The organism is Flavobacterium urocaniciphilum, from assembly GCF_900110615.1.
Classification (GTDB): domain Bacteria; phylum Bacteroidota; class Bacteroidia; order Flavobacteriales; family Flavobacteriaceae; genus Flavobacterium; species Flavobacterium urocaniciphilum.
The window spans coordinates 1-230,686 of the sequence record NZ_FOEI01000002.1 but is presented as its reverse complement, the minus strand read 5'-3'; the positions used below and the strand labels follow the sequence as shown (position 1 = coordinate 230,686).

Genomic DNA, 230,686 nt, shown 5'->3' with positions numbered 1-230,686 from the left:
ATTAGTAATACTTGTAGTTCTTGGCGTAGCATTTGTTGGAATTTTATCGGTTATGCAATTACGAATAACGGAAAATTTACAACAAAAAATATTCATTCGTTCGGCATTTGAATTTTCATATCGTATTCCGAAATTAAAATTTAATGCTACCTACAACAAGCATTCATCAGATATTGCCAATCGTTTTTTTGATACCTTATCAATTCAAAAAGGTACTTCAAAATTACTAACGGATTTTTCTGCAGCTTTACTTCAAATTTTATTTGGAATAATCTTGCTTTCCTTATATCATCCGTTCTTTATCATTTTTGGAATATTATTAACGCTTTTATTGTATATGATTTTTAAATTTTCGTATGATTCTGGATTGAAAACCAGTTTAAAAGAATCGAAATTTAAATACAAAGTTGCAGGTTGGTTACAAGAATTATCTAAAAACTCTTTTAGTTTTAAAAATCCAAATCAATTAGATTTTGCTCTAGACAAAAACAATAAATTAGTTAATGATTACATCAATTATAGAGAACAACATTTTAAAGTAATTAAGAGACAATTTTTACAATTGATTACTTTTAAAATAATTATTACTGCCAGTTTATTATTAATTGGAGGGTTTTTAGTTTTAAATCAGCAAATGAATATTGGTCAATTCGTTGCCGCTGAAATCATCATTTTATTAGTGATTAATTCAGTTGAAAAAATAATTTTAGGATTAGAAACTTTTTATGATGTATTAACTTCTGTTGAAAAAATTGGACAAGTAACTGATTTAGAAATTGAACCAGAATCAAATACTATTCAAACAAATTGCACCATCAATCTTTCTTTAGAACTTGAAAATGTAAGTTTTAAATTTTCAGATGATAAAGTATATGTTTTAGATGATATTAATCTAAAAATTGCTCAAGGTGAAAAAATTACAATTGAAGGTGATAACGGTGCTGGTAAAACCACTTTATTTAGAATTTTAACAGGGTTAATTCAACCAACACAAGGTCATTTCATCATTAATGACGACACTTTTAACAAAATGGACATCAATCAATACAGAACACATTTTGGCAGTATTTTACAAGATGAAACATTGTTCGAAGGAACCATATTTGAAAATTTAACCTACAACAATCCGAATATTTCAAATGAAGATATTAAGTGGGCTTTAGACAATTTAAAACTTACTAATTTCATAAAAACATTACCTGAAGGCTTACAAACACCAATTATTCCAGACGGCAAACAACTTTCTTCTTCTAATATCCAAAAGATACTATTAGCGCGTTGTATTTTAAACAAACCTAGAATTCTGTTTTTAGAAAATCCTACTGATAAAATGGATCAACAAACAGCCAAAGAAATAATTGCATTTCTAATGGATCCAAATCAAAAATGGACTGTAATTGTTACTTCTAACAATAAAGAATTTAGTAATAATAGCAACCGAATTATTACAATGGAAAAAGGAAAAATTAGTAACATTTTAAATAAATAATTATGTTAAATGTTTCAAATAACAATCGAATAAATAGTGAGAAATTAGAAAAATTCAGCACTATTCAAAAATTATATAAAACGAATCATTACAAGGTTTTAAATAAAATTTTGTTGGCTTTTATTGTTGTAGTAATACTATTTTTATTTCTTCCTTGGACACAAAATATTTCTGGTTCGGGAGCAGTAACAACTCTAAAACCAGACCAAAGACCGCAAACGATACAATCTTTAATTTCAGGAAGAATTGAAAAATGGTATGTTAATGAAGGGGATTATGTAGAAGAAGGCGATACTATTTTATTCATTTCAGAAATAAAAGAAGATTACTTAGACCCGAATTTAGTTGAAAATACTAAAAATCAAATGTTAGCTAAGGAAAATGCGGTAAATTCTTATGAAGGAAAAGTCACAGCACTTGGTTCACAAATGAATGCAATAAACAATGAAAGAGATTTAAAATCAAAACAAGCTAAAAACAAAATCCGACAAACACTTTTAAAAATAAAAAGTGACAGTATGGATTTAGAAGCCATTAAAACGCAAATCAAAATCGCTAATACACAATTTAAACGTTCGGTTCAATTAAATAAAGAAGGTTTAAAACCCTTAACGGATGTGGAAGAAAAGCGTTTGAAATTACAAGAAATTGAAGCAAAATTAATTACTCAAGAAAACAAATTGCTAAGCAGTGAAAATGAATTAATAAATGCTCGTGTTGAAATAAGCAGAATTAATGCAGAATATTCTGAAAAATTATCGAAAGCTCAAAGTGATCAATATACCGCAGAAAGCAGCAAATACGACACTAAAGCACAAGTAAATAAACTGCAAAATCAATACAACAATTACAAAATTAGAAATGGAATGTATTACATAAAAGCGCCACAAAGCGGTTATGTAAACAGAGCTTTAAAATCAGGTATTGGTGAAAACATAAAGGAAGGAACTCCAATTGTGAGCATCATGCCTGCTCAATACGATATTGCTGTTGAAACATTCATTTCTCCAAATGATTTTCCTTTAATTCAAAAAGGAGAAAAAGTTAGAGTATGGTTTGATGGATGGCCAACAATTGTATTCTCAGGATGGCCCGATTTATCATACGGAACTTTTGGCGGAAGAGTTGTAGCCATTGAAAATTTCATTTCAGAAAATGGTAAATACAGAGTATTAATTGCTCCGGATCCGAAAGAACAAAAATGGCCAAAACAATTGAGTATTGGATCGGGCGCACAAACAATGGCATTATTAGATAATGTACCAATCTGGTTTGAAATCTGGAGAACTTTAAACGGTTTCCCTCCAAATTATTATAAATCTGATAAAGAAAAGAAAAAAGATGATGTTGAAAAATAGTATTTTAAAGACTTACATTTTTATCCTATTCTTATTTATAAATGCAGTAAGCGCACAACAAACGAACAACGAATTGTCGTTTAATGAATATTTAGGAATGGTTAAAAAGTTCCACCCATTAGTTAAAATTGCCGATTTGAAAATTTCAGATGCACAAGCTAATTTATTGATGGCTCGTGGTGCATTCGATCCGAAAATTGAAGCCGATTTTAGCAATAAAGAATTTAATGATAAAACGTATTATTCTTTATTTAATGGTGGATTTAAAATTCCAACTTGGTACGGAATTGAAGTAAAAGGTGGCTTTGAATCTACAGATGGTTTATATGTAAATCCTCAAAATTCAACACCAACAGACGGTTTGACTTATGCTGGAATTTCTGTTCCTGTTTTACAAGGTTTTCTGATTAATCAAAGAATGGCCGATTTAAAAAAGGCAAAAATCAATATTAATTTGAGTAATGCTGAAAGAAATTTACAAGCTATTCAGGTTTTGCATTCGGCATCAATCGCTTATTTTAATTGGAAAAAATCTTATGATGAATTTAAATTATATGAAACTTATTTAAAAAATGCAGAAATACGATTTAAAGGCATTAGAACGTTAGTAGAACAAGGCGACAAAGCCGCAATTGATAGCGTTGAAGCTGGCATCACATTTAAAAACAGATTATTAAATAAAGAAGATGCTCTTTTGAAATTAACGAAATCGCGTTTAGAATTGTCTAATTATTTATGGACTACTAATTCCATTCCTATTGAATTGGAAGAACAAATGTTTCCTGAAGAAAAATTATTTTCAAACATTCAAGATTATTTAAAAACGGACGAACTAAATTTAGTAGATTTTTCAATTGAAAATCATCCCAAAATAAATGCAATCAATTATAAAATAAACATGTTAGAGATTGATAGGAAACTGAAATCAAATCAATTATTACCAAAAATAGACATAGGATATAATTACATCAATACGCCTAATCAATTTCAAGAGTTTCAATTTCAAAATTATAAATTGGGAGTAAATTTTGCATTCCCTTTATTCTTAAGAAAAGAAAGAGGAAGTTTAAAACTAACCAAACAAAAAATCGAATCGGAAAAATTTGCCATTAGTTTTGAAAAAGAACAAATAAATAATAAAATCGCTTCTCAAAAAGCTGAATTGATTTCCTTAAAAAAACAAGGAACTATTATTTCAGAATTAGTAAATGACAACACGACTTTGTTAAACTCTGAAGAAAGACTTTTTGAAATGGGAGAAAGTTCATTATTTCTAATTAACACCAGAGAAAACAATTTAGTTTTAGCACAATTATCAAAAATTTCAATTGAAAATAAATTCTTTATTTCGAATGTAGATTTATATAAAACGATTGCGAATCCAAATTAAAAATGCTCCCAATTGGGAGCATTTTTTTTATTTAATCATATCATAATAAGCTTTTTCCACTGCTTCTTGATGACTAGGATGCGCAATTTTAACCATTTCATTTACTCGTTGTTTCAACGTTTTTCCATATAAATTCGCTATTCCGTTTTCTGTAATGATGTATTGAACATGCGAACGAGTAGTTACCACTCCTGCTCCTTGTTTTAAATGTGGTACAATTCTACTTTCTCCTCTTTTTGTTATGGAAGGCAATGCGATAATGGCTTTTCCACCTTGACTTAAAGATGCTCCTCTAATAAAATCCATCTGACCTCCTACTCCAGAATACATATGTGCTCCAATGGAATCGGCACAAACCTGACCTGTTACATCAACTTCAATAGCCGAATTAATAGCAATCATTTTCGGATTTTTTCTAATATTAGCCGTGTCATTAACAATAGAAGATTCTTTCATTTCAATAAATGGATTATCATTTACAAAATCGTACAAACGTTTCGAACCAATTAAAAATGTTGCTAATGCTCTTCCTCTAGAAATTCCTTTATAATTACAATTTATAACATCATTTTCAATTAAATCGATTACGCCATCTGAAAACATTTCCGTGTGTAATCCTAAATCTTTATGATTCTTTAATTTACTTAATGCTGCATTCGGAATGGAACCAATTCCCATTTGTAATGTACTTTGGTTTTCAATTAAAGAAGCTACATATTCACCGATTTTTTCTTCTTCTGCAGAAAACGGACAAACTTCATGTGCAAAAATCGGCACATCAACCTCAACCAAATAATCAATTTCTGAAACATGTAAAATGCCATCTCCAAAAGTTCTTGGCATATTTTTATTGACTTGTGCGATTACAATTTTTGCATTTTCTATAGCGGCTAAACTAGCTTCAACTGAAACTCCTAATGAACAATAACCATGACTATCCGGCGGTGAAACATGAATAAAAACAACATCCAATTCTAAAACTTTTTTTCTAAAAAGCGAAGGCAATTCACTCAGAAAAACAGGTGTATACGATCCATTTCCAGCTTTTAAAGTATGACGCACATTCGCTCCAATAAAAAAAGAATTCACATGAAAACTCTCCGATAAATCTGGATTAGCATAAGGCGCATCTCCTTCTGTATGCAAATGACAAATTTCTACATTTCTTAATTCACTCGCTCTTTCAGCTAATGCTTTTGTTAAAATTGTTGACGTTGCGGCGGCAGCTTGAACATAAATTCGATCTCCAGATTTCACAACTTGTACAGCTTCTGCTGCGGTTACATATTTTCCCATACCTAATTTTTATGCAAAATTACTTGCGATTTACCTCTTAAAATATGACAAAACTCATACTATTCATAAAGATAAAAATTATCCAAAGATTATTGTATTTTTGCAAACTCAATTTCATTAAAATGATTGTAATAAAAACTGCTGAAGAAATAGAATTAATGCGTGAAAGCGCTTTAATTGTTTCTAAAACTTTAGGGATGATTGCGAAGGAAATTAAACCTGGAGTAACGACTTTATATTTAGATAAATTGGCCGAAACTTTCATTCGAGACCATGGTGCAGAACCAGCATTTTTAGGAATGTATGGATTTCCAAATTCGTTATGCATGAGTCCGAATACTCAAGTCGTACACGGAATTCCAAATGATACTCCTTTAGTGGATGGCGATATTATTTCTGTAGATTGTGGTGCATTAAAAAATGGTTTTTACGGTGATCATGCTTATACTTTTGAAGTTGGTGAAGTTGATGCAGCAACAAAAAAACTATTACAAGTTACTAAAGAATCATTATACATTGGAATTCGTGAAACTAAAGTTGGAAATCGTGTAGAAGATATCGGTTATGCTATTCAACAATATTGCGAAGGACATGGTTATGGAGTAGTTCGTGAATTATGTGGACATGGTTTAGGTAGAAAAATGCATGAAGATCCGGAAGTTCCGAATTATGGAAAAAGAGGTCGTGGTAAAAAATTAATCAACGGAATGGTAATTGCTATCGAACCGATGATTAATATGGGTACTAAAAACATCATTCAACATAAAGATGGTTGGACAATCACTACTGCCGATAAAAAACCATCTGCACATTTCGAACACGATGTAGCTATTGTTGACGGAAAACCAGAATTACTTTCAACTTTCGCCTATATATATGAAGCTCTAGGAATTGTGAGTAATGAAGAAGACGGTTTAAGAAGCGTACCATTAGTTTTATAATTATCACACAAAGCCACACAAAATTTACTCAAAGCCACGCAAAATTAATTTTAAATTTAATGAAATAACTAAATGAAGAAATTAACAAAATATCGTATAAAATAATTGGTTGTGCAATAGAAGTACACAAAATACTCGGACCAGGACTTTTAGAATCTGCTTATCAAAATTGTTTAATTTTTGAATTAGAGAGAATTGGACTAAAAGTAGAAAAAGAAGTTTCTTTACCAATTATTTATAAAGATATCGAATTAAACCACGGTTATAGAATTGACTTATTAATCAATGATTTAATCGTTATAGAATTAAAAACCGTTGAAGAATTAAATGAAGTTCATAAAGCTCAAATTCTTACCTATTTAAAATTAGGCGAATTTCCTTTAGGACTTTTAATCAACTTTCATTCTAAAATTTTAAAAAATAATATTAAACGATTTATAAATACATAAAAACAAAATTTTGCGAATCTCTGTGATTTCTCTGTGAAACTTTGTGTAATAACAAAATGAAAAAAATATTCAAATTTATACTTAACACGATTCCACGTCCAATCTTAATTAGATTGAGTATTGTGGTTCGTCCTATTATTGCGTTTTTGTTAAAAGGAAATACATTTACTGATCCAATTGACGGGAAAAGTTTTCGTATGTTTTTACCTTATGGGTATGGAACGCAACGAAACAATGTATTATCTCCAAGTACTTTATCATTGGAAAGACACCGTTTATTATGGTTATATTTAAAAAATGAAACTAACTTTTTCACTTCAACTGAAAAAATAAAAGTATTACACTTCGCTCCAGAACAAGAGTTTTATAAACGTTTTAAAAAGCAGGCGAATTTGGAGTATACGACTACTGATTTATTGTCACCATTAGCAGATGTAAAAGCAGACATTTGTAATTTGCCATTTGAAGACAATCAATATGATATGATTTTATGCAACCACGTTTTAGAACACATTCCAGACGATACTAAAGCGATGCAAGAATTATACAGAGTCATGAAACCAGGTGGAATGGGAATATTTCAAATTCCGCAAGATTTAAATAGAGCAGTTACTTTTTCAGATGATTCAATTACAGATCAAAAAGAACGTGCTAAAATTTTCGGACAATACGATCACGTTCGTGTGTATGGTAGAGATTATTTCGACAAATTAAGAAGCATTGGTTTTAGAGTGGAAGAAGTAGATTACACCAATACTATTTCTGCCGATTTAGTTGAAAAATATTGTTTAGCAAAAGGAGAAATTATTCCTGTGGTTTATAAATAAAAAAAGTCCCGATTAAATCGGGACTTTTTGTTTACATTATTTCTTTTCTTCTGGCATTAGAACTCCTATTTTCTTTTCTTTAGTTAGATATTTTTTTGCAACTTCTTGAATTTGTTTTGCCGTTACCGCATTTACATTTTCTTCATATTTTAAAATATCTTCTAAATTCCCTGAATTTGTAAAAGCTTTTGTAAAGTTAGACATCCAATATCTATTTTCTTTACTATTCTTTTTGTAGTCTAACAAATTCGTTTCTTTTACTTTTAATAAGTCTTTTTCTTCTGGACCGTTTGCTACTAATTTTTCCATTTCTTGAAGTGTAGATTGGATTAATTTTTCAGCATTATCTGGACCACATGGAAATGAAACATTAAAATTAAAAGATCCATAAGGAACTTTAGAAACTGAACCACTTGAACGTACTGTATAAACCCCACTTTCCGCTTCACGAAGTTTTTCTGTTAGTTTGATGTTTAAAATTTCGCCTAAAAACTGCATTGGCAGTACTTCATCGGCATTATATGAAGTTTCTCCAAATATCATAATATTTACATTACTTTTCGGATCAGTACCTTTGTTTACCACTTTTTTTACTTCCCCTTTTCTAACTCTATATCCTAAATCTTTGTATGTTTCCTTAGATTTGGTTGCAGGTAAAGAAGCAATATATTTCTTAATTAAATTTTCAAATTGAGTTTCATCAATATTTCCAACAAAGTAAAATTCAAAATCTCCGGCATTAGCAAATCGTTCTTTATATTTTTCATATGCTAATTTATAATCGGTATAAGTCCAATCTTTCTCCATTGGTACTAATCCTAAAAATCGTGGATTGTCTTGATTCAAATACGAATAAAATTCTTGACTAAAATAAAAGTTTGGTTGTGAAGCAATATTAGCAAACATTGAATTTTGCTTTTGTTTATACGCTTCAAACGCTTCTGCATCGTAATTTAAATCTGTAAAATACGCATACATCATTTGTAACATATACTCAAAATCTTTTGGTGTAGACGAACCTCTTAAACCTTCAGTTAATCCAGAAATATATGGAGAAACATTTGCAATTTTACCCGTCATGAATTTTGTAACATCATTCGTTTTTAATCCAGAAAAACCAGCTTCTGTTAAACCTCCATTAGCCCAATTTACTTTCTTAAAATCTTCATTTGAATACAAATTAGAACCACCAAAACTTACGGCTTCAAATAAAATTTCTTCATTTTTGAAGTCGGTTTTTTTGTATTTTACAACAGCACCATTCGATAATTCAAACGTTTTTACTCCAATTTTATCAATAGTCGATTTATTAATAATTGAACCTTCTTTAATTGGATTTCTTAATAATGAAGCGGCAACAGCTTTATCTTCATAATCTTTAATTGTAGAGGCATCATTATTAAGAACCGATAAAACTTCTGATTCTGTAATTTTTTTAATTGATTCTTTTTCTGGACTAGTTAAAATAACTACTCGATTTTCTTCTCTAATTAATTTAGAAATTTCTGCATTCACATCTGCCAAAGTAATAGTTGGAATAAATTTAGAATAAAATTCATACGACCATTCAATTCCTGGTAATAAGTTACCCGACAAGAAATGAGATTGTAATTCATTTACATACATTTCTGAATTTTGCTTATCTTTTTCTTTATATTGTTTGTCCTTCCAAGCTAATACTTCAGCTTTAGCCCTATCTAATTCACCTTGTTTAAAACCGAATTTTTTTACTCTATTATTTTCATCTACTAAAACTTTTAAAGCTTCTAACTGCTTGTTGTCTTCAGTCATTGCCATCGATTGATAAGCATTTTTAGTCTGAGCAAAAGTTTCGCCATGATAAGAGTATCCATATAAAAATGGAGGTTTATTTCCATTTGCATATTCGTCTAAACGAGCATTAATCATCGAAGTAAATAAACTTTCAACAATTGCCTTTTTCAAATCTTTTTCAGTTATTCTTTTCTTTGGAGTATCTAAATCTTTATATAATAATTGCACATCAGAACTTGAAGCTTCTTTATCCGATTCAATAGCAACAAAAGTTTCTTTATGATTAGGAACTTCAAATTGTGATCTAGGTTTTTCATTTTTAGGATTTTTATATGAACTAAAATGATCTTTAATTTTCTTTTCCATTTCATTCACATCAATATCTCCTACAACAATAACTGCCATTAAATTTGGACGATACCAATCTTTATAAAAACTAGTTAATTTATCATAAGTGAAATTTTCTAAAATTTCTTTTTGACCGATTGGCAAACGATGTGCATATTGAGAATTATACATCATTTTTGGCATAAATCGACCCATCATTCTTTTATCAGCTCCTAATCCTAAACGGTATTCTTCTAAAACAACACCTCTTTCTTTGTCAATTTCTTCTGGTGATAAAGTAGTATTAAAAGCCCAATCTTCTAAAATATTAAATCCATTTTCAATTTTTTCAGGACTATCTGCTGGTATTGGTAAAAAATAAACCGTTTCATCAAAACTTGTATAAGCATTTAAATGCTGTCCGAATTTCACCCCAATACTTTGTAAATAATCGACTAATTTATTCTTTGGAAATCTTTTTGTTCCATTAAAACACATATGCTCCATAAAGTGCGCCAATCCTTGTTGTTGATCGGTTTCTAAAATTGAACCCGCTTTAATAACAAGTCTTAAATCGACTTTTTTCTCAGGTTTCGCATTTTTTCTAATAAAATAAGTTAAACCGTTTGGTAAAACTCCAGTCTTCACATTTGGATCAAACGGAACTTTCACATCTAAATCTTGAGCCATTATACTCAAGGGCAACACAAAAAGAGCTACCGAAAACTTTTTGAAATAATTCATAAAATAATTTTTTGTTTGTATTTTAACATGATTGCAAATTAAAACGATAAATACTACAAAATATTATATTTTAACATAACTTTTTTTACATTTAATATTTAATAACATTCTTTTAAGAAGTTTTAAGAAATCAAAAAGGCTATTTTATTTTAAAATTGGCTATTTTTACGAAATACATCAAAATCATATGAAGTTAAAATTTCAAATCTTTATACTATTATTTGCTACTGTAGTTTTCTCGCAAGAACAAGAAGTTGCACCACCTTATAACATTAAAACGGTTACTTTTTCTCAAAATGTAAACAATACGATTCCTTTTTTTAGATTGGGAGAAAGTTTCAATTTACAATTTGATGATTTATTTGGTAATGAAGAAGATTATTACTACACCATTGAACATTATAATTACGACTGGACACCAAGTCAATTATTAAAAAATGAATATATAAGCGGATTAGATAATCAAAGAATTCAGGATTATCAAAATTCATTAAATTGTTTGCAAGTATATTCACATTATAAATTGAGTTTTCCAAATCGATTCAATCAAATCATTAAAAGCGGAAACTATATTGTGAAAGTTTACGATGATGAACAAAACATCATTTTCTCAAGAAAGTTTATCATTTATGAAGACCTTACTTCAATTGGTGTCACCATCAGACGTTCGCGTGATATGGAAACCATCAAACACAAACAAAACATTGAATTTTTCATAGATTACAAAGACAAACCTTTACAAAATCCCAAAGAAAATTTTAAAGTTTCTATCTATCAGAATGGGAAATTTAGCAATGCCATTCACAACATTAAACCACAATATACAATTGGCACACAATTGATTTACAGATACAATAAAGAAACACAATTTTGGGCGGGTAATGAGTTTTTAAATTTCGAAAATAAAAACATTCGTGCGGCTTCAAACGCAATTGCTAAAGTTACTACTGGCGATATTTATAATACTATTTTATACACTAACGAGCCTCGAAAAAACAAAATTTACACGTATTTCCCAGATATAAACGGCAATTTCTTCGTAACTAATTTTAACACTACAAATAACGAAATTGAAGCCGATTATGCTTGGGTATATTTTGGTTTAGCTGCTGATGAAAATTCATTAAACAAATCTGTTTATATTTCTGGAATGTTTAATAATTATCAAATTTCAGATGAATTTAAAATGGAATATAATGCTAGTACTAAAACATTTGAAAAAGCAGTATTAATCAAACAAGGATTTACAAACTACCAATATACTTTAGTGGATGCTAATGGTAAAATTGATGAAGAAAATGCAATAGATGGGAATTTTTATCAAACAGAAAATGAATATATTGTTTTAGTTTACTACAAAGGACCAGCAGAACGATACGATAGAGTTGTTGGAATTGCTAGACAAAATAGCACTGAAATTAAAAATTAACATTTAGTTAGCGTTATATTTAGTAACTTTGAAATACTTAAATTTTCAAAATGGTAACTCAAATCACAAGCGGCATAAAAATTTCTGTTTCTACACGTTTTGAAGGAACTTACTATAAAGAACACCAATTACTTTATGCATTTTCTTATGAAATTTCCATTGAAAACCAAACTCAAAATACGGTTCAATTAATTTCTCGTCATTGGGAAGTTATGGACTCTTTAAATTTCACTGAAGTTATTGAAGGTGATGGTGTTGTTGGACAACAACCTATTATAGAATCAGGAGACAAACACGTATATTCTTCAGGTTGTATGCTACATTCTACAATTGGAGCAATGACTGGATATTACAATATGGTTAACTTAATTACCAATGAAACTTTTCAAGTTCAAATTCCGACATTTAAGTTAAGCGTTCCATTTGCGTTAAACTAAAATTATTTATTTTAGAATTCAATTTATCCTTTGTACTTTTGTATTGGTTTTTAGCAATTGGCTAACTATCTCAAAAATAGTCTAACAAATAACAAACTAAATAATGTTAAAAGGATTTTTTAATATACCTAAAGCGGTAAATGAGCCGGTAAAAGGTTACGCACCAAATTCTCCAGAAAAAGCAAGAGTTTTAGACGCTTACAAAGCGATGTGGAATTCTAAAATTGACGTACCATTATATATTGGTTCAGAAGAAATTTTCACAGGAAACACAAGAAACATGACTGCTCCACATGATCACCAACATGTAGTTGGAACGTATCATTTAGCAGAAAAAGCTCATGTTGAAAAAGCAATTGCAAATGCTTTAGAAAGCAGAACTAAATGGGCAAACATGGCTTGGGAACAACGTGCTGCTATCTTTTTAAAAGCGGCTGAATTAATCGCTGGTCCATACAGAGCAAAAATAAATGCTGCAACGATGATTGCACAATCAAAAACAATTCACCAAGCTGAAATTGATGCTTCTTGTGAGTTAATCGACTTCTTACGTTTTAACGTTGAATTCATGACTCAAATTTATGCAGACCAACCGGCGTCGACATCAGATATGTGGAATCGTGTAGAATACCGTCCATTAGAAGGATTCGTTTACGCAGTAACTCCTTTTAACTTTACAGCAATTGCAGCAAATTTACCTGCGAGTGCGGCTTTAATGGGTAATGTTGTGGTATGGAAACCAAGTGATAGCCAAGTTTTTTCTGCAAAAGTTATTATTGATGTTTTCAAAGAAGCTGGAGTTCCAGACGGAGTAATTAATGTTGTTTTTGGTGATCCAGTTATGATTACAGATACAGTATTAGCTTCTCCAGATTTCGCTGGTATTCACTATACAGGTTCAACATTTATCTTCAAAGAAATTTGGAAAAAAATCGGTGAAAACATTCACAGATACAAAACATATCCAAGAATTGTAGGTGAAACAGGTGGAAAAGATTTCGTTATGGCTCACCCATCTGCTAATGTAAAACAAGTTACAACTGCAATTACTCGTGGTGCTTTCGAATTCCAAGGACAAAAATGTTCTGCTGCTTCAAGAGCTTATATTCCTCAAAGTTTATGGCCAGCTGTAAAAGAACAATTAATTGCTGATGTAGCAACTATGAAAATGGGATCACCAGAAGATTTTTCAAACTTCATTACAGCAGTAATTCATGAAGGATCTTTTGACAAATTAGCAAGTTATATCGATCAAGCTAAAAAAGATGCAGATGCTGAAATCATTATTGGTGGAAATTACGATAAATCAAAAGGATGGTTTGTAGAGCCAACTGTTATTGTAACGACAAATCCGAAATACGCTACAATGGAAACGGAATTATTCGGACCAGTAATTACAATTTATGTATATGAAGATGCAAAATGGTCTGAAACCTTACAATTAATAGATGAAACTTCTGAATACGCTTTAACAGGTGCTGTTTTAAGTACAGACAGATATGCAATTGAAGAAGCAACGGTTGCCTTACAAAATGCTGCTGGTAACTTCTATATTAACGACAAACCAACTGGAGCAGTTGTAGGAATGCAACCATTTGGTGGAGCAAGAGCTTCAGGAACAAATGACAAAGCAGGTTCTGCACAAAACTTATTACGTTGGGTTTCTCCTAGAACAATTAAGGAAACTTTCGTTACTCCAGAACATTATAGCTATCCTTTCTTAGGATAATTAACCTGTCAGGTTTCAAAAACCTGATACGTTAAAACAACAAAAAATGCCAAGTTTTCACTTGGCATTTTTTGTTTATATAAAATTTTTAATTTATTCTTTTTTCTTCTTTCCAAACAATCCTTTGATTCCATCTTTAATAGCACCACCAACTTGCTCTTTTGGAGTAGTTGTAGTTTTAGTGGTATCTTTTGGTTTGTTTCCACCAAGCATATTTGTTAACGCTCCCGTTCCTTGTTGAACCAATTTATCTTTTTGCATTTTCACTAGCTGAGAAGCTACATTTTTAGTTGCGCTTTGTAAATCAGTTGTAATTTTTGGCGATTTAAAACTTCCGTTCATTAAAGCATTTACAGGAACATTTTCAATTTTAGCCGCATCAGCAGGTGTTAATTTAGCAATTAAATTATTCACATCTTTCCCTAAATATTTAGCTGGTACATCGAATTTTAAATTATAATTCATGTTTTGATCAAATCCATGCGAACCTGCAATTTGAACAGCAATATCTTTATGTTTTAACGTAAATGGTTTAACAGAAACTTTTCCATTTTCAAAAGAAAGTGCTGCTTTTACATCTTTTAAATTCACATCTTTAAAATCTAAGAATGTTGCTTTACTGCTTAAATCAGTCAATAAAGTTGAATTATTTTTATTTAAAGAACCTTGTAAGATACTTGCAAATAAATCTCCAGAAATCGATTTAACATCTGGCATCATACTTTGTGTTAAATTACCATTTAATTTAATAGTTGAATTCATTTTACCAGCAATAACTCCAGCAATTGGTGTAATTGTCTTCAAAGTATTTAACATAGAGAAAGTCTGACCGATATCAACTGTATTCAACCCTAAATCCATATCGAAAGTTGGCACTTTATTTTTAGTTGAAACCAATCCGTTAAGACCAATTTTACCACCAAAAACATCCATAGTCAACCCTTTTAAATTTACCGCTTGATCTCTTATAATTAAAGTTCCTGCAACATTTTTCAGATTCAAATTATCATAAATAACTGTTGTAGCTTTTGCAGACAATGTACAATCTAAGAAACTTGGAATTTTTACTTGTTCTGTAGTTTTCTTACCATCTTCACTAGTAGTTGTCGTTGGCGCCATGAAATCAGAAACCGCAAATAAAGAAGAATTCAAATTGAAATTCCCTTTTAAAATTTGATTCTTAAACATGAATCCGTAAAAATTATCTAAACTTCCTGAAACATTTACATCCGATTTACCTGTTTTAGCTTGTAATTTATTCAAGTTAATTTTAGTTGGATTAAACGTTACATCTGCAACTGAAATACTTACTGGTTTAGCCATTTCTGGTCCAGCATAATTGAATCCTGTTAAATTAATATTTCCAGAATTTTTAATATTTTGATATTGACTAGTTTCTACCGATTTCATATCAAAAGCTGTTTTCACATCCGCTCTTAATACACCGCTTAATGGTTTTTCTAATTTTACAGGATATGCTTTTGAAACATTTGCTAAATTAATAACACCTTTTAAAGCCGCATCTACATTCGGATTTTCAGCAATATTTTTAACATGAGCACTTGCATTAAACACGTCTTGATCTATGGCAAATGAAAGTTTATCTAAATCAACATACGTATCATTCATTACACCTGTTTCATTAACAATATGTGTATCGATATGAATATTTTTTACTGATTTTGGTAAATCTTTATAATGGAATGACGCATTATTAGACAACATTTCCACGTTAAAAGCAGGAATAGTTGTGTCTGTTAAATTACCTTTTACTTTTCCTTTTACTTCAAATTTACCTGTCGTTTCTACACCATCTAAATTACCAGCATATTGAGCCGGAATTAATCCTAAAAAGTTTTTAAAATCTGAAGAAGGTGTGTTAAACGTTAAATCGTAAACCTGCTCTTTTTCAGCCATTTGAATAAACCCATTAAAGTTTAATGGCAACTGATTGATTAACGCTTTATTTTCTTTGAAAGTATATTTACTATTTTTTAAATCGATTCCTAAAATGGCATCTAAAGAAATTTTCACATTGCGCATAAAATTACTTTTATCCATATCAAAAGTAAGATTCGCAGTTGTTTTGGTATCTAAATCTAAAACATCTTGTTCGAAGTTTCCTGTACCTTCATGGTTGATGCTATCTAAAACCATTTTCATTTTAGAAGCTTCATCTTTATACGTAAATCTTAAATTCTCAACTTCATAATTTTGAATACTTAACGCGAAAGGTTTTTCTTCTTTAGCGGTTTCTTTTTCATCTTTCTTTAAAGCAATATCATAATTTCCTACACCATCTTTATTGAAAAGAATATTCAACTTTGTGTTTTCAGTAGTAATTGATTCTATTTTCATAGGTTCATTTTCACCATTGAAAAGTTCCATCATACTCATTTTTAAGCTGATTTTATCAGAATATACTAATGTATCACCTTCAAATGGAGCTCTATTTATAACACTAATTTTGTCTAAAGTTACATTGGCACGCGGAAAGCTTTTAAATAAATTTAAGCTAACGTCTTCTAATTCAACTTTAGCGTTTACATTTTTATTTATCGTTTCTAATATTTGTGATTTGATTTTATCTTTAAACAAAAAAGGTACTGCTGCCAAAACAATTACAAGTGTTAGCAACGTAATTCCAGACCATTTTAAAACTTTTTTCAACATAAGAATGATTTTTTTAAAGATTTTATTAATTACTACAAAGTTAATACCAAAGAATAAATTTTAACCAAATTATTGTTAAAAAAAACGTCAAACTTTACAGAATGACGTTTTCATGTTTAATTTTAAACTAAATTTTTTATGACTTTAGTAATTCAATTCGTAAGGCATTAACATTTGAATACCTTTTCTATTGTTAATTTTTTTAATTTTCTGAAGCAACATATAATTTTCCTCACCAATTTCTTCTTTCATAATCGTCTCTTTCGACTTATAAATACTTGCTCCAGCTAACGCTTCAAATATTTTATTGAAATCTTTTTTGTATTCTGGATAATTTTCTGTTCTGTACTCTTTTGATTTAGCTAAAGAGGCAGCGTGTTTAATAGCAGCATCTAAATTTCCTAATTTATCAACTAATCCATTTTTAATTGCATCTGAACCTGTCCAAACTCTTCCTTGAGCAATAGCATCAACTTGAGCAAAAGACATTTTTCTACCTGTTGCTACACGTGTAACAAACGTTTTGTAGATATTATCAATGCTTTCCAACGTTACGTTTTTAAAATCTTCTGAAATTGGTTCGAAAACACTATATCCAGCAGCATTTTTATGCGTTTGAACTTGCTCTGCATTGATTCCGTATTTAGTTGCAAATCCGTGCATATTTGGTAACATTCCGAAAACTCCAATTGAACCCGTTATAGTTGTTGGTTCCGCGAAAATCGTATTCGCATTACAAGCAATATAATATCCACCCGAAGCAGCTAAATTACCCATAGAAACAACTACTGGCTTTACTTTTTTAGTCAATTCAATTTCTCTCCAAATTAATTCAGAAACCAAAGCACTTCCACCCGGACTATCAATTCTTAAAACAATGGCTTTAACATCTTCATCTTCTCTTGCTTCTTTTAATGAACGATTAATAGAACCTTCACCAATATAATCTACATCACCTTCACCTCCATTAATTTCACCTTGTGCATAAATTACCGCAATAATATCATCTTTAGTATAATCATTAGATTTTAAAGAAGAATCGGCAACATAATCAGCAATAGAAATAGATTCTAAATCATCCTCTTTCTTAACTTTTAATTTCGATTTTATAGCATCATTAAACTCATCTTCATAAGCAATTTTATCAACCAATTTATTCTCTAACGCCATTTTTGGAGTACGCGCTAATAAATCATTTGCAATTCCGTTTAAAGTTTCAACTGGAATTTTTCTCGTTTTTGCGATATCTGTAACAATAGTATTCCAAACTGAATTTAATAAAGCTGTAACTTGTTCTCTGTTTTCTGGACTAATTTCTTGTGCTAAGAAAGGTTCAACCGCACTTTTAAATTTTCCATGGCGAATGATTTCCATTTTTAATCCGGTTTGATCTTGGAAATTCTTGAAGAATAATAACTCAGAACTTAATCCTTTAAAATCAACTTCTCCAGCAGGATTTAAATAAACTGCATCGGCAACCGAATTAATATAATATTCTTTTTGCGTAAAATAATTAGCATACGACATGATAAATTTACCCGACTTTTTAAAATCTTCTAATTTATCTCTCAACTCTTTACTTTGCGCCAAACCTAATGTAGATTGGTTATTTACAATAGTAATTCCTTTTATCTTATCGTCTTTTTTAGCATTTTCGATAGCGTTTAAAACTTCAATAAAACCAACTTTACTTTTGTCAATCATTAATTCACTAAACGGACTATCCGATTTATATTTTCCAGTATAATCGAAATTAACTTTGGATAAATCCAGTTGAATTACCGAATTGTCTTTTACTTTAACTTTACCACCATCACCGCCAAATAAAGCACTGATTCCAATCAAAAGAAAGAAACTAAGTATTATAAATAAAAATATTCCTACAACTGTAGCAAAAACGCTTTTAAAAAAATTCATAATTATCATTTTATTTACTGATGAGTAGCATTTTAAAGGATTTTGTTACATGTTCATAAAAAAATATTTTATGTAAAGCATAAGTCTAAAATTGTTTGTTAATTTGTTGTCAGATGAAGACACAAAACGAAATCATACTTTCATTAGGAACTAATATGGGACACAAATTGGAAAATTTGTTGTTTTGTATTGAAGCCATTCATCATACTATTGCAACCATAATTGATATTTCAAAAGTATATGAAACTCCAGCTTGGGGTTTTGAAGGTGAAGCGTTTTATAATTGCAATGTTAAAATTCATACCCATAAATCGGCCAAAAAAATATTAAATCAAATATTAAAATTAGAAAAAAAATTAGGCCGAGTTCGATCGGAATCGGAAGGTTATCAATCGAGAATTATTGATATCGATTTGATTTCTTTTAACGAGGAAATTATTGAAACGGAAAATTTAGTAATTCCGCATCAACACTTACATAATCGGAAATTTGTATTGTATCCTTTGCGTGATATTTCTCCAAAATGGCAACATCCAAAATTAAATAAATCTATTTCAGAATTAATTTCAATTTGTGAAGACACTTCTGAAATTACTGTCATTGGAAATCTTAAAAACCCTCTTGAAAATTTAAATTTTCAAAACCTGAATTACATTGCCATAGAAGGAAATATTGGCGCTGGAAAAACAACACTTACTAATAAAATTGCTGAAGATTGTAACGCAAAAAAAGTGTTAGAACGATTTGCCGACAATCCGTTTTTGCCTAAATTTTATAAAGACCAAAGTCGTTATGCTTTTCCTTTGGAAATGTCTTTTTTGGCAGATCGTTACCATCAATTATCGGATGATTTAGCGCAATTCGATTTATTTAAAGATTTTATTGTTGCCGATTATCATATTTTCAAGTCGATAATTTTCGCAAAAGTAACTTTACAAGAAGACGAATTTCGTTTGTACAAAACAATGTTCGACATCATGTATAAAGAAATGCCAAAGCCCGACTTATACGTATATTTGTATCAAAACACGGAACGTTTATTAGCTAATATCAAAAAACGCGGAAGAAGTTACGAACAAGAAATTTCTGCCGAATATTTAGAAAAAATCAACCAAGGATATTTAGATTACATCAAAACACAAACCGATTTAAATGTATTAATAATCGATGTTTCCGAATTAGATTTTGTAAAAAAACAAGAAGATTACATTTATATTTTAAATGAGATCAACATGAAAATTTCAAAATAAAAAATTGGAATTTGGAATTTTGTTTTTGGAATTTTTATTTCAGTTTCTGAAACAAATCCCAAATAACAATTCCAGCACTCACTGAAATATTTAAAGAATGTTTGCTTCCTAATTGTGGAATTTCAATAACACCATCCGATAAATTAATCGCTTCTTGAGAAACGCCTTTCACTTCGTTTCCAAAAATCAAGGCATATTTTGTATCCGATTCTGGTTGAAAATCATCCAACATAATTGCATTTTCCGTTTGCTCAATAGAATAAACTTTTACATTTTCTTCTTTCAATTTAGCTACAACTTCCAAAACATCTTTAGCGTATTCCCATGCTACAGTATCCGTTGCTCCTAAAGCGGTTTTATGAATTTCTTTATTGGGTGGCACAGCCGTAATTCCGCATAAATAGATTTTTTCAATTAAAAATGCATCTGAAGTTCTAAAAACAGAACCAATATTATGCAAACTTCTAATATCGTCTAGTACAATTATGATTGGCGATTTTTTTGCTTCTGCAAATTCCTCTTTACTAATTCTATTTAATTCGGCGTTGGCTAATTTTCTCATTTTATTTTAAGTTACAAGGTTGCAAAGTTACAAAGATTAAAAATTGTGGATATAGTTAAATTGAAATTTGATATTGCAATTGCTATTGATTTTTGAAATTAGTAACTTCGCCAGCACTAAAAATTAGAATTGTGGCTAAAAAATCAGCATCCGAAGTAAAGGAAAAAGAACCAAAAGTATCTCCGTTAATGCAACAATACAACACCATTAAGGCGAAATATCCTGATGCGTGTTTACTTTTTCGTGTAGGAGATTTTTATGAAACTTTCGGTGAAGACGCAATTCGCACCGCTGGAATTTTAGGCATCACTTTAACCAAACGTGGTAACGGAAGTGAAAGCGAAACGGCTTTAGCTGGTTTTCCACATCATTCGATTAATACGTATTTACCAAAGTTAGTTAAAGCCGGACTTCGAGTTGCCATTTGCGATCAATTAGAAGATCCAAAAATGACAAAAACAATTGTAAAACGTGGCGTTACCGAATTAGTTACTCCTGGAGTTTCTTTTAACGACGATATTTTACAATCGAAATCGAATAACTTTTTAGCAGCTGTTTATTTAGGTAAGAAAACAAACGGTATTACTTTTTTAGATGTTTCCACAGGAGAATTTTTAACCGCTGAAGGAAATGAAGAATACATTGACAAATTATTACAAAATTTCCGCCCGAGTGAAGTATTAGTTTGCAAGCAACAAAAAGCAAATTTCAAACAAGCTTTTGGTGAAGATTTTCACGTTTTCTATTTAGAAGATTGGATTTATAAAGAAGATTATGCATTTGAAAGTTTAACCAAACATTTTCAAACGAATTCATTAAAAGGATTTGGAGTGGATGATTTTACGGAGGCAATTATTACTTCTGGAGCAATTTTATATTACTTATCGGAAACACAACATAATAAAATTCAACACATTACCAATATTCAACGTATTGCAGAAGATGCTTATGTTTGGATGGACCGATTTACCATTCGAAATTTAGAATTATATCATAGCTACAATCCGAATGCAGTTACTTTAATTGATGTAATTGACAAAACGCTTTCACCAATGGGTTCTCGTTTATTGAAACGCTGGTTGGCTTTACCTTTAAAAGACATCAATAAAATTAAAGATCGTCATGAAGTGGTAGCGTATTTAAAAGAAAATTCCGAAGAATTAAACCAAATTCAATATCAAATTAAACAGATTTCCGATTTAGAGCGTTTAATTTCAAAAGTGGCTACAGGAAAAGTTTCTCCAAGAGAAGTGATTTATTTAAAAGATTCTTTAGACGCGATTATTCCAATTAAAACATTGGCTTTACAATCGAAAAATGAAGCCTTAAAAACCATTGGCGATAGCTTACATGCTTGTGAATTATTGAGAGAAAAGATTGGAACGACTTTAAATCCAGACGCACCTGTTTCTATTAATAAAGGAAATGCAATTGCTTTTGGTGTGAATGCTGAATTGGATGAATTACGTAATATTTCTTCAACTGGAAAAGGCTATTTAGAAGCGTTAGAAAAACGAGAAAGTGAAAACACAGGAATTCCATCTTTAAAAATTTCTTTTAATAACGTTTTCGGATATTATATTGAAGTTAGAAACACACATAAAGACAAAGTTCCAGCTGAATGGATTAGAAAGCAAACTTTAGTAAATGCTGAACGTTACATTACAGAAGAACTAAAAGAATACGAATCGAAAATTTTAGGTGCGGAAGATAAAATTTCGCAATTAGAAAGCATGTTATATGAACAATTGGTGAATTGGATGGCAACATACATTAAACCTGTTCAATTAAACGCTAATTTAATAGCTCAAATTGATTGTTTACAAAGTTTTGCACAAATGGCAATTGAAAACAAATACGTGCAACCTGAGATTGATGAGAGCTTCGACCTAGACATTAAAGACGGAAGACACCCTGTTATTGAAAAACAACTTCCAATTGGCACACCTTATATCTCTAATGATGTGTTTTTAGATAGAGATACCCAACAATTGATTATGATAACGGGTCCGAATATGTCGGGTAAATCGGCTATTTTACGTCAAACGGCATTAATTGTACTTTTGGCTCAAATGGGAAGTTTTGTACCGGCAGAAAAAGTTAGAATGGGAATTGTAGATAAAATTTTTACTCGTGTAGGTGCTAGCGATAACATTTCTATGGGCGAATCTACTTTTATGGTTGAAATGAATGAAACCGCTTCCATTTTGAATAATATCTCTGATAGAAGTTTAGTATTGTTAGATGAAATTGGAAGAGGAACCTCAACCTATGATGGAATTTCTATCGCTTGGGCGATTGCCGAATATTTACACGAACATCCAAGTAAAGCAAAAACCTTATTTGCTACTCATTATCATGAGCTAAATGAAATGGAAGGTATTTTTGAAAGAGTACAAAATTTCAATGTTTCGGTAAAAGAATTAAAAGACACCGTTTTATTTATTAGAAAATTGGTAAAAGGTGGAAGCGAACATAGTTTTGGAATTCACGTTGCAAAAATGGCTGGAATGCCTCAAACGGTGATTCAAAAAGCGCAAAAAATATTAAAGAAATTAGAAAAAGATCATTCTGGAGAAGCCTTAAATGGTATAAAAGCAGAAAAAGATGAAATGCAATTAAGTTTTTTCAATTTAGATGATCCATTATTAGAAGACATCAAAGAAGAGATTAACAGTTTGGATATCAACACACTCACTCCGGTTGAGGCATTAATGAAATTAAACGAATTGAAAAAAATGCTTTTGAAGAAATAAAAAAAAGCCCACTTTTTAAAAAAAAGTGTTGTAAAGAAGAAAAAAAGATATATATTTGCACTCGCAAAACAGTAAAAAAGTTCTTTACAAATTTGCGAAAATAGCTCAGTTGGTAGAGCGCAACCTTGCCAAGGTTGAGGTCGCGGGTTCGAACCCCGTTTTTCGCTCAATAATTTTTTAAAATTTCGCTCGAGTGGTGGAATTGGTAGACACGCTGGACTTAAAATCCAGTGAGCAGTAATGTTCGTGCGGGTTCAAGTCCCGCCTTGAGTACAAATTTTAAAAAATTCAATAGTATCACTTGCTCGAGTGGTGGAATTGGTAGACACGCTGGACTTAAAATCCAGTGAGCAGTAATGTTCGTGCGGGTTCAAGTCCCGCCTTGAGTACTAAAAGCTTCAAACTTTGTTTGGAGCTTTTTTGTTTTATATGAGTTTGGATTTTATTTATTCCAATCATATTTCAAAACAATCATTATATTGCACGGCAAATAATTCATCTTTTTAAAAATGGCAACTTTTGTAATTAGCAAAAAACTTAGCGGACATTACAAATACGAATTAACTTCTCGTAGAGGTAAAACCATTTTTACAAGTAATGCATTTGAATTGCGTTTCGAATGCGAAGACGAAATCGATTTATTTAAGAAATCCGTAGACAAATTGTTTTTTATGCGTTTTCGTTCTCCTTCTGGAAAATTTTACTTTAAAATCATTTTAAATGATAAAGAGATAGCGGTTAGCCGAAAATACACCACACAATTATTACTACAGAAAGGAATTGATGAAATTATAAAGTACGGACCTCAAGCCGAATTTTTAGATTTTTCGAAATCGGAAGATATTTTCCCTCCAGCGGAAGATATTTTTGGATAACCAAGTATTATTACATAGAGACCCTCAAAGAATCACAGAGATTCACAAAGAATTACTATAAAAGTATTTTTTAAATAAAAACACGCTTCGACTCTTCTTAGCATGATAAACCTTATTTATGATTTAACAAAGATTACTTAGTTCCTCGCTAAGACACTTACAAGCAAAAAAAAATCCCGATTTACATCGGGATTAGTTTCTTTTCGAAAAGAAGGTCAAATATTAGTGTTTAACTTCTTCTTTAGCTGGAGCAGCAGCTGGAGCCTTAGCAGTATCAGCAGCAGGAGCAGCAGTAGTATCCGCAGCAGGAGCAGCAGTAGTATCAGCTACAACAGCAGTAGTATCTACAGCAGTTGAGTCAGCAGCTGGAGTTTCCTCAGCTTTTTTGTTACAAGATACTAATACAGCAGCAACGAATGCTAAGCTTAAAACAACTTTTTTCATCTTAATTAAATTATAAAGGTTAATTATTAATTTGGAGCAAAGATATAAATTTTTTTAAATGTCAAACAATTTTATCGACTTTTTTTTAATTTTTTTTCTTTGGATTCCGGAATGCTATTTAACAACAACTGTGCCAAACATTATTTCTTTACTTTTTTTGACGTTTTAGGCTGATTATAAATGATTTTCATCTCGTCAATTAAATTTTTTGCCCCTGCAAATTTATCAATAATGAATAAAATATAACGAGAATCAACCATAATATTCCTACAAATATCTGGCGAATAATACACATCACTCATAGTTCCTTCCCAAACTCTATCAAAGTTCAATCCAATAAGGTTTCCTTCCGCATCTAAAGCCGGACTTCCAGAGTTTCCTCCAGTTGTATGATTTGTTGCAATAAATGCTACTGGCATTTTACCATTATCAGCATATTTTCCATAATCTTTTGCATTATACAAATCGATTAATTTTTTTGGAACATCAAATTCGTAATCACCTGGCACATATTTTTCCATCACTCCATCTAAATAAGTAAATGGTGTATACACTACAGCATCACTTGGCTTGTAACCTTTTACTTTACCATACGTTACACGTAAAGTAGAATTCGCATCTGGGAAAATACGAGCTGATTTCGGACTTAACTCTAAAATTGCTTTCATGTAAGTACGTTGCGTAGCAATATTTCTTAAATTAATTTCGTCGTATTTAGGCGCTACATTTTTATTATAGGCTTCAGCAATCATCTTTACAAAAGCAAATCCTTTATCTTGATTTAATTTTTCAATTACAGTTTTTGCATCACCCGTTAACAATTCTTTTAATCCATTATAAGATGTTAATTTTGATGATTTAAAAATATCCGCTGAAACTTGAGTCGCGTTTATTCCTTTTAAAGATTCTGGTAAAAATTGTTGTGGTGATTTCTTTGAATAAATATCAATTAATTTCTCAAACACTTTTTCATCTACTTGTGCATTGAAATCTTTATATAATGGCTCAAAACCTTCAATTAAATTTTTCTTTCTGTCATTAAAAGCTTGTTCACCTCTTGCAGTATATACTTGTTCAAGTTGAAACAAACGGTAACCAAAATTTAAAATTTCAGTATGACGTAAAACAACTTCACTATAATAATCTCTAGCAATAGCATAGTCTTTAATTTCAGCATAATTTTTAGCGAAATCTGATAATAAATTACCGTATTCAGCTTGTTTACCAGCTTTTACAATTTTATCTGATAAATCTTTTTCAAATTTTTGTTTTACGCCAACCGCATTTGATTTAATTAAACCTTTACGCTCTCCTATCCATTTTTTCCACGCATTTGCAATAGATGCATATTTTGAAGCATATTGAATTTTAATCGCTTGATCTTTTCTCATGAATCCGTCTTGAACTTTTAAAGCCGCATCACGCACTTCAATACGAGCTGGATTTAAATCATAAGCAATTTGTTCAACTGCATACGATGGCAAATATTCTGTTGTTCTTCCAGGATATCCCAATACCATTGTAAAATCATTTTCTTTTACTCCTTTTGCTGAAACCGGGAAAAAGTGTTTTGGAGTATATGGCACATTGTCTTTTGAATATTCTGCAGGACGATTATTTTTATCTGCATATACTCTAAATAAAGAAAAATCTCCTGTATGACGAGGCCACACCCAGTTGTCTGTATCCGAACCGAATTTTCCAATTGAACTTGGTGGCGCTCCAACTAAACGAACATCTTTGAAATTTTCTGTTACGAAAAGTAAGTACTGATTTCCATCAAAAAAAGTACGAACTAAAATGTCTTGCCAAGCTTCTTTTTTATATGTTTTAGAAATTTCAGCAATATTTTGTTGAATTTTTTTCTGCTTATCCGCTTCAGATAATGATTCTGTTCCCGCTAAAATCGTAGTCGTCACATCGTCAATACTAACAATAAATGTTACCACAACACCAGGATTTGGCAATTCATCTTCCATTTTGTAAGCCCAAAATCCATCCGCTAAATAATCGTGTTCAACTGTAGAATGACTTTGAATATTATCATAACCACAGTGGTGATTAGTTAACAATAATCCTTTAGAAGAAATCATTTCAGCTGTACATCCTCCATCAAATTGAGGAACAGCATCTTTTAACGAAGATTTATTAATAGAATAAATTTGTTCTGCAGTAAGTTTTGAACCTAATGCTTTCATTTCATTCTCATTCATTCCTTTCAACAAAGATGGAACCCACATTCCGCCTTGTTGCGCATGAAATTGAACAACAAATAATAATAAAAATAGTTTTAAAAATTTCATATGTGTATAATTTATGGTGTGCAAGTTACGTTTTTTGAAAAAACTAGATTGTTTTTTAATGTTTTGTTAAGATTTTTTTTTGATTCTTATTTCAATTTGAAATACGTATGATTTACCATTTCGTTGTTTTCTTCAATTACAAAACCTAAAAATTTTAATTCTTCCAAACATTTTTCTAATGAAGAAACATCGATATTAATATCGTACAAATTCTCATCACCACTATTTTCAATCAAATGAATTTTACCAGGAAAAAAGCCATTTAAAGCATTTATGAATTGTTGAATTTTACCTGAAAAATACAAACGCTTTTCTTGAAAATCAAAAACATTTTTATAATCTCTTTCAAATGATTTAATCAACAATGAATTAATTATCGAAACTTTATAAGTAGTATAATTTTCTAATTGAACCTTCTTTATTAGCTTTAATTGATTTAGAAGTTTTTTTTCAAAATCACTTTTAACCTGAGTATCAGCTAGGTTTCCTTTATAAAACACATAAAACAATTCTCCTTTAATTTTTTCGTCTAAAGTAGTATGAAGAAAATCGTAACCAATTGGTTCTAAAACATGTTTCAAATCGATATAATTTCCAAATGCATATTTCTTATTAATTCTGAAAGAAATCGGACCTATAGCTTCATTCGATTTTTCAACTTTAAACAATTCTTTTACAGAAGAATCATTGGCAATAGAATCAAAGTGTTTCGTAATACTATCAAATAGTTGATTTCTTCTTTTGGCTAATTCTTTTCCTTTCAATTTATTTCCAGTAGTATTTTTACTTTCTTGTGAAAAAGCAACTTGCAAACTAAAAACAAATAACAAAACGAGCAATCTCATTAAAAAATAGATTTAAAAATGGTGTTCGTTGCACCTTTATTCATTTGAACAAATGTTTCGCAAATATGTCCTTTTTCAGTACGTTCATCTTCGTTTTGAAGCAATAAATCAAACGCTTCATTTAATTCTAATTGGTTTTTGATTGACATACAGCCTTGCAAACCAACTAATGCAGAAGCCTCAGCAAAATGAGAATAATTGGGACCGATTACAATGGGAATACCGAAAGTGGCTGGTTCTAAAATATTATGAACTCCAGGATTTCCAAAACCACCGCCAACATACGCAACATCTGCATAAGAATATATTTTGGTTAAAATTCCGATGGTGTCAATAATAAAAACATTGTGTTTTGAAACATCAATATTATTTTTTTCCGAAAACAAAACCGTAGATTTTGTAATTGATTTTCGTAAATTCTGAATTTGATCTGGTTTGATATTATGAGGTGCAATAATAAATTTCAACTTTTCATCTGCATAATCATTTATAAATTGAACCAACAATTCTTCATCTTTTGGCCAACTACTTCCAACAACAATGGTTTTCTGATTGTTTTTAAATTGCTCAATAAAATCTAAGGAATTATCTTTTTCTAAAATCGCTGCTACTCTATCAAAACGGGTATCACCAGATACTTTTATATTAGAAAAACCAATGGATTCTAATAAACTTTTTGATTTTTCATTTTGCACAAAAAAGTAATTAAAAGCATTTAAAGCATTTCTGTAAAAGCCACCGTACCATTTGAAAAAAACTTGATTTTCTCTAAATATTCCAGAAATTAAATAGGTAGAAATAGTTCTGTTTTTTAATTCATTCAGATAATTAGGCCAAAATTCGTATTTGATAAAAAATACTTTATCAGGATGAACCAAATTTAAAAACTGTTTCGCATTTGCTTTTGAATCTAATGGCAAATAAACTGTAACATCTGCAACAGTATTGTTTTTTCGAACCTCATATCCCGAAGGAGAAAAAAAAGTAACAACAATTTTATGATGTGGAAATTCCGACTTAACTTTTTCAATTACTGGCAATCCTTGTTCATATTCTCCTAAAGAAGCAGCATGAAACCAAAAGACCTTGTCTTCTGGATGAATTTTATTTTTTAGGGTTTGAAAAACCGACTTTCTTCCATCAACAAACAATTTCATTTTTGGACTAAAAAGCGCCAAAAGTTTTAAAATTTGTGAAGCCAAAAGCACAACAAGATTATAAATAAATAGCATATAAATAATTTATGTGGCTAAATTACGTTTCTTTTGTGTAACTGAAAAAATGTAAGTAGAATTTCTTACTTTTGCTACTCTTAATGTATTTCGAATATGAGAAAATTACAAATGGTTGACTTAAAAGGTCAATACGAAAAAATAAAAGATGAAGTTAACGCTTCAATTCAAGACGTTTTAGAAAACAACACATATATAAACGGACCTTTAGTTCACCAGTTTCAAGCAGATTTAGAAAAATATTTAGGCGTGAAACATGTTATTCCATGCGCAAATGGAACAGACGCGCTTCAGATTGCCATGATGGGATTAGGATTAAAACCAGGCGATGAAGTAATTACGGCCGATTTCACTTTTGCAGCTACTGTAGAAGTTATTGCTTTATTACAATTAACACCCGTTTTAGTAGATGTAGACATGAATAACATGAATATTTCTTTAGACGGTATTAGAAAAGCAATTACTCCAAAAACAAAAGCTATTGTACCTGTTCATTTATTTGGACGTGCTGCGAATATGGATGCTATTATGGAAATTGCAAATGAACATAATTTATTCGTAATTGAAGATAATGCTCAAGCTATTGGTGCCGATTATACGAACAAAGACGCCGTTAAAAAGAAAGTTGGAACTATCGGACATGTAGCAGCAACTTCATTTTTCCCTTCTAAAAACTTAGGTTGTTATGGTGATGGTGGTGCTATTTTTACAAATGATGATAATCTAGCGCACATTATTAGAGGAATTGTAAATCATGGAATGTATGAAAGATATCACCATGATGTTGTGGGTGTTAATTCGCGTTTAGATAGTATTCAAGCTGGAGTTTTGAAAGCAAAATTACCGCATTTAGACACTTATAACAAAGCACGTCAAGACGCTGCCAGAAAATATACTTTAGCATTAGGAGTTAATCCAAATATTGTTGCTCCAACAATTTGTGAAAATTGCGATTGTCATGTATTCCATCAATATGTTATTAGAATTACAAATGGAAAACGTGATGCGTTATTGGCACACTTACAAGAAAAAGGAATTCCTTGTGCTATTTACTACCCAATTCCTTTACACAGTCAGAAAGCCTATGCAGATGTTCGTTACAAAGAAGAAGATTTTCCAGTAACAAATCAATTATGCAAAGAAGTTATTGCATTACCGATGCATACTGAATTAGACGACGAACAAATTAAATTTATTACGGATTCCGTTTTAGAATTTTTAAAATAAATTATGAAAATAGTTGTTACGGGTGGTTTAGGATTTATTGGTTCTCATACAGTTGTGGAACTTCAAAATAAAGGTTTTGAAGTAATTGCATTGGATAATTTATCTAATTCTTCAATTGAAGTTTTAGATGGAATTGAGCGCATTACGGGAAAAAAACCTGTTTTCGAAAACATCGATTTACGAGAAAAAACTGCTGTACAAAATTTCTTTAAAAAATATTCAGATATTTCTGGTGTAATTCATTTTGCAGCTAGTAAAGCGGTTGGCGAAAGTGTTGAAAATCCGTTGTTGTATTACGAAAACAACATTAACACCTTAGTATATCTTTTACAAGAATTACAACAAAAACCAGAAGCACAATTTATTTTTAGTTCTTCTTGTACGGTATATGGTCAAGCGGAAAAAATGCCAATTACAGAAAATGCTTCTGTTCAACCTGCTGTTTCACCATATGGAAATACCAAGCAAATAGGTGAAGAAATTATTCATGACGTAGCTAAAGTAACTAATATAAACGCAATTCTTTTACGTTATTTCAATCCAATTGGAGCACATCCAAGTGCAGAAATTGGCGAATTACCATTAGGAATTCCTCAAAATTTAGTACCATTCATTACACAAACTGCTATTGGTTTACGCGAACAATTATCTGTTTATGGTAACGACTATCCAACAGCAGACGGAACAGCAATTAGAGATTATATCCATGTAGTTGATTTAGCAAAAGCACATGTAGTAGCTTTACAACGTTTAATCAATAAAAAGAATCTAGAAAAAGTTGAGACGTTCAATCTAGGAACAGGAACAGGTAGTTCCGTTTTAGAAGTAATTGCTTCTTTTGAAAAAGTTTCTGGTCAAAAATTAAATTATAAAATTGTAGGCAGACGTGAAGGCGACATTACTGAAGCTTATGCCAATACAGATAAAGCCAATAACATTTTAGGTTGGAAAGCCGAATCTAGTTTAGATGAAAGTTTAGCCAGCGCTTGGAAATGGGAACAAAAAATTAGGAGTTAATTTAAACTCTCAAACTAAAATACAAATAAAGTAAATGCCTAAAAGTGTAGACATCAAACTAATTATTTCCATGATTATCGTGGGATTGGTTTGGGGAACTACTTTTTTAGGCATTTCTATTGCTGTAGATACCATTCCGCCTTGGTATTCTACTGCCATAAGAAATTTTGTTGCTGCCTTAATTGTTTTTTTCATCTTATTATTCACTAAAAAAATGAGATGGATTGGTAGAAAAGGATTTTATCAACAAACAATTTTATCGGTTTTAATGTTGGTTTTTGCCAATGGTTTTACAACTGTTGCAGAACTGACTTTACCATCAGGTTTGACGTCAATTATTAGCGCCATAAATCCAGTTGTGATATTTTTAATGAGTATAGTATTTCAACTTCAAAAACCTAACTTAAAAGGTTTTGTTGGTGTATTACTCGGATTTTCAGGTGTAGTTTTTATTTTCAAAGATGGCTTAAGCGAAATACTCAATCCGGATTACAAAACAGGTGTAGCATTTTTAAGTTTAGCAATTTTAAGTTGGGCATTTGGAACTATTTATTCTAAAAAATTAAATCTCGATTCGAACAATTTGCTTTTAAATTTATTTTACCAATTTTTAATTGCATCAATTATTCAAATCATACTTTCTTTCATAATTTATCCAGAATCGAATATTGAAAGTTGGTCGTTAAAAAGTTTTGGAGCTGTAATTTATTTAGCCGTTTTCGGATCTGTAATTGCATTATTTAGTTATCAATATGCTCTAAAAAAAGTAAGTCCGATACAAGTTTCCATTTTAAGTTATGTAAATACCATAATCGCAGTATTTTTAGGTTGGTATTTGAATCATGAAGTCGTAAAAAAAGAATTTATCATTGCAGTAATTCTAATTATTATTGGAGTATTTGTTATCAATTATAAAAAGAAGAAATAAAAAAATCCCGACTTTCATCGGGACTTTCAAATCTAACTAAGAAGATTATTTCTTAATTTCTTCTTTTACTGCTTTTGCACCAGCATCAACAGCTTTCGTTGCAGCGTCTTTACCAGCTTCTACAGCTTTTTCTGCACCAGCTTCAATTTTTGCTTTAGCTGAATCTACTTCTCCTTCAGCTTTAATTGTAGCTGAATCGATAGTTTGTTCTACTGCAGTTGTAGTTGAATCTACTTTGTTTTCTGCATCTTTTTTAGCTTTGTCTTCACAAGAAACTAATACTGTAGCAACGAATGCTAATCCTAAAATTGCTTTTTTCATTTTTTGGTTGATTAAATAATTTATTAATTTTTTGAACTCAAAAATCAATATTCAAATTACGTGCCAAAAAAATTAAACTTTACCTAAAGCATATAATTGTTCCATTGTAGGTGTTTTACTTCCGCCTTTTGGTTCTAATGTAATTCCAAATGCTTCGGCTCCAACAGTACCTTCAACTTCAATTAAATATTTCATTTTATCTTCAGCATTATCAATCAATCCGATGCTAGTTGGTGTTAATGTAGGAGCTAATTTTAACGACCAAACTTGATATACTTTGCCTTCTGGAGGAGTTGGCAAACTTGATGCATCAACATAAACTTTATTTGTTTTGTTATTCCAATATACTTTTGCAGAAGATGTTGGCGAAACCGCTTGACCCGCTAATTTTACAACAATATTATTTTCATCTTTTAAAACCGCATAAGATGTATTAATTTGATTGTTTAAACGTTCTTTTGCAGAAACAGTTTGTTCTAATGTGTTTTTATCTTCTAATAAATCGTTAATTTCTGTTACCTTTTTATTTTGAAGATTATATAAAATTCCACAACCTATTAAAAATACCGCGGCTACTGCCCAACCAATGTATTGTTTTACATTTGATTTTGATTGCAATTGAATTACTTCATTATCTAAATCTAATTTCTGTTTAATTTTACTATAATTATCAGCAGATAAATTTGGAGCAAAACTAGATGACAAAGCCACAACCGATTTCTCAATTGAAAGTATTTCATTTTTTACATCAGCATCTTCAGCAGCAATTTTAGAAATTTCAGTCATTTCTGCTTCAGATAATAATCCAAAAACATATAACTCTAAATTTCCTGACTCTATTAATTCTTTATTTTTCATAACTATACTTTCAAATAAGTTCTTAAATCGTTTATACAAGTTCTATTTAAAGTTTTAACTGTTCCTAAAGGAATTTCTAACTCTTCTGAAGTTTCAGCTTGAGTATATCCTTTAAAAAACAATAAATCAATAATTTGAATACATTTTGGTTTGAGTTTTTTTATGAACTCACTTACCCCAATCACATCAATCTTGTTTATAAACTTATTTTCGTTATCTATAATACCTACGAAATTATCTAACTCTTGGTTTTTTAAGGACTTATTATATCCTTTAGAACGCATTTTATCTATGGTTGTATTTCTTGTTATGTTTAACATCCAAGTGTACAATCTGCCTTTTTCTGAATCAAATGAATCGATGTTTTTCCAAATTTTTACAAATACATCTTGTAAAACATCTTCAGCTTCTTCCCTATTTTTAATCAAATTTGAAATTACAGCAAATAAACTTTTTGAATACATATTATATAAATACGTATATGCTTTGCCGTCTTTCTTTTCAATAAGCATTAAAACTTCTTCTTGTGTCATCTTTTTGTTGTTAGATTCTTACAAATCTAAATAAAAAAAAATCAAATAAACTGAAATTTAAAATATTAACAATTTAGCACTAAATAAAAAATTAATCAAATAAAATCCAAAGTACAAGTTTTCTCGTAAATGGATGTAAAGAAATCACAAACAAAATGAAAATGAAAAAAATACTTTTTATTACTTACTTATTTACAATTAATTGCATGCTTGGTCAAGTTGGAATTGGCACAACCGCAATTGAAAACGGAGTTGAATTACAAATTGAAAGCAACAACAGAGGTTTACTAATTCCAAGAGTTGCATTAACTTCAACTTTACTTGAATTACCCGTTGGTCCTTCACCTATAGCAACAGGTATTTTAGTATACAACACAGCTACAGCTGGAATTGGAGTAACAGGTGTTACTCCTGGTTTCTATTATTGGTCGGGATCAAGCTGGATTGCATTACGTTCAACAGCTGCACAAAACTGGAGTTTAACAGGAAATGCTGGAACTTCACCAGGCACTCAATATTTAGGAACTTCTGACAATCAGAATTTTCAAATTAGAACAAATGCAACATTGAGAATGACGGTTGAAAATGACGGACAAGTTATTGTAGGAACAGGAACTCCGCAGACAAACACATTAACCACAATTAATGCAGGAGCTACACAAGTGGGTTTATTTGTAAACAGTAGCAATTCAGCAAGAACTATAAGGGCTTTAAATGCAACAAATACACAATTTGTTATTGATGGAGGAAATTTAGATTCAAATGGAGGTCGAGGTGTTATTGGTATTAGTGCAAATTTAGCCGCAAATGCAACTTCAACTGTGATGGGTGTATTAGGTGTTGCAGGAAGAACTACTTTTACTGAATTACCTGGTGAATCGATAGGTACTTCGGGTCAAGGAACTACTGGAATTTTCGCAAGAGGTGTAGGAAAAGGAGCTGGAGTAGATTATAATGCTGCCTATTTCGAATACGATCAAGATGACAATACTAGTACAAGTAATGGGCCATTTGCAAGAATTGCGGGTAAAGATGTAAATTATTTTACTAGTGGTTCGGCTGCTGCGAGGGATGTAACTTATGGCGGATATTTTGATGCGAATACAGCTACTACAGATTTCGTTTTTGTTGGAGCTAGAAATAATGGAACATCCTATAAAGTTTTAGGAGGAGGTTCTTTATCTACAATGATTAAAGATGACGAAGGAAATAATAGAATCTTACATGCTACAGAAACTCCAGAAATATTATTTGAAGATTTTGGTACTGGAAAATTAGTAAATGGTGAAGCATATATTACAATTGACAAATTATTGAGCAAACATATTTATGTTGATGAAAAACATCCAATGAAAATATTCATACAACTTGAAGGAGATTGTAACGGTGTTTTTGTAACTGAAAAATCAACAAATGGATTTAAAGTAAAAGAATTAAACAATGGAAAATCAAATGTTAGTTTTTCTTGGAATTTAGTAGCAAACAGAGCTGATACAATTGACGATGACGGAACAATAGCTTCAAAACACGTTGATGTTCGTTTTCCAATTGGTCCAAAAAAATTAGATCCAGAAAAACAAGTAGTAAAAAAATACGATATAAAAGGTGGTGAAATAAAATAAAAAAGAAAAAATCTCGTCTAAATACTAGACGAGATTTTTTTTTTAAATTATAAGTTACAACTAATAAAATAAATTAATTACTAGCTTTTTCTTTTACCGTTTTAGCACCTTTTTCAATAGCTTCAGCACCTTTAACAATGGCCTTATTTACTTTTTGTTTGACTTTAGCAGTATCAATAACTTTAGCAACTTTAGCCTTAGTTTTTTGAGCGGCTACTTTCACCTCAGCACCAACTGCTTTTCCTGCATCTTTTACTTTGGCACGAGTTTCTTCTTGACAAGCTATTAATAAAAAACTTACTGTCAATATTCCAACTATTTTTTTCATCTTAAAAAAAATTATGCAGAAATAGTTTCAACCTCTTTATTGATTTTATTAACCAATCCAACTAATACTTTACCTGGACCAACTTCCGTAAAACTAGTTGCTCCATCAGCAATCATTTGATTTACTGACTGGGTCCATTTTACAGGAGCTGTTAATTGAATAATTAAGTTTTTCTTAATCTCATTTGCATCTGAAACTGCACTTGCAGTTACATTTTGATACACTGGGCAAATTGGTTGAGAAAAAGTTGTAGCTTCAATTGCTGCTGCTAATTCTTCACGTGCTGGCTCCATCATTGGTGAATGAAAAGCACCACCAACTGGTAAAATTAAAGCTCTTTTTGCGCCTGCTTCTTTCATTTTTTCACAAGCTAATTCAACAGCTTTATATTCTCCAGAAATTACTAATTGTCCAGGACAGTTATAATTCGCTGCCACTACTACACCATCAATAGATGCACAGATATCTTCAACAATTTTATCGTCTAAATTTAAAACGGCAGCCATAGTAGAAGGCGTAATTTCACACGCTTTTTGCATAGCTAATGCACGTTGAGAAACTAATTTTAATCCGTCTTCAAAAGATAAAGCGCCATTAGCAACTAATGCAGAAAATTCACCTAATGAATGACCTGCAACCATTTCTGGTTTAAAATCCTCTAACGTTTTAGCTAAAATTACTGAATGTAAAAAAACAGCTGGTTGTGTTACTTTCGTTTCTTTTAATTCTTCAGCTGTTCCCTCAAACATAATATCTGTAATGCGGAAACCTAAAATTTCGTTTGCTTTTTCAAACATTTCTTTAGCTACAGCAGAATTTTCATATAAATCTTTACCCATTCCGGTAAATTGTGCGCCTTGCCCAGGAAAAACGTATGCTTTCATATTATATCTTTTCTAGTTTATTTCTTAAAAATTTTGAAAAACAAAAATACTTAATTTGTAACAATCTCATTACAATTATGACTAATATTTACAAAAACTAAACTATTTTCAATGAAAAAATTGTTACCCATTCTACTAGTTATAATTATAACTGTAGCATATTTCTATCTTTCCTTACCTGTAATAAGTTATGGATTTACTGGAATTACCTTTTTATTTATTATTCTAGCAGCAATTCTTTTCTTTTCGTTCTCAAAATTCACAATTAGTTCAGACGGGAAAAGTTACAAACCTTTAAAAGTGTTTTGGAAAATACCAGCACTATTAATTGGAATCGCTATTTTTTATGCTTTAGTCTTGCCTTTCTTTACTTCGAGTCCGATGTTTAGAACGCAAGATTATCGTAACTTAATTGGAAAAGTTGCTGATGGCGACAAATTAACGAATCATATTGCTCCAATTTCGATGCATGAAATTAGAGTAGTTGATGAAAATTTAGCTTATTTATTAGGAGAAAAAATATTAGGATCTCAACCAGCATTGGGAAGTCAGGCTCATTTAGGTGAATTTTTTATTCAAAAAGTAAATGGAAAATTATACTGGATTGCTCCATTAGTACATTCAGGATTCTTTAAATGGTTGAATAACACTGAAGGAACAACTGGATACGTTATGGTTTCAGCAACAAATGAACGTGATGTAAAATTGGTTCAAGAAGTTAATGGAAAACCAATTCGTTTAAAATATCAACACGAAGCATATTTTAATTCTGATATGCGTAGATATTTATATTTTAACGGTTACAGCACAACTGGTTTAGCAGATTTTACTTTTGAAATTGATGAAAAAGGCACACCTTTTTGGGTAGCCACAAAATACAAAAAGAAAATTGGTTTCTCTGGAAATGATGCAACTGGAGTAGTCGTATTAAATGCACAAACAGGCGATATTAAAGAATATGAAATTAAAAATACTCCAGCTTGGGTAGACCGTATTCAACCTATTTCTTTTATCAAAGATCAATTGAATGATTGGGGAGAATATGTAAACGGTTATTGGAATTTCTCTAACGAAAATAAACTTCAAATTACAGAAGATTTAACGTTGGTTTACGGTAAAGATAATAAATCGTATTGGTATACTGGTATTACATCTGTAGGAAAAGACGAATCGGCTGTAGGTTTTGTTTTAGTAGATACACGAACAAAAGAAACTACTTTTTACAAACAAAGTGGCGCAACAGAATTTGCCGCACAAAGTTCGGCACAAGGAAAAGTACAAGAAAAAGGTTTTGTGGCTTCGTTACCGATTCCGTATAATATTAATAACATTCCAACCTATGTAATGACGTTAAAAGACAATGGTGGATTAGTAAAAATGTATGCTATGGTTTCGATTGCAGATTATACAATTGTTGGAACTGGAAATACGATGCGTGAAGCGTTAACAGCTTATAAAACTGCTTTCAATTCTTCAGGAAACAAAATAAATGTAGATAGTAAATCGGCTAAAAAAGTTCTTGAATCTGTAGTAGAAAGAATCCAAACCGATGTTAAAAATGGTAATAGTTTTTATTATTTCACGGTTAAAAATTCTCCAAATATTTTTGTGGGTTCTTCACAAATCTCCAATCAATTACCCATTACAAATGTAGGTGATATGATTAAGATTTCATTTGATGAAGAAAATGAAGAAATTATTGATGTTTCTACATTTGAAAATTTGAGTTTAAAAAAATAATCCTTTTTATAAAAGAAAAACCCTGAACGAAAGCTCAGGGTTTTTTATTAATTGGATTTTCAATTATTGTTTAACCAATTGTAATTCGATAATCAATTTTACTTCTTCTCCAACTAAAACACCACCCGTTTCCAAAGCAGAATTCCAGTTTAATCCCCATTCTTTACGATTAATTTTTCCTTCAATGTTTAATCCAACTTTTGTGTTTCCCCAAGGATCTTTCATTAACCCGCTAAATTCAGTTGCTAATCTTACGGTTTTAGTTACTCCTCGTAAAGTTAAATCACCTACTAACTCATAATTAGAATCGTCTAATTTTGAAAAAGAAGAAGCTACAAATGTTAATTTTGGATGGTTTTCAGCATCAAAAAAATCTGCACTTTTTAAGTGATTGTCTCTATCTGAATTTTTAGTATTTATGGAATCTATAGAAGCAGAAAATTCAACTGAAGATTTTGTAAAATCATCTTCTTCTGTTGAAATTGTTGCATCATACGTTCCAAAATTACCTGAAACATTTGTAAACATCATGTGTTTAACTTTAAATCCGATTTCTGAATGTGTTGGGTCGATTACCCATTTAGTTGTTGCCATAATTTTATCTTTTTAATTATATTTTAGCTTTGCTCTGTTCGGCATTCGCCTCGAGTCAATTTGATAGTACAAAGATATTACGACATTAAAGCTTCATCACTTAACCTAGATTAAGAAATAAAAAAAGGGAAGTTTTTTTTAAAACTTCCCTTTTTAATTTATACCAAATTTGCAACGAGCGAAATTTCGGCATTTAATAATTTTGAAATCGGACAATTTTCTTTGGCATTAATTGCTAAAGCTTGAAATTCTTCATTTGAAATGTTTGGCACTTTGGCATTTAATTCTAATTGAATTAAAGTTATCAAACCATCTTCAAAAGTAACTTTTGCTGTTGTATCTAAATTTTCAGGCACATAACCTGCATCTGTAAGTACAAAACTTAATTTCATCGTAAAACAACCCGAATGAGCTGCTCCAATTAATTCTTCTGGATTCGTTCCCACACCTTCTTCAAAACGAGATTTAAAAGAATATTGTGTATCATTTAAAGTTGTACTTTGTGTACTCACTAGCCCTTTACCTTCCATTCCAGAGCCTTTCCAATTTGCTTTTGCTGTTCTAGTAAATTTCATAATATTATTTTTTTAGTTAAATAGATTTTATAATATCGAGTAATTGATTTTTATATTCTGGATTGATAATTCCGTTTACCACATCGAAGTTTTCATAAAAACTTGGTAATGAAAAACTTCCTTTTACGATTGCTCCTTGATACGGAAATCGTTTGGTTGCAATATCTAAAACCGAACTTCCACCACGTGCTCCTGGCGAAGTCGCTAACAATAACATTTCTTTTTCTTGAAAAGTTTTCGCATTAATTCTAGAGGTCCAATCTAAAATATTTTTAAAAGCTGTTGAATACGCGCCATTATGTTCAGCCAAAGACAATACAATTAAATCGGCACTACCAATTTTAGCATAAAATTCTGTAGCCAATGGATGAATGCCGTTCTCTTTTTCTTTATCAACAGAAAAAACGGGCATTTCATAATCATTTAAATCTAAAACTTCTACCGAAGCATTTTCAAAAAGATTGGCTGCATACGTTGCCAATTGTTTGTTAATGGAAGTTTTACTTGATGAACCTCCAAATGCGATTATTTTTTTCATTAATTTTCTTCTATATATTTTTTAGTTTTTAGCACAGCGTTCTTTACCAATTCTTGATTATTAAATTCGGCTTGCGATGTTTTATCTTTCCAATTAATGGTAAAAGTCATTTCTGTTTCATCATTAGAAATAGCTTTAATATCATTATCTACATAACCTTCAAATTTCGGATGTTCGAGCAATAAAAATCTTACTTTATATGGTTCGAAAGTAATTTTCTCTATCAAAGTTGTGGCATTACCTTCTGAAGTAATGGTCATTTTTCTAGTTACAAAATCTTCTTTTTTTTCTAAAATATGCACATCACTTACACCTGGAACAAAATTTCCAGGCTTTTCAATTTTTAAAATTAAATGTTGCCAAACTTTATCCAAAGATGCCTTTACAATTGTAGTATAGTGAACCATTATTTTTCGTTCAAATAAAAAGTTAATGCTCCAGACGGACATTTATTCACTGTTTCAATAATCTTTTCTGTTGTAGAATTTTCGGGTGTAATCCACGGTTGTTCTTTTGGTTTAAATACATCCGGATTATTTCTCACGCAATTACCAGAATGAATACACTTTCCAGATTGCCATACAATGGTAACTTCTCCATTAGTATATTCTTTTGTAATGTTTTTCGGATCCATAATTATATAGTTGTGTTGATTAAAACTTGGTTTTTTAATATTTTAGAAACAGGACATTTTTCTGCAATGATTAATAACCTGTTTTTGATATCTTCTTCAATTTCATTTGAAAAAGTAATTTCTCTTGTAATAGTAGTCGTTAATTCGGGATTGTTTTCTTGAGCTAAATTCAATGAAATATGTATCTCCGGAATATCCCATCCTTTTCTATCAATATACATTCGCAACGTAGACAACGTACAACCTGCTAAAGATGCCAAAAGCGTTGAATATGGATCTGGACCTAAATCTTGTCCTTCAATACTTTCAGGTTCATCCATTACAAATGTTCCGTTACGCCAAGAAATGGTACACAAATATTTTTGAGTACCAATTTTCCCAGTTATGTTATTTTCAAGTAAATTTTCCATATTTATAACACGTCTCTAAATTCTGGAGTTTTATCAAAAACGCTTTTCGCAAACGGACAAAGTGGAATTATTTTAATGCCTTTTTCGCGAGCAAACTCAACCGCTTTTGTTACCATTTTTTTTCCGAAACCTTTACCATTATTTCCTGGATTGACTTCCGTATGATCAATGATAATTTTATCTTCACCTGCAAATACAAACGTCATTAACGCTTCTTGTTTTCCATCAACTTCAATATAAAAAGCACCGTTTTTATCATTGATTTTTAGTTGCACATCTTCACTCATAATTACTCCATTGGAATTTCCATTAATAAAAATTTTGCATCAGTAGTTGCTTTAATATCTAAGGTTTCAAAATCCCAAATCCCAAGACCATCACGCGTTTCTAATTCTTGACCGTCAACAGTTATCGTTCCTGAAATCACAAAAACATACATTCCGTTTCCTTCTTTTTTAACTTCATAGGTTTTAGAAAAATCCTTATCGAAATCGGCTAAATGAAACCAAGCATCTTGATGAATCCACACTCCAGCATCATCAGCATTAGGTGATAAAACTTGTGCGAAATTATTTTTTTGTTCCGTTACATCTAAAGTAATTTGTTGATAACGAGGCTCTACATTTCTAACTTTTGGAAACAACCAAATTTGAAATAATTTTGTTTGTTGATCAGGATTTGGATTGAATTCACTGTGTTGAATACCTGTTCCTGCACTCATCACTTGTACATCACCTGTTTTAATGGTTGCCGCATTTCCCATACTATCTTTATGAGCCAAATCGCCTTCTAAAGGAATCGTTATGATTTCCATATTATCGTGTGGATGCGTTCCGAAACCCATACCAGCAGCAATAGTATCATCGTTTAAAACACGAAGTACTCCAAAATGAATTCTATCTGGATTATACCAATTTGCAAAACTAAAACTATGGTAGGCATTTAACCAACCATGATTGGCATGACCTCTTGTATTGGCTTTATGTAAAACTGTATTTTTCATATCTTATAAATTTACTAATTATTATGATACAAATTTACATTCAAGTGTAAGAAAAGTCTCTTAACCTAGATTAAGAAATAAAAAAACCGATGACTCTTTCAAGCATCGGTTTATATTTTAATGAATGTGGTCTTCTTCAATTTCGAATTCGGCATCTTTTTCCCAAATCTCCATTTCACAAGGTTTACAATTGAATTTTAATTTATATTCTAATTCACCTTGTTTTAATACTAATGGTTCTTTTAGTTTTTTATCCATGTTTTCACGGTGGTATTTCGGACAACGTTCTAATTCGTATTTAATACAATATTTAGTTGTCATTACTCGAGATTTACCTGGATCCCATTGTAATTCGAATGCTTTTTCGATTTCAGTAACACCATGACGTTCGTAGAATTTACGAGCCATTTTGTTTGCAACATTATACATGAAATCTAATTTCGTTTCTGGATAAGGATGCGATGTTTTTTCCATTTGGTGTTCTTTACGAACATAATTTTTCAAACGAATTTCCGATAATTGTTCGAAAACCGTTCTACGTAATTCATTGATTTTTGAAATAGGTAAGAACCAGTTTTGAGAAAATACTACGTCAATTTCTTCAGCTTTATATGGTGTAAATCCGGTTTTCGCTAAGTTTACTTTAAAATTTTCTTCTAACGATTCACCATTTTTAGTTGGCTCTTTTGCGTGTTCTAATTTTGCTACACTTACATTTCCGTCTTCATCTGTTGCAATTAATTCGAAACCATTTTCATTTTCGGTTAACAATAAAGTAGTACTAATTTTTCGAACCGCACTATCTTCTCTTTCTACTAATTTAATGAAAGCAGCATCGTTATTTCTGTAAATAAAAGTTCCTTCTTTAATTTCTTTCAGAACATTCGGATACACAATTCCGTTTTCTACTTTATTAACGTAAATTCCTTCTGCTTCATTATTTTCATTAATGAAACATAATCCATCGCCATTATTTAAGAAATGTCCGTTTTCAATTTCGTACGAGTTACCAACCGTTTTGATTAATTTCCCGATATATTGTCCTTTCGATTTTGGACTTTCCCAAGAACCAATCGCTTGATGTCTTTCGTTTACGAAATAATCGGTATAACCACGATTAAATGTTCTATCTAAAGCAGAATCAAAAGTATACGTACATGTTCCAGAAGAAGCTTTTGTATATTTTTCTGGATTTTCCTCTAAAAACGCATCTAATTTTTTACGTAAATACGACACGTTATTTTTAACGTAAACGATATCTTTTAAACGACCTTCAATCTTGAAAGAAACAATTCCGGCTTCCACTAAATTTGGAATTTGGTTCGAAACATCAAAATCTTTAATCGAAAGTAAGTGACTATTTTTGATTAAGGTTTCACCGTGACCATCAATTAAGTTATATGGTAAACGACAGTTTTGTGCACAAGAACCACGATTGGCAGAACGCTCACCATTTGCGACACTCATATAACAGTTTCCACTGAAAGAAACACACAATGCTCCAGTAACAAAGAATTCTAATTCTACGTCAGTTGTATCACTAATTTCTTTAATTTGATGTAAGTTTAATTCTCGTGCTAAAACTACACGTTTCATTCCGGCATCAGCTAAGAATTTAATTTTATCGGCATCACGATTATTTGCTTGTGTACTGGCGTGTAATACAATTGGAGGCAATTCCATTTCCATAATTGCCATGTCTTGAATAATTAAGGCATCTACTCCAATATGGTACAATTTCCAAATTAATTGACGACACGTTTCCAATTCATTATCGTACAAAATCGTATTGATAACTACAAAAACCTGCACATTGTATAAATGCGCATATTCCACTAAAGCTGCAACATCTTCTATTGAATTATTCGCATTAGAGCGGGCACCAAATTGAGGGGCACCAATATAAACGGCATCAGCACCAGCATTAATAGCTGCGATACCAGTTAATAAATCTTTTGCAGGAGCTAAAATTTCAATCTTCTTCTTCATTATCTAAAAACTTTAATTTTTTTGGGTTTTGCCGAAAAAATGTTTGCAAAGTTCTTATAAAAAAATGGAGATTTCTAATTCTAGTCCATTTTTTTGAGTTTTGTTTAGAATTTGAAGCTATTTTCGTAATATTTTACTTTTCATTTTACTGAAAAACTCAGGTGTTACTCCAATATAAGAAGCGATATGTTTTTGAGAGACATTTTGAATAAGTGTTGGATATTTTTTGCAGAATTTTTCAAAACGTTCTTCTGCGGTAAGACTCAAATTATCCATTAATCGTTCTTGATGGGAAACCAAAGAGTTTTCTACAAGTATTCTGAAAAAACGTTCAAGTTTAGGAATTTGATGAAATAGTTCTTCATGATTTTCTTTTGAAATAATAGCCAGTTCGGCATCTTCCAACACTTCAATAAAAAGATTTCCTGGTTTTTGAGAAATATAACTGTACATATCACCAATCCACCAACCTTGACAGGCAAAATGCAATACGTGTTCAATAATATTATCATTAATAGTAAAACTTCTTAAAATTCCAGAATTTACAAAATAAGTACAATTTGCAATTTCACCAGGACTTAATAAAATCGATTTGGCTTTGAAGTTTTTATATTCGATTTTAGACAAAAACAACGTTTCTTCTTCCGGAGTTAAAGAAACGTATTTTGAGATATTTTGAAGAATTAATTCCATTACTTTTTATCAGTAGGAAGTAATTTAAAGTAGGTTACTATGAATTTATTGTCTTTAATTTCGCCAATCACCTCAGCTTTACGAATTGCTGAACAAAATCCGTCATCAGCGTGTGCATCACCATGATCATCAATAGTAGTTCCTTCAACGAAATACGATTTTCCATCTATACGAACAGCTAAATCGCAACCTTTTTTATCAGTCATAGCAAATTTACACTGACCGCATGATACTTCAACAATTTGTTTTTTCTCTGCTTTTTTCTCTGCTTTTTTCTCTTGCGAAAAACCGTTGAAAAAACATAAAAAGAAAAATAAAAGGGCTACTTTTTTCATTTATGAAAGTTTAGATTTATTACTGTCTGAATTCATTTTAGTTGGCATTTTTACTTCACATCTTCTGTAAGGTCCACAACCCATACGTTTTGGTCCACAAGATGTTAAAAGTAAACTTCCAAAAACTACTGCTACAATTATTTTTTTCATAATCTATTTATTTACAGTCACTAAAGTAGCAATTTTTTTCGCACGTTCTACAATTTCTTCGATTGGTGTATCTAAATTATCATAATTTAACACAACACCCATTCTTCTGTAAGGTCGAGAAGTAGGTTTTCCGAACAATCTGAAATCGGTTTTTGGTTGACCTGCAACATTTTCAATACCAGTAAAAGTAGGATGATCTGAATTTTCAGAAGCTAAAATAACCGCACTTGCTCCTGCTCTTTCTTGCGTAATTTCGAAAATTGGTAAACTTAAAATCGCACGTAAATGCAATTCAAATTCGTTGAAATTTTGAGTATTGGCTAACGTAACCATTCCGGTATCGTGTGGTCTTGGTGATAATTCTGAAAAATACACACCATCATCAGCTAAGAAAAACTCTACACCGAAAAGTCCAGCACCACCTAAAGCTTCAGTAACTTTTCTCGCCATATCTTGTGCTTCAGCAATGTCTTTATCTGAAACTCTTGCTGGTTGCCAACTTTCTTGATAATCGCCACGTTCTTGACGGTGACCAATTGGCGCACAGAACAACGTTGGTAAATTATTATTTTGAGTTACAGTTAATAAGGTAATTTCTGAATTAAATTTTACAAAAGCTTCTACAATTACTTCTACAATATCACCACGAGAACCTTCTACTGCGTAGTTCCAAGCTTTTTCGATATCGTCTTCCGATTTTATAGTAGATTGTCCTTTTCCAGACGAGCTCATTAATGGTTTTACCACACAAGGCATACCAACTGCTTCTACTCCACTTTTTAATTCCTCGTAAGAAGTTGCGTAACGATAATTAGCTGTTTTTAATCCTAATTCTTTAGCCGCTAAATCGCGAATGGCTTTACGATTCATAGTGAAATTGGCTGCTTTTGCAGAAGGCACAACCGTTATTCCTTGTTTTTCATAATCGTAAAAACGTTCGGTACGAATGGCTTCAATTTCAGGAACGATAAAATCCGGATTATGTTTAGCGATGATTCTGTCTAATTCGGCACCGTCTAACATATTAATGACTTCAAAACCGTGAGCTACTTGCATTGCGGGTGCATTTTCGTAACTATCAACTGCAATTACAGTTTGCCCGATGCGTTGTGCGGCGATTACAAATTCTTTTCCTAGTTCTCCTGAACCTAATAAAACTATTTTTTTATTCATTTTAGTTGTGTTTTGAAAATTGATGTACGTTAGGGATTAAAGCAAAGTACCATGTACTGCGGAAAGCCCGACTCCGATAAATAAAAATATGCCGTGCAATATTTTTATTTATCGGAGGAACGCCCAAAAATTAAATTAAAAAAGCCCCAAGTTTCCAAGGGGCGAAATATATTAAGACAATGCGTCTTTGATTCTTTTCATTGCTTCAGTCAATTGCTCTTCGCTAGTTGCGTACGAAAGTCGTAAACAATTCGGACTTCCGAAAGCGTCACCAGTTACTGTTGCTACGTTTGCTTCTGCTAATAAATACATGGCTAAATCTGAAGCGTCTTTAATTTCCGTTCCTCTTAAGGTTTTACCGAAATAATACGATACATCTGGGAAGAAATAAAAGGCACCTTCTGGCATATTTAATTTGAAACCAGGAATTTCAGAAAGTAATCCGTATACCAATTGTCTTCTATTTTTGAAAGCGTCCACCATATATTTAATAGCTGATGGATTTGCTTCAACAGCTGCCTTTGTTGCACGTTGCGCAATAGAACTCGCACCACTTGTAACTTGACCTTGCATTTTTGTACATGCTTTTGCGATGAATTCTGGCGCACCAATATAACCGATTCTCCAACCTGTCATAGCGAAAGCTTTTGCTACACCATTTACGGTAATAGTGTTATTTTCCATTCCTTCGATTGAAGCGATAGAGCAATAATCACCGATATAATTGATGTGCTCATAGATTTCATCAGAAACTACGTAAATGTTTGGATATTTTTTTAGAACTTCCGCTAATGCTGTTAATTCTTCTTTGCTATAAATTGAACCAGAAGGATTACAAGGCGAACTGAACCACATCATTTTTGTTTTTGGTGTGATAGCTGCTTCTAATTGTTCTGGAGTAATTTTGAAATTAGTATCTACAGAAGTAGGAACTTCAACTGGAATTCCACCAGAAAGTTTAATGATTTCGAAATAAGAAACCCAATATGGCGCAGGTAAAATAACCTCATCACCATTGTTAATCATAACTTGTGCAACATTATACAATGATTGCTTGGCACCTGTTGAAACCACAATTTGGTTAGGCGTATAATTTAAGTTATTATCACGTTTGAATTTAGCGCAAATTGCTTCTTTTAAATCTAAATAACCATCAACTGGTGGATACGTAGAATAATTGTCGTCGATTGCTTGTTTTGCCGCCTCTTTAATAAAATCTGGTGTATTAAAATCAGGCTCACCTAAACTTAAACTGATAATGTCTTTTCCTTGCTGTTTTAATTCTCTTGCTAAAGCCGCCATTGCCAAAGTTTGTGAAACGGCAAGATTATTAATTCTTTCGGATAAAATGTGGTTCATGTTGCGTCGTTAAATATTATTTAAATGAAGAAACGCGATAAATCGCGTCTCGTTTTTTCTTATGCTAATTGAGGGTTTTTTCCTAAGTTTTTTAAATGCCTGAAGTGAGCGATAACCGCACTTCTCATCGTTTTATATTCGAAATAAGGCAAATCACATTCAGCAGCCGTTTGTTTTACTAATTCGGCAATTTTACCGTAATGAATATGACTAATATTAGGAAAAATATGGTGTTCTATTTGGTGATTTAATCCACCTGTATACCAATTTACAATCCAATTTTTTGGTGCGAAATTTACAGTAGTTAATAGTTGGTGAATGGCCCAAGTATTTTCAATTTCACCATTTTCATTTGGTTGTGGATTGATCGTATCTTCTAAAATATGTGCTAATTGGAAAATTACACTTAAAATTAATCCTGCTGTATAATGCATTACAAAGAAACCGATTAAAATAGTCCACCAATTAGCAACTCCAAAAACTAAAGGTAATACAATCCAGAAACTAAAATAAATTAATTTAGAAATGATTAAACCTGTCCAAAGTGTAGCTGGTTTTTTCTCGCTTCCGTAAGATAATTTTCTTTTTATGTAACTAGCCATTTGTTTGAAATCGGTAGTGATACACCAGTTAATCGTTAGCAATCCGTATAAAAAGATAGAATAATAATGTTGGAATTTATGAATTTTACTCCATTCTGCTTCTTTTGTAAAACGAATGATTCTACCTGCATCTAAATCTTCATCGTGTCCAGGAATATTAGTATAAGTATGATGTAAAACATTGTGTTGCACTTGCCAATTGTAAACATTTCCAGCTAAGATATAGATGCTTCCACCCATAATTTTGTTTAACCATGTTTTTGAAGAATACGAACCATGATTTCCATCATGCATAACGTTCATACCAACACCAGCCATTCCAATTCCGATTACAATAGAACCTAAAATGTAAGCCCAAAATGGAACTTCTACAAATAACATAAAGAAAAATGGTGTAAAAAATAAAGCAAACATCACTATAGTTTTTACATGTAATTTCCAGTTACCTGTTTTTTTAATATTATTTTCTTTAAAATAATCGTTTACTCTTTTATTTAACGTTCTAAAGAACTGATTTTTATCTAATCTAGAAAAAGTTGGCGCTTGCATATTCATTTCAATTTTAAGAGTTCAAATGTAATAATATTTATTGAAAACTTTTTATGATAAAACTCATATGACATAAAAATTGTATTTTTGCTGAAAAATTTAACATTTTGGAACTGATTTTAAAATACTTCCCCGATTTAACGGAAACTCAAATAGAACAATTTTCTAAATTATACGACTTGTACGTTGATTGGAATTCAAAAATTAATGTAATTTCAAGAAAGGATATTGAAGAATTGTATACCAGACACGTATTACATTCATTAGGTATAGCAAAAGTGATCCAATTTAATCCGGGTTCAAAAATTTTAGATGTTGGAACTGGTGGAGGTTTTCCTGGAATTCCGTTAGCCATTATGTTTCCTGAAACCGATTTTTATTTAATTGACGTAATTGCAAAAAAAATAAAAGTGGTTAATGAAGTTGCAAAAGGATTAGGATTAAAAAACGTAAAAGCAGAACAAAAAAGAGCGGAATTAGTAAAAGAAGAGTTTGACTTTATTGTGAGTCGTGCCGTAACTAATATGCCCGATTTTGTGAAATGGATCAAAGACAAAACTAAGAAAAATTCCACTCATGAAATGAAGAATGGAATTTTGTATTTAAAAGGCGGTGATTTAACAGAAGAATTATCGGCTTACCAAACGGTTCAACTTTTCGATTTACCCGATTATTTTGAAGAAGAATTTTTTGAAACTAAAAAAGTAGTTTATTTACCTTTAAAATATAAAGCATAAAAAAAACCGTCACTTTAATTTTAAGTGACGGTTTTTTAATTTTATCTAGAAATTGATTAATTCAACATAATCTTTTTAGAATAGTTTAAATTTTCTCCTTCAATTTTTAAGATGTAAAATCCAGAAGCACGTCCTGATAAATCAATAGTACTTTCAATATTAAAGTTTGCTACTTTTTGATTTAAAACTTCTCTACCATTTAAATCGTATACATTAACATTTAAATCATTCGAGTAATTTGGTATGTTAATTTTCACCACTCCATTTGTTGGATTTGGATAGATATTTACTTGTTGAGTTGAGAAATCAGTTGATGATAAAACTGTATTTGTAAACATTCCAGAGAAAATTCCTCTACCATATGTTGAAGCATAAAGTTTGTTATCATTTCTAACATCTAGATCTGTAACTTTTACATTTCTCATTCCGTTATATGATTGATTCCAAACTGGTGAAGCATTATTAAATGTATTTGTATACCAAACTCCTAATTCTGTTCCAATAACAACTTCATTAGCATTTAATGGATTTTTCAAGATACATTTTACTGGTAAATCCGGTAAATTACCTTCTTTATTTTGCCATGATGTACCACCATTAGTAGTATACCAAATGCTCACAACATTATAATTATGCATTGTAACAAAAATTTCATTTTCAGAAGCCCCTAATTCCACATCAGAAATACTACCAACAAATTCAGGCCCTGTAATATCTGTCCAAACTGGAGTTGTATTTGCGCTTGTTAATTTTAGAAGCTTTCCATTTCTAGTCCCTAAATACAAAGTAGTTGAAGCTGTTGTATATTTAGAAACGTGTAAAGAGGTAACAGTTGATGTTAAAAGAGCATTTGTTAACGGTGTTTTATTAACTGTTCCTGATTTTAAATTTGTATATCTTCTAATTCTGTATACCGGAGTTGCAGCACCTGTATCAGCATAATCTGCATATAAAATATCTAAAGAAGAATCTAAAGCCATTGGACAAATAAATGACCCATAACTTGTACTTTCAGAATTGATAGACCTAGTAGTACTTGTAGCATAGTTATACAAATTAATATTTTGATTATATACATAATTTGTAATTCTATATCTATCAGTTCCAACATTATTTTGATCAAAGAATACATGCGCACCATCTCCACCTTGAACCTCTGTACTTGTTCCAGCACCTGCAGGAGCATTTAAAAGCATTTGTGAACCATTATCTTGTGCACCACCAAGGAAATTTTCACCAGTCATTCCATTTGTAGTTGGAGCTACACCAACAGTATAAAACTGAGTAATATTTAATCCTGTATTTCTTGAAGTAGTACTTGTTCCTGAATTACTTGAGAAGTAAACCCCTCCATCATTTCCAAATGCCATTTTAGTTGATGATCCATTTGCAAAAGCCATTGTGTGTTGATCTGAATGTACTTCTTGGAATCCAAAACCACCATACCAATGAGAGAATTGCGTCCAGCTTGTACCTCCATTAGTCGTTTTAAACAAATCGATACCTCCAGTATAAACTACTTGATCATTATTTGGATCAACTTCTAACATTAAATCATAGAAAGCTTGACCTCTAGTAAAATCGGCAGGAGTAATTCCTGTATCAGCGTCATCAGGTAAAGGTAAACTTGTATACGTTGCAAAATCATCAGTTGTTCTATACATTTGAACACCAGATCCAATTTCAGCTAAAATATATGCTTTATTTGCAGTAGTTCTAGAAACAGCAATTTGAGTTCTATCTCCACCTGGAACTGTGAATTTTTCATTAAAAACCACCCCATCAGTTGAAGAGAATACCATTCCTCCACCATCACCATAAACTACACTATTAGTAGTTGAAACCCAAATTTCATTATCAGCACCGATTGCAATATCATTAGGACAATGCTTATGTGCTCCAACTGTTAAAGGTAAATTTAACTCCGACCAGTTAGAACCACCATCTGTCGATTTGTATAATCCAAATTCTGGCCCTCCAAGAAATGTAGTTGAGTTTGCCGCACTATAAAATGCATCACCGGCAGCTACATAAATTTCTGATACGCCATTATTGTTTCTAACTTTAATATCGTTGATATGTTGTTTTCCTGGAACTACCAATCCTGTAATACCACCATTTGAAGGCTGTAAAGTAACGTTTACAGTATTTGAAGCTAATGCCGCTTCAATTAAATCACCATCTGGTTTAGAAATCATTACTGATGGAATTGTAATCGTACCTCCTGTATCTGTTCCTCCCATTGGAAGTGGAGTACCCGGCACGTTATTAATCATAATAACTGCAATTGCACCTGCAGCTTGTGCATTTTGTATTTTTTGAATAAACGAACAATTTCCTCTTCTAATTAAAGCTATTTTCCCATTTACATTACTCCCATTTACTAATGCATTACATCCTAAACTTGTTGGCGAAGACGTACCATCACTAACTAATACAACATTTGAAGTAATTGGATCAGTAATTGAAATACCAAAAGCTGTAGTTTCTACAGATACATAATTTCCGGCAATTCCAGCTGGTGAATTAACCGTTACAACTGAACTTGATTGGAAGTTTGAAGGACCCGTAATTCCACCAAAAATTTTAGTCCAAGTTGTTCCACCGTTTGTAGATTTCCACACACCATCTCCGTTTACATCTCCAGCTACATATGATTCACCTGTTCCTACATAAAATGTATTGGTATTATTAGGATCATAAGTAATACATGAAACGGCTAAATTATCTGGTATATTTACCAATGTCCAAACTGAACTTGGATTTGAAATATTTGTATTTTTCCAAAGACCACCACTAACACCACCAGCATAAACGGTTTCAGTTGTAGGATCATTAGGGTCAAACATAATGGCTCTAACTCTACCTCCAACATTAGTTGGTCCTCTTTCAACCCAATTATTATCAGAAGCGTCTCCAGGTACTCTACCTAAAGCTAATTCATCTTGTCTGTGTTTTTCAAGACTTTCTTTAATTGATTTTAATTTTTCAGGAGTTGGTCGACCTAAAGTAGGATCCATTGTTAACTCCCATTCACTTTCGTAATATTTATTAGGAGTAATACCCATTGCTTTTCTTTCAGATTTTGATAAAGAAAGCGACTTTTTAAAAGGGCTATTTTCTAAAAATTGTGCATGTTGTTTTCTAAGCAATTCAACTTCAGGATTTGTTTTCTGAGTTGCATTTACAGTAGAATTCTTAGCAATTTGTTGATTGATAATAGAAATAGATTTTGATACTGTTTCTATTTTATCAGCAGTAGATTCAGTTAATTGAGTTGATTTTTCATTTTCAGTTTGAGGAATACTCACCGAATTATTTTTATCAACATCAACACCTTTATTTTCTTTAACTGCTTCTTCGTTTTTACAATTAGTAAACAATAAAGCTGTTAAACTCAAAGAAAGTAGTACTAGTTTTTTCATTAGTTTGAGGTTTTATTAAGTCCTCAAAATTAACAATTTACAAATAAAAACAAAGAAAAATGATGATTTTTTAATTATGAGTTAATATTAAAATTTATTAGCGTTAATTATCTTAAAAATTTCTATCGCTTTTCCATCCGTTAAAAGAGAAACAAACTGACAGATATTCAACAATTTATCATACATGGTTTCTTTATTTCCTTTGTATTTTTCAGGTAACATATTCATAATTAATTTATCATGATTAGTTGCCTTATTGTTCGAAGTATTTATATATGCCGTGATGAAAACATCTAATAAAGTATGAATAACTTTATAACCAATAATCTCTTTTTCAATAACTTCTTTAGATTGATAAATATTTTTAATACTAATATTTATTATATCTGAAATTTGAGCTTTATACTGACTTTTATCCATTAAAGAAACGGAAAATTCACCTTTTAAAATTGCTGTTTCATTTTCCATAAAAATGGAAACTGCATCATTAATTAGACTTCCAATAGCCAAAGCACGTAAATAACTGATACGATCTTCTTTTGTTTTTAGTTCGTGGTATTTCTTAGAATCAATAGATTTCTGAACCAATTTAATAAGATATTCTAAAGCGAAATCTTCATTTATTAATCCGAGTTTAATTCCATCTTCAAAATCGATAATCGTATAACAAATATCATCTGCCGCTTCTACTAAAAAGGCTAATGGATGACGAAAATATCCTACATCTGGATTCGTTTTATTAGAAATCATTCCTAATTCAGTTGCCACTTCTTGAAAGAATTTTTTGTCTTGTTGAAAGAATCCGTATTTCTTATCACAAATATTTGAAGTAGGCTTTTTAGGTAAACTTTCTTTCGGATATTTCATAAATGTTCCTAAAGTCGCGTAGGATAATCGTAACGCACCTTCTACGCCTTCTCTACTGGATGTTAAAATTGAAAAACCATTTGCATTTCCTTCAAAATCAACGATATCTTGCCATTCTTTTTCAGAAAGTTCCGATTGATATTTTTGTCCGATTCCTGAAGAAAAATATTCGCCAATTGCTTTTTCACCTGAATGTCCGAAAGGCGGATTTCCAATATCGTGTGACAAACATGCTGCGGCAACAATTGCACCAAAATCATTTAATTGATACCCATGAATTTCTTGTAAATGCGGATATTTTTCTAATACTTTTTTCCCAACTAATCTTCCAATGGAACGACCCACAACAGAAACTTCCAAGCTGTGTGTTAAGCGTGTGTGAACAAAATCTGTTTTAGAAAGCGGAATAACTTGCGTTTTATCTTGAAGCAAACGAAATTCTGATGAGAAAATAATTCTATCGTAATCTACTTCAAAACCTAAACGGGTATCGTCTTGTTCCTTACGTAATCTTTTACTTGTATCGCCTTGTCTTTTTAAAGACAACAATTGTTCCCATTGCATCATTGAAAACTAGAATTTAGAATTTAGAAATACGAAGATAATAATTTACAAAAGAAAAAGCCTTCGAAATGAAGGCTTTTAAAATTTACTCTTTTAAGTTCGACAAGAAAAACAAATTGGATTTTTTTGGATACTTCTCATAACTTTTATCACTTGGGTTTTCAATGATTGTTTTAATATTGACTTCATCGCCAATTTTAAATTTTGAAACCACTAATTTATAATCTAACAAATATGGACCACAGAAAAAATTTCCATCTGCATCTTGTTCAATATTTCCTGTATAAATTCCTTTTTCTTTTGCCATAATTTTATTTTTTTATTACATACAGTTCGACCTTCGGTCTCGAGTACAAAGGTATAAAAAAACAGCCACTAAAAATAATGGCTGTTTTGAATTATGTTTATCAGATTGCTTTGTTCCTCGCAATGACTATGAACCACACATTTCGCAATCTTCTGGACCAGCATTTCTAGCCATTTCAATCATTGCTCTGTATTCTTCAGCTGTCATAGCATTAGTAGTTACTGGCTCAGCCACTTGCACTACTTCTAATTGCTCTTTTGGAGCTGTTTGAACAATTGGTTCTGTTTTTTTATCGTTATTAAGCGTAAACTTAATCGCATCAACAGCAGCTTTTGTACGTAAATAGTACATTCCTGTTTTTAATCCCGATTTCCAAGCATAGAAATGCATCGACGTTAATTTCGAGTAATTTGCATTTTGCATGAATAAGTTTAACGACTGCGATTGATCTACGAAATATCCACGGTGACGAGACATATCGATGATGTCTTTCATAGACATTTCCCAAACCGTTTTGTATAAATCTTTTAAGTTTTGAGGAATGTTTAAGTTTTGAACCGATCCGTTTTCACGCATTAATTCTTGTTTTAATTCTTCATTCCACAATCCTAATTTTACTAAATCTTCTAATAAATGTTTGTTTACAACGATAAACTCACCAGATAAAACTCGGCGTGTATAAATGTTTGAAGTATATGGTTCAAACGCTTCGTTATTTCCTAAAATTTGAGAAGTTGAAGCAGTTGGCATTGGCGCTACTAATAATGAGTTACGTACTCCAAATTCCATTACTTCTTTTCTTAAACTTGCCCAATCCCAACGACCAGAAAGTTCTTCGTCTTTTAATCCCCAAAGATTGTATTGGAATTCTCCTTGAGAAATTGGTGAACCTTTAAATGTTGAATATGGTCCTTCTTCTTTTGCCATTTCCATTGAAGCTGTTACTGCTGCAAAGTACATAGTTTCGAAGATTTCTTGGTTCAATTGTTTCGCTTCATCACTTGTAAAAGGCATTCTTAACATGATAAAAGCATCAGCTAAACCTTGCACTCCTAATCCGATTGGACGGTGACGTTTGTTAGAATTTTCTCCTTCAATAACAGGATAATAATTTCTATCAATTACTTTGTTTAAGTTTTTCGTTACACGTTTAGTAACCGTGTAAAATAACTCATGATTAAACGCTCCGTTTTCAACAAACATTGGTAACGAAAGAGATGCTAAGTTACAAACTGCAATTTCATCTTTCGAAGTATATTCCATAATTTCAGTACATAAATTCGAAGAACGAATCGTACCTAAATTTTTCTGGTTTGATTTTCTGTTAGCCGCATCTTTGTACAACATATATGGTGTTCCAGTTTCGATTTGCGATTCTAGAATTTTTTCCCATAATTCTTGAGCTTTGATGGTTTTTCTACCTTTTCCAGCTGCTTCATACGATTCGTATAACGCTTCAAACTCATCACCATGAACATCGTATAAACCTGGACATTCGTTTGGACACATTAATGTCCAATTTCCGTCTTCTTGTACACGTTTCATGAATAAATCTGGCGTCCACATAGCAAAGAATAAATCACGCGCACGCATTTCTTCTTTACCGGTATTCTTTTTCAAATCTAAGAAATCGAAAATATCAGCATGCCATGGTTCGATGTAAATAGCAAAACTACCTTTACGTTTTCCACCACCTTGATCTACATAACGAGCAGTATCGTTGAATACACGTAACATTGGAACGATTCCATTAGAAGTTCCATTTGTTCCACGAATGTAAGAACCTGTTGCACGTACATTGTGAATAGATAATCCGATTCCACCAGCCGACTGAGAAATTTTTGCGGTTTGTTTTAAAGTATCATAAATACCATCAATACTATCATCTTGCATTGCTAAAAGGAAACAAGAAGACATTTGTGGTTTTGGAGTACCTGCGTTAAATAATGTTGGCGTTGCGTGTGTGAAATATTTTTTCGACATTAAGTCGTACGTTTCTAAAACAGCCGGTAAATCATTTAAGTGAATTCCAACTGCAACACGCATTAACATATGTTGAGGACGTTCTACAATTTTACCATTGATTTTTAATAAATAAGAACGCTCTAAAGTTTTAAATCCGAAATAATCGTAGTTAAAATCTCTGTTATAAATGATATGCGAATTTAAATATTCTGCATTTTCTTCAATAACCTTATAAACTTCATCTGAAATTAGCGGAGCTGCTAAATTTGTTCTTGGGTTTACATAAGTATACATTGCTTTCATTGTTTCAGAAAACGATTTGTTAGTATTCTTATGTAAGTTTGAAATTGCTATACGAGCCGCTAATTGTGCGTAATCTGGGTGAGCAATAGTCATTGAAGCCGCTGTTTCAGCTGCCAAGTTATCTAATTCTGAAGTACTTACACCATCGTATAAACCTTCAATAACTCTCATAGCTACTTTTACAGCATCTACTAAATCGTTTAAACCATAGCACAGTTTTTTAATTCTGTCTGTGATTTTGTCGAAACTTACTGGCTCTTTATGGCCATCTCTTTTAATTACGTACATAGTTAGTTTGTTTTGTGAAACTGTAAATCCCTTTACAATTTCGGGTTATTTGTATTAATTATTTAGCCAGTAATTAAGGCTCGCTTTTACCTTTTGAGCAAAAGCATTCGGATAAATTTTTGTCAGGATTTGGGGAAATACTGTATTAATTATTAAAAATCAGCGTCAAAAGAAATCTTTTGAGCATCTGTATCTGTATTCATTACACCTGCTTTTTGGTATTCTGCAACTCTCTTTTCAAAGAAATTGGTTTTTCCTTGTAAAGAAATCATATCCATAAAGTCGAATGGGTTTGCTGTATTGTATTCTCTTTCACAACCTAATTCTACTAATAATCTATCAGCAACGAATTCTAAGTATTGTGTCATTAATCCAGCGTTCATACCAATTAAAGAAACCGGTAACGATTCTGTAATAAACTCTCTTTCGATATTTAAAGCATCAACAATAATTTCTCTAATTCTTGCCGTTGGAACTTTATTAATTAAGTGATTATTATGTAAGTGTACTGCGAAATCACAGTGTACTCCTTCGTCACGAGAAATTAACTCATTTGAAAACGTTAAACCTGGCATTAAACCACGTTTTTTCAACCAATAAATTGAACAGAAAGCTCCAGAGAAGAAAATACCTTCAACAGCTGCGAAAGCAATTAAACGCTCTGCAAAAGAAGGCGATTCAATCCATTTTAATGCCCATTCCCCTTTTTTCTTAATAGCAGGAAATACATCTAAAGCATTGAATAATTCTGTTTTCTCCGCTTCATCTTTTACATAAGTATCAATTAAAAGAGAATACGTTTCAGAATGGATATTTTCCATCATGATTTGAAAACCATAGAAAAATTTCGCTTCAGCATATTGCACTTCATTTACGAAGTTTTCCGCTAAATTTTCATTTACAATTCCGTCAGAAGCAGCAAAGAAAGCTAAAATGTGTTTGATAAAATATCTTTCATCGTCATTTAACTTATGATTCCAATCGGTTAAATCTTGATGTAAATCAATTTCTTCCGCCGTCCAAAAACTAGCTTCCATACTTTTATATCTTTCCCATATATCATGGTGCTTGATAGGAAAAATTACAAAACGATTTTTATTTTCTTGTAAAATTGGTTCAACGGTAGACATAAATAATTGATTTTTTTATAATTAGTTAGATACTTTTTTTCAATTTTTGATTTTACAAATTTGAAGAAATGAATTGAATAATAAAAGCCAAACTTATTCAAACTTATTCACAAAATTGCCAAGTTTTTAACAATTGTAAATTTATTAATAATTTTTATAACTATTTAATTATCAGTAATTTACAATAATTAAATAAAAACAAAAAATCGTCTTAAACTACTGATAACTCAATTGCTAAGACGATTTTTAAGTTATAATTTTTGCTGTTTATTTTTTCAATTCAGCAGCAACTTTTTCTAATTCTTCATACCACTCAATTCCGAATTTTCGAATCAAAGCTTCTTTTACAAATTTATAAACTGGAACTTGTAATTCGGCTCCTAACGTACATGCATCTGAACAAATATGCCATTTATGATAATTAACGGCTGAAAAATCTGAATATTCTTTTACACGTATAGGATATAAATGACAAGAAACAGGTTTTTTCCAATCTACAATACCTTGATTATACGCTTGCTCAATTCCGCAAAGGGCAGTTTTTCCATCGAAAATTACATACGCACAATCTTTTCCATCAATTAACGTTGTTTCGTATTCACCATCGTCACCAATTACAAAAGCACCTTGTTGTTCAATAGCTTCAATTCCTTCTGGACGAAGAAATGGTTTTACTTTTGGATAAATATCAACTAAGATTTGTGTTTCTTCCTGAGTTAATGGCGCACCAGCATCTCCATCTACACAACAAGCACCTTTACAAGCTGATAAATTACACACGAAATCATTTTCAATAATTTCTTCTGAAACTATGGTTTTTTGAAGTTGAAACATTCTTATATATTTAAAGAGCAAAGATAAATTAAAGTTGGAAGTTAGAAGTTAGAAGTTAGAAGTTTTTTACGAATAGTTTTTATAGAATAATAATCTTACGTTAAATCAAACCTTCTATCCACTTAATATTTTTATATTTGCAAAAACATTTACTTTAATAACTATGGGAATTGATTGGAAAGAAGTTTTTACGATATCGATGATTTTATTTGCCGTTATTGATATTCTTGGAAGTATTCCTATTATTGTAGATTTAAGAAGTAAGATTGGTCATATACAATCGGAAAAAGCAACTATAGTTTCGGCAATTATTATGATTGCCTTTTTATTTGTAGGGGAAGAAATTTTAAAACTAATTGGAATCGACGCCAATTCGTTTGCGGTTGCAGGTTCATTTGTATTGTTTTTCTTAGCCTTAGAAATGATTTTAGGCGTTCGATTATACAAAGAAGACAATCCGACCACTGCATCTATTGTACCAATTGCTTTTCCTTTGATTGCTGGCGCTGGAACGATGACCACTTTATTATCATTAAGAGCTGCTTATGATAAAGTTAATATTATAATAGCCATACTTATTAATGTAATATTAGTTTATGGTGTTTTGAAATCGTCTGGAAAAATTGAAAAATTATTAGGCGTAAATGGATTAGGAATTATTAGAAAAGTATTCGGTGTTATTTTATTGGCTATTTCGATAAAATTATTTGCCGCTAATGTTAAAGGATTATTTATATAAATTAAAATACCCAAATTGGTCTTAACCATTAAATAACAAAATTGTTTGATAGTTGGACTGAAAAATTAAAAAAATGAAAATATTTACTTACATTGTTATTGCATTATCATTAATTACCATCGTTTTTAATGCAACAAAAATTGATTTTGAAAAACCTTTTGAAGGAGAAAGCACGGTAGCTTTAATTGGAATTGTTGCCTCATTTTGTGCCATTGTAATCGTATCACTTTTTATGGTTGCTAGAAAAGTTGTGGAACAAACAAAATAATTGACAAATGTTTGAAGTATTAATTATTGGCGGTGGTGTTTCTGGAGTTTCTGCAGCCTTACTATTTGGTTCAGCGAAAGAAAAACCATTTATGATGGATAAAAAAATTGCCATAATTGCACATCAAAAAGCCTCATCTTTACAAAACGCTTTATTTAATAATGCCTACGGAATTCCAGCAGGAAAACTAGGCAGCGAATTATTAGTTGAAAGCTTAGAACATTTAGCACACAATTATCCTCATATCAATCAAATTATTGGTGAAAAAGTATTGAAAATCTCTGGTGAAGTTGGGAATTTTACAATTACTACAAACAAAAATAGTTACCAATCAAAAATAGTGGTTATTGGTATTGGTGCTGGAAATCCGTTTACTATTGAAGGATTAGAACAATATGTAATTCCTCATAAAAAAGCTGCTCCTGAAAAAAACAGAATTCAACTTGAAAACAACGATCATTTAGTTGCCGAAGGTATTTACGCAATTGGAACATTGGCCGGACATAGAAGTCAGTTAGTAATTGCAGCAGGAAGTGGTGCTAGTGCTGCGACTGATATTTTAACCTTATGGAATGATGGCAAACCTGTTCAGGTTCACGATTCTGTAAAAGAATAAATCATTCCTTTTGATGTAATTTTTTATATTCTTCTGATTTTGTCATGAGGAACTGCAACAACACCATCTCATCATAACTTTCTACAATTTCTTTTGATTTTTCATCGAAATTACAGAAACTCAAAAACGCCTCCATTTCAGTGGGTTCTAATTTTAGACTTTTTGCTAAAAAATCATCGTTATAACTTCTTCTTACAAATGTTAAAAATTGAATAGGTTCACGCTTTTTCTGTACTTCTTTATCTTTATTTTTGAACAAACCAAACAGCATTTTTCCTACAGCCATTAAATTAACACCAGTATATGCTGTTCCATCTGAAAAACCGTAAGCATTACTTTTCACAGGAGCAACTGATATTCCTTTATTAACATCTTTAAAATATGGAGTTGCATTTTTCACTACAACTTCTTCAATTTTTTCAGATTTCCGAATTAAAACAATTTCTAAACTTTTAGAAAAATCGAATAGTGAATCAATATAAATCTTCACAACATCATAATCTTTATGATAAAATGAAATCCAATTTTTAGTCGAAGCATTGATTTGAAAACTACCATCTTTATTCGCCTTAACAACTTCTTTTTGGGTAATATTTATTACTTCCACATTTGAAATTGGCAAACTATCAGCCATAATTTTTCCTTTGACATTTTGAGAAAAACAAAAGGAAATACTGAAACAAAACAGAAGTAAAATTCTTTCCATAAAAGATTATTTATGGATCAAATGTAGGAGTATAAAGAATAGCTAATAGTTAAACAAAAGACAAAATTTGTAAATAATTTCTTAAATGTGTTTTTGTTTATCTAAAATCTTAGTAATCATTTTATCTTTTGGAAGTGTAATTTGATAATATGATGTGTCGTTAAAAAGTTGTTTTGAAAACTCGGCATACAAATAGGTAAGCACTTCTTCTTTATGATTTGCCAAACTCAACATCAACCCGTTATTTGCAATGTATTCTCTAAATTGATTGAAATATTTATCGGATTTAAATAATTCTTCTTTCAATTGTTGACTATTGAATTTACTGAAAAAAGTTCGATTTTCATCTAGTTTTTCAAAAGCATAATAACTCATAATTTCAGACTGCAGCAGTAATGACAAACCTTCTTGATTATGATTTTTATTTAAGGCCACAAAAACATCTGGAATGATTCCGCCACCACCATAAACTGTTCTTCCTCTTTTTGTTTTAAATTTTAAACTATCGGCAACTTTTATACTATCGGCTTCGTATAATTCACCGTTTAAATAGCGTTTTTCAAACTCGTTAAAGTATTTTTCACCTTTATCTTCGTATGGTTTTTGAATACTTCTACCTGAAGGCGTATAATATCTTGCTATCGTTAAGCGCACAGCAGAACCATCATCTAATTTCATTTCTCTTTGCACTAATCCTTTTCCAAATGAACGACGACCAACAATAGTTCCTCTATCATTATCTTGAATCGCTCCCGCTAAAACTTCACTGGCAGATGCACTATTTTCATCAATTAAAACGAACAATCTACCTGTTTCAAATGAACCTTTTGCCGTTGCATACGATAAGTCAACAGCTCCTTTTTTATTCTTTGTTTTAACGATTAATTCTTTGTCTTTTAAAAATTCATCTGCCATAGCAACAGCCATTTCAAGATATCCGCCACCATTTCCCCTTAAATCGACAATTAATTCCGACATGCCTTTTTTCTTTAAAGAAAGTATAGCATTATGAAATTCACTATAAGTAGTTTCTGCAAATCGATTCACTTTTATATAGCCCATTTTACTATTAACCATAGTTGAAACATCAACACTTTTAACAGGCACAAGGCTACGAGTAACCGTAACTTTAAAGCTTTTATGTTCTGATTTTCGATATACCAATAAATCAACTTTACTGCCAATTTCTCCTTTTAAAATTGGGAATAAATTTTCAGATAGATAGTTTTTCTTGAAAAGTTGTTTGTTATTAGCAAATAAAATGCGGTCACCCGGTTTGATTCCGACCTTTGCTGAAGGGCCATTCGGAATGGGTTTTATAACCGTTAATGTATCTTTATACATGTAGAAATTCACTCCAATTCCCACAAAATTTCCTTCCATATTTTCGGAAACGGAAGCTGCTTGTTCTTTAGGAATGTAAACTGAATGAGGATCTAATTTTTCTAATATTCCAGAAACTGTTAGGTCGACAATTGAATCGGTATTCACATCATCAACGTATTCGTTATCTATGAAATCCAGTAATTTATTTAGTTTTATTTTACCTTCGGTTTTGGAACCGATTCGAGCATTTTTCAAAATATTAATTTTATCTCCAAATAATAATCCCCCAGCAAATGATAAGGCGATAATTACCGGAATGAAGATGTAATATTTTGAATTATGTTTACTCATTAATTTCTAGTAAATGGACTGCTTCTACTCCTGCTTTTCGTAAAAAATCGACACCAGAAGTATCTTTATATTCTTCTAAATAAACTACTCTTTTTATTCCTGACTGATGTATCAATTTACTACAATCTTTACAGGGCGAAAGCGTTATATATAACGTAGCACCTTCACAAGATTGCGTAGAACGAGCTACTTTTAAAATTGCATTAGCTTCAGCATGTAACACATACCATTTGGTTAAATTTTCTTCGTCTTCACAACAATTTTCAAAACCACTTGGTGTTCCATTATAGCCGTCAGAAATAATCATTCTATCTCTTACAATAATTGCGCCAACTTGTTTTCTCTTACAATAAGAAAGTTTTCCCCATTCTGAGGCAATGCGTAAATAGGCTTTATCGTATTTTAATTTTTTCTTTTCTTTCATGTTTAATTTTACCGCAAAGAAACACAAAGTTCTTCGCAAAGGTTCGCAAAGTTTTTATTTTTTTAAATACTTTTTTGAACTAATTCTATTGTATTATAAATAATATATTCAGCTCGGAGAATCAACTTTTATCCAAATATTTCGCTTTGTAAAATCATGGGTAACACTACACCAATTACAAAAGCCGACATTACTAAAGCCCAATCTCTTTTAGAAAATCTAAATCCAGTTTGCACCACATATGCCAAAATTAATACTGCAATTACAACTATAATTTGAGCAGCTTCAATTCCTAATGCAAATTCTAACAACGGAATTAATTTATCTGCTCTAGTTCCAGCCATTATGGTATTAAAATAATTTGAAAATCCTAAACCATGTACCAAACCAAATACAACTGTAACTATAGCTACAAAAGTAATACTTTCTTTTTTTCCTGATTTTCCAGCTGTAAACAAATGAAATATAGCTGTAACTAATATGGTTATAGGAATAAGAAACTCAACAACATGCGCTTGAATTTTTACTACTCCAAATACTGATAACAATAAGGCTAAGGAATGTCCAAGAGTAAATAAGGAAACTAATAACAATACCCTAGACCAATCTTTAAATGCATAAGGAATCATTAGGGCTATAAGAAATAAAATATGGTCGTATGCATTAATATCCAATACATGTGTGAGACCCATATTAAAATAAATCAAAAATTCTTGCATAACAATATAGTAGTAGGTTAATTTGGTTTTCCAAACTTAAGGAATTTAAAATTAATAAAAAAGCGACATCACTGTCGCTCTTTTTTTATAACATTTTATAACATTATGCAGAATATTATAACTTATTTAGCTTTTTCCATGAATTCTTCTGCTTTTTCAACCATTGATTTTACCCCACAGAAAAAAGGTACTCTTTGATGCAATTCTGTTGGTTGAATATCCATAATTCTTGTAAATCCATCAGAAGCTGTTCCTCCAGCTTGTTCCGCTATAAAAGCCATTGGATTACATTCGTATAATAAACGTAATTTACCTTTTGGCGCTTTTGAACTTGTTGGATAAATATAAATCCCACCTTTAATCATGTTTCTATGAAAATCCGAAACTAAACTTCCAATATAACGTGAAGTATAAGGTCTGTCTTCTTCTTCCGCTTGACAATATTTAATATAATCTTTTACACCTTGAGGGAAATGAATATAGTTTCCTTCATTTACAGAATAAATATTCCCTTTTTCTGGGAACTGCATATTTGGATGCGATAAATAGAACGTTCCAATTGCTGGATTTAATGTAAATCCGTTTACACCATGACCTGTTGTATACACTAACATCGTAGACGTTCCATAAACTACATAACCTGCCGCTACTTGTTGATTACCTGGCTGTAAAAAATCTTCTAAAGCAACAGGCGTTCCAACTGGAGTTACTCTTTTATAAACAGAAAATATTGTTCCTACAGAAACATTTACATCAATATTAGAAGACCCGTCTAAAGGATCCATTAATACAACATATTTATTATTATGACTTTTATCTAACCCTTCAACAGTGATGAAATCGTCGTTTTCTTCAGAAGCAATACCACAAACAATTTCTCTATTGATAAGCGTTTGAATAAACACTTCATTAGCATAAACATCTAATTTTTGTTGATCTTCACCTTGAATATTTTGATCACCAGCAGCTCCTACGATATCAACTAAACCCGCTTTATTAACTTTATAGTTTACTACTTTTGCCGCTAAACGAATTGAATTGATAATTTTTGATAATTCACCAGAGGAATACTGATGTGCTTTTTGATTTTCGATGATAAACTCACCAAGGGTTTTATTTCTTTCTTCCATTACGAAATAGATTAGTTGAATTGTACTGCAAACTTACATAAATTTACACGAATATTTTATGCTGTTTGAATTTTTTAAAATAGATTCCAAAACAACAAAAAAATTAGAATTTTTCTAAAAATATAAATTTTTGTTATAATCCTAAATTTTTTTTCCAAACCAAAATCGATTAATTACATTTGCATACTTTTATAACAAATCCGATATAAAATAACAATTAGAATTATTTGTTTAACATGTTACAAATTAGAAAAGGAACACCAGAAGACATGCCAGCTGTTTTAGAATTAATAACGGAATTGGCTGTATTTGAAAAAGAACCAGATGCCGTTGTCATTACTGCTGAAGATTTAGTTCGAGATGGATTTACATCAACACCGTTGTTTCACACATTTGTTGCAGAAGAAAATAATACGATAATAGGTGTCGCTTTATATTATTACAGATATTCCACTTGGAAAGGCAAAACAATCCATCTAGAAGATTTAATTGTAAAAGAAAAAAATCGTGGAACTGGCGCTGGATTTGCCTTGTATTCTGAAATCATAAAGCAAGGAAAAAAAGACAATGTGAGACGTATTGAATGGAATGTTTTAGATTGGAATACACCTGCCATTGAATTTTATGAAAAAAGTGGCGCTAAAATATTACACGATTGGCGCGTAGCTCAAATGGATGAGAACGGAATAAATTTATTTTTAAACAAAGAATAATACAACTATTAATACCGAGGAATTTTAAATTTCTCAAAATAAACACACAATGAAAATATTCAAATTTGGTGGCGCATCAGTAAAAGATGCAGCTGGAGTAAAAAACGTTTTACAAGTTTTACAAACGGTTGGACATGAAGATGTTTTACTAGTTATTTCTGCAATGGGAAAAACTACTAATGCTTTAGAAATTGTTATCAAAAATTACTTTGAAAAATCTAAAGAATTATATTCTTCTATTCAAGATATTAGAAAATACCATAATCAAATTCTTTTAGATTTATTTGAAGATGAAGAACATGAAGTATATTTCGATGTTACTGCTCATTTTGATGATTTAGAATATTTTGTTAGAAGTAATAAATCGCCAAATTATTCATTTGTATACGACCAAATTATCAGTATTGGAGAACTTGTTTCCACTACAATTGTGAGTCATTATTTAAATGAATCTGGCATTACCAATCAATGGTTAGATGTTAGAAATTTCATTAAAACAGATAACACGTATCGTGATGCCAATGTAAACTGGGAACAAACTCAAAAATTGATTTCAAAAATCAACAGAAAAAAATCTTTATTCGTTACTCAAGGTTTCATTGGAGCGGATGAAAACAACTTTACAACAACTTTAGGTCGTGAAGGATCAGATTATACAGCAGCTATTTTTGCTTATTGTATGGGCGCTGAAAGTGTAACTATTTGGAAAGATGTACCAGGAGTTTTAAATGCCGATCCGAGATATTTTGAAAATGCAGTGCTTTTAAATCAGATTTCCTATAGAGAAGCCATTGAATTAGCGTTCTATGGTGCAAGTGTAATTCACCCTAAAACGTTACAACCGTTACAGAAAAAAGAAATTCCTTTATATGTTAAATCGTTTGTAAACCCAACTTTACCTGGAACTAGCGTAAGTAAGGGTGCTGATTTAGAACCAAAAACGTCTTGTTTTATCGTGAAGAAAAACCAGATTTTAATTTCTTTATCTTCAATTGATTTCTCTTTTATTATGGAAGAAAATATTAGTGAAATTTTCGGATTGTTCCATAAATATAAAATTAAAGTAAGTTTAATTCAGAATTCAGCTATTAGTTTTTCTGTTTGTGTAGAAGACAAGTTTGAAAAATTCAACGAATTGAAAACTGTTTTATCTAAAAAGTTCAAAGTATCGTATAATGAAAATGTTTCATTGTACACTATTCGCCATTTTGACGCTGCTTCTGCCGAAGTTGTAGAAAAAGATAAAAATGTATTGGTAAAACAAATTAGTCGCGAAACATTGCAAATAGTTACTCAGCAATAATTCAAACTAAAAAAATTAGTCACGAATTCTCGAATAAAAAAATTTAAAAAATTGATTAAAATCGACTATGTCGATTAATAATTCGAATTAAAATTTTCATTCCAAACTCACTATGTGTTAATTCGAAAATTCGTGGCAAAAAAACTAAACACCTAATTAACATAAAATTAATTAGGTGTTTTTTTTTACTTCAATTTCTTAATATTAGAAGACTAATTCCTTAATAAACAAACTATTACTTTGCTAAAACAATACAACATGTATTATGGCAAGAATAGTTGATACGGTAATAATTTCTGATGTTCATCTTGGAACGTACGGCTGTCAGGCGAAAGAATTATTACAATATTTAAAATCCATTGAACCCAAACATTTAATTATAAATGGCGACTTTATAGACATTTGGCAATTTAAAAAAAGTTACTTTCCAAAAAGTCATTTAAAAATTATTAAAAAAATCATCGACTTTTCGAACAAAGGAACAGAAGTCACTTACATCATTGGAAATCATGATGAATTCTTACGAAGATTTGCCAATGCTACTTTCGGAAATATTGAATTAGTTAACAAAAAAGTAATTCATTTCGGTAAAAAGAAAGCTTGGATTTTTCATGGTGATGTGTTTGATGCATCGGTTCAACATTCTAAATGGATTGCGAAATTAGGCGGATGGGGTTATGATACTTTAATACGTTTAAATGTATTATCGAATTGGTTTTTAACACAAATGGGAAAAGAGAAATATTCCTTTTCGAAAAAAATCAAAAACAACGTTAAAAAAGCAGTGAAATTTATTGGAGATTTTGAAAAAACGGCTTCTGAATTAGCCATCGAAAATCAATTTGATTACGTGATTTGCGGACACATTCATCAACCTCAAATTAAAGAAATAAAATCCAAAAATGGCTCGTGTATTTATTTGAACAGTGGCGATTGGATAGAAAATTTAACCGCATTAGAATACCACGATTCAGAATGGCAATTATTCACTTACGACAAAAAAATGTTTGAAGAAAAAACAGATACTGAACTCGATTTATTTGAACAACAAACCATAGAAATGCTTATTAGAGATGTAATTAATTTTTAGAATTATGAAAATATTATATGCCGTACAAAAAACAGGAAATGGACATTTAGCAAGAGCGCAAGAAATTATTCCGATTTTAAAAACTTTTGGTGAAGTAGATATTTTGGCTAGTGGAAATCAATCGCAAATTAGCCTTCCATTTGAAATTAAATACAATTGTAAAGGTATTTCATTAGTGTATAATGAAAAAGGAGAAGTTTCGTATTGGAAAACTTTATTAAACAATAATTATTGGACATTTGTAAAAGATGTTTTTAAATTAAAACCTTCAAAATACGATTTGATAATTAACGATTACGAACCGATTTCTGCATGGTCTTCCATTTTAAAACGAGGAAATATTATTTCTTTATCACATCAATCTTCTTTGTTTTTTAAGGAAACTCCAAAACCAAAAAAAACGAATTTATTTGGGGAATTAATTTTAAAACTATATGCACCTTGTAGAAAAAAATATGGTTTTCATTTTGAAAGTTATCATGAAAAAATATTTACACCAATAATTAGAGAAAAAGTAAGAAACCTTAAACCTCAAGTTACACAAGGCAGTTATGTGGTTTATTTACCGTCTTTTTCCGATGCAAAAATTATAAAAGTCTTATCTAAAATAAATGCAGAATGGCATATTTTTTCGAAGTATGCAACGTGTAATTATTATTTAGGAAACTGTAATGTATATCCAATTAACGAGGAAGACTTTTTATTTAAACTTAGCTATTGCGAAGGTGTATTATGTAATGCTGGATTCGAACTTCCAGCAGAAGCATTATATTTAAAAAAGAAACTATTAGTTATTCCAATTAAAAAACAAATTGAACAAGAATACAACGCAATTGCCTTAAAAAAGTTAGGGGTTTTAACAACTAAAAGATTAGATTTTAGTTTGATTCATATTTGGACGAAAAGCAATATTGTGATCAATCAAAATTACACTAACGACATTGAAAGCATTTTAAAAGAAATTATAGAGGAGAATATTACGATAACTGCACAAACAACTGATTATCATTTTGCTTAAAAGTCCAGATTACTCTGGACTTTTTCTTAAATATTTTTATTTGTTTTTATAATGGCTTGTTCGTTTTTATAATCAATCCAAGCTTGCCCTTTTCTTCTTCGCATAAAATTATCATAATGACGCATGATGAACACATTATAAACCGCTTTCAATAAATTAATTGGTTTTCTTGGAAACGCTCGTAAACTCATAGAAAAACCTGGTGTAACATATTTCATATAATGCCAATAACCTTCTGGCATGTATAACATTTCACCATGATTTAAATCACACACCAATCCTTTTACTTTTTTTAAAGCAGGCCATTTTTCAAAATCCGGATTATCGAAATCGATATCTTCTCTAGAAATTAAAGAATAGGGAACTTTATACATGTAGGGCGTTTCTGTTGGACTGAACAACATACAACGTTTTTTACCATGAAAATGAAAGTGCAAAATATTGGAATAATCAATATCGAAATGCATAAAAACTTTCGAATTTTCGCCTCCAAAAAACAACATTGGTAATTGTTTCACCAAATGAAGTCCGATTTTTGGCCATTTGAAATCGTGTTTTAATTGCGGAACTTCCTGCATTAAATTATAAAGAAAAATTCGGTAGTTTGTAGGTTTCGATTGCAATAAATCCACATAATCGCTCATCTTCATTTTAGCATGCGCTTCATTAAATCCGTCTTTATGAGAAACTGGTCGGTCATCATATAATGGAACCGTTTTATCACCAGCAATTTCTTTAATATAATTCAAATTCCATTTTTCAAAAGCTGGCCAATCATTTGTTAATTGTTCAATAACTATTGGCTTTTGCTTTTTTACATAATTATTGTAAAAATCTTCTTTGCTTATTGTTTTAACGCGCTCAATTTCTTCTAAAAATATCCCCATAAAAAAAGCTCTAACAGATGTTGTTAGAGCAAATTTATAAAATTGTGAAAATAAATTTCTTAAAAAAGTGTTATTTACCTTTTACAGAAGCTTCTAAATTTCTTTCGATTGTATGTCCAGGTCTAGACCATTTTGGTTTTTCTCCTAAAGCTTCAAATTTAGAATCAGCCGCTTCAACTGTTTCTGGTTGCATTTTTTTGATGAAAGGTTTTTGCGGATTTAATCCTAATAATTCGAACATTTTCATGTCTTCATTTACATCTGGATTTGGAGTTGTTAATAACTTATCTCCAGCAAAAATTGAATTCGCACCTGCAAAGAAACACATTGCTTGTCCTTCTCTACTCATGTTTGTTCTACCAGCAGATAAACGAACTTGCGTTTCAGGCATAACAATTCTAGTTGTTGCAACCATACGAATCATTTCCCAAATTTCAACTGGTTTTTCATCTTCTAATGGCGTTCCTTCTACAGCTACTAATGCGTTAATTGGCACCGATTCTGGTTGTGGATTTAAAGTAGAAAGAGCTACTAACATTCCCGCTCTATCTTCAATACTTTCTCCCATTCCAATAATTCCTCCACTACAAACCGTTACGTTAGTTTTACGAACGTTTTCAATAGTTTCTAAACGGTCTTCAAAACCACGAGTTGAAATTACTTCTTTATAATATTCTTCTGATGAATCTAAATTGTGGTTGTATGCATATAAACCAGCTTCTGCTAAACGATGTGCTTGATTTTCGGTAATCATACCTAATGTACAACAAACTTCCATGTCTAGTTTGTTAATTGTACGAACCATTTCTAATACTTGATCAAATTCCGGACCGTCTTTCACATTTCTCCATGCCGCACCCATACAAACTCTTGAAGAACCTGATGATTTTGCGCGTAAAGCTTGAGCTTTAACTTGTGAAACCGACATTAAATCGTTTCCTTCAACATCTGTATGATAACGTGCTGCTTGCGGACAATATCCACAATCTTCTGGGCAACCACCTGTTTTAATTGATAAAAGTGTAGAAACCTGAACCGTATTTGGATCATGGTGTTCTCTATGAATTGATGCTGCTTGATATAACAAATCCATTAATGGCATGTTGTAAATATCAATAATCTCTTGTTTCGTCCAGTTATGTTTAGTCACACTCATAAAATCATAAATTTATGCTTCAAAAGTACTAATTTACAATTGAAGAAAAAATTTATGTGTAAAAGTTTTTATTTTTTTGAAACTGCAGGAACATCTTTCCAATACTGCATCAAGGCAAAGGAACCAATTAAAGAAGAAGCAACACCTTCAAAAAATAATACTGCACAATACTTAACAAGATTCGTTTTCCCTGTAAAGAAGAATGTATCCGATAAGGTTGCTAAATACGTTTCGCCTCCTTTTATGTAAACAAAAACGATCAATCCAACAATACCTAAAAATACACCAATAATTCCTGTTTTAAATCCAGAAACTAGGTTTTCTAGATAATCTGTAATTCCATTGGAATAATTACTTTTTATGGTTTTACTGATTCCAAACAACACAATAAATGCATTCAGAATTCTTAAATAATTTTTATCTGCTAATCCGAATAAGTCCATTAATAAGAAGAAAAGACCAATTCCAATGAAGATTAAGACTCCATTTTTTATTTCATTTTGATTTTTCATATATAAAGAATTTAATTAGTTTTAAATAAATATATGTAATCGTAGGTGTCTTGAAAATTGCAGAGCAAACATTTTGCACGCTATTTCATAGTAATGATTTGATTACTATAAATGTACAAAAATTTTATTTACTTACCTGATAATCAGTTGTATTTTTAACTTTTGTTTTAGATATGTTAATCTAATTTTTGAAGTAATATCCAATCATTATGTTGGAAATAATTAAATTGTGCCTTTGTCATATCGACGTTTTCGTCAATTAAAGTAACAAATGGACGTCTATTAATAGAAACTCTACTTTCAACATAAATGGCAACTGGTTCTTTATATTGCTTTTTAATTCTTTGACAATATTGCCAAATTAAATCTGGAGAATGTTTTAGGGTTTTTATTTGTGTAGAAGTAAGTTCCGATTCATAATCATAATATCTTGACAATTCTGTTTTTGGATCTACAACTTTAATTTTCAATTCACCAATTCGTTCTCTAAGCATCATTCGCCATGATAATCGATGGCCTTCTTCTGTAAACAAAACATCACCTTTAATTACAAAATGACGTAAAGGAAAAAGGAGTTGTAGGATAAAAAAAGGGACAAAAAACCACACATACAAATTGGATTTGAATGGATAAATTTTCGGTGTTTCTGATTTTTTAAATATAAATTGAAAAGTTTTTGGATCTACAATTAAAACGATAAAACTCAGCGCTAAAAAAGGAAAAATACCAATTTTAAGCGTTATCGAATTTGAAATATGAAATGCAAATGAAGCAATAATAGCCAATACTCTAGTGCGTTTCCAAAAAAGAGCGGGAATTATGAATAAATCGAATAAAATTCCTGCATAAGCATACAATAACAAAAACCATTTTTGATTGAAAATATCTAACAAAAACTGATGTTGCGTGATTCCGTTTAAAAGAATTCTAGAAAAAGTACCATCCAACCAATCGGGATAAATTTTAGCAACTGCAGCGTAAAAATATAAAATTGAAATTTGAAAAATTAATAAGAACGGCATCCATCTAGGCAAAGTTGTGGATTGGGTTTTTGGAAAAAATTTCGAATCTAAACTCAACTTTCCATTTGCAGGCAGGAAACACATGATAACACCAACTAAAACTAAAAAATAATAATGATTGTTATAGGATTCTTTTTGTGCGAGATAAACTCCAGCCCACATAATCGTAAATAAAATCATTGAAAAGCGATAGAAAAGTCCAATTGCGATTAAAATCCCTAATATTCCCATCATGGAAAAATACACATACATTTTCTCTCCATGAAGAATTTGTAAAAAATCGAATCCAATAAAATTAAAAGAAAATTTACTATTGATGAAAATGGTATCTACCCATCCTAAAATAATGGCACCAAAACTTTCGGATGCAATTAATAAACCCAGTAATATTCTAAAAATTACTAATCCAGAATTTTCTATATGTTCTGAAAAATATTTTTTCATTACTTATTTTCAAAGAAATGAATAGTGTCTTGCTTATCCTTTTCTAATTGATTTTTCAAATCATTAAAAGAATCAAATTTCTGCTCTTCTCTTATTCGTTTTAAAATATTCACTTGGATTTTATTTCCATAAATATCTTCTGAAAAATTTAAGATATGTACTTCAATAGACAACTTATTGCATCCTAAAGTAGGCTTTACACCAATATTCATCATACCATTTAAAAGCACTCCATTTAATAAAACAGATACTATGTAAACACCGTTTTTGGGAATTAATTTATACTCTTCAGGAATTTCAATATTAGCAGTAGGATAACCAATAGTTCTTCCCAATTGATTTCCTTTCACTACAATACCATTTAACATATAGGTATAACCTAAATAGCTATTAGCAAGCGTAACATCACCTTCTAATAATGCAGTTCTTATTTTTGTTGAACTTATAGAAACTTCATCAATTTGTTGAGCAGAAATTTCTTCAACTTCAAAACCAAATTCTTTTCCAAATGCTAACAAATCATTAAAATCTGCCGCTCTATTTTTTCCAAATTTATGATCGTGTCCGATAATGATTTTTTGAATATTGAGCTTTTGCACTAAAACTTGTTCTACAAATTCTCTTGGAGATAATTCTGAAAAAGCTTTATCGAAAGGATGAATAATAAAGTTTTGAATTCCTTTTTTGGCTAACAATTGCGATTTTTCTTCAATCGTATTCAACAGTTTAATATCGCAATTATCGGAAACTATTAATCGTGGATGAGGAAAAAAAGTAAGAATAACACTTTCTAAATCTTCTTCTTCTTTAGAATTATGACAAATTTTATCCAATATGGCTTCATGCCCAATATGAACACCGTCAAATGTACCTAAAGTTACAACTGTTTTCTTAGCTGAAGAAAATTCGTAGATGGAATTAAATATTTTCAAAACTCTTATTTTGTACAAAAATAAAAAGGATTGGCGTAAACCAATCCTTTTTGTATAAAATATTATTAAAATTTATTCTTTGATGAATTTTAATGTTTTAGTTGCATCACCTAAATTTAAGTTTAAGAAGTAAACTCCATTAGCAAAACTTGCCACATCAACAGTTAAATCTGCATCAGAAGAAATGTTTTTTACAACTACTTTTTGACCAATACTGTTAAAGATTTCCATTTTACCTGTTCTTTCAATTCCTTGAGGAACATCAATTGTAAAGAAATCTCTAGAAGGATTTGGATATAATTTAACATCACTAATTAAACTATAACTATCACTGTCTAACGCAATATTATTTGTAAAATAGCTAACTCTAGAAGCTGGTGTATTAGCAGGATTAGATGCCACAAAATCAGTTACATTAACAACATTTGTAGATGCACCTGTTACCGTATAATATCCTACATTAATACCATCATATAATCCGTCACCATAAGAATCCGTAACTGTTAAATAATAACATCCACTAGCTGGCAATGTCCAAGATTGATTAGTAACTACATACTGTAATGTATTAGTTGTACCATTAGTATAAGCTCCACCAGTACCTCCAGTACCTCCTGAATATAATATTGTACCAGCTTGATTTCTTAACTTCCAAGAAACTTCAGATGCATATCTATCTGTAACTAAATTAAAAGTAAATGAAGTTGTATTTGCATAAGCCAATGGATTTGTAATTCCAAATGTTTTTGAAGCTGTATTATTTGATGCTCTTTGGTCTGTTCCGTTAGCTGCAGTTATAGAAACATTTAAAGTTCCATAAGAAGCAGAATTTGTTAAAGTAACAACCGCATATTGATTAGTTGCCAAATTACCAGTCCAGTTTTGATTGTAAGTTGTTCCACCATTAATATTATAGCTTATTGTAGCTGACGTTAAATTTGAAGTCCCTCTATTGTATAGATATACAGTTTTAGCTGGAGACGGTGGATTTGGAACTGCACATGTTGGATCATTAGTACATGAATTTTGTATGATAACTTCAGCATCATTAGCGAATAATGGAATAGCTACATCTTTCGTAGATGTTTTTAATGAAGCTCTTCTTGGTGAATTATTCATTACAGTTGTGATTCTTGTTTTTTGATCATTAGTAAAAATATTCATACAAGCATCGTCTGTATAATCCATATAATTTTCAAACATTTCATCTGAAGTACCACATGAATTTGCTTTTGGATGAGTTGGACAACCTCCATTAGCTGTTTGATGAGTTGGTGTATCAGCACAATAATCTGTTCCACAATTTGCATCACCCCAAATATGTCTTAATCCTAAAAAGTGACCAACTTCGTGAGTCATTGTTCTTCCTTTATCAAAAGGAGCAGCAAAATTACCTGTAGCTAAATCTGAACTTCCAAAAAATCCGTAACCCGCAACAACACCATCTGTATTTGCAGCACCACCATTTGCATTTAAACCTGTTAATCCAGATGAAGAAGGAAATTGCGCATAACCTAATAATGAAGTATCTGTAAAATTAACAGACCACATATTCATATATAATGTTGGATCCCAAATTGTAGCAGGTTTAACTATTGAATTAATATCACCTGTAGACCAAGAAGCTTTACACATATTAACTCTATCAATACCATTAGTAGGGTTTCCGTTTGGATCTACTTTAGCTAAAACGAATTCTATTTGAGTGTCAGCTCCAACAGCACTAAAATTTTCACCTGGTGTACCAGCCATTTTTCTAAAATCCTGTGTCATAACAGTCATTTGAGATTGAACTTGTTCATCAGTAATATTTTCACCTGTTCCGTAAGCGTCACCATTGTGAATAACGTGAACTACAACAGGGATATAAATAATACCTCCAGATTGCGAAGAAACTTCTTGTAAGTCTTTTTGTTCTTTAATTTTCTGAGCAAGCCAATTTTCAAATTGCTCTCTTGTTTCCATCTTTGAATCTTGACTTCTTAAATATTCTTCATATTCATTAGAAGCACATCTGATATGTCCAGATGGAGTTATATTTTCAGGATTTACTTGTCTCCCAAAAACTGTTTTACCACCAGATTTGTTTTGTGCAAATATTACACTAGTAAAACAAACCAATAATGATAAAATTAAAGTAATTTTTTTCATGATTAATTTAAATATGGTTAATTAGCTAACAAATATAATAATTTTTCAATAATTACATTAATTTGTTGAAATAATAACTTTATTAATCAATACTTTAACATAATAATTCTCATTAATTAATAATATTTATTATGCATTTCAAAAATTTTAACAATAAATATCCATTAGAGCAGAAAAAAAAATATCAAAAATGCAGTTATACTTAAAAATTTACATTTTTTTAATAACAAGTTTATTTTTTTTTAATATTTAAACCAACAATATTGATATTTTTTTATATTTACCTAATTAACACCAAATTAACCTAAAAAAAATGAAAAAAACACTACTACTTTCATTAGTAAGTTTGTTTGCATTTCAAGTTTCAAATGCACAAACCGAGAATGTATGGAGTAAAAAAAACACATCTGATGTGTACTCCATTAACAAAATTGTTCAACGAACTGAATTTCCTGAAGAATTCAAGCTGTACCAATTAGATTTAGCTGGATTAAAAAGCAAATTATTTCAGGCAGAGGATCGATTTAAAAAAAATGCAAAATCTGTAATTATTACCATCCCAAATGCTGATGGTCAATTAGAAAATTACAAAATGTACGAAGCGTCAAATTTTGATGCCGAACTTCAAGCTTTATTTCCAGAAATCAAAGCATATGTTGGAAGTGGAGTTGAAAACCCAAAAAATATTTTAAGATTAAGTATTAGTCCGAATGGCATTCAAACCATGACTATAAAACCTAATGGGTTATCAGAATTTATGGAGCCATATTCTTCAGACAATACAATTTATGCCGCTTATACTGCAAAAAGTAGAAAAGGAAAATTACCATTTACTTGTGGAACGTCTGAAATGACTTTAGCTAATAAAATTTCTAAAAAAAGTAGCTCAGCCAATAAATCTAGTTTAAATCAAATCTTAACTTTTAGATTAGCTTTATCTTGTAATGCAGAGTATTCAAATTATTTTGGAGCGACAAGTTCTGCGCAAGTTGCCAATGTACTTACAGCATTTAACAACACTATGACAAGAGTAAATGGTGTATTTGAAAAGGATTTATGTATTCACATGAATATTATTTCACAATCAACAAATGTTATTTATTATAATTCTGGTACAGATCCATATACTACTATGACAAACTGGAATACTCAATTACAAAACACATTGAGTAACAATTTAACAGGTGTTGGAACTCCAATTGATAACAATAACGCTGCTTATGATGTAGGTCACATGTTTGGTTCTACAGGAGGTGGTGGTAATGCTGGATGTATTGGATGTGTTTGTGAAGACGATACAGCCTCAACAACTGACAAAAACAAGGGTTCAGGATACACTTCACCAGGAAACGGGGTGCCTTCTGGAGATACATTTGATATTGATTATGTAGCGCACGAAATGGGACACCAATTTGGAGCAAATCATACATTTTCTCATAACAATGAAGGATCAGGTGTAAATGTTGAGCCTGGTTCTGGTTCTACAATAATGGGTTATGCTGGAATTACTGCGCAAGATGTTCAACTTAATTCTGATGCATATTTCCACATAGTAAGTATTGATCAAATTCAATCTAACATGGAATCAAAAACTTGTCCAGTTAGAACTAGTATTACAAATAACACTCCAACTGTGAACGCTGGGTTAAACTATACAATCCCTAAAAGCACTCCTTTTATCTTAACAGCTGTTGGTTCAGATCCTGATGCAGGCAATGCTTTAACGTATTGTTGGGAAGAAATTGATAATGCTTCTTCAACTCAAACAGGCGCACAAAGTGCTGCAGCAATTTCAAAAGCAAGTGGTCCTAACTTCAGATCTTATTCACCATCAAGCAACGCTTTTAGATATTTCCCAAGAATCCAAAGTATCATAGCTAATTCTGCGACAACTACTGGTAGTGAAATTACTGTTGAAGCTTTAAGTTCTGTAGCAAGAACTTTAAATTTTGCAGTAACTGTTAGAGATAACGTTTTAGGTTTTGGACAAACAGAATATGATATTGCAACATTAACTGTAAATGCAACTGCTGGCCCTTTTGCGGTAACTGCACCAAATACAGCTGTTACTTGGCAAACAGGAACAAATCAGACTGTAACTTGGAGCGTTGCTGGAACAACTGCTAACAATGTTAACTGTCCAACTGTTGATATTTATTTATCAACTGACGGAGGAAATACTTATCCAATTTTATTAGCTACAAATGTACCTAATGATGGTACTGAAACGGTAACTATTCCTAATAATCCTGGTGCTAATAATAGAATTATGGTTAAAGGTTACAATCATGTATTTTTAGATATATCAAATACTAATTTCACAATTAGTGCCCCTGCATCAACTTTTGGTTTAGCTTATGGAGGTGCATATGGCGCTCAAAACAAAACAATTTGCCAAGGAAATAGCACAACTTATACATTAAACTATTCCGCTTTAGGAGGTTTTTCTGGTACAACTAATTTAACTGCAACTGGTAATCCAGCAAACACAACAGTAACTTTTACACCTAGCACAATAAATGCTAATGGAACAGTAACAGTTAATGTTTCTTCTACAGGAGCAGTAGCGGTTGGTAGTTACACAATTACTGTAACGGGTACTTCTGGCGCTACAACAAAAACAGTTAATTTATACTTAACAGTTGTAAATGGAAATTTCACAACTCAAACTTTAACTACTCCAGCGAATGCTGCTACTGGTGTTTCTACATCACCAATTTTAACATGGACTGCAAATGCTGCAGCAACGTCTTATGACATACAAGTTGCTACAGATGCTGCATTTACAAATATTATTGCTTCAGCAAATGTAACTGGAACAACTGCAACAGTAACAGGATTAAATGAAATTACTACATATTACTGGAGAGTATTGCCTAAGAATGCTGGATGTTCAGGAACTTTTAGTTCTGCATTTAGTTTTTCAACTGGAGAATCTAACTGTACATATATTTACACTAATGATACTTCAATGAATGTTCAAGACGGTACAGGCGCAAATGCTCCAGGAGCAACAGCTACAAAAACAGTAACAGTTCCAGGAACCGTAACTGGAAATATTAATAGTGTAACTACAACAGTTACTTTAAGTCATACTTATGTTCAAGATATCGTTTTAGAATTAAGTCACCCAGACGGAACTAAAATCAGATTAATGAACAGAAATTGTGATGAAGGAGCTACAACTCCTGCAACATATACATTTAACTTTACAGATGCTGCAGCTAGTGCATTACCAAATGGTTCTTGTTTAAACCCAGTAATTACTGGAAATGTTAAACCACAACAACCGCTAAGTGCATTTGGTGGAAAAACGGCCGTAGGTAACTGGACATTAAGCGCAACCGATTATTATAATGGTGACGTAGGTACAGTTGATGCTTGGAGCATGACACTTTGTATGGCTCAAGTTCCTTTATCAAGCGATTCATTTACAAGTATTGATGATTTAATAATCTATCCAAATCCAAATAATGGTAATTTCAATGTAAACTTTACTTCTCAATCGTCAAATGATATTGAAATTATGGTTCATGACATTAGAGGAAGACAGGTTTATAATAAATCTTTCAACAATAATTCTGTATTTAACCAAAACATTCAATTAAACAATGTTGAAGCTGGCATTTACATTATTACAGTAAAAGATGGTGAAAGAAAAGAAAACAAGAAAATTGTTATCGAATAATTCAACACCAATTCAAAATAGAAAATGCCCATAGAAATATGGGCATTTTTTTTATCCTAAATAGAAAATTAATTATTTACCATTGAAAGTATTCATCGTATTATTTAATCCAGCAGCAACAAACGATTTAATGATTTCAGACGAGATACTCAAACGTTCTTTAAGCAATTCTTTTTCCTCTTCTGTCCATTCTCCAAGTACATAGTTAACTTGTTGCCCTTTTTTAAACTCATCACTAATACCAAATCTAAAACGAGGGTATTCTGATGAATTTAACACCAATTGAATGTTTTTAAGCCCGTTATGACCACCATCTGATCCTTTTGCTTTAATTCTAATACTTCCAAAAGGCAAATTTAAATCATCCGTTATCACTAAAACATTTTCTTTTAATATATTTTCCTTTTCCATCCAATATTTAAGCGCTTTACCACTTAAATTCATATAAGTATTAGGCTTTAAAAAAAATACAGACTTTCCTTTAATTTTAAATTCTGCTACATCACCTAACTTTTGTGTTTGAAATGAAATTGATTCTTGATGAGCAAAAAAATCTAAAATTTTAAACCCAATATTATGCCTTGTATTAACATATTCAGAACCAATATTTCCCAATCCAACAATTAAATATTTTTTCATCTCTTCTATATCTTTTGATTTAACTTCAAAATCATTAGTATTAGATTTATTACTAAATACTTGAAGTAGCATTTTAAAAATGTTCATATAATTTTTTGCAAAAATAAAAAAAGGGCTGAATTACTTCAGCCCTTTTTTTATTTTTAATTGATATTAGAATCTTCCTCTATTATCAACAATATCAGCTTTATCTTTTAAACCTTGGATGATTCTATAAGAAGCCGCTCCTTTAGTTTGTTGATTTAATTGATCAATTTGAGTTTTGAAGTCTTTAACAACTGGTGCTTTTACTAAAGCTTTTGTTCTAACCATATAAACTCCTGAATTACCTTCAATAATTTTTGAAGTTTTACCAGCTCCTAAACCGTATGCTGTACCAATTACTTTTGGTTCGTATCCTAAATTTGGAACTACTGGAGAAGCCATTGTTACACCAACTGCTGGAGAAATAGTTGAACCTGTAGCTTTTGAAACCGCTTCTAAAGAAGACCCAGTCATTTTCTTTTTAATGATTGCCGCTTTTTTCTCATTTTTGATAATTGGCTCAACAGATTGTTTTGCCATATCTAAAGGTAAAATACCGTCATCATTTTTAGATTTTAATTTAACAATTGCAAATCCTTGGTTAGCAATATCAAAACGTCTAACATCATTTACATTTGTATCATCGTTGAAAGCCCAAGTTACGATTTGTCTTTGTAAACCTAAACCTGCAACATTTTCATCAAAAGCTCTAACGCTAGCTAATGGAGCAACTTTTAACCCTGAAGTTTTAGCTGCTTTTTCAATACCATTTGCAGTAGCATCTGATTCAACTTTTAATGCTTTATTGTAATTTGTATCTTCTGTTTTTTCTGATGGTTGAACTTTTAAAGCAACAGTAGCTAATAAAACTGCATCATTTTTACCATCAACTTTCATTACATGGTAACCAAAATCTGTTTCAACAACTCCTGTTTTTCCAATTGCATTGTTAAATAAGAAATCATTGAAAGGTTTTACCATTTGACCTGGAGCAACATTATCATATACTCCACCGTTCATTTTAGAACCTTGATCGTCAGAATTTGTCATAGCTAACATAGCCATACTAGCAGGATTAGCATTAACTTGCGCTAATAAACCATCTGCTTTCGCTTTAGCCTCTTCTTTAGTTAATTTAACTGTTGGAGCAGCTTGCATTGCACCTTTGTAAGCAATTAAAATATGGCTAACTTTTGCAGTTGCACCTGATTTTCTACCAGCAACTCTAGTTAATTTAGAATATCCATTATCTACATATGGTCCGTAAACTTGACCTGGAGATAAAGCATATAATTGTTCAGCAAATTGAGGATTGATGTCTTTTTTCGCAACATAAGTAGAATCGAATTTGATATCAGAATATTTGTTAACATATTCTCCTAAATTAGTAGCTGTACGGAAAGAAGGAATTGTATCATTAACTCCATTTCTCATTTCTACTTTACCATTTAAAAATCCATCCACTCTAGATTTCATAGCTGCTTCATCTTCCGCAGAAGGTTTGTTTTCAACTAATACATATTCTAAAGTTCTTGTATTATCATACTTGTATTTTTTAGGATTTTTCTTCATGTAAGCAATCATTTCTTCATCAGTAACTTTAACCTGATCGTCACTAACTGTAGAATAAGCAACAGCTACATAATCGAAATCAACTTTATTATTGTCTCTTTCGTACTTTAATTTCCCTTCTGTTTTAGTAGTATAAACACTTGACTTAATTAAAGTATTATAGATTTGTTCTTTAGCAAAATCTTCAATTTGAACTTCATATGCTTTCCATTGATTCCACATTGTTTTATCTGGAGCACTTTGTAAAGAATTGATATATTCGGCAAATTTTTTATCGTCAAACTGTCCAGCTGCATTTAAAAACTGTGGAGATTTTGAAAGTTGTGGATCATTTTTGATAACAGACATTAATTGATCTTTACCTAATAATAACCCAATTTGGTCATATTGCTCAGTTAATAAAGCTTTTCTAACTTCTTGATCCCAAACAGAATTTACTGCTTGAGTATTACTAATGCCTTGTTGTTGTTTTTCGACATTAGCAACTTTATTCATAAACTCTTGGTAATCGAACTTAGTTCCATTGATAGATCCAATATTATTTGTACTACCACTAAATCCACCACTTTTAATAACATCTGCTAATACAAATGAAAATAACGCTAATGCAATGATTAGAATTAATAAAATAGAACGTTGTCTAATTTTTGATAAAATTGCCATTTTTTATATATTGATTATTTTTATTCAGAGGGCGAAAATACAATTATCTATTTAATAATAAAATAGTATTGCAAGTTTTTTATTTGTTTTTTTGATTGTTTTCCATTTTTTTTACAAAACTTCTTCTTACAAAATACATAATGATAAATGCTACTGCGATTATTAATTGAATTGCGTAGTCTTTATTGTTTAGCATCTTATAAATTACAGAAATTGCAAACAAAATTCCTGCAAAAAGGTATAAAAACTGAGTATATTTAAAATATTTCATGTTATTTTTTATTTCATATTATTAACTTCTCCATTATTATTTTGCATATTGAAGATTTTAAAATCTTTACTAAAATCTATCCCTACTCCTTGAAGAAAACTACCGTCAGAATCTTTAAAAACAAATGGTTCTTCGGTAAAAAACCACTCGTTTTTTTGATCAAAATACAATTGATTTGTCTCTAATCTTTTACCTTCATGAGTAGTAATTTTTACATTACCAATTAAATCAATGACTTCTGTTTTTTTATAAGATATAGCTTTATCAGCAACAACAGTTGTTCTATTATTTTTATTATCAATTAATGTAACCAAAACCCCTTTTGGAAATTCAACAAAAGGATTCTTTGCAGTAGAATAGTCAACCATTTTCAAACTTTGAAGAATGGATTTCACTTTTCCTGAATCCGTGTATTTTAAATTAACAGAATCAGCCTCACCAGTTGGAACAAAAGTAGTTTTATAAATTTGCTGAACGTCTTTTAAATTACTTTCACAACTTAGCAAAAGCAAAATAAAAGTAAATAGAATACTTATTTCAGCAATCTTTTTCATTAGTATTAATTATATAAAGTCTTTTTAAACCATTTATCATTAAACAATAATCCAACGCTAATTCCGAAATAATCTTCACGAACTAAACCTTTCATTACCGTTCCTCTTACACCATATTCAACTCCAATATTGATACTTGAAAAAGTTCCTGAAATAGGAAGACCTAATCCAAAATTAACAGCTTTATCTTTAATTGAAGTATTATTAATAACTAAACCAGTATTTTCAAATCTGAAACCTGCACGGTAGGTAATTCTTTGTAAATAATTATTGTACGAATCATATTTAGGTAAAATAAAACCACCAAAAGCAATTTTAGAACCATTTTCGAAAGAAACATTTTCATAGTTATCAAATCTATTTAACTGATTACTAGAACCTGTTAAAGTTACATCACCTCCAAAAAACCATTTCCTATTACCAACTCCAGCACCAAAGGCAATTTTTGAAGGAATATTTAATTTACTATCTGGCACCGAAACTTCTTGAGAACTAACTGGAACTGCTACTCCTGAACCCGTCAAAGAAACAGTTGAAACCGTTCTAACATTATTTGAATTTAATGTTGCTTCTGGAGAAAACATAACACTGGTCATTAAATTTAATTTCTTATTTAAAGCAGTATTATATGTTAAACCTGTATTGAATGCAACACCTGACATTGTAGACTCATTAATTTCTTGCGAACCATATTGCACCCCTACTTGATACAATTGAGATTGAGTATCAATAGACCCGAATAAATATTGAAAGTCGATTCCTAAACTTAATTTTTTAGTAATTTTATAACCAGTTCCTAAGTAAACCTTGTTCACACCACCTTTTCCTAAATAAGAACTAAAAGTTCCATCTACCGTTCCATTATTTCTAATAAATCTGTATCCAACTGCACTTTGTGGCAAAATACCTGTTGAAACACCCCATTTTGTAAACAAAGGAAAACTAACAGTAAAATAATCAAAAGTTGTTTTTTTTGCTTTTTCTGAAGTTGAACCAGCATTCAATTTATAAAAAGAACTAGTACCTCCAATTTGAAAATTAGTAACAATTTGATTTGAATAAGTAGCAGGATTTAAAACATTAATATGTGTACTATCAGCATAAACACTGATTCCTCCCATATTAACAATATCATTTGTTCCTTTGAATCTTGAAACTCCAATTCCGTAAAAAGAATAAGGAGAAGGTGTATTTTCTTGTGCAAAACCAAAATTTGCTAGTAGTATCGTAACTATTAAGGCGATTCTTTTAATCATTTTGTAAATTATAAGTGTATAATTGTTGTAAACTTTTCAATAAGAAATTTTCATCGGCAAATATGGTACTTTTTAATCGATTAGCCAAAAAATTAGCATCTCCGCCTGTTAAAATTATTGTAAATTGTTCGTTTTTAACAGAATATTCAGAAATAAAGCCTTCGATTTCATAACACAATCCATTTACAATTCCAGAATGTATCGATTCATTTGTATTAATTCCTATAAAATGTTTAGGTTCATTTTTAGTCAACAAAGGCAATTTTGCGGTATAATTATGAAGTGATTCATAACGTAAACGCAAACCTGGAGAAATAGCACCTCCTAAATATTCGTTATTATTAGTAATAAAATCATAGGTTACACAAGTCCCCGCATCTATAATCAATGCATTTTGATTCGGAAATAATAATGTTGCTCCCGCTGCTAAAACCATTCGATCTACACCTAACGTATTTGGCGTACCGTATAAATTTTGAAAAGGAAATGCAGAATCTCGATTAATTTCAAACAAATCTACCTGTTTTTTTAGCCAAGAAATTTCATTTTGATCCAGTTTTCCCACAGAAGAAAGCACTGCTTTTGTACAATTTGGATAATTTTTGAAAATTTTTGAAAATTTTTTTTCAAATTCTTCTTTTTGAAAAACAAACTTTTCTATTAAGTTAACCTGTTTAAAAACAGCTACTTTAATGTTTGTATTTCCTACATCGATGGTGAATATCATATCTAAATATTAGAATTACAAATGTACAAAAATGATTTTTTTTATTTTTTGTTTTGGAAAATATAAAAATGGTTCTATATTTGCACCCGCAATAAGGAAGTAATATTACAGAATTATTCAAGGTACCTTAGCTCAGATGGTAGAGCAACGGACTGAAAATCCGTGTGTCCCTGGTTCGATCCCTGGAGGTACCACTTAAATCCCGACTCTGTCGGGATTTTTTGTTTTTACTATGCGCCATTTTTTATATATACTTTATTCTTCTTCTACCAATAAATTTTATATTGGTGAAACTTCAGATGTTACTTTCCGACTTAACTTACATAATACTCATGAATTTAAAGGTAGTTTCACAAAAATTGCTTCTGATTGGGAAATAAAACTGTCATTTGAAAATGAGCAAAAAAGCAATATTCTTTATCTAGAAAAATTTATTAAAAAAATGAAAAGCAAAGTTTTCATTCAAAAAATAATTGAAAACCCAGAAATATTAAATGATATATTATCTAAAAAATAGTTCCTGGTTCTCCCGAAACTTCGGGACTGGAGGTACCACTTAAATCCCGACTCTGTCGGGATTTTTTGTTTTAATACTATTTGATATAAAAAAACCGACTACATAAATTAGTCGGTTTTTTATTTTAGTTAATCTTACAACAAAGGTAAAATTTCATTTTTTAATTTATCATATTCTCCTTGAAGAATTAAACCATTATCCAACAGTTTTTTATAATTATTCAATTTCTCAAACAATTCATCTTTTGAAAGATCTGATAATTTTTTCTCATGTGGTGGTATTGGAGCCTCCACTTCAGTATCAGGAACTATTAAAGCTTCTTCAATAGGCATAATTTCTGCAAAATGCGTTACTTCTTCCGTTGGAACTTCTTCAATAACTTCATCAAAAACTGGCGCAATTTCTTCAACAATTGAACTTGAAGCTTTAGGATTTTTCAATAAATCCATTTGCTCTTTGGCATACGTATACAATTTGCGTGCTTGATTTTTTGGCAAATAATCTACTGTATGTGTTAATTCTGTTTTGGTTGAAAACGTAAAATCAGAACCTAAAATTCCTTCTTTTACAAAAGTTCCAGCCACATCATCCCAATCGTAATCTACAAACTCCATTGATAAACCAAGGTTTTTGGGCTTACACAAAATAATTCGTTTATTAGTTACTACAATACTATCTGGAAATACTGTAATAGCTGGTTTTTTCTGCACAGCTATATAACCTACTTCTTCATTAGACATTAATAAGTTTTCTAATTTAGAAGTGATTTTTTCAATTGCCTTTGGATCTTGGTCTTCGTTTAATATTTTCTTTAAATTATCAATCATAATACTTTATTATCGTTTATAGTTTGTTGTTGTAATATTATCAAAAGTAATGCCTAATTTTTACTTCTCTATACAATTCTGAAAAAAAATTAGAATCACTCGAAGTGACGTTATTGTATCTCCGCTTGAATTTTTTTAGTTAAACTACTAAAAACCAAATCGTAAGAATCATTAATTAAATCACACATCATTTTATCATTTACATCAGAATGGAAACGTACGGTATTCCAATGTTTTTTACTCATATGATACCCTGGCTGAATCGCTTCATATTCTGCTCGAAGTTCCTCTGCTCTATCGGGATCGCATTTTAAATTCAAACTTGGTTCATCTTTTTCCCATTGTTGCAAGGAAGTCAAGCAAAACATTTTTCCACCTACTTTAAACACCAAAGTATCTTCATCAAAAGGAAAATGTTCGGTAACTCCTTTTTTGGATAAGCAGAATTCATATAATTGTTGAATGTTCATATTCTTAATTTTTAAGACTCTAAACTATACAATACTGGTTTACTCGGACTCGCATCATTCTCAAAAGAAACAATTTGCAAGTTTAACAAATAACTCCCGTCAGAAATTGTATCAGTAACAAAAATTAATTCGGTAATTGTACAATCAAAACGAGCATCTTCATTTACATTGTTCACGTTTTTCACATTCCAAAAAGCTTTATGTGACAACAACTTTCCTTCGTCATTTTCTCGATCTACACTTGGTAAATCAATTAATAAATGTTTGATTCCGATTTCTCGAATAAACGTCGCCGCTTCTTCTAATAAATAAGGCGGATTCGTATTCGAATAGTTAATATGTTTTTTAGTTTCTAAATTTGGAAGTGTACGAATTACGATTGCTTCTGGTCTTTTACCATTAAGCGTATTTTCAATTTGACTTTTCGTAATAACCAAATCTTCATTTCTTTCTTCAGGTTGCACCGAAATCAATTCAGCCATAAAGAAAAATTGTTTCAAGGCTTGATTGACACTATAAAATTCTCTCGTTATATGCCCTAAACATTCAGTATGAGTTCCGTGTGCGTGCGGATTGAAAAAGATATTATTAAAATTTGTGGACGAATTACCTTCTGAAACTTTTCCTATCCAATCGCCCATTTTTACGGGTGAAATTTCTGGTTGATTTTGATACCAAGCAATCGGATTTTTTCCGTCTGAAGTAATCGGTAATGAGATATCTAAAGGTTTTGATAAATCAATCGTAAAATTATCTAGTTTGATTGTCATTTTGACTTCTTATTTAAAACTTTTCGAACCTTGTGGTTAAACTATTCCAAATTTACTAAAAACAAATCACTCGCAATACCATCACTTAAAAACTTTCCTTTTTTAGTAGTTTTTAAAACTTGCTTCTCGATACTTTTCGATTCAGACTTCATCGAAACACTCGAAGTGACGATTTCTAAAAGCTCTTCTAAAATGAATTTCTCTGCTTGTTTTTGTAAATAATCTAGATATTTTGAACCAAATTCAGATTCAATTCTTTCCAAAGAAACACCCCAAATCGTTCTTAAACCAGTCATAATATATTCGTTATAACGATCGTTTTTGGAAAGGAATTCTGTTTCCGATGGTACTTTATTTTCAGCAATCGTTTTTAAATACAACGAATTATTTGCCACATTCCAACTTCTACTTTCGCCATTATAACTGTGTGCAGACGGACCAATTCCGATATATTTTTTACCCAACCAATAGGCAGTATTGTTTTTTGAAAAGTAATCAGGTTTTCCAAAGTTCGATAATTCGTAGTGAACAAATCCGTTTTCTTCTAATTTATCAATTAAAATATGAAAATGTTGTTGCGCTAAATCGTCGTCTAATTTCGGAACCGTCCCAACTTTTATCATTTTGTCTAATGCTGTTCTTGGCTCAACCGTTAAGGCATAGCTGGAAATATGTGGAATATTAAAACTCAACGCAGTTTCTATATTTTGCAACCACTTTTCGTTGCTCATATTGGGCATTCCATAAATTAAATCGATAGAAATATTATCAAAATGTTGTGTGGCAAATTCTAAACATTTTTTGGCTTCCGCCGAATTATGTGCACGATTCATCAGTTCTAAATCGTCTTCAAAAAAAGATTGTACACCAATGGATAAACGATTGATTGGCGAATTAGCATATTGAAGAATGGTTTCTTGATCTAAATCATCAGGATTGGCTTCCAAAGTAATTTCAGGATTCTCAATTACTCGATAATGTTTATAAACGGAATCAATCAAAAATCGTATATCGTCAATCGTTAATACGCTTGGTGTTCCACCACCAAAATAAATAGTTTCTACCAATTCGTTTTGAAATTCACTTTTACGCAGTTCTATTTCCTTTGCCAATGCTAAAACCATTTCGTCTTTTTTCTTCATTGAAGTGGAAAAGTGAAAATCACAGTAATGACAAGCTTGCTTGCAAAAAGGTATGTGGATGTAAATTCCTGACATTTGACTAATTTTTCAATGTTCAATTTGACAATGTGCCAATAAAATAATCCTAAAAATGAGACATATTGGCTAATTGAGAAATTGCCTTATTTTTTCACTCTAGATTCATTCTGTTTCACAAAAGCATCCCAACCTGAATAACTTTTTCCAATTTCAACACGACCCGAATTGAAAAAATGACAAACTGCAGCTGCCAAACCATCTGTAGAATCGAGGTTTTTTGGTAACGTTTTTAGCCCTAACAATTGCTGTAACATTTTCGCTACTTGTTCTTTACTGGCATTTCCGTTACCTGTAATGGCCATTTTAATTTTCTTCGGTTCGTATTCTGTAATCGGAATATCGCGAGACAAACCTGCTGCCATAGCTACACCTTGCGCTCTACCTAATTTTAACATCGATTGTACGTTTTTACCAAAAAAAGGAGCTTCAATAGCAATTTCATCTGGATGATAGGTATCGATTAATTCAATGGTACGCTCAAAAATGCGACGCAATTTCATATAATGATCGTCCATTTTATTGAGTTGTAATTCGTTTAATTGAATAAACTCCATCTTTTTATTTACCACACGAATGAGTCCGAAACCCATAATGGTAGTCCCAGGATCAATGCCAAGTATAATGCGTTCGTTAGACATATTTTAATACACAGAAATTCGCAAAGTCTCCTTCGACAAGCTCAGGACGACAACAAAGTTTCTCTAAATTAATTTGTGTTTCTCTGAGATACTTAGCGTAACTCTGCGAAATAACTCTTAATTTTCTTTTCTTTGCAAAATGATTTCAAACAAAACTAAACAATATCTCACACTTATAATAAAACTAATCATTGTTTTTGGTGCATTTTATTTCATTTACGACAAATTAGCTCACGATGAAAAATTAAGTTGGAAACAATTTTCAGATATCTTACAACATAAATTTACTATTGCTTGGATTCTATTCATGTTGTGTTTTAGTGTTTTGAATCGTTTTTTAGAGATTTTAAAATGGAAAAATTTAGTTTTAGTTATTGAAAAAATTTCTCTTTACACCGCAACTAAACAAGTGTTAGCTGGCGTTACTGCTGGTTTATTTACACCCAATGGAATTGGAGAATACGCAGGAAAAGCCCTTTATTTCCCAAAGAAAGAAACCAAACGCGTATTGTTTTTAAACCTAATTTGTAACGGAATTCAAATGGTTTTGACTGTATTGTTCGGATTAATTGGGTTATTCTATTTAGGGTATTATACCTATTTTTATGTACTCTTAGGATTCGGAATACTTTTATTAACTTTTCTATTCCTGACTAAAAACGCTACTATAAAAGGATATTCTATTGCTTTGTTTTTTGAAAAGATTCAAGAAATTCCAAAAAAAATTCACCAGAAAAATATCATTTTAGCAATTTGTAGGTATTTGACTTTTTCGCATCAGTATTACTTTTTATTTTTACTTTTTGGAGTTGATATTGATTATTTTACTTTAATGGCAACCATAACAACAGTTTATTTTATTGCGAGTTCGTTACCTTCGTTTCAGTTTTTAGATTTTGTTGTGAAAGGCGGTGTAGCCATTTGGTTTTTCGACAAATTAAATATCGACGAATATATTGTGCTTTTTATTAGTACTTTTATGTGGTTATTAAATGTTGTACTCCCAGTTTTAATTGGAAGTTACTTCGTTTTAATTTTCAAAACTGACAAACCAATAAACAACGTATGATTTTATTTGTTGTGCTTCTTTTCTTTTATGTGGCTTTGATTACTCAATTGGCTTTTGGCATGGTGAAGATGAACAAACAAAATACAATTCAAATCATTGAACCTAAAACACGTTTTTCAATTGTAGTTCCTTTTCGAAATGAAGCGGAAAACTTACCCAAACTTTTAAAATCGATTGAGAAATTAAATTATCCAACTGATTTATTTGAAGTGATTTTAGTAGATGATGAATCGGAGGAAAAATTCCAAATTTTAAATTCCAAATTCCAAATTTCTCTTATTTCGAACCAAAGAAAAAGTAATTCTCCGAAGAAAGATGCGATTGAAACTGCCATTCAACTTGCCAAATACGATTGGATTGTAACTACAGATGCCGATTGTGAAGTCCCAGAAAATTGGTTAACAATTTTTGATTCGAAAATTCAGGACGAACAAGCAAAAATGTGTGTGGGTTCGGTGGCTTATAAATCGGAATCCGGTTTTTTACACGATTTTCAAAACAATGATTTTTTGAGTTTACAAGGTGTAACGGCTGGAAGTTTCGGAATTGAAAAACCATTTATGTGTAACGGAGCGAATTTTGCTTACCAAAAAACATTTTTTAATGAATTAAATGGTTTTGAAGGCAACAATTCTTTAGCCAGTGGAGATGATGTTTTTTTGCTACAAAAGGCTATGAAAGTGGCGCCAGAAAAAATCGCTTATTTAGGCAATTGGAATGTAGTTTTTACGAAAAGTTGCGAATCATGGAAGGCTTTAATTCATCAAAGAGTACGTTGGGCCAGTAAAACAACTGCGTATACGAATTGGTATCCAAAAATTTTAGGATTAGTGGTTTTTTTAACGAATTTGAGCAGTTTTCTTTTGTTGCTTTTACCTTTTTACAAATCAGAATTACTACAAATGACCATTTATTATTGGTTGGTTAAATTTGGAATAGACTTTCTATTTTTAAAGTTTAGCTCGACGTATTTCAGAGTTACTTTTAAAAACTTTTTAGGTAGCTTTATTTTATATCCTTTCTTTACGGTTTTAGTTGTTATGAAAGTGATGTTTGGGAAATTTGAATGGAAAAACCGTCAATTTAACTAGCCCTGATGGAAACGGCATCCTTTTTAGTTTGCTTGAGGTGTCACACTGAGCTTGTCGAAGTGCCGAAAGCAGAATAAAAAGATATAGTGGACAGCAGGAATAGCTTCTAAAAACTACTTTTTTAAAACCACAGGCATTTGAAATTCCGTTTTTACTGGAATACCCCTTTTTATAGCCGGATTAATTTTAGGAAAATCGGTTAATCGCAATTGAAAAATACTGTCTAATTGGGTTTTATTATATGCAATAGTATCTGAAATAATTGGCTCAAAATTTACATGAGAATCGGAAGAAATAATCACTTTTACTTGTATCGTATCTAATTGCGGAAACAATTTTGCAATGCTATCGTCTTTTAATTTCGAATGTAATTGCGTAGAAAGGGTTTCATAAAAACAACTTTGCTGACTAGCCTTATCAGTTATCGAATCGCAAATAGAAAAAGAAGGAAATTCGTCTACTTGAGCCCAATCAATTTTTTTGAGTTCTTGTTCTAACAAATCCTTTTCATCTGGTACCTTTTTATCGAAAAATTGGCACGATTGTAGCGATAGTATTAGTAATAAAGCAATTACTTTGTTCATTTATTTTTTTATACTTTTAGATTTTCAAAAATACACTTTTATGGAATATATTTTATTGATTTTAGGAATTTGTTTGATTTTTGGAGGAATTATTGGCAGCATCTTACCTGCCTTACCGGGTTTACCCGTTTCTTGGTTGGGTTTATTGTGCTTGTTTTTTGTTCCTGGCATTGAAACAAATTACTGGCTTCTTGGTATAACATTACTCATTACAATAGTTTTAAGTGTTTTAGATTACTTAATTCCTGCCAAAGGCACCAAAATGTTTGGCGGAACAAGTTACGGTATTTGGGGAACAAACATAGGCTTAGTTGTTGGTTTATTTTTCCCTCCATTAGGATTTTTAATTTGTCCGTTTTTAGGTGCTTTTATTGGTGAATTGATGTATAATTCTCAAGATAAAAAACGCGCATTTAATGCCGCATTTGGTTCTTTTATTGGCTTTTTAGCCGGAACTTTCATGAAAGTATTTTACGGATTTATTTTATTAGGTATTTTCATTTGGATTACTGCAAAAAACTATTCTATTTGGATATAAAAAAATCCCGACGAATCGGGATTTTTTAGTTTTTATTTCTTAATTATTTTATGAATACTCTTTTGATTGTTTTCTGAAATCACTTCAAGTAAATAAACACCTGGACTATAACTCGTCATATCAATCTCTGTAGAAGAAACCGAAGTTTTCTTATTTAAAAGTTGTTTCCCTAATAAATCGAAAACGTTGATTTCTGAAATTGTATTATTCATTTTTGATTGAATTGTTAATATTGAAGAAGTTGGATTTGGATATACAGCAAATTCATCAACATCAAATGATTCTGAAGCTAAAGCACTAACAAACTCTGTTTGGAAAGTATTGGTTACAATAGCAGGATTATAATCAAAATAGATTGAAGCTGTATTTGGAATGATATCTCCAACTGCATAACCTGGTTTTGGTTTAATTTTGAAAGTAACGTACCCTTTTCCTGTCATCGTATTGGCAACAGAAACCGGTAATAAAATGTTGTCGAACTTCCAAGTTAAATTATTTCCAACTCTATCTAAAACGTAAGCATGACTAGCACTTTCTACTTTAATAGTGTTTTCATCTAACATAGCATTTAATACATCATTAATTCTCACATTAATTGCACTTGCATTTCCTGTGTTTTCAAATCGAATTGTATAGTATAAATAATCATTAGACGTGAAACTAGAATGTAAAATTTGAGGTCCGTGCGCTTCTGTTTTATCATTAGGATCATAAGCATTTATAATCATCTGACTAATTGAATTGGCATTATTCTCCGGAGCAACATCACCTGTTAAAGGCATAATAGTTGCACTACTAGTTAAAAACTGACCAGCATTAACCGTTGGAATAGTTGGAACCGACATAACTACATCAATTGTTCTATATTCAAATGGTTGTAAATTGGTAAAATCATATGTAAAACCTGTAGCATTATTTACAATTCCAGTTTGAGAAACCGTAGAAATTGTAACCGCTGCATCTTTAGTAAAAGATACTGTTCCATTCGCTACAACTTGGTTACCTAAATTACCATACACAATTTTATTAAGATAATTAAAACCTGGACGAGGATTATTTATTGGCACAACAACCACGCCTAAATCGTTGTAATTTTGTAATGATGTTACCGGAAAATAATACTGAGTTAATACTCCATTTGTAACTGATAAATTATTAAATGCAGATGGATTCACATTGTATAACGAAGCATAAATTGGATTGACCGTATAACTTACATCATAACTATTTGAAACATTATTATCATAAATTCCAAATTTACCTGTTGGCGCAGTAATGTTATGAATTGTTCCATCGTTATTTTTTTCATAATGAAAATCCCCTAATGGGAAGTTTACTTCACCTGTATCTTTAGTACCGTTATTATTCGTATCTAAAAAGGCTGTAAAAGCTAATCCTGTACAATCAATTATACCTGTAGAAGTTGGCAAAACATTAATATTAATAACTCCAAGTTGGTTAGAAAAATTAGTAACCATCATTAAGTAATATTGACCCGCAACAGCATTAGGAATAGTTGGATATTCTGTAGCTGCAGCAGAATAACTACAACTTACAATATTTGAAGCATTAATAGAAGAACAATTTCCAGAACTTGAAGCAAAAGGTCCATAAATAATATAATCTATGTCTTGATTGTTATATAAAGGCGCATTATTTCCTTGATTAATTTGCAAATTAATTGCACCAGAACTACTAATTGGTAAATTAAACCATGTAGCATTAGGCGTAGAACCTAAACAACCCATTTGACCATTATTAGGAACATTTACTGAATTCATAAATGGCGAACCTAATGTTCCACAAAGTGAATTAGCATTAGCACAAACTGAAGCGATATTACAATTTCCTTGTGTTAAAAGATTTACAGAATAAATTACATCACAACCATTAGGATTATTTTCTCTTACGAAAATTGTCGTTGACGGCATAGTTACATTAACCGAAAATGCAGATGGATTGGCAATTGGATTAGTTTCATTTTGCGCATTAGTTATTGTCGAATAATAAACCAAAGGATTTAATGAAGAAACTTGTGCTTGTAAAGTTGTAAGGTCATAAATAACAACTCCATCATTATTGGCATCGCATTGTGAAATTGGACTTAAATTTCCTCCGTTTATGTAATTTTGAGCAGAAATAGTAAAAGCATTAATTTGCATCATCTGACCCATAGTATTATCTTCTACCCTAGAAAATAAAGTATAATTTCCAAAAGGAACACAATAAGGAGAAATTAATGGATTAACATCATTTGCAGCATCTGCTTGAGTAGCATGATATGTAATCGTATAAACTGATGGATTATTATTATTTCCTAAAATTACTGCATTATTAGCATTTAAATCGAAACAAGCTAAATTAGTTTGACTATCAACACACTGCGATAAATTCTGAGGCTGATTAAATGAAGATCCAGAACAACTAGTAGTAAAAGCTATTGTAGTAGGAGTACTATTTCCAGCTCCGCAATTTATAGTTACCGTTACTGTATACGTACCACAAGGCGTTAATCCATTTAATTGAAAAGGATTCACTACTGGAGATAATGTTGACCCAGCTGTTGCACCATTAAGTGTATAAGACAAAACATATTGATTTCCTGAATTAACGTTTGGATCTTGCCAAGAAATTGTTGCAGACGTAGCTGTTACATTAGTTGCTATTAAATTAGTTGCCGACAAACATTGTGAAAAAACAACTTGTGTTAAGCCAACAATTAATAGTAATGAGAATAGTAGTATTTTTTTCATATTGTGTTATTTAGAGTGAAAAAGTACAAAAAACCTAAGTCTAAAATTGTTAAAGTTTTTTAATATCGACAAAATGTAAGATTTTATCGACAAAATACAAAGAGGAATAAAAAAAGCTCTTCATAATTGAAGAGCTTTTTTGCGGTCTGGACGGGACTCGAACCCGCGACCCCATGCGTGACAGGCATGTATTCTAACCAACTGAACTACCAAACCATTGCTGTAATGCGTTGCAAAGATATAATTAATTTTACTTAAAAAAAACTATTGAACCCTATATTATAAAGGCAATTACATAATTTATTAGCACTAATCTGATAATCAGAAACTAACAATATTAAAAAAAATACAAATAATTTATGCAAACAATAAAAAAGAAAGAATGAAGTAAAAAATACTATATGAAAGTAAATTGAAGATATTATAAAATCAAAAAAGCTCTATCTCGTCTTTAAGGACGAGAAGAGCTTTTCATTATCATAAATTCTTAATTTAACTTACCACTATTTTGTAATCAACTTCTCAATAGAAAGTCTGTTTAAACGTTTCAATCGTTTTTCTTCACGCAAAGCTTCAGATTTAGTATCAAAGTAAACTGAATAAACCAATCTCCAATCAGAATATCGAGAAGTAAATTTACTCTTACCTAAAAGATGATACTGTAGTCTAGTTTCAATATTAGTTGTGAAACCTTTATAATAAACATCACCAATTTCTGAATATAAAAAATAAACTATAAACATATAAAATCAAAAAAGCTCTACCAAGTCTGGAGAGCTTTTCATTGGTCTAACTACTAAACCTTTACCCAATTTCTTGGGATAAACAACACAACTATTTTCATCTTGAAACCTCAAGATATTTGGGCAAAAAAGCACTTCATTGCTGAAGTGCTTCCCAAATTTTGCGGTCTGGACGGGACTCGAACCCGCGACCCCATGCGTGACAGGCATGTATTCTAACCAACTGAACTACCAAACCATTGCTGTAATGCGAGTGCAAATATACTACAGAATTTTAAACCTGCAAATATTTTTTAAAAAAAATGCTAATCTTTTTTTATTTAATTATCCAAACTTCTGTTTTTCAACCAAATAAGTAGTAATAATTTTTTCGAATTTTTCATCTATAGAAACAGGCACATACTTAATTTTATAGCTCGAACAAGTATTTGCAATGTTTTCAAAGTAATTTTTCACTACTTTCTCATAACTTTCCTTCATGTTTTCTGCAAACAAATTGACTTCTTCACCTGTTTCTACATCAATAAATTTACGAGGTGTATTATCAAAATTAAAATTCAATTCGGTTTTCCCATCATACACATGAAACAAAACTACTTTATGCTTGTTATGTTTTAAATGTTGCAAAGCTTTAAAAAGTCGCTCACTATCTTCACCAATAAACATATCTGTAAACAAAACAATCATAGAACGACGATGTACTTTTTCAGCAATTTGATGCAAATAAGTTATTGTATCTGTTTTCTTTGATTCTTTTGGAAAGTTTAAAATATTCTCAAATTGATTTAAAATCATTCTGTGATGACGTTCACTTCCCTTTTCTGAAGCATAATATTCATAGGTATCTGAATAAACCGAAACACCAACTGCATCTCTTTGTTTTTTTAGCAAGTTCATCAAAACAGCAGAAGCTAAAATTGAAAATCCGATTTTACTTTCATAGAACAATTGATCATCTTTTACTTTTGGATAATGCATAGAAGACGAATTATCAATGATTAAATGACAACGTAAATTGGTTTCTTCTTCGTATTTCTTTGTGTAAAGTCGGTCGGTTTTTGCGAAAAGTTTCCAATCAATATGTTTGGTACTTTCTCCAGTGTTATAAATTTTATGTTCTGCGAATTCAGCAGAAAAACCATGAAAAGGACTTTTATGCAAGCCAGAAATAAAACCTTCAACAATTTGATTTGCTAAAAGTTCTAAATTTTTAAATTGAGAAATTTTTTCTATTTGAGAATCTAAATTCATTTTTCTATAATTTCGGCTCGATTCAAATATACTTTTAATATTTCGCAAGTCAAAAAAAGGACAAAAAAAAAGACTCAAATGGAGTCTTTTTTAACTTTTATTTTTATTTTTTATTCAACAAAGCTTCTAATTTCGCTAATCTTTCCTCTAAAGAATTAATTTTATGTTCTTGTTGTTTGATATCTTTTTGTTGTTCTTTTATTGCTTCAATTAATAACGGTGTAATTGCAGCATAATCTACATAATAATCACCCGATGTGCTTTTTTGTACAGCTTCTGGCAATACTTTTTCTAATTCTTGAGCTAAGACACCACTCGATTTAATTGGTTTATCACCTTTTTCGATTTCACCTTTAGCCTGTTTAAACTGATAGGTATAACCATTTAAATCTTGAAGTTTATTTAATGCGTTGTCAATTTTTACTATATTTTCTTTTTTAGTTGCATCTGAAACCTGTACATAAGCACCTGCAGCTGAAACATAACTTTTTACCGCAGAATTATCATAAGGATTAGTATTTGTTCCTTCAAAAGAATCTTCATCTAAAAAATACACAATAGCTGCTGGTTGTCCTTGATTACCATCACCTGGCGACCAAATTGTAACCGCATTCCCATCTCCATAAATTCCCCCAGTTTCTGCTACGAATTCTCTTGAAGATAAAATAAATTCATTTTGACCCGAACCAAAGTCTTGATTTCCTGTACTATGCGTAAAAATATTAGTATTATTTAATTGCATTTCTTCAGCATCTGCTGCATTTTTATGCACTTTAAACACACCGTTCACTTTCACAATATCATTGTCAAATTCACCATAAATCAAAGGAGTTGAAACACTACTATTTTCGATGTATAATTTATTTGAACCTAATTCGTTATAACCTGCTTGATTTCCAATAGCGACATTTCCATTTCCAGTTAGATTATTTTGTAAAGATTGAAAACCTATTGAAACATTATTTGAAACATCTGTTGCATTTAACATTGCTTCATGTCCGACTACAGTATTGTGATTACCTGTAGCATTTGTACGCAAAGCATCTGTACCTAAACCAACATTACCACTTCCATTTACATTAAAATGCAAACTTCTCACCCCTAATCCTACATTTTTTATACCAATAGTATTGTTAGCTAACGAAACACTACCAATAGCAACATTTTGTTCTCCACTAGTATTATCAGCAAGTGTCCCATTACCAACTGCAGTATTAATCCATCCAGTAACATTGCTTGTCATAGCTCCAGTCCCAACTATAGTATTACTCATCCCACTAACATTATTGGAAAGTGTATTACTCCCGATTGAAATATTGCCATAACCTGTTGTGTTAGAGTTTAATGAATTATATCCTATTGCAACATTATAATTCCCTGTTGTATTATCATGTAAAGCATTGAATCCTAAAGCAACATTATAACCACCTGTTGTATTTGCATAAAGTGTTGAAGTACCAACTGCTACATTACTCGTACCAGTAGTATTTGTATATAAAGCACTATGTCCTAAAGCTAAATTAAAGGAAGAAGTTGAAGAAGAGAAAAGGGCGTTAGTTCCAATAGCTAAATTATTTCCTCCAGTAGTATTACTTCTCATGGCAGCATTCCCAATAGCAAAATTAAAATTACCCGTTGTATTATTAAACAAAGCTTGATATCCAAATCCAAGATTATATCCTGCAGTTGTATTATTATGTAGAGCCTCAAATCCGAAACTCATATTATAACTTCCTGTTGTATTTAACGTCAAACCTTTTCCAAAAGCATGATTAAAACTTCCCGTTGTATTACTGGTAAGAGAACCATAACCCATAGCAACATTACTTCCTCCAATTGTATTATCTGAAAGAGCTTCGCTACCAAAAGCTGTATTAGAATTACCAGTGGTATTAGCTCCTAGTGCACTTTTTCCAACTGCTGTATTTTGAGCTCCTATTGTGTTTGTCGCCAGAGCAGAACTTCCAACTCCCGTATTATTATATCCAGTAGTATTCGCATACAATGCACTATATCCAATACCAGTATTATCATCTCCAGAAGAAATACCTTGTAATGATTCATATCCCACTGCTGTATTATTAGAACCATTATTTGAAGCTCCAGGGGATGAACCAAAATGTTCTCCTAACATAGATTTATATCCAATTGCAGTGTTTGTATTAGTATAAGATCCTGCTCCTCCTCCAAAATAAAACATGGTTGCATAACCAATTGCTGTTCCGTTTGAACCTGCCGAAGAACGACTCATCGCATCGCTTCCAATTGCAACATTATTGTTTCCAGAAACATTTCTCCATAAAGAATATGCACCAAATGCAGTATTTCCTGTTCCTGATACGTTTTGACTCAAAGAATAATTTCCAAAACTTGTAAGATAATCACCTAACAATCCTGACTTTGCATTATTTCTTTTAAAAACAACGTCTTGATTGTCAGTTGTACCCATGAAATTATTAATTGTATTAGTACCAGAATTCCCTGTTAATGACCAACCTGAATCGTTTCCAATTCCTTTCCAACTTGTTACAGTATTATCCCAATAATAAAATCCTGGTGCTTTACCAGAAGAGGTTGTTGTTAAATAAACCATCATTCCTTGCTGTGATGCAGTAGGATTTACTGCTGGGAAAGCATCAATTTTAGGAATAATAATTCCATCTGTATTGGCAGGTGTTACCTGATTAGATGATTTAATATCTAGTTGAGCATTTGGGGTTGTTGTATTTATTCCTACTTGTGAGAAGCCAATTTGAATAAAAACGAACGATACTAAAACAGATATGTATTTTTTCATAATTGTAAATTTTACTCCAAAAATATTGTTAAAATTCAGTTAATTTTAAACAAATAGATAAACAACATTTTAAATAGACAAATGAAAAAAAATTGTATTTTTGACCAATAATTAGGAGAGAATGAGTCAGTTAAAATGTATAATTATTGACGATGATGAAATTGACAGACTAACTGTTTTATCATATGTTAAGAAATTTTCATTTATAAATATTTTAGGTGTTTTTAGCTCAGCGATTGAAGCATTAAACAGCGAATTTATAAATGAAGCCGACATTCTTTTTTCTGATATTGATATGCCCGAATTATCCGGAATTGAACTTCGAAAAAAAATAGCTACAATTCCAGTTTGTGTATTTATTACATCTTATCCAGAACATGCTGCAGATAGTTACGAAGTAGAGACATTCGATTTTCTTATAAAACCTTTAAATTTCGAAAGATTTCAAAGTACTATTTCTAGAATTGAAATGTATTTTTCCATGTTACATAAGGCCAACTTGTATGATAAAATAGAAAATCAAGATGAAATTTTCATTAAGGAAGGTCATACTCAAATTAAATTAAACTGTAAAGATATTTTATATCTAGAGGCATTAAAAGACTATACACTAATTGTTACACCAACCAAAAAACATTGTGTACTAAGTAGTTTAGGTAATTTATTAAAGGAAAATCATTTTAATTCATTCATTCGCATTCATAGAAGTTTTGCCATTCAAAAGAGTTTCATAAAAAAAATTGGAACCAACGACATTCACTTGAATAATGACATTTTGTTACCAATTGGAAGAAGTTATAAAGAGAATTTAAAACTTATTGTATGAGGCTTATAGGACTTTTACTATTGTTGTTTTCTATAAACACTTGGGGTCAAAATGAATCGTTAGATATTTTAGTAAATCAGTGTGAAAAATCAATTAATGAGGAAAAATATAAAAAACTCATTCAAATTGCTACTGTAGGAATAGCTAAATCTAATAACAATTTATACTTATCGAAATTTAATTTTTATAAAGGATATGGTTATGAATATGACAATAATCAATACAATCTTGCCATTCCGTATTTCGAAAAATCATTAAAAATTGCTCAAAATGGTAAGTTTGAAAAAGAAGAAACGCTAGCCTTAATGCGTTTAAACTATTTATACTATTCTACCAAGCAATTTGATAAAAGAGAAGAACTTGTTAACTACATTAAAAAGGTTGTAGATACTACTAGCAATGTAAATACTAAAGGGATTTTATATGGAAGTTTAGGAGAATATCATTTAGACAAATCGGAAATTTCTAAATTTATTGATTACAAACTAAAAGCTATTGAATATAGAAAATTATTCAAAAAAAGTGACACAAAAAACACAGTAAATATTGGCATATCATATTCTCAAATTGGTCAGGCTTACTTCAAAATGAAGCAATATAAAAAAGGACTTGAGTATTTAAATTTAGCCAAACCGTATTTACAAACTTCCTCAAATGCTTTAGCCTATTTACATAATGATTTTGCAAAATGTTATTGGGGATTGCAAAACTTAGACAGCATTCAATTTCATAGAAAAAAAATTTACAATCTGGTTTCAAAAGAAGATTCTTTGTTTATCTGTATCAGTTCGGCAAACAGATATTTAGCCGAATATTATATAGACAAAAAAGAATTAAATACTGCAATTTCATATTTAAGAGAAGCTGAAATTTACGGTAAAAAATCGCAAGATTTAGAAATCATGATGGAAGTAAACCTTACTCGTGGTAAAATTTTATTCGAACAAAAAAAATATACCGAAGCTATTAAAGTTTTAAAAGAAGCGGCAACACACGCTTATCAATTTGATAAAAATTCTTTCATCGTTATTAATAAACTTATTGGAAATAGTTATAAAGCACTTAACAATTGGCAAGAAGCTTTTCGATATTTTGAAATTTATAATAAAGTTAACGAAGAAGTTCTTTTAGAATCTACAAAAGAAAATATTGCAAATGCAGAAGCTAAATTTCAGAACAAATACAAACAAGAAAAAATTGATGTATTATCCACTGAAAACAAATTAAAGAATGTAGAAATTGCCAATTCTAGAAAGCAAAAAATATATCTATTTACTGGTTTTATCTTATTACTAGCTATCGCTTTTCTTTTATTTAAACAAAGTAATAATCAGAAGAAATCTAATAAAAAACTTCAAGTTTTAAATCAGGAATTAGACGAAGCCAATAAAGTCAAACTTCAATTTTTTAATATTTTGAATCACGATTTAAGAAGTCCGGTTGCTAGTTTAATTCATTTCTTACATCTTCAAAAAGAGAATCCAGAATTATTAGACGAAGAAAGCAAAAAACGTTTAGAACAAAAAACGATTTCCGGGGTTGAAAATCTTTTACAATCAATGGAAGATATTTTATTATGGAGTAAAGGTCAGATGGAAAACTTCAAACCAGTTCCAGAAAAAATAGAAATTAATGAATTGTTTTCCGACATCAAAAATCATTTTTCAAGTGTAGAAAACATTACTATTTCATTAAATAACACTTCTAATTTTGAAGTTACAACCGATAAAAATTACCTTAAAACTATATTAAGAAACATAACTGGAAACGCCATAAAAGCTTTAGAAAAAACAGATAACGGTGAGATTATTTGGAACGCTTGGTGTGAAAACAATCATTCTTTTATTTCTATTTCCGATAACGGAAAAGGCGCATCTATAAATCAGTTTAAAGCTTTATTTGATGAAAAAGAAGTAGTGGGTATAAAATCTGGTTTAGGATTGCATTTAATAAGAGATTTAGCCAAAACCATAGATTGCGAAATTGAAGTAGAATCGAAAGAAAATATCGGTACTACAATATTATTAAAATTATAAAAAAAGCTCATCTCGTTTTGTAAACAAGATGAGCCTAGATTGCTTCTTTACCTCGCAATGACTTTTGATATTATAATAAAGCGTCGATAGCGTCTGTGTAAGTTTTCTTTGGAGCTACTCCAACTTGTCTTCCAACTACTTCTCCGTTTTGGAACACTAATACTGTAGGAATGTTTCTAACTCCGTATTTAGCAGCAAATTCTTGGTTTGCATCTACATCTACTTTACCTACTACTGCTTTTCCTTCGTATTCAGCAGCAACCTCATCGATAACTGGCCCTACCATTCTACATGGTCCACACCAAGCTGCCCAAAAATCTACTACTACTGGTTTATCTGATTGTAATACTACTTCTTCAAAAGTAGCATCTGTAATTGCTAATGCCATAATATGTTTTGTTTATTTTTTTAATACTAATTTTATTGATGCGAAAGTAGAAAATAAATTTAAGCTTTGAAAAAAATTATCATTTCTTTTAACTATTAAATGATTGGAAAAATCAATTCAGTTTAAAATTGATTTGCATTTTTTCTAATCCTTCTAACAATTCTTTTGAAATATTTATTTTCAATTTTCTACTAGGCATTTCTAATTTATTTTTGATAATGGTTTCTTCAATTTCTTCCATTTGATTTTCCATTACCACTTCCGAATTCCCTTCCACTTCATCATCCGTTTCAACGATATTCTCTTCTTGAAGCTCTTCTTCAATTTCAATTTCACGTTTTACAAAACGTTTAATTTTTTCCAATTCTAACACTTCAAAAGTTACATTAAAATCACCTTGATGATTTAAGAAAAGTTCGTTTAATTTAGAAATCAATTGATCTTTCAACTCTTCAATTGGCAATTGTATGGTTAGCTTTTTAGCAAAATCGGGCAATACATCTTGCAAACTTTGCATGTGTAAAAAGTTGATTCTTGGATCAGATTTTTTACCCGTATCTTTATTTTCCCAACCTTCTTTTACAAAGATTTTAATGAATACAAACTGATTTTGCACTAAAAAATGTCGGAATTTCAAATATTCTTCGTTGAATATTCTGAACTCGAAACTTTCTTCGTAACCTTCAATATTAAAAGTCGCCCAACCTTTATTTTGTTGCGTAGTACGATGTTGTACGTTTGAAACAATTCCTCCAAAAGATAAATTCTTCCCAACTAATTGCTCTAAATTATTTAAAGCCTGCAATTTTGTATTACAGAAATATTTCATTTCGAATTTATAATCGTCAAGCGGATGACCCGAAATGTAAATACCAACTACTTCTTTTTCTCTAGATAATTTTTCTAGTGTATTCCATTCCTCACAAGGTGGTACAACTGGCTCTGCAATTTGAACATCGGAAGCATCACCAAATAAACTTACTTGTGAAGAATTTTCATTTTCTTGAAACTTCGAACCAAAACGCATCGCTTTTTCTAAAAACGTTACATTATCACCATCAGAATGAAAGTATTGTGCTCTGTGTGTATTTCCAAAATCGTCAAAACCACCTGCTAACGCTAAGTTTTCAAAAGCCTTTTTATTTGCCGCACGTAAATCGACACGTTTTGCTAAATCGAAAATTGACTTATAACGACCGTCTTTTCTACATTCAACAATGGTTTTAACAGCGTTTTCTCCTACACCTTTAATCGCACCCATTCCGAAACGAATCGCATTATTATCGTTTACCGTAAATTTATAGTACGATTCATTTACATCCGGACCAAGTACTTCTAATCCCATACGTTTACATTCTTCCATAAAGAATGAAACCGATTTGATATCATTCATGTTATTCGAAAGTACCGCCGCCATATATTCTGCAGGATAATGCGCTTTCAAATAGGCTGTTTGATAAGCAATCCAAGCATAACAAGTAGAATGCGATTTATTGAAAGCATAACTCGCAAACGCTTCCCAATCGGTCCAGATTTTATCTAATTTTTGCTCATCGTGACCTTTAGCTTTAGCTTGATCGATGAATTTAGATTTCATTTTATCTAGAACGTCTTTTTGCTTTTTACCCATCGCTTTACGAAGAACGTCGGCATCACCTTTAGAAAAGCCTGCTAACGATTGCGACAGAAGCATTACCTGCTCTTGATACACGGTAATTCCATACGTTTCAGCAAGGTATTCTTCACAAGCTGGTAAATCGTATGTGATTTCTTCTAAACCATTTTTTCTTCGTACGAAAGAAGGAATATATTCTAACGGCCCCGGACGATAGAGTGCATTCATCGCAATTAAATCTCCAAAAACCGTAGGTTTTAATTCTTTCAAATATTTTTGCATTCCCGGTGATTCGTATTGGAAAATACCAACCGTTTCACCTCGCTGGAATAACTCGTATGTTTTTTTATCGTCAATTGGAAAAACATCCGGATTTAAATCGATATCGCGCTTATATTTTACCAGTTTAACGGTATCTTTTATAAGCGTTAACGTTTTTAAACCTAAGAAGTCCATCTTTAATAATCCGGCACTTTCGGCAACCGCATTATCAAATTGTGTAACGTATAAATCGGAATCTTTTGCTGTGGTTACCGGAACGAAATTCGTAATATCATCAGGTGTAATGATAACTCCACATGCATGAATTCCAGTATTTCGAAGTGAACCTTCTAATATTTTAGCTTGCTGAATCGTTTCTCCCGATAATTCGCCTTGATTCGCAATTTCAATTAATTCTTTAACGCGATCAAATTCATCTGAACGAACAGCTTTTTTAACTTCTTCTTCTTTTTCAGAAAGAAAACGCGCCAAGTTCCATTTACCTGGCATCATCGCCGGAATTAATTTCGCAATTCTATCTGCTTCAAATAAAGGCAAATCCAATACACGAGCGGTGTCTCGAATAGCCGATTTGGTTGCCATTTTACCATACGTGATGATTTGCGCAACTTGATTCGAACCGTATTTTTTAATTACATAATCCATTACACGGCCACGACCTTCATCATCGAAATCGATATCAATATCGGGCATGGAAACACGGTCTGGATTTAAGAAACGCTCAAAAAGTAAATCGTATTTTATCGGATCGATATTTGTAATTCCCAAACAATAGGCTACCGCTGAACCCGCTGCCGAACCACGACCTGGACCTACCGAAACGTCCATTTTTCGAGCTTCTGCAATAAAATCTTGTACAATTAAGAAATATCCAGGATATCCTGAATTACTTATCGTTAATAATTCGAAATCTAAACGTTCACGAATTAAATCTGTAATTTCACCATATCGTCTTTTCGCACCTTCGTACGTTAAATGCCTTAAATAACTATTTTCTCCACGAACACCATTATCAACTAAATCTTCTGCCACTTGAAACTCAACTGGAATTTCAAATTTTGGAAGTAATACATCTCGAGAAAGTGAGTAAATTTCAATTTTATCTACAATTTCTTGGATGTTGCTAATGGCATCAGGCGTTTGTGAAAACAGTTTTTTCATTTCGCTTGCCGACTTGAAATAGTATTCTTGATTTGGTAATCCGAAACGATATCCACGTCCACGACCAATTGGTGTAGCTTGTTTTTCACCATCTTTTACACATAATAAAATGTCGTGCGCATTCGCATCTTCTTTATCGATGTAAAAAGTATTATTAGTTGCAATTAACTTTACATTATGTTTTCTTGAAAACTGAATCAGCGTAGAATTTACGGCTCTTTCATCTTCTTGATTATGATTCATGATTTCAATATACAAATCGGAACCAAATTGTTCTTTCCACCATAACAGAGCTTCTTCTGCTTGGTTTTCTCCTATATTTAAAATCTTATTTGGAACTTCACCATATAAACTTCCGGTAAGAACAATAATATCTTCTTTATATTGTTGAATTAATTCTCTATCAATACGAGGCACATAATAAAAACCATCTGTATATGCTTTTGAAGAAAGTTTCGCTAAATTATGATAACCATTTTTGTTTTTCGCTAAGAAAACAACTTGATACCCATTGTCTTTATTCGATTTATCTTTATGATTAAGACAAACATTAAATTCACATCCAACAATTGGCTTAACAATAGTTTCGGTAGGTTCTTCGCCTGCTTCTATTTGAGCTGCATTTTTGGCTTCAGCTGCTTTATTATGAGTAATAATTCCACTCACAAATTGAAAAGCCCCCATCATGTTTCCAATATCCGTTAAGGCAACAGCAGGCATTTTTTGTTTAACCGTATTTTCAATTAATTTCGGAATTGAAATAGTAGATTGTAAAACCGAAAACTGAGAATGGTTATGTAAATGTGCAAATGCAACATCTGAAATACCTTCTAAATCTTCTGGTAAAATTTCAATATCAGAAGGAAGTTGTTGCTGTAATTTTTCTCTTAAACTTGCAGAAGCTTGTTTTAAATTAACATGCTTTAATCCGATTGGTTTTACCTCTGGATTATTAGTTCTAAAAGCAACATAATAATCTTCTGAAACAGGTAATTCTTCTTGACTAAAATTTTCCCTTTTGATTAATTCTAAAAAACAACGTGTAGTAGCTTCAACATCGGCCGTAGCATTGTGTGCTTCAGCAAATTTTTCATTAAATAAAAATTCGTGAAGTTCGGTTAATGTTGGCAATTTGAATTTTCCACCACGACCACCTGGTAATTTTAATAATTCGGCAGTAGTTTCTGTACAGGTATCTAAAACAGGCATTTTAGATAAATCGGTTGCAATTCCAAATCGATGAAATTCACAACCCATAATATTCACATCAAAACCTACATTTTGACCAACTATATATTTAGCTTGAGATAAAGCGATGTTAAACTTTTCTAGAACTTCACTTAAATCATGTCCTTCATGTAGAGCTAAATCTGTTGAAATTCCATGAACTCGTTCTGCATCATAAGGAATATTAAATCCTTCTGGTTTAATTAAATAATCTTGATGCTCAATAAGTTTACCCATATCGTCGTGTAATTGCCAAGCAATTTGAATACAGCGAGGCCAATTGTCAGTATCCGTTATAGGTGCTGACCAACTTTTAGGTAATCCTGTAGTTTCGGTATCAAAGATTAAATACATAATAAAATTCTATAAAGTAATTTCCAAATTTTGGAAGATTTCAAAAATACAATTTATCTTTTTTTAAGACAATATTAGTTATTAACAAAAACAAAAAACCACCTCAAAATGAAGTGGTTAGTCTATTATATTTTTGATAAATCTTAGTAAACTGGAACCTTGTAAAAAGTACAGTGATTGAAGTTAACTACATTACCATTATCATCAACTGCGTTAAATGAAAATGTTCCAGAATATGTACCATTCTCAATTTTTTCTAAAGTAACAGTACCATTACTTTGCACTACATTTAAAATTCTAACTGTTGCATTATTATTTCCACCAGCAATTGTTACAATATCACCAGCTTTATAACCTGTACCTCTACTTGCAATAGTAGCTGCCGTAACTTGACCAGCTGTATTAGAAGTAATTCTTAAAGTTAATCCGTTTCCAGAACCACCTGTTGTATTTAAATTATTTCCATTTAATAAGGCATATCCATTACCCATATTTACAAAACTTCCTAATTTATATACAGGACCAGGTACAATTGCAGTTTCATTATACAAAAAAGTACCTTCGTTACTATAAGTATAAGAAGCATTAATCGATTGATTAGAAGTACCTAAGTTATAAGTTCCAACAGTATTTGGAACGGTTACAGTAACATGTTCATAATCTGTATACCCATTAAGCGTTACTGTATTATCAGGATTTATTATAGCTTGAGAATCATCTGCTTTCCAAAAAAGATTATCTTTTTCTCCTTGAATGGCAGGTGTATTTGTTTTCACGTCATTCTCACATGAAACTAATAATAAAACAGAAGCTAAAATTGAAAATATTTTTTTCATTTGATTTTCGTTATTTTTTTGAGATTTACAAATATAAATAAAAAATATTATAAAAAAAGTACTAATTTGTTAAACATTTTACATTAAATTGCATCCCCCAAATTTGTAAAAATGAAGAATTTTATACTATTTTTTTTATATTCTGTAGTGTCTTTTTCACAAATACCTGCGTATTATAGTGGAATTGATTTTACACAAACAGGCAATACCTTAAAAAATTCACTTGCCAATCTGATTACTACAACACACACTAATCAATTACCATACACCTCAACATCTACTGATGTATGGGATGCTTTACAAGCTGGTGATAAAAATCCAAATAATGCCACTCAAGTTTTATTAATGTATGGGTATAATGATGTAGATGCCGATTATAAAAACGATCGCATTGATGCTGTTTCAAATATTTGTAGTACTACTTGCCCAACGGGGTCTTGGAACAGGGAACATTGTTACGCTTTATCATTAGGAACTCCTGCATTAGTCACTTCAAGTCCAGGACCTGGAACAGACGCGCATCACATTAGAGCCGCAGATGTTACTTTTAATGCCGATCGCGGTAATCGCCCATACGCAGATGGAAGTGGTGATGCAGGACCGATTGGAGCTTCAAATTGGTATCCAGGTGACGAATGGAAAGGCGATATTGCAAGAATGATGATGTATATGTATGTGCGCTACAACACTAGATGTCTTCCAACAAATGTAGGAAGTGGAAGTGCTACATATAGTACCGATATGCCAAATATTTTTTTAGAATGGAACGAAGAAGATCCTGTAAGTCCGTTTGAAAAAACCAGAAATGATGTTTTACAAAGCATTCAAGGAAATAGAAATCCGTTTATTGATAACCCATATCTAGCAACTTTGATTTGGGGAGGTCCACAAGCTCCAGATGCATGGAACATTATTGGCTGCCCGTCAACGACAACTTGGAATGGTACATCATGGAACAATGGTACACCAAATAAAGATATAAAAGCTGTTTTTACAGGAAACTACACATCTTCAGGAAATTTAGACATGTGTTCTATGGACATAACTGGAACCGCACAAGTAACCTTACAAACAGGACATATATTTACAGTAGTTAGAAAAATAAATGTTGCGTCTACAGCGAATTTTACAGTTCAAAATAATGCAAATTTGGTGCAAATAAACAACATTGCAAATACTGGAAACATTACTGTATTTAAAAACAGTGCTAATTTATTACGTTTAGATTATACTGCTTGGTCATCGCCAGTAAGTAATCAAAATTTATTAGCTTTTTCACCACAAACTTTAACAAATAGATTTTACACTTACAATCCAGCTGGAACAACAACTGCAACGGCATATGTTAGTATTAATCCGACCACAAATAATTTCAATCCAACTACAGGATATTTAATTAGAAGTCCGAATAACTGGTCTGCTTCAACTTCTTCACCTTATATTGGACAATTTACTGGAATTCCAAATAATGGCGAATATTATACCGCTATGCAATTGGGCTATAATTTAGTCGGCAATCCTTTTCCTGCTACAATAGAAGGAAGTCATTTTATTGCCTCAAATAGAACGATAGAAACGCTTTATTTTTGGACACATACGGCACCAGCAAGCGGAGGAATTTACCCCATTAACAACTTTGCTTCTTACACCACATTAGGCGGTGTGGCAGCTGCAGCAGGTGGACCGATTCCTGATGGTTCTATAAAACCCGGACAAGGATTTTACTTTTACAGTTCTGAAAATGAAAATGTATTCTTTCATAATGCTTTGCGATATAATGTAATGAATACGCAATTTTTCAAATCATCGAATGAAAAAAATCTTTACCGATTGAATCTTTCAGACAACGAAAAAAATTATAATCAGATCTTAATTGGATACGATGAAAAAGCAACAACAGATTTTGATTTAGGAATAGACGGAAAAGCCTTTGAATATGACGAAGCAATGTTATTCACGACTATAAAAGATGAAAAATATGTAATTCAAGGAAGACCAGAATTTGATAGTAACGATAAAGTCACTTTAAGTTTTAAAATTAAAAACGAAGGAAATTATACTTTACATTTAGAAAACAAAGAAGGTGTTTTCAACAGTCATCCTATTTATTTGAAAGACAGTTTTAATGGAACTGTTGTTGAAATAAGTAAAAACCCTTATACTTTTTCATCTGTAGCTGGAACATTTACTAACAGATTTGAGTTGTTTTATGAATTAGAAAATGAAAACGTTTCCAATACTAGTATTTCAGCTTTGAGTCAGAATACCAACATTTTGATTAGAAGTTCGAATGAAAAAATATCACATGTTTCCATCTTTGATATTTTAGGTAAAAAACTAATAGAAAAGAATTTCAATGCTAAAGAAGTACAAATTGAAAATTCAAAAAATAATCAAGTTTTACTATTAGAAATCACATTAAGTGATGGAACAATTGAACATCAGAAAATAATACATTAAAAAAAAAGTCCGTCTCACTAAAGACGGACTTTTTAATTATATATTTTTCAAATTTATAATTTCTTGTTCTGTTAAAAATCTCCAATTTCCTCTTGGTAAATTTTTCTTCGTTAAACCAGCAAAAACCACTCTATCTAATTTAATAACATCATATTTCAACTGTTCGAAAATGTTTCGGACAATTTTCACATTAGCTGTTTTCATTTTGATTCCGATTTCACTTTTTGGTTCATTATCTATGTAAGCAATTTCCTCAACATAAACTTTATGCCCATCAATATTGATTCCGTTTTTAATTTTCTCTAAATCTTCAAATTTTAAATTCTTATCTAAAGAAACTTGGTAAATTTTAGAAGAACGTTGATTTGGAGTGGTGAATTTTCTAACCATTTCTGTATCGTTAGTATACAATAACAATCCAGTAGTAGATTTATCCATTCTTCCAATTGGTTCAATTTTACTGTTCGTAGCCATTCTTACCAATTGCAAAGCATTTGTTGCTCCGTTATCATTTTTCTCAGTAGAGAAATTCTTCGGTTTATTTAAAAGGATGTATTCTTTCTTTTCAGGAGTAATAGTAACACCATCAAAATTAACAACATCAGATAATTTTACTTTATAACCCATTTCAGTTACAACTTCACCATTTACTTTTACATTCCCACTTTGAATATAAATATCTGCATCTCTTCTACTACAAACACCAGAATTTGCCACATATTTATTCAATCTAATTTCATCCGAATCAGATTTAGGTTTTGCAGCTAGTTTTGGTTTGTCTGCTTTCGAAAACTTTTGAAAAGGAGTATTATCTCTAGAATACGATTTTTTAGAATCTGTTTTCTTAAATTCCGGTTTTTTATTTTCGGTTGGTTTACCTTTTCTTTTATCTCCTGATGCTTTTCTCATTCTTTTTTATTTTTTGCAAAGATAGTCAATTTTAATGAGATGTACGATTTGTAAAATTTGAAGTAGTTTTAACGAATCAAAAGAAGTTTCTGCCCGTTTTCTACAACGGTTGGCTTAATCAAAATAATGCAAATTACACCCGCTAATAAAATTATTTTCAATAGAAAATGAAGCTTTATGTAATCTATTTTTCCTTCGGAATTCCAAAGTTTTAAAATAAAAATTAAAAGTAAAATATAACTCACATAAAAGTATATATCCATATAACCAACATCATAAACATTGATTAAAAAATACACTGGAATTAAAGTTAAAAACAGCAAAGTTGAAATAATTCTTTTAGCGAAATTCTCACCATATTTCACCGGAATAGTTTGGTAATTATTACTCAAATCGCCTTCAATATTTTCTAAATCTTTTACCATTTCGCGAATCAAAATAATCAGATACAAGAAAATTGCATGCGCAAAAATTACATGATAAAAGTTTTTAAAATATAGCAATATTCCGAAAAAAGGAAGGACAGCCAAAAGAGAAGCGGTTAAGTTTCCAATAATTGGATATTTCTTTAATTTATGAGAATAAAACCAGATTAAGAAAATATAAACCGAATAGAATAAAGCCGCACGCCAAGAAATTATATAACCCAAAAGTGCTGATAAAAAATTCAGAATAAAATAAACACGAAGTTGGGTTTTCTGACTCACTAATCGATCCAAATAAGATTTCTTTGGTCGGTTAATGATGTCTTTTTTAGCGTCGTAAAAATTATTGATAATATAACCCGAAGCAATGGCAAAAGTTGATGCAATGACTAAAACAAACAAGCGCCAATCTAATAAAATATCTAACGCTCTTCTTTCTGGCGCTAATATAAAAATAGCAGACAAATACTGAGCTAAGGCAATAACAAAGATATTATAACCTCGAACTACAGAAAAAAAACTGAATATTTTGGTTAGTAATAATTTAGATTTACGAGTTAGCATCGGTTTGGTTTCTTCGTATCTTAAGATTTGCAATTAAAATTGATAAACCACTTCTAATTTGTAATCTTTTAAAGATTGTTTTGCCTTATCTAAATCTTCCGTAAAACCTAAAATATAACCTCCACCACCTGAACCACAAAGTTTTAAGTAGTAATCATTCGTATCAATTCCTTTTTGCCAAATTTGATGAAATTGTTCAGGAATCATTGGTTTGAAATTATTCAAAACTACTTTAGATAATTCTTTTGTATTTTGGAATAATGATTTGATATCTCCTTGCAAGAAGTTTTCCACACAAGAATCGGTATATTTAATAAACTGAGATTTTAGCATTTTTCTAAAACCTTGGTCTTTTAAATTTTCCATGAATATGTTTACCATTGGAGCAGTTTCTCCGATAATTCCAGAATCTAACAAAAATACTGCACCTTTTCCAGTTGCCGATTGACTAGGAATTCCTGTTGGCTCAATATTATCTTTAGAATTAATTAAAATTGGTAAACTTAAATAACTATTTAATGGATCTAAACCAGAACTTTTTCCATGGAAAAAAGATTCCATATTAGAAAATATTGATTTTAATTTCAATAATTTCTCTCTAGTTAAATTTTCTAAAACTGTAATTTTATTGTTTGCATATTTATCGTAAATAGCTGCAACTAAAGCACCACTACTTCCTACTCCATATCCTTGCGGAATACTAGAATCGAAATACATCCCTGATTTAACATCATTTTGTAATTCAGCAATATTAAAAGTTACCAAATCTGGTTGTTCGGTTTGTAATTGCTCTAAATATGTAACAAACTTCACTAAACTTTCATTCGATTTTTTAGCTTCTTCTGAAGGATTTTCATCTGCTTTTAACGCACCTTTATAAAAATTATAAGGTATAGAAAGCCCTTTAGAATCTTGAATGATTCCGTATTCTCCGAAAAGTAATATTTTAGAATAAAAAAGCGGTCCTTTCATGTTTTAGTATACAGTTTACAGTATTTTATACTTAGTTATCTTTAGTAAAGATACAAATTAATTTAAATCTTTATTATCAATTGTTAATTATCAATTATTAATTGTTAATTATTAATTAGCAACTGACTACCATTTCCAATTTCGTCACAAATATACTGACCATTTTGACAATAGCCAACTAATTCGTTCTGAATAAATTGCAACACTTTTTCTTTCACAGATGAAGGATACAAAACGTGCACATTTGCACCAGCATCTAATGTAAAACACACAGGTGTTTGCGTTTCATTTCTGAATTTCCAAATTTTATTAATTATTTCCAAAGTATTTGGTTTCATTAGAATAAAATAAGGCATTGATGTCATCATCATAGCGTGTAATGTTAACGCTTCACTTTCTACCAAACTCATAAAATCCGTTACATTTCCCGATTCTAATAACGCAACAATTTTTGCAATATTGTCATGTGCTTGCTCAAAACGTTGTTCAGCAAACGGATGATTATGCATTAAATTATGCCCAACCGTACTTGAAACTTGTTTTTCTCCTTTATCTACTAATAAAATAGTATCTTGAAAATTATGAAAATTCGAATGAATAGCATCAAATTCTACACCAAATAAGTCGGAACTATTTTTAATTGTTACATTTTCTCCCCAAGCAACCACATTTCCTTTAATGCTTCTACATGCACTACCCGACCCTAAACGTGCTAAGAAAGATGATTTTGCATAAAAATATTCTTCAGAAATTTCGGGTTGAATGGCTTTTTCCAAACTCATAATATTCATCGCAATAGCTGCCATTCCAGATGCAGAAGACGCTATTCCAGAACTATGTGGAAACGTATTTTGGGTATCAATTACAAAATGATATTCTTTTAAATACGGACAATACGGATAAATTCTCTCTAAGAATTTTTGGATTTTTGGTTTGAAATCTTCTTTTGGCTTTCCTTCAAATAATAAGTCGAAAGAAAAATTTTCTTTTTCATCTTTTGAAGTTATCGCTACAGAAGTAATTGTTTTACAATTTTTCAATGTAAAACTTATTGAAGGATTAGCAGGAATTTGATCGCCATTTTCCTTTTTACCCCAATATTTAACTAATGCAATATTACTTGGCGCACTCCAAGAAAATGAAGCCTTTTCAATTGAATTATAATTTGAAAGAATAAAATCTTTATCCGTGAACATAAAAAAATTTTTGACAAAGATAAAAAAGGAAGTTAGAAGTCAGAAGATAGAAGTCAGAAGTTTTAATATCTTTGAATAAAATTTTTAAAATGAAGAAATATCTACGAATTTTATATTGCATCACTGTTTGTTTAACGGTTGGTTTTTTATCTGGAAAAATCACTCAATCTTCTATCAACACTTGGTATCCAACTTTGATAAAACCAATTTTCAATCCACCGAATTGGATATTTGCACCCGTTTGGACCATGTTATACATTTTAATGGGAACTGCTGCTGGATTAATTTGGAATGAAATGGAATCCCAAACAAAAGAAGTTAAAAACGCTTTGAAATATTTTGTTTTTCAATTGGCTTTAAACGCTTTATGGTCGTACTTATTTTTTGGATTACAAAATTTACTATTAGCTTCTATTGAAATTATTTTGTTGTTGTTAGTGATTTTTGAATGCTATAAATTATTTAAACCAATTAATCCAAAAGCAAGTTATATGTTAATCCCTTATTTAGCTTGGGTTTCATTTGCTACACTTTTAACCTTTAGTATTTATTATTTAAATAATTTCTAAATTTTTTATATAATTATCTGATTTTTAACTTTTTAATTAAAAAATTCACTAATTTTGATGTCTTTAATTAAAAACTCTCAATTATGGATAATTATTTACAATTAGCATCTATTGCATTAATTTTTGGAATTATTGGTTATTTGATAGGTAAATTAACTTCTAAATCAAATGTAAATTCTGATAGTAATTTAAAATTTGAATTTGAAAAATGTCTCTTAGAAAAAAAAGACTTACAAGCAGAAGTTGATAAATTAAATTTAGAATTCTATAAAACCAATCAATTTGTTGACACAACAATTTCTCAAAAATCTTTTGATTCTGTATCGGCCAAGGAAATATTAGGAAAAAAAATCAAAGAAAATGATTTAAAAATAGTTGAAGGAATTGGTCCGAAAATAGAAACTTTATTTAATACTTCTGGGATTTTAACTTGGAAAGCTTTAGCAGAATCTTCCATAGACAGATTAAGAGAAATATTAAGCAAAGCTGGAGAACGATATCAAATTTACGACCCAAGTACATGGCCTAAACAAGCTAAATTTGCGTATGAAGGAAAATGGCAAGAATTAAAAGATATGCAAAATTCTTTAGATAGCGGTAGAGAAGTTTAAAATTACAACCAACTATAAGTTGGTTTTTTTATATATTTTCAGCAACAATAAATCCGCTTGTCCAAGCATTCTGAAAATTAAATCCTCCCGTAATCGCATCAATATTCACCACTTCACCAGCAAAATAAACATTTGGCAATACTTTACTTTGCATGGTTTTGAAATTAATTTCTTTTAAATCGATTCCACCTGCCGTTACAAATTCTTCTTTAAAAGTGCTTTTCCCATTGACTTGAAATTCGGCATTGGTTAACTGATTGGCCAAAGCATTGATTTGTTTTTTATTTATATCTGCCCATTTCGAATTTAATGAAATTTCAGAGGCAACAACAATATTTTCCCATAATCGTTTAGGGAAAGAAAACGGACAAAATTTGCCAATTAGTTTTTTATTATTTTCCTCTTTAATTTCCTTTAATTGTTCAATAGCTTCATCAAATGAAACCTCATCTAACCAATTGACTTGAAGTACAAAACAATATTTTTTATCAAATAATTCACGTGCTCCCCAAGCTGAAAGTCGTAAAATACCAGGACCAGACAAACCCCAATGCGTAATTAATAAGGGTCCAGAAGCTTTTAATTTAGCTCCGCTCCGTTCGGCTTTGCCTCGGGTTGAATTTTTCACTTGCACACTCGCATGCGCGGAAAGCCCCATTAAATCTTTAATTCGTTTATCGGAAATATTAAAAGTGAAAAGTGAAGGAACTGGAGACACAATTTCGTGACCCATTTCATGTAATAGTTCCCAAATTTTTGGATTGCTTCCTGTGGCAACCACAATTTTATCTGCTAGAAAAACATCATGTTGAGTCTCAATTTTCCATTGTTCGTCTTTATTAAAAAACAACGATTGCACACTTTGAGATGTAAAAACTTTGATCCCTAATCGTTTTACTTCTTTTTCAAAACAATCAATAATCGTTTGTGAAGAATCAGTAACAGGAAACATTCTTCCGTCTTCTTCAATTTTTAATTCGACACCTCGTTTTTCGAACCATTCAATGGTATCACCGGAGCAAAATTGCGAGAACGGACCTTTTAATTCTCTTTCGCCACGTGGATAAAATTTTACTAATTCATTCGGAACAAAACAAGCATGCGTTACATTACAACGACCGCCGCCAGAAATTTTAACCTTCGTTAAACATTCCTTACCGCGTTCTAATATTGCGACTTTTAACTTCGGATTTTTCTCTACAATATTAATCGCAGAAAAAAAACCAGCCGCGCCACCGCCAATAATTATGATGTTGTATGATTGCATCTAAAGCCTCCTTCTATCTCCCTCCAAAGGAGGGAAGAATTGTTATTGTAAATTTTTAATTTATTTTAAAACCTAATAGCCTTTAGAAACCTGTTAGGCCTGATTTATATATAAAATCGGCTAATTGACAAATTGTCTAATCGACACATTACAAAGTTTCTTTCAACCATTTGAAAAACTCACCTTGCCAAACCAACGCATTTTGTGGTTTTAACACCCAGTGATTTTCATCTGGAAATAGCAAAAACTTACTTTTGATTCCTTTTAATTGCGCTGCTTGGAATGCTTCTTGACCTTGACCAATTGGCACACGATAATCTTTTCCACCTTGAATAATCATGATTGGTGTATTCCAATTGTTAACCAATTTAATCGGGTTGAATTCGTTATATGTTTTTTGAGCAATTTTATTATCTTTTTCCCAATAAGCTCCACCTGAATCCCAATTTGTAAAGAAAACTTCTTCTGTTGTTCCATACATACTTTCTGTATTGAAAATTCCACAGTGAGAAATAAACGTTTTAAAACGGTTTTTATGAATTCCCGCTAATTGAAATACCGAATACCCTCCGTAACTCGCACCAACAGCTCCAAGTCGGTTTTTATCTACATACGCTTCTTTTGAAATATCATCGATTGCTGCTAAATAATCGTCCATTACTTGTCCGCCCCAATCTCCTGAAATTTGTTCGTTCCATTTCACCCCATGCCCTGGCATTCCTCTTCTGTTCGGAGCCACTACAATATAGCCTTGAGAAGCCATTAATTGAAAATTCCATCTGAAAGAATAATATTGTGTTAAAGCACTTTGTGGTCCACCTTGACAATATAAAAGTGTTGGATATTTTTTAGTTTTATCGAAGTTTGGTGGTAAAATTACCCAAACAACCATTTTCTTACCATCAGTAGTAGTTACTATTCTTTTTTCAGAAGTACATTTTGCAATTTTTGAATAAAATTCATCATTTACTTTAGTTATTTGTTTCCAAGATTTTTTAGTTAAATCATAAGAAAAAACTTCAGTAGCCATTGTATGAGAAGTTCTAGTTACTAAAACAGAAGTTCCCGAAAATCCAACAAATCCACTTACATCAAAATTCCCATCTGTTATTTGAACAACTCTAACAGCAATTCTTGCTAAACCAGGGAAATTAACCTCAAACAATTGTTTTGTTCCACCAACTGGTGCAATAAAATATACTTTTTTACCATCTTTACTCCATAAGAAGCTATCAACCGTACCGTCCCAACTAGCTGTTAAATTGATATCCATTCCTTTATGACGCACAATAATATCATTTTTATCAGCTTCATAACCATCACGTTTCATTTGCAACCAAGTTAAATCTCCTTGAGGCGAAAAAGATGGATGCGTATCGTAACCTAAATTAGTTTCCGTTAAATTTCTAGTTTTTTGCGTATTGATATCGTATTCATACAAATCGGTATTTGTACTTAAAGCGTATGCAGTTCCTGCTTTTTTCTTACATACATAAATAACTTTAGTTCCATCTGGAGACCAAATATAATCTTCATCTCCACCATGTGGTTTTTGAGGCGAATCATAAGGTTCGTTTTTCATGATGTCGATTGCTGGCAAAACATTTTCTGTTTCTGAACCAATAGTTTCAATAAAAACATGATTATGCGTACCATCATTCCAAGTATCCCAATGACGATAATCTAAGTTATCATATACCTGAGCAGTTGTTTTGGTTAATTCAGGATATAAATCAGAACCCAATAATTTTTCTACTTTAACAGCATTATTTAACAATTTTTCTTTACCAGACGGAGAAATATTTTTATCAGCAACCAATCCGTCAATTTTCTCTAATAATGTAGCATTTCCTCCACCAACAGGCACAGAATAAAACTTTGAAATGATTTTATTTTCTTGAATGTTTGGTGTTCCTACTTTGTATATTAAAGATTTTCCATCTTTAGAAATTCCAATTGGAGTTACTCTACCAATTTGCCATAATTTTTCTGGCGTTAAATTTTCCTGAGCGTTTGCATTCATAGTAACAATACTGAAAATGAGAAAAATATACTTCTTCATGGTTATAAATTTTAAAACGAGGTTAAAAGTAGCACTTTTTTCAAAAAATATGCCTATTTTCACACACTAAAATAAAAACAAACTTTCGTATCGTGAAAAACAACAAACTTTTTATACTGATTATCGTTTCGCTAGTTATTGGTGTGGCTTTAGGAGGAATTGTACATTATCAATTTCAAGATTCAATTGAAACATTTTCTAAAAATATTAAACTTCTTGGAACCATATTCATTCGTTTAGTTCAAATGATAATTGCACCTTTAGTATTTTCAACATTAGTAGTTGGAATTGCCAAAATGGGTGATATGAAAATGGTAGGAAGAGTTGGTGGAAAAGCCATGGCTTGGTTCATTTCTGCTTCGCTGATTTCTTTATTATTAGGAATGGTTTTAGTTAACTTTTTCGCCCCAGGAAAAGGAACCTCAATTCGATTAGACGATACTTCTGCAGCCTCAGAATTAGTTGAAAATTCAAAAGGTTTTTCATTAGAAGAGTTTGTAAAACACGTTATCCCAAAAAGTTTATTTGAAGCTTTTGCAACAAATGAAATTTTACAAATTGTAATTTTCTCAATCTTATTTGGTGTGGCTTTAGCAGCATTTAGCAAAAAAGAAGCAAAACCAATCATTAAACTACTTGACACTACTGCTCACGTAGTTTTAAAAATGGTTTCTTACATCATGTGGACCGCTCCATTAGGAGTTTTAGGAGCCGTTGCAAGTGCTATTGCGAAACACGGATTTGAAGTATTTACATTATATGCCAAATATTTAGGAGCCTTTGTTATTGGAATTTTAGTCTTATGGTTAATTTTATTAGCAGTTGGCTATTTAATTTTAGGAAAGCGTTTATTTACATTATTAGAAAGAATCAAAAGTCCATTATTAATTGCATTTTCAACCACTAGTTCAGAAGCTGTTTTCCCTAAAATGGTAGAAGAATTAGAACGTTTTGGATGTCAGCCGAAAATTGTTTCGTTCACTTTACCTCTGGGTTATTCTTTTAATCTTGACGGAAGTATGATGTACATGACATTTGCTAGTATTTTTATTGCTCAAGTTTACGGAATTGACATGTCGATTCCTGAACAATTAACCATGTTGTTAGTTTTAATGCTTACTAGTAAAGGTGTTGCTGGAGTTCCTAGAGCTTCATTAATTGTAGTTGTAGCAACATGTGCGATGTTTGGTATTCCACCAGAAGGAATCGCATTAATTTTACCAATTGACCATTTTTGTGATATGGCAAGAAGTATGACAAATGTATTAGGAAATGCACTTTCTACTGCCGCAATTGACAAATGGGAATCTAAATCAGAAGAAAATGAAGGAGCAATTTAATATATTTCAAAACATAAAACTTAACTTTTTATTACAAGCCGTAGAAGGAGAAGAAAAATTTCGCTTTTCTAAATTATTCAATCCTGAATTTTATATTAATTATGAAGTTGGTGGTGTTTCTATCGGTATTTGGTTAGTTTTATTTATTGTTTTTGCCGAAACTGGATTATTCGTTGGGTTCTTTTTACCTGGCGATAGTTTATTGTTTTTATCTGGAATCTATTGCGAAAAATTAGCAGAACCGCTTACCTTTTTACCGGAAGGATATCAACCTGTATTTTTAATTGCTGGATTAATTGCTATTGCTGGAATCATCGGAAATGCATTTGGATATTGGTTTGGCGCAACTTATGGAAAAGGTTTATACAATAGAAATGATAATTTTGTATTTAAGAAAAAATACCTATATCAATCGGAAGACTTTTTTCAAAAACATGGTGCAAAAGCCATTATTATTGCTCGTTTTTTACCAATCGTTAGAACTTTCGTACCAATTATTGCCGGAATCGTTCATATGAAAAAGAGCAAGTTTATGCTTTATAATATTTTAAGCTCTTTCTTATGGTCGTTCATTTTAGTGTGTTCTGGTCATTATTTATACCAAATTTGTTTAGAGCAATTTAATATCGACTTAAAACATTATATCGAATATATCATCCTTACTTTAATTCTAATAACAACATTACCTTTAGTAATGAAAGCTATCAAATCGAGAAAATTGAAAAATGAAAGCAATAAAATGGATGATGAATTATAAAAAAAGGACCAAAATTTAAATTTTGGTCCTTTTTTTTATAACTATAAATATTTCTTTAATTCTTTCTTTAGGTTATTCGTTTTTGGTCCAACTGAATCTGAATTAACTAATTTTCCTTCTTTATCAAAAATCATATATCGCGGAATAGTTGACACATTCAAATCTAATAACCATTTCGACGCTTTTGGATTTACAACTAAGAAAGAGAGTGTTTCTGGCAATTTTTCAAATTCGGTAGTTTTTTTCCAATTATCAAATACTGTATCGATAGATAAATAAATGAAAACAACATCTTTCATTTCTTCTTCATTAATCATTTTTAGAGAATATGGCAAAGCTTCACGACAAGGCGCACACCAACTAGCCCAGAAATCTACAAAAACAACTTTTCCTTTATTTATTTTTAGTAATTCGTCAATTGAAGTTTCTTTTTTGTTTTTATCAAACAAAACCAACTTATTATCAATTTGTTTTAAATCATTAGTTTCTAATAAATTATCTTTTTCAAATTGGTTCAATAATTCTGCATCATCACAATATTTTTTAAATTTTTCAAAATACAGTTTTACATCTAAATCATTTTTAAATGCTAATCTTTGCAACACATTAAACAATATAAGGGTTTTAATTTTTGAACTAAAAAGTGTTGAGTTTTCAACCTTAGAAAACATATCTTTATAGTCGACATTTTTTCTTTCCATGTTAAAGTTTTTCATTTTACCATCTATTTCCATTTTATTTGTTTCAATAGTTTTGGTAATAGTAACCCCAATTTCATTTTCTGCGTAATTCAACACATAAAACCCAAAAGATTTCAACCCTAACAATTCATCTGATTGTAATTCATTTTCAAATTCTTTAAAATTGGTATTGGAAATATTTTTAAGATAAAGCATTCCATTTTTATAATACAAATTAGCCAATTCATCAGAAATTAAATCTTTAGATTTTAAACTATCTATTGTTGATTTTAATTTTACTTTATATTTATCATTTTGTTCTGAATATAATTTTCTGTTCTTTTCAGGACTTTTTTTACTGTCTTTCACAAACTCGTAATAAGTTATTGGATAATATAAATTTGTTTGTGTTTCAAAATTCACATCAAATGGTTTTGTTTCTCTATTAAGTATTGTAAAAAAAGGATACCCTTTTTCATAACTAATTTCAACTTCATCACCTTTTTTCAGTTTCACTACTGCAGTTTTGTTTGTTTCAATAAAATTATGATATAACAGAACAGAATTATCCTTTGGCAAATAGGAAAATTTGAAAGCTTGAGTTTGGTTTTTCACATCTATATCAGTCTTTTTGATACCTAAATTATCAATAAAAGAAACCATTGAAGCTAATCGTTTAACATCTTTAGATTCGTTTGATTTAATAAAATAATCACTTTGTTTAAAAACTAAAGTAATCGAATCAGACTTCTGTGCAAACATGAAAGAAGTAAAAATTAAGGCAAAAAATATTTTATTCATTTTGTAAGTTTTTATTTATAACGCAAAAATCAATATTTATTATGTAACTCCAAACAAATTCTTATTTTTACATCAATATTTTTTTTGAAATCATTATGCAACTTAGCTTTTGGGAAATAAAAAACTGGTTTTCAAACGTAGATTATACGATCGTTGGAAGTGGTATTGTGGGCTTACATACTGCCATCCGACTACGTGAACGATTTCCGAATGCTAAAATTTTAGTTTTAGAGAAAGGTATTTTACCTCAAGGTGCTAGTACAAAAAATGCAGGTTTTGCCTGTTTTGGTAGTGTTTCAGAAATTATAGACGATTTAAAAACACATACTGAAGAAGAAGTTATTCGATTAATAGAAAAAAGATATGCTGGACTTCAATTATTAAGAAAAAATCTTGGTGATGACGTTATCGACTACAAACCTTTTGGAGGATATGAATTATTTCTAAAAGATAACGAATCGTTTTATAATGAATGTGTAGAAAAAATAACCTTTATAAACGATATCGTAAAACCGCTTTTTAAACAAGAAGTATACACCAAAGTTGTAGACCGATTTAATTTTCAAAACACGTTTGACTATTTAATTTTTAATGCTTTTGAAGGTCAAATCGATACAGGAAACATGATGCAAGCTTTGCTTAAAAAAGCGATTCAAAATGATATTCTAATTTTAAATCAACAAACCGTAACTCAATTTGAAGATTTAAATGATTGTGTGGAAGTGGTAACTAATGAAGTTAGTTTTAAAACTAAAAAACTATTTTTTACAACAAATGGTTTTGCCTCAGAATTAACAAATAATCAAGTAAAACCAGCTAGAGCACAAGTATTAATTACAAAGCCTATTGAAAATTTAGACATCAAAGGCACTTTTCATTTAGATCAAGGTTATTATTATTTTAGAAATATTAATAATAGAATTTTATTTGGCGGTGGAAGAAATTTAGATTTTGAAGGTGAAACAACAACCGAATTAACCACAACCGAATTAATTCAAAAACGCTTGGAAGATTTGCTAAAAAATGTAATTTTGCCAAACACCCCTTTTGAAATTGAACATCGATGGAGCGGAATTATGGGTGTAGGTAATCAGAAAAAACCAATTGTAGAACAAATTAGCAACAACGTATATTGCGGCGTAAGAATGGGCGGCATGGGAGTTGCAATTGGAAGTTTAATTGGTAAAGAATTAGCAGATTTAGCATAAAATGGCAGGAAAAAAACCAACCCCAAAACCTAAAACAAAATCTACATCAACTGAAAAAAAAGGCTTTTTTGGTAAACTTATGCGTTACTTTTGGAAGGCTTTTATGTGGTTTAACATCATCAGTTTATTTTTTGTTGTACTTTATAAATTCGTTCCTGTTCCTTTTACACCTTTAATGGTAATTCGTCATTTTGAAAATTCTGCAGACGGAAAAGACATTGATACCAAACACGATTGGGTTCCTTTAGAAGATATTTCCAAAAACTTACAAAAAGCGGTTATTGCTAGTGAAGATGGCACATTTTTCGAACATAGTGGTTTCGATTTTAAAGCCATGAAAAAAGCAGCTGAAGGAAATTTCAAAGGAAAAAAATTGAAAGGTGGTAGTACCATTTCACAACAAACAGCCAAAAATGTATTCTTATGGCAAGGAAGAAGTTATTTACGAAAAGGATTAGAAGCGTATTATACTTTTTTAATAGAATTAATTTGGGGTAAAGAACGTATTTTAGAAGTCTATTTGAATAGTATTGAAATGGGTGATGGAATTTATGGGGCTCAAGCTGCTACACAACATTGGTACAATAAAGACTGTAAAAGTTTAACAAGAATGCAAGCAGCAGGTATTGCCGCAATATTACCAAATCCGAGAAGATTTAAACCAAATGGTTCTGCCTATATAAGTAGAAAGCAAGCTAAAATTGCTAGATATATATTAATGGTTAAATTAAAGTATTAACCTAAAATTGCCTAAAATGAAGACTGTATTAATAACCGGCGCTGGTGGAGGAATAGGCAAACAAACTGCTATATACTTTGCAAAAAACAATTGGAATGTACTCGCTACTTCTTTACATCTTGATCATACTAAAGATATTAAACATCTACCAAATATTTATTGTTATGAATTGGATGTTACTTGTTCGGAAAGTATCACCAATGCCTCAAAAATTATTTTAGAAAATCATCCAAAAATTGACACTATCATTAACAATGCAGGAATTGGATATAGAAGTTTTGTAGAACTTTCTGAAGATGAAAAAATTGACGATATCGTAAAAGTAAATTGGTTAGGTGTGGTAAAAATGTGCCGTGCTTTTATTCCTGTTTTCAGACAACAAAATTTCGGACAATTTATTAATATTACTTCTGTTGCTGGATTAGTAAATTTACCTTTAGGAAATTTTTATCATTCCACAAAACAAGCCGTTGAAAGCTTTTCAGAATGTATGGCGTATGAATTAATTGATTTCAACATTAGTGTTTCTACCGTTCAATTTGGAAATGCACCAACTTCATTTCAATCAAACGTAACAAAATGTGGTGGTACAGAAATTTGTTCGTACAATAAATTGATGGATAAAATCTCTACTTTATTAGAAAATAAATCAGGTAAAAATGCCGATTTACCTCAACAAATTGTAGAAAAATTATTCTCAATTGCAGAAAACCCAAATAAAAGCTTTAGAAGATATACCATTGGTTTCGATGCTAATTTGATGAAAATTTTAAGACGTCGTTTAGGCTACAGAATGTTTAATTTCATAATCCGTAGATTTACGCTTTAATCGTTTTAGAAAAGAACTTACCCTATTCAGAAATAAACTCTAATTTATTTTCTAGAAAATGTTGTACTTTGCCTTACATAAACAATGAGATTAAAGGCATTATATATTATTCTTCTAATTTGGGCACCTTTCATTTTTGCTCAAACACCAGTAATTACTCAAATTTCTGAGTTTGACGGACTTCCCGATTCTGAAATTTACGACATCATTGAAGACCAAAAAGGATATGTTTGGATTGGAGCCAACAAAGGCTTGTATCGTTATGACGGAAAAACGTTTCAATTATTAACTAATCAAACCAAACGAGGCTTATCGGTTTTTGGATTACAAGAAGATGCAAAAGGTACCATTTGGTGCAATAATATTTCAGGACAATTTTTTTATGTAAAAAACAATCAATTAAATTTATTTATTGATTTAAACCAATACATTCACGGACAACTTTCTGAATTTTTAATTTTCGATAACAAGCTTTTAGCTTTAACAGAAAAAGGAGTGATTTCTGTTGATATTACTACTAAAAAAACAACTCTTTATCCAGATTCAACATTAGAATCTAAAATGTTTGGAAATCCATTTGTATTTAATAATGAATTTTATTTTACTCATGGTGGTCAAATTCGAAAACTTCAAAACAATTCAACTACAACTGGATTTTCGTTAAGCAAATCGGACAAAATCAAATTCTATCAAACGTTTGGAAATGAAAAAGATAAATTCGTAATTGTTATAAGTGATAAAAATGAAATTTTTAAACTAAACGGATCAAAAAACACATCTCTTAAACTTCCAGAACAACTAGAAAAAAGCACTATTGTAAGATGTATTCTTCATAAAAATCAGTTTTGGTTTGCTACGTACAAAGGCGTTATCGTTTGTGAAGAAAAAAACAACCAATTAATTTACAAAGACACGTATTTAAAAGAGTATTTCTTTTCAAAAATCATTATTGATAAGAACGAAAATATTTGGATGAGTTCTACGCAAAAAGGGTTATTTGTAATTCCGAATTTACACATTCAAAAACTAAATGATTTACCCAACAATATTACCTGTTTAGCAAAACTAAATGCAACCCATTTAGCATTCGGCTGCAATAATGGCACAATCGGAATTCAAAATATTTCAACAAATAAATCAACTCTTTACACATTACCAATTACTAAAAAAGTAACCAAATTGCTTTTGCATGAAAAGTCGAATTGCTTACTAATCAGTTCAGAAGAAAATGGTTTTATTTTAAATTTAAATAACGGAATTTGCTATACCGTTCCAGAACTTGGTTTTGCAAAAGATTTATGTTGGCTTAATGAAAATACAATCATAAAATGTGTTTACAACACTTCTGTTACTGTTCAAATTCCAATTTTGAACACCATACAATCGAATAATAAAACGAATACAAAAATTACTTTTTCAAAAGATAAAATACAAGTAAACACCTCTACAATTCGAGCAAAAAGATCTTATACTTGTGCTTCAAAAAACAACAATACTTATATTGGATTTGTAGACGAATTGATGTTGAACAACACCAAACCAATTAAAAACAATTCGAAATCAATTTTTGCAACTGATTTAGAAAATACGCAACATAACTTATGGCTTTCGACTTTCGAAAATGGTATTTTTGAAATTGATCAACAAAAAGTAATCCAACACATTAATACAACTAACGGATTACTTTCCAATTATGTTACCAAATTAAAATCGGACAAAAATTTACTTTGGATTGCTACCGACAAAGGTTTGCAATTGTATAATGAAACTACAAAAAGTTTTAAAAACATATTGAAAAATGACGGTTTAGAAACATATGATTACACCGATTTAGAAATAATTGGCACTAAATTATTTTTACTTTCTAACAAAGGCTTGTATGTAATTGACACCCAAAAAGTATTTAAAAAAATTAATACTCCAAACGTATATATTCAGAACATATATTGTAATAATTCGAAAATAGCTTTTACTAAAAATGTATTTTCTTCAGAAGAAAATTCTTTTAAAATAGAATTTAACACAACTGGATTTCAACATGAATCGTTTGTAAATTTTGAGTATCGATTAAAAGGAAATTCTAACGATTGGATTGCATTAGAAAAAGGCGTAAGAAAATTGTATTTCAATCAATTAAATGATGGAAAATATGTTTTCGAACTTCGATTAAAAGACGAAAACAATCAATATTCAGAAATTGTAAAATTTGAATTTGAAATTCAACCGCCTTTTTGGAAAAGAACTTGGTTTATCATTTTATGCCTTTTAACATTAGGATTATTAACGTATTTCTATTTCAGATACCGAATTAAAAAAGCAGAAAATTTCAAACAAAAAGAATTAGAAGCGGCGTATGCCAAACAAGAATTGATTTATTCGCAATTAGAAAATCTTCGTTCGCAAATGAATCCACATTTCATTTTCAATGCGTTAAACTCTATTCAAGAATTTATTATTAGTAATGAAAAAGAAGTTGCCAGTGAATATTTAGTAAAATTCTCGAGATTAATTCGAATTTATTTAGAACACAGTCGAGAACAAGAAGTGTTACTTTCTGAAGAAATAAAAGCCTTAAAAATATATTTAGATTTAGAAAAAATCCGTTTTGAAGATAAACTTGAATATGAAATTGACTGTTCAAAAGAAATTGAAAATCAAGTAATTTATTTGCCTTCATTATTTATTCAACCTTATGTTGAAAACGCACTAAAACATGGTTTACTACATAAAAAAACAGATCGAAAACTGAACATTCAATTTAAAATTGAAAATAAAATATTAGTGATAAAAATTGAAGATAACGGCATTGGTATTACGGAAGCAATGAAAATAAAACAACTGAGAAATCCGAGTCATCAATCGTTTGCAACTTCGGCTAATCAGAAAAGAATTCAACTTTTAAATCAAAACCGAAAAAATAAAATAGAAGTTCATACTGAAGAAATTATAGAAAACAAAGAAGTAAAAGGTACTTGTGTAACTTTATTAATACCGATAGAAATATGAAAGCGATAATTATTGACGACGAAAATAAAAGTAGAAAAGTTATACAAACGTATTTAATTGAAAATTGTAAAGATTTCGATTGTATTTTAGAAGCTGAAGATTTAGAATCTGGTGTTGCTTTAATAAAATCGGAAGCGCCAGACGTTGTGTTTTTAGATATTGAAATGCCAAAATATTCTGGATTACAAATTTTAGAATTTTTACAACCAGAAGAAGTTAATTTTCAGCTTATTTTTATAACTGCTTATAACGAATATGCCATTCAAGCTTTTAAATTATCGGCTGTTGATTATCTTTTAAAACCATTGGATAAGCAAGAATTTATTCAAGCTGTAGCAAAAGCAAAACAAGCCATAGAATCGAAAGAAGTTTCAACACAAATTGAAGATTTAAAACGAGTTTTTCAGCAATTGGCTTTAAACAAAATTGCTTTAGAAATTCCGAAAGGAATATTGTTTACTTCCCACGACGACATACTTTATTTTGAAGCTGATGGCATGTATACTACTGTTTATTTGAAAGGAAAAGAACCACAATTAATTTGCAAACCCTTAAAACATTTTGCACAACAATTGGAAACAAAATCGGTGTTTTACAAACCGCATCGCTCCTATTTAATTAATCTTAAATATTTGAAAGAATTGTCTAAAAAAGATGGTTTTTACTTGGTAATGGAAAACAATAAAAGTATTCCGTTAGCGAAAGAAAAGAAAGATGAATTTTTAATTTTAATTAACGACATTTTTTAAAGTTACGTTTTAGAAAGAAAATCGTACAATTCAGAAAAAAACTAAAAATTATATATAGAATACCCAAGAAATTTGTCTCAAATAAACTATACTATTATGAGACAACAATTACTTTCACTTTTCGCTTTATGTGCCTCTTTTTTGAGTTTCGCACAAATTCCAACAAACGGATTAATAAAGGATTACAAATTTACTAACGGATCAATTTCTAGTGATACTAACACAACTTTATTTGCTGGTACACCAACATTAGTTCCAACTGGAAGTTCAAGAACTATAACAACAGACAGAAATAATGAATCTAATAAAGCAATTGTTTTAAACGGCGATTCATTTTTAGCTGGTGGTACAAACGCATCATCTGTTAATAATTATTCTATTAGTTTTTGGGTTAAAACAACTACAAACGAAAGTCCGAAAAGATACATTTTTGACCAACATAATACTGCTTCAAATCCAGCCGGATATAGTGTTTCATTGAAAGATGGTAAAATATACTTTAATGGACAAATTAGTTGGAATTTCGGAACCAATGGAAATAATAGCGGAGTAAGACAAGTAATAAGCGCTCCTATTAATGACGGACAATGGCATCACGTAGTTTGTACCGTAAATTCTACAAGTTCTGGAATGATGGCTGGTGGATTAATTCAATATACTTTAACCTATACTTATAAAATGTATGTGGACAATGTATTAACTGGAACTGATGCTGAAACTGATTATGCTTCTGGACCAACAACTGATCCCTACAGTGTAAGAGCGATAACTCCAACAAAACAATTAGTGATTGGAAAAAGTCCTGATGGAACAAATTTAGATTATCAAGATGGTTTAGACCAAATTAGATATTACGAAATCTGCTTACAACCAGCAGAAATTGAACAATTATTTGCTGAAGATAAGCTATTAACCCCAGTTTTTGTTAACAGTGCTGCATCAGGAAATAATGATGGTACTTCTTGGGCAAATGCTTATACCAATTTACAAACTGCCATCAATGCAACAGTAGCTTCTACTAATGAAATATGGGTTGCAGCTGGAACTTACAAACCAAATGGTACAGCAAGAACCTCAACATTTACCTTAAAATCGAATTTAAAAATATACGGTGGATTTAATGGAACTGAAACCACTAGAGCTCAAAGAAACACAACTCTAAATATTACAAGATTAAGTGGTGATATCTCTGGAAATGACAACTCGACAATTACTGCAACAGAAACTACCAGACAAGATAATGCTTACCATGTAATTTCATTATTAGGAAATATTAGAGATGCTTATTTAGATGGTTTTACAATTAGTAATGGAAATGCAAACGGACCAACATTAACTTCTGGAACTACTTCTGCACAATATTATCATACACGTGGTGGAGCAATTTATTTATTCCCTTATACGCCGTTTGATGCACCATCTATTAAAGTTCAAAATTGTATTTTCGAGAAAAATTCTGGATCTGACACAGGTGTATTTGCAAACTATTTTGCCAATGGAATTTCTAATTTAAGTTTCAATGTAAATATTGAAAATTGTGTAGTAAGAAACAACTATTCTGGAACTAATGCACAAATTTTAATCAATGGTGCCAGTGGATACAGTTGGTATGGAACTGCTAAACTTACAAACACTTTATTTCATAATAATGTAAGCGGAACTGGACCTTCATGTTTATATTTGAGCGCTAGTACTGCAAGTGGCGGTACAGCTTTAGGAATTAATACACAAATAACAAATTGTACTTTTAGCAATAATACGGGAGTAAACGGAAATGTAATTCGAACTGATAATGGAAGTAATAATTACTTTAGAAATTCGATTATTTATGGTAATGGTTCTGTAACTCCTTTAAATATAACAGGAACGGGTGGTCCAGTAATTAACAGTACAAATATTTGTCAAGGTGCACAAATTGGAGGACAAAATATAGATCCGTTATTGAATACAGATTATACGTTGCAAGTAGGTTCACCAGCAATTGACACAGGAGATAACGCATATATTCCAGGTACTATTGTTTATGATTTAGGAGGAAATACGCGAATTAATAACTCAATAGTTGATTTAGGAGTATTTGAATATTATTCTGTTTTAAATTCTGAAGATTTTAATAATACTGCTGTAGTTTCAATTTATCCAAATCCAACTTCAGACCAATTAAACATTATGGTTGATGAAAATATTAAATCGATAAAATTATTTTCATTAGATGGAAAGCAGGTTTTAGAAACTCAAAATACTGTTTTACAAATTCAAGAATTAAACACAGGTATTTATTTTCTATCTTTAGAATTAGAAAATGGAGTAATTTCCAACCATAAAATTATCAAAAAATAAAATTTAAGATTATGAAAATCATTTTACTTAGCATTTACTGTTCTATAATTGGATTAAATATTGTGAATATTAAAGAGTCAAATGTTTACCTTAATTCCAAATCAATTGAAAGTAGTTTTTCGTTAATTAACGACACAAAAGACAAAGTGAGTATTCATACTGGAACTGGATTTGTTAGTTTAAACAAAGGTTCCAAAACGAGTATTGGTTGTAATATTGGCAAAGAAGTTCGTTGGGCAAATGAAGGAAAAAAAGGAGATGTTATTTTCAAAATAGAATCTGAACATTGTGGTAAAACAATAAAACTATCCGAATTCTTAAAGTAATTTTTTTTTATATTTATGAAAGGTCAAGAGTAAATTTATTCTTGACTTTTTTATTTATAAGAGTAACATTTTTTAAATTTATTCTACTTATTAGCAAATCAAAAAATGTAAAAAAATGATAGCACACGAAATAGATTACCATATTTATGGTGAAGAAATGCAATATGTGGAAATTGAATTAGATCCACAAGAAGTAGTAGTTGCCGAAGCTGGCGGTTTCATGATGATGGAAGATGGCATTAAAATGGAAACCATTTTTGGAGATGGAAGCACACAACAAACAGGTTTCATGGGAAAATTACTTTCAGCTGGAAAAAGAGTTTTAACAGGTGAAAGTTTATTTATGACCGCTTTTCAAAATCAAGGAGTAGGTAAAAAGAAAGTTTCATTCGCATCTCCTTATCCAGGGAAAATAATTCCAATTGATTTAAGAGAATATAACGGAAAATTTATTTGTCAGAAAGATGCCTTTTTATGTGCAGCCAAAGGTGTTTCCGTTGGAATTGAATTTTCTAAAAAAATCGGACGTGCCTTATTTGGAGGTGAAGGTTTCATCATGCAAAAAATTGAAGGTGACGGAATGGCGTTCGTTCATTCGGGTGGAACTTTAGCTAAAAAAGTATTAGCACCAGGTGAAGTTATGCGAATTGACACCGGTTGTGTAGTAGGTTATACTCAAGATGTAGATTTCGACATCGAATTTGTAGGTGGTGTAAAAAACACCATATTTGGTGGAGAAGGAATGTTTTATGCAACTTTACGCGGACCTGGAACAGTATATATTCAATCGTTACCTTTTAGCCGACTTGCCGGTAGAATCCTAGCCAACGCTCCACAAAATGGTGGTGGTAAAGAAGAAGGAAGTTTATTAGGTGGTGTAGGTAGATTACTAGACGGAGATAATTTTTAAATAAAAAAGGCTGCCAAATGGCAGCCTTTTTTATTTTATTTCACAAACATTTTAATTCCCATATTGAATAATGTAAAGGCTTGCATATCTACTTGTTCATTAATAATTGCATCAGTAGATTTTCCAGCACCATGACCTGCATTAACATCAATACGAATTAATACCGGATTTGTACCTTTTTGCTTGTCTTGTAATTCAGCAGCAAATTTAAAACTATGTGCTGGTACTACTCTATCATCATGATCTCCTGTGGTAACTAATGTTGCAGGATATGATTCTTCTTTCACATTGTGAACAGGCGAATATCCTTTAATATAATTGAACATTTCTTTGCTTTGCTCCGAAGTTCCATAATCATAAGCCCAACCAGCTCCGGCTGTAAAAGTATGATAACGCAACATATCTAAAACTCCAACCGCTGGTAAAGCAACTTTAAATAAATCTGGACGTTGTAACATAGTTGCTCCAACTAGTAAACCTCCATTTGAACCTCCCTTAATAGCTAAAAATTTAGAAGAAGTATATTTTTGAGCAATTAAGAATTCTGCAGCAGCAATAAAATCATCAAAAACATTCTGTTTCTTCATTTGAATTCCACCATTGTGCCATTCTTTTCCATATTCACCTCCACCACGTAAATTCGCAACAGCGTAAATTCCTCCATTTTCTAACCATACTGCATTAGCAATACTAAATGAAGGCGTTAAGCTTACATTAAAACCGCCATAACCATATAAAATAGTTGGGTTTTTCCCGTTTAATTTTGTTCCTTTTTTATACGTAATAATCATAGGAACTTGTGTCCCATCTTTAGAAGTATAAAACACTTGTTTTGACTCATAATCTTCCGATTTAAAATCAACTTTTGGTTTTTGATATAACGCAGATTTACCTGTTTTCACATCAAATGTATAAATAGAACTAGGAGTAATATAATTCATAAACGTGTAGTACACTATTTTCTCTTCTTTCTTCCCACCAAAACCAGATGCTGTTCCAATACCTGGTAAATTTACTTCACTAATTAACGAACCTTCATAATCGTATTGTTTTACAACAGAAATGGCATCTTTCATGTAATTAGCAAAAATATATCCACCACCAGTTGTTACCGATAAAACATTTTCAGTTTCTGGAATAACTTTTATCCAATTGGATGCTTCTGAATTATTAGCATCAATAATGATTAATTTTTTATTAGGCGCATTATTATTAGTAACAAAATACAACATGCTTCCTTTATTATCTATAAAATCATAATCGAAATCCATAGAGTCAACAATCGTTTTGATTTCAAATTTTTCATTAGATAAATCAACCACATATAATTCATTAGAACTTGTTGCATTCGCAGCCGTAATAACTAAATACCTATTGTCTTCTGTAACTTGACCGCCAACATATCTTCTTTTTTTATCGCCACCAAAAACAACTTTATCTTCTGTTTGCTTCGTACCTAATTTGTGATAATATAATTTATGTTGATCTGTTTTAGCAGATAATTCACTACCTAATGGTTTATCATAACTTGAATAATAAAACCCTTCATTTTTGAACCAAGAAATTCCACTGAATTTTACATCTACTAATGTTTCACCTATTTTTTCTTTAGTAACAGCATTTAAAACAATAACCTTTCTCCAATCCGAACCTGCTTCCGAAATTTGATATGCCACTAAACTTCCATCTTGAGTAAAATTTATTCCTGCTAAAGAAGTAGTTCCGTCTTTTGAAAATGTATTTGGATCTAAAAATATTTCTTCTTTTCCAGACACATCTTTTCGATATAAAACCGATTGATTTTGCAATCCGTTATTTTTATAAAAATACGTGTATTTCCCTTCTACAAATGGTGCAGAAATTTTTTCGTAATTCCACAATTTTTCCATTCTTTCTTTAATTTGTTTTCTGAATGGAATTTGGTCTAAATATTTATAAGTCACCACATTTTGAGCTTTCACCCAATTTTCAGTCTCCTTACTTCTATCGTCTTCTAACCAACGATATACATCATTAATCTCAGTACCAAAATACACATCTTTATGATCTATTTTTTTGGTTACAGGATACTTAATTTTATTCTGAGCCATAATTGATATTGAACTAATTAAAGTTGCAAAAAGAATTGTTCTTCTCATATTTAGTAGTTTTTGTTGTTTTACAAATATAACGGCTATAATTTAAAGTTTACACCTAAAACTATATTTCTTCCCATATTATAAATTCCGTCTGCTTTTAAACGAGATAAATGAGCAATGTATTCTTTGTTTAAAAGATTTGTAGCCGTTAGATACACATTGAAATTTGATTTTTTCAATTCGATATCCGTTCCAATTCCTGAAGAAAGCAATAAATAATTACCTGTTTTTGTTTCGAATTCGCTCACATTATTTTGGTTGAACGTGTAATTGGCTTGCAAGAAAACAAAGCTGTTTTTTATATTTTTCGAAACGTTAAAATTTGCTCTAAAATTGTTTTTCCATTGATTGGCTGGAATTAAAGGTAAATTCATCTTGTTATCTAATTTACCAATAACCATTTCGTAACTGCTAGTCATGTGCAACCAATCGATTTCATGTAAATGCAAGTGAATACCCGTTTCTCCTCCAAATAAAGCAGCATTATTTTGCAAATAGTCGTACACAAAATTATCATCAATGGTGTTGCCGTTTGGTGCAATAAAAATATAATTATTAATGCTGTTATAAAATCCATTCGCAAAAAAATCGAAATGTTCGGCATTATAATCGACATTCAAATCGACTTGAAAATTCTGCTCATTTTTTAAATTTGGATTCCCAATTTCGTAACGATTACTTCCTTCATGCACACCGTTGGATGACAATTCTGATAAGTTTGGCGCTCTGAAACCTGTAGCAATGTTAATTCGAGATGTAATTTTCTCTGTTATTTCCGTTTTGAATCCGACAGAAGCATTAATACTCTCGAAATTTTTATCTAATTTTTGAAAAGATCCTTCTGTACCGATTTCACCAAATTCATGAATATTAACGATTCTGAAATCGTATCGCACACCAAATTGCAACAAACTTTTCTCCATTTTATATTGTGAAGTTCCGAAGAAACCAATATCTGAAATTTTCGCATTTGGAATCAATCGTTCTTCTCCGAAATTTCTATTTTCCTGATTCATTCCTTGAAAACCAATGATTGTTTCGAACTTCCCAAAATCAGGCAAATAATATCTCACATTATAGTTGAACGTTTTTAATTTCATAAACAAAGCCACTTCGTCTGCTGCTTCTAATTCTTTTCGATTATTAAAAACATAACCAGCCGTTGCTTCTAATTTAGAATTTTTGAAAAACACTTTCTGATTAAAACTTAGTAAATGATTTTCAATTTTCTGACTCGGATATAAAGGTGTTCTAAATCGAGCATCTTCAATGTCTTCTTCTGGCAAACCTAAATTCAAATCGTTATAATTGTATCGAAAATCGGCTACATAACGAGACGTTGCATAAGATGTTCCGACTTTAAAATCTTTTTCGATAAAACGTGTATTCACAACTGTTTCACCATTTGGCGTTTGATAATCGGCGTGAGTGGTGTAATTATTTTGGACTAAAAACTTAAATTTATCTTCTGAAGTCTTTAAAGTTACTGAACTATTTGAACCTTGCGTATTACTATTTACTACTTGATTTACAGAAAATTCCGTTTGATTATTAGCTGCATATTTTTCAGGATTGAAAAACAAAACGCCGCCCATAGCATCCGAACCGTATAATAAAGACGCTGGACCTTTTATTATTTCTACACTTTCTTGTCCGTTGGCATTTAAACCTAAACCATGTTCTTCTCCAAATTGTTGATTTTCCAAACGGATTCCTTGTGTATACGTTAACACTCGATTCCCACTTAAACCTCGAATAACAGGTTTTCCAATTGAAACACCAGTTGAAACTACATTTACACCTGGATTAGTTGCAATAGCGTCTGAAAGATTTATAGCTCCTTCATTTTGAATGTTTTTCAAATTGATGTGGTCAATTTTAACTACATTTTCATTTTGTGTTTTATTAAAGATAGATGACACCAATATTTCATCAATATGATGTGCTTCTTCCTCTAAAACCACTACCATTATTTTTTGCTCTTGTTTACCGATTGCAATTTCTTCGGATTTAATTTCAAAATTTTCTTTTTTAAAGATTAAGGTAATTTTCCCAATTGGTAAATTTTTAAGTTCAAACAACCCATTTTCATTTGATTTAGTTTGAATGGCAGCATCTGAAACAAGTACTTCAACATTTGAAAGTACTTCATTGTTTTCGTTTTTAATCACTCCAGAAATTGAATTCTGAGCCAATCCCATAGCTGTAAATCCCATCAATATGATGAGAAAAATATATTTTTTCATTGTGTAAGTAAAAGTTTAAATTGAATAGAATTAAATCGTTTTCGAGATATTCCAACAAACATTAGAAATATTCGATTGCCGATTAAAATGGGTTTCTGATAGTCACTTCAATATGTTAAGAAAGACAAATCAGAAATACTAAAATTTAAACTACAGGTGGACCTCGATGCGAGTAAAATAAAAATTCTTTTTCTTTTACGATAGACTCGTAAGCGTCAGAAAAATGAAATTTAGGTTGTGGTACGAATAGATTTAACACATAGATATCTTCCGATAAAAAGGCCGCGAATTCGAAATCACAAATCGGACAATCTTCATGGTTATCTACTGAAACTTGAGTTTTAGAAGAATGTTTAAAAACAACTTCTTCATGTAAATGATGATGTTCATTATCCATAAAAATATGCAACGACTGATAGCAAATAGCAAATAATATTGCCAAAGCCATTACGACATTTATTTTTAGTTGAATTTTTGAAACCTTCATGATGCGAAAATACTGTTTTATTTTCGAAAAAATGTTAAAAAAAACCATAAAAAAAGAGCTTTAAAAAAGCTCTTTTAATATTATTTGTTTTGAATTTAAACCAAATTATTCGCCACTAAATACTCTGCAATTTGAATCGTGTTTGTAGCAGCACCTTTACGTAAATTATCAGCAACAATCCACATGTTTAATGAATTTGGTTGACTTCCATCTCTACGAATTCTACCTACAAATACATCGTCTTTACCTTGAGAATAAAAAGGCATTGGGAATGTAAATGTATCCACATTATCTTGTACTGTAACTCCAGGAGTTTGACTTAAAATAGAACGAACTTCGCTTACTTCAAAATCATTTTCGAACTCAACATTTACCGCTTCACTGTGTCCACCAACAACTGGAATTCTAACTGCAGTAGCTGTAACAGCGATTGTTTTATCTCCAAGAATTTTTTGAGTTTCACGAACTAATTTCATTTCTTCTTTCGTGTAATCGTTCTCTTCAAAAACATCACATTGAGGAATTGCATTTCTGTGAATTTGGTATTTATAAGCCATTTCACCAGAAGCACCAGCATATTCATTTTCTAATTGTCTCACTGCTTTTACACCCGTACCAGTAATTGATTGGTAAGTAGAAACAACTATTCTTTTAATATCGTATTTTTTATGCAATGGAGCTAAAGCCATAACCATTTGAATAGTTGAACAGTTTGGATTAGCGATAATTTTATCTTCTTTTGTTAATTCTGAAGCATTAATTTCTGGAACGATTAATTTCTTAGTTTCATCCATTCTCCATGCTGAAGAATTATCAATTACTGTTGTTCCAGCTGCAGCAAATTTAGGTGCCCATTCTTTTGAAGTTTCTCCTCCAGCAGAAAATAAAGCGATATCTGCTTTCATATCAACTGCCGTTTGTAAACCAACTACCTTATAAGTTTTTCCTTTGTATTCAATTTCTTTACCAACTGATTTCTCTGAAGCTACAGGAATTAATTCAGTTACTGGAAAATTTCTTTCTGCTAACACTTGTAGCATTACTTCACCCACCATACCAGTGGCTCCTACTACGGCTACTCTCATTTTTTATTTATTTTAATTTGAAAGCGCAAAATTAATAAAATTTCACTAACTTTTTTAACAAAATTTGTTTAATTTAACAATCTGTTGTTTTTAAAACAAATTATTAATTCTAACAATTTCTACTTTAAAACCGTATCTAATAAAGTTACTAATTCTGGTGAAGATGGTCTAGGTGCATCTGCATTAACAATTTTTCCATCAGGTCCGATTAAAATAAATCTTGGAATACCGTTAATTTTATATCCTTGAACAAAATCAGATTTCCAATCTTTATCTGCTAATAATTGGATTCCACCTAAATTTTTATCTGTTACAAACTTATTCCATTTTTCTCTATTGATTTGCTCATCAATTGAAATACTTACAAACTCGATGTTTTTCCCATGATAAGCTTGTTCTGTTTTTTGTAAAAAAGGAATTTCTTGACGACAAGGTCCACACCAAGTTGCCCAAACATCAACATAAACAAATTTCCCTTTTAAATCTTCTAAAGAAGTAAATCCACCTTTATGGTTTTCATATTTAAATGTTGGAGAAGCAGAACCGTTTAATTTTTTTACTTCTAAACTTCCTTTTAAATATTGAGTTAATCCAAATAATTCTTTCTCAGTAGTTTCTTTAAACCTAGCTGCAAAAGTTGCATCTAAATTAGCAGGCATAGAATTGAATATTCCATCTTTAAATTTTTTAACTCCAGCATTTAATTCTTCTTCAGTAGAAACTTTCATCAACTCTTCAATTTGAGCATCTTCATCAGATAAAGTTCTTTTAGCTAAAAAGTTATTTTCATTAGCACCATTCCCTTTAAATGCAATTGTTTTGTCAAAATCTTTATAATCTACAGCAACTTGAAGATCTGATTTACTCGTTAAGTACAAATCTGCATATTGCTCATCTACTTCCAATTTATACATTCCGTCTTTTGCTTCAAAAGTACTGTTGAAATTTCCTTTTTTATCAGCTACAATCATTTGACTAAAACCTCTTGACTTTACATAAATAGTATCTGTAGGTTTATTAGTAATTTTTGCAGAAAATTTAACTTGTGCCGAAGCCGTTAACGAAAATAGCCCTGCAACAGCTGCAAATAAAAATGTTTTGTTGTGTGTCATTTTATAAATTTTAAAAAAATAAAAAGGTAAATATAAATGATTTAAAAATATTATCCCCTAAAAATTTGTTAAGATTATTATTCTTTAGACTGCATAAAATTTAAAATTATTATACTTTTGCACTCGAGACCGAAGGTCGAACTGTTTAAAACAAAAAAATAAAACAAATGTTTAGAAGTTATACTTGTGGCGAGTTAAATGCCTCACATATTAATCAGGAAGTTACTTTAGCGGGTTGGGTACAAAAATCACGCGATAAAGGATTTATGATTTGGATTGATCTACGCGACAGATACGGAATTACACAATTAATTTTAGACGAAAACAGAACAGATAAAACCATTTTTGAAAAAGCAAAATCTTTAGGAAGAGAATTTGTTATTCAAGTAAAAGGAACTGTAATTGAACGTGAGTCTAAAAATCCAAATATGGCTACAGGAGAAATAGAAATTCTAGTTTCAGAATTAACTATTTTAAATGAAGCACAATTACCTCCATTCACTATTGAAGATGAAACAGACGGTGGAGAAGATATCAGAATGAAATATCGCTATTTAGACATCAGAAGAAATCCTGTAAAAAACAGTTTATTATTCCGTCATAAAGTAGCTATGGAAGTTAGAAATTATTTATCTAACCAAGGATTTTGCGAAGTTGAAACACCTTATTTAATTAAATCTACTCCAGAAGGAGCACGCGATTTTATCGTTCCAAGTAGAATGAACGAAGGTCAGTTTTATGCTTTACCGCAATCACCTCAAACGTTCAAACAATTGTTAATGGTTGGTGGAATGGATAAATACTTTCAAATTGTAAAGTGTTTCCGTGACGAAGATTTACGTGCTGATAGACAACCAGAATTTACACAAATTGACTGCGAAATGGCTTTCGTTGAACAAGAAGATATTTTAAATCAATTTGAAGGATTAACCCGTCATTTATTAAAAGAAGTTAAAGGTATTGAAGTAGACAAATTCCCAAGAATTACCTATGAATATGCTATGAAAACATATGGAAATGACAAACCAGATATTCGTTTCGGAATGGAATTTGGTGAGTTAAATGAAGTAACAAAACATAAAGATTTCCCAGTATTTAATGCTGCAGAATTTGTTGTTGGAATCGCTGCTCCAGGATGCGCTTCTTACACAAGAAAAGAAATTGATGCTTTAATTGATTGGGTAAAACGCCCTCAAATTGGAGCAACAGGAATGATTTACTGTAAATATGAATTAGACGGTAGTTTAAAATCATCTGTAGATAAATTTTTCGATCAAGAAGACTTGAAAAAATGGGCTGAAATTACAGGCGCAAAACCTGGTGATATGATTTTTGTTTTATGTGGAAACACAGACAAAACCAGAACTCAAATGTCGGCATTACGTATGGAATTAGCAACGCGTTTAGGATTAAGAAATCCGAATGAATTTGCACCTTTATGGGTTTTAGATTTCCCTTTATTAGAATGGGACGAAGAATCTGGAAGATACCATGCAATGCATCATCCATTTACATCTCCAAAACCAGAAGATTTACATTTAATCGGAACTGAACCAGGAAAAATTAGAGCAAATGCTTACGACATGGTTTTAAACGGAAATGAAATCGGTGGAGGTTCTATTCGTATTCACGATAAAGACTTACAAGCAAGAATGTTCGAATTATTAGGTTTCTCAAAAGAAGAAGCTGAAAACCAATTCGGATTCTTAATGAATGCTTTCCAATACGGAGCGCCACCACACGGAGGTTTAGCTTTTGGATTAGATAGATTAGTAGCTATTTTAGGCGGACAAGAAACGATTAGAGATTTTATTGCGTTCCCTAAAAACAATTCAGGTAGAGATGTTATGATTGACGCACCATCTACAATTGACGACAAACAATTAGAAGAATTAAATATTTCAGTTGTAGTAAACAACTAGTTAAAATTCAAATCAAACGAGAAAAGCGAACTAAAAAGTTCGCTTTTCTCGTTAAAAAACTTGTTTGTTTCAATTAAAATTCTATCTTTGGAAAATTATTAATAATTATTACGCATAATATGCAAACAGGAAAAGTTAAATTCTTCAATGAAACTAAAGGTTTTGGTTTCATCACTAACGAAGATACTGGTAAAGACATTTTTGTTCACGCAACAGGAATCAAGGTTGAAAACTTAAACGAGGGAGACCGTGTTAGTTACGAAGAAGAAGAAGGTAGAAAAGGAATTGTAGCAACGAACGTTGTAGTTATAAACGATTAATTTATCACCATTTAAGCGCTTCCCATAAAGAAGCGCTTTTTTTATGCACTTTTTTCTTATTTAGAATCATTATAAAATATCTTCATTTTCATAAAAATCACTTCTTAATAGGGTTTTAATTTTGATAATACGCTAATACAAATTATTTTTGTAGCTATTATTTAAATTAACTTAAAAATGCAAACTTCACAACATGATTTTGTGCCAATTATAATGCAGGTTTTACTTGCAATTGGCTTTGTTGCTGGTACAATTTTAGTTTCAAACTTATTGGGACCAAAAAGATCTTCTGCAAACAAAGATAAAAGTTTCGAATGTGGAATTGAATCAGTAGGTAACGCTCGTATTCCATTCTCAGTAAAATATTTCTTAGTAGCCATTCTATTCGTATTATTCGATGTAGAAGTAATTTTCATGTATCCTTGGGCCGTTAATTTTAAAGAAATGGGTATGGAGGGATTATTGAAAATGGGTGTTTTTATGATCTTATTACTAATCGGATTCTTCTATGTTATCAAGAAGAAAGCATTAGTTTGGGAATAATTTAGCAATTGAATTATGGAAAAGAATAAAGTAAATATGGTTGATGCTCCAGAAGGACATGTTGGTGAAGGTTTCTTCGCTACAAAATTTGACCAAGTAGTTGGATTGGCTCGTGCTAATTCATTATGGCCATTACCTTTTGCTACATCTTGTTGCGGTATCGAATTTATGGCAACAATGGCATCGCATTACGATTTAGCTCGTTTTGGATCTGAGCGTGTAAGTTTCTCACCAAGACAAGCAGATATGTTACTTGTAATGGGAACAATTTCTAAAAAAATGGCGCCAATTTTACGTCAAGTTTACGAACAAATGTCAGAACCTCGTTGGGTTATTGCTGTTGGTGCTTGTGCTTCTTCTGGTGGTGTTTTTGATACGTATTCCGTTTTACAAGGAATTGATAAAGTAATTCCTGTAGATGTTTATGTTCCAGGTTGCCCACCACGTCCAGAACAAATTGTTGATGGCGTTATGCAATTACAAGAGTTAGTTAAAAATGAATCTCAAAGAAGAAGACATTCTGCTGAATATAAAGAATTGTTAGCTTCTTATAATATAGAGTAATAATGGCTTTAGAATCATTAGACATACAAAATAAATTACAAGAAACATTTGGCGACAATGTGAAGTATTTCAGAACAGAATACGACATGTTTGTTTTTGAAGTTGATTCTGACGTAATTTATAACGTTATTAAGTTTTTAAAAGAAGAACCTTCTTTAAACTTTAATTTCTTAACAGACTTATGCGGTATTCATTATCCAGATAGTCAAGAAAACGAAAAATTTTGCGTAGTGTACCACTTACACAATTGGTTCGAAAACAAAAGAATCAGAGTAAAAACGTTTTTAAACGGTACGAATCCAGAAGTAAAATCTATCACCTCTTTATATAATTGTGCAGATTGGATGGAAAGAGAAACGTTTGATTTCTACGGAATTCAATTCGAAGGACATCCAAATTTAGTTCGAATTTTAAATATGGACGAAATGGTTTCTTTCCCAATGAGAAAAGAATACCCAATGGAAGATTCTGGAAGAACAGACAAAGACGACCGTTTCTTTGGTAGAACCGTTAATAATACAACAATCTAACATGGGAAAAGTAGTACTACCAGCAGATCACAGATATTATAAATATATCGAAGAACGTCACAACGAAGACGGAAGCGAATTAGCTATCTTAAACTTAGGACCAACTCACCCTGCTACTCACGGAATTTTTCAAAACATCCTATTAATGGATGGTGAAAGAATTTTAGATGCAGAACCTACAATTGGTTACATTCACAGAGCTTTTGAAAAAATTGCCGAAAATCGTCCTTTTTATCAAATCACTCCTTTAACAGACAGAATGAATTATTGTTCATCTCCAATCAACAACATGGCTTGGTGGATGACAATTGAAAAATTATTAAATATAGAAGTTCCAAAACGTGCACAATATTTACGTGTAATTGTTATGGAACTTGCTCGTATTACTGACCACTTAATTTGTAATTCTATTTTAGGTGTAGATACAGGAGCTTATACTGGTTTCCTATATGTATTCCAATTCCGTGAAAAAGTATACGAAATCTATGAAGAAATTTGTGGTGCTCGTTTAACTACAAACATGGGAAGAATTGGTGGTTTCGAAAGAGATTGGTCGCCAAAAGCATTTGAATTATTAGATACTTTCTTAAAAGAATTCCCTATTGCTTGGAAAGAATTTGAAAATTTATTTACAAGAAACAGAATCTTTATCGACAGAACTGTAAACGTAGGTGGAATTTCAGCAGAAAAAGCAATGGCTTACGGATTTACAGGTCCAAACTTAAGAGCTGCAGGTGTTGATTACGATGTTCGTATTGCACAACCTTACTCTTCATATGAGGATTTTGAATTCAATGTTCCTGTTGGAAAATCTGGAGATACATATGATAGATTCTGTGTTAGAAATGCAGAAGTTTGGGAAAGTTTAAGCATCATTCGTCAAGCGTTAGATAAAATGCCTGAAGGAAACGAATACCATGCAGATGTTCCTGATTATTACTTGCCTCCAAAAGAAGATGTATACAATAATATGGAAGCCTTAATTTACCACTTTAAAATTGTAATGGGAGAAGTTCCTGTACCAGTTGCAGAAATTTATCATCCAGTTGAAGGTGGAAATGGTGAATTAGGTTTTTATTTAGTAACAGACGGAAGTAGAACTCCATATAGATTACATTTCAGAAGACCATGTTTTATTTATTATCAAGCATATCCTGAAATGATTAAAGGCGCTATGTTATCAGATGCCATTGCAATTTTATCAAGTTTAAATGTAATCGCAGGAGAATTAGACGCTTAAAAATTATGAACTAAGAATTTAGAATTCAGAATCAATTTTCTAACTTCTAAACTCTAATTTCTAAATTAGAAAAAAATGGAAATATCAAATATCAAACAAGAGATAAATATTACTGAAGCGTTAATGACTCGTATTAACGAATTAATCAGTCATTATCCTGCAGATAAAAAGAAATCGGCATTAATTCCAGTTTTACATGAAGTACAAGATGCACATGACAACTGGTTAAGTGTAGAACTTCAACAAAAAGTAGCTGAAATTTTAGACATTCTTCCTATTGAAGTGTATGAAGTTGTTACTTTCTATACGATGTTCAACACTAAACCAATTGCAAAATACATGTTCGAATTCTGTAGAACATCTTGTTGCGCAACTCGTGGTGTAGAAGATTTAATGGAATATGCTTGCTCTAAACTAGGAGTAAAAGAAGGAGAAATTACTTCAGACGGAATGTTTCAAGTAGTGGGTGTAGAATGTTTAGGCGCTTGTGGATATGCTCCAATGTTGCAATTAGGCGATTTTTATCACGAAAAACTTTCTAAAGAATCTTTCGATAAATTAATTGAAGATTGCAAAGCTGAAAAAATAACTTTACACGATAAATAATATCATGGGAAGAAAAATATTATTAGACAAAGCCAATATTCCAGGGATTAAAACCTATGAAGTATACCGCGAAAATGGCGGTTACAAATCAGTGGAAAAAGCATTAACTATGCAACCAGACGACATTACTGAAGAAGTAAAAACTTCAGGTCTTCGTGGTCGTGGTGGTGCCGGTTTCCCAGTTGGAATGAAATGGAGTTTTATTGATAAAAAATCAGGAAAACCTCGTCACTTAGTTTGTAACGCAGACGAATCTGAACCAGGTACGTTTAAAGATCGTTACTTAATGGAATATATTCCTCACCTTTTAATTGAAGGTATGATTACTTCAAGTTACGCACTTGGATGTAATTTATCGTACATCTATATTAGAGGTGAATACATGTGGGTTTTCAAAATATTAGAAAAAGCAATTAAAGAAGCTTATGCTAATGGTTGGTTAGGTAAAAACATCAAAGGTTCGGGTTACGATTTAGATTTATATGTTCACGTTGGTGCGGGTGCATATATTTGTGGAGAAGAAACAGCTTTAATTGAATCTTTAGAAGGTAAAAGAGGAAATCCTCGTATTAAACCACCATTCCCTGCCATTTCAGGATTATGGGCTAACCCAACTGTAGTAAATAATGTTGAATCCATTTCAGCTGTGCCTTGGATTGTAATGAACGGAGGTGCTGAATATGCTAAAATTGGTTTAGAAAGATCTACAGGTACTAAATTAATTTCTGCTTCTGGACATATTAAAAATCCAGGTGTTTTTGAAATTGAAATGGGTATCACTGTAGAAGAATTCATCAATTCAGACGAATATTGTGGTGGAATGATTGACGACAGACCTTTAAAGGCTTTAGTTCCTGGAGGTTCATCGGTGCCCATTTTACCAGCACATTTAATATACAAAACCGCTGCCGGAACAGATCGATTAATGACTTATGAATCGTTATCTGATGGTGGTTTCGCGACTGGATCTATGTTAGGTTCTGGAGGATTCATTGTTTATAATGATACAACATGTATTGTTAGAAATACTTGGAATTTTTCTCGTTTCTATCACCATGAAAGTTGCGGACAATGTACACCTTGTCGTGAAGGAACAGGTTGGTTAGAAAAAATCTTATGGAGAATTGAAAACGGTCAAGGTCGTGAAGAAGATATCGAATTACTTTGGAACATTCAATCTAAAATAGAAGGAAACACAATTTGTCCACTAGGTGACGCTGCTTCTTGGCCAGTTGCTGCTGCAATTCGTCATTTTAGAGAAGAATTTGAATATCACGTAAGATTCCCAGAAAAAATTAAAGATAGAAACCATTTTGTTGCTGAACCTTTTTCGAAAGTACAACATTTAGTAAGCAAACAATCGGTTTAAATAGAATTATTACATAAAAAGATTCTGAAAAGAATCAAACATTTATAACATGAAAGTAACCATAGACGGACAAAGCGTTGAAGTAGAACCAGGAACAACTATCCTGCAAGCTGCTCGTATGATTGGAGGCGATTTAGTGCCACCAGCCATGTGTTATTATTCTAAATTAAAAGGAAGTGGCGGTAAATGTCGTTGCTGTTTAGTTGAAGTTTCAAAAGGAAGTGAAGCCGATCCAAGACCTATGCCAAAATTAATGGCGTCTTGTGTAACAGGTTGTATGGATGGAATGGAAGTAAATAGTAAAAATTCTGAAAGAGTAACAGAAGCTAGAAAATCTGTAACAGAATTTTTATTAATCAACCACCCTTTAGATTGTCCAGTTTGTGACCAAGCAGGAGAATGTAGCTTACAAGATTTAAGCTTTGAACACGGAAAATCTGAAACTCGATTTATAGAAGAAAAAAGAACTTTTGAACCAGAAAACATTGGGGATAAAATTCAATTACACATGAATCGTTGTATTTTATGTCAACGTTGTACAACTTTAGCAGATCAATTAACAGATAAAAGAGTTCATGGAGTTTTAAACCGTGGCGATCATGCGCAAATTTCAACATGTGTTTCTGCGGCAATTGACAATGAATTCTCTGGAAACATGATTGATGTATGTCCGGTTGGAGCATTAACTGATAAAACGTTCCGTTTTAAAAGTAGAGTTTGGTTTAACAAACCATTCAATGCTCATAGAGATTGCGACAAATGTTGTGGAAAAACTACCGTTTGGATGTTTGGTAACGAAATTCAAAGAGTAACTGGAAGAAAAGACCAATACGGAGAAGTTGAAGAATTTATCTGTAACACATGTCGTTTCGATAAAAAAGAAGTTTCTGATTGGACTATCGAAGGACCAAGAAAATTTGAGAAAGATTCTGTAATCAATCAAAACAATTACGTTCGACCTTTAGAAAAAGTAGTTATTGAAACAGAGAAAAACATACTTTTAGGTAGAGATATTGACCGTAAAAAAATTAGTATGACAGGTGTTCCATTAAAAAATACGGATAACTAATGGATAGTGTATTTATCATAGAAAAAAGTGCAATTATTGTTGCAGTATTCGCTTTAACCATGTTAATGGCCATGTACTCAACTTGGGCAGAACGTAAAGTAGCCGCTTTTTTACAAGATCGTGTTGGACCAAACCGTGCAGGTTGGGGTGGATTATTACAACCTCTTGCCGATGGTGCCAAATTATTTACTAAAGAAGAATTTTTCCCAAATACACCAAATAAGTTCTTATTCATTTTAGGGCCATTTATCGCTATGAGTACAGCTTTAATTACAAGTGCTGTTATTCCTTGGGGTGATAAAATCCATGTATTTGGAAAAGATGTTTTATTGCAAGCAACAGACATAGATGTTTCTGTATTATACGTTTTTGGAGTATTATCAATTGGTGTATATGGAATTATGATTGGTGCTTGGGCATCTAACAATAAATATTCATTAATGTCAGCAGTTCGTGCTTCTTCTCAGATGATTTCTTACGAAGTAGCCATGGGATTAGCGATGATTTCCATCTTAATGATGTCGGGTTCGTTATCTTTAAAAGAAATCACAGTAATGCAAGCAAATGACGGTTGGAATATTTTTTATCAACCATTAGCTTTCATTATTTTCTTAATCTGTTCATTTGCTGAAACAAACAGAACACCATTCGATTTAGCAGAATGTGAATCGGAATTAATTGGTGGTTATCATACTGAATATTCTTCAATGAAAATGGGATTCTATTTATTTGCTGAATACGCGAATATGTTCATCTCATCAGCCATTTTATCAGTAGTTTTCTTAGGAGGTTATCATTTCCCAGGAATGGATTGGGTAAACGCAAATTGGGGAATTAACATTGGTGCAATATTAGGATTCTTAGCTTTATTTGCAAAAATTTGTTTCTTTATCTTCTTCTACATGTGGGTAAGATGGACGATCCCTCGTTTCCGTTACGATCAATTAATGCATTTAGGTTGGAAAATATTAATCCCGTTAGCTGTTATCAATATTATTATAACAGGAATTGTAATGGTTTTATTTAAATAGTAAGAAAATGTCAGTACAACAAATATCATTATCAGGAAGAAAAATTGAAGTTTCCAACAAGGAAATGACATTTTTAGAACGAATTTATCTTTGGACAATTTTAAAAGGTTTATGGACCACTTTAAAACATTTATTTAGAAGAAAAGTTACCATAAAATATCCAGAAGAAACAAGAACAATGAGTCCGGTTTACAGAGGACAACACATGTTAATGCGTGACGACGAAGGAAGAGAAAGATGTACCGCTTGTGGATTATGCGCTTTATCTTGTCCGGCTGAAGCTATTACCATGAAAGCAGCTGAAAGAAAACCAGAAGAAAAACATTTATATAGAGAAGAGAAATACGCAGAAATTTATGAAATCAACATGTTGCGTTGTATTTTCTGTGGTTTATGTGAAGAAGCTTGTCCAAAAGAAGCTATTTACTTAACTAAATCTAAAAAAATTGTTCAAGCTAATTATGAAAGAGAAGATTTCATTTATGGTAAAGACAAATTGGTTATGCCTTTAGAAATGGCAATTAAAAACACGCAATCTAATAAAGTAAATTAATTATGTTATTATACGTTTTTTATATTTTATCAGCCATAACGTTAGGAACAGCTTTTTTAACTGTTATTAGCAAAAATGCGATTCATAGTGCTATTTATTTAGTAGTTTGTTTTTTCTCTTTGGCTGGACATTACTTACTATTTAACGCACAATTCTTAGCAGTTGTTCATATTATCGTATATGCCGGTGCCATTATGGTATTATTACTATTTACGTTAATGTTAATGAACTTAAATAATGAAGACGAAACTTCGAAACCATTGTATACAAAATTTGCAGCTGTAATTTCAGCTGGTTTATTATGCTTGGTTTTAATTGCTGCCTTAAGAAAAGCATTACCAGAAAACATTGAATATGTAAATTCTGGAACCGATTTTCAATCAATTAAAGTACTTGGAAAAGTATTACTAAACGAATATGCTGTTCCGTTTGAATTTGCATCAGTTTTACTTTTAGTTTCTATGATTGGAGCAGTATTAATTTCTAAAAAAGAAGAAAAAATATAATTATGAATATTTTAGAAACAGTTGGCATCAACAATTACATCATGCTTTCAGCATTGCTGTTTTGTATCGGTGCGTTTGGACTTTTATATCGTAGAAACGCAATCATCATGTTTATGTCTATTGAAATTATGTTGAATGCGGTTAACTTACTTTTAGTTGCTTTTTCATCTTACCATGAAGATCCATCAGGGCAAGTATTCGTATTTTTTACAATGGCTGTTGCTGCTGCTGAAGTTGCAGTTGGTTTAGCTATTTTAGTTTCAGTATTTAGAAACATAGGAAATATTGACATTGATAATTTAAAAAACCTAAAAGGATAATACGGAAATGAATACTACTATATTACTTTTATTATTTGCACCGTTAGTTGGTTTTTTAATCAATATATTTTTCGGTAAATCATTAGGTAAAACTGTTTCAGGTGTTATTGGTACAGCTACAGTATTTATCTCTTTTTTATGTACTTTATGTTTATTTTCTCAAATTAATTCTGGTGCTGAAACGATTAAGTTTCATTTAGCAGATTGGTTTACAGTAGGAAGTATTAAAGTTAACTTTTCATTCTTATTAGATCAATTATCTGTCTTATGGTTATTGTTCGTAACAGGAATTGGAACGTTAATTCACTTATATTCTATCAGCTACATGCATGATGATGAAAACATGCACAAATTTTTCTCTTATTTAAATTTGTTCGTATTCTTCATGATTGCTTTAGTGGCAGGAAGTAACTTATTAATTATGTTCATCGGTTGGGAAGGTGTAGGATTATGTTCTTACTTACTAATCGGATTCTGGTATAAAAATCAAGATTATAATGATGCTGCGAAAAAAGCATTCATCATGAACCGTATTGGAGATTTAGGTTTCTTAATCGGAATTTTCATTTTAGGTTATACTTTCAACACGTTGGAATTTTTAGAAATTAAATCTTTATTAGGTAAAGATGTAATCTCTCCTAGCCTATTATCAATTGCTGCTTTATGTTTATTCATTGGAGCGTGTGGTAAATCGGCACAATTACCATTATCTACTTGGTTACCGGATGCAATGGCCGGACCAACGCCAGTTTCTGCTTTAATTCACGCAGCAACAATGGTAACAGCAGGTATTTTTATGGTAACAAGAATGAATTTCTTATTCGATTTAACTCCAGATGTACAAAATGTAATTGCTATTGTGGGTACAATCACAGCGGTTGTTGCAGCATCTATTGGGTTAGTTCAAAACGATATTAAAAAAGTATTAGCATATTCTACGGTATCGCAATTAGGTTTAATGTTTTTAGCATTAGGTTTAGGGGCGTATGAAGTAGCCGTTTTCCACGTAATTACACACGCTTTCTTTAAAGCTTGTTTATTCTTAGGTTCTGGTTCTGTAATTCATGCGTTACACGGAGAGCAAGATATGAGAAATATGGGTGGTTTAAGAAAAGTAATGCCAATTACATTCTGGACTATGATGATTTCAACATTAGCCATTTCTGGTATTTTCCCATTCTCAGGATTCTGGTCTAAAGATGAAATTTTAATGACCGCTTTCCATGCTAATATTCCATTATGGGTTATTGGTTCGATTGCTTCAATCATGACAGCTTTTTATATGTTCCGTTTGATGTATTTAACTTTCTTTAACGACTTTAGAGGAACAGAAGAACAAAAACATCATTTACATGAAAGTCCAGCTTTAATTACTGTTCCATTAATTATTTTAGGAACTTTAGCTGCTGTTGGTGGTGTAATTAGTTTACCAGGAAACAGTTGGTTAAACCATTATATGGCTCCTTTATTTGCTCATAAAGCACATGGTGAACATCATTTAGATAGTCAAGCATATATGTTAATGGCAATTGCAACTATTGGTGCTTTAGTCGGAATTGGAATTGCTTATTCAATGTATCTGAAGAAAAAACAAGTTCCTGTTGCTGATAATGAAGTACAAGGCTTACACAAAGTTTTATCTAACAAATATTATTTAGATGAAATTTATATGGCAATCATCGTAAAACCACTTTATGCTATTTCAACTTTTGCTAAGAATTTTATTGAAAAATACTTATCAAAAACGGTATTTGGTTTTGGAAGTGCAACGTATGCATTGTCTATACAAGGTAAAAGAATTCAAAATGGTAATATTGGTGTGTATTTATTCGCATTCATATTAGGTATTTGTGGGTTTTTAATTTATTTATTTAATATCCGAAATTAAGATAATGAATATTAGTATCGTTTTAATCGTATTATTAGTTGGCGCAATTGCCACTTATGTATCAGGAAACAAATTAGCATCTAAAATTGCTTTACTTACAAGTATTGCTGCATTTGGAGCTACTTTATATGCTTTAAATGCATTTAATGGAGGTGAAAATTTAGATGTTAATACAATTTGGATTAACCGACCAGCGGTAAACTTCGCACTACATGTAGATGGTTTATCTATGGCTATGTTATTATTAACTACAGGTTTATTACCTTTAATTATAGCATCTGGTTTTGTAACAAAATTTGAAAATGAAAAAGCTATTTATGCTTTAATGTTATTCATGGGATTTGCCATGGCTGGAACATTTTTAGCAGCTGATGGATTTTTATATTATATCTTCTGGGAAATTGCTTTAATTCCGATTTACTTCATCGCATTAAAATGGGGTAATGGTGATATCGAAGCAAGAAAGAAAGCCATTTTAAAATTCTTTATCTACACTTTCGCAGGATCTTTATTCATGCTTTTAGCGTTCATCTATTTATACACAAAAGGTGGAAGTTTCGACATTAATAAATTATATGCTTTACAATTAAATAGCACTGAAAAAACATATATTTTCTTCGCATTCTTTTTAGCTTATGCGATTAAAATTCCAGTAGTTCCTTTCCATACTTGGCAGGCAAACACCTATAGCAAAGCACCAGGAGTTGGTACTATGTTATTATCGGGTATTATGTTAAAAATGGGATTATACAGTGTTTTAAGATGGCAATTACCATTATCTGATAGCGCTGCAAAAGAATATATGCCAATTATTGTAGCTTTATCTATTGCTGGTATTATTTATGGTGCTGTTGTAACTTTAAAACAAAAGAATATTAAAAAATTATTAGCGTATTCATCGTTATCACACGTTGGATTAATTGCTGCTGGTTTATATTCTTTAACTATTGAAGGGTTTCAAGGTGCCGTTTTACAAATGCTTTCTCACGGTTTAGTAATAGTTGGATTATTCTATGTTGTAGAATTAATTTATAACCGTTACCATACTTATGAAATTAAAGAAATGGGTGGTATTAGAATTCAAGATACATACTTTGCTTCTTTATTCATGATTATCATGTTAGCTTCAGTTGCTTTACCAACTACATTCAACTTTATTGGAGAATTCAATTTACTTTACAGTTTATTTAAAGTAAATATGTGGTATGCAATTATTGCAGGAACTACAATTATTTTAGGAGCCTTTTATATGTTACGCATGTTCCAAAAAGTAATGTTAGGTGGAGAAACAAAATCATTCCAAAAAATCTCAAAACAGGAAAGTATTGTTTTAGTGATTATAGTAGTTGTTACTATTTTCTTTGGATTATTCCCACAGCCAATTATCGATTTAATCGAACCAAGTTTACAATCAATTTTAACACAAATAAAATAATCATACAAAATGAGTACATTAATTGCTATAGTAGGAATCGGAATATTTTGTTTGTTAGCAGAAATAATGAATCTGCGTAAGATTATTATTCCTGTGACAATTGTCTCTTTAATGGCATTGTTTGGTTTAACATTAACAGGAAACCTTCCTGAAATTAAAGGTTATGAATCTATGATTGTTATGGATTCATATGGTAAAATATTTTCATGTTTATTTATTTTATTAACAGCCTTATTAGTATTACAAAGTGCACCTAGTTATGTAAAAGGCACAAAAGTATCAGATTTTATTTCTATTAAAGTTTTTATGCTTTCTGGAGCAGTTGCTATGGTAACTTTTACTAATATGGCAATGTTTTTCTTAGGTATTGAAGTATTATCAATCGGACTTTATGTATTAGCAGGAAGCGACCGATTAAATATTAAAAGTAATGAAGCGGGAATGAAATATTTCTTAATGGGTTCTTTTGCTTCTGGTATTTTATTATTTGGTATTGCTATGCTTTATGGTGCAACAGGAGCATTTGACGTTGCAACTTTACAAGAAGCTTCTATTTCTGCTAGTACAGAATATTGGTTTTATATCGGAGTAATTTTAATTACAATTGGTATGTTATTTAAAGTAGCAGCAACACCAATGCATTTTTGGGCTCCAGATGTTTACGAAGGATCGCCAACGCAAGTAACAGCAATGATGAGTACTTTAGCTAAAGTAACCGCAATGGCTTCTTTCTTTAAATTGATTACCATTTTAAATAGTCAAATGTTATACAGCTATACTGAAGTAATTATTGTTGTTACTATTGCAACGATGTTATTTGGTAACATTATGGCTTTACGTCAAAAGAAAATCAAACGTGTTTTAGCTTATTCTGGAGTTTCGCACACTGGATTTATGTTATTAACATTATTAAATATCAACGAAGCTCAAAACAATTTATTGTTTTATGCAACTTCATATGCAATAGCAGGTTTAGCAGCGTTTTCAGTTGTTTTATTTGTAATTAAAAATGAAGATAACGATCAAATTGATAACTTCAATGGTTTAGCTAAAAAATCACCTTTAATGGCTTTTATCATGACCATTGCATTATTGTCTATGGCAGGTATTCCAATTTTAGCTGGTTTCTTTGCTAAGTTCTTCTTATTGAGTCAAATTATCACTAGCGGATTTATTGGATTAGCTATTGTAGCAATTATCAATTCTATGATTGCAGTATTCTATTATTTCAAAGTTATTGTGGCTATGTATACTAAAGAAGCTGAATACGAAAAAGAATATGCAAATCATTCTGAATATTATATTGTAGGAATTGTAGCTGCTATTTTATTATTAGTAATCGGATTATTCCCAGATGCTTTAATGAATTTATTATAAGCTATAACTTAAATTTATATATTGAATCCCAACTTAATTTGAGTTGGGATTTTTTATTGAAATAAAATAGAATACAGTAAACTTCATTTTTGTATTTAAATACATCAAATACTTTTATTTAAAACATCCAATTAAAAACTAATAATCCCAACCTGTTTCCAAGTTGGGACTACTTTTTCCTTTTATTTTTCATGAATTATTTAATACTGATCTTTTTACTTATTGTTCCATTTGAAGTTTCTACTTTAACAATATACACTCCAGAATTGTGAGCTCCCATTTGAATTTGAATCTCATCTTGTTTTTCATTTTGAACATTCCATGTTTTAACTAGCTGTCCTACTAAATTATATAAATAAACATTTTTAACTGACACATTTACATCATCGTTTGTAATTTGTAAAAATTGATTAGCATTTTCATATTTAACACTAACTACATTTTCAATTTCAACCTCTTCTACTCTGTTTTGTACAACACTTGTAACGTTTCTATTATTGAATGTTAAATAAAATCTATCGTTATAAGTTCCAGGTGCAAGTTTAATTTTGAAAGCTTGTGTTTTAATATTATGGAACAAACCAGTTTCAGCATCATAAATGAATATTTTTCTATTTGCATCAAAATTTTCAACACCATCTAAAACGAATTCAACAAAGTTAGTTTGATCTGTTTTAACACTTAATGCATGTCTAATTACTTCATTAAATTCACCTACACCTTGAATGATTAATTTATCATTTCTATTTTTGAAATACATATCATTTGAATGTTCGTCCATAAGTGGACCATCATATCCAGGATCAAAATTAGAAGTTGCTTTTCCATCCATGAAACCTAATAAAATTTGTCTATGATAATTATTCGATGAATTGAACCCTAAACGAATTTTAGCATAAGGATTTAAATTATATGCATCATTTGGATTAATCTCTGCATTTGGATTAGCATTTACTACATTATTATTAGATCTAAACATTTCAAATGAAGCTGGATTATCTTCTTTCACAAATATTCTTTGCGAATTATTAAAATTGATAGTACCTCCAGTTGCGCTTCCATAAACAAAGAAACCTTGACCTACAGGAATAAATCTTTGAGCAATTTTTGTATTTCCACCTAAACCTGCAATTCCTGCTGGCGCAATTGGAGGAACTCCTCCAACTTTTGTGTATGCTGCATAACCACCTTGATAATCTTGTAAAATGTGTGAATTATTTAAAGGAGAATGTTCCCAATAATAAATAGTTCCATTAGTTGTTGATTGTCCTGCAACTGAAGAAACATTATCATCAATAAATTTATCTGCATCTATTGCAGAAGCATATGGATTTCCACTTAAATTCAAATTATTAGCAGAAATTGGATTAGTAATCGTTCCATTATATGGTTTACCTATGAACGTATAATTTTGTTTTGGAGATGCGGCTCCGCTTCCTTTCATCGTATAACCTTGAGAAGGACTTAATGTACCTGTTTCTAAAACTTGTGTCCAGTTTGCATATACACCAGTTACGTTTTGGAATTTATAAATCCAATAACGTGCAATACTGATAGGACTAGTTGGAGATCCATTATATCCTCCTATCCAATTAATTGTAGCTGGACTTGCAGGATTAGTACCATCTCTCATTACAGATGCAACAGTATAATTACTATTGTTTATACCTCCGTTAACAGGACTTACAGGAGAAGACCAATAATTATAGTTAAATAAATTTGAAGTTCCTTGTTGATCTCTTTCAATCCAACCATCACTTGATACTTCTAAATCGCTATTAGTAGTTTGTACTAATTGAGATCTACCAACTAAATCAATTACACCATCTAATAATAAATACCAATCATTTTGCAATTTATTATCATTATTCATATAGATCATTACTCCAGGATTTAAAATTAATCCTAAATCTGTAGAATTTGCTGGTTCTGTAATATTGTGTCTAACATCAACAATAGACCAATCGTAATCCATAATATCCATTCCTCTAATTTCTTTAGTTGGACTATTTACAGCTGTTGCGAAGTCACCCGTTCTTTCAGTAATAAAAGGCATTGGAGCTTGTTGAACATTAATTACTTTATGATTGAATATTTTCGTTCCAACTAAATCAATAGCAGGCGTTGATAAATCGTCAATAATATCATCTTTATAAACATCCATTCTATAATAACGCACCATATTTGCATAAGGCAAAGCACCAACATCTTTAGGAACCACTTCTCCTCTAATTTGTGTTGCATTATCCTTTACTTCTTGGTACACCATTCTTTGTAATTGTGAATCTGTTAAACCAATATTAAATACACGAACTTCATCAATTTTACCTTTAAAGAATGTGTTATTGGCAATAGGATTTTTACCAAGAGTTAATACAGAAGCATCCGCAGCAATATTACCTGCTAAAGCTTGAGAAGCAACAAGTAATCCGTTTAAATACAATCTTAAACTTCCACCTGAATAAATTGCTGCTACATGATACCATTGATTAGTATTTAAAGCAGTGTTGTAAGTAACTGTAGTTCCATTCACAGTTGCTTGTAATCTTTTTATGTTAGAAACTTTTAATTGGAAATTATTTTGACCAACAATAATTCCATCAGCATTATATCCATTTGCTAAATTGATCCATGACATTAATGTTGCTGAAGGTAATCCTCCTAAAATAGCTGTACTTTGTGCATAATCATTTCTACCATCAAATTCTAATAAAAGTTTTCTATTTAAATCTCTTGGAGAACCAAAATAAGCCGTATTAGTATCAAATAAATCTACAATTCCATCTTTATCAATATCTGTTAAAGTATCAATCACTCCATCATTATTGGCATCTAATGAAGCATATAATGTATTAGCAATATCAAAGGTACTTCCATTTCTTGTTGTATCTAAATAATCTGGAGAGCCATCACCATCTGTATCTAAAACATAATCTAAAAATGGAGCAATATTAGAACCCTGATCTAAGTTTCCATAAATATTAAAACCATAATCGTATAAATCCAGAATTCCATCACCATAACCTTCTACAATTCCATCTCCATTAGTATCTTTACTTCTAAACGTTTCAGTATCTGCACCGTCACCTCTTCCATCTCCAGTAATGTCTCCATCACCATTTACAAATCCAGGAACAGCATTTGTGTTTCCAGCACCTGATTCATCTACATCAAAAAGAGTATCATTGTCTGAATCTAAGTCCATATAGTTTGGCGCACCGTCACCATCAAAATCTGGGGCATTTAAAATTCCTTCAGCACTATCGTGTAAACCATTTGCATTGGCGTCCATCCAAGCAACATCCATTTTACCTTTAGCATTACTTAAACTTCCTAAACCAACTTCAATAATATCTTCAATACCGTCATTATCAGAATCTAAATCAAAAACATCCGCAACACCGTCTCTATCTAAATCGCATAATGCTTGTGTAATTAAGATATCGTCTAAAGCTAAGTCGTTACCTAAACCACCCGTTTCATTATTGATGAATATTACATTAAAGGCATCTACATTTAAATTTAAACTAGCAGTAAATTGAACCCAATTTCCTGCTAAATTTCCTGCAGTAGTTGGTGCAATATTTCCAGTACTAATTGAAGTGATAAGATTGTTATTTACATCTCTAAATTCAACTCTTACATTAGGACGTAATCTTGTAGCGATACCTGGCGCATCGGTTCTATCAATATTTAATACCCAAAAACTATAGGTAATTGGAATATTTGGTAAAGCGCCAGTAATTGAAGCAGTATAGAAAATTCCAGGAGTATAAGAAGCATTAAAGATAGCCATTCTTCCATTAGGATCACCAGTATGATCTCCGCCCATATGCCAATAGGTAGGAGCCCAAGAAGCAATTTGGCAACTTGATGCAACAGCATATTCACCATCATTTAGATCTGGAGAACTTAATGTTGGACAAGCAGCCGTATTTGGAGCTCCAACTCCATTTTCATAACAATACGTTGTTATTGCGTTATATGTAGTATTAATAGTAGTTCTAGGACCTGCACCAAAAGATTCATTTAAAAATTTATAATTTACTTTCGGACCATTAGCATTATTACAATTTGTTTCTTCAGTAATATCGCGAATTCCATCATTATCATCATCAACATCGATATTATCGAAAATTCCATCACCATCACTATCAAAGAATGTTTGAATACAAACCCCAATTAAATTATAATTGTATGGATTTTCATTAGCATCGTTATTTACAATAGAAATAGTAGCTGTTTTAGTACCTATAGCAGCTGGATTAAATGTAACAACAAAAGATGTATTTCCGCCAGGAGCAACAATTGCTGCTGGAAGTGTAGTTACTGAAAAGTCTGCTGGATTAGCACCAGAAAACGTAATAGCTCCTAAGTTTAAAGCAGCTGAACCTGTATTATATACAAAATAAGTTCTATTAACTCCAGCACCAATAGAAGTTGTTCCATAATCTGTAAAATCTATTATTGAAGGTGTTATATCTCCATCAACAATAGAGTTTGCATTTCCTTGAACATCCATTTCAGGCTGTTGTACAGCATTACCTCTAATCGCAAATACATACGTTAAAGTTCCTGCATTATTTGTATATCTTACTGTAATTGTAGCATTTTTAATGCCAGCTGGTGCAGTTGGAGTAAAACGAATAACTAAATTCGGAGAAAAAACAGTACCTAAACCGTTTAATAAACTTCCACCTGTTGGTCCAGAAATTATTGAAAAATTAGAAGCACCTGTGCCAGAAATTACTACCGCAGGGCTAGCGAAAGAAATTCTTCGTGAAGCGTTTGTACCGCCAACACCGTCATTTCTTAATACAAAAGTATTATCTTGTGTAGAACCAATGTTAACATTTCCGAAATCGGTAAAATCAACCAAACTTGGTGTGATGTCTCCGTTCGCAATTGTATTACCATTTCCGCTAATAACTAAATTAGCATTTTGAGAATAACTTACGTAAGTAAGCATAAAAAAAACTAGTGTAGAAAATAGTTTTTTCTTTAAAGAGGTAATTTTTTTTATCATAATCTTGGGGAATTAGATTAATAACTAATTTAGACTCAGCGCATTGTTTTCATTTTTTAAATTAATATTAGGGTGTGATTTAATTTTTCTTATTGTATTTGTTAAAATTATGCATTTTATGTTAACAAAAAAATATTAATTTGTTAAATTATTTAATAAAATGACTATTTTTTTGAATTATTACAAAAAGGTTTACAGATTAAATTTATTTAATAAAATTAATCTGATAATAAAAAAACGACAAGAGGAGTTAAAAATCCGACAAAATACTGTTAATCAGAATTTTCTGTTATTTTTCTAACAAAATACTAACGGCATTTCCACCAAAACCTACAGCATTAACAAGAATTTTTTGTAACTTATTAGATTTTAAATTGGTATAAAAGGGAGAATTTATGAATTTTTGATGTTGCAACATTAAAATTGCCAATTCCAAACTCAACATTCCAGAAGAAGCAAAAGTATGTCCAACTTTCCATTTATTTGAAGTCAACATAGGTAAATCTCTATTAAAAATAGCTTTAATAGCTTCCATTTCAGTGTTATCTCCTTGAATGGTACCAGGTGCATGCATAACAATTGCATCAACATCATTTAAATCTGTTTGCCCAAGTGCCATTTTCATTGATTTTTGAAAACAAACGGCATCGGTAGAAATAGAAGTTCCGCTTGAAAGGATTTCTGTAGCATAGCCAATTCCAATAATTTTAGCTAACGCATTTTCTGATGCTAAAGAAATAGACATACAAGAAGCTGCTTCACCTAAAACCATAGTATTTGAAGTTTTTGAAAAATCTAAACTTCTACAAGCTTTTTCATTTTCTTCGTTGGAATATACTTTTAATGCAGATAACTGACTTAACGTAAAAGGCGTTAATGGCGCTTCACTTGCTCCTACTAAAAACTGATTGGACATGCCTGATTGCAACCACGCAATTCCATTTAATAAGGCATGTAATCCTGTTGAACAAGTAATAGAATGCGAAATTTCAGGACCGTTAGTTAATAAATCATGGGACACCCAACTTGAAATATTACCTAAAGTTGTAGATGGTGAAGCAAATGTAGAAACACTGCCTTCATTTATAAAATCAGAATGATGTTTTTCAAACAAAGCAGTTGCACCACGAGAAGAACCAAAATTAATTCCGACATTTTCATTTGAAAAACCACTTTCTTTAAAACATTTTCTAGCCACTAAAATCGCCATTAAAACCGACTTATCTAAATGTTTGTATTTAGAATCCGAAGCGATTATTTCATTTAATAATCCATTTTCTTTTTCAGCAAATTTAGATACCCAATATGATTTTTCATTGGCATCCATTTTTTGAAACAACGCTTGATCATGTAAATAATTCGTCCATATTTCATCAGCAGAAGAACCTAATGCAGAAATGGAAGCAATTGAATTAATGAAAACGGGTTGTTTTAACATGGAATTTCGTTTAAAGCTTGTTCGATTACCGAATAAACGTATTGTAAACTTTCTTCGGAAATAATATAAGAAGGTAAGATATAAATGATATTACCAACTGGACGCAAAATTACACCTTTATCAATAAAATAATTATAAAATTGGTTCCTTAAATTACTATAATACCCTTGTTTTTCTGAAACTTCAACCTCTAAGGCAAAAATAACACCTAAAACACGAGTTGTTTTTACTTTTGGATGGTTGGAAATATGCTTTTCATATTGAAGATGTGAAGCTGTAATTTTACCAATATTTTCAAATATTTCCGGATTTTTCAATAACGAAATACTTACTAAAGCAGCCGCACAACCTGTTGGATTGGCTGTAAAAGTATGTCCGTGAAATAAAGCATGATTTACATTATCACTCACAAAACCATCAAAAATTTCTTGAGTAAATGTAGTAATTGCCATCGGAATAGTTCCACCTGTTAAAGCTTTACTCAAACACATCATGTCGGGTTGGTTTTGCAAATAATTACACGCAAACATTTTGCCCGTTTTTCCAAACCCCGTCATAACTTCATCTGCAATAGTAAACACTTCATTTTGCTTACAAATTTCAATCAAACTATCTAATTCTGAAGCTTCATACATCACCATTCCAGCAGCTCCTAATACTAATGGTTCAAAAATAAAAGCTGCTACTTCATTTTCTGCAATTGCTTTTTTCAAAGCCAACTTAGAAACTTCTTCATTACCTTTTGTTGGAACAGGAATACGAACTACTTTAACTAAAGCATCTTGAAATGCTTCCGTAAACATTCCAATACCACTTACTGCCATTGCACCAAATGTGTCGCCATGAAAGGCATCATCAAACGCAATAATCGTATCTTTTTTGATTCCTTTATTATAATGAAATTGTAAAGATGCTTTAATAGCAACTTCTACAGCTGTAGATCCATTATCAGAATAGAAAAATTTTCTTTGATTTGAAGGTAAAATTTCCACTAATTTCTCTGCTAATTCTACTACTACATTATGCGTAAAACCACCAAATAAAACATGCTCTAAAGTGGTAAGTTGTTTGTAAATCGCATCAGCAATAAACGTATTGCTATGGCCGAAAGGATTAACCCACCAAGAAGCAATTGCATCTATATATTGTTTCCCATTTTCATCCCATAAAAATTCATCTTTACCTTTAACGATTGCTGGAAAATGAGAATAAATTTTATGTTGTGTATAGGGATGCCAGTTGTATAAACTATCTTTTTCTGAAATTGTCATGTTCATGGGGACTTTTTATTCACACAAAGGTATTAAAGACATGTGTTTTAATTAAATTTTAACCAATTTATAACTTCAAAAGGTTTTCTCTAAATAAATCTGCATAATATGCTATGACATTTTGGTCGAAATAAGGTTCGTTCTCTATTCTTCCGACCATCGACACTCCTGTTTTCTCTAAAATGATACTTTCTGTGGATTGATTTTCGTCACCAGAAAAAATAATTCCAGCTACATTAATATTTCTTGATTTTAAAATTTCGATAGTCATTAAAGTATGATTGATACTTCCTAAATAATGACGAGAAACGACAATTACTTTATAATCGGGTTGAATTAAATCGATAACACATTCTTTGATATTGATTGGCACTAAAATTCCACCAGCACCTTCAACTACTAAATGATTCTTGGTTTTAGGTTCTTTTATTTTTTTGATATCGATTGTAATTTCGTCTATTTCTGCAGCTAAATGAGGACTTGCAGGAGTATTTAATGCATAGGCATTATCCAAAATTTGGGTTTTGGTATTTGAAATTCTAGATTTGATTTTATGAGAATCGGAATTATCTAAATCGCCAGCTTGAATAGGTTTCCAATAATCAGCTTCTAAAGCTTCTACAATAATTGATGAGGCAATTGTTTTTCCAACATCAGTTCCAATTCCAGTAACGAATATTTTCATGTTTATTAATTTGTCACAAAGTTCGCAAAGAAATTGCAAGTACAATCATGATTAAACATTAAATTTTTGTGAAAATTTAAAATTCAAAATTACAATCTTGACATTTATGTTTGTGTTTCGTAAATAAAGGCATTGAAAGCGTTAATAATCCATAAATAAAGGCAAAAAGAGATTTTACATCTTTAATTGAAGTTACCATTTCAATCTTTTGAGACTTACAATTCGGACAAGTTAATAAATTACCATTATCATCTAATGAGTATTCAGGAATAGCTGCTAAAATTTGTTTTGCATTAATGATATCTTCAGATTTCACAAACAGCTTAACACCACCAACAGCATTACTTAATAAAGGATCGGTATTAATCGTATTTTCATTTTGCAAGAATACTTCAATACCTTCCGATTCTAATTTCCCTTTAAACAAATACGCTTCTGAAGAATATTGATAATTTGCTATTTGTTGAAATTTTGCCATTACATTTTTAGAATTAAAATACTAATTTAGTCAAATCAGTTAACACATTTATCATTTCTTGTTCTGTATTATAGGAATGTAAACAGAAACGCAATCTTTCTTGACCTTCTGGAACAGTTGGAGACAATATTGCTTTTACATCATATCCTTTTTCTTGCAGTTTTAATGCAATAAGCTTTACTTTTTCATTACCTGGAATAATGGCAGAATGAATAGCTGATTTACTATAAACAAAAAATGGCTTTATGCCTAGCAATTGTTTTTGTTGATTAAAAAAATTGATGTTTTCTTTCAGTTTTACAATTTCTGTTGCTTGATTTAAATTTTGATAACCTACTAATATTGTTGCAACAGAATGAGGTGAAAGTCCAGTTGTATAAATAAAACTTCGAGCAAAGTTTACTAAATAATCTTTTATATCTGTATTCCCTAATATAGCAGCACCATGACAACCTAATCCTTTACCGAAAGTGATGATCCGAGCAAAAACTTTATCTTGTAATTGTTGTGATTGCACTAATCCTTCTCCATTATCCCCAAAAATACCCAAAGCATGTGCTTCATCCACAACTAAAAGTGCTTGGTATTTTTCTGAAATAGAAACTAAAGTTTCCATATTTGGAGAATCGCCATCCATAGAAAAAACAGATTCAGTTACGATATAAATAGATTGGTTTTCAGATTTTGTTTCAAAGTGTTTTGAAATTTTACTTTCTAAATCTTCGTAATCATTATGATTGAATTTATAAGCTTTAGCATGACTCATTTGTATGCCATCGCGAATAGAGGCATGACACAATTCATCATAAAAAATGATATCATTTCTTTGCGGAACTGAACTAAAGAAACCCACATTAGCATCATAACCTGAATTAAAAATAATTGCTGCTTCGGCTTGATGAAAAGCTGCAATATAATATTCAGAAACAGCATATAGATTATGGTTTCCAGAAATCAATCGTGAACCCGTTGCACCATTTATTTTAATATTATTATCAATTAAATATTGGTGTGTTTCTTCAAAAATTTGTTCGTTTTTAGCAAAACCTAAATAATCGTTGGAAGAAAAATCTATTCCATTTATTGGAACAGGTAATTTTCGTAGAGCATTTTCCGCAGTACGTTGATTTAATTTCTGTTGAAGTGAAATAGGTAGTTTCATAAGTCTTTGTAGGCTGTCCAAACAGGATTTTTAACATCTGTTTTATTTAGAAAATCTGTTTTTAAGGTTCTAGCCAATGCTTTTCCGTAAACAAAAGCATTGTCTTTTTTACTAAAACCAGATAATTTTAAATGTTTATTTTCATTATACCACAAAGTAACTGATGTAAATAAATCAGTATTTACAGCTATATAATCAAATTGTGAAACAGAGACGTTCTTAGTGTATTTGTATAGAAAAAAGTCAATTATGATTTGCAAATTATTTTCTTCTACAAAATAAGTAACTTTATTTTTTCTTGATGCTGCTAATCCAAAAGTTAGAAGACTTAATGGCTTTAAAATCATTAAAAACAATAAAATAAAATACCAAATTGAAAAGCTAAAAGGATATTCTGACATATCATTTATGATACTATAAATAAAAAACAGGAAAAAGGATGTAATTATTGTGATTTGAAAATAAGAGAGTTTTTCATCTAAAATTACTATATGTTTTTTTTCTTCCATAATTAATATTTTCGGATAGTAAAAATAAAAAAATCCCGACAAGAAAACTCTTATCGGGATTATTATTTTAATAAAAAACTGAATTAGTCTGCTAAAACAATTATTTTATTGTTATTCATTTCTATAGTACCAGATTTAATTGGTAACCAAAATGTTTGCTCATTTACTTTAGTGAATTTAGAAACGTGTTCTTTTTCAATTGTAATGTTTTGAGCGTTAATTTTCACGTTTCCTTTTGTTAATATAGAAACAATAGCAGCGTGATTATTTAACATTTGAAACTCACCATTAATACCAGGAACGGCTACTGAAGTAACCTCTCCTTTAAATAATGTTGCTTCTGGTGAAACTATTTCTAATATCATATCTTAATTAGTTTTCAGTCTCAGTTTTCAGTCTCAGTTTTCTGTTTACTGATACTGTTCACTGAACACTTGTTATTATGCTTCTGCTAACATTTTCTCTCCAGCTTCAATAGCATCTTGGATACTTCCTTTAAGGTTGAATGCAGATTCTGGTAAACGGTCTAATTCACCATCCATAATCATGTTAAATCCTTTGATAGTATCTTTAATATCTACTAAAACTCCTGGAATTCCTGTAAACTGTTCAGCTACGTGGAATGGTTGAGATAAGAAACGTTGTACTTTACGTGCACGAGCAACTACTAATTTATCTTCCTCAGATAATTCTTCCATACCTAAGATTGCGATAATATCTTGTAATTGTTTGTAACGTTGTAAAATTTCTTTTACTCTTTGAGCACAGTTATAGTGATCGTCACCTAAAATTTCTGGAGTTAAGATACGAGAAGTAGAATCTAATGGATCTACCGCTGGGTAAATACCTAACTCAGCAATTTTACGAGATAATACAGTTGTTGCATCTAAGTGAGCAAACGTTGTTGCTGGTGCAGGGTCAGTTAAGTCATCCGCAGGTACATAAACCGCTTGTACAGACGTAATAGATCCTGTTTTTGTAGACGTGATACGCTCTTGCATCGCACCCATTTCAGTTGCTAAAGTTGGTTGGTAACCTACCGCAGATGGCATACGACCTAATAAGGCAGATACCTCAGAACCAGCTTGTGTAAAACGGAAAATGTTGTCAACGAAGAAAAGTACGTCTTTACCTTGTCCTGTTCCAGCTCCATCACGGAAATATTCAGCGATAGATAATCCAGATAATGCTACACGAGCACGAGCTCCAGGTGGCTCATTCATTTGTCCGAAAACGAAAGTTGCTTTAGAATCTCTCATTCCCATAGTATCAACTTTAGATAAATCCCATCCTCCATTTTCCATAGAGTGCATGAAATCGTCTCCGTATTTAATGATACCTGACTCTAACATCTCACGAAGTAAGTCATTTCCTTCACGTGTTCTTTCACCTACTCCTGCGAATACAGAAAGACCACCGTGACCTTTTGCAATATTGTTAATTAACTCCTGAATTAATACTGTTTTACCTACTCCGGCACCACCGAATAAACCAATTTTACCTCCTTTTGCATAAGGCTCAATTAAGTCGATTACTTTAATACCTGTAAATAATACTTCAGAAGATGTAGCTAATTCTTCAAATTTTGGTGCTTGACGGTGAATAGACATTCCATTCTCACCATCTTTTGGTAATTCTGCTAATCCATCGATAGCATCACCAATAACGTTGAATAAACGACCGTAAACATCTGGTCCAATTGGCATTTTAATTGGATTTCCTGTACTTACAACTTCAGTACCTCTAGATAAACCATCAGAAGAGTCCATAGAGATCGTACGAACTGTGTTTTCTCCAATGTGTGATTGAACTTCTAATACTAATTTAGTACCATCTTTTTTAGTGATTTCTAATGAGTCATAAATTTTTGGAAGCTCAACATTTGTAGTGTCAAACACTACATCTACTACTGGTCCAATAATTTGTGCAACTTTTCCTGTAACTTTAGACATTGCTTATGTATTTATTTAATAGCTATTTAGAATTGAAAAAAACATACTTTTTTCAGAGTGCAAAGATAGTTTTTTTCGAAACAATTTACCAATTTATTTTTTGACTTTTTTTCAATAAAAAAGCGAAATTTTAAAAATTTCGCTTTTTTACTTATTCTACGGTAACAGATTTTGCCAAATTCCTAGGCTGATCCACGTTGCATCCACGCAATACAGCAATGTGATATGACAATAATTGTAACGGAATTGTAGTTAATAATGGTGTTAATGCTTCTGACGTTTCTGGAATTTCGATAACATGATCGGCTAATTCCTTAACTTGAACATCACCTTTAGTAACAACAGCAATGATTTTTCCGCTTCTTGATTTTATTTCTTGAATATTACTTACTACTTTATCATAGTGTCCTTTATTAGGTGCAATAACAAAAACCGGCATTTGCTCATCAATTAAAGCAATTGGTCCGTGTTTCATTTCAGCAGCAGGATATCCTTCAGCATGAATGTATGAAATCTCTTTTAATTTCAATGCACCTTCTAAAGCTACAGGAAAATTAAATCCTCTACCTAAATATAATGCATTTGAAGCATCCTTATATATAGAAGCAATTGTTTTAGAAACTTCATTAGTAGTTAATGCTTCTTGTACTTTTTCTGGAATCATTTCTAATTCTAACAAGTATCGTTGGTAATCAGAATGATTCATCGTTCCTTTAGCCTTAGCTAATCGTAACGCCAATAAAGTTAAAATTGTAATTTGGGTGGTAAATGCTTTAGTTGATGCTACACCAATTTCTGGACCAGCATGCGTATAAGCACCTGCATGAGTTTCTCTAGAAATAGAAGACCCAACTACATTACATACTCCAAACACAAAAGCACCACTTTCTTTTGCTAATTTAATTGCAGCTAAAGTATCTGCAGTTTCACCAGATTGAGAGATAGCAATTACAACATCATCTTTATTTATGATTGGATTTCTATATCTGAATTCAGAAGCATATTCAACTTCAACTGGGATTCTAGCAAATTCTTCAATAACATATTCAGCCACTAAACCAGCATGCCAAGAAGTTCCACATGCAATAATTAAAATACGTTTTGCATTAGTGAATTTTTCTAAATTATCTTCTACACCCGACATTTGAATAATGCCTTTGTTAGCTAATAATCTACCTCTATAAGTATCTTTAATTACATTTGGTTGTTCGTAAATTTCCTTTAACATGAAATGCTCGTACCCGCCTTTTTCAATTTGCTCTAAGTTCATTTGTAACTCTTGAACATAAGGATCAACTAAAGAATCATCTTTAATTTTACGAACTTTCATTGGTTTATTCAAACGAATAACTGCCATTTCTTCATCTTCTAAATAAATAGCATTAGAAGTATATTCAATAAATGGAGAAGCATCCGAAGCTACGAAATATTCATCATCTCCTAAACCAATTGCTAACGGCGAACCTAAACGTGCACAAACTAACTCATCTGGTTTATCTGCATCAAAAACAACAATCGCATATGCCCCAACTACTTGGTTTAATGCAACTTGAACCGCTTTACCTAATTTCAGATTATCTTTCTTCTGAACATCTTCAATTAAGTTGATTAAAACTTCTGTATCGGTATCCGATTTAAAAGTATAACCACGCTTCATTAATTCTTGCTTTAATGGCTCATAGTTTTCAATAATACCATTATGAACAATTGCTAATTTTCCTGAATTTGAAAAATGAGGATGTGAGTTTACATCATTAGGAACACCATGAGTAGCCCAACGTGTATGACCGAAACCAATTTTCCCGTCAATTGTTATTTCCTTTGCAACTCTTTCTTCTAAATCGGAAACTTTACCTTTCGTTTTAGAATGCTTTAAATCTTTTCCATCATATAATACAACACCAGCACTATCGTAACCTCTGTACTCAAGTCTTTTTAATCCTTTTATAATAATTGGATAAGCGTCTCTATGACCTATATAACCTACAATTCCACACATAATGAAAAAAGTTTAGTTTGGTTTAGTATAATGAATTACTAATTTTAATTTTTTTTCTGGATCTGTACTATGTGTACCATGTAATACAGTTCCTTGTTGAGCCATAATTGAAGAAACAGGTAATTGTTTAATATCATCTTCTGCCCCAGGCCCAAAAGTTAATGGGTTTTTAAAATATTTATTAGAAGTAATTGCAACACTTTCCGTTACACACAATCCTAATTTTACGTTTTTATTGATATTTACATTAGAACTATTCAATATATTATTAATATGTTGTGTAATTCTAATTTTATATTTTATTCCTTTTTTATAAGTTGAACTAGTGGCATCATTATCTCTTTGCAAAATTCCACCATAAACATATTTGTTATTTTTAGCACTTAAACTTGTACTTGTATCGAAAGTATAATCAAAAATAGCTTTATTATTTGTAGCATCATACAAATATATTCTTTCTGCATATTCTTGATTTGCACCACCCATTACAGTTGATGAATTATCAATATAGAACTCTAAATAAGCATCATTAATTAACCAGCCTTTTTTTCTTAATAAATCTAATTCATCAGGAATACCATTATGATAACTTTCATCTGTCACATCGTCTTCAATTCCATCATCATTATCAGTATCCGTATCAGGATTATCTTTATCATCACCAAATACATCAACATAAACTACAGAACCTTTACCTCCTTTTAAATACAATCTTTCGTTTTGTCCAAAATCAACATTCCCAAAAACATTTGCAGAATTTGCTAATCCTGTACTATAAGCACTACTATAAGAATAATCTTGTAATGAAACTGTAGAACCGCCAGTAGCAGAACCCAAAGACAACAACATTGTTTTTGATGTTGCTGCTGTACCAGCCTGTGCTCCATCATTAACAGAACTATAATTAATATTTAACTTGGCATTATTAAAGTTCAACATGGCCATCGCTCCATCTTGACCTGCCACTTGCTCCATTTGAAAATACAAACCTTTAAAGTATTGTCTAAAAGTATTGTGATTGTATAAATCAGAGTTAGAAGCATCAAGAATTCTCTTCTTGAAAAACTGCTTGTTTAGATTTAAATAAATTCCAGGCGCCAAACGTTCTTTAACTACATATTTAGTTGGATCAGTAGTAACATTATCATTTTCATCTAAATATTCTATTTGACCAGAAACAGTATTAAATTTTGTTTTGTAAATTTTAATTTCTGCTTTATTAAAATAAAACTGGTCATTTTCTGCTGGATCTGAACTATCATTTAAACGTGTACCATTAGCAACAGAATTACCGCTTCCATCATTTCCTCTTTTTTGGGCATCAATTAACCCATCCATATCATTGTAATATCTAGAATCTAGACTTTGGTCGTTTGCATCGAATTGACTTAAATAATAACCGTTTTCATAAACACTTAACTTCATTTTACTTTCTGGATTAGCTCCATAAATTGAATCTAAAGTATATGTTTTTGATCCATCATCATTTGTTTCATCTACAGTACTAAAATAAGGAATATACAATGTTACATTTTCAATTTGCACATTTGTTCCAAATTTAGGTTGGAAATTATTTAATGAAACATTAGTAACAAAATTTGCTTTAGTATCTCCGAAATATGGATTTTTATAAAACCCTAATGGATTAACTAGTAAATTATTGGTTTGCACTTCTTGTGTTGCTTGTGAATATGCTTTGATATCCACTTCATATTTGTCGAAGTCAAAATGTTCATCTCCTACTAAATCTGCCCCAACAGTATTATAATCTTGATCACAAGAAATAAAAACCATTGAAAACAACAAAGAGATAATTGCTATACTTTTTCTCATTATTTTTTTATAAAACCTTATTTTTAATAAACTCTAAATACACTTCTTTGAAGCTTTCTTTTGGCGTGAAAGGTAAAAAAGGTTTTTTGGAAGTTTCTATATATTTTGTTAAATCTGCTGATATTTCATTTGAGGCAATAATCACTGCGTCAGAATGATCAATTGTTGCCTTCATTAAATTTTCAAATTTTGGCTCTTGATAAACCGCAATTGATTCTTCAGGTAATTCATCAAATGCTAATTTGCTTTTCATTTCAGTATCTAACGTACCCTCAAATTCATTACTATAAATTGAAGTAATAATTTTTGTGTCTTCAAAAATACCTTCATCTTTGTAATAATGTTTTAAATATACTGGTAACAATGAAGCCATCCAACCATGAACGTGAATAACATCTGGCACCCAATTTAATTTTTTTACTGTTTCAACAACTCCTTTAGCAAAGAAAATAGCTCTTTCATCATTATCTGGATACATCACTCCATCTTCATCAGAAAAAGTTGCTTTTCTTTTAAAATATTCATCGTTATCAATAAAATAAACTTGGATTCTTTCTTTTGGAATTGAAGCAACTTTAATAATTAAAGGCATATCCATATCATTAACTACCAAGTTCATACCAGACAATCTAATTACTTCATGTAATTGATGTCTTCTCTCATTGATATTTCCATATCTTGGCATAAAAATTCTTATTTGCCCTCCCACTTCATTAATCATTTTAGGCAACTCATAAGATTGTAATGACACTTCATTTTCAGCTAAATAAGGCACTACTTCAGATGATACATACAATATCCTCTTGTCGGTCATAAAAATATATTGTTATTTTTGTTTAATATGCAAAATTATAAAATTTTATGGACTTATCTACTAAAATAGTAAGTTTGCATTTCATATTATTGATTTATGCCAATATTTTACACTCAAAAAGAGCTACAATTACATTTAAAAAACATTGACAACCAACGCTTAAGCATTGGGTTTGTTCCTACTATGGGCGCTCTTCATAAAGGACACTTGTCTTTAATGGAGCAATCTTTAAAAGAAAATAAAATTACAATTTTGAGTATTTTTGTAAATCCAACACAATTTAACAATCCAGAAGATTTAAAAAAATATCCTAGAACATTAGAAAATGATGTAAAACTTGTAGAGCAATTAAATAAAAACATCATTATTTATGCTCCAAGTGTAGAAGATATATACGAAGGCAATACTATTTCTACAAAATTTAATTACGATGGTTTGGAAAATCAAATGGAAGGCAAACACCGTCCCGGTCATTTTGATGGTGTAGGAACAATCGTGAAAAAATTATTTGAAATCACCAACCCAACCAATGCATATTTTGGCGAAAAAGATTTTCAACAACTTCAAATTGTAAAAAAATTAGTTTCAAAATACAAAATCCCAGTTACTATTATTGGATGCCCAATTCATCGTGAAACCAATGGTTTAGCCATGAGTAGCAGAAACGAAAGACTTTCTTCTGAAGCCAGAAATGAAGCCAAAATAATTTATAAAATTCTTTTAGAAGCAAAAACAAAATTTAAAAACTTATCTGCTAATAAAGTGACTCAATTCGTCGAAAAAGAATTTAAAAAGTACCCAAATTTTAATTTAGAGTATTTTGAAATTGCAGACGAAGACACGTTGTTAACCTGCAAAAGAAAAGTAAACAATAAAAAATACAGAGGCTTCATAGCTGTATTTATAGAAAACGTAAGATTAATTGATAATATTTCGTTAAAATAAATTATAAAATTTAGTCGAATTAATTAACTTTGCATCATGCAAATACAAGTAGTAAAATCTAAAATACACAGAGTTTCTGTAACTGGAGCCGATTTAAATTATATCGGCAGTATTACAATTGACGAAGCTTTAATGGAAGCTGCCAACATTGTAGAAGGTGAAAAAGTTGCTATTGTTAACATTAACAATGGTGAACGATTAGAAACTTACGCCATTAAAGGACCAAGAAATACTGGCGAAATCACATTAAATGGACCTGCAGCAAGAAAAGTACATCGTGGTGACATCATCATTATTATAGCTTATGGAATCATTGATTTTGAAGAAGCTAAAACTTTTAAACCTTGTTTGGTTTTCCCTAACGAAAAAGATAACTCTTTAACTTAGTTTTGAAAGAGAGGTTTGGAAAAATCGCTTCTATTTTTATTCCGTTACTATTAGGTTTCGGACTAATTTATTATCAATACACTACACTTTCAAAAGAAGAATTACTTAAAATAAAATCTTGTTTTGAACAAGCTGATTATTTTTATATTTATTTATCTTTAGTAATCGCTCTTTTTGGTTATTGGGGACGAGCATATCGTTGGAAATATTCGTTAAATCATTTGGGATATCAAACCAATTTGAAAAATGATATCATGACGGTTTGTATCTCTTATTTTATGAATTTAACTATTCCAAGATCTGGAGAAATAACTCGAGCAGCTCTATTAAAAAAATACGACAACGTTCCATTCGACAAAGGTTTTGGGACCATCGTAGCCGAACGAATTGTAGATTTACTGATCTTCTTTTTATTTGTCGGATTAGCTTTTATTCTTCAATTTGACAAATTATATAACTTTATTAAAGCAAAAATTGCCTTTGATAAAATAATTTTATTTGGTGTTATAGGTGTAATTCTAGGTGTAATTTTCCTTTTAATATGGATTTATGCGGAATGGAACATCATTAAAAAACTAAAAAATAAGTTATCTGGTTTAATTGAAGGTATGACGAGTATCCTTAAAATGAAAGACAAGTGGAAGTATATCTTCTTTTCGTTTTTCATTTGGTTTACGTATTTACTAATGTTCTATGTTACTATTTTCGCCTTACCAGAAACAGCAAACATTAGTTTCGATATCGTTATCATGGGATTTATCTTTGGAAGTTTAGCGGTTGGCTTTACCAATGGTGGATTAGGAGCTTACCCATTATCTATCGCTATGATTTACAGCATATATGGAATTTCTAACGATATTGGTACTGCATTTGGTTGGTTAGTTTGGACTTCTCAAACTATTCTTACGATCGTTTTAGGCTTATTATCATATTTATTTTTACCTATCTTAAATAAGAAATAATTTAGTATATTGCTACTCTATTTACTAAATCATTTTATCATGAAGATTAAAGCTGTCCTACTATTTTTAATGGTTTCTGTTTCTGTTTTTTCACAAAAAATAGCAGAAAAAATTCAGTCTAAAAAACTAAATGAAGAACGTAATTTTTCGATAATTACTCCTGCTTCATACGAAAGTAATCCTACTAAAAAATATCCAGTTTTAGTTTTATTAGATGGCGAATATTTAGCAGATCCTTTTTCTGGAATTTTAAGATACGGTAACTACTGGGATGATTTGCCAGAAATGATTATTGTTGCTATTGATCAAAATTATGGCGAAACACGTTTTAACGACAGTAACTATAGTGAAGAAGATGGTTTGCCTGCAGAATCTGGTGCTAAATTTTTTGAATTCATTGGTTTTGAATTATTACCATATGTACAACAAAAATACAGAACCATTCCATTTAGAATGATTGCTGGTCATGATACAACTGCAGGATTTTTAAACTTTTATTTATACAAAGACGATCCAATTTTTAACGCTTTTATTTCTCTTGCTCCAGAAATGGCTCCAGCTATGGAAGATAGAATTGCTGAACGTTTAGGAAAAATTCAAAAACCTATTTTTTATTATCATGCAACTTCTACAGGTGATTTAGAAGAAATTCAAGAAAAAACAAAAAAATTAGATGACGTAGCTAAAGACATCAAAAATCCGAATGTAATTTACAGATACGATGTATTTAAAAATACTTCTCATTATTCACTTGTGGCTGAAGCAATTCCAAGTGCTTTCTACTTTATTTTTAATGGTTATCAACCAATTTCAAAATTAGAATTTAACGAAAAAATTCTAAAATTGGATAGTGGATATGCTCAATATCTAATCGATAAATATGATTATATTGAGAAGAAAATCGGAATAAAAATGCAGCCAAGAATGTCTGATTTCAAAGCTATTGAAGCAGCAATTCTAAAAAACAAAGCCTATGATGAATTTCAGTTATTAGCTGATTATTCAGACAAACAATATCCAAAAACTATGTTAGGTACATACCAACGCGGAATGTATTTTGAAAAAACTGGAGATTACAAAAGAGCTGCAAAAGAATATATGCGTGCGTACACTCAAGAACCAATTGGCGATTTAACTAAAGATTATTTATTAGACAGAGCTGAAGCTTTGAAAGGTAAAAAAGACGAACCTAAAGTTGAAGAAGTACCAGCTGAAACTCCTGCAGAAACTCCAACAGAAGAACCTAAAAAAGACGAATAAAATCAAAATAAATAGCAATGGCTAAACTTAAAACTTCTTTCTATTGTCAAAGTTGCGGCACTAACTATGCCAAATGGTTAGGACAATGTACTTCTTGTAAACAATGGAATACTATCGTTGAAGAAATTATTCAGAAAGAAGAAAAACAAGCTTGGAGAACTTCATCATCGGAAACTAAAAAAGCTGCTAAGCCATTAAAAATAAATGAAATTTCAACATCAGAAGAAATTCGTATGAATACAACTGATGGAGAATTAAACAGAGTTTTAGGAGGCGGATTAGTCCCTGGTTCTTTAACACTTTTAGGTGGAGAACCTGGTATTGGAAAAAGCACCTTATTACTTCAAATTTCGTTAAAATTACCTTATAAAACGTTGTATGTTTCGGGCGAAGAAAGTCAGAAACAAATTAAAATGCGTGCCGAAAGAATTACCGGACAAACCGATAATTGTTTTATTTTAACGGAAACCAAAACGCAAAACATTTTCCGACAAATTGAAGAAATTGAACCGGAAGTTGTAATTATCGACTCTATTCAAACGTTACAAACGGATTATATTGAATCGTCAGCTGGAAGTATTTCTCAAATTAGAGAATGTACGGCTGAACTTATCAAATTCGCAAAAGAAACCAATGTTCCGGTTATTTTAATTGGACACATTACTAAAGATGGAACTATTGCTGGTCCGAAAATATTAGAACACATGGTTGATACGGTTCTACAATTTGAAGGCGACCGAAATCATGTGTATCGAATTTTGCGTTCCTTAAAAAACCGATTTGGTTCTACTGCCGAATTAGGAATTTACGAAATGTTAGGCAACGGATTACGTGAAGTTTCTAATCCTTCGGAAATTTTAATTTCGAATAAAGACAATTATTTATCCGGAACTGCTATTGCTACTACAATTGAAGGAATGCGCCCGTTAATGATAGAAATCCAAGCATTAGTTTCTACTGCAGTTTACGGAACACCTCAACGAAGTACCACAGGTTATAATCTGAAAAGATTAAACATGATTTTAGCAGTTTTAGAAAAACGTGCTGGTTTTCGATTAGGAGCCAAAGATGTTTTTTTAAATATTACTGGCGGAATAAATGTTGATGATCCTGCCATCGATTTAGCTGTAGTTGCCGCCATCTTATCGTCTAACGAAGACATTACAATCGATAAAGATTTTTGTTTTGCCGGAGAAGTTGGTTTAACCGGAGAAATTCGTCCCGTAAATAAAGTGGAACAACGTATTCACGAAGCGGAAAAATTAGGTTTTTCAACCATTTTTATTTCTAAACATAATAAAATAGATCGCAAAAACTATAAAATTGAAGTCCGACTATTAAGTAAAATTGAAGATTTAGTAGAACAATTATTTGGGTAAAAATGAAGAAAAAAGCAGAAATAGTACAATTACTTCAAACCTACCATGAATTAGGTCAAACGGAAGAAGCTGCTTTATTCTTAATTGATGAATTTGAACTGAATCAACCCAATTTTGCGGGAATAGTTTTAAGAGAACCTGCCAAACCCGATTATATTTTATTTACTGCAGAAGGAGAAATCGGTGATCCTATTTACATTAGAATTCCTGAAAATGTTTTTGAATATCAATTTGAGTTGATAATAAATTTATTAGCTCATGAAATGATGCACGTCATTCAAAAATCAAAATTATATAGTATTCAAGCCCGAGAAGAACGTGAATGGCAAGCTTATTATGAAATGTGTTTTCACAAAACTTTTCCAAAAGTTCCACATGCTTCTACTTTTCATAGAATCTTTTTCGCAAAAAAAGCGTTAGAATATTATAATCGAATGGAAAAAGATGGCGAATTACAAAAAAAATACGCTATTCAAAAGTCTGAAATTGAACTACTTATAAATAAATTAGAAAAATAATTTATTTCTTTCCCAACCTTTTCATGAAAATAGTAATCTCTATAATTAGAGCAGCTTTAAGCGCTTAAAATTTTTGAGATTCTAACCAGTAAAGTTTCCAATTCTACTTTGCTAAAAAATTAAATAATCATGAAAAAAGTAATTTTCACATTCGGACTTATATTCACCTCAATGAGTATGTTGAGCTGTAATAAAGTAAATGAAATTGAACCTAATCAATTAATTGCCAAATTAGACAAAAAACCAATCGTTGAAGAAAACACTAAAATTCAAGTTGCCTTATTATTGGATACTTCAAACAGTATGGATGGTTTAATTGAACAAGCCAAATCGCGTTTATGGAATATCGTTAACACGCTTACCACGTTGAAATATTCGGGCAAAACACCTACAATTGAAATTGCCTTATACGAATATGGTAACGATGGTTTATCTGCAGAAAAAAATTACATCCGTCAAGTAACTGCCCTTACCACTGATTTAGATTTAATTTCTGAAAAATTATTCTCGTTAAGAACAAATGGCGGTTCAGAATATTGTGGCGCTGTAATTAGTGACGCTACTAAAGAATTAAAATGGGATGATGGCAAAAACAATATGAAATTAGTTTATATCGCTGGAAACGAAGCTTTCAATCAAGGTGGAATTAATTATAAAGATGCGATAGGAACTGCTTTAAAAAATAATATTTATGTTAATACTATTTTTTGTGGTGATCAAAATGAAGGTATAAAATTATTATGGAAAGACGGCGCAGATACTGCAACTGGAAAATATTTCAACATCAATAGTAACCAAACGATTCAATATATCTTAACTCCTTACGATACTAAAATTAATGAATTAAATATCCAAATCAATACAACTTATGTAGGATATGGTGTTAAAGGTGAAACTAAAAAAATGAATCAAATGGTTCAAGATAAAAATGCAGAAAGTATTTCAGCAGCCAATTCTACAGAAAGAGCTGTTAGTAAATCGAGTGCCATTTATAGAAATGATGATTGGGATTTAATAGACCGTGTAAAAGAAGATAAAGATGCACTTTCAAAAATTAAAGCGGAAGAATTGCCTTCAGAATTAAAAGGTAAATCTGCAGAAGAAATTAAAAAATTTGTAGCCGAGAAAACAAAAGAAAGAGAAACCATTCAAAAAGAAATTGCAGAATTAGCTAAAAAACGTCAAGATTTTATTGATGCAGAAGCTAAAAAACAAAACAAACAAGACGATTTAGGAAATGCCATTAGTACATCTATTATCGAATTAGCAAAATCTAAAAATTATACTGTTGATAAAAAGTAAAAATAACCTAGAGGTAATAGATTACTTCGCACCTCGTAATGACAAACACATGAAAAAACTAATATTATCCATAACCTTATTGGTAACAGCAATTTCATTTGCACAAAAACCAATTTTCACATCAGCCAAAACTAAAGCTGCAACAGTATATTTTTCTGGAGCCGAATTAACGCAATCTACCTCTGTTAATTTACCTGTTGGAACGAGTGAAATCGTAATTAAAAATGTAGCTGATTATTTAAACGAAAGTACGGTACAAATTGGCGCACCCAATAACTTAACGGTTATGTCGGTTCAATTTACGCAGAATTATATTTCAGAATTCGAAATTGACGAAAACAATCCGTCTATTAAACGAGTTCGCGATAGTATTCAATTCCTACAAAAGGAAAAATTAAAAATTTATAACGATCGTATTTCTCATTCTAAAACCATTGAATTATTAGACAAAAACCAACAAGTGGCTGGACAAAATTCGGGATTGAGTGTTGCTGAATTAATGAAATTAGTAGATTATTATAATAGCAAAAGAACGCAGTTAAATAACACTATGAATTTACTTTCCGACAAAGAAGCAGACATGCAAAAGAAGATTGATTTTTTAAACAAAAAGTTAGAAATCAATACCGAAAAAGAAGAAAAAGCGTCTAAAGGAAAATTAATTTTACAAGTTATGAATGAAATTGCCGGTAATGTTAATTTAGATATTTCCTATATTACTAATGCTGCTTCATGGCAACCATTTTACGATTTACGTGCGGAAAACATCAACACTCCAATTAACTTAATGTATAAAGCTAAAGTCACGCAAAGCACAGGAATCGATTGGAAAAAAGTGAAACTGACACTTTCAAGCGGAAATCCAAATCAAAATAATGTAGCGCCGTTATTACAAGCTTGGTTCTTGAGATATGGATATCCTGCGAATTATAAAGTTTATAATAATGCACCTGCATCAAATGTAATTCAATCAATGGAAGATGTTGAAGCACTAGGCTATAGATCTGTTACTAAAAAAGAACAAATCGGTATTTCAAACTATACAGAAATTGTAGAAGGTCAACTAAACGTATCATTCGACATCGACATTCCGTATGACATTTTATCAAACGGAAAAGCGCACAGTGTAGCCTTAAAAGATTTAAAATTACCAGCAACGTATAAATATTATGCGGTTCCGAAAGTAGAAAAAGAAGCCTTTTTATTAGCCGAATTAAAAGATTATAGTAAGTATAATTTATTACCTGGTGAAGCCAATATTATTTTCGAAGGGATGTATGTGGGTAAAACAGTAATTAATCCGAACCAAACGCAAGATACGTTGAACTTAAGTATGGGTAGAGATAAAAAAATCTCCATTAAACGTGAAAAAGTGGTGGATAAATCGGGGACTAAATTCTTGTCATCTTACAAAGAACAAACGTTCACTTATGATATTATTGTTCGAAACAACAAAAAAGAAGAAATTAATATGTTGTTAAAAGATCAATATCCGTTAAGTACAGATAAAGAAATGACAGTAGAATTATTGGATAAAGATGGTGCAAAAGCCAATGAAGAAACAGGTGTTTTAACTTGGGAAATCAAACTGAAACCAAATGAAACTAAGAAATATAGAATTAGTTACAAAGTAAAATATCCAAAAGATAAAGTGATTGGAAATTTATAGATTAATTTTTAGTAACGATTTGTGAGAAATCATAAAATATAAAAAAGCCAATAGAAATTATATATTAAAACCAAACCTATGAAAACGATTTTAACAATTTTAATCTTAATATTCAATTTAACATTATTCTCTCAAGTAGATAAAGCTATTGGCGATTACCAATTTTCCATTACTACTAAAGATGGTAATTTAACAGAATGGAAATTAACTTTAAACGAAAATGGAACATTTTTTTTCCAATATTATTCAAACGTTAAATTTGAAATACCAACAGAAAAAAACATCTATGGTAAAGGGAAATGGACTATGAAAGACAATTTAATTACATTCATTTGTGATGAACAAAATGACTTAGATAAAAAATACACATTGAATTTTACTAATTCCAATGCAAGATTTATTATAAAGTCTCCTAAAAACAAAACAGATCAAATAATTAAAACAAGAGTTAAGTTTTTAAAATCTGATATATTTTGGATAAAAGGAACTGAAATATTTAAAATAGAAAACTAAATTATAATTTGTACGCTATCATAATAGCGATTCTAAATTTAGTAATAAAATAACTTAACCACACCTAACAGGCTTCTAAAACCTGTTGGGTTTTTTATTACTTTTGATTGAAATTAAAATTATGAATCAACCTTTTATTATACCAACCATTACGACAAACGAAAACGGAATTTCCATTTTTTCAGAATTAGATTTTTCAGTACAACAACGTGGTGGAATGTTTTTAACAGAGCAAATTGGCTCCAAAAATTTCAGAATTCGAAGAAGTGATGTGGGTTACGAAACCGATTTTCATGTAGCGGGAGATGCGACTTTTATTATTATTCAAAAAGGAAGTTTAAAAATCGAATTGCAAAACGGCGAATTCAAAATTTTTACTGCTGGCAACTGTTTTATTGCTCAAGATAATCTACCAGAACATATTATTTTCAATAATGAAATTCACGGACACAAAGCAAGTGTTATTGGAAATGAATCATTGCAAGCGATTCATATTAAATTATAATAATCTGATTACATGCAGTTTATTGAAAGTTGTAAGATTTTTTTCTATATTTACATAAATTAAAAATTCTTAACTATGAAAACTACTTTTTCACTATTATTGCTTTGTATTTTTAATTTCACATGGTGTCAAACCATTTCTTTACAATCATTTGCTACAGGATTTTCCTCACCTGTGGAAATTACACATGCTGGCGACTCTCGTTTTTTTGTGGTGGAACAAACCGGAAGAATTAAAATAGTAAATTCAAACGGAACTGTTAACGCAACACCCTTTTTAAATCTTTCAACTATAATTAGTACAGGCGGCGAACGAGGTTTACTCGGTTTGGCTTTTCACCCGAATTATAGTTCTAACGGATATTTTTTTGTGAATTATACCAACACTTCAGGTAATACCGTTATTGCACGTTATTCCGTTTCTGCCAATCCAGATATTGCCAATACAACTGGAACTATTTTAATGACCATTACGCAACCATTTAGCAACCATAATGGCGGTTGTTTAAAATTCGGTCCAGATGGTTATTTATATATTGCTATGGGTGATGGCGGAAGTGCTGGCGATCCAGGCAACAGAGCACAAAACATTAATGATAATTTAGGAAAATTGTTGCGTATTGATGTCAACTCAACCATAGCACCTTTTTACATCAATCCGCCTACAAATCCGTATGTTGGTATAGCAGGAAATGATGAAATTTGGGCAATTGGACTAAGAAATCCATGGAAATTTTCATTTGACAAATTGAATGGCGATTTATGGATTGCCGATGTAGGTCAGGGTGTTTGGGAAGAAATTAATAAAGTGAGTCCGACTTTAGCTGGAGTAAATTATGGTTGGCGTTGTTTTGAAGCCAATGCTGTTTACAACAATACAGGAAATTGCGCTACTATTACCGGAACTACTTTCCCATTAGTGGAAATAAATCATAGTTCAGGCGCTTGTTCTATAACAGGTGGTTATGTGTATCGTGGTTCAACCTATCCAAATTTAGTGGGTAAGTATTTATTTTCCGATTATTGTTTAGGAAAAATCGGAATGACTACTTTAACTGGTGTAACTACTTTTAGCAGTACTTTTTCTGGAAATTTCGTGAGTTTTGGAGAAGATTTAAATGGTGAATTATACATTTCTGATATTACTAGCGGAACCATTTATAAAATTACAGATACTTCTTTAAGTAATGAAAGTTTCGAAAAAAATAGATTTTCTATTTATCCAAATCCAGGAAAAAATATACTTTTTGTTGAAAAATCAGCCAACAATTATCCAACAGAAATTAAAATGTATGATGTAAACGGAAAACTTGTTTTACAACAAACAACTGAAAAAATAAATCAAAACAAAATTGACATTAGTCAGCTTGTTCCAGGATTTTACATTGTTTCTATTACAAATGATAATAATGAAATTTCGCAGTATAAATTGGTGGTGGAATAAGGAATATTGAATTGTTTTAATTACTTATTAAGCCACGAATTCTCGAATTAAATAATTTGAAAAAAATTAAAATCGATTATATCGATGAATAATTCGAATTAAAATTCTAAATAGAATTTACTAAATGAATATTCGAGAATTCGTGGCAAAAAAACAGAATTTAGTCTCTCAAAACTTTAAAAAGAGTAACAAACGTTGCATTTGTTGTGGTACTTTTACTGACCACTAAATTACGGCGCTGGATTCGGAATTAATTCCTGAATTTTATTAATCTCTTGTAAAACCTCATCTGTAAGCATCACATCAAAAGCATTGATATTTTCTTCTAATTGATCGATGGTTGTGGCACCAATTAAAGTCGATGAAACAAAATCTTGATGATTTACAAAAGCAATAGCCATTTCTGTAATGGTTAAACCTAAACTATGGGCCAACTCTTGGTATAATTTTGTGGCTTTAAAACAATTTTCATTTGTATATCGCACAAAATGTGGAAACAATTTCATTCTTGAATTTTCAGGATAACCGTTTAAATATTTACCCGTTAAAAATCCGAAACCTAATGGAGAATACGCTAACAATCCTACATTTTCACGCATTCCAATTTCTGAAAGTCCAACTTCGTACAAACGATTTAATAACGAAAATGGATTCTGAATAGTTGCAATTCGAGGTAAATTATGCTTTTCACTTTCATTTAAAAATTTCATCACACCCCACGGATTTTCATTCGAAAGTCCGATATGTTTAATTTTTCCTTCTTTAATTAAACCATCAAAAACGGTTAAAACTTCAAAAACATTTTCTTGCCAATTCGTATCGATTTTCTCCAAACCTCTTTTCTGAAACATATTCATTACACGTTCTGGCCAATGCGTTTGATACAAATCGATATAATCAGTTTGTAGGTTTTTCAAACTTAATTCAACTGCTTCTGTGATGCTTTTTTTGGAAAAATCTAACGGCTGACGGATGTAACTCATCCCACGATTTGGACCAGCAATTTTTGTGGCAACAACTAAATCATCACGTTTATGCTTGTTTTTCGCTAACCAAGTTCCTATAAAACGTTCCGTACTTCCAAAAATATGTTCGTTACCACCAATTGGATACATTTCGGCAGTATCAATAAAATTAATACCGCGTTCTATTGCGAAATCTAATTGAGAATGAGCTTCGGCTTCGGTGTTTTGATTTCCGAAGGTCATGGTTCCTAAACAAGCTTTACTAACTTTTAGATTGGTATTTGGAAGTGTTGTGTATTTCATTTTAAAAATTTTTACGAAGATACAATCAATAATTTTCAGAAAAAAACTGTTTAAAAAATCTTCCTAAAATAAAATATAGGTATTTTCGCATAAATTAAAAACATATTATGGAACAAGAAAACTTAATGATTCCCAAATTTTTTGAAAGCAATGAATATTTCATCGATGAAAATGTGAATTATTTTAAATTTGGTAATACTTACAAAGTATACAATGAAGAAACAGAACAAGTTGGAACTATACAACAAAAAGTATCAGGTTGGCATAAATTTTTACGTTTATTTTTAAACAAAGCTATGTTTCCTTTTACATTAGAAGTTCACAACATAGATAACGATTTACAAGTGACTATCAAAAGAGGTTGGACATTTTGGATGAGTAAAATTACCGTTTATGATGCTAATCAAGTCTTAATTGGAACTATAAAACAAAAATTTAAATTGTTCAAGCCTACTTTTATTATTATTAATGCTAAAGAAGAAGTAATTGCTAAAATTACAGGTGATTGGAAAGCTTGGGACTTTAAAATTGAAAATCAAAATGGTAATTCAATTGGTACAATTAATAAAAAATGGGGTGGTGTTGTTAAAGAATTTTTTACAAGAGCAGACAAATACCGTGTTTCTATTGTTCCTGAACATGCTGAAGACACAAACAAAATAGTTATTGTATCGTGTGCAATTACAGTTGATATGGTTATGAAAAACACTAAATAAAAAAAGCTCCATTTGGAGCTTTTTTTATTATAACATAAATTATTTCAAAATATCTTCAATAATTTTCAAATGATGTTGGGTATGAATCGCTAAAAATTTTTCAGATTGCTTCACATTCAAATTTCCAAAAATTGGATGATTAAAAAAAGACGTTGCCTGTAATTCATTGAATTGCTTAAGGTTGTTTTTAGTAAACTCGAGTTTCGATTTTAAATCTTCTGCTGAAGCAATTTCAACTGGTGTAACAACTTTTGGCGCTCTTACTTTTCCTCTTGGAATAGATCCCGTAGTAAAAATTAACCATTTATAAAAACCCCATTTTGGTTTAAAATCTGCAGGATTTGATTTTGCTAACTGACCAATAACTCCATTTATTACCATCAAACAATGGTCTATTTGCCAACCAATGGTACTGTTTGAAATTTTTGAATTGGTTTTTTCTATATTAGGAATATGGTTTTCTAGCTGAACTAATAAAGTATTTAGATTAGTCATAATTACATGAATTAAAAAAACCTAACAACTAAAAATTGTTAGGTTTGATTCGTTATAATTTGAATATTAAATTTCGTTTAACAACTTAGACAATTCGTCTAATTTTGGTGTTAAAATAATTTCAATTCTTCTGTTTTTAGCTTTCCCTTCTGCGGTATCATTGCTTAATAATGGCGCAAATTCACTTCTACCTGCAGCCGTTAAATTAGCTTTGTTTACTTTCGGATTCGCTGTTAAGATATTTACAATGGCAGTAGCACGTTTTGTTGATAAATCCCAGTTGTTTTCAATTCCACCTGCTAAAGTTCCCATGATCTTATCATTATCCGTGTGTCCTTCAATTAAAACTGATAAATCTGGATTATCACCTAAAACTTTACCTACTAAATCAACTGCTTTTTTACCTTCTTCGTTTACGGCATAACTTCCAGAATTGAATAATAATTTATTTTCCATAGAAACATAAACTTTTCCATCCTTTTCAGTAACTGTTAAACCTTTTCCTTCGAATGCTTTTAACGATTTAGATAAAGTTTCTCTTAATTTTTTCAAAGCTGCTTCTTTATCAGCCATGATTTTTTCTAATTCCGCTAATCGAGTAGAAGATTTTAATAAATCAGCTTTTAGTTTGTTTAATTTGTCTTGCTCAGCAGCCATTTCTTTTTGCTTTGCTTCTAACTCAGCCAATAACTGACGGTTTTTCGCAATATTAGCATCTAAAGCATCATTACTATCTTTTTCAAGAGCCGCATAAGCTGTTTTTAAATTGTCTAAACTCTTTTTTGTAGCCGCATAATCAGCAGCTAATTTATCTCTTTCAGCTTTTAATTTTTCTGCTTCAGATTTGTATTTATCTAAATCGGTTTTTAACGTTCCGTTTTCTGTTTTCAATACATCATTTTCATCTGCCAACGCATTTCTTTCTTTCTTTAAATCGGCAAATTTATTTTCTAAGTCTTGGTAGATTTTTTTAGAAACACATGAAGTTGTCATGGCTAATACTACTACTGCTAATCCTACTTTTCTTATCATAATTTTCGTTTTTATAATAGACGTTTATTTTTAGTTTTTGGTTGTATTTTATTAGTTAAAATTCCATTTCCACATAAACCGGACAATGGTCTGAATGTTTGGCTTCTGGTAAAATTAAAGCTCTTTTAATATTATCTTTTAAAGGTTCGGCAACTAAACAATAATCGATTCTCCAACCTTTGTTATTATTTCTGGCATTAGCACGATAACTCCACCAACTATAATTATGCGGTTCTTTATTCAAATGACGGAAAGAATCAATCATTCCTGTTTTCATAAATCCGTCTAGCCAAGCACGTTCTTCAGGTAAAAATCCAGAGGTTTTTTCATTTCCTTTTGGATTGTGAATGTCGATAGCTTCATGACAAATATTATAATCTCCACAGACAACTAAATGAGGTAATTCTCTTCGTAAATTCACAATATAATCCTGAATTTCATCCATGTAATTGAATTTGTAACCCAATCTATCATTATTGGTTCCCGAAGGTAAATACATACTCATTACAGAAATATGATCGAAATCTACACGCAAATTTCTACCTTCAGAATCCATAGATTCAATTCCAGTTCCGAACACCACATTATTCGGTTTGTTTTTACACAAAACGGCTACACCACTATATCCTTTTTTTTGTGCTGGATAATAATATTGATACGGATAACCCGCTGCTTTAAGATCTTCAACTGGTATTTGATCTTCAGTGGCTTTAATTTCTTGCAAACAGATTACATCAGGACTGGCACTTTGTAACCATTCAATAAAACCTTTTGTAATTGCCGCTCTAATTCCGTTAACGTTATAAGAAATAATCTTCATTCCATTTTCATTCTAATTTCTCAAAAATAGAAAAACTTTTTTATAAAAACTGCTATAAAATCCACTATTTTATAAATAATTCAATATCAAAAATATAAATTACATAAATCAATAATTATTTGTGATTGTTACATTTTCATAACCAAAAATTAATAAGAATTGTTATCTTTGTTACTTGCTCAAAACATAGATAAATGGGATTAGTTACTGCAAAAGAAGTAGCCAAAGCAATAAATACGGACAAATACGGTTTTTTAGGAACTTTTTCTGGGTGGTTACTCATGAAAGTACTTAAAATCTCTACATTGAATAAAATCTACAATAGAAATAAACACTTAAGTGACGTTGAGTTTTTAAATGCGATTTTAGATGAGTTTCAAATTAAATTTGAAATCCCTGAAGAAGATTTAAAACGTTTACCTAAAGATGGTGCTTACATAACTATTTCAAATCATCCATTAGGAGGAATTGATGGTATTTTATTATTGAAATTAATGTTGGAACGTGAACCAAATTTCAAAATAATTGCCAACTTTTTATTGCACCGCATCGAACCGATGAAGCCGTACATTATGCCGGTTAATCCGTTTGAAAATCATAAAGATGCTAAATCTAGTGTTATTGGAATTAAAGAAACATTACGTCATTTAAGCGATGGAAAACCATTAGGTATTTTCCCAGCTGGTGAAGTTTCGACCTATAAAGATGGGAAATTAATTGTTGACAAACCTTGGGAAGAAGGCGCTTTAAAAATCATTAAAAAAGCAAAAGTTCCGGTTGTTCCAATATATTTTCACGCTCAAAACAGTAAATTATTTTACACTCTATCAAAGTTAAACGACACTCTTCGTACAGCTAAATTACCTAGCGAATTATTAACACAGAAAAATAGAGTAATTAAAGTTCGTATTGGAAAACCAATTCCGGTTAGCGAATTAAATGAACACGAAAGTATTCCAGAATTTGGTGAATTCTTAAGAAAGAAAACCTACATGCTTTCTAATTCTTTTGAACCAGAAAAACCACAATTGGCTTTTCCTAAATTCACTTCAACTAAACCGCCAAAACAAATTGTAAAACCGGCTAATCATGATCAGATTTTAGAAGAAATTAATTTTCTAAAAGAAGGCGATTACCAGTTATTACAAAGTAAAAACTATAGAGTCTTTTTAGTAACCGCTGAAAAAATTCCAAATATTTTACATGAAATTGGACGTTTACGTGAAATTACATTTAGAGAAGTTGGTGAAGGAACGAATGAAGCGATTGATTTAGACAAATACGATCAATATTATCACCATATGTTTTTATGGGATGATGACGCACAAATGATTGCAGGTGCATATAGAATGGGATTTGGTTCTAAGATATTTCCAAAATATGGTTTAGAAGGATTTTATTTGAATGAATTATTCAAATTTGAACCAGAACTAAATGACATGATGAGTCAGTCTATAGAAATGGGCCGTGCCTTTATCATTTCAGAATACCAACAAAAACCGATGCCATTGTTTTTACTTTGGAAAGGAATTGTTCATACAACTTTACATTATCCAGAACACAAGTATTTAATTGGTGGTGTAAGTATCAGTAATCAGTTTACAGAGTTTTCAAAATCGTTAATGATTGAGTTCATGAAATCTCATTATTACGATCCTTGGATTGCACAGTACATCAAACCAAAAACAGCGTATAAAGTACAATTAAAAGATGCTGATAAAGATTTCGTATTTAATGAAGCGGAAGCTGATTTGAATAAATTCGATAAAATTATTGATGAAATCGAACCAGGAACATTACGTTTACCAGTATTAATAAAAAAATACATTAAGCAAAACGCACGTGTGGTTGCATTTAACGTTGACCCAATGTTTAACAACGCCATTGACGGATTGATGTATATTAAAATTTCGGATATTCCGGAAAGTACTGTTAAACCAGTAATGGAAGAATTTCAAGCAGAATTAGAAAGAAAACACAAAGGGTAATTATTGCCAAATGGATTGTTTTAAAATACTATCCATATTGTGTTCTTTAATATAGAAAAACAGGCGTATTAAATGATACGTTCCTAATAGTATTCCCATTACATAAGCGAGTTTCATGCTGTAAAAGATTTTATCAAAAAAAGGTTTTTGATAAATAATTTCTGCAATAAGTTTTCCTAAAACCAACAGACAAAAAAGGACAAAAAAAGGTCCGAATAAATGATGGTATAAACTTCTGGAAAGATCACCTTCATAGAAATATACCAATGATTTTGTGATTCCGCAACCCGGACAAGGAAATCCGGTAAGCATTTTAAACGGGCAAAAAGATTGTTCGTTATCTAAATTTCCAGTGTTATTTTGACCAATAAAAAATGGAACAATCAGCGTAACGAGCACACCGATTATTCCATATATTCTATTTTTTATAAAAGGTTTAATTGTATAATTTGTTAATATCACCTTGAATAATCATTGCAGATACCATTGGAAAGAAAAACCCTAATACCATTAACAAAACAGATTCGTCTTTTTGTGGCTGACCTGTTAATTGGTAAATTTTTGGTAAAGCTTCTTTACCAGCAACCCAGTAATAATATAAATTAATAGGCATACAACAACCTGCTAAAATAGCAACTGGTGAAGAAATAACTTCTTTACCTGAAACTGCATTCATTACTTCGGCAGCTTTAATATTCCAATAAATTAAATATAATCCACATGTCAAAATTCCGAAAATTAAGACCATAACAGGATCTACTTTAAATACAGGAATAGTTGGTTTTGGATTATTCCATTCTTCTTGATTAGTAACTTCATTCATAATTTAAAAGTTTTAGTTTTTAGTTTAGTAATTAGTTGAATATTTTTTGTTTTTGTTACAATTTCAAATATATAAAATGATTTGTAAGAAATTTACGTTGTTCGATACATTTTTAAAATTTTATCAACAATTACTTGTGCTAACTTTTCTTTGCTTTCGAATGTCCAACCTGCAATATGTGGTGTTAACAACACATTATTAGCTTGTAATAAATATTCGAATGCTTTAGGTTTTTCACCTTCAAAAAGAGTTTCAAAAGATAATTTTTCATATTCTAAAACATCTAATCCAGCACCTAAAACTTTACCCGATTGTAATGCTGCAACCAAATCAGCTGTGACAACACTTTTTCCTCTTGCAGTATTAATAAACCAAAATGGTTTTTCAAACTGATTGATAAATTCTGCATTTACCATCTTATCCGTTTCAGGTGTCCAAGGAATATGTAAACTTAATACATCCGCTTTTTGCTGTAATTCATGTAAAGAAACTTGCTTTGCATTTTCATCACCCACATTTGGTAAGATATCATAACACAATACTTCTACCTCAAAACCACGTAATTTTTTGGCAAAAGATTTACCCATATTACCATATCCAATAATTCCGACCGTTTTACCATCTAATTCGGATCCACGATTACTTTCACGATTCCAATGTCCGGATTTAACTTCCTTATCTGCATTATTCAATTTATTAAAAAGCGACAAAATCATCCCCAAAGCATGTTCACCTACCGCATTTCGATTTCCTTCAGGAGCAGCAATTAAATTGATATTCTTACTCAGCGCATAATCGCAATCAATACTTTCTAAACCTGCACCTACACGCGCAATAAATTGTAAATTTTTGGCTTTATCGATAAAGTTAGCATCAATTTTAAAACGGCTACGGATAACAATTCCGTGATAGTTTTCAATTTTGTTTTCTACTTCTTGTTTGGTAGAAATAAAATCGGCTTCGTTTGTAAAACCAGCTTGTTCTAATTGTTCCCAAAGTAAAGTATGATTAGTATCTAAATGAAGTATTTTTACGGCAGAAAGATTTTGCATTTTGCGAATTTTAAAATGGAAAGTTACTAAATTTTATCACACTGAACAATGCAAAATATTCTTCATGAATTTAATAATCCATGACAGTATGTTTGTTAGACTAACAAGAATCTGAAAAACAAATAATTAAACCTGATGCTCGTAATTTGCATACACTTCACGAATTTGATTAAAGATTTCAAATAATTCGTTGTGTCCGTCAGTAGTCACTAATTTTTGTTTGTATTCTTTAAAACCGTGAATACCTTTGAAGTAATTGGTATAATGACGTCTCATTTCAACAATACCAACGCGTTCACCTTTCCATTCCATCGACCAGATTAAATGATTTTGAGCGGCTTCTACTCGATCGGCAACAGTTGGCGGTGCTAATTTTTCACCTGTTTTGAAGAAATGTTTGATTTCGTTAAAAATCCATGGATAACCAATCGCAGCACGACCAATCATCATTCCATCTAAACCAAATCTATTTTTATATTCTAATGCTTTTTCAGCCGAATCGATATCGCCATTTCCGAAAATTGGCATAGAAATTCGAGGATTATTTTTGATGCGTTCAATATGCGTCCAATCAGAATGTCCTTTATACATTTGCGCACGCGTTCTTGCATGAACCGTTAATGCTTGCACGCCGATATCTTGCAAACGTTCAGCAACTTCATCAATATTTATAGAAGATTCGTCCCAACCTAAACGTGTTTTAACCGTAACTGGTAAACTAGTTCCTTTGATAACTGCTTTGGTTAATCGGATCATTAAATCTACATCTTTCAATACTCCAGCACCAGCACCTTTACAAACCACTTTTTTAACAGGACAACCAAAATTAATGTCCACTAAATCAGGCTGAACCGTATCTACAATTTTAGCAGACATTTCCATTGCTTCTTCGTCGCCACCAAAAATTTGAATACCCACAGGACGTTCATAATCGAAAATATCCAATTTCATTTTACTTTTCATGGCATCACGAATTAATCCTTCTGAAGAGATAAATTCAGAATACATTAAATCAGCACCATGCATTTTACACAATCTACGAAAAGGCGGATCGCTCACATCTTCCATAGGTGCAAGTAATAATGGATGTTCTGGTAAAATGATATTTCCTATTTTTGGCATATTCTAATTTTGTGCAAAGATAAAACAAAGTTAGAAGTTGGAAGTTAGAAGTTAGAATTTTTTTTAAAACACATAAATACAGATATTTCTCAAAGTGTTTAGACACTTCTCAAAAACAAAAAACCTCTGTAATGCTCTTACAAAGGTTTAGATATAATTGATTTTTATATTATTTCGGAGCAATCCAACTTTTTGGATTCAGTACCGTAGTATTTTGATTGATAACGAATTTTAATACTGAAGAACCTTTTGCATTCGTTTTAATTTTCCCTAAAACTTGTTTGGTAGTAACTTTTTGTCCAACAGAAACTGAAACACTACTTAAATTACTATACGCTGTAAAGAAATCTCCATGACGTACTAGAACTGTATATGAATTAGTTGTTTGTGAAACTTGAACTCCAGAAACCTCACCGTTAAAAACAGCTCTAGCAGAAGAACCAGCATCGGTAGTGATATCAATTCCACTATTATGAACCACAAGGTTATTATATTCGGGATGTGGCTGATCTCCATAACCCATAGAAATATATCCTTTTTCAACTGGCCAAGGTAATTTACCTTTGTTGGCTTTAAAGCTATCTGAAGCAAGTTTTCCTTCAGGTGTTAATTCGATTTTTGTTGAAGAAACTGGCGCTGTTTTTACTGGAACCGTTGTTCCATTTTTTTGAGCTGCAGCTTTTTTGGCAGCAGCTTGTTTTTTATTTTCAGCAGCAATCGCATCTGCAATCATTTTTTTAATTTTCTTATCGATGGCTTTTCGTTCTTTATCCATCTTAGCGATTTCAGCGGCTATTTTTTTCTTATCTTTTTGGATCAGTTTGGCTGTTTTCTCTTTTTCTTGCTTTAATTTTTCGTGTTCCGCTTTTATTTTTGTTCGCTCCACGATAACCACTTCTTTCTCTTTTTTATTCGTTTGCAGTTCGTTAACCGCAACACCTAAACGAGCTTGTTTTATTTTAATTTCTTCCGCTTGACGTTTTCTATAACCTGCATATTGTTTCATGTATTGCACACGTTTATAAGCTTGCAAGAAACTATTTGAAGACAACACAAACATAATTCGACTTTGTTCAGAACGACTTTTATATGATTTTACAATCATTTTAGCATAGTCTTCTTTCATGATTTTCAAATCTCTATTCAACTTATTGATTTCCAATTGCGTTAAATAAATATTATCATCTAAAATTCGAGCTTGTTTAGCGATTGTAGAAATGATTTTTTCACTGATTTTGATTTGCTCGTTTTGACTAGCAATTTCTTTTAAAACAGATTTTTCCTTTTTCTTTTCGTTTTGAAGTTTAGCTTTTGCTTCAGACAATTCTTTTTGTAATTGCTCTTTTCTTTGCTCTAACTTTTCTTTCTCATCAATTTGAGCAGAAACTGTTAAAGTCATTAATAAAACGAATATAGATAGAAGAAATTTGTTCATTCTTGAAAATTATTTTTTTGCGAAATTAATCAATATTTATCGGAGTATAACCATCCGGAATAGAATAAGGATACGTTAATGCTTCATTAAACGTAATTTTTTTATATTCTATGTCGATTTTAACCTGATCTTTTTGATTCGCTACAATATTAACGCCAGTTGGTAAAAACATATTGTCTTGATTGAAATAAGATGGATAGTTAACCAACACGTTTCTATTTTGAGAAATTTGATTGATGAATTGCTTTTTCAATAAGTAGTTTGCACTTTCAAAACTGTATAATTTTTCAGTGTTGGATGTGTTTTTCGATTTTAATTGAAATAAATTATCTGCCACTTCAGCGATAAATTCTTCTTTTGTTAAATTATCGATTGGTTTACCTAATAATAAATTTTGAACTTTTTGAAAGTCTAAATCGGTTCCTAACATTTTGGTTAAAATAGAATAATCACCATCAAAAAAAGTTCCGTTTTTCTTTTCGAAATAACTTACTCGAGTTGGTGTAATTAACGCTTTTGCCATTGGAATTCCAACAAATTTTAAATTGATCCAAATGATTTCATCTTTTTTAATTCTTATATCAGCACCAATTGAAATAGATTGATGTGCATCTTCATAACTTGCAGAAGTACGAATAGAAGCCGTTTGAAAATTCAATACATTTTCATAGTGCTTTTTAATTACTTCTTTGGCTTTATTATCTACAACAGTTTCATTTGAAATAGATTGTTCGGCAACCTTTTTCTTCGTTTTACAGCTCAACATAGCTATTGCAGCAAATAAAAATATAAGTGTTTTTTTCATTATTGTTTTGAAAGTGTTTCTAATCTTTTTTGATACGTTTGTTTTAATTTGGCATCTGATAATCCGTCGGCACAAATAATAAATTGTTTGCAAAATCCAATTTCTAAACTAGAATCGTCAATTAAATAATCGATACCCATTTCTAAAAAATCTTTTGCCTTTTTATAATTTTTCAAATTATTATTTCCTTTTGCAGCGTAATAATACAAGTTGGCTTTAGTTGGATACAATTCGATAAATCCTTCTGCTTTTTTAGCCATTTTATCAAACTGTTTATTGAAATCATAAATATTCAATAACAAATCGATGGTTTCTACATCATTAGTAGTCGACTTCTCAATGTATTTTTGAGCCAATTCGAAATTGTTTTTATTGTAAAAAAACTTTCCAATTTCTTTCGTTACATCCATTCCAATATTATTATCAAAATACGTAATAGTATTATCGATTTCCGTTAATAATTGTGGATTTTTAGTGGCAAAAATTAAATATTCATTTAAAACTCTTTGTTTAATTTTGAAGTCAATTTTACTACTCTTCGCAACTCTTTTATAAGATTCTGTAGCTTTAGCACTATTGTTTTCATTAATGTAAAACTTCACTAAACTCACATGCGCCATATCCGAACTTGGAATTTCTTTTTCTAACTGTAAAGCCGTTTCAAAGGCTTTTTCTTCTTGGTTAGCTGTAGAATAAACGTAAATTAAATCGATATAATTTTGTTCTAATTTCGGATTTGATTTAATGGCAGCTAATAAATCATTTGTTTGAGGCTTTACTCCTTTTGCCATTGCTTGAATTTGTACTTGATACATTTCCATTGTTTTGGTTAATGTACCCGTACTTTCAATATCATCGATAACTTTTTTGGCTTTATCGAATTGTTGTGTATGCATGTACAACGACACCAAATCTTCTTTCATATTGGCATCAAATGTGACCAGTTTTTCCACAATTGGAATTGATTTATGAAAATCTTTTAACTGATAATACACATCGTACAATCCATTCCAATACCAACGTTGTTTTGGTTCTAATTCAACTGCTTTTTTAAAAGCAATTTCTGCTTGAACGTAATTTTGCTGCGCTAAATAATTAACACCTAATTGGTAATGAATTTCAGGATTATTGGGTTCTTTTTGCAAACATTTATCTAATGACAAAATAGCTTTATCATAATTTTCAATGGCTTTTTGTTTCAAAGCTTCATAAAAATTATTTTCGAATTCATTTTCCGCAGTTTCTACTTCTTCTGGATTTACTTGTCCGAAAGAAAGTTGAAAAAGGAAAAGAAAAGCTATTATTTTTCTCATTAGTTTTTTGTTCTATTTTATTTGAATCAAAAATTATTCCATTGTTGAATAATCACCTAAACTTACACTTGTAAATTCTCCATTATAGTTAACGTGATTTCCTATCATGGCATTGTCTAACTTAGCATTTTTTATATGCGCATGCGTTTGAATTAAACTATTTTTGATCGTACTATTCACCACGTGACAACCTTTCCCTAGAGAAACATTTGGACCTACCGTAGTATTAATTAAATATACATCTTCATCAATAAAACATGGAGGAATAATCGTAGAATTATCCAATCTTACATTGGCAGCGACTAAATTTTCACCATCTGCTTGTAAAAATCCTAACATTCTATTATTGGTATCAACCGTTACATCTTTGTTACCGCAATCCATCCATTCATCCACTTTACCTGGAACGAATTTCATTCCTTTTGCCATCATTTGTTTGATACCATCATTAATTTGGTATTCGCCACCATGAATGATATTATTATCTAAAACCGATTGTAATTCATTTTTCAAAACAGCAATATCTTTAAAATAGTATATTCCAATAACGGCTAAATCGGATACAAATTCTTTTGGTTTTTCAACTAATTCGATAATTTCTCCATTATCGTTTAAGTTTACTACACCAAATGCTTCCGGTTGATCTACTTGTTTTACCCAAATAACACTATCTGCAGTTGCGTCTAGTTCGAAATCGGCACGAATTAACGTATCCGCATAAGCAATAACTGCTGGTCCAGATAAAGAATCTTTAGCACACATAATCGCATGACCCGTTCCTAAAGCTTCATTTTGGTAATAAATGGTTCCTTTAGCTCCAATTTTAGTAGCAATTGCTAATAAATCTTTTTCAACTTGAGCACCAAAACTTTCGTGAATGATAAATGCCACTTCATCAATTGGTTGATTGATAACTTTTGCTATATCTTCTACTAGTCTGTGAACAATAGGTTTTCCAGCAATTGGAATTAATGGTTTTGGGATTGTTAAAGTATGTGGACGAAGACGAGAACCGCGTCCAGCCATAGGTACGATTATTTTCATATTTGCCTCCCCTGTCCCCTCCAAAAGAGGGGTAACCTATCGAGGAGCATAGGTTTTATGTTACATTTTTATTTTTATTCCTTTTTGTTCCCCTTCTGGGGTTAGGGGGCTTTATTTCACTCCAGTACTACCGAATCCGCCTTCACCTCTAGAGGTTTCTGATAGTTCGATTGTTTCTAACCATTCTGCACGTTCGTGTTTAGCAATGATTAATTGCGCAATTCTTTCACCATTTTCAATAACGAAATCTTCATTGGAAAGATTTACTAGAATAACTCCAATTTCACCACGATAATCGGCATCAACAGTTCCAGGAGAATTTAAAACAGTGATTCCTTTTTTAAATGCCAATCCACTTCTTGGACGAACTTGCGCTTCGTAACCAATTGGCAATTCAATAAAAAGTCCGGTTTTTACTAACGTTCTTTCTAAAGGTTTTAGTGTGATTGATTCCGTTAAATTGGCACGTAAATCCATACCAGCAGAAGCATTTGTTTCGTAATTTGGTAATGGATGTTGTGATTTATTGATGATTTTTATTTGCATTATATTATTTTTTTAAACTGCGAAGTTTATATTATTTTCTTTTAATCAATTTCAAAATGACTTCTGTTTCATTTTTGTAAATATAGTAACTAAAGCCAATGATTGCAAGTATTCCGAAAATGTATGTATCTCTAAATATTTTAACATAAAAAGAAACACAAGCAAGCGTTATCGATACAAAAAGATAGGTTAGAATTTTTCTCATTTCAAACGGAATTGGATAGCGTTTTCTTCCTAACAAATAAGAAATTAGCATCATACTTCCATAAGCACAAATAGTTGCAATAGCAGATCCGACATAACTTAAATTAAATTTTACAATTAAAACATAATTTAAAACCAAAGTTATAATGGCTCCAATTGCAGAAATATAAGCACCAATAATAGTTCTATCAATTAATTTGTACCAAACTGACAAACTTGTATAAATTCCTAAAAAGAAATTTGCTATTACGATTAAAGGAACTATTGTCATAGCTTCCCAATATTCTGGTTGTCTTACTAAGAAGAATTTAACCACATCGGCGAAAACCACAACAACTAATAAAATTAACGAACCTAAAATGACAAAATATTTTGTGATAGTTGCATACACTTGTTGCGCATTTTCCTTTCCAGCTTGACTGAAGAAAAAAGGTTCTACCCCCAAAGTATATGCCGTTCTAAACAACACCATGAACAAGCCGATTTTATAACAAGCCGAATACGCTCCAACAGCAGCTTTAGCAATAGATGGATCTAAAAATTTATCCAATAATATTTTATCTAAATGCTCGTTAATTCCGAATGCTAAACCTGCGAAAAGTATAGGCCATCCGTAATTAAGCATTTTTTTCCACAACTCCTTATTGAACAACCAATTTGCTTGAAAATAATGCGGCATGAACAAAACAAAAGTGAACAAACTAGCGATTAAATTTGCAAGGAATACATAGCCAATTTGATAATCTTCCACATAAATAGAACTCCAAAAACCTTCCGGATTCGCATTTGCTAATTTTGGTATAATGGCCAGTAAAAATACGTTTAGCAACATATTAATAATGACATTAGATATTTTAAACACAGAGTATTTAATCGGTTTTTGTTCTGCTCGAAGTTTTGAAAAAGGAATAATTACTAATGCATCAAAAGCTAATATCCAAATGGCATAGTTTACATATTCTTTGTCGACATTTAAAAAACCAGCCAACGTTTTTTGAAATAAAAGCGCTATACATAGAAATAAAATGGTACTCCAAAATATAGAAACAGTAGCCGTACTTATTACATCTTTTTTATTTTGCTCGATTAGACCTTCATCTTTAGTATCTTGCTTATGATAAAATCTGAAAAAAGCCGTTTCCATTCCGTAGGATAAAATGACATTAAAAAATATCATATAAGCTAACAAAATAGTAATTTCACCATACATCTCTGGTTTTGGCATATAAGATGTATGCAGACTAACCAGTAAGAAACTGATTACTCTAGGTAAAACTGTGGCTAAACCGTATATAAGGGTTTGTTTTAAAAGAGTTTTATTGGCGCTCAATTAGATTGTTTTTAGATTTAAAAGTAAACAAAAGTAATTAATTTCTTTTATTAATGGAAGGATACTCTAACATAGCTAATTCTTTAACATCATCAAAAACAACAGTACTTTCTTTACCATCTATTTTAAAATAAATTCGAGCTTGGCTAGGTTTTAATCCCGTATTAATTGTGGGAGTTGGAACCGTTTCATTCATATTGTCAAATGTTTTTATGGATGCTTGATACGACAAATCATTTACTTTAAAAAAAGTACTTTCTCTATCTTGAAACTGAATTTTTACCATTTCAATATTTTCGGGTAAACTTTTCGATAACGCAACATTTAAAATTGTTCCTCCGCCAGCACCTTTAACTCCACCAACCCAATTTTGAAAAGTTATTTTTTCCACATATTGTTTCGCTTCTTGTATTCCTTTTTCTGAAGAACAAGAATTATAATTGAAAATTGTTATTAAAAACAAGACTAAAACTTTCATTTTTTATTGATTTAAAAATTTAATAAAATGAAACCCTTTTGGCACAAAACCATGATTGATATAAAATTTTCCAGCTGCAAAATTTGTAGTAAAGGCATCTAAAACAATTTGATTGGCATTTACTTCTTTTGCTATTTCATGAACTTTTTGAATTAACAAATCACCAATTTTTTGACCTCTAAAATTTTCATGAACTACAAAACTGTCGATTTCAACATATTTCCCCGACCATAATTTTGTTCCAACCCAAACGCCAGTTAATGCAATAGTTTGATTCTCTTTTATAATTATTATTTGTGAATAATTGCTTTTTAACATTTCATCTAAAAGTGTACCATATTTTTCTAAAGTAAAATCTGGATACATTTGCTGAACAATATCTAAGTGTTCCAACATTTCTTCTTTTTGATGTAATAAACGAATTTCCATTATTTTTTGCCTAATAAATTTTTATTAAATAAATCCAATATTCTACGATATTCATCCACCCAAGAATAGGTTTTTTGAAACCCATGAGCTTCAACCGGATAAACCGCTAAATCCCAATCTTTTTTACCTAATTCAATGAAACGTTGTGTTAATCGAACAACATCTTGAAACTGCACATTATCATCTACCATTCCATGTAACATCAATAATTTATCTTTTAAATTTTCAGCGAAATAAATAGGCGAACTTTTTTTGTAAGCTTCTGGATCCGTTTCTGGAAAATTTAAAATATTAGCCGTATAACCCTGATTATAATGTGCCCAATCGGTAACTGAACGTAAAGCTGCACCTGCTTTAAATTCACCTGGTTTGGTTAATAATGCCATTAAAGTGATAAATCCTCCATAAGATCCTCCATAAATTCCGACTTTGTTTTTATCGATACCTAATTTTTCTACTAAAAATTTTTTACCATCCAATTGATCAGATAAATCCTTTCCACCCATATGACGGTAAATTCCTGTTCGGAAATCACGTCCATAACCATCACTCGCTCTATAATCAATATCTAAAACAGTGTATCCTAAATCGGACAACAAATTATGAAACATGTATTCTCTATGATAGGTACTCCAATAATTATGGGCGTTTTGTAAATAACCAGCACCATGAACAAAAATAATTGCTGCTCTATTTTTGCTTTCCGACTTAGGTTGATACAATCTAGCATAAACGTTAGTTCCGTCTGTTGCTTTAAAAGTTACAACTTCTGGAGTTTTCCAATTGTATTGTTTAAAAGCCTCTGTAGTAGAATAAGTGATTTGTTTTAACGTTGGATTCGGTTTGTTTTCTGCTACATAAACTTCCCAAGGTTTATTTATGTAAGAATAACGAATAGCTAATTGTGTTTCATCTGGAGACAATTCAATTTCATAAGCTCCATCATTCGTTAGAATTGGTGTTTTCTTACCTGAAGAAATATCTAATTTATAAAAAGAACGATTTCCTGGATGTGTTTCCGTTGTTGTAATATAAAAAGCATTACTCAGTTTTGACAAAGTAACATCGCGAACTTCCCAATTTCCACTTGTTAATTGTGTTTTCTTTTTAGTTTCTAAATTAAAAGTATATAAGTGTGAATATCCAGAAGCCTCTGATTGAAAATAAATTGTTTTATTATCGGCTAAAAAACCTAAAGTCCCACTTGTAAAATTGTAACCAGGTATACCAGGCCCGCCGATCCAAGCTTCATCATGTTGATAATCAATTTCTGTAATTGTTGCTTTTTCTAAATTTAATTGAAGTATCCATCGATCTTTATTATCTAAACTTCTTGCTTCAAAAACAGCTAAGCTACCATTTGCATTATATATAGGCGCCTGCATAGTTATCGCTTTTTCAATTGGATCTGCATTTTTTAAATCATTGTATTCCTGATAATATTTTGGCGTTGTTTTTATACCTGTCAACTGAGAAAAAGAAAGTGGTTTCACTTCATCTTTTTCAACATCATAAACATACATTTTATGCTTACTGATATTGTTTATAGACACCTTTTCTCGAGCTGAAACATTTTTTGTAAAACCATCTTTAGTGATAAAGTTTTCAACTTTTGTCTCTTTAGAATTTGAATATTCCGACAATCTATAAGTAACAAATTTACCATTTGGATTAACTTTAACAGCTTCTAAAGTATTGGAACCGAAAAATATTTCTGAAGGGAATTTAATTTCATATTCCTCCGAACGGTTTTGATTCCATTCTGATTTATCATTTTCTTCATTAATAAATTTAAACAATTCTTTTTGTTGAGTATTCAAATAACTATCATTGTTTTTATTATCTGAATTTTTAGAACCCATTTTAAAATTAGTTACCTGTTTCAGTTGAAAATTAGTGACATTCAGCTGGAAAAGATTTCTATTTTGCTGAAAAAATATAATATTTGGATTGTTACTTCTTTGAATTGAATTAACTGAAGCCGAAGTTTGATATATGATTTTATTTTCTTTCGATTTTTTATTGTAAGCAAACAGCACACCTTGATTAGAATAATAAACAATATCGAATTGTTCTTGACCATGAAATTGTATTTCTGCAAAATTATATTCTGAAGTTGGTAAAAGTTTAGGTTCTTTTAAACCATTTTGCCAATAATAAGCTTTATCTCCAAGTTCGTTTTTAGGATTCCAGTCGAAAAATATAGATTTTCCGTCTACAGACCAATGAATATTGGATGGTTGATTACCAACAAATCCGTTTCCTTTCATTATTTCTTCAAGTTGAAGATTTTGAGAAAATAAAATGGTTGAAGAAATGAAAAAAAGTGAAGTTAAAAAGTATTTCATAATTGTGTGTGTTTACACAAATATATAAAATAAAAAAGTCCCAATAAATTGGGACTTTAAGTATTTTAAAAAATTAACTTTTATAATTAAAATCTACTAGATTTTTAATTATTTAATGCCTCTGCTCCACCAACGATCTCAAGGATTTCTCCTGTAATTGCCGCTTGACGTGCTTTGTTATATGTTAATTTTAATTGATTTCTTAATTCGGTTGCGTTATCAGTTGCTTTGTGCATAGCTGTCATACGCGCACCATGTTCTGCAGCAAATGAATCTCTTAAAGCTTTATACAATTGCGTTTTTAACGATTTTGGTATTAACTCTAAAACGATTTCAACTTTTGATGGTTCAAAAATATAATCAGAAGAAATAGAATCAGAACCTGCAATTGGAGCTAATGGTAAAAATTGTTCATTAACTACTACTTGAGTTGCAGCATTTTTAAACTGGTTGTATACTAATTCGATTTTATCGTATTCACCATCTAAAAACAAATGTGTTAAAGCTTGAGCAATTTCAGCAGAGTTATCAAAAGTTAAATCATCAAAAATGTCACTTCTGTTAGCGATTACATAATTTGTTTTATGTAAAGCATCATTTGCTTTTTTACCAATTGCAAAAACACCAACATTATCATGTCCGTATTTATCAGAAAGGGCTTTAACTTGCTTAATTACATTTGAATTTAATGCACCACACAAACCTCTGTTTGAAGTAATAGCAACAACTAATACTCTTTTAACTTCTCTTTGAGTAGTATATTCAGCTGCAACATCACCTTCTAAAGATGCACTTAAACCTTGAATTAACTCTGTTAATTTTTCAGAATAAGGACGCATTGCAGTGATAGCATCTTGTGCTTTTTTTAATTTAGCAGCAGAAACCATTTTCATAGCAGAAGTAATCTGCATCGTTGAAGATACAGAAGTAATTCTATTACGTATTTCTTTTAAGTTTGCCATTTGTTTAATTTGTCAATTTGACAATTCACAATGCGCCAATTGGGGAATTGGCACATTGAAATTGAAAATTAATTAATATTTTGCTGAAATTTCTTTAGCAGCAGCTTCTAATACATTTGTGATGTTATCATCAAATTTACCAGCTTTTAAAGCATCTAAAGTATCTCTATGTTTTAAGTTTAAGAATTGTAAAAAGTCTTTTTCGAATTCTTTTACTTTGTTTACAGGAACATTCTTTAATAAGTTTTTAGTTCCAGCGTAAATAATAGCAACTTGATTTTCTACAGCGAACGGATCATTTAAACCTTGTTTTAAGATTTCTACGTTACGTTTACCTTTTTCAATTACATTTAAAGTAACTGCATCTAAGTCAGAACCAAATTTCGCGAATGCTTCTAATTCACGGAATTGTGCTTGGTCTAATTTTAATGTACCAGATACTTTTTTCATTGATTTGATTTGCGCGTTACCTCCAACACGAGATACCGAAATACCTACGTTGATAGCAGGACGAACTCCAGAGTTGAATAAATCACCATCTAAGAAGATTTGTCCGTCTGTAATCGAAATTACGTTTGTTGGGATATATGCAGAAACGTCACCAGCTTGAGTTTCAATAATTGGCAAAGCAGTTAAAGAACCACCACCTTTTACGATACCTTTTAATGATTCTGGTAAATCGTTCATGTTTTTAGCGATTTCATCATCGTTAATTACTTTACAAGCTCTTTCTAATAAACGAGAGTGTAAGTAGAAAACGTCTCCAGGATAAGCCTCACGACCTGGTGGTCTTCTTAATAATAATGATACTTCACGGTAAGCAACAGCTTGCTTTGATAAATCATCATAAATAATTAAAGCAGGACGACCTGAATCACGGAAATACTCACCAATTGCAGCACCTGCCATAGGAGCGTATACTTGCATTGGAGCTGGATCAGAAGCGTTAGCAGCAACGATAACTGTATAAGCCATTGCACCTTTTTCTTCTAATGTTTTTGCGATTGCAGCTACTGTAGAAGCTTTTTGACCTACAGCAACATATATACAGAATACTGGTTGACCAGCATCATAAAATTCTTTTTGATTTAAGATAGTATCTAAACAAACTGAAGATTTACCAGTTTGACGGTCACCAATAACTAACTCACGTTGTCCACGTCCAACAGGAATCATAGCATCGATAGCTTTGATACCAGTTTGTAATGGCTCAGTTACTGGCTGACGGAAAATTACCCCAGGAGCTTTACGCTCTAATGGCATTTCGTATAATTCACCACCAATTGGTCCTTTACCATCGATTGGGTTACCTAATGTATCAACTACACGTCCAACCATTTGTTCACCAACTTTTAAAGAAGCAATTCTGTTTGTTCTTTTAACGCTAGAACCTTCTTTAATACCTGTTGATGGTCCTAATAATACAACCCCAACATTATCTTCCTCTAAGTTCAATACGATAGCTTCTAATCCGTTTTCGAATTGTACTAACTCACCGTATTGAGCATTTGATAAACCATATACACGAGCAATACCGTCACCAACTTGTAGTACAGTACCAACTTCTTCTAACGTAGCACCAGATTGAAAATCTGATAATTGTTTCTTTAATATTGCTGAAATTTCAGCTGGTTTAATTTCTGCCATTTTATATATATTTAATGGTATTTATTAATTTGTTGTAAATTCTCTTTTTAACTGTTGTAATTTATTTGCAACAGAAGCATTATATTGTTTGTCTCCAATTCTGATCACAAAACCACCAATGATAGATTCATCAACTACATTTTTGATTGTAATTGTGTTTGATGAAAACTCTTTTAATTTTGACATCACTTGAGTTTCTAATTCAGCAGACATAGGAATAGCAGTTGTAACAACAGCTGTTTCTACACCACTAGCAACATCAAACAAAGTATTGAATTGTGCAGCAATTGCAGGTAAAATTTCAAATCTTTTATTCGCTAAAAGCAATTGAAATAAACCATTTGTTTCATTTTGTACTGAAGAAAAGATTTCTTTAACAGCGTTTAATTTTACATTTTCTGAAACGATTGGGTTTGCAAAAAATTCTTTTAATTCTGTACTTTCTTTAGTAGCTAAAACAATTGATTTCATATCATTATTTACCGCAACAGTATTATTATTAACTGAAGCGATATCTAAAATTGCTTTTGCGTATCTAATCGCAGCTCTTGACATAACTATTGATTAGTTTAATTTAACATCTCCTAACATTTTCTCAACTAAAGCAGTTTGAGATTCTTTGTTAGAAAGTTCTTGTTTTAATAATTTTTCAGCGATTTCTAATGATAATGAAGAAACCTGATTTTTGATTTCTGCCATAGCACTATTTTTTTCGCTTTCGATTGTAGCTTTTGCTTGCTCAATCATTTTAGCACCTTGAACTTGTGCTTCTTCTTTAGCATCAGCAATCATTTTATCTTTGATAGCTGTAGCATCTTTAATCATAGCGTCTCTTTCAGCACGAGCTTCGTCTAATAACTTTTGGTTATCAGATTTTAAAGCTAGCATTTCTTTTCTAGCGTTCTCAGCAGATAATAAAGCATCTTTGATACCTTCTTCACGCTCTGTAATTGTAGTCATAATTGGTTTCCAAGCAAATTTAACCAATAATACAATTAACACCACTAAAATTATAGCTTGCCAAAAGAATAAACCGAATGAAAAATCGTTAATTAACTTATCCATTTTATATTTGAGTTGTAATTAATTTAGTTTTTTGAATAAAAACAAACCTGCAACCAACCGTTACAGGTTTTGTTTCTTTTTTAATTAAGCTTTACCTAAGATTAAAGCAGCGAATGCTAAACCTTCTAATAACGCAGCAATAATAATCATCGCAGTTTGGATTTTACCAGCAGCTTCTGGCTGACGAGCAATAGCATCCATTGCAGAACCACCGATTTTACCTAAACCTAAACCAGCACCGATTACTACTAAACCTGCACCTACTAACATTGGAATGTTCATAATATATATATTAAAATTAAACTTATATTAAATTTTATTAATGATGATCATCATGATCATGATCTTGCACCGCCATACCAATAAATAATGACGATAACATTGTAAAAATAAACGCTTGCAAAAAGGCTACTAAAATTTCAATAACAGAGATAAACAATGTTAATCCGATTGAAATTGGTAAATCAGAAGCTAAATTTTTACCTACGAAAATCATTGCAATTAAACTCATAATTACTACGTGACCAGCAGTAATATTTGCAAATAAACGAATTAATAATGCAAATGGTTTAGTTAATGTTCCTAATAATTCAATTGGCATTAAAATGATTTTCATTGGAACTGGAACACCTGGCATCCAGAAAATATGTTTCCAATAATCTTTATTAGCACTGAATTGCGTAATGATAAATGTAAATAATGCTAAACAGATAGTTACCGCAATATTTCCTGTAACATTGATTCCTAGCGGAGTCATTCCTAATAAATTCAGAATCCAAATAAAGAAAAATACTGTTAATAAATAACCCATGAATTTTCTATATTTTTTCTCTCCAATATTTGGGATTGCAATTTCATCTCTAATAAAAATAATTAGCGGCTCTAAAACTCTACCAAATCCTTTTGGCATACTGTTGTTTTTTCTATACGCTTTAGCTAAACTAGTAAACATAAAGAATACTAAAAAAGCAGCAAATAACATTGAAACAACATTTTTAGTAATAGAGAAATCTAAAGGCTTGTTATTTGTAGGATGATTGTGAGCATCTAATTCTAATTTCCCAGTAGCATCTGAACTATAAATTTTACCATGGTGTAATTTATAGTAACTTCCATCTACATTTGCTAATTCTTCAGCATTGTGAAATTTTGAAGACGAAAACACTTTCAATCCGTTATCCCATAAAATTACTGGTAACGAAAAACCATAATGTTTTCCAGCTTCACCATCAGAAAAGAAATTAAAATCGTAAGAATCTTGTAAATGGTGCTCTATGTAAGCGTTAACCTCATCTTTCTCATTAACCGCTCCAACCGCATGATGAGCATCTGTTTTATGAGCGCCTTCTACTGCATGTTTTTCAGAAGAATGACTTACACTATCACTTGCAACATTTGAGAAACCAAATAAAGGTAATATTGAAATTACTATCGCTAAAAATAAATTCAGTGGTTTGTTTGAAATCACCATTTGAGATATTATATTTTATTGTTTAAATTTTTTTGCAAAAGTACAATTTTTATTAATATAGCAAGTTTGAAATTGAGATTTTTTTAATATTTTTTAGTTTGATTGCATAATTTTAGTTTTTTAACAATTTTGAAACAAAATAAACTTCAAAAACCACGAAAATCATATATAAACTGCAAACAAAAATCTTATAATCAAAATTAAATTCAATATTCTTAAGCAATACATAATGTAAAAAAGCATAAAACAGTATTGTTTTCAAAGTAAGAACAAATAAAAACCAAAAACCTAAATTCTCTTTTTTTGTTTTAGATACAGTCTTTAAAACGAAGTAACTTAAAAAAGTTGTTAGCAATAAAAAAAGAAAACTAAAAAAATAAAACTCCATTATTTATCTGAATTTATTTTATTAACCTGTCGGATTACATTATATAATGACAATGCTACTCCTAACAAAGTGAAGATTAAGAAATAGACATTGTTTTTGTTGGGGTATTTTTCGTCTACAAACATACCAATTTTAGCAAACAAAAAAATAATAATACCCATTTGAGCTGGAATGCTAATTAGTTGCATCCATTTATTAGTTGGCTTATTTTTATTTTCTTGTTCCATATAAGAAATGTATTCGTTGAATAAAGTCTAAACCGATTTCATTTATCTCATCTAATTGTTTTTCCAAAGGATTCGATGGATTCGAAATTAAGAATTTCTCATTTCGCAACTGGCTTCAAAAATAGCTCCAGGTTCTATGGCTAATTTTCCAACCACTACTTCACCTGAAATTTTGGCTGATTTTTTAATTCCTAGTAACTCTTCAACTACTAACTTACCATTAAACTTACCTTCAATATCGATATTTTTACAGGTAATATTTCCTTCCACTTTGCTTTTCGGACCCAACACAATCTTACCTTTACATGTAATATCACCAATTAATTCGCCATCCAATCTGAAATCGGCCACACAAACTATATTTCCAGTAATAATGGTTTGTTCTACAATTCGGTTGGTTCTACCTAATAAATCGTAATCTGATTTTGTTTTCTTATCTGACATCGACTTACTGTTTTGTTAAATATTCTTCTAAGTTTTTCTTTACTTGAATCACTTTATAATCTTCATTTGAAATTACAATTGCCGTATCTTTCAATTTATAATCTTTGTGTTCTTTCAAATAACTTGCAACCGATTCGGCTGTACCTTTATTAATAATTCCGTGTAATACAATAATGTTCTTTTCTACATTATATATATCATTTGAAACTTTAATTTTAACATCGCCAGATTCTTTTGCATATTTATTTAACTTATCAATTAAGTTTTTATGAGAAGCTTCATTAGGGTAATTCGTAACGAAAATTAAATTATACGATTTAGATTCCGCTCCAAATTGTAACGCTTCTAAAACTGGAATATCTCTTCCTAAAATTGTTCCAACTTTTTCTGTTTCTATATTTTTAGGATAGTTTTTAACGATTTTTTGCAATGCTGCTTTATACGCTGTAAGTCCAAATAATCGTGCTGATATTTTCGCTTTTAAAACATCAAATTTAGCGTTCAATTCGTCTCCATCATATTTTTTCAATAAAGCATCAATTTCTAAATTTGCTTCTCGATATTGACCTTTTTCAATTTTCGAATACAAGGCATTAAATTCGGAATCGGCATTTATTTCAGCATTTACTGTAGTGTTATTAAAAACAGAAGCATATCTACTTTCTGGATATTCAGATACTATTTTTTGTTTAAATTCAGAAGCCTTACTTGAATTTTCCAAACTATATAATTGGTATAAATTATAATACGTTGGCAAAACTAATTTTTGTTCTGGTTTATTGATTAGAATATCTTCATATGTATTAATTGCTAATTTATTTTCTTTTAATTTTTCTTTAAAAATTGAACCTAACAGAAAACGCGCATGATTTGCTTCTATATTTAAACTATCTAGAATTTTTGTATCCTTTGGCAATTGATCAATATAAAAAGCTGTAGTATATTTTGGTTCAGCACCCGCATTTTCCAAATCATTAATATCAACTGTATTATCTTCAATAGTATCATCTTCAATTGGATTATCTTGAGAATTATTTCCGGATGAAGCATTCCATTTCCAGTTATCTACTAGTTTTCTATCACCCCATTTTTTAATAAAGGTAATTTTTCCTTGTGCTACAGTTGTAGGATTATAAAAGTAGAAATTACTTTGAGTATAAGAAGATGAAGAACTAGATTTTGGAGTTGGATTTACAACTGGAGGATTATCCAATTTGTTGACCATTTGTTCTTTTTTACTTGTTGGATCAGGAATTGGATTCATTGCTCCACCCGGTCCTGGAGGCGCCATATTTCCAAAATCTTCTTTTCCTTTTAATGCTCCTTTTGGATTTGAATTTGGCAAAATAGCTTTTTCAGCCATTTTTTTAGCTGCAATAGAATCTTGCTTTTTTAATTTTAAGATGTAATCTTTATAATAATTAATTTGATCTGAAGGCGACATTCTTGAAACAGTAATTACACTATCTGCATGATTAATGATATCTTCATATTTAACAACATCCGTTAAAATATCTAATTTCTTTTTTAACGGTTTAAATTCAGCATTTTTTTCTGTTAAATGTAACAGTGTAGAATCTAAATACTTTTTCGAGTTATGAAAATCATGCTTCTTATAATAAATAGTAGAAATGTTTCTGTAATTAGAAGCCATTAAATATCTATCTCCCGAAGATTCTTTAATTGATTTATTATAATTTTTAATAGCTAATGACTCATTCTTTTTATTATCATAAAAAACCGCTCTTTGATGATGTAAAATATCTTTAAATCTTTTGTTTTCAATATTTTCTAATAATTTATCTAAGTTTTTATGAAATGCTACCGTATCACCTTTTTCATAATCAAACTGATAGAATTGCTTATAGTGTGAATAAATTGTATAGCTTCTTGGTGATTTTCTTTTCATATCAATCACCTCTTGAAAAGCTACAAAAGCACTATCCTTATAGTTTAATTTTTCATACAATTGACCTAAAATAAACGTATAACGCGCTTTTTCTTCTTTTAATTTTGTTTCAGATTTTGCAATTTTAATTGTTGCAATCGCACTGTCTATTGCATTAGTTTGAATGTAAGCTTGAGTTAAAACCGCATGAATATCTGCTAAATCTTGACTTTTAATTTTCTTCTGACCTTTTAAAGTTCTTGTCAGATTTTTTATAGCCAATTGTTCGTTTTCTAATTTTAGGTTTACTTTTTCTCTCCAAACTTGTGCTTGATACACATTATTACTATTTGGATATTTGTAAAGAATATAATTAAACGCTTCCATCGCAGGTAAGTAACGATGATCATAATACCTTGCTTTTCCTAACATTAAGTACGATTCATCGATTTGGTTATTTTTCTCATAACCACCAATATTCATGGAATGCTTTTGAATGGCTTTTGTTGCTTTGGTTTCAGCGCGTTCAAAATTGGCATTTTTAGTATCGCCAGGTTTTTGTTCTTCTTCTGTAATTTGCATTCTTTCTAAAGGTAGCACATCCCAAAAATTGTCGGTATAAGTTGCTTTAACTTCATCAATTCCTTTTTGAAGTGCTAGATCTCCATTATAATGAACATTATATTTGGTGTTCATGGAATGCCAACCGCGATTAATAGCTGAATCTTTTCTTGTTGAACAGGCTAAAATTATAGCCAAAACACCAACAGAAAGTATATATTTTAGTTGTAGATTTTTCAATGTAAATAATTTTTATAAATAACTATAAATTTGGTTATTTAGTATGCAAACGTGTAAAAATAAGTATTTTTAAAAAGATAATTGCAACTTTTTTTAGGATTATATCATTTCGATTAATTCCAATGCTTTATTTATACTTTTTACATTTTCAAAAGTGATTAAAAGTCGCAACCCATTTTTCGTTTCTTTTTCTTTCACTTTACATAAATTACCATTGCTTTGAGCAAAACGCATGACGTTCATAAATCGGTTACTTTGGTAAAAATTAGATTGCTGATCACCAATGAAATAACCTATCATTTTGTGTTGTTTCAAGATAATTCTTTCTAATCCAATTTGAGTCGCTTTCCATTTGATTCGAACACTATTTAACAACGAAATCGCTTCTTTTGGTAAAGGTCCGAAACGGTCAATTAATCGTTGTTCGTATGCATCTAAGTCGGCTGTATTTTTAACAGAACCCAACTCATTATATAACGCTAATCGTTCCGAAATATTATTAATATATTCATCTGGAAACAACAATTCAAAATCCGTATCAATTTGAAATTCTTTTACAAATTCTTTGGTTTCGATATCGTTTTCATCTTTATATAAATCGGCAAATTCATTTTCTTTCAATTCTTCAATAGCTTCATTCATGATTTTTTGATACGTATCAAATCCGATTTCATTGATAAATCCACTTTGTTCCCCACCTAATAAATCACCTGCGCCACGAATTTCTAAATCCTTCATGGCAATATTGAATCCACTTCCTAATTCTGAAAATTGTTCTAAAGCTTGAATTCGTTTGCGTGCATCGTCTGTCATTGCTGAATACGGCGGCGTAATGAAATAACAAAACGCTTTTTTATTGCTTCTACCTACTCTTCCTCTCATTTGATGCAAATCGGATAAACCGAAATTATTCGCATTATTGATAAAAATTGTATTTGCATTAGGTACATCTAACCCACTTTCAATAATTGTAGTTGCTACCAACACATCAAATTCACCTTCAATAAAAGCCAACATTAATTCTTCAAGCTTTTTACCATCCATTTGTCCGTGACCAATTCCGACTTTAGCATTTGGCACCAAACGTTGAATCATACCCGCAACTTCTTTGATATTTTCAATTCGATTATTGATAAAAAACACTTGTCCGCCACGCTCAATTTCATAAGAAATCGCATCACGAATGGTTTCTTCGTTAAAACGAATTACATTAGTTTCAATTGGATAACGGTTTGGTGGTGGCGTTGTAATTACTGATAAATCTCGAGCCGCCATTAATGAAAACTGTAAGGTTCTTGGAATTGGCGTTGCGGTTAACGTAAGAGTATCCACATTAGTAGCAATGGTTTTTAATTTATCCTTTACGTTTACTCCAAATTTTTGCTCTTCATCAATAATTAACAATCCTAAATCGCGGAATTTTACATTCTTGTTTACCAATTGATGCGTACCGATAACAATATCTATTTTCCCTTCTTCCAAGCCTTTAATCGTTTCTGCTTTTTGTTTCGCTGTACGAAAACGATTCATATAACTTAACGTAACGGGTAAATCTTTTAAACGTTCAGAAAAAGTTCGATAATGTTGGTATGCTAAAATAGTTGTTGGCACTAAAACGGCGACTTGTTTTCCATTATCAACCGCTTTAAATGCTGCACGAATAGCCACTTCCGTTTTCCCAAAACCAACATCACCACATACTAAACGATCCATTGGGCGGTCGTTTTCCATATCCATTTTTACATCATGAGTTGCTGTAATTTGATCGGGTGTATCTTCGTAAATAAAAGAACTTTCTAACTCTTTTTGCATGTACGTATCCGGTCCGAACGCATAACCTTTATCCAATCTACGTTTTGCATAAAGCTGAATTAAATTGAAAGCAATATGTTTAACACGTGCTTTTGTTTTCTGTTTTAAAGCTTTCCAAGCGCCACTACCTAATTTATAAATTTTAGGTGCTGCACCATCTTTACCATTGTATTTTGAAATTTTATGAAGCGAATGAATACTTACATATACAATATCATTATCAGCATAAACTAATTTAATCGCTTCTTGTGTTTTGCCTTCTACTTGAATTTTTTGCAATCCACCAAACTTCCCAATTCCGTGATCTATGTGCGTCACATAATCGCCAATTGAAAGCGCTGTTAATTCCTTCAGTGTAACCGATTGCTTTTTGGAAATATTATTTTTGATGGAAAATTTATGATATCGTTCAAAAATTTGATGATCGGTATAACAAGCAATTTGAAGTTCTTCATCTACAAATCCGGAATACAAAGGCAATACAACGTTATCGTATTTTTTTCTGATATTTTCCTCGCTATCTTCTTCAATATCTTGAAATATTTCTCGGAATCGTTTCGCTTGATTTTCATTCGATGAAAACAAATAATTTTTGATTCCGTTAAAATGATTATCGTGCAAATTATTCATCAACAAATCGAATTGTTTGTTAAAAGAAGGTTGTGGTTGGGTATGAAATTCGAATTTTGATTCCGACTTAAATAACGGTTTATTATCCAATTCAACTACTGAAAAATCTAAAGCTCTTTTTAAAAATTGTTCTTCACTAACAAATAATTCTGTAGGCGCCGAACGTTTTATCTCTTTTGATAATTTATCGTAAGCTTCATTAGCTCTCGTAAATAATCTGTTTAATTGTGATCCAAACAATTCTGTATTTTGAATGACTAAAACTGTTTTCTCACTTATATAATCAAGGAAATTTTCTCTAGCTTCTTGTAAAGTTTTATTTTCGACATTTGGGATAATAGTAATCTTATTGACTTTTTCTTTAGACAATTGCGTTTCTACATCAAACGTACGAATACTGTCTACTTCATCACCAAAAAATTCAATTCTGTAAGGAATATCATTTGAAAAAGAAAACACATCAATAATACCACCACGAACTGAAAATTCTCCTGGTTCGGTAACGAAATCTACTCTTTTGAACAAATATTCAAATAAGGTTTCATTGATAAAATCAATAGATAATTTATCGTTCACATGAACTTTCAACGTATTTTTATCTAATTCTTTACGCGTAACTACTTTTTCGAAAATGGCTTCTGCATACGAAACCACAATAGCAGGTTTTTTGCGAGAATTGATTCGATTTAAAACTTCAGCACGTAATAAAACATTGGCGTTATCGGTTTCTTCAGCATCGCTATAAGGTCTTCGAAAAGATGCTGGATAAAACAATACATCCTGATCATTGATTAGTTGTTCTAAATCATTTAAATAATAAGCTGCTTCTTCTTTGTCATTAAATAATAAAAGAAAAGGCAATTCCGATTTTTTAAACAAAGCATCAACTACAAAAGACAATGAAGAACCAACTAATCCGGTAACATTTACTTTTTTTCTTGACGCAAAAGTTTCAGCAATTTGCTTAATTTTTGGCAATTGCTGATATTTTTCAATGATATTTAACTTACTCAATTTGTTTTAGTTTGAACACAAAATTAAAAAACCACTGCATGATTTCAGTGGTTTTATTTCTATTTTTTATCTTTTTCTAAAATTTCTTTTTGCTCTAACTCGTCAAAATTAACGGCTTTGGCATTTCTTGTTGTATCTTTTATACGAATTATGTCTGGTTCACCAATTTCAGTTGGAATTTTACTTTTTACAACAATTTCTTCACATTGCATATAAAAAGCATTTATTTCTTTATTTATGGCTGCAATTAAATCTTTAGCTTTTTCATGCGGAACTACATCTAAAGAAAAATAAGTTTCTAACGCTAAAATTTTGGTTTGCAAGGCTACAATTCTACTTCGAACTTGAGGCTGATTGAATCTTCCTGGAACCGTTAAATGCAAACTATCCGATTTTGAAACTAAATTTTTGACTTTTAATTTGAAAGCACTAATTGAAGTTTTTGGCTTTTGCTTAATTTCTTGAACAAAACTTTGCCAATCTTTCCAATTTGAAAGTGCAGCAGAAACTTCAGGACTTGAAGGTGGAATATTTAAATCCCAAGCTTTATTTATTTGTTCAAAAGATTCTCTATTTTTTTTCTCCATTTTTTCAATCAGCAACTTCTGTTGATCTTCATCTTTACACGAAAACAACAAAATACTACTAAAAATTGAAACTACTATTATCTTGAAAAAGCGCATCTTATATTATTATGGATTGCAAATTTACAAATGTTTACAAGAATATTTAGAAAATTGCGTTAAATGTTTAGTATATCACAAATCAGAAAAAACAACAAAATAAATAAGCTAAAATTATTCTCATTATTTTATCTTTGTGAAACAAAAAAACTAACTATGCAAACCAAGATATTAATAATAGGTGCTTGCGGACAAATAGGCACCGAATTAACTGCAAAATTACGTGAAACCTATGGTGTTGAAAATGTAATTGCATCAGACATCAGAAAATTAGAAAACGATGTTGTTAAAAATGGTCTTTTTGAAGTTGTAAATGCTTTAGATTATAATCAAATTGAACAACTTATAGAGAAATATCAAATTACTGATGTGTATTTAATGGCCGCTTTATTATCGGCTACTGCAGAAAAAAATCCAGCTTTTGCGTGGGATTTGAACATGAATTCTTTATTTCATGTGTTGAATTTAGCCAAGCTTGGAAAAATTAAAAAAATATTTTGGCCTTCAAGTATAGCAGTTTACGGACCAACAACTCCTAGAGAAAATACCCCACAATATACTGTTATGGAACCAAGTACGGTTTATGGAATTTCTAAACAAACTGGAGAGCGTTGGGCGGAATATTACCATAAACAATACGGTGTAGATATTAGAAGTATAAGATATCCAGGTTTAATTAGTTGGAGTACTGAACCAGGTGGCGGAACTACAGATTATGCAGTAGACATTTACCACAAAGCCATTACAGAAGGAAAATTTACTAGTTTCTTATCGGAAAATTCAGCACTTCCAATGATGTATATGGATGATGCCATAAAAGCTACAATTGGAATTATGCAAGCAGATGTGGATGCTATAAAAATTCGTTCTTCTTATAATTTATCGGCGATGAGTTTTACACCAAAACAATTAGCAGAAGAAATTACTAAACATTATCCAAATTTCACCATTTCTTATGAACCAGATTTCCGTCAGAAAATTGCCGACAGTTGGCCAGCAAGTATCGACGACAGTTGTGCAAGACAAGATTGGGGTTGGAAAAATGATTTTGATATTGAAAACATGACTACTGATATGTTTAAAAATTTAAAAGAAACCATTTATAAATAAAAAAAAGGCTGTCAGAAATGACAGCCTTTTTTTATTATTGTTGAACAATTGGACTTCTTAACGATTCTAATACGGCAACAACATCATTAAATAATTCTGAATTGGCAGGCACGCCATTTTCTATAGCTGCAGCACCAACATAACCTACAAATTTATCGTAATTAGCATTTGTAGCTTTAACTCCCATTCTTGGATTTGTAGCTGGATTGTGAGCATCTACCATGTTTAAACCTGAATAGGTATTTACAGGATTAGTTCCACCTGTATTAAACGAGAAAAAATCTGTTAGATTATCTACTAAAATAGCCAAATTAGTAGTGTTTCCTGCACCAACTTCAGCTAATACCGGCGCGAAATGAGCCCCTAAATTACCCGATGCATTACTTTGCACATCTGCAACAATTAAACCGACAGTACTATTAACTACTTTTCTATAGCTTAATCTTCCTTGTTCAATCATTTGCCCAGGATTATCTGGATCAGCAACCATTGTTGTCCCTCCTAATCTTGCATAAATTGAAGGTTTTTCTGCAACTACAGGATCATCATCATTACATGAAAAAAAGATTGATGTTCCTAATAGCATTAGTCCTAATGTAAATTTCGAAAACTTTGTCATAATATTAATATTTATTGGTTAATTAAAAAATTGATTGTATGAATTTGGAAAACTTATATTTAAACCCATCCTTTTTCATTACAGGACAAACTTGATTATTAGCAAGACTTGCAGGTAAAATAAAACGTTTGGCGTTATAATCACCTTTATTCATTAATTCAGTATATACTTTTTTAGAATTAACAATTTGATTATCATGAAAATAAACCACAACATTATTTTTTACAATGATGTCGCTTTTAACTCCTTTTATAGAATGAAGTTGTTCTTTTATAAGAATAGTACTTAATGAATCAAAAGGTTTGTCAAAATCAATTCGACTAATTTGGATGGTAGCGTTTTCAATAGGTCTTGCATTGGCAATATGATATACTAATATCGCAAACAGCAACACGAAAATTCCCAATATACTTAAAAGGAAAATTTTGATTTTTTTATTTATTCTCATAATTCATCAGTATTAGTTTAGAATCATATACGAGAAAAAATAAAGTTTGGTTTTAATAGAGCAAAAAAAAATCCCGAAAAGGGATTTTAAAGTATTAATTTTTTAGTTTTTCTATTTCTTTATCTTCCAATAAAGATTTTATTTTTACGACTTCATCTACATTATCATTTGGTACCGTCATGGACAACACATAATGTTTAATTTTCCAATTACCATTTTCATCCATAATTAAAACGCCACTTCCGCGACAAATTTTCATTTGAGTATTTAGTAATTCATCAAACCAAGCCATTTTCATATCAGAAGAAATATAAACATTTCGTTCTAAAGAAGTAAAACTCCATGCTTTACCTCTATCAAAATAAGGTTTTGCAAATTTTATAAATTCTTGTTTGTTCCAATTTTCTGTCGCATCGGTTCCGATAAAAATCGCATCATCAGCCATCGTATTAAAATAATTATTGAAATTAGCTTCTGCAGCAGCTTTGTGCCAATCGTTCAAAATCAAATTAATTTCACCTTCTTGATTTATTTTTGATATTGGTTGAGAAGATTTACATCCAAACAAAACAAAACCTAATATTATAAGTATTACTTTTCTCATTCTAATAATTTTTTAGACACTGTGCTGCTAGCAATTTTAGAAGCAATAAAACCTAAAATTACAATAGTTGCAAACACAATAATTACATTAATTATTTCCATTCTAACCGGATAGGCTAACGTAGGAGTAATCATAATTAATTCAAATTGTTGTTGAAGATAAACGATTACAATTCCAATAAACAAGCCAACAATTCCTCCTGAAATTGAAATAATATTCCCTTGAAATAAAAAGATATTTTTCAGATGTTTGATTTCTACTCCAAGATTATATAAGGTTTTTAAATTACCTTTTTTCTCAATAATCATCATAATAATCGCACCAATTAAATTAAATAATGCAATAATAATTACTAAGGTAAATATTAAATACACAACGATATTTTCGGTATTCAACATTTTATACAAAGCATCGTTTAACTGAGCTCTATTTTTAATTTTTACCTGATTTTTAAAAATCGAATTGATCGTCGCAACGGCATCTTCCTCTATTACATTAGGCGCCAATTTAAATTCTACAAAAGTGATTTGATTAGGTTTATAACTTAATAATCCTTGAGCCAAATCAATAGAAGAAAAGATATATTTGTCGTCTATATCTTCACTTACTTGAAAAATTCCAGAAGTAAGTAAAGGCGATTTATTAAAAGCATCATCTGGATTTTCAATCATTCCAGAACCTGGTTTAGGAACAAAAACTTCCAAAACATTATTGTAATCTAAAAGTCCTAATGACAATCTTCTAGAAATTCCAGAACCTACAACAACTTCATTGGAATTTGGTTCTAACCAATTACCAGCAAATAAATAATTATTAAAATTATTAACTTGGATATATTGATTATCCACACCTTTTAAATAGGCAACTTGTTCTTTATTCTTATAAAAAAACAAAGCGCGTTCTTCTACAACTTTACTATATTTTGTAAAAAGTTTAGAATTTTTTAATTGTTGTTCTTGATTTTCAGAAATGAAAAAAGATTTACCAGAATTTGCTTCAATTCGTAAATCGGGATCAGTTGCATTAGCAAAACTTAAACTAAAATCACGTAGTCCACTAAAAACTGAAAGTACAACAAACAATGCTGCGGCACCAACAATAATTCCAAAAGAAGCAATAACAGTAATAATGTTTATCGCAGTCGTTTTCGATAAACTAAAGGCATATCTTTTAGCTATGTAGAAAGGAAAATTCAAATTACGACTTTTTTCTTCTGTCTAATAATTCTGGATTTTCAATTGGGTTTTCTTTACCAGAAAGAGCATTATCAATTTTTTCGATGTAATCTAAACTATCATCTATATAGAAAATCAAATTAGGCACTCTTCTTAATTGTAATTTTACTCTTTGAGCTAAATCGTGTTTAATAAGTGGTGTATTCGTTTTAATTGCAGCTAATAATTCAGCTCCTTTTTCAGAAGGGAACACACTTAAATATACTTTAGCAATTGATAAATCTGAAGTTACATTAACTTTTGATACAGAAATAATTAAGTTTGAAATAGAGTTTTTTCTTACCTCTCCTTGCAATATATCAACTAAATCCGTTTGTAAAAGCGCTCCTATTTTTTTTTGTCTATTTGTTTCCATGCTGCAAAAATACAATTTTACATTCAAAAATACAGAATTAAAAATTTCAATGATTATTTTTGCAAGCTAAAATGAGTGTATTTATGAGAAAAATAGAACATATTGGTATTGCTGTTAAAGATTTAGAATCATCAAATGAATTGTTTGCTAAACTATTCGGACAACCATCCTATAAAATTGAAGAAGTAGAAAGTGAAGGAGTAAAAACTTCCTTTTTTATGTGTGGCCCAAATAAAATTGAGTTATTAGAAGCGACTAATGAAGATAGTCCGATTGCTAAGTTTATAGACAAAAAAGGAGAAGGTATTCACCATATAGCTTTTGATGTAGAAAATATTCATGAAGAAATTGAAAGATTAAAAAAAGAAGGATTTACGGTTTTAAATGAAACTCCGAAAAAAGGAGCAGATAATAAATTAGTAGCCTTTTTACACCCAAAAAGCACTAACGGTGTTTTAATTGAATTATGCCAAGAAAACACTGATTTATAACAAATTAACGTTAACTTTTGAAATAGTTTCAAAAAAAATTTGCACCTAAAATAAATTAGCCCTAATATTGCACACTCAAAACTGGTCCTATAGCTCAGTTGGTTAGAGCACCTGACTCATAATCAGGTGGTCCCTGGTTCGAGCCCAGGTGGGACCACATTTTTTTAAAAAAATATAAAAAATAATTGTTTTTAATATTTTATTTTCTATTTTCGTAAAATAGATTGTAAAAAATAACATAAACGCAAAAAAAGATGAAAAATAAATTTGCCCAAATCTTTTTTATTTTAACCTTAGTGTTGAGTTCTGTTCAAGCGTTTGCTGCAGATCCACCACCTCCACCGCCGGAACCACCGCCTGGTCTACCTATTGATAGTGGTATAGTAGTGTTATTTTTTATTGCACTTATAACTGGATATTTTATTTCACAGAAAAGATATAACAAGAAAACTCCTAATTAGGGGTTTTTTTTATTTATACTAAACGTATCATGAAGAAAAAAATTGCACTATTTCTGGTTTTCTTTATAAATTTTATGTTTTCTCAAACATGGCAACCATTAACTTCAATTGCCAGTAATTCAATTGCGAGTAACCAACGATTTGACGATGTGTATTTTCTAAATGAAAATTTAGGTTGGGCCGCAAACGGAGGCGATCCAAAGGTATTTAAAACTACTGATGGGGGTGTAAACTGGACACTACAAACAACAGGAAGCCTTTTAGGCAGCACTTATTTTAGAAATATCGAATTTCTAGATGAAAATATTGGCTTTTTAGGTACTTTAAATCAAAAATTTTACAAAACAACAGACGGTGGAACTACTTGGAATCTAGTCACAAACATCACTCCAAATCCAGTTGCTATTTGTGGGATAGATTGTGTTGGTACTTCAACAATATATGGATGTGGCGCTTATTTTTCTCCTGCTTTTATCATAAAATCAACTGATAGCGGTGCCACTTGGCAGTACATCAATATGTCGGCTTACGCAACAGCTTTAGTAGAAATACAATTTTTAACCGAATCTATTGGATTTGCCTCAGGAAGAAATACAACAGGTGGTGTTATTTTAAAAACTACAGATGGAGGAATTACCTGGACAGAAATATTAAACACCAATAATAATGGCGATTATGTTTGGAAACTACAAGTTTTGAATTCAAATCAAAATGTTATGTTTGGCTCAGTGGAAGCAGCTTCTCCAAACCCAGGCAGATTAGCTAAAAGTATTGACGGAGGTGTGAGTTGGACTTTTCAAAATGCACCAGAAATAGACATTCAAGCAGTTGGATTTTTAGACGAAAATCACGGATGGATGGGTGGTCATACTACAGGATTTTACGAAACAACTAACGGCGGTGTAAGTTGGACTAATACTGGAGTTGGAAGCAATTTAAACCGAATCTTTTTTATTGGAAATACAGCATATGCTAGTGGAAGAACAATATATAAAATGAGTAATCTTTTATCAAATACAGATTTTGCAGAACAAGACAGAACGCCATTAGACATTAAGGTTTCTCCAAATCCTTTAGTTGATAAATTAAATATTGAAATTAATTTTCTAGCAGAAGATCACATTATCATTGAAGTATATGATCAAACAGGAAAATTAGTTAAACATTTAATTAAAGACGATATATATAATATAGGTGTAAAAAAATACACTTTTGATTTCCCTTATGCAGCTGGAAACTATTTTATCAATTTCCACAACAACACAGGTAGACAAACTGTAAAAATTATCAAGAAATAGAATTATTTATTTAATTCATACATTCTAGCAATATATTTACCCACGACATCAAATTCTAAATTAACCTTCGTGCCTATTTTAAAGGTATGAAAAATAGTATGCTCATAAGTATAAGGGATAATAGCTACGCTGAAACTATTTTTTTTAGAATTCACAACCGTTAAACTTGTTCCATTTACAGTAATGGAACCTTTTTCAATAGTAATATTATTTAAAGTAGGATCGTATTCAAAAGTAAATTCCCAACTCCCTTCTTTTTCTTCAATATTCGTACAATTAGCCGTTTGATCTACGTGACCTTGTACTATATGACCGTCTAAACGATCACCTAATTTCATGGCTCTTTCAATATTTACTTTTTCACCAACTTGCCATAATCCCAAAGTAGTTTTGTCTATAGTTTCTTTAATGGCAGTTACCACATGTTTATCATCAAATAATTCCACAACAGTTAAGCAAATTCCATTATGGGAAACACTCTGATCAATTTTTAATTCTGAAGTAATATTTGTTTGAACTGTTAAGTGTATATTTTCCTGATCTTTTTTAATATCTGAAATTATTCCAAGAGTTTCTACTATACCTGTAAACATATGACGGTTTATTTTTATAAATTTGCATCAAAATTAAGAAATAAAAATGGTAAAACATTCTGAAAATATTATTGTTGGAGTTTCTATTGGAGACATGAACGGAATTGGGCCTGAAGTGATATTGAAAACATTTGAAGATAATCGAATGCTTGAATTATGTACTCCAGTAATTTTTGCTAATGCTAAAATTGTATCTTTTTTAAAAAAAACATACGAACTAACTGCAAATATTCAAGGTATTGACAAAATAGAACAAATAGTTCCTGGCAAGATCAATGTTTTAAACACTTGGCGTGAAGGCGTTAATTTAGAAATTGGAAAATTAGACGATACTATTGGAAAATATGCTTTAAAATCATTTCAAGCTGCAACTAAAGCCTTAAAAGAAAATCAAATTGATGTTTTAGTTACTGCTCCTATTAACAAGTATAATATTCAAACTGAAGAATATAAATTTGCAGGTCATACCGATTATTTAAACGAACAATTAGATGGCGACGCTTTAATGTTTATGATTCATGAAGACATAAAAGTTGGATTAATTACGGATCATGTTGCAATAAACGAACTTCACAAATATATTACTGCTGAATTAATTGAAAAGAAAATCTCTATTATTCATCAAAGTTTAGTTGAAGATTTCAAAATCAACAAACCAAAGATTGCTGTTTTAGGATTGAATCCACACAGTGGAGATAATGGAGTTATTGGAAAAGAAGACGATGAAATTGTTAAACCAAGTTTACAAACTCTATTTAAAAAAGGCATTCAAGTTTTCGGACCGTTTTCAGCAGACAGCTTTTTTGGTTCTAATCAATATAAAAATTTCGATGCGGTAGTTGCCATGTATCACGATCAAGGATTAATTCCTTTTAAAACGTTATCATTTGGTGAAGGAGTAAATTATACAGCAGGTTTAAACAAAGTAAGAACTTCTCCAGATCATGGAACTGGATTCGATATTGCTGGAAAAAACATAGCAGATAATGGATCTTTCCGAGAAGCAGTATACAGCGCAATTGACATTTTCAAAAATAGAATTGAATATAAAGAACTTACAAGCAATCCCTTAAAAAAATCGACTGCTAAAGTTTAAACTAAAAAAAAGTAAATAAAATTATTGTTTTTACAATATTTTTGTATCTTTGCACACCCTTATAAAAAGGGGTAAACTGATGTTATGAACAATTTAAAAGAGTTTTTAATCCAGTTTTCTGGCTTAAAATTAGGTAAACACCAGTTTGAGTTTCAAGTAGATAATACGTTCTTTACTCATTTTGAATACGACGAATTTAACAATTCTGACCTCAAAGTGATAGCGATACTAGAGAAAAAAAGCAACATGCTTGAGATTAATTTCTCACACAAAGGAACTGTAAATGTTCCTTGCGATTTAACAAATGAAGATTTTGATTTACCTGTAAAGGGAAAAATGAAATTGATAGTTAGATTTGGAGAAGAATTTAATGACGACAATGATGAATTTATCATCTTGCCACATGAAGAATTTCAAGTTGATGTTTCTCAATATATTTATGAAATGATTGTGTTGTCCATTCCATCAAAAAGGATTCATCCTGGCGTAAAAGACGGAACGTTACAAACAGAAGCATTAAAAAATTTAGAGAAATTTTCTCCTGCTGAAACCAAAGAAAAAGAAACTGAAGAAATCGACCCAAGATGGGAAGGTTTAAAGAAACTATTAACGGATAAAAAATAAAGTAAAATGGCACATCCTAAACGTAGACAGTCATCGACTAGAAGAGACAAAAGAAGAACACACTACAAAGCATCTGCACAACAAATTGCAACATGCGTAGTAACTGGTGAGGCTCACTTATACCACAGAGCTTACTGGCATGAAGGTAAAATGTATTACAGAGGTCAAGTAGTAATTGACAAAACTGAAGCTGTAGCATAATTACATCAAAATAAATGAGAAACTCTCACAGTGTGAGAGTTTTTTTTTTATTACACGATAAAATTATAGAATGTATTTTAGAGAATTGCGTTTTTTTTCGTAATTTTCGCCTCTTTACGCATTTAATTTTGCAAAGAAAATTATTTATTTATGAATAAAATTACTGCCGCAATAACCGCAATAGGCTCGTATGTACCTGATTTCGTACTATCTAATCAAGTTCTTGAAACTTTAGTAGATACTAATGACGAATGGATCACTTCTAGAACAGGTATAAAAGAGAGAAGACTTTTAAAAGAAGAAGGTCAAGGCACTTCTTTTATGGCCATTAAAGCCGCTCAAAACCTACTTGAAAAAGCCAACTTAAACCCAAAAGAAATCGACTTAATTATCATGGCAACCGCTACTCCAGATATGCCTGTAGCCTCAACTGGTGTATATGTAGCTACGCAAATTGGAGCTACCAATGCATTTGCTTACGATTTACAAGCTGCTTGTTCAAGTTTCTTATTTGGAATGTCTACTGCTTCAGCTTATATTCAATCAGGAAAATATAAAAAAGTTTTATTAATAGGAGCTGATAAAATGTCTTCTATTATTGATTATACTGACCGCGCTACATGTATCATTTTTGGTGATGGTGCTGGCGCTGTTTTATTTGAGCCAAATACTGACGGTTTAGGACTTCAAGATGAAATTTTAAAATCAGATGGAATTGGTAGAGAATTCTTAAAAATTGATGCAGGTGGTTCTATTTTACCTGCTTCAGAAGAAACGGTTAAAAACAAACAACATTTTGTATTCCAAGATGGAAAAACTGTTTTTAAATATGCTGTTTCTGGTATGGCTGATGTAAGTGAAAAAATCATGGAGCGCAACAATTTGACTCATGATGACGTAAACTGGTTAGTAGCACATCAAGCAAACAAAAGAATCATCGACGCAACGGCTAATAGAATGGGAGTTGAAGAATCAAAAGTATTAATTAACATTCACAGATATGGAAATACTACATCTGCAACGTTACCATTATTATTATGTGATTTCGAAGATCAACTTAAAAAAGGAGATAATTTAATTTTTGCTGCATTTGGTGGTGGCTTCACATGGGGAGCTATCTATTTAAAATGGGCTTACAACAAATAACAAACTATAACTAAAACAACTTAATTATGGATTTAAAAGAAATTCAAAACCTAATCAAATTTGTTTCTAATTCTGGTGTAGCAGAAGTTAAATTAGAAACTGGTGACGTAAAAATCACTATTAGAACAACATTAGAAGGTAATACTCCAGACATTACTTACGTACAACAAGCACCACAAATGGCAGCAGCAGTTGCTCCAGTAGCAGCAGCACCAGTTGCAGCAGCTCCAGCAGCTCCAGCAGCAGCAGAAACTCCAGTTGAAGATACTTCAAAATACATCACAATTAAATCTCCAATGATTGGAACATTATACAGAAAACCAGCTCCAGACAAATCTCCATTTGTTGAAGTAGGTAGTACAATTAACAAAGGTGATGTAGTTTGCGTTGTAGAAGCAATGAAATTATTCAACGAAATCGAAGCGGAAGTTTCAGGTAAAATCGTAAAAGTTTTAGTGGACGATTCTTCACCAGTTGAATTCGACCAACCATTATTTTTAGTTGATCCATCTTAAAAAAGTTAGAAGTTAGAAGTTAGAAGTTAGAAGTTTTCTTTCTTCATAAATAGTCTAATTGACACATTGTCTAATTATCTAATTATAAAAATATGTTTAAAAAAATATTAATTGCCAATAGAGGTGAAATTGCATTACGTGTAATTAGAACTTGTAGAGAAATGGGAATCAAAACGGTTGCTGTTTATTCTACTGCTGATGCGGAAAGTTTACACGTAAAATTTGCTGACGAAGCTGTATGTATCGGTCCAGCACCAAGTAATTTATCATATCTAAAAATGTCGAATATTATTGCTGCTGCAGAAATTACTAATGCAGACGCAATTCATCCAGGATATGGTTTCTTATCTGAAAATGCTAAGTTTTCTAAAATTTGTCAAGAACACAACATTAAATTCATTGGAGCTTCTCCTGAAATGATTGAAAAAATGGGTGACAAAGCAACGGCAAAAGCGACTATGAAAGAAGCTGGCGTTCCTTGTGTACCTGGTTCAGACGGTATTTTAGAAGATTTCGAACAAGCTAAAAAAGTTGCTAAAGAAATTGGATATCCAGTTATGATGAAAGCAACTGCCGGTGGTGGTGGTAAAGGAATGCGCGCCATCTGGAAAGAAGAAGAATTAGAAAAAGCTTGGGAAAGTGCTCGTCAGGAAGCTGCTGCAGCTTTCGGAAATGACGGTATGTACATGGAAAAACTAATTGAAGAACCTCGTCATATTGAAATTCAAGTTGTAGGAGATTCTTTTGGTAAAGCATGTCACCTTTCTGAAAGAGATTGTTCGGTTCAACGTCGTCACCAAAAATTAACAGAAGAAACTCCATCTCCATTCATGACAGATGAATTGAGAAACAAAATGGGTGAAGCTGCGGTTAAAGCTGCTGAATTCATTAAATATGAAGGAGCTGGAACAGTTGAATTCTTAGTAGACAAACACAGAAATTTCTACTTCATGGAAATGAATACTCGTATCCAAGTAGAACACCCAATTACAGAACAAGTTATTGATTACGATTTAATTCGTGAGCAAATTTTAGTAGCTGCTGGTGTGCCAATTTCTGGTAAAAACTATTTCCCTCAATTACATTCAATCGAATGTCGTATTAACGCTGAAGATCCTTATAATGATTTCAGACCTTCTCCAGGTAAAATTACTGTTTTACATTCACCAGGAGGTCACGGAGTACGTTTAGATACTCACGTTTACGCTGGATATACTATACCACCTAATTACGATTCTATGATTGCTAAATTAATTACGACTGCTCAAACTCGTGAAGAAGCAATTAGCAAAATGAAACGTGCTTTAGATGAATTCTATATCGAAGGAATTAAAACAACCATTCCATTCCACAGACAATTAATGGATCATCCAGATTATGTGGCAGGAAACTATACTACAAAATTTATGGAATCTTGGGTTATGGACCCAAAATCAGAATAAATTAAACATAAAAAAAGCTGAGAATTATCTCAGCTTTTTTATTTCTTATCAATAAGTAAATTAACTTATTCTTTTTAAATCTTTAATTACGCTAAACGCAACATCAATTTGATTTTCATTTACGATAATTGTAAACTCATTACTTGTAGAAATAACTTCATCAATTGTAATTCCTTCCCAAGCTAAAGATTGGAAAATGTAATAATACACACCTGGAACCGAAACGTTTTCATGTGGTAATTTTACAGTGATAGAAGATAAATTCTGGTTTTTACTTAATAATTTCTCCGTTTTCATACATTCTTCAACGATAGAATTTACTTCAGAACTTACTACAATATTTGTTTCATTTACTCCACGAGACGAAGTATAAAACAAATTTTTATTCGACTTAATTTGGTACATTAATTTAGATTGATTTTCTAATAATGTTTCCGAAATTTCATACGTATAATCTGTAAGTGAAGAACGAACTGTAATTTCACCTAAGTTTTGTAATACTTTAGATACTCGGTAACTTATTTTAAAATCTAATTCTTCTATAATCGAAAAATTGAAATGTGCCACTTTGTAAATTGAAATGTGTCACTTTTTGAGCAAATATAAACATTCTTTAAATAACATTTAAACGAAAT

The 230,686-nt window shown here is 31.0% G+C and carries 207 protein-coding genes, 7 tRNA genes and 1 pseudogene (1 of these 215 cut by a window edge); 89 read left to right on the top strand and 126 right to left on the bottom strand.

Features of this window, described 5'->3' with window-relative positions:
• The 3 genes in view from BMY86_RS05220 to BMY86_RS05210 are tightly spaced (at most 2 nt apart) and all read left to right on the top strand, a layout consistent with a single transcriptional unit that may run on beyond the window.
• Window positions 1–1,489, top strand: the 3' portion of a protein-coding gene (locus BMY86_RS05220) for a peptidase domain-containing ABC transporter (protein ID WP_091466101.1). The gene continues 170 nt to the left of window position 1, outside the view; 1,489 of the gene's 1,659 nt are visible here — the last part of the coding sequence; its start codon lies beyond the left edge, outside the window; the stop codon is at window positions 1,487–1,489.
• A gap of 2 nt (window positions 1,490–1,491) precedes the next feature.
• Window positions 1,492–2,847 carry an HlyD family secretion protein gene (locus BMY86_RS05215; RefSeq protein WP_091466099.1) on the top strand — a complete coding sequence of 452 codons (1,356 nt, stop codon included), beginning with the start codon at window positions 1,492–1,494 and terminating at the stop codon, window positions 2,845–2,847.
• Window positions 2,831–4,237: a TolC family protein gene (locus tag BMY86_RS05210; protein ID WP_245745605.1), complete on the top strand. Its 1,407-nt coding sequence runs from the start codon at window positions 2,831–2,833 to the stop codon at window positions 4,235–4,237. The genes BMY86_RS05215 and BMY86_RS05210 overlap by 17 nt, the downstream gene beginning before the upstream one ends.
• Window positions 4,238–4,264: 27 nt before the next feature.
• Here BMY86_RS05210 and BMY86_RS05205 read toward each other — a convergent pair whose 3' ends face one another.
• Window positions 4,265–5,533: an acetyl-CoA hydrolase/transferase family protein gene (locus BMY86_RS05205; RefSeq protein ID WP_091466095.1), complete on the bottom strand. Its 1,269-nt coding sequence runs from the start codon at window positions 5,531–5,533 to the stop codon at window positions 4,265–4,267.
• 122 nt (window positions 5,534–5,655) lie between these two features.
• Here BMY86_RS05205 and map point away from each other — a divergent pair, with 122 nt between their 5' ends.
• From map to BMY86_RS05190, 3 genes are all read left to right on the top strand, one after another.
• Window positions 5,656–6,474: a type I methionyl aminopeptidase gene (gene map, locus BMY86_RS05200; protein WP_091466093.1), complete on the top strand. Its 819-nt coding sequence runs from the start codon at window positions 5,656–5,658 to the stop codon at window positions 6,472–6,474.
• 80 nt (window positions 6,475–6,554) lie between these two features.
• Complete coding sequence (locus BMY86_RS05195; protein ID WP_091466858.1) at window positions 6,555–6,923, top strand: GxxExxY protein; 369 nt, start codon at window positions 6,555–6,557, stop codon at window positions 6,921–6,923.
• A gap of 56 nt (window positions 6,924–6,979) precedes the next feature.
• A complete protein-coding gene (locus BMY86_RS05190; RefSeq protein WP_091466090.1) occupies window positions 6,980–7,750 on the top strand; it encodes a class I SAM-dependent methyltransferase in 771 nt (256 codons plus the stop codon).
• A gap of 36 nt (window positions 7,751–7,786) precedes the next feature.
• On the opposite strand, the gene BMY86_RS05185 is transcribed toward BMY86_RS05190, so the two are convergent.
• On the bottom strand, window positions 7,787–10,594 hold the full coding sequence (locus tag BMY86_RS05185; RefSeq protein ID WP_091466088.1) for a M16 family metallopeptidase: 2,808 nt from the start codon (window positions 10,592–10,594) through the stop codon (window positions 7,787–7,789).
• A 187-nt stretch (window positions 10,595–10,781) separates the two neighbouring features.
• Between BMY86_RS05185 and BMY86_RS05180 the strand changes: the two genes are divergently transcribed.
• The 3 genes from BMY86_RS05180 to pruA all read left to right on the top strand — a co-directional run bounded on the left by BMY86_RS05180 (window position 10,782) and on the right by pruA (window position 14,189).
• Window positions 10,782–12,023, top strand: coding sequence for a type IX secretion system plug protein (locus BMY86_RS05180; RefSeq protein WP_091466086.1), 1,242 nt, complete (start codon window positions 10,782–10,784; stop codon window positions 12,021–12,023).
• Between the two features lie 50 nt (window positions 12,024–12,073).
• Window positions 12,074–12,460 (top strand): Co2+/Mg2+ efflux protein ApaG, encoded by a 387-nt coding sequence (apaG, locus tag BMY86_RS05175; protein ID WP_091466084.1) that lies wholly within the window; start codon window positions 12,074–12,076, stop codon window positions 12,458–12,460.
• Window positions 12,461–12,563: 103 nt separating this feature from the next.
• Window positions 12,564–14,189, top strand: coding sequence for an L-glutamate gamma-semialdehyde dehydrogenase (gene pruA, locus BMY86_RS05170; RefSeq protein WP_091466082.1), 1,626 nt, complete (start codon window positions 12,564–12,566; stop codon window positions 14,187–14,189).
• A 93-nt stretch (window positions 14,190–14,282) separates the two neighbouring features.
• Here the strand turns inward: pruA and BMY86_RS05165 are convergent, their stop codons facing one another.
• Together BMY86_RS05165 and sppA are read right to left on the bottom strand one after the other, a co-directional pair.
• Window positions 14,283–16,862 (bottom strand): AsmA-like C-terminal region-containing protein, encoded by a 2,580-nt coding sequence (locus BMY86_RS05165; protein ID WP_091466078.1) that lies wholly within the window; start codon window positions 16,860–16,862, stop codon window positions 14,283–14,285.
• A gap of 144 nt (window positions 16,863–17,006) precedes the next feature.
• Window positions 17,007–18,779 (bottom strand): signal peptide peptidase SppA, encoded by a 1,773-nt coding sequence (sppA, locus tag BMY86_RS05160; RefSeq protein ID WP_091466076.1) that lies wholly within the window; start codon window positions 18,777–18,779, stop codon window positions 17,007–17,009.
• Between the two features lie 113 nt (window positions 18,780–18,892).
• On the opposite strand from sppA, the gene folK reads away from it, so the two are divergent.
• Window positions 18,893–20,029, top strand: a complete 1,137-nt coding sequence (folK, locus tag BMY86_RS05155) for a 2-amino-4-hydroxy-6-hydroxymethyldihydropteridine diphosphokinase (RefSeq protein WP_091466073.1) — start codon at window positions 18,893–18,895, stop codon at window positions 20,027–20,029.
• 34 nt (window positions 20,030–20,063) lie between these two features.
• Here folK and BMY86_RS05150 read toward each other — a convergent pair whose 3' ends face one another.
• A complete protein-coding gene (locus BMY86_RS05150) occupies window positions 20,064–20,591 on the bottom strand; it encodes an RNA methyltransferase (RefSeq protein ID WP_091466071.1) in 528 nt (175 codons plus the stop codon).
• Between the two features lie 188 nt (window positions 20,592–20,779).
• On the opposite strand from BMY86_RS05150, the gene mutS reads away from it, so the two are divergent.
• The 5 genes from mutS (at window position 20,780) to BMY86_RS05125 (ending at window position 24,222) form a co-directional block, all read left to right on the top strand.
• Window positions 20,780–23,347, top strand: coding sequence for a DNA mismatch repair protein MutS (gene mutS / locus BMY86_RS05145; protein WP_091466855.1), 2,568 nt, complete (start codon window positions 20,780–20,782; stop codon window positions 23,345–23,347).
• A 94-nt stretch (window positions 23,348–23,441) separates the two neighbouring features.
• Window positions 23,442–23,514, top strand: a tRNA-Gly gene (locus BMY86_RS05140).
• Between the two features lie 20 nt (window positions 23,515–23,534).
• Window positions 23,535–23,620, top strand: a tRNA-Leu gene (locus BMY86_RS05135).
• A gap of 30 nt (window positions 23,621–23,650) precedes the next feature.
• Window positions 23,651–23,736: transfer RNA gene (locus BMY86_RS05130), tRNA-Leu, on the top strand.
• Window positions 23,737–23,856: 120 nt separating this feature from the next.
• Entirely contained in the window at window positions 23,857–24,222 is a 366-nt protein-coding gene (locus BMY86_RS05125) for a DUF1508 domain-containing protein (RefSeq protein WP_091466068.1), read from the top strand.
• 222 nt (window positions 24,223–24,444) lie between these two features.
• Here BMY86_RS05125 and BMY86_RS05120 read toward each other — a convergent pair whose 3' ends face one another.
• The 4 genes from BMY86_RS05120 to BMY86_RS05105 form a co-directional block, all read right to left on the bottom strand.
• Window positions 24,445–24,666, bottom strand: coding sequence for a hypothetical protein (locus tag BMY86_RS05120; RefSeq protein ID WP_091466066.1), 222 nt, complete (start codon window positions 24,664–24,666; stop codon window positions 24,445–24,447).
• A 140-nt stretch (window positions 24,667–24,806) separates the two neighbouring features.
• Window positions 24,807–26,969, bottom strand: coding sequence for a S46 family peptidase (locus tag BMY86_RS05115; protein WP_091466064.1), 2,163 nt, complete (start codon window positions 26,967–26,969; stop codon window positions 24,807–24,809).
• Between the two features lie 86 nt (window positions 26,970–27,055).
• Window positions 27,056–27,814, bottom strand: a complete 759-nt coding sequence (locus BMY86_RS05110; RefSeq protein ID WP_091466062.1) for a hypothetical protein — start codon at window positions 27,812–27,814, stop codon at window positions 27,056–27,058.
• A complete protein-coding gene (locus BMY86_RS05105) occupies window positions 27,814–29,046 on the bottom strand; it encodes a 3-deoxy-D-manno-octulosonic acid transferase (RefSeq protein ID WP_091466060.1) in 1,233 nt (410 codons plus the stop codon). The genes BMY86_RS05110 and BMY86_RS05105 overlap by 1 nt, the downstream gene beginning before the upstream one ends.
• A 96-nt stretch (window positions 29,047–29,142) precedes the next feature.
• On the opposite strand from BMY86_RS05105, the gene BMY86_RS05100 reads away from it, so the two are divergent.
• Genes BMY86_RS05100 through BMY86_RS05090 form a run of 3 tightly spaced genes read left to right on the top strand, consistent with a single transcriptional unit; the run spans window position 29,143 to window position 32,218 of the window.
• Complete coding sequence (locus BMY86_RS05100) at window positions 29,143–30,273, top strand: DegT/DnrJ/EryC1/StrS family aminotransferase (protein ID WP_091466058.1); 1,131 nt, start codon at window positions 29,143–29,145, stop codon at window positions 30,271–30,273.
• Between the two features lie 3 nt (window positions 30,274–30,276).
• The gene (gene galE, locus BMY86_RS05095; RefSeq protein ID WP_091466056.1) at window positions 30,277–31,290 is read left to right on the top strand and encodes a UDP-glucose 4-epimerase GalE; all 1,014 of its coding nucleotides are present in this window, start codon (window positions 30,277–30,279) and stop codon (window positions 31,288–31,290) included.
• Window positions 31,291–31,324: 34 nt separating this feature from the next.
• The gene (locus tag BMY86_RS05090; RefSeq protein ID WP_091466054.1) at window positions 31,325–32,218 is read left to right on the top strand and encodes a DMT family transporter; all 894 of its coding nucleotides are present in this window, start codon (window positions 31,325–31,327) and stop codon (window positions 32,216–32,218) included.
• A gap of 45 nt (window positions 32,219–32,263) precedes the next feature.
• On the opposite strand, the gene BMY86_RS05085 is transcribed toward BMY86_RS05090, so the two are convergent.
• The 3 genes from BMY86_RS05085 to BMY86_RS05075 form a co-directional block, all read right to left on the bottom strand.
• A complete protein-coding gene (locus BMY86_RS05085; protein WP_143065599.1) occupies window positions 32,264–32,539 on the bottom strand; it encodes a hypothetical protein in 276 nt (91 codons plus the stop codon).
• Window positions 32,540–32,611: 72 nt separating this feature from the next.
• Window positions 32,612–33,397 carry an anti-sigma factor gene (locus BMY86_RS05080; protein WP_091466050.1) on the bottom strand — a complete coding sequence of 262 codons (786 nt, stop codon included), beginning with the start codon at window positions 33,395–33,397 and terminating at the stop codon, window positions 32,612–32,614.
• A gap of 2 nt (window positions 33,398–33,399) precedes the next feature.
• A complete protein-coding gene (locus tag BMY86_RS05075; protein ID WP_091466048.1) occupies window positions 33,400–33,930 on the bottom strand; it encodes an RNA polymerase sigma factor in 531 nt (176 codons plus the stop codon).
• Between the two features lie 161 nt (window positions 33,931–34,091).
• On the opposite strand from BMY86_RS05075, the gene BMY86_RS05070 reads away from it, so the two are divergent.
• Window positions 34,092–35,552 (top strand): hypothetical protein, encoded by a 1,461-nt coding sequence (locus BMY86_RS05070; protein ID WP_143065598.1) that lies wholly within the window; start codon window positions 34,092–34,094, stop codon window positions 35,550–35,552.
• 73 nt (window positions 35,553–35,625) lie between these two features.
• Here the strand turns inward: BMY86_RS05070 and BMY86_RS05065 are convergent, their stop codons facing one another.
• Both BMY86_RS05065 and fabD read right to left on the bottom strand, forming a co-directional pair.
• Window positions 35,626–35,880, bottom strand: a complete 255-nt coding sequence (locus BMY86_RS05065) for a hypothetical protein (RefSeq protein ID WP_091466043.1) — start codon at window positions 35,878–35,880, stop codon at window positions 35,626–35,628.
• Window positions 35,881–35,891: 11 nt separating this feature from the next.
• Window positions 35,892–36,764 (bottom strand): ACP S-malonyltransferase, encoded by an 873-nt coding sequence (gene fabD / locus BMY86_RS05060; protein WP_091466041.1) that lies wholly within the window; start codon window positions 36,762–36,764, stop codon window positions 35,892–35,894.
• A 111-nt stretch (window positions 36,765–36,875) separates the two neighbouring features.
• Between fabD and BMY86_RS05055 the strand changes: the two genes are divergently transcribed.
• Complete coding sequence (locus BMY86_RS05055; RefSeq protein ID WP_091466039.1) at window positions 36,876–38,504, top strand: hypothetical protein; 1,629 nt, start codon at window positions 36,876–36,878, stop codon at window positions 38,502–38,504.
• 63 nt (window positions 38,505–38,567) lie between these two features.
• On the opposite strand, the gene BMY86_RS05050 is transcribed toward BMY86_RS05055, so the two are convergent.
• From BMY86_RS05050 to BMY86_RS04985, 15 genes are all read right to left on the bottom strand, one after another.
• Complete coding sequence (locus BMY86_RS05050; RefSeq protein WP_091466037.1) at window positions 38,568–39,098, bottom strand: YceI family protein; 531 nt, start codon at window positions 39,096–39,098, stop codon at window positions 38,568–38,570.
• A 158-nt stretch (window positions 39,099–39,256) separates the two neighbouring features.
• Entirely contained in the window at window positions 39,257–39,673 is a 417-nt protein-coding gene (locus tag BMY86_RS05045; protein ID WP_091466035.1) for an OsmC family protein, read from the bottom strand.
• Between the two features lie 16 nt (window positions 39,674–39,689).
• Window positions 39,690–40,211: an NADPH-dependent FMN reductase gene (locus BMY86_RS05040; RefSeq protein ID WP_091466033.1), complete on the bottom strand. Its 522-nt coding sequence runs from the start codon at window positions 40,209–40,211 to the stop codon at window positions 39,690–39,692.
• On the bottom strand, window positions 40,211–40,618 hold the full coding sequence (locus BMY86_RS05035; protein ID WP_177177129.1) for an AtaL-like protein: 408 nt from the start codon (window positions 40,616–40,618) through the stop codon (window positions 40,211–40,213). The genes BMY86_RS05040 and BMY86_RS05035 overlap by 1 nt, the downstream gene beginning before the upstream one ends.
• Window positions 40,618–40,845 (bottom strand): (4Fe-4S)-binding protein, encoded by a 228-nt coding sequence (locus BMY86_RS05030; protein ID WP_091466028.1) that lies wholly within the window; start codon window positions 40,843–40,845, stop codon window positions 40,618–40,620. The genes BMY86_RS05035 and BMY86_RS05030 overlap by 1 nt, the downstream gene beginning before the upstream one ends.
• Before the next feature lie 2 nt (window positions 40,846–40,847).
• Window positions 40,848–41,255 carry an OsmC family protein gene (locus tag BMY86_RS05025; protein WP_091466025.1) on the bottom strand — a complete coding sequence of 136 codons (408 nt, stop codon included), beginning with the start codon at window positions 41,253–41,255 and terminating at the stop codon, window positions 40,848–40,850.
• A 2-nt stretch (window positions 41,256–41,257) separates the two neighbouring features.
• Window positions 41,258–41,542: a GNAT family N-acetyltransferase gene (locus tag BMY86_RS05020; protein ID WP_091466023.1), complete on the bottom strand. Its 285-nt coding sequence runs from the start codon at window positions 41,540–41,542 to the stop codon at window positions 41,258–41,260.
• Window positions 41,543–41,544: 2 nt separating this feature from the next.
• Window positions 41,545–42,258, bottom strand: a complete 714-nt coding sequence (locus BMY86_RS05015) for a pirin family protein (RefSeq protein ID WP_091466021.1) — start codon at window positions 42,256–42,258, stop codon at window positions 41,545–41,547.
• Between the two features lie 117 nt (window positions 42,259–42,375).
• The gene (locus BMY86_RS05010; protein WP_091466019.1) at window positions 42,376–44,247 is read right to left on the bottom strand and encodes a peptidase U32 family protein; all 1,872 of its coding nucleotides are present in this window, start codon (window positions 44,245–44,247) and stop codon (window positions 42,376–42,378) included.
• 117 nt (window positions 44,248–44,364) lie between these two features.
• The gene (locus tag BMY86_RS05005; protein ID WP_091466017.1) at window positions 44,365–44,940 is read right to left on the bottom strand and encodes a Crp/Fnr family transcriptional regulator; all 576 of its coding nucleotides are present in this window, start codon (window positions 44,938–44,940) and stop codon (window positions 44,365–44,367) included.
• The gene (locus BMY86_RS05000) at window positions 44,940–45,275 is read right to left on the bottom strand and encodes a DUF6370 family protein (RefSeq protein ID WP_091466015.1); all 336 of its coding nucleotides are present in this window, start codon (window positions 45,273–45,275) and stop codon (window positions 44,940–44,942) included. The genes BMY86_RS05005 and BMY86_RS05000 overlap by 1 nt, the downstream gene beginning before the upstream one ends.
• Window positions 45,276–45,425, bottom strand: coding sequence for a hypothetical protein (locus BMY86_RS13040; RefSeq protein WP_177177128.1), 150 nt, complete (start codon window positions 45,423–45,425; stop codon window positions 45,276–45,278). It abuts the gene before it with no gap.
• Window positions 45,426–45,428: 3 nt separating this feature from the next.
• Window positions 45,429–46,598 (bottom strand): formate-dependent phosphoribosylglycinamide formyltransferase, encoded by a 1,170-nt coding sequence (gene purT, locus BMY86_RS04995; RefSeq protein WP_091466012.1) that lies wholly within the window; start codon window positions 46,596–46,598, stop codon window positions 45,429–45,431.
• 171 nt (window positions 46,599–46,769) lie between these two features.
• The gene (locus BMY86_RS04990; RefSeq protein WP_091466009.1) at window positions 46,770–47,957 is read right to left on the bottom strand and encodes a pyridoxal phosphate-dependent aminotransferase; all 1,188 of its coding nucleotides are present in this window, start codon (window positions 47,955–47,957) and stop codon (window positions 46,770–46,772) included.
• Between the two features lie 59 nt (window positions 47,958–48,016).
• Window positions 48,017–49,114 carry a fatty acid desaturase family protein gene (locus BMY86_RS04985; protein ID WP_091466008.1) on the bottom strand — a complete coding sequence of 366 codons (1,098 nt, stop codon included), beginning with the start codon at window positions 49,112–49,114 and terminating at the stop codon, window positions 48,017–48,019.
• A 101-nt stretch (window positions 49,115–49,215) separates the two neighbouring features.
• Between BMY86_RS04985 and rsmG the strand changes: the two genes are divergently transcribed.
• The gene (rsmG, locus tag BMY86_RS04980; RefSeq protein WP_091466006.1) at window positions 49,216–49,845 is read left to right on the top strand and encodes a 16S rRNA (guanine(527)-N(7))-methyltransferase RsmG; all 630 of its coding nucleotides are present in this window, start codon (window positions 49,216–49,218) and stop codon (window positions 49,843–49,845) included.
• 56 nt (window positions 49,846–49,901) lie between these two features.
• On the opposite strand, the gene BMY86_RS04975 is transcribed toward rsmG, so the two are convergent.
• The 6 genes from BMY86_RS04975 to BMY86_RS04950 form a co-directional block, all read right to left on the bottom strand.
• The gene (locus BMY86_RS04975; protein ID WP_091466004.1) at window positions 49,902–53,270 is read right to left on the bottom strand and encodes a PA domain-containing protein; all 3,369 of its coding nucleotides are present in this window, start codon (window positions 53,268–53,270) and stop codon (window positions 49,902–49,904) included.
• 87 nt (window positions 53,271–53,357) lie between these two features.
• The gene (locus BMY86_RS04970) at window positions 53,358–54,701 is read right to left on the bottom strand and encodes a deoxyguanosinetriphosphate triphosphohydrolase (protein ID WP_091466852.1); all 1,344 of its coding nucleotides are present in this window, start codon (window positions 54,699–54,701) and stop codon (window positions 53,358–53,360) included.
• Between the two features lie 85 nt (window positions 54,702–54,786).
• The gene (locus BMY86_RS04965) at window positions 54,787–55,008 is read right to left on the bottom strand and encodes a hypothetical protein (RefSeq protein ID WP_091466002.1); all 222 of its coding nucleotides are present in this window, start codon (window positions 55,006–55,008) and stop codon (window positions 54,787–54,789) included.
• A gap of 126 nt (window positions 55,009–55,134) precedes the next feature.
• Window positions 55,135–57,564, bottom strand: coding sequence for a ribonucleoside-diphosphate reductase subunit alpha (locus BMY86_RS04960; RefSeq protein WP_091465999.1), 2,430 nt, complete (start codon window positions 57,562–57,564; stop codon window positions 55,135–55,137).
• 152 nt (window positions 57,565–57,716) lie between these two features.
• Entirely contained in the window at window positions 57,717–58,694 is a 978-nt protein-coding gene (locus BMY86_RS04955) for a ribonucleotide-diphosphate reductase subunit beta (RefSeq protein ID WP_091465996.1), read from the bottom strand.
• Between the two features lie 267 nt (window positions 58,695–58,961).
• On the bottom strand, window positions 58,962–59,528 hold the full coding sequence (locus tag BMY86_RS04950; protein WP_091465993.1) for a DUF3109 family protein: 567 nt from the start codon (window positions 59,526–59,528) through the stop codon (window positions 58,962–58,964).
• 163 nt (window positions 59,529–59,691) lie between these two features.
• On the opposite strand from BMY86_RS04950, the gene BMY86_RS04945 reads away from it, so the two are divergent.
• The 3 genes from BMY86_RS04945 (at window position 59,692) to BMY86_RS04935 (ending at window position 61,151) form a co-directional block, all read left to right on the top strand.
• Window positions 59,692–60,267, top strand: coding sequence for a MarC family protein (locus BMY86_RS04945; protein ID WP_091465991.1), 576 nt, complete (start codon window positions 59,692–59,694; stop codon window positions 60,265–60,267).
• 73 nt (window positions 60,268–60,340) lie between these two features.
• A complete protein-coding gene (locus BMY86_RS04940) occupies window positions 60,341–60,535 on the top strand; it encodes a hypothetical protein (RefSeq protein ID WP_091465988.1) in 195 nt (64 codons plus the stop codon).
• 7 nt (window positions 60,536–60,542) lie between these two features.
• A complete protein-coding gene (locus tag BMY86_RS04935) occupies window positions 60,543–61,151 on the top strand; it encodes an FAD-dependent oxidoreductase (protein ID WP_091465985.1) in 609 nt (202 codons plus the stop codon).
• A 1-nt stretch (window position 61,152) separates the two neighbouring features.
• On the opposite strand, the gene BMY86_RS04930 is transcribed toward BMY86_RS04935, so the two are convergent.
• The 5 genes from BMY86_RS04930 to fbp all read right to left on the bottom strand — a co-directional run bounded on the left by BMY86_RS04930 (window position 61,153) and on the right by fbp (window position 65,807).
• The gene (locus tag BMY86_RS04930) at window positions 61,153–61,857 is read right to left on the bottom strand and encodes a hypothetical protein (RefSeq protein ID WP_143065597.1); all 705 of its coding nucleotides are present in this window, start codon (window positions 61,855–61,857) and stop codon (window positions 61,153–61,155) included.
• 81 nt (window positions 61,858–61,938) lie between these two features.
• A complete protein-coding gene (locus BMY86_RS04925) occupies window positions 61,939–63,534 on the bottom strand; it encodes a S41 family peptidase (RefSeq protein ID WP_091465981.1) in 1,596 nt (531 codons plus the stop codon).
• Window positions 63,527–63,958, bottom strand: a complete 432-nt coding sequence (locus tag BMY86_RS04920) for a deoxycytidylate deaminase (RefSeq protein ID WP_091465979.1) — start codon at window positions 63,956–63,958, stop codon at window positions 63,527–63,529. The genes BMY86_RS04925 and BMY86_RS04920 overlap by 8 nt, the downstream gene beginning before the upstream one ends.
• Window positions 63,959–64,086: 128 nt before the next feature.
• Window positions 64,087–64,677 (bottom strand): HupE/UreJ family protein, encoded by a 591-nt coding sequence (locus tag BMY86_RS04915; RefSeq protein ID WP_091465977.1) that lies wholly within the window; start codon window positions 64,675–64,677, stop codon window positions 64,087–64,089.
• 122 nt (window positions 64,678–64,799) lie between these two features.
• A complete protein-coding gene (fbp, locus tag BMY86_RS04910; protein ID WP_091465975.1) occupies window positions 64,800–65,807 on the bottom strand; it encodes a class 1 fructose-bisphosphatase in 1,008 nt (335 codons plus the stop codon).
• Between the two features lie 236 nt (window positions 65,808–66,043).
• Here fbp and BMY86_RS04905 point away from each other — a divergent pair, with 236 nt between their 5' ends.
• The 4 genes from BMY86_RS04905 (at window position 66,044) to BMY86_RS04890 (ending at window position 69,931) form a co-directional block, all read left to right on the top strand.
• The gene (locus BMY86_RS04905; protein ID WP_091465973.1) at window positions 66,044–66,520 is read left to right on the top strand and encodes a GNAT family N-acetyltransferase; all 477 of its coding nucleotides are present in this window, start codon (window positions 66,044–66,046) and stop codon (window positions 66,518–66,520) included.
• A 49-nt stretch (window positions 66,521–66,569) separates the two neighbouring features.
• Window positions 66,570–67,823 (top strand): aspartate kinase, encoded by a 1,254-nt coding sequence (locus BMY86_RS04900; RefSeq protein WP_091465971.1) that lies wholly within the window; start codon window positions 66,570–66,572, stop codon window positions 67,821–67,823.
• A 265-nt stretch (window positions 67,824–68,088) separates the two neighbouring features.
• A complete protein-coding gene (locus BMY86_RS04895; protein ID WP_091465969.1) occupies window positions 68,089–68,913 on the top strand; it encodes a UDP-2,3-diacylglucosamine diphosphatase in 825 nt (274 codons plus the stop codon).
• 4 nt (window positions 68,914–68,917) lie between these two features.
• Window positions 68,918–69,931, top strand: coding sequence for a glycosyltransferase family protein (locus BMY86_RS04890; RefSeq protein WP_091465967.1), 1,014 nt, complete (start codon window positions 68,918–68,920; stop codon window positions 69,929–69,931).
• Window positions 69,932–69,957: 26 nt separating this feature from the next.
• Here BMY86_RS04890 and BMY86_RS04885 read toward each other — a convergent pair whose 3' ends face one another.
• The 6 genes from BMY86_RS04885 to BMY86_RS13030 form a co-directional block, all read right to left on the bottom strand.
• Complete coding sequence (locus BMY86_RS04885; RefSeq protein ID WP_091465965.1) at window positions 69,958–70,818, bottom strand: cupin-like domain-containing protein; 861 nt, start codon at window positions 70,816–70,818, stop codon at window positions 69,958–69,960.
• 70 nt (window positions 70,819–70,888) lie between these two features.
• On the bottom strand, window positions 70,889–71,974 hold the full coding sequence (gene bioB, locus BMY86_RS04880; protein WP_091465963.1) for a biotin synthase BioB: 1,086 nt from the start codon (window positions 71,972–71,974) through the stop codon (window positions 70,889–70,891).
• Between the two features lie 68 nt (window positions 71,975–72,042).
• The gene (locus BMY86_RS04875) at window positions 72,043–72,486 is read right to left on the bottom strand and encodes a hypothetical protein (RefSeq protein WP_091465961.1); all 444 of its coding nucleotides are present in this window, start codon (window positions 72,484–72,486) and stop codon (window positions 72,043–72,045) included.
• Between the two features lie 176 nt (window positions 72,487–72,662).
• Window positions 72,663–73,952: an HTTM domain-containing protein gene (locus BMY86_RS04870; RefSeq protein ID WP_091465958.1), complete on the bottom strand. Its 1,290-nt coding sequence runs from the start codon at window positions 73,950–73,952 to the stop codon at window positions 72,663–72,665.
• Window positions 73,952–74,884, bottom strand: coding sequence for a bifunctional riboflavin kinase/FAD synthetase (locus tag BMY86_RS13035; protein ID WP_177177127.1), 933 nt, complete (start codon window positions 74,882–74,884; stop codon window positions 73,952–73,954). Before BMY86_RS13035 ends, BMY86_RS04870 begins: the two co-directional genes overlap by 1 nt.
• Before the next feature lie 72 nt (window positions 74,885–74,956).
• Complete coding sequence (locus tag BMY86_RS13030) at window positions 74,957–77,035, bottom strand: M43 family zinc metalloprotease (protein WP_177177126.1); 2,079 nt, start codon at window positions 77,033–77,035, stop codon at window positions 74,957–74,959.
• A 313-nt stretch (window positions 77,036–77,348) separates the two neighbouring features.
• Between BMY86_RS13030 and BMY86_RS04860 the strand changes: the two genes are divergently transcribed.
• The gene (locus BMY86_RS04860; RefSeq protein WP_091465957.1) at window positions 77,349–80,723 is read left to right on the top strand and encodes a reprolysin-like metallopeptidase; all 3,375 of its coding nucleotides are present in this window, start codon (window positions 77,349–77,351) and stop codon (window positions 80,721–80,723) included.
• Window positions 80,724–80,795: 72 nt separating this feature from the next.
• Here the strand turns inward: BMY86_RS04860 and pth are convergent, their stop codons facing one another.
• From pth to BMY86_RS04835, 6 genes are all read right to left on the bottom strand, one after another.
• Window positions 80,796–81,443 carry an aminoacyl-tRNA hydrolase gene (gene pth / locus BMY86_RS04855; protein ID WP_394332560.1) on the bottom strand — a complete coding sequence of 216 codons (648 nt, stop codon included), beginning with the start codon at window positions 81,441–81,443 and terminating at the stop codon, window positions 80,796–80,798.
• 72 nt (window positions 81,444–81,515) lie between these two features.
• Window positions 81,516–83,621 (bottom strand): peptidylprolyl isomerase, encoded by a 2,106-nt coding sequence (locus BMY86_RS04850; protein ID WP_091465955.1) that lies wholly within the window; start codon window positions 83,619–83,621, stop codon window positions 81,516–81,518.
• 79 nt (window positions 83,622–83,700) lie between these two features.
• Window positions 83,701–83,892 carry a hypothetical protein gene (locus BMY86_RS12955; protein WP_143065596.1) on the bottom strand — a complete coding sequence of 64 codons (192 nt, stop codon included), beginning with the start codon at window positions 83,890–83,892 and terminating at the stop codon, window positions 83,701–83,703.
• A gap of 8 nt (window positions 83,893–83,900) precedes the next feature.
• Window positions 83,901–84,446: an LPS export ABC transporter periplasmic protein LptC gene (lptC, locus tag BMY86_RS04845; protein WP_091465953.1), complete on the bottom strand. Its 546-nt coding sequence runs from the start codon at window positions 84,444–84,446 to the stop codon at window positions 83,901–83,903.
• 5 nt (window positions 84,447–84,451) lie between these two features.
• Window positions 84,452–85,702 carry a BamG family beta-barrel-assembly machinery protein gene (locus tag BMY86_RS04840; RefSeq protein ID WP_091465951.1) on the bottom strand — a complete coding sequence of 417 codons (1,251 nt, stop codon included), beginning with the start codon at window positions 85,700–85,702 and terminating at the stop codon, window positions 84,452–84,454.
• Window positions 85,695–86,429 (bottom strand): type III pantothenate kinase, encoded by a 735-nt coding sequence (locus tag BMY86_RS04835; protein ID WP_091465949.1) that lies wholly within the window; start codon window positions 86,427–86,429, stop codon window positions 85,695–85,697. Before BMY86_RS04835 ends, BMY86_RS04840 begins: the two co-directional genes overlap by 8 nt.
• Window positions 86,430–86,550: 121 nt before the next feature.
• On the opposite strand from BMY86_RS04835, the gene BMY86_RS04830 reads away from it, so the two are divergent.
• Window positions 86,551–86,623: transfer RNA gene (locus tag BMY86_RS04830), tRNA-Phe, on the top strand.
• A 38-nt stretch (window positions 86,624–86,661) separates the two neighbouring features.
• The gene (locus BMY86_RS04825; protein ID WP_091465947.1) at window positions 86,662–86,946 is read left to right on the top strand and encodes a GIY-YIG nuclease family protein; all 285 of its coding nucleotides are present in this window, start codon (window positions 86,662–86,664) and stop codon (window positions 86,944–86,946) included.
• 134 nt (window positions 86,947–87,080) lie between these two features.
• Here BMY86_RS04825 and BMY86_RS04820 read toward each other — a convergent pair whose 3' ends face one another.
• The 5 genes from BMY86_RS04820 to ruvC form a co-directional block, all read right to left on the bottom strand.
• Window positions 87,081–87,773 carry a PH domain-containing protein gene (locus tag BMY86_RS04820; RefSeq protein ID WP_091465945.1) on the bottom strand — a complete coding sequence of 231 codons (693 nt, stop codon included), beginning with the start codon at window positions 87,771–87,773 and terminating at the stop codon, window positions 87,081–87,083.
• Between the two features lie 110 nt (window positions 87,774–87,883).
• Window positions 87,884–88,243 (bottom strand): MmcQ/YjbR family DNA-binding protein, encoded by a 360-nt coding sequence (locus BMY86_RS04815; protein ID WP_091465943.1) that lies wholly within the window; start codon window positions 88,241–88,243, stop codon window positions 87,884–87,886.
• An 11-nt stretch (window positions 88,244–88,254) separates the two neighbouring features.
• The gene (locus BMY86_RS04810; protein WP_091465941.1) at window positions 88,255–89,013 is read right to left on the bottom strand and encodes a cyclase family protein; all 759 of its coding nucleotides are present in this window, start codon (window positions 89,011–89,013) and stop codon (window positions 88,255–88,257) included.
• 41 nt (window positions 89,014–89,054) lie between these two features.
• The gene (hemW, locus tag BMY86_RS04805; RefSeq protein ID WP_091465939.1) at window positions 89,055–90,230 is read right to left on the bottom strand and encodes a radical SAM family heme chaperone HemW; all 1,176 of its coding nucleotides are present in this window, start codon (window positions 90,228–90,230) and stop codon (window positions 89,055–89,057) included.
• Window positions 90,231–90,316: 86 nt separating this feature from the next.
• Entirely contained in the window at window positions 90,317–90,871 is a 555-nt protein-coding gene (gene ruvC / locus BMY86_RS04800) for a crossover junction endodeoxyribonuclease RuvC (RefSeq protein ID WP_091465937.1), read from the bottom strand.
• 139 nt (window positions 90,872–91,010) lie between these two features.
• On the opposite strand from ruvC, the gene BMY86_RS04795 reads away from it, so the two are divergent.
• The gene (locus BMY86_RS04795) at window positions 91,011–91,940 is read left to right on the top strand and encodes a hypothetical protein (protein ID WP_091465935.1); all 930 of its coding nucleotides are present in this window, start codon (window positions 91,011–91,013) and stop codon (window positions 91,938–91,940) included.
• Window positions 91,937–93,031, top strand: coding sequence for a glycosyltransferase family 2 protein (locus tag BMY86_RS04790; protein ID WP_091465933.1), 1,095 nt, complete (start codon window positions 91,937–91,939; stop codon window positions 93,029–93,031). Before BMY86_RS04795 ends, BMY86_RS04790 begins: the two co-directional genes overlap by 4 nt.
• Before the next feature lie 113 nt (window positions 93,032–93,144).
• Here the strand turns inward: BMY86_RS04790 and BMY86_RS04785 are convergent, their stop codons facing one another.
• Complete coding sequence (locus BMY86_RS04785) at window positions 93,145–93,615, bottom strand: hypothetical protein (protein WP_091465930.1); 471 nt, start codon at window positions 93,613–93,615, stop codon at window positions 93,145–93,147.
• A gap of 40 nt (window positions 93,616–93,655) precedes the next feature.
• Between BMY86_RS04785 and BMY86_RS04780 the strand changes: the two genes are divergently transcribed.
• On the top strand, window positions 93,656–94,153 hold the full coding sequence (locus BMY86_RS04780) for a DUF456 domain-containing protein (RefSeq protein WP_091465927.1): 498 nt from the start codon (window positions 93,656–93,658) through the stop codon (window positions 94,151–94,153).
• Between the two features lie 32 nt (window positions 94,154–94,185).
• On the opposite strand, the gene BMY86_RS04775 is transcribed toward BMY86_RS04780, so the two are convergent.
• The 6 genes from BMY86_RS04775 to BMY86_RS04750 form a co-directional block, all read right to left on the bottom strand.
• Complete coding sequence (locus tag BMY86_RS04775) at window positions 94,186–96,906, bottom strand: DUF7619 domain-containing protein (protein ID WP_091465925.1); 2,721 nt, start codon at window positions 96,904–96,906, stop codon at window positions 94,186–94,188.
• A 142-nt stretch (window positions 96,907–97,048) separates the two neighbouring features.
• Window positions 97,049–97,122: transfer RNA gene (locus BMY86_RS04770), tRNA-Asp, on the bottom strand.
• Between the two features lie 287 nt (window positions 97,123–97,409).
• Window positions 97,410–97,649 carry a GIY-YIG nuclease family protein gene (locus BMY86_RS04765; protein ID WP_091465923.1) on the bottom strand — a complete coding sequence of 80 codons (240 nt, stop codon included), beginning with the start codon at window positions 97,647–97,649 and terminating at the stop codon, window positions 97,410–97,412.
• 164 nt (window positions 97,650–97,813) lie between these two features.
• Window positions 97,814–97,887, bottom strand: a tRNA-Asp gene (locus tag BMY86_RS04760).
• Between the two features lie 86 nt (window positions 97,888–97,973).
• A complete protein-coding gene (locus BMY86_RS04755) occupies window positions 97,974–98,900 on the bottom strand; it encodes a DUF58 domain-containing protein (protein WP_091465921.1) in 927 nt (308 codons plus the stop codon).
• Window positions 98,901–99,003: 103 nt separating this feature from the next.
• Window positions 99,004–101,697 carry a tail fiber domain-containing protein gene (locus BMY86_RS04750; protein WP_091465919.1) on the bottom strand — a complete coding sequence of 898 codons (2,694 nt, stop codon included), beginning with the start codon at window positions 101,695–101,697 and terminating at the stop codon, window positions 99,004–99,006.
• Window positions 101,698–101,818: 121 nt separating this feature from the next.
• On the opposite strand from BMY86_RS04750, the gene BMY86_RS04745 reads away from it, so the two are divergent.
• Window positions 101,819–102,523 carry a LytR/AlgR family response regulator transcription factor gene (locus BMY86_RS04745; RefSeq protein ID WP_091465916.1) on the top strand — a complete coding sequence of 235 codons (705 nt, stop codon included), beginning with the start codon at window positions 101,819–101,821 and terminating at the stop codon, window positions 102,521–102,523.
• Window positions 102,520–104,559 carry a tetratricopeptide repeat-containing sensor histidine kinase gene (locus BMY86_RS04740; protein WP_091465914.1) on the top strand — a complete coding sequence of 680 codons (2,040 nt, stop codon included), beginning with the start codon at window positions 102,520–102,522 and terminating at the stop codon, window positions 104,557–104,559. Before BMY86_RS04745 ends, BMY86_RS04740 begins: the two co-directional genes overlap by 4 nt.
• A 70-nt stretch (window positions 104,560–104,629) precedes the next feature.
• Here the strand turns inward: BMY86_RS04740 and trxA are convergent, their stop codons facing one another.
• From trxA to BMY86_RS04725, 3 genes are all read right to left on the bottom strand, one after another.
• Window positions 104,630–104,947 carry a thioredoxin gene (trxA, locus tag BMY86_RS04735; RefSeq protein ID WP_091465911.1) on the bottom strand — a complete coding sequence of 106 codons (318 nt, stop codon included), beginning with the start codon at window positions 104,945–104,947 and terminating at the stop codon, window positions 104,630–104,632.
• Between the two features lie 112 nt (window positions 104,948–105,059).
• Window positions 105,060–109,586, bottom strand: coding sequence for a DNA polymerase III subunit alpha (dnaE, locus tag BMY86_RS04730; RefSeq protein ID WP_091465909.1), 4,527 nt, complete (start codon window positions 109,584–109,586; stop codon window positions 105,060–105,062).
• 143 nt (window positions 109,587–109,729) lie between these two features.
• The gene (locus BMY86_RS04725; protein WP_091465907.1) at window positions 109,730–110,422 is read right to left on the bottom strand and encodes a DUF6252 domain-containing protein; all 693 of its coding nucleotides are present in this window, start codon (window positions 110,420–110,422) and stop codon (window positions 109,730–109,732) included.
• Window positions 110,423–110,533: 111 nt separating this feature from the next.
• On the opposite strand from BMY86_RS04725, the gene BMY86_RS04720 reads away from it, so the two are divergent.
• A complete protein-coding gene (locus BMY86_RS04720; protein ID WP_091465904.1) occupies window positions 110,534–112,882 on the top strand; it encodes an endonuclease in 2,349 nt (782 codons plus the stop codon).
• A gap of 36 nt (window positions 112,883–112,918) precedes the next feature.
• Here the strand turns inward: BMY86_RS04720 and BMY86_RS04715 are convergent, their stop codons facing one another.
• The 4 genes from BMY86_RS04715 to mvaD form a co-directional block, all read right to left on the bottom strand.
• Entirely contained in the window at window positions 112,919–113,791 is an 873-nt protein-coding gene (locus BMY86_RS04715) for a pseudouridine synthase (protein ID WP_091465902.1), read from the bottom strand.
• Window positions 113,792–113,859: 68 nt separating this feature from the next.
• On the bottom strand, window positions 113,860–114,780 hold the full coding sequence (locus tag BMY86_RS04710) for a geranylgeranylglycerol-phosphate geranylgeranyltransferase (protein ID WP_091466846.1): 921 nt from the start codon (window positions 114,778–114,780) through the stop codon (window positions 113,860–113,862).
• 33 nt (window positions 114,781–114,813) lie between these two features.
• On the bottom strand, window positions 114,814–115,752 hold the full coding sequence (locus BMY86_RS04705; protein WP_091465900.1) for a mevalonate kinase family protein: 939 nt from the start codon (window positions 115,750–115,752) through the stop codon (window positions 114,814–114,816).
• 104 nt (window positions 115,753–115,856) lie between these two features.
• Entirely contained in the window at window positions 115,857–116,948 is a 1,092-nt protein-coding gene (gene mvaD / locus BMY86_RS04700; protein ID WP_091465897.1) for a diphosphomevalonate decarboxylase, read from the bottom strand.
• Window positions 116,949–117,037: 89 nt separating this feature from the next.
• Here mvaD and BMY86_RS04695 point away from each other — a divergent pair, with 89 nt between their 5' ends.
• Both BMY86_RS04695 and BMY86_RS04690 read left to right on the top strand, forming a co-directional pair.
• Window positions 117,038–117,517, top strand: a complete 480-nt coding sequence (locus BMY86_RS04695) for a TspO/MBR family protein (protein ID WP_091465895.1) — start codon at window positions 117,038–117,040, stop codon at window positions 117,515–117,517.
• Between the two features lie 83 nt (window positions 117,518–117,600).
• Complete coding sequence (locus BMY86_RS04690; protein WP_245745604.1) at window positions 117,601–118,128, top strand: hypothetical protein; 528 nt, start codon at window positions 117,601–117,603, stop codon at window positions 118,126–118,128.
• Window positions 118,129–118,156: 28 nt separating this feature from the next.
• Here BMY86_RS04690 and BMY86_RS04685 read toward each other — a convergent pair whose 3' ends face one another.
• Together BMY86_RS04685 and BMY86_RS04680 are read right to left on the bottom strand one after the other, a co-directional pair.
• Window positions 118,157–119,395, bottom strand: coding sequence for a BaiN/RdsA family NAD(P)/FAD-dependent oxidoreductase (locus tag BMY86_RS04685; protein ID WP_091465893.1), 1,239 nt, complete (start codon window positions 119,393–119,395; stop codon window positions 118,157–118,159).
• Between the two features lie 148 nt (window positions 119,396–119,543).
• Window positions 119,544–121,457 carry a S9 family peptidase gene (locus BMY86_RS04680; RefSeq protein WP_091465890.1) on the bottom strand — a complete coding sequence of 638 codons (1,914 nt, stop codon included), beginning with the start codon at window positions 121,455–121,457 and terminating at the stop codon, window positions 119,544–119,546.
• An 89-nt stretch (window positions 121,458–121,546) separates the two neighbouring features.
• Here BMY86_RS04680 and BMY86_RS04675 point away from each other — a divergent pair, with 89 nt between their 5' ends.
• Entirely contained in the window at window positions 121,547–122,797 is a 1,251-nt protein-coding gene (locus BMY86_RS04675; RefSeq protein WP_091465887.1) for a dicarboxylate/amino acid:cation symporter, read from the top strand.
• Complete coding sequence (locus BMY86_RS04670; protein ID WP_091465884.1) at window positions 122,781–123,554, top strand: DedA family protein; 774 nt, start codon at window positions 122,781–122,783, stop codon at window positions 123,552–123,554. The genes BMY86_RS04675 and BMY86_RS04670 overlap by 17 nt, the downstream gene beginning before the upstream one ends.
• A 41-nt stretch (window positions 123,555–123,595) precedes the next feature.
• Here BMY86_RS04670 and BMY86_RS04665 read toward each other — a convergent pair whose 3' ends face one another.
• The gene (locus BMY86_RS04665; protein ID WP_091465881.1) at window positions 123,596–125,035 is read right to left on the bottom strand and encodes a TlpA family protein disulfide reductase; all 1,440 of its coding nucleotides are present in this window, start codon (window positions 125,033–125,035) and stop codon (window positions 123,596–123,598) included.
• 95 nt (window positions 125,036–125,130) lie between these two features.
• Here BMY86_RS04665 and BMY86_RS04660 point away from each other — a divergent pair, with 95 nt between their 5' ends.
• The 8 genes from BMY86_RS04660 (at window position 125,131) to BMY86_RS04625 (ending at window position 135,142) form a co-directional block, all read left to right on the top strand.
• On the top strand, window positions 125,131–126,243 hold the full coding sequence (locus tag BMY86_RS04660) for an NAD(P)/FAD-dependent oxidoreductase (protein WP_091465879.1): 1,113 nt from the start codon (window positions 125,131–125,133) through the stop codon (window positions 126,241–126,243).
• A 1-nt stretch (window position 126,244) separates the two neighbouring features.
• The gene (gene mtgA / locus BMY86_RS04655) at window positions 126,245–126,982 is read left to right on the top strand and encodes a monofunctional biosynthetic peptidoglycan transglycosylase (protein WP_091465876.1); all 738 of its coding nucleotides are present in this window, start codon (window positions 126,245–126,247) and stop codon (window positions 126,980–126,982) included.
• 16 nt (window positions 126,983–126,998) lie between these two features.
• A complete protein-coding gene (locus tag BMY86_RS04650; RefSeq protein ID WP_091465874.1) occupies window positions 126,999–127,811 on the top strand; it encodes an SDR family NAD(P)-dependent oxidoreductase in 813 nt (270 codons plus the stop codon).
• An 84-nt stretch (window positions 127,812–127,895) separates the two neighbouring features.
• Complete coding sequence (locus BMY86_RS04645) at window positions 127,896–130,817, top strand: sensor histidine kinase (RefSeq protein WP_091465872.1); 2,922 nt, start codon at window positions 127,896–127,898, stop codon at window positions 130,815–130,817.
• Window positions 130,814–131,566 (top strand): LytR/AlgR family response regulator transcription factor, encoded by a 753-nt coding sequence (locus BMY86_RS04640; protein WP_091465869.1) that lies wholly within the window; start codon window positions 130,814–130,816, stop codon window positions 131,564–131,566. The genes BMY86_RS04645 and BMY86_RS04640 overlap by 4 nt, the downstream gene beginning before the upstream one ends.
• Before the next feature lie 96 nt (window positions 131,567–131,662).
• The gene (locus tag BMY86_RS04635) at window positions 131,663–133,906 is read left to right on the top strand and encodes a LamG-like jellyroll fold domain-containing protein (RefSeq protein ID WP_091465866.1); all 2,244 of its coding nucleotides are present in this window, start codon (window positions 131,663–131,665) and stop codon (window positions 133,904–133,906) included.
• 11 nt (window positions 133,907–133,917) lie between these two features.
• A complete protein-coding gene (locus BMY86_RS04630) occupies window positions 133,918–134,232 on the top strand; it encodes a hypothetical protein (RefSeq protein WP_091465864.1) in 315 nt (104 codons plus the stop codon).
• 115 nt (window positions 134,233–134,347) lie between these two features.
• Entirely contained in the window at window positions 134,348–135,142 is a 795-nt protein-coding gene (locus BMY86_RS04625; RefSeq protein ID WP_091465861.1) for a TIGR00266 family protein, read from the top strand.
• 35 nt (window positions 135,143–135,177) lie between these two features.
• On the opposite strand, the gene BMY86_RS04620 is transcribed toward BMY86_RS04625, so the two are convergent.
• The 5 genes from BMY86_RS04620 to BMY86_RS04600 all read right to left on the bottom strand — a co-directional run bounded on the left by BMY86_RS04620 (window position 135,178) and on the right by BMY86_RS04600 (window position 142,210).
• The gene (locus BMY86_RS04620) at window positions 135,178–137,280 is read right to left on the bottom strand and encodes a prolyl oligopeptidase family serine peptidase (RefSeq protein WP_091465859.1); all 2,103 of its coding nucleotides are present in this window, start codon (window positions 137,278–137,280) and stop codon (window positions 135,178–135,180) included.
• A gap of 35 nt (window positions 137,281–137,315) precedes the next feature.
• Window positions 137,316–139,526: a TonB-dependent receptor gene (locus BMY86_RS04615; RefSeq protein ID WP_091465856.1), complete on the bottom strand. Its 2,211-nt coding sequence runs from the start codon at window positions 139,524–139,526 to the stop codon at window positions 137,316–137,318.
• A 145-nt stretch (window positions 139,527–139,671) separates the two neighbouring features.
• Window positions 139,672–140,013: a hypothetical protein gene (locus BMY86_RS04610; protein WP_143065595.1), complete on the bottom strand. Its 342-nt coding sequence runs from the start codon at window positions 140,011–140,013 to the stop codon at window positions 139,672–139,674.
• A gap of 95 nt (window positions 140,014–140,108) precedes the next feature.
• On the bottom strand, window positions 140,109–141,098 hold the full coding sequence (locus tag BMY86_RS04605; RefSeq protein ID WP_091465850.1) for an aspartate-semialdehyde dehydrogenase: 990 nt from the start codon (window positions 141,096–141,098) through the stop codon (window positions 140,109–140,111).
• 119 nt (window positions 141,099–141,217) lie between these two features.
• Window positions 141,218–142,210: a TlpA family protein disulfide reductase gene (locus BMY86_RS04600; protein ID WP_091465847.1), complete on the bottom strand. Its 993-nt coding sequence runs from the start codon at window positions 142,208–142,210 to the stop codon at window positions 141,218–141,220.
• 167 nt (window positions 142,211–142,377) lie between these two features.
• On the opposite strand from BMY86_RS04600, the gene aspS reads away from it, so the two are divergent.
• The 16 genes from aspS to BMY86_RS04520 all read left to right on the top strand — a co-directional run bounded on the left by aspS (window position 142,378) and on the right by BMY86_RS04520 (window position 157,483).
• Complete coding sequence (gene aspS, locus BMY86_RS04595) at window positions 142,378–144,132, top strand: aspartate--tRNA ligase (protein ID WP_091465844.1); 1,755 nt, start codon at window positions 142,378–142,380, stop codon at window positions 144,130–144,132.
• Between the two features lie 119 nt (window positions 144,133–144,251).
• Window positions 144,252–144,452 (top strand): cold-shock protein, encoded by a 201-nt coding sequence (locus BMY86_RS04590; protein ID WP_091465841.1) that lies wholly within the window; start codon window positions 144,252–144,254, stop codon window positions 144,450–144,452.
• 177 nt (window positions 144,453–144,629) lie between these two features.
• Entirely contained in the window at window positions 144,630–144,995 is a 366-nt protein-coding gene (locus BMY86_RS04585; protein ID WP_091465839.1) for an NADH-quinone oxidoreductase subunit A, read from the top strand.
• A 15-nt stretch (window positions 144,996–145,010) separates the two neighbouring features.
• The gene (locus BMY86_RS04580) at window positions 145,011–145,559 is read left to right on the top strand and encodes an NADH-quinone oxidoreductase subunit B (protein WP_091465836.1); all 549 of its coding nucleotides are present in this window, start codon (window positions 145,011–145,013) and stop codon (window positions 145,557–145,559) included.
• 2 nt (window positions 145,560–145,561) lie between these two features.
• The gene (locus tag BMY86_RS04575) at window positions 145,562–146,089 is read left to right on the top strand and encodes an NADH-quinone oxidoreductase subunit C (RefSeq protein ID WP_091465833.1); all 528 of its coding nucleotides are present in this window, start codon (window positions 145,562–145,564) and stop codon (window positions 146,087–146,089) included.
• Between the two features lies 1 nt (window position 146,090).
• Complete coding sequence (locus tag BMY86_RS04570) at window positions 146,091–147,329, top strand: NADH-quinone oxidoreductase subunit D (RefSeq protein WP_091465830.1); 1,239 nt, start codon at window positions 146,091–146,093, stop codon at window positions 147,327–147,329.
• A 75-nt stretch (window positions 147,330–147,404) separates the two neighbouring features.
• Window positions 147,405–147,935 (top strand): complex I 24 kDa subunit family protein, encoded by a 531-nt coding sequence (locus BMY86_RS04565; RefSeq protein WP_091465828.1) that lies wholly within the window; start codon window positions 147,405–147,407, stop codon window positions 147,933–147,935.
• Window positions 147,936–147,939: 4 nt separating this feature from the next.
• On the top strand, window positions 147,940–149,304 hold the full coding sequence (gene nuoF / locus BMY86_RS04560) for an NADH-quinone oxidoreductase subunit NuoF (protein WP_091465826.1): 1,365 nt from the start codon (window positions 147,940–147,942) through the stop codon (window positions 149,302–149,304).
• Window positions 149,305–149,353: 49 nt separating this feature from the next.
• Window positions 149,354–150,373: an NADH-quinone oxidoreductase subunit G gene (locus tag BMY86_RS04555; RefSeq protein ID WP_091465823.1), complete on the top strand. Its 1,020-nt coding sequence runs from the start codon at window positions 149,354–149,356 to the stop codon at window positions 150,371–150,373.
• The gene (nuoH, locus tag BMY86_RS04550; RefSeq protein ID WP_091465821.1) at window positions 150,373–151,404 is read left to right on the top strand and encodes an NADH-quinone oxidoreductase subunit NuoH; all 1,032 of its coding nucleotides are present in this window, start codon (window positions 150,373–150,375) and stop codon (window positions 151,402–151,404) included. The genes BMY86_RS04555 and nuoH overlap by 1 nt, the downstream gene beginning before the upstream one ends.
• 7 nt (window positions 151,405–151,411) lie before the next feature.
• Window positions 151,412–151,957, top strand: a complete 546-nt coding sequence (locus BMY86_RS04545) for a NuoI/complex I 23 kDa subunit family protein (RefSeq protein WP_091465819.1) — start codon at window positions 151,412–151,414, stop codon at window positions 151,955–151,957.
• A 2-nt stretch (window positions 151,958–151,959) separates the two neighbouring features.
• Window positions 151,960–152,463 carry an NADH-quinone oxidoreductase subunit J family protein gene (locus BMY86_RS04540; protein ID WP_091465816.1) on the top strand — a complete coding sequence of 168 codons (504 nt, stop codon included), beginning with the start codon at window positions 151,960–151,962 and terminating at the stop codon, window positions 152,461–152,463.
• The gene (gene nuoK, locus BMY86_RS04535) at window positions 152,463–152,783 is read left to right on the top strand and encodes an NADH-quinone oxidoreductase subunit NuoK (protein WP_091465813.1); all 321 of its coding nucleotides are present in this window, start codon (window positions 152,463–152,465) and stop codon (window positions 152,781–152,783) included. Before BMY86_RS04540 ends, nuoK begins: the two co-directional genes overlap by 1 nt.
• Window positions 152,784–152,790: 7 nt before the next feature.
• Window positions 152,791–154,671: an NADH-quinone oxidoreductase subunit L gene (gene nuoL, locus BMY86_RS04530; protein WP_091465810.1), complete on the top strand. Its 1,881-nt coding sequence runs from the start codon at window positions 152,791–152,793 to the stop codon at window positions 154,669–154,671.
• A 4-nt stretch (window positions 154,672–154,675) separates the two neighbouring features.
• On the top strand, window positions 154,676–156,106 hold the full coding sequence (locus BMY86_RS04525; RefSeq protein ID WP_091465807.1) for a complex I subunit 4 family protein: 1,431 nt from the start codon (window positions 154,676–154,678) through the stop codon (window positions 156,104–156,106).
• A 9-nt stretch (window positions 156,107–156,115) separates the two neighbouring features.
• Window positions 156,116–157,483: an NADH-quinone oxidoreductase subunit N gene (locus tag BMY86_RS04520; RefSeq protein ID WP_091465804.1), complete on the top strand. Its 1,368-nt coding sequence runs from the start codon at window positions 156,116–156,118 to the stop codon at window positions 157,481–157,483.
• 196 nt (window positions 157,484–157,679) lie between these two features.
• Here BMY86_RS04520 and BMY86_RS04515 read toward each other — a convergent pair whose 3' ends face one another.
• The 12 genes from BMY86_RS04515 to BMY86_RS04460 form a co-directional block, all read right to left on the bottom strand.
• Window positions 157,680–162,452 (bottom strand): choice-of-anchor D domain-containing protein, encoded by a 4,773-nt coding sequence (locus tag BMY86_RS04515; protein WP_177177124.1) that lies wholly within the window; start codon window positions 162,450–162,452, stop codon window positions 157,680–157,682.
• 346 nt (window positions 162,453–162,798) lie between these two features.
• Window positions 162,799–163,947: a beta-ketoacyl synthase N-terminal-like domain-containing protein gene (locus BMY86_RS04510; protein WP_091465800.1), complete on the bottom strand. Its 1,149-nt coding sequence runs from the start codon at window positions 163,945–163,947 to the stop codon at window positions 162,799–162,801.
• Window positions 163,941–165,218, bottom strand: coding sequence for an adenosylmethionine--8-amino-7-oxononanoate transaminase (gene bioA / locus BMY86_RS04505; protein WP_091465798.1), 1,278 nt, complete (start codon window positions 165,216–165,218; stop codon window positions 163,941–163,943). The genes BMY86_RS04510 and bioA overlap by 7 nt, the downstream gene beginning before the upstream one ends.
• Before the next feature lie 67 nt (window positions 165,219–165,285).
• The gene (bioD, locus tag BMY86_RS04500; RefSeq protein WP_091465795.1) at window positions 165,286–165,903 is read right to left on the bottom strand and encodes a dethiobiotin synthase; all 618 of its coding nucleotides are present in this window, start codon (window positions 165,901–165,903) and stop codon (window positions 165,286–165,288) included.
• Window positions 165,904–165,979: 76 nt separating this feature from the next.
• A complete protein-coding gene (locus tag BMY86_RS04495) occupies window positions 165,980–166,381 on the bottom strand; it encodes a putative signal transducing protein (RefSeq protein ID WP_091465793.1) in 402 nt (133 codons plus the stop codon).
• Between the two features lie 13 nt (window positions 166,382–166,394).
• Window positions 166,395–167,543, bottom strand: coding sequence for an aminotransferase class I/II-fold pyridoxal phosphate-dependent enzyme (locus tag BMY86_RS04490; protein WP_091465790.1), 1,149 nt, complete (start codon window positions 167,541–167,543; stop codon window positions 166,395–166,397).
• The gene (locus tag BMY86_RS04485; protein WP_143065594.1) at window positions 167,540–168,052 is read right to left on the bottom strand and encodes a hypothetical protein; all 513 of its coding nucleotides are present in this window, start codon (window positions 168,050–168,052) and stop codon (window positions 167,540–167,542) included. Before BMY86_RS04485 ends, BMY86_RS04490 begins: the two co-directional genes overlap by 4 nt.
• Before the next feature lie 83 nt (window positions 168,053–168,135).
• Complete coding sequence (locus BMY86_RS04480) at window positions 168,136–168,417, bottom strand: F0F1 ATP synthase subunit delta/epsilon (protein WP_091465786.1); 282 nt, start codon at window positions 168,415–168,417, stop codon at window positions 168,136–168,138.
• Window positions 168,418–168,492: 75 nt separating this feature from the next.
• Window positions 168,493–170,004, bottom strand: a complete 1,512-nt coding sequence (gene atpD / locus BMY86_RS04475) for a F0F1 ATP synthase subunit beta (protein WP_091465784.1) — start codon at window positions 170,002–170,004, stop codon at window positions 168,493–168,495.
• A 151-nt stretch (window positions 170,005–170,155) separates the two neighbouring features.
• The gene (glmS, locus tag BMY86_RS04470; RefSeq protein ID WP_091465783.1) at window positions 170,156–172,003 is read right to left on the bottom strand and encodes a glutamine--fructose-6-phosphate transaminase (isomerizing); all 1,848 of its coding nucleotides are present in this window, start codon (window positions 172,001–172,003) and stop codon (window positions 170,156–170,158) included.
• Between the two features lie 12 nt (window positions 172,004–172,015).
• Entirely contained in the window at window positions 172,016–173,836 is a 1,821-nt protein-coding gene (locus tag BMY86_RS04465; RefSeq protein ID WP_091465781.1) for a BamH family beta-barrel-assembly machinery protein, read from the bottom strand.
• Between the two features lie 7 nt (window positions 173,837–173,843).
• Entirely contained in the window at window positions 173,844–174,650 is an 807-nt protein-coding gene (locus BMY86_RS04460; protein WP_091465779.1) for a glycogen/starch synthase, read from the bottom strand.
• 96 nt (window positions 174,651–174,746) lie between these two features.
• Here BMY86_RS04460 and panC point away from each other — a divergent pair, with 96 nt between their 5' ends.
• The 11 genes from panC to BMY86_RS04405 all read left to right on the top strand — a co-directional run bounded on the left by panC (window position 174,747) and on the right by BMY86_RS04405 (window position 185,533).
• Window positions 174,747–175,595, top strand: coding sequence for a pantoate--beta-alanine ligase (gene panC / locus BMY86_RS04455; RefSeq protein ID WP_091465776.1), 849 nt, complete (start codon window positions 174,747–174,749; stop codon window positions 175,593–175,595).
• Window positions 175,596–175,631: 36 nt separating this feature from the next.
• Window positions 175,632–175,982 carry an aspartate 1-decarboxylase gene (gene panD / locus BMY86_RS04450; RefSeq protein WP_091465774.1) on the top strand — a complete coding sequence of 117 codons (351 nt, stop codon included), beginning with the start codon at window positions 175,632–175,634 and terminating at the stop codon, window positions 175,980–175,982.
• 2 nt (window positions 175,983–175,984) lie between these two features.
• Window positions 175,985–176,944, top strand: a complete 960-nt coding sequence (locus BMY86_RS04445; RefSeq protein WP_091465771.1) for a lysylphosphatidylglycerol synthase transmembrane domain-containing protein — start codon at window positions 175,985–175,987, stop codon at window positions 176,942–176,944.
• Between the two features lie 39 nt (window positions 176,945–176,983).
• Window positions 176,984–178,204 carry an alpha/beta hydrolase gene (locus BMY86_RS04440; RefSeq protein ID WP_091465769.1) on the top strand — a complete coding sequence of 407 codons (1,221 nt, stop codon included), beginning with the start codon at window positions 176,984–176,986 and terminating at the stop codon, window positions 178,202–178,204.
• A gap of 17 nt (window positions 178,205–178,221) precedes the next feature.
• Complete coding sequence (radA, locus tag BMY86_RS04435) at window positions 178,222–179,583, top strand: DNA repair protein RadA (protein ID WP_091465766.1); 1,362 nt, start codon at window positions 178,222–178,224, stop codon at window positions 179,581–179,583.
• A 2-nt stretch (window positions 179,584–179,585) separates the two neighbouring features.
• Window positions 179,586–180,101 (top strand): hypothetical protein, encoded by a 516-nt coding sequence (locus tag BMY86_RS04430; RefSeq protein ID WP_091465763.1) that lies wholly within the window; start codon window positions 179,586–179,588, stop codon window positions 180,099–180,101.
• Window positions 180,102–180,230: 129 nt separating this feature from the next.
• Window positions 180,231–181,403 (top strand): VWA domain-containing protein, encoded by a 1,173-nt coding sequence (locus tag BMY86_RS13025; protein WP_091465760.1) that lies wholly within the window; start codon window positions 180,231–180,233, stop codon window positions 181,401–181,403.
• A 49-nt stretch (window positions 181,404–181,452) separates the two neighbouring features.
• Complete coding sequence (locus BMY86_RS04420) at window positions 181,453–183,072, top strand: DUF4139 domain-containing protein (RefSeq protein WP_091465757.1); 1,620 nt, start codon at window positions 181,453–181,455, stop codon at window positions 183,070–183,072.
• A 78-nt stretch (window positions 183,073–183,150) separates the two neighbouring features.
• The gene (locus tag BMY86_RS04415) at window positions 183,151–183,585 is read left to right on the top strand and encodes a hypothetical protein (RefSeq protein WP_091465754.1); all 435 of its coding nucleotides are present in this window, start codon (window positions 183,151–183,153) and stop codon (window positions 183,583–183,585) included.
• 121 nt (window positions 183,586–183,706) lie between these two features.
• Complete coding sequence (locus BMY86_RS04410; protein WP_091465752.1) at window positions 183,707–184,090, top strand: hypothetical protein; 384 nt, start codon at window positions 183,707–183,709, stop codon at window positions 184,088–184,090.
• Window positions 184,091–184,165: 75 nt separating this feature from the next.
• Window positions 184,166–185,533 carry a PQQ-dependent sugar dehydrogenase gene (locus BMY86_RS04405; RefSeq protein ID WP_091465749.1) on the top strand — a complete coding sequence of 456 codons (1,368 nt, stop codon included), beginning with the start codon at window positions 184,166–184,168 and terminating at the stop codon, window positions 185,531–185,533.
• A 230-nt stretch (window positions 185,534–185,763) separates the two neighbouring features.
• Here the strand turns inward: BMY86_RS04405 and BMY86_RS04400 are convergent, their stop codons facing one another.
• Window positions 185,764–186,801 carry an aldo/keto reductase gene (locus BMY86_RS04400; protein WP_091465746.1) on the bottom strand — a complete coding sequence of 346 codons (1,038 nt, stop codon included), beginning with the start codon at window positions 186,799–186,801 and terminating at the stop codon, window positions 185,764–185,766.
• A gap of 107 nt (window positions 186,802–186,908) precedes the next feature.
• Here BMY86_RS04400 and BMY86_RS04395 point away from each other — a divergent pair, with 107 nt between their 5' ends.
• Window positions 186,909–187,517, top strand: coding sequence for an LURP-one-related/scramblase family protein (locus tag BMY86_RS04395; RefSeq protein WP_091465743.1), 609 nt, complete (start codon window positions 186,909–186,911; stop codon window positions 187,515–187,517).
• A 39-nt stretch (window positions 187,518–187,556) separates the two neighbouring features.
• Here the strand turns inward: BMY86_RS04395 and BMY86_RS04390 are convergent, their stop codons facing one another.
• The 3 genes from BMY86_RS04390 to BMY86_RS04380 form a co-directional block, all read right to left on the bottom strand.
• Window positions 187,557–188,012, bottom strand: coding sequence for a DUF1569 domain-containing protein (locus BMY86_RS04390; protein ID WP_091465740.1), 456 nt, complete (start codon window positions 188,010–188,012; stop codon window positions 187,557–187,559).
• Between the two features lie 66 nt (window positions 188,013–188,078).
• Window positions 188,079–189,044 (bottom strand): OmpA family protein, encoded by a 966-nt coding sequence (locus tag BMY86_RS04385; protein WP_091465738.1) that lies wholly within the window; start codon window positions 189,042–189,044, stop codon window positions 188,079–188,081.
• A 55-nt stretch (window positions 189,045–189,099) separates the two neighbouring features.
• On the bottom strand, window positions 189,100–189,864 hold the full coding sequence (locus BMY86_RS04380) for an exodeoxyribonuclease III (RefSeq protein WP_091465735.1): 765 nt from the start codon (window positions 189,862–189,864) through the stop codon (window positions 189,100–189,102).
• 194 nt (window positions 189,865–190,058) lie between these two features.
• Between BMY86_RS04380 and BMY86_RS04375 the strand changes: the two genes are divergently transcribed.
• On the top strand, window positions 190,059–191,852 hold the full coding sequence (locus tag BMY86_RS04375; protein ID WP_091465733.1) for a GNAT family N-acyltransferase: 1,794 nt from the start codon (window positions 190,059–190,061) through the stop codon (window positions 191,850–191,852).
• On the opposite strand, the gene BMY86_RS04370 is transcribed toward BMY86_RS04375, so the two are convergent.
• The 24 genes from BMY86_RS04370 to BMY86_RS04255 all read right to left on the bottom strand — a co-directional run bounded on the left by BMY86_RS04370 (window position 191,853) and on the right by BMY86_RS04255 (window position 217,717).
• Entirely contained in the window at window positions 191,853–192,251 is a 399-nt protein-coding gene (locus BMY86_RS04370) for a DUF2752 domain-containing protein (RefSeq protein ID WP_245745603.1), read from the bottom strand.
• Window positions 192,252–192,288: 37 nt separating this feature from the next.
• Complete coding sequence (locus BMY86_RS04365; protein WP_091465731.1) at window positions 192,289–192,675, bottom strand: DUF4234 domain-containing protein; 387 nt, start codon at window positions 192,673–192,675, stop codon at window positions 192,289–192,291.
• A 92-nt stretch (window positions 192,676–192,767) separates the two neighbouring features.
• Window positions 192,768–193,727, bottom strand: a complete 960-nt coding sequence (locus tag BMY86_RS04360) for a 2-hydroxyacid dehydrogenase (protein ID WP_091465728.1) — start codon at window positions 193,725–193,727, stop codon at window positions 192,768–192,770.
• A 126-nt stretch (window positions 193,728–193,853) separates the two neighbouring features.
• Entirely contained in the window at window positions 193,854–194,849 is a 996-nt protein-coding gene (gene dusB / locus BMY86_RS04355; RefSeq protein WP_091465726.1) for a tRNA dihydrouridine synthase DusB, read from the bottom strand.
• Window positions 194,850–195,018: 169 nt separating this feature from the next.
• A complete protein-coding gene (locus BMY86_RS04350; RefSeq protein WP_091465724.1) occupies window positions 195,019–196,284 on the bottom strand; it encodes a murein hydrolase activator EnvC family protein in 1,266 nt (421 codons plus the stop codon).
• A 25-nt stretch (window positions 196,285–196,309) separates the two neighbouring features.
• Entirely contained in the window at window positions 196,310–197,089 is a 780-nt protein-coding gene (locus BMY86_RS04345) for a lipoprotein insertase outer membrane protein LolB1 (RefSeq protein ID WP_091465721.1), read from the bottom strand.
• Window positions 197,089–198,402, bottom strand: coding sequence for a tetratricopeptide repeat protein (locus BMY86_RS04340; RefSeq protein ID WP_091465719.1), 1,314 nt, complete (start codon window positions 198,400–198,402; stop codon window positions 197,089–197,091). The genes BMY86_RS04345 and BMY86_RS04340 overlap by 1 nt, the downstream gene beginning before the upstream one ends.
• Before the next feature lie 33 nt (window positions 198,403–198,435).
• Entirely contained in the window at window positions 198,436–199,446 is a 1,011-nt protein-coding gene (locus BMY86_RS04335; protein ID WP_091465716.1) for a sugar nucleotidyltransferase, read from the bottom strand.
• A 111-nt stretch (window positions 199,447–199,557) separates the two neighbouring features.
• Complete coding sequence (gene dut, locus BMY86_RS04330) at window positions 199,558–199,992, bottom strand: dUTP diphosphatase (RefSeq protein WP_091465714.1); 435 nt, start codon at window positions 199,990–199,992, stop codon at window positions 199,558–199,560.
• Between the two features lie 31 nt (window positions 199,993–200,023).
• Window positions 200,024–201,526, bottom strand: a complete 1,503-nt coding sequence (locus BMY86_RS04325) for a lipopolysaccharide biosynthesis protein (RefSeq protein ID WP_091465711.1) — start codon at window positions 201,524–201,526, stop codon at window positions 200,024–200,026.
• 37 nt (window positions 201,527–201,563) lie between these two features.
• Window positions 201,564–202,004, bottom strand: a complete 441-nt coding sequence (locus BMY86_RS04320) for a hypothetical protein (RefSeq protein ID WP_091465709.1) — start codon at window positions 202,002–202,004, stop codon at window positions 201,564–201,566.
• 3 nt (window positions 202,005–202,007) lie between these two features.
• Complete coding sequence (locus tag BMY86_RS04315; RefSeq protein ID WP_091465707.1) at window positions 202,008–202,433, bottom strand: GNAT family N-acetyltransferase; 426 nt, start codon at window positions 202,431–202,433, stop codon at window positions 202,008–202,010.
• On the bottom strand, window positions 202,433–204,781 hold the full coding sequence (locus BMY86_RS04310; protein ID WP_091465704.1) for a S9 family peptidase: 2,349 nt from the start codon (window positions 204,779–204,781) through the stop codon (window positions 202,433–202,435). The genes BMY86_RS04315 and BMY86_RS04310 overlap by 1 nt, the downstream gene beginning before the upstream one ends.
• Before the next feature lie 104 nt (window positions 204,782–204,885).
• On the bottom strand, window positions 204,886–205,743 hold the full coding sequence (gene atpG, locus BMY86_RS04305; protein ID WP_091465702.1) for an ATP synthase F1 subunit gamma: 858 nt from the start codon (window positions 205,741–205,743) through the stop codon (window positions 204,886–204,888).
• Window positions 205,744–205,815: 72 nt separating this feature from the next.
• Window positions 205,816–207,390, bottom strand: a complete 1,575-nt coding sequence (atpA, locus tag BMY86_RS04300) for a F0F1 ATP synthase subunit alpha (protein WP_091465699.1) — start codon at window positions 207,388–207,390, stop codon at window positions 205,816–205,818.
• 24 nt (window positions 207,391–207,414) lie between these two features.
• A complete protein-coding gene (gene atpH / locus BMY86_RS04295) occupies window positions 207,415–207,945 on the bottom strand; it encodes an ATP synthase F1 subunit delta (protein ID WP_317040092.1) in 531 nt (176 codons plus the stop codon).
• Window positions 207,946–207,954: 9 nt separating this feature from the next.
• A complete protein-coding gene (locus BMY86_RS04290) occupies window positions 207,955–208,455 on the bottom strand; it encodes a F0F1 ATP synthase subunit B (RefSeq protein WP_091465694.1) in 501 nt (166 codons plus the stop codon).
• A gap of 84 nt (window positions 208,456–208,539) precedes the next feature.
• Complete coding sequence (gene atpE, locus BMY86_RS04285) at window positions 208,540–208,737, bottom strand: ATP synthase F0 subunit C (protein ID WP_014082777.1); 198 nt, start codon at window positions 208,735–208,737, stop codon at window positions 208,540–208,542.
• Window positions 208,738–208,774: 37 nt separating this feature from the next.
• Window positions 208,775–209,926: a F0F1 ATP synthase subunit A gene (gene atpB, locus BMY86_RS04280; RefSeq protein WP_091465690.1), complete on the bottom strand. Its 1,152-nt coding sequence runs from the start codon at window positions 209,924–209,926 to the stop codon at window positions 208,775–208,777.
• A gap of 387 nt (window positions 209,927–210,313) precedes the next feature.
• Window positions 210,314–210,541: an AtpZ/AtpI family protein gene (locus tag BMY86_RS04275; RefSeq protein ID WP_091465687.1), complete on the bottom strand. Its 228-nt coding sequence runs from the start codon at window positions 210,539–210,541 to the stop codon at window positions 210,314–210,316.
• Window positions 210,542–210,628: 87 nt separating this feature from the next.
• Window positions 210,629–210,985 (bottom strand): bactofilin family protein, encoded by a 357-nt coding sequence (locus BMY86_RS04270; protein ID WP_091465685.1) that lies wholly within the window; start codon window positions 210,983–210,985, stop codon window positions 210,629–210,631.
• Window positions 210,986–210,989: 4 nt separating this feature from the next.
• The gene (gene porW, locus BMY86_RS04265; protein WP_091465683.1) at window positions 210,990–213,674 is read right to left on the bottom strand and encodes a type IX secretion system periplasmic lipoprotein PorW/SprE; all 2,685 of its coding nucleotides are present in this window, start codon (window positions 213,672–213,674) and stop codon (window positions 210,990–210,992) included.
• A 99-nt stretch (window positions 213,675–213,773) separates the two neighbouring features.
• Window positions 213,774–217,094: a transcription-repair coupling factor gene (gene mfd, locus BMY86_RS04260; RefSeq protein WP_394332559.1), complete on the bottom strand. Its 3,321-nt coding sequence runs from the start codon at window positions 217,092–217,094 to the stop codon at window positions 213,774–213,776.
• 95 nt (window positions 217,095–217,189) lie between these two features.
• Window positions 217,190–217,717, bottom strand: coding sequence for a hypothetical protein (locus tag BMY86_RS04255; RefSeq protein ID WP_143065593.1), 528 nt, complete (start codon window positions 217,715–217,717; stop codon window positions 217,190–217,192).
• A gap of 252 nt (window positions 217,718–217,969) precedes the next feature.
• Between BMY86_RS04255 and BMY86_RS04250 the strand changes: the two genes are divergently transcribed.
• Complete coding sequence (locus BMY86_RS04250) at window positions 217,970–218,923, top strand: NAD-dependent epimerase/dehydratase family protein (RefSeq protein WP_091465675.1); 954 nt, start codon at window positions 217,970–217,972, stop codon at window positions 218,921–218,923.
• Between the two features lie 34 nt (window positions 218,924–218,957).
• Here the strand turns inward: BMY86_RS04250 and BMY86_RS04245 are convergent, their stop codons facing one another.
• The 5 genes from BMY86_RS04245 to rbfA all read right to left on the bottom strand — a co-directional run bounded on the left by BMY86_RS04245 (window position 218,958) and on the right by rbfA (window position 222,184).
• Window positions 218,958–219,542 carry a globin family protein gene (locus BMY86_RS04245; RefSeq protein ID WP_091465672.1) on the bottom strand — a complete coding sequence of 195 codons (585 nt, stop codon included), beginning with the start codon at window positions 219,540–219,542 and terminating at the stop codon, window positions 218,958–218,960.
• Window positions 219,543–219,564: 22 nt separating this feature from the next.
• The gene (locus BMY86_RS04240) at window positions 219,565–219,990 is read right to left on the bottom strand and encodes a hypothetical protein (protein WP_091465669.1); all 426 of its coding nucleotides are present in this window, start codon (window positions 219,988–219,990) and stop codon (window positions 219,565–219,567) included.
• 94 nt (window positions 219,991–220,084) lie between these two features.
• Window positions 220,085–220,594, bottom strand: coding sequence for a nuclear transport factor 2 family protein (locus BMY86_RS04235; RefSeq protein ID WP_091465666.1), 510 nt, complete (start codon window positions 220,592–220,594; stop codon window positions 220,085–220,087).
• Entirely contained in the window at window positions 220,591–221,790 is a 1,200-nt protein-coding gene (locus BMY86_RS04230; RefSeq protein WP_091465663.1) for an ABC transporter permease, read from the bottom strand. Before BMY86_RS04230 ends, BMY86_RS04235 begins: the two co-directional genes overlap by 4 nt.
• Before the next feature lies 1 nt (window position 221,791).
• Window positions 221,792–222,184, bottom strand: a complete 393-nt coding sequence (gene rbfA / locus BMY86_RS04225; RefSeq protein ID WP_091465660.1) for a 30S ribosome-binding factor RbfA — start codon at window positions 222,182–222,184, stop codon at window positions 221,792–221,794.
• 83 nt (window positions 222,185–222,267) lie between these two features.
• On the opposite strand from rbfA, the gene mce reads away from it, so the two are divergent.
• The 4 genes from mce to BMY86_RS04205 all read left to right on the top strand — a co-directional run bounded on the left by mce (window position 222,268) and on the right by BMY86_RS04205 (window position 224,434).
• Entirely contained in the window at window positions 222,268–222,675 is a 408-nt protein-coding gene (mce, locus tag BMY86_RS04220) for a methylmalonyl-CoA epimerase (protein ID WP_091465658.1), read from the top strand.
• Window positions 222,676–222,758: 83 nt separating this feature from the next.
• Window positions 222,759–222,832, top strand: a tRNA-Ile gene (locus BMY86_RS04215).
• A 97-nt stretch (window positions 222,833–222,929) separates the two neighbouring features.
• The gene (locus BMY86_RS04210; protein ID WP_091465655.1) at window positions 222,930–223,136 is read left to right on the top strand and encodes a hypothetical protein; all 207 of its coding nucleotides are present in this window, start codon (window positions 222,930–222,932) and stop codon (window positions 223,134–223,136) included.
• Between the two features lie 29 nt (window positions 223,137–223,165).
• On the top strand, window positions 223,166–224,434 hold the full coding sequence (locus BMY86_RS04205; protein ID WP_245745602.1) for a T9SS type A sorting domain-containing protein: 1,269 nt from the start codon (window positions 223,166–223,168) through the stop codon (window positions 224,432–224,434).
• 2 nt (window positions 224,435–224,436) lie between these two features.
• Here the strand turns inward: BMY86_RS04205 and BMY86_RS04200 are convergent, their stop codons facing one another.
• On the bottom strand, window positions 224,437–225,027 hold the full coding sequence (locus BMY86_RS04200) for a riboflavin synthase (RefSeq protein WP_091465650.1): 591 nt from the start codon (window positions 225,025–225,027) through the stop codon (window positions 224,437–224,439).
• Between the two features lie 46 nt (window positions 225,028–225,073).
• On the opposite strand from BMY86_RS04200, the gene pdxA reads away from it, so the two are divergent.
• The 6 genes from pdxA to accC all read left to right on the top strand — a co-directional run bounded on the left by pdxA (window position 225,074) and on the right by accC (window position 230,051).
• A complete protein-coding gene (gene pdxA, locus BMY86_RS04195; RefSeq protein WP_091465647.1) occupies window positions 225,074–226,123 on the top strand; it encodes a 4-hydroxythreonine-4-phosphate dehydrogenase PdxA in 1,050 nt (349 codons plus the stop codon).
• Window positions 226,124–226,207: 84 nt separating this feature from the next.
• Window positions 226,208–226,747 (top strand): YceD family protein, encoded by a 540-nt coding sequence (locus tag BMY86_RS04190; RefSeq protein ID WP_091465645.1) that lies wholly within the window; start codon window positions 226,208–226,210, stop codon window positions 226,745–226,747.
• 6 nt (window positions 226,748–226,753) lie between these two features.
• Entirely contained in the window at window positions 226,754–226,948 is a 195-nt protein-coding gene (gene rpmF, locus BMY86_RS04185) for a 50S ribosomal protein L32 (protein ID WP_091465643.1), read from the top strand.
• A 150-nt stretch (window positions 226,949–227,098) separates the two neighbouring features.
• Window positions 227,099–228,094 (top strand): beta-ketoacyl-ACP synthase III, encoded by a 996-nt coding sequence (locus BMY86_RS04180; RefSeq protein WP_091465641.1) that lies wholly within the window; start codon window positions 227,099–227,101, stop codon window positions 228,092–228,094.
• Between the two features lie 26 nt (window positions 228,095–228,120).
• Complete coding sequence (gene accB, locus BMY86_RS04175) at window positions 228,121–228,609, top strand: acetyl-CoA carboxylase biotin carboxyl carrier protein (RefSeq protein WP_091465638.1); 489 nt, start codon at window positions 228,121–228,123, stop codon at window positions 228,607–228,609.
• 92 nt (window positions 228,610–228,701) lie between these two features.
• Window positions 228,702–230,051 carry an acetyl-CoA carboxylase biotin carboxylase subunit gene (gene accC, locus BMY86_RS04170; protein WP_091465636.1) on the top strand — a complete coding sequence of 450 codons (1,350 nt, stop codon included), beginning with the start codon at window positions 228,702–228,704 and terminating at the stop codon, window positions 230,049–230,051.
• A 60-nt stretch (window positions 230,052–230,111) separates the two neighbouring features.
• Here accC and BMY86_RS04165 read toward each other — a convergent pair.
• A pseudogene (locus BMY86_RS04165) lies at window positions 230,112–230,597 on the bottom strand (aspartate kinase); the annotation flags it as partial.
• Window positions 230,598–230,686 lie beyond the last annotated feature (89 nt).

Bases quoted from the DNA above. Each gene is read 5' to 3' on its own strand.
- BMY86_RS05215 (WP_091466099.1), top strand. From the start codon at position 1,492: ATGTTAAATGTTTCAAATAACAATCGAATAAATAGTGAGAAATTAGAA.
- BMY86_RS05210 (WP_245745605.1), top strand. From the start codon at position 2,831: ATGATGTTGAAAAATAGTATTTTAAAGACTTACATTTTTATCCTATTC.
- BMY86_RS05205 (WP_091466095.1), bottom strand. From the start codon at position 5,533: ATGGGAAAATATGTAACCGCAGCAGAAGCTGTACAAGTTGTGAAATCT.
- map (WP_091466093.1), top strand. From the start codon at position 5,656: ATGATTGTAATAAAAACTGCTGAAGAAATAGAATTAATGCGTGAAAGC.
- BMY86_RS05190 (WP_091466090.1), top strand. From the start codon at position 6,980: ATGAAAAAAATATTCAAATTTATACTTAACACGATTCCACGTCCAATC.
- BMY86_RS05185 (WP_091466088.1), bottom strand. From the start codon at position 10,594: ATGAATTATTTCAAAAAGTTTTCGGTAGCTCTTTTTGTGTTGCCCTTG.
- BMY86_RS05180 (WP_091466086.1), top strand. From the start codon at position 10,782: ATGAAGTTAAAATTTCAAATCTTTATACTATTATTTGCTACTGTAGTT.
- apaG (WP_091466084.1), top strand. From the start codon at position 12,074: ATGGTAACTCAAATCACAAGCGGCATAAAAATTTCTGTTTCTACACGT.
- pruA (WP_091466082.1), top strand. From the start codon at position 12,564: ATGTTAAAAGGATTTTTTAATATACCTAAAGCGGTAAATGAGCCGGTA.
- BMY86_RS05165 (WP_091466078.1), bottom strand. From the start codon at position 16,862: ATGTTGAAAAAAGTTTTAAAATGGTCTGGAATTACGTTGCTAACACTT.
- sppA (WP_091466076.1), bottom strand. From the start codon at position 18,779: ATGAATTTTTTTAAAAGCGTTTTTGCTACAGTTGTAGGAATATTTTTA.
- folK (WP_091466073.1), top strand. From the start codon at position 18,893: ATGAAGACACAAAACGAAATCATACTTTCATTAGGAACTAATATGGGA.
- BMY86_RS05150 (WP_091466071.1), bottom strand. From the start codon at position 20,591: ATGAGAAAATTAGCCAACGCCGAATTAAATAGAATTAGTAAAGAGGAA.
- mutS (WP_091466855.1), top strand. From the start codon at position 20,780: ATGCAACAATACAACACCATTAAGGCGAAATATCCTGATGCGTGTTTA.
- BMY86_RS05125 (WP_091466068.1), top strand. From the start codon at position 23,857: ATGGCAACTTTTGTAATTAGCAAAAAACTTAGCGGACATTACAAATAC.
- BMY86_RS05120 (WP_091466066.1), bottom strand. From the start codon at position 24,666: ATGAAAAAAGTTGTTTTAAGCTTAGCATTCGTTGCTGCTGTATTAGTA.
- BMY86_RS05115 (WP_091466064.1), bottom strand. From the start codon at position 26,969: ATGAAATTTTTAAAACTATTTTTATTATTATTTGTTGTTCAATTTCAT.
- BMY86_RS05110 (WP_091466062.1), bottom strand. From the start codon at position 27,814: ATGAGATTGCTCGTTTTGTTATTTGTTTTTAGTTTGCAAGTTGCTTTT.
- BMY86_RS05105 (WP_091466060.1), bottom strand. From the start codon at position 29,046: ATGCTATTTATTTATAATCTTGTTGTGCTTTTGGCTTCACAAATTTTA.
- BMY86_RS05100 (WP_091466058.1), top strand. From the start codon at position 29,143: ATGAGAAAATTACAAATGGTTGACTTAAAAGGTCAATACGAAAAAATA.
- galE (WP_091466056.1), top strand. From the start codon at position 30,277: ATGAAAATAGTTGTTACGGGTGGTTTAGGATTTATTGGTTCTCATACA.
- BMY86_RS05090 (WP_091466054.1), top strand. From the start codon at position 31,325: ATGCCTAAAAGTGTAGACATCAAACTAATTATTTCCATGATTATCGTG.
- BMY86_RS05085 (WP_143065599.1), bottom strand. From the start codon at position 32,539: ATGAAAAAAGCAATTTTAGGATTAGCATTCGTTGCTACAGTATTAGTT.
- BMY86_RS05080 (WP_091466050.1), bottom strand. From the start codon at position 33,397: ATGAAAAATAAAGAATTAATAGAGTCAGGAAATTTAGAGTTATATGTT.
- BMY86_RS05075 (WP_091466048.1), bottom strand. From the start codon at position 33,930: ATGACACAAGAAGAAGTTTTAATGCTTATTGAAAAGAAAGACGGCAAA.
- BMY86_RS05070 (WP_143065598.1), top strand. From the start codon at position 34,092: ATGAAAAAAATACTTTTTATTACTTACTTATTTACAATTAATTGCATG.
- BMY86_RS05065 (WP_091466043.1), bottom strand. From the start codon at position 35,880: ATGAAAAAAATAGTTGGAATATTGACAGTAAGTTTTTTATTAATAGCT.
- fabD (WP_091466041.1), bottom strand. From the start codon at position 36,764: ATGAAAGCATACGTTTTTCCTGGGCAAGGCGCACAATTTACCGGAATG.
- BMY86_RS05055 (WP_091466039.1), top strand. From the start codon at position 36,876: ATGAAAAAATTGTTACCCATTCTACTAGTTATAATTATAACTGTAGCA.
- BMY86_RS05050 (WP_091466037.1), bottom strand. From the start codon at position 39,098: ATGGCAACAACTAAATGGGTAATCGACCCAACACATTCAGAAATCGGA.
- BMY86_RS05045 (WP_091466035.1), bottom strand. From the start codon at position 39,673: ATGAAATTTACTAGAACAGCAAAAGCAAATTGGAAAGGCTCTGGAATG.
- BMY86_RS05040 (WP_091466033.1), bottom strand. From the start codon at position 40,211: ATGAAAAAAATAATCGCATTTGGAGGTTCATCAAGTAAAACTTCCATT.
- BMY86_RS05035 (WP_177177129.1), bottom strand. From the start codon at position 40,618: ATGGTTCACTATACTACAATTGTAAAGGCATCTTTGGATAAAGTTTGG.
- BMY86_RS05030 (WP_091466028.1), bottom strand. From the start codon at position 40,845: ATGGATCCGAAAAACATTACAAAAGAATATACTAATGGAGAAGTTACC.
- BMY86_RS05025 (WP_091466025.1), bottom strand. From the start codon at position 41,255: ATGGAAAATTTACTTGAAAATAACATAACTGGGAAAATTGGTACTCAA.
- BMY86_RS05020 (WP_091466023.1), bottom strand. From the start codon at position 41,542: ATGAGTGAAGATGTGCAACTAAAAATCAATGATAAAAACGGTGCTTTT.
- BMY86_RS05015 (WP_091466021.1), bottom strand. From the start codon at position 42,258: ATGAAAAATACAGTTTTACATAAAGCCAATACAAGAGGTCATGCCAAT.
- BMY86_RS05010 (WP_091466019.1), bottom strand. From the start codon at position 44,247: ATGAAGAAGAAGATTGAAATTTTAGCTCCTGCAAAAGATTTATTAACT.
- BMY86_RS05005 (WP_091466017.1), bottom strand. From the start codon at position 44,940: ATGGAATTAATTCTTCAAAATATCTCAAAATACGTTTCTTTAACTCCG.
- BMY86_RS05000 (WP_091466015.1), bottom strand. From the start codon at position 45,275: ATGAAAAAAGTAGCCCTTTTATTTTTCTTTTTATGTTTTTTCAACGGT.
- BMY86_RS13040 (WP_177177128.1), bottom strand. From the start codon at position 45,425: ATGAAAAAAATAATTGTAGCAGTAGTTTTTGGAAGTTTACTTTTAACA.
- purT (WP_091466012.1), bottom strand. From the start codon at position 46,598: ATGAATAAAAAAATAGTTTTATTAGGTTCAGGAGAACTAGGAAAAGAA.
- BMY86_RS04990 (WP_091466009.1), bottom strand. From the start codon at position 47,957: ATGAACCACATTTTATCCGAAAGAATTAATAATCTTGCCGTTTCACAA.
- BMY86_RS04985 (WP_091466008.1), bottom strand. From the start codon at position 49,114: ATGAATATGCAAGCGCCAACTTTTTCTAGATTAGATAAAAATCAGTTC.
- BMY86_RS04975 (WP_091466004.1), bottom strand. From the start codon at position 53,270: ATGAAAAAACTAGTACTACTTTCTTTGAGTTTAACAGCTTTATTGTTT.
- BMY86_RS04970 (WP_091466852.1), bottom strand. From the start codon at position 54,701: ATGCAATGGGAACAATTGTTGTCTTTAAAAAGACAAGGCGATACAAGT.
- BMY86_RS04965 (WP_091466002.1), bottom strand. From the start codon at position 55,008: ATGGCAAAAGAAAAAGGAATTTATACAGGAAATATTGAACAAGATGCA.
- BMY86_RS04960 (WP_091465999.1), bottom strand. From the start codon at position 57,564: ATGTACGTAATTAAAAGAGATGGCCATAAAGAGCCAGTAAGTTTCGAC.
- BMY86_RS04955 (WP_091465996.1), bottom strand. From the start codon at position 58,694: ATGTCTACCGTTGAACCAATTTTACAAGAAAATAAAAATCGTTTTGTA.
- BMY86_RS04950 (WP_091465993.1), bottom strand. From the start codon at position 59,528: ATGTTTCAACTTCAAAAAACCATAGTTTCAGAAGAAATTATTGAAAAT.
- BMY86_RS04945 (WP_091465991.1), top strand. From the start codon at position 59,692: ATGGGAATTGATTGGAAAGAAGTTTTTACGATATCGATGATTTTATTT.
- BMY86_RS04940 (WP_091465988.1), top strand. From the start codon at position 60,341: ATGAAAATATTTACTTACATTGTTATTGCATTATCATTAATTACCATC.
- BMY86_RS04935 (WP_091465985.1), top strand. From the start codon at position 60,543: ATGTTTGAAGTATTAATTATTGGCGGTGGTGTTTCTGGAGTTTCTGCA.
- BMY86_RS04930 (WP_143065597.1), bottom strand. From the start codon at position 61,857: ATGGAAAGAATTTTACTTCTGTTTTGTTTCAGTATTTCCTTTTGTTTT.
- BMY86_RS04925 (WP_091465981.1), bottom strand. From the start codon at position 63,534: ATGAGTAAACATAATTCAAAATATTACATCTTCATTCCGGTAATTATC.
- BMY86_RS04920 (WP_091465979.1), bottom strand. From the start codon at position 63,958: ATGAAAGAAAAGAAAAAATTAAAATACGATAAAGCCTATTTACGCATT.
- BMY86_RS04915 (WP_091465977.1), bottom strand. From the start codon at position 64,677: ATGCAAGAATTTTTGATTTATTTTAATATGGGTCTCACACATGTATTG.
- fbp (WP_091465975.1), bottom strand. From the start codon at position 65,807: ATGGAAGAAAGAAATAAAACCCTTGGTGAGTTTATCATCGAAAATCAA.
- BMY86_RS04905 (WP_091465973.1), top strand. From the start codon at position 66,044: ATGTTACAAATTAGAAAAGGAACACCAGAAGACATGCCAGCTGTTTTA.
- BMY86_RS04900 (WP_091465971.1), top strand. From the start codon at position 66,570: ATGAAAATATTCAAATTTGGTGGCGCATCAGTAAAAGATGCAGCTGGA.
- BMY86_RS04895 (WP_091465969.1), top strand. From the start codon at position 68,089: ATGGCAAGAATAGTTGATACGGTAATAATTTCTGATGTTCATCTTGGA.
- BMY86_RS04890 (WP_091465967.1), top strand. From the start codon at position 68,918: ATGAAAATATTATATGCCGTACAAAAAACAGGAAATGGACATTTAGCA.
- BMY86_RS04885 (WP_091465965.1), bottom strand. From the start codon at position 70,818: ATGGGGATATTTTTAGAAGAAATTGAGCGCGTTAAAACAATAAGCAAA.
- bioB (WP_091465963.1), bottom strand. From the start codon at position 71,974: ATGAGTGTGACTAAACATAACTGGACGAAACAAGAGATTATTGATATT.
- BMY86_RS04875 (WP_091465961.1), bottom strand. From the start codon at position 72,486: ATGAAAAATCAAAATGAAATAAAAAATGGAGTCTTAATCTTCATTGGA.
- BMY86_RS04870 (WP_091465958.1), bottom strand. From the start codon at position 73,952: ATGAAAAAATATTTTTCAGAACATATAGAAAATTCTGGATTAGTAATT.
- BMY86_RS13030 (WP_177177126.1), bottom strand. From the start codon at position 77,035: ATGAAAAAAATTACTTTAATTTTATCATTATTGGTTTGTTTTACTAGT.
- BMY86_RS04860 (WP_091465957.1), top strand. From the start codon at position 77,349: ATGAAAAAAACACTACTACTTTCATTAGTAAGTTTGTTTGCATTTCAA.
- BMY86_RS04850 (WP_091465955.1), bottom strand. From the start codon at position 83,621: ATGGCAATTTTATCAAAAATTAGACAACGTTCTATTTTATTAATTCTA.
- BMY86_RS12955 (WP_143065596.1), bottom strand. From the start codon at position 83,892: ATGAAATATTTTAAATATACTCAGTTTTTATACCTTTTTGCAGGAATT.
- lptC (WP_091465953.1), bottom strand. From the start codon at position 84,446: ATGAAAAAGATTGCTGAAATAAGTATTCTATTTACTTTTATTTTGCTT.
- BMY86_RS04840 (WP_091465951.1), bottom strand. From the start codon at position 85,702: ATGATTAAAAGAATCGCCTTAATAGTTACGATACTACTAGCAAATTTT.
- BMY86_RS04835 (WP_091465949.1), bottom strand. From the start codon at position 86,429: ATGATATTCACCATCGATGTAGGAAATACAAACATTAAAGTAGCTGTT.
- BMY86_RS04825 (WP_091465947.1), top strand. From the start codon at position 86,662: ATGCGCCATTTTTTATATATACTTTATTCTTCTTCTACCAATAAATTT.
- BMY86_RS04820 (WP_091465945.1), bottom strand. From the start codon at position 87,773: ATGATTGATAATTTAAAGAAAATATTAAACGAAGACCAAGATCCAAAG.
- BMY86_RS04815 (WP_091465943.1), bottom strand. From the start codon at position 88,243: ATGAACATTCAACAATTATATGAATTCTGCTTATCCAAAAAAGGAGTT.
- BMY86_RS04810 (WP_091465941.1), bottom strand. From the start codon at position 89,013: ATGACAATCAAACTAGATAATTTTACGATTGATTTATCAAAACCTTTA.
- hemW (WP_091465939.1), bottom strand. From the start codon at position 90,230: ATGTCAGGAATTTACATCCACATACCTTTTTGCAAGCAAGCTTGTCAT.
- ruvC (WP_091465937.1), bottom strand. From the start codon at position 90,871: ATGTCTAACGAACGCATTATACTTGGCATTGATCCTGGGACTACCATT.
- BMY86_RS04795 (WP_091465935.1), top strand. From the start codon at position 91,011: ATGATTTCAAACAAAACTAAACAATATCTCACACTTATAATAAAACTA.
- BMY86_RS04790 (WP_091465933.1), top strand. From the start codon at position 91,937: ATGATTTTATTTGTTGTGCTTCTTTTCTTTTATGTGGCTTTGATTACT.
- BMY86_RS04785 (WP_091465930.1), bottom strand. From the start codon at position 93,615: ATGAACAAAGTAATTGCTTTATTACTAATACTATCGCTACAATCGTGC.
- BMY86_RS04780 (WP_091465927.1), top strand. From the start codon at position 93,656: ATGGAATATATTTTATTGATTTTAGGAATTTGTTTGATTTTTGGAGGA.
- BMY86_RS04775 (WP_091465925.1), bottom strand. From the start codon at position 96,906: ATGAAAAAAATACTACTATTCTCATTACTATTAATTGTTGGCTTAACA.
- BMY86_RS04765 (WP_091465923.1), bottom strand. From the start codon at position 97,649: ATGTTTATAGTTTATTTTTTATATTCAGAAATTGGTGATGTTTATTAT.
- BMY86_RS04755 (WP_091465921.1), bottom strand. From the start codon at position 98,900: ATGAATTTAGATTCTCAAATAGAAAAAATTTCTCAATTTAAAAATTTA.
- BMY86_RS04750 (WP_091465919.1), bottom strand. From the start codon at position 101,697: ATGAAAAAATACATATCTGTTTTAGTATCGTTCGTTTTTATTCAAATT.
- BMY86_RS04745 (WP_091465916.1), top strand. From the start codon at position 101,819: ATGAGTCAGTTAAAATGTATAATTATTGACGATGATGAAATTGACAGA.
- BMY86_RS04740 (WP_091465914.1), top strand. From the start codon at position 102,520: ATGAGGCTTATAGGACTTTTACTATTGTTGTTTTCTATAAACACTTGG.
- trxA (WP_091465911.1), bottom strand. From the start codon at position 104,947: ATGGCATTAGCAATTACAGATGCTACTTTTGAAGAAGTAGTATTACAA.
- dnaE (WP_091465909.1), bottom strand. From the start codon at position 109,586: ATGTATTTAATCTTTGATACCGAAACTACAGGATTACCTAAAAGTTGG.
- BMY86_RS04725 (WP_091465907.1), bottom strand. From the start codon at position 110,422: ATGAAAAAAATATTTTCAATTTTAGCTTCTGTTTTATTATTAGTTTCA.
- BMY86_RS04720 (WP_091465904.1), top strand. From the start codon at position 110,534: ATGAAGAATTTTATACTATTTTTTTTATATTCTGTAGTGTCTTTTTCA.
- BMY86_RS04715 (WP_091465902.1), bottom strand. From the start codon at position 113,791: ATGAGAAAAGCATCAGGAGATAAAAGAAAAGGTAAACCAACCGAAAAT.
- BMY86_RS04710 (WP_091466846.1), bottom strand. From the start codon at position 114,780: ATGCTAACTCGTAAATCTAAATTATTACTAACCAAAATATTCAGTTTT.
- BMY86_RS04705 (WP_091465900.1), bottom strand. From the start codon at position 115,752: ATGAAAGGACCGCTTTTTTATTCTAAAATATTACTTTTCGGAGAATAC.
- mvaD (WP_091465897.1), bottom strand. From the start codon at position 116,948: ATGTTCACGGATAAAGATTTTATTCTTTCAAATTATAATTCAATTGAA.
- BMY86_RS04695 (WP_091465895.1), top strand. From the start codon at position 117,038: ATGAAGAAATATCTACGAATTTTATATTGCATCACTGTTTGTTTAACG.
- BMY86_RS04690 (WP_245745604.1), top strand. From the start codon at position 117,601: ATGGATAATTATTTACAATTAGCATCTATTGCATTAATTTTTGGAATT.
- BMY86_RS04685 (WP_091465893.1), bottom strand. From the start codon at position 119,395: ATGCAATCATACAACATCATAATTATTGGCGGTGGCGCGGCTGGTTTT.
- BMY86_RS04680 (WP_091465890.1), bottom strand. From the start codon at position 121,457: ATGAAGAAGTATATTTTTCTCATTTTCAGTATTGTTACTATGAATGCA.
- BMY86_RS04670 (WP_091465884.1), top strand. From the start codon at position 122,781: ATGAAGGAGCAATTTAATATATTTCAAAACATAAAACTTAACTTTTTA.
- BMY86_RS04665 (WP_091465881.1), bottom strand. From the start codon at position 125,035: ATGAATAAAATATTTTTTGCCTTAATTTTTACTTCTTTCATGTTTGCA.
- BMY86_RS04660 (WP_091465879.1), top strand. From the start codon at position 125,131: ATGCAACTTAGCTTTTGGGAAATAAAAAACTGGTTTTCAAACGTAGAT.
- mtgA (WP_091465876.1), top strand. From the start codon at position 126,245: ATGGCAGGAAAAAAACCAACCCCAAAACCTAAAACAAAATCTACATCA.
- BMY86_RS04650 (WP_091465874.1), top strand. From the start codon at position 126,999: ATGAAGACTGTATTAATAACCGGCGCTGGTGGAGGAATAGGCAAACAA.
- BMY86_RS04645 (WP_091465872.1), top strand. From the start codon at position 127,896: ATGAGATTAAAGGCATTATATATTATTCTTCTAATTTGGGCACCTTTC.
- BMY86_RS04640 (WP_091465869.1), top strand. From the start codon at position 130,814: ATGAAAGCGATAATTATTGACGACGAAAATAAAAGTAGAAAAGTTATA.
- BMY86_RS04635 (WP_091465866.1), top strand. From the start codon at position 131,663: ATGAGACAACAATTACTTTCACTTTTCGCTTTATGTGCCTCTTTTTTG.
- BMY86_RS04630 (WP_091465864.1), top strand. From the start codon at position 133,918: ATGAAAATCATTTTACTTAGCATTTACTGTTCTATAATTGGATTAAAT.
- BMY86_RS04625 (WP_091465861.1), top strand. From the start codon at position 134,348: ATGATAGCACACGAAATAGATTACCATATTTATGGTGAAGAAATGCAA.
- BMY86_RS04620 (WP_091465859.1), bottom strand. From the start codon at position 137,280: ATGAGAAGAACAATTCTTTTTGCAACTTTAATTAGTTCAATATCAATT.
- BMY86_RS04615 (WP_091465856.1), bottom strand. From the start codon at position 139,526: ATGAAAAAATATATTTTTCTCATCATATTGATGGGATTTACAGCTATG.
- BMY86_RS04610 (WP_143065595.1), bottom strand. From the start codon at position 140,013: ATGAAGGTTTCAAAAATTCAACTAAAAATAAATGTCGTAATGGCTTTG.
- BMY86_RS04605 (WP_091465850.1), bottom strand. From the start codon at position 141,098: ATGAGAGTAGCCGTAGTAGGAGCCACTGGTATGGTGGGTGAAGTAATG.
- BMY86_RS04600 (WP_091465847.1), bottom strand. From the start codon at position 142,210: ATGACACACAACAAAACATTTTTATTTGCAGCTGTTGCAGGGCTATTT.
- aspS (WP_091465844.1), top strand. From the start codon at position 142,378: ATGTTTAGAAGTTATACTTGTGGCGAGTTAAATGCCTCACATATTAAT.
- BMY86_RS04590 (WP_091465841.1), top strand. From the start codon at position 144,252: ATGCAAACAGGAAAAGTTAAATTCTTCAATGAAACTAAAGGTTTTGGT.
- BMY86_RS04585 (WP_091465839.1), top strand. From the start codon at position 144,630: ATGCAAACTTCACAACATGATTTTGTGCCAATTATAATGCAGGTTTTA.
- BMY86_RS04580 (WP_091465836.1), top strand. From the start codon at position 145,011: ATGGAAAAGAATAAAGTAAATATGGTTGATGCTCCAGAAGGACATGTT.
- BMY86_RS04575 (WP_091465833.1), top strand. From the start codon at position 145,562: ATGGCTTTAGAATCATTAGACATACAAAATAAATTACAAGAAACATTT.
- BMY86_RS04570 (WP_091465830.1), top strand. From the start codon at position 146,091: ATGGGAAAAGTAGTACTACCAGCAGATCACAGATATTATAAATATATC.
- BMY86_RS04565 (WP_091465828.1), top strand. From the start codon at position 147,405: ATGGAAATATCAAATATCAAACAAGAGATAAATATTACTGAAGCGTTA.
- nuoF (WP_091465826.1), top strand. From the start codon at position 147,940: ATGGGAAGAAAAATATTATTAGACAAAGCCAATATTCCAGGGATTAAA.
- BMY86_RS04555 (WP_091465823.1), top strand. From the start codon at position 149,354: ATGAAAGTAACCATAGACGGACAAAGCGTTGAAGTAGAACCAGGAACA.
- nuoH (WP_091465821.1), top strand. From the start codon at position 150,373: ATGGATAGTGTATTTATCATAGAAAAAAGTGCAATTATTGTTGCAGTA.
- BMY86_RS04545 (WP_091465819.1), top strand. From the start codon at position 151,412: ATGTCAGTACAACAAATATCATTATCAGGAAGAAAAATTGAAGTTTCC.
- BMY86_RS04540 (WP_091465816.1), top strand. From the start codon at position 151,960: ATGTTATTATACGTTTTTTATATTTTATCAGCCATAACGTTAGGAACA.
- nuoL (WP_091465810.1), top strand. From the start codon at position 152,791: ATGAATACTACTATATTACTTTTATTATTTGCACCGTTAGTTGGTTTT.
- BMY86_RS04525 (WP_091465807.1), top strand. From the start codon at position 154,676: ATGAATATTAGTATCGTTTTAATCGTATTATTAGTTGGCGCAATTGCC.
- BMY86_RS04520 (WP_091465804.1), top strand. From the start codon at position 156,116: ATGAGTACATTAATTGCTATAGTAGGAATCGGAATATTTTGTTTGTTA.
- BMY86_RS04515 (WP_177177124.1), bottom strand. From the start codon at position 162,452: ATGCTTACTTACGTAAGTTATTCTCAAAATGCTAATTTAGTTATTAGC.
- BMY86_RS04510 (WP_091465800.1), bottom strand. From the start codon at position 163,947: ATGTTAAAACAACCCGTTTTCATTAATTCAATTGCTTCCATTTCTGCA.
- bioA (WP_091465798.1), bottom strand. From the start codon at position 165,218: ATGACAATTTCAGAAAAAGATAGTTTATACAACTGGCATCCCTATACA.
- bioD (WP_091465795.1), bottom strand. From the start codon at position 165,903: ATGAAAATATTCGTTACTGGAATTGGAACTGATGTTGGAAAAACAATT.
- BMY86_RS04495 (WP_091465793.1), bottom strand. From the start codon at position 166,381: ATGGCAAAATTTCAACAAATAGCAAATTATCAATATTCTTCAGAAGCG.
- BMY86_RS04490 (WP_091465790.1), bottom strand. From the start codon at position 167,543: ATGAAACTACCTATTTCACTTCAACAGAAATTAAATCAACGTACTGCG.
- BMY86_RS04485 (WP_143065594.1), bottom strand. From the start codon at position 168,052: ATGGAAGAAAAAAAACATATAGTAATTTTAGATGAAAAACTCTCTTAT.
- BMY86_RS04480 (WP_091465786.1), bottom strand. From the start codon at position 168,417: ATGATATTAGAAATAGTTTCACCAGAAGCAACATTATTTAAAGGAGAG.
- atpD (WP_091465784.1), bottom strand. From the start codon at position 170,004: ATGTCTAAAGTTACAGGAAAAGTTGCACAAATTATTGGACCAGTAGTA.
- glmS (WP_091465783.1), bottom strand. From the start codon at position 172,003: ATGTGTGGAATTGTAGGTTATATAGGTCATAGAGACGCTTATCCAATT.
- BMY86_RS04465 (WP_091465781.1), bottom strand. From the start codon at position 173,836: ATGAGAAAAAGTATAGCAATTATCTCTTTGTTGTTTTCAATGGTTTTT.
- BMY86_RS04460 (WP_091465779.1), bottom strand. From the start codon at position 174,650: ATGACCGACAAGAGGATATTGTATGTATCATCTGAAGTAGTGCCTTAT.
- panC (WP_091465776.1), top strand. From the start codon at position 174,747: ATGCCAATATTTTACACTCAAAAAGAGCTACAATTACATTTAAAAAAC.
- panD (WP_091465774.1), top strand. From the start codon at position 175,632: ATGCAAATACAAGTAGTAAAATCTAAAATACACAGAGTTTCTGTAACT.
- BMY86_RS04440 (WP_091465769.1), top strand. From the start codon at position 176,984: ATGAAGATTAAAGCTGTCCTACTATTTTTAATGGTTTCTGTTTCTGTT.
- radA (WP_091465766.1), top strand. From the start codon at position 178,222: ATGGCTAAACTTAAAACTTCTTTCTATTGTCAAAGTTGCGGCACTAAC.
- BMY86_RS04430 (WP_091465763.1), top strand. From the start codon at position 179,586: ATGAAGAAAAAAGCAGAAATAGTACAATTACTTCAAACCTACCATGAA.
- BMY86_RS13025 (WP_091465760.1), top strand. From the start codon at position 180,231: ATGAAAAAAGTAATTTTCACATTCGGACTTATATTCACCTCAATGAGT.
- BMY86_RS04420 (WP_091465757.1), top strand. From the start codon at position 181,453: ATGAAAAAACTAATATTATCCATAACCTTATTGGTAACAGCAATTTCA.
- BMY86_RS04415 (WP_091465754.1), top strand. From the start codon at position 183,151: ATGAAAACGATTTTAACAATTTTAATCTTAATATTCAATTTAACATTA.
- BMY86_RS04410 (WP_091465752.1), top strand. From the start codon at position 183,707: ATGAATCAACCTTTTATTATACCAACCATTACGACAAACGAAAACGGA.
- BMY86_RS04405 (WP_091465749.1), top strand. From the start codon at position 184,166: ATGAAAACTACTTTTTCACTATTATTGCTTTGTATTTTTAATTTCACA.
- BMY86_RS04400 (WP_091465746.1), bottom strand. From the start codon at position 186,801: ATGAAATACACAACACTTCCAAATACCAATCTAAAAGTTAGTAAAGCT.
- BMY86_RS04395 (WP_091465743.1), top strand. From the start codon at position 186,909: ATGGAACAAGAAAACTTAATGATTCCCAAATTTTTTGAAAGCAATGAA.
- BMY86_RS04390 (WP_091465740.1), bottom strand. From the start codon at position 188,012: ATGACTAATCTAAATACTTTATTAGTTCAGCTAGAAAACCATATTCCT.
- BMY86_RS04385 (WP_091465738.1), bottom strand. From the start codon at position 189,044: ATGATAAGAAAAGTAGGATTAGCAGTAGTAGTATTAGCCATGACAACT.
- BMY86_RS04380 (WP_091465735.1), bottom strand. From the start codon at position 189,864: ATGAAGATTATTTCTTATAACGTTAACGGAATTAGAGCGGCAATTACA.
- BMY86_RS04375 (WP_091465733.1), top strand. From the start codon at position 190,059: ATGGGATTAGTTACTGCAAAAGAAGTAGCCAAAGCAATAAATACGGAC.
- BMY86_RS04365 (WP_091465731.1), bottom strand. From the start codon at position 192,675: ATGAATGAAGTTACTAATCAAGAAGAATGGAATAATCCAAAACCAACT.
- BMY86_RS04360 (WP_091465728.1), bottom strand. From the start codon at position 193,727: ATGCAAAATCTTTCTGCCGTAAAAATACTTCATTTAGATACTAATCAT.
- dusB (WP_091465726.1), bottom strand. From the start codon at position 194,849: ATGCCAAAAATAGGAAATATCATTTTACCAGAACATCCATTATTACTT.
- BMY86_RS04350 (WP_091465724.1), bottom strand. From the start codon at position 196,284: ATGAACAAATTTCTTCTATCTATATTCGTTTTATTAATGACTTTAACA.
- BMY86_RS04345 (WP_091465721.1), bottom strand. From the start codon at position 197,089: ATGAAAAAAACACTTATATTTTTATTTGCTGCAATAGCTATGTTGAGC.
- BMY86_RS04340 (WP_091465719.1), bottom strand. From the start codon at position 198,402: ATGAGAAAAATAATAGCTTTTCTTTTCCTTTTTCAACTTTCTTTCGGA.
- BMY86_RS04335 (WP_091465716.1), bottom strand. From the start codon at position 199,446: ATGAAAATAATCGTACCTATGGCTGGACGCGGTTCTCGTCTTCGTCCA.
- dut (WP_091465714.1), bottom strand. From the start codon at position 199,992: ATGCAAATAAAAATCATCAATAAATCACAACATCCATTACCAAATTAC.
- BMY86_RS04320 (WP_091465709.1), bottom strand. From the start codon at position 202,004: ATGAAAGTTTTAGTCTTGTTTTTAATAACAATTTTCAATTATAATTCT.
- BMY86_RS04315 (WP_091465707.1), bottom strand. From the start codon at position 202,433: ATGGAAATTCGTTTATTACATCAAAAAGAAGAAATGTTGGAACACTTA.
- BMY86_RS04310 (WP_091465704.1), bottom strand. From the start codon at position 204,781: ATGAAATACTTTTTAACTTCACTTTTTTTCATTTCTTCAACCATTTTA.
- atpG (WP_091465702.1), bottom strand. From the start codon at position 205,743: ATGGCAAACTTAAAAGAAATACGTAATAGAATTACTTCTGTATCTTCA.
- atpA (WP_091465699.1), bottom strand. From the start codon at position 207,390: ATGGCAGAAATTAAACCAGCTGAAATTTCAGCAATATTAAAGAAACAA.
- atpH (WP_317040092.1), bottom strand. From the start codon at position 207,945: ATGTCAAGAGCTGCGATTAGATACGCAAAAGCAATTTTAGATATCGCT.
- BMY86_RS04290 (WP_091465694.1), bottom strand. From the start codon at position 208,455: ATGGATAAGTTAATTAACGATTTTTCATTCGGTTTATTCTTTTGGCAA.
- atpE (WP_014082777.1), bottom strand. From the start codon at position 208,737: ATGAACATTCCAATGTTAGTAGGTGCAGGTTTAGTAGTAATCGGTGCT.
- atpB (WP_091465690.1), bottom strand. From the start codon at position 209,926: ATGGTGATTTCAAACAAACCACTGAATTTATTTTTAGCGATAGTAATT.
- BMY86_RS04275 (WP_091465687.1), bottom strand. From the start codon at position 210,541: ATGGAACAAGAAAATAAAAATAAGCCAACTAATAAATGGATGCAACTA.
- BMY86_RS04270 (WP_091465685.1), bottom strand. From the start codon at position 210,985: ATGTCAGATAAGAAAACAAAATCAGATTACGATTTATTAGGTAGAACC.
- BMY86_RS04255 (WP_143065593.1), bottom strand. From the start codon at position 217,717: ATGGAGAAAAAAAATAGAGAATCTTTTGAACAAATAAATAAAGCTTGG.
- BMY86_RS04250 (WP_091465675.1), top strand. From the start codon at position 217,970: ATGCAAACCAAGATATTAATAATAGGTGCTTGCGGACAAATAGGCACC.
- BMY86_RS04245 (WP_091465672.1), bottom strand. From the start codon at position 219,542: ATGACAAAGTTTTCGAAATTTACATTAGGACTAATGCTATTAGGAACA.
- BMY86_RS04240 (WP_091465669.1), bottom strand. From the start codon at position 219,990: ATGAGAATAAATAAAAAAATCAAAATTTTCCTTTTAAGTATATTGGGA.
- BMY86_RS04235 (WP_091465666.1), bottom strand. From the start codon at position 220,594: ATGAGAAAAGTAATACTTATAATATTAGGTTTTGTTTTGTTTGGATGT.
- rbfA (WP_091465660.1), bottom strand. From the start codon at position 222,184: ATGGAAACAAATAGACAAAAAAAAATAGGAGCGCTTTTACAAACGGAT.
- mce (WP_091465658.1), top strand. From the start codon at position 222,268: ATGAGAAAAATAGAACATATTGGTATTGCTGTTAAAGATTTAGAATCA.
- BMY86_RS04210 (WP_091465655.1), top strand. From the start codon at position 222,930: ATGAAAAATAAATTTGCCCAAATCTTTTTTATTTTAACCTTAGTGTTG.
- BMY86_RS04205 (WP_245745602.1), top strand. From the start codon at position 223,166: ATGAAGAAAAAAATTGCACTATTTCTGGTTTTCTTTATAAATTTTATG.
- BMY86_RS04200 (WP_091465650.1), bottom strand. From the start codon at position 225,027: ATGTTTACAGGTATAGTAGAAACTCTTGGAATAATTTCAGATATTAAA.
- pdxA (WP_091465647.1), top strand. From the start codon at position 225,074: ATGGTAAAACATTCTGAAAATATTATTGTTGGAGTTTCTATTGGAGAC.
- BMY86_RS04190 (WP_091465645.1), top strand. From the start codon at position 226,208: ATGAACAATTTAAAAGAGTTTTTAATCCAGTTTTCTGGCTTAAAATTA.
- rpmF (WP_091465643.1), top strand. From the start codon at position 226,754: ATGGCACATCCTAAACGTAGACAGTCATCGACTAGAAGAGACAAAAGA.
- BMY86_RS04180 (WP_091465641.1), top strand. From the start codon at position 227,099: ATGAATAAAATTACTGCCGCAATAACCGCAATAGGCTCGTATGTACCT.
- accB (WP_091465638.1), top strand. From the start codon at position 228,121: ATGGATTTAAAAGAAATTCAAAACCTAATCAAATTTGTTTCTAATTCT.
- accC (WP_091465636.1), top strand. From the start codon at position 228,702: ATGTTTAAAAAAATATTAATTGCCAATAGAGGTGAAATTGCATTACGT.